The sequence below is a fragment of the Aurantivibrio plasticivorans genome (assembly GCF_055392955.1).
In genome coordinates this window covers 2189795-2420480 of record NZ_AP036020.1, presented here as the reverse complement: position 1 = coordinate 2420480, position 230686 = coordinate 2189795, and the positions used below count along the sequence as shown (strand labels likewise).

General features: G+C 45.7%; 204 protein-coding genes, 6 tRNA genes and 1 other RNA gene (1 of these 211 only partly in view). 148 read left to right on the top strand and 63 right to left on the bottom strand.

The window, feature by feature from the left end; genetic code table 11:
• The 3 genes in view from ACZ5NB_RS10930 to ACZ5NB_RS10920 are tightly spaced (at most 42 nt apart) and all read left to right on the top strand, a layout consistent with a single transcriptional unit that may run on beyond the window.
• Positions 1-58 carry the 3' portion of a glycosyltransferase gene (locus tag ACZ5NB_RS10930; RefSeq protein ID WP_460233647.1) on the top strand. Its footprint begins 1145 nt before the window's first position, so the window shows 58 of its 1203 coding nt (coding positions 1146-1203); its start codon lies beyond the left edge, outside the window; the stop codon is at positions 56-58.
• A 42-nt stretch (positions 59-100) separates the two neighbouring features.
• On the top strand, positions 101-868 hold the full coding sequence (locus tag ACZ5NB_RS10925) for a glycosyltransferase family 2 protein (protein WP_460233646.1): 768 nt from the start codon (positions 101-103) through the stop codon (positions 866-868).
• A complete protein-coding gene (locus ACZ5NB_RS10920; protein WP_460233645.1) occupies positions 868-1842 on the top strand; it encodes an NAD-dependent epimerase/dehydratase family protein in 975 nt (324 codons plus the stop codon). The genes ACZ5NB_RS10925 and ACZ5NB_RS10920 overlap by 1 nt, the downstream gene beginning before the upstream one ends.
• Before the next feature lie 17 nt (positions 1843-1859).
• On the opposite strand, the gene ACZ5NB_RS10915 is transcribed toward ACZ5NB_RS10920, so the two are convergent.
• The 4 genes from ACZ5NB_RS10915 to ACZ5NB_RS10900 form a co-directional block, all read right to left on the bottom strand.
• Complete coding sequence (locus ACZ5NB_RS10915) at positions 1860-2462, bottom strand: sugar transferase (protein ID WP_460233644.1); 603 nt, start codon at positions 2460-2462, stop codon at positions 1860-1862.
• Positions 2459-4129 carry a polysaccharide biosynthesis protein gene (locus ACZ5NB_RS10910; RefSeq protein WP_460233643.1) on the bottom strand — a complete coding sequence of 557 codons (1671 nt, stop codon included), beginning with the start codon at positions 4127-4129 and terminating at the stop codon, positions 2459-2461. The genes ACZ5NB_RS10915 and ACZ5NB_RS10910 overlap by 4 nt, the downstream gene beginning before the upstream one ends.
• A 623-nt stretch (positions 4130-4752) precedes the next feature.
• Positions 4753-4828, bottom strand: a tRNA-Asn gene (locus ACZ5NB_RS10905).
• A 107-nt stretch (positions 4829-4935) separates the two neighbouring features.
• On the bottom strand, positions 4936-5646 hold the full coding sequence (locus tag ACZ5NB_RS10900) for an O-antigen ligase family protein (protein WP_460234004.1): 711 nt from the start codon (positions 5644-5646) through the stop codon (positions 4936-4938).
• Positions 5647-7108: 1462 nt separating this feature from the next.
• On the opposite strand from ACZ5NB_RS10900, the gene ACZ5NB_RS10895 reads away from it, so the two are divergent.
• From ACZ5NB_RS10895 to ACZ5NB_RS10845, 11 genes are all read left to right on the top strand, one after another.
• Entirely contained in the window at positions 7109-8710 is a 1602-nt protein-coding gene (locus ACZ5NB_RS10895; RefSeq protein WP_460233642.1) for a hypothetical protein, read from the top strand.
• A 116-nt stretch (positions 8711-8826) separates the two neighbouring features.
• Positions 8827-8903 (top strand) — tRNA-Val (locus ACZ5NB_RS10890).
• A 763-nt stretch (positions 8904-9666) separates the two neighbouring features.
• Positions 9667-10281 carry an adenylyl-sulfate kinase gene (gene cysC / locus ACZ5NB_RS10885; RefSeq protein ID WP_460233641.1) on the top strand — a complete coding sequence of 205 codons (615 nt, stop codon included), beginning with the start codon at positions 9667-9669 and terminating at the stop codon, positions 10279-10281.
• Between the two features lie 202 nt (positions 10282-10483).
• Entirely contained in the window at positions 10484-12424 is a 1941-nt protein-coding gene (thrS, locus tag ACZ5NB_RS10880) for a threonine--tRNA ligase (RefSeq protein WP_460233640.1), read from the top strand.
• A gap of 65 nt (positions 12425-12489) precedes the next feature.
• Entirely contained in the window at positions 12490-13008 is a 519-nt protein-coding gene (gene infC, locus ACZ5NB_RS10875; RefSeq protein WP_460234002.1) for a translation initiation factor IF-3, read from the top strand.
• A gap of 82 nt (positions 13009-13090) precedes the next feature.
• Positions 13091-13285 (top strand): 50S ribosomal protein L35, encoded by a 195-nt coding sequence (gene rpmI / locus ACZ5NB_RS10870; RefSeq protein ID WP_460233639.1) that lies wholly within the window; start codon positions 13091-13093, stop codon positions 13283-13285.
• Between the two features lie 30 nt (positions 13286-13315).
• On the top strand, positions 13316-13672 hold the full coding sequence (rplT, locus tag ACZ5NB_RS10865) for a 50S ribosomal protein L20 (protein ID WP_460233638.1): 357 nt from the start codon (positions 13316-13318) through the stop codon (positions 13670-13672).
• Positions 13673-13902: 230 nt separating this feature from the next.
• Positions 13903-14931, top strand: a complete 1029-nt coding sequence (gene pheS, locus ACZ5NB_RS10860) for a phenylalanine--tRNA ligase subunit alpha (RefSeq protein WP_460233637.1) — start codon at positions 13903-13905, stop codon at positions 14929-14931.
• A 74-nt stretch (positions 14932-15005) separates the two neighbouring features.
• A complete protein-coding gene (pheT, locus tag ACZ5NB_RS10855; protein ID WP_460233636.1) occupies positions 15006-17381 on the top strand; it encodes a phenylalanine--tRNA ligase subunit beta in 2376 nt (791 codons plus the stop codon).
• Positions 17382-17408: 27 nt separating this feature from the next.
• On the top strand, positions 17409-17714 hold the full coding sequence (gene ihfA / locus ACZ5NB_RS10850) for an integration host factor subunit alpha (protein WP_460233635.1): 306 nt from the start codon (positions 17409-17411) through the stop codon (positions 17712-17714).
• Complete coding sequence (locus ACZ5NB_RS10845; RefSeq protein WP_460233634.1) at positions 17695-18051, top strand: MerR family transcriptional regulator; 357 nt, start codon at positions 17695-17697, stop codon at positions 18049-18051. The genes ihfA and ACZ5NB_RS10845 overlap by 20 nt, the downstream gene beginning before the upstream one ends.
• Before the next feature lie 305 nt (positions 18052-18356).
• Here ACZ5NB_RS10845 and ACZ5NB_RS10840 read toward each other — a convergent pair whose 3' ends face one another.
• The 12 genes from ACZ5NB_RS10840 to tagH all read right to left on the bottom strand — a co-directional run bounded on the left by ACZ5NB_RS10840 (position 18357) and on the right by tagH (position 32061).
• Positions 18357-18716: a hypothetical protein gene (locus tag ACZ5NB_RS10840; RefSeq protein WP_460233633.1), complete on the bottom strand. Its 360-nt coding sequence runs from the start codon at positions 18714-18716 to the stop codon at positions 18357-18359.
• Positions 18717-18868: 152 nt separating this feature from the next.
• Positions 18869-19162 carry a hypothetical protein gene (locus ACZ5NB_RS10835; RefSeq protein ID WP_460233632.1) on the bottom strand — a complete coding sequence of 98 codons (294 nt, stop codon included), beginning with the start codon at positions 19160-19162 and terminating at the stop codon, positions 18869-18871.
• A 225-nt stretch (positions 19163-19387) separates the two neighbouring features.
• Complete coding sequence (locus ACZ5NB_RS10830) at positions 19388-19921, bottom strand: hypothetical protein (RefSeq protein ID WP_460233631.1); 534 nt, start codon at positions 19919-19921, stop codon at positions 19388-19390.
• Between the two features lie 9 nt (positions 19922-19930).
• Positions 19931-20401 (bottom strand): hypothetical protein, encoded by a 471-nt coding sequence (locus ACZ5NB_RS10825; protein ID WP_460233630.1) that lies wholly within the window; start codon positions 20399-20401, stop codon positions 19931-19933.
• Positions 20402-20404: 3 nt separating this feature from the next.
• Entirely contained in the window at positions 20405-22072 is a 1668-nt protein-coding gene (locus ACZ5NB_RS10820) for a hypothetical protein (RefSeq protein WP_460233629.1), read from the bottom strand.
• A gap of 19 nt (positions 22073-22091) precedes the next feature.
• Positions 22092-22817 (bottom strand): PP2C family protein-serine/threonine phosphatase, encoded by a 726-nt coding sequence (locus tag ACZ5NB_RS10815; RefSeq protein ID WP_460233628.1) that lies wholly within the window; start codon positions 22815-22817, stop codon positions 22092-22094.
• 71 nt (positions 22818-22888) lie between these two features.
• Positions 22889-23638, bottom strand: coding sequence for a type VI secretion system-associated protein TagF (gene tagF / locus ACZ5NB_RS10810; protein ID WP_460233627.1), 750 nt, complete (start codon positions 23636-23638; stop codon positions 22889-22891).
• Positions 23635-27177: a type VI secretion system membrane subunit TssM gene (gene tssM / locus ACZ5NB_RS10805; protein WP_460233626.1), complete on the bottom strand. Its 3543-nt coding sequence runs from the start codon at positions 27175-27177 to the stop codon at positions 23635-23637. Before tssM ends, tagF begins: the two co-directional genes overlap by 4 nt.
• A gap of 105 nt (positions 27178-27282) precedes the next feature.
• Positions 27283-28719: a type VI secretion system protein TssL, long form gene (gene tssL, locus ACZ5NB_RS10800; protein WP_460233625.1), complete on the bottom strand. Its 1437-nt coding sequence runs from the start codon at positions 28717-28719 to the stop codon at positions 27283-27285.
• Positions 28720-28749: 30 nt separating this feature from the next.
• Positions 28750-30087 (bottom strand): type VI secretion system baseplate subunit TssK, encoded by a 1338-nt coding sequence (tssK, locus tag ACZ5NB_RS10795; protein WP_460233624.1) that lies wholly within the window; start codon positions 30085-30087, stop codon positions 28750-28752.
• Between the two features lie 68 nt (positions 30088-30155).
• Positions 30156-30755 (bottom strand): type VI secretion system lipoprotein TssJ, encoded by a 600-nt coding sequence (tssJ, locus tag ACZ5NB_RS10790; protein WP_460233623.1) that lies wholly within the window; start codon positions 30753-30755, stop codon positions 30156-30158.
• On the bottom strand, positions 30748-32061 hold the full coding sequence (gene tagH / locus ACZ5NB_RS10785; protein ID WP_460233622.1) for a type VI secretion system-associated FHA domain protein TagH: 1314 nt from the start codon (positions 32059-32061) through the stop codon (positions 30748-30750). The genes tssJ and tagH overlap by 8 nt, the downstream gene beginning before the upstream one ends.
• Positions 32062-32816: 755 nt before the next feature.
• Between tagH and ACZ5NB_RS10780 the strand changes: the two genes are divergently transcribed.
• The 18 genes from ACZ5NB_RS10780 (at position 32817) to ACZ5NB_RS10695 (ending at position 54714) form a co-directional block, all read left to right on the top strand.
• A complete protein-coding gene (locus ACZ5NB_RS10780; protein WP_460233621.1) occupies positions 32817-34811 on the top strand; it encodes a serine/threonine-protein kinase in 1995 nt (664 codons plus the stop codon).
• 36 nt (positions 34812-34847) lie between these two features.
• On the top strand, positions 34848-35981 hold the full coding sequence (gene tssA / locus ACZ5NB_RS10775) for a type VI secretion system protein TssA (protein ID WP_460233620.1): 1134 nt from the start codon (positions 34848-34850) through the stop codon (positions 35979-35981).
• Between the two features lie 79 nt (positions 35982-36060).
• Positions 36061-36564: a type VI secretion system contractile sheath small subunit gene (gene tssB, locus ACZ5NB_RS10770; RefSeq protein ID WP_460233619.1), complete on the top strand. Its 504-nt coding sequence runs from the start codon at positions 36061-36063 to the stop codon at positions 36562-36564.
• A gap of 2 nt (positions 36565-36566) precedes the next feature.
• Positions 36567-38042 carry a type VI secretion system contractile sheath large subunit gene (gene tssC / locus ACZ5NB_RS10765; protein ID WP_460233618.1) on the top strand — a complete coding sequence of 492 codons (1476 nt, stop codon included), beginning with the start codon at positions 36567-36569 and terminating at the stop codon, positions 38040-38042.
• Positions 38043-38133: 91 nt separating this feature from the next.
• On the top strand, positions 38134-39666 hold the full coding sequence (gene tssC / locus ACZ5NB_RS10760) for a type VI secretion system contractile sheath large subunit (RefSeq protein WP_460233617.1): 1533 nt from the start codon (positions 38134-38136) through the stop codon (positions 39664-39666).
• A 29-nt stretch (positions 39667-39695) separates the two neighbouring features.
• Positions 39696-40505 carry a type VI secretion system accessory protein TagJ gene (locus ACZ5NB_RS10755; RefSeq protein ID WP_460233616.1) on the top strand — a complete coding sequence of 270 codons (810 nt, stop codon included), beginning with the start codon at positions 39696-39698 and terminating at the stop codon, positions 40503-40505.
• 9 nt (positions 40506-40514) lie between these two features.
• Complete coding sequence (gene tssE, locus ACZ5NB_RS10750; protein WP_460233615.1) at positions 40515-41012, top strand: type VI secretion system baseplate subunit TssE; 498 nt, start codon at positions 40515-40517, stop codon at positions 41010-41012.
• Positions 41005-42828 carry a type VI secretion system baseplate subunit TssF gene (tssF, locus tag ACZ5NB_RS10745; RefSeq protein ID WP_460233614.1) on the top strand — a complete coding sequence of 608 codons (1824 nt, stop codon included), beginning with the start codon at positions 41005-41007 and terminating at the stop codon, positions 42826-42828. Before tssE ends, tssF begins: the two co-directional genes overlap by 8 nt.
• Positions 42792-43826: a type VI secretion system baseplate subunit TssG gene (tssG, locus tag ACZ5NB_RS10740; protein ID WP_460233613.1), complete on the top strand. Its 1035-nt coding sequence runs from the start codon at positions 42792-42794 to the stop codon at positions 43824-43826. The genes tssF and tssG overlap by 37 nt, the downstream gene beginning before the upstream one ends.
• A gap of 57 nt (positions 43827-43883) precedes the next feature.
• Positions 43884-46589, top strand: coding sequence for a type VI secretion system ATPase TssH (gene tssH / locus ACZ5NB_RS10735; protein ID WP_460233612.1), 2706 nt, complete (start codon positions 43884-43886; stop codon positions 46587-46589).
• A gap of 155 nt (positions 46590-46744) precedes the next feature.
• Positions 46745-47233: an Hcp family type VI secretion system effector gene (locus ACZ5NB_RS10730; protein ID WP_460233611.1), complete on the top strand. Its 489-nt coding sequence runs from the start codon at positions 46745-46747 to the stop codon at positions 47231-47233.
• Positions 47234-47427: 194 nt separating this feature from the next.
• Positions 47428-49212 carry a type VI secretion system Vgr family protein gene (locus ACZ5NB_RS10725; protein WP_460233610.1) on the top strand — a complete coding sequence of 595 codons (1785 nt, stop codon included), beginning with the start codon at positions 47428-47430 and terminating at the stop codon, positions 49210-49212.
• Positions 49213-49226: 14 nt separating this feature from the next.
• Positions 49227-50789, top strand: a complete 1563-nt coding sequence (locus ACZ5NB_RS10720; RefSeq protein WP_460233609.1) for a PAAR domain-containing protein — start codon at positions 49227-49229, stop codon at positions 50787-50789.
• Between the two features lie 9 nt (positions 50790-50798).
• Complete coding sequence (locus tag ACZ5NB_RS10715; RefSeq protein ID WP_460233608.1) at positions 50799-51308, top strand: hypothetical protein; 510 nt, start codon at positions 50799-50801, stop codon at positions 51306-51308.
• 321 nt (positions 51309-51629) lie between these two features.
• The gene (locus ACZ5NB_RS10710) at positions 51630-52229 is read left to right on the top strand and encodes a hypothetical protein (protein WP_464107542.1); all 600 of its coding nucleotides are present in this window, start codon (positions 51630-51632) and stop codon (positions 52227-52229) included.
• The gene (locus ACZ5NB_RS10705) at positions 52226-52744 is read left to right on the top strand and encodes a hypothetical protein (RefSeq protein WP_460233606.1); all 519 of its coding nucleotides are present in this window, start codon (positions 52226-52228) and stop codon (positions 52742-52744) included. Before ACZ5NB_RS10710 ends, ACZ5NB_RS10705 begins: the two co-directional genes overlap by 4 nt.
• A 75-nt stretch (positions 52745-52819) precedes the next feature.
• On the top strand, positions 52820-53929 hold the full coding sequence (locus tag ACZ5NB_RS10700; RefSeq protein WP_460233605.1) for a hypothetical protein: 1110 nt from the start codon (positions 52820-52822) through the stop codon (positions 53927-53929).
• Between the two features lie 359 nt (positions 53930-54288).
• The gene (locus tag ACZ5NB_RS10695; protein WP_460233604.1) at positions 54289-54714 is read left to right on the top strand and encodes a hypothetical protein; all 426 of its coding nucleotides are present in this window, start codon (positions 54289-54291) and stop codon (positions 54712-54714) included.
• Between the two features lie 48 nt (positions 54715-54762).
• Here the strand turns inward: ACZ5NB_RS10695 and ACZ5NB_RS10690 are convergent, their stop codons facing one another.
• Entirely contained in the window at positions 54763-55293 is a 531-nt protein-coding gene (locus ACZ5NB_RS10690; RefSeq protein ID WP_460233603.1) for a hypothetical protein, read from the bottom strand.
• Positions 55294-56269: 976 nt separating this feature from the next.
• On the opposite strand from ACZ5NB_RS10690, the gene ACZ5NB_RS10685 reads away from it, so the two are divergent.
• Together ACZ5NB_RS10685 and ACZ5NB_RS10680 are read left to right on the top strand one after the other, a co-directional pair.
• Complete coding sequence (locus tag ACZ5NB_RS10685; RefSeq protein WP_460233602.1) at positions 56270-56443, top strand: DUF1328 domain-containing protein; 174 nt, start codon at positions 56270-56272, stop codon at positions 56441-56443.
• Positions 56444-56496: 53 nt separating this feature from the next.
• A complete protein-coding gene (locus tag ACZ5NB_RS10680) occupies positions 56497-56703 on the top strand; it encodes a hypothetical protein (protein WP_460233601.1) in 207 nt (68 codons plus the stop codon).
• A gap of 50 nt (positions 56704-56753) precedes the next feature.
• Here the strand turns inward: ACZ5NB_RS10680 and ACZ5NB_RS10675 are convergent, their stop codons facing one another.
• Positions 56754-58094, bottom strand: coding sequence for a sigma-54 interaction domain-containing protein (locus ACZ5NB_RS10675; RefSeq protein ID WP_460233600.1), 1341 nt, complete (start codon positions 58092-58094; stop codon positions 56754-56756).
• Positions 58095-58397: 303 nt separating this feature from the next.
• Between ACZ5NB_RS10675 and ACZ5NB_RS10670 the strand changes: the two genes are divergently transcribed.
• Positions 58398-58748, top strand: a complete 351-nt coding sequence (locus ACZ5NB_RS10670; RefSeq protein WP_460233599.1) for a hypothetical protein — start codon at positions 58398-58400, stop codon at positions 58746-58748.
• A 39-nt stretch (positions 58749-58787) separates the two neighbouring features.
• Entirely contained in the window at positions 58788-59267 is a 480-nt protein-coding gene (locus ACZ5NB_RS10665) for a hypothetical protein (protein ID WP_460233598.1), read from the top strand.
• A 255-nt stretch (positions 59268-59522) separates the two neighbouring features.
• Here ACZ5NB_RS10665 and ACZ5NB_RS10660 read toward each other — a convergent pair.
• The 6 genes from ACZ5NB_RS10660 to ACZ5NB_RS10635 form a co-directional block, all read right to left on the bottom strand.
• Positions 59523-59599, bottom strand: a tRNA-Pro gene (locus ACZ5NB_RS10660).
• 117 nt (positions 59600-59716) lie between these two features.
• The gene (locus ACZ5NB_RS10655) at positions 59717-61081 is read right to left on the bottom strand and encodes an MBL fold metallo-hydrolase RNA specificity domain-containing protein (protein ID WP_460233597.1); all 1365 of its coding nucleotides are present in this window, start codon (positions 61079-61081) and stop codon (positions 59717-59719) included.
• Between the two features lie 18 nt (positions 61082-61099).
• Positions 61100-62740, bottom strand: a complete 1641-nt coding sequence (locus ACZ5NB_RS10650) for a Na/Pi cotransporter family protein (RefSeq protein WP_460233596.1) — start codon at positions 62738-62740, stop codon at positions 61100-61102.
• 93 nt (positions 62741-62833) lie between these two features.
• The gene (locus tag ACZ5NB_RS10645; RefSeq protein ID WP_460233595.1) at positions 62834-63664 is read right to left on the bottom strand and encodes a hypothetical protein; all 831 of its coding nucleotides are present in this window, start codon (positions 63662-63664) and stop codon (positions 62834-62836) included.
• A 352-nt stretch (positions 63665-64016) separates the two neighbouring features.
• Positions 64017-64328 carry an HPF/RaiA family ribosome-associated protein gene (locus ACZ5NB_RS10640; RefSeq protein WP_460233594.1) on the bottom strand — a complete coding sequence of 104 codons (312 nt, stop codon included), beginning with the start codon at positions 64326-64328 and terminating at the stop codon, positions 64017-64019.
• A gap of 305 nt (positions 64329-64633) precedes the next feature.
• On the bottom strand, positions 64634-64891 hold the full coding sequence (locus tag ACZ5NB_RS10635; RefSeq protein ID WP_460233593.1) for a DUF503 family protein: 258 nt from the start codon (positions 64889-64891) through the stop codon (positions 64634-64636).
• 229 nt (positions 64892-65120) lie between these two features.
• On the opposite strand from ACZ5NB_RS10635, the gene ACZ5NB_RS10630 reads away from it, so the two are divergent.
• The 4 genes from ACZ5NB_RS10630 to queF all read left to right on the top strand — a co-directional run bounded on the left by ACZ5NB_RS10630 (position 65121) and on the right by queF (position 68409).
• Positions 65121-65597: an Hsp20 family protein gene (locus tag ACZ5NB_RS10630; RefSeq protein ID WP_460233592.1), complete on the top strand. Its 477-nt coding sequence runs from the start codon at positions 65121-65123 to the stop codon at positions 65595-65597.
• A 163-nt stretch (positions 65598-65760) separates the two neighbouring features.
• On the top strand, positions 65761-66684 hold the full coding sequence (locus tag ACZ5NB_RS10625; RefSeq protein ID WP_460233591.1) for an ABC transporter ATP-binding protein: 924 nt from the start codon (positions 65761-65763) through the stop codon (positions 66682-66684).
• A 4-nt stretch (positions 66685-66688) separates the two neighbouring features.
• Complete coding sequence (locus ACZ5NB_RS10620; protein WP_460233590.1) at positions 66689-67462, top strand: ABC transporter permease; 774 nt, start codon at positions 66689-66691, stop codon at positions 67460-67462.
• 110 nt (positions 67463-67572) lie between these two features.
• Complete coding sequence (gene queF, locus ACZ5NB_RS10615; protein WP_460233589.1) at positions 67573-68409, top strand: NADPH-dependent 7-cyano-7-deazaguanine reductase QueF; 837 nt, start codon at positions 67573-67575, stop codon at positions 68407-68409.
• Positions 68410-68416: 7 nt separating this feature from the next.
• Here queF and ACZ5NB_RS10610 read toward each other — a convergent pair whose 3' ends face one another.
• A complete protein-coding gene (locus ACZ5NB_RS10610) occupies positions 68417-69835 on the bottom strand; it encodes an adenylate/guanylate cyclase domain-containing protein (RefSeq protein ID WP_460233588.1) in 1419 nt (472 codons plus the stop codon).
• Positions 69836-70134: 299 nt separating this feature from the next.
• Positions 70135-71598 (bottom strand): coiled-coil domain-containing protein, encoded by a 1464-nt coding sequence (locus ACZ5NB_RS10605; RefSeq protein ID WP_460233587.1) that lies wholly within the window; start codon positions 71596-71598, stop codon positions 70135-70137.
• A 254-nt stretch (positions 71599-71852) separates the two neighbouring features.
• Here ACZ5NB_RS10605 and ACZ5NB_RS10600 point away from each other — a divergent pair.
• Positions 71853-71940, top strand: a tRNA-Ser gene (locus ACZ5NB_RS10600).
• A 305-nt stretch (positions 71941-72245) separates the two neighbouring features.
• On the opposite strand, the gene ACZ5NB_RS10595 is transcribed toward ACZ5NB_RS10600, so the two are convergent.
• The gene (locus tag ACZ5NB_RS10595; protein WP_460233586.1) at positions 72246-72563 is read right to left on the bottom strand and encodes a metalloregulator ArsR/SmtB family transcription factor; all 318 of its coding nucleotides are present in this window, start codon (positions 72561-72563) and stop codon (positions 72246-72248) included.
• A 92-nt stretch (positions 72564-72655) separates the two neighbouring features.
• On the opposite strand from ACZ5NB_RS10595, the gene ACZ5NB_RS10590 reads away from it, so the two are divergent.
• The gene (locus ACZ5NB_RS10590) at positions 72656-73603 is read left to right on the top strand and encodes an acyl-CoA desaturase (protein ID WP_460233585.1); all 948 of its coding nucleotides are present in this window, start codon (positions 72656-72658) and stop codon (positions 73601-73603) included.
• Between the two features lies 1 nt (position 73604).
• Here ACZ5NB_RS10590 and ACZ5NB_RS10585 read toward each other — a convergent pair whose 3' ends face one another.
• Entirely contained in the window at positions 73605-74453 is an 849-nt protein-coding gene (locus ACZ5NB_RS10585; RefSeq protein ID WP_460233584.1) for a 6-carboxytetrahydropterin synthase, read from the bottom strand.
• Positions 74454-74627: 174 nt separating this feature from the next.
• Between ACZ5NB_RS10585 and ffs the strand changes: the two genes are divergently transcribed.
• From ffs to ACZ5NB_RS10485, 20 genes are all read left to right on the top strand, one after another.
• Positions 74628-74724: signal recognition particle sRNA small type (gene ffs / locus ACZ5NB_RS10580), an RNA gene on the top strand.
• Between the two features lie 161 nt (positions 74725-74885).
• Positions 74886-76757, top strand: a complete 1872-nt coding sequence (gene dnaX, locus ACZ5NB_RS10575; protein ID WP_460233583.1) for a DNA polymerase III subunit gamma/tau — start codon at positions 74886-74888, stop codon at positions 76755-76757.
• 19 nt (positions 76758-76776) lie between these two features.
• On the top strand, positions 76777-77094 hold the full coding sequence (locus ACZ5NB_RS10570; protein WP_464107541.1) for a YbaB/EbfC family nucleoid-associated protein: 318 nt from the start codon (positions 76777-76779) through the stop codon (positions 77092-77094).
• A 30-nt stretch (positions 77095-77124) separates the two neighbouring features.
• Complete coding sequence (gene recR, locus ACZ5NB_RS10565; protein ID WP_460233581.1) at positions 77125-77718, top strand: recombination mediator RecR; 594 nt, start codon at positions 77125-77127, stop codon at positions 77716-77718.
• Positions 77718-78860: a ribonuclease D gene (gene rnd / locus ACZ5NB_RS10560; RefSeq protein ID WP_460233580.1), complete on the top strand. Its 1143-nt coding sequence runs from the start codon at positions 77718-77720 to the stop codon at positions 78858-78860. The genes recR and rnd overlap by 1 nt, the downstream gene beginning before the upstream one ends.
• Before the next feature lie 9 nt (positions 78861-78869).
• Complete coding sequence (locus ACZ5NB_RS10555) at positions 78870-79130, top strand: YcgL domain-containing protein (protein ID WP_460233579.1); 261 nt, start codon at positions 78870-78872, stop codon at positions 79128-79130.
• The gene (locus ACZ5NB_RS10550) at positions 79127-79588 is read left to right on the top strand and encodes a YcgN family cysteine cluster protein (protein ID WP_460233578.1); all 462 of its coding nucleotides are present in this window, start codon (positions 79127-79129) and stop codon (positions 79586-79588) included. Before ACZ5NB_RS10555 ends, ACZ5NB_RS10550 begins: the two co-directional genes overlap by 4 nt.
• Before the next feature lie 39 nt (positions 79589-79627).
• Entirely contained in the window at positions 79628-80092 is a 465-nt protein-coding gene (locus tag ACZ5NB_RS10545; protein ID WP_460233577.1) for a hypothetical protein, read from the top strand.
• Positions 80093-80456: 364 nt separating this feature from the next.
• Positions 80457-81125 carry a YEATS-associated helix-containing protein gene (locus tag ACZ5NB_RS10540; protein ID WP_460233576.1) on the top strand — a complete coding sequence of 223 codons (669 nt, stop codon included), beginning with the start codon at positions 80457-80459 and terminating at the stop codon, positions 81123-81125.
• Positions 81126-81192: 67 nt separating this feature from the next.
• Positions 81193-83430 (top strand): VWA domain-containing protein, encoded by a 2238-nt coding sequence (locus ACZ5NB_RS10535; RefSeq protein ID WP_460233575.1) that lies wholly within the window; start codon positions 81193-81195, stop codon positions 83428-83430.
• Between the two features lie 213 nt (positions 83431-83643).
• Complete coding sequence (locus tag ACZ5NB_RS10530) at positions 83644-84489, top strand: AAA family ATPase (RefSeq protein ID WP_460233574.1); 846 nt, start codon at positions 83644-83646, stop codon at positions 84487-84489.
• A gap of 24 nt (positions 84490-84513) precedes the next feature.
• Positions 84514-85689 carry a vWA domain-containing protein gene (locus ACZ5NB_RS10525; RefSeq protein WP_460233573.1) on the top strand — a complete coding sequence of 392 codons (1176 nt, stop codon included), beginning with the start codon at positions 84514-84516 and terminating at the stop codon, positions 85687-85689.
• 28 nt (positions 85690-85717) lie between these two features.
• Positions 85718-89716: an ATP-dependent RNA helicase HrpA gene (gene hrpA, locus ACZ5NB_RS10520; RefSeq protein ID WP_460233572.1), complete on the top strand. Its 3999-nt coding sequence runs from the start codon at positions 85718-85720 to the stop codon at positions 89714-89716.
• Positions 89717-89874: 158 nt separating this feature from the next.
• A complete protein-coding gene (locus tag ACZ5NB_RS10515) occupies positions 89875-90837 on the top strand; it encodes a serine aminopeptidase domain-containing protein (RefSeq protein ID WP_460233571.1) in 963 nt (320 codons plus the stop codon).
• 167 nt (positions 90838-91004) lie between these two features.
• On the top strand, positions 91005-91346 hold the full coding sequence (locus tag ACZ5NB_RS10510; protein ID WP_460233570.1) for an HvfA family oxazolone/thioamide-modified RiPP metallophore: 342 nt from the start codon (positions 91005-91007) through the stop codon (positions 91344-91346).
• 28 nt (positions 91347-91374) lie between these two features.
• Positions 91375-92256 carry an HvfB family MNIO-type RiPP peptide maturase gene (locus ACZ5NB_RS10505; RefSeq protein WP_460233569.1) on the top strand — a complete coding sequence of 294 codons (882 nt, stop codon included), beginning with the start codon at positions 91375-91377 and terminating at the stop codon, positions 92254-92256.
• 10 nt (positions 92257-92266) lie between these two features.
• On the top strand, positions 92267-93031 hold the full coding sequence (locus tag ACZ5NB_RS10500; protein ID WP_460233568.1) for an HvfC family RiPP maturation protein: 765 nt from the start codon (positions 92267-92269) through the stop codon (positions 93029-93031).
• 349 nt (positions 93032-93380) lie between these two features.
• Positions 93381-94400 carry a porin gene (locus tag ACZ5NB_RS10495; protein WP_460233567.1) on the top strand — a complete coding sequence of 340 codons (1020 nt, stop codon included), beginning with the start codon at positions 93381-93383 and terminating at the stop codon, positions 94398-94400.
• 95 nt (positions 94401-94495) lie between these two features.
• On the top strand, positions 94496-94915 hold the full coding sequence (locus ACZ5NB_RS10490) for a hypothetical protein (RefSeq protein ID WP_460233566.1): 420 nt from the start codon (positions 94496-94498) through the stop codon (positions 94913-94915).
• Positions 94916-95000: 85 nt separating this feature from the next.
• Positions 95001-95750: an MlaA family lipoprotein gene (locus tag ACZ5NB_RS10485; protein WP_460233565.1), complete on the top strand. Its 750-nt coding sequence runs from the start codon at positions 95001-95003 to the stop codon at positions 95748-95750.
• 128 nt (positions 95751-95878) lie between these two features.
• Here ACZ5NB_RS10485 and ACZ5NB_RS10480 read toward each other — a convergent pair whose 3' ends face one another.
• Positions 95879-96184, bottom strand: coding sequence for a PilZ domain-containing protein (locus ACZ5NB_RS10480; RefSeq protein ID WP_460233564.1), 306 nt, complete (start codon positions 96182-96184; stop codon positions 95879-95881).
• Positions 96185-96473: 289 nt separating this feature from the next.
• Here ACZ5NB_RS10480 and ACZ5NB_RS10475 point away from each other — a divergent pair, with 289 nt between their 5' ends.
• Positions 96474-97676, top strand: coding sequence for a response regulator (locus ACZ5NB_RS10475; protein WP_460233563.1), 1203 nt, complete (start codon positions 96474-96476; stop codon positions 97674-97676).
• 1 nt (position 97677) lies between these two features.
• On the top strand, positions 97678-98166 hold the full coding sequence (locus ACZ5NB_RS10470) for an STAS domain-containing protein (protein ID WP_460233562.1): 489 nt from the start codon (positions 97678-97680) through the stop codon (positions 98164-98166).
• 50 nt (positions 98167-98216) lie between these two features.
• On the opposite strand, the gene dusA is transcribed toward ACZ5NB_RS10470, so the two are convergent.
• Entirely contained in the window at positions 98217-99185 is a 969-nt protein-coding gene (dusA, locus tag ACZ5NB_RS10465) for a tRNA dihydrouridine(20/20a) synthase DusA (protein WP_460233561.1), read from the bottom strand.
• A gap of 222 nt (positions 99186-99407) precedes the next feature.
• On the opposite strand from dusA, the gene gltX reads away from it, so the two are divergent.
• On the top strand, positions 99408-100898 hold the full coding sequence (gltX, locus tag ACZ5NB_RS10460) for a glutamate--tRNA ligase (RefSeq protein WP_460233560.1): 1491 nt from the start codon (positions 99408-99410) through the stop codon (positions 100896-100898).
• A 64-nt stretch (positions 100899-100962) separates the two neighbouring features.
• Positions 100963-101038, top strand: a tRNA-Ala gene (locus ACZ5NB_RS10455).
• 273 nt (positions 101039-101311) lie between these two features.
• On the opposite strand, the gene ACZ5NB_RS10450 is transcribed toward ACZ5NB_RS10455, so the two are convergent.
• Entirely contained in the window at positions 101312-101728 is a 417-nt protein-coding gene (locus ACZ5NB_RS10450; protein ID WP_460233559.1) for a hypothetical protein, read from the bottom strand.
• 275 nt (positions 101729-102003) lie between these two features.
• Between ACZ5NB_RS10450 and ACZ5NB_RS10445 the strand changes: the two genes are divergently transcribed.
• Both ACZ5NB_RS10445 and ACZ5NB_RS10440 read left to right on the top strand, forming a co-directional pair.
• Positions 102004-102336 carry a hypothetical protein gene (locus ACZ5NB_RS10445; RefSeq protein WP_464107540.1) on the top strand — a complete coding sequence of 111 codons (333 nt, stop codon included), beginning with the start codon at positions 102004-102006 and terminating at the stop codon, positions 102334-102336.
• 518 nt (positions 102337-102854) lie between these two features.
• Entirely contained in the window at positions 102855-104330 is a 1476-nt protein-coding gene (locus ACZ5NB_RS10440) for a hypothetical protein (RefSeq protein WP_460233556.1), read from the top strand.
• A gap of 413 nt (positions 104331-104743) precedes the next feature.
• Here the strand turns inward: ACZ5NB_RS10440 and ACZ5NB_RS10435 are convergent, their stop codons facing one another.
• Positions 104744-105988 carry an MFS transporter gene (locus ACZ5NB_RS10435; RefSeq protein ID WP_460233555.1) on the bottom strand — a complete coding sequence of 415 codons (1245 nt, stop codon included), beginning with the start codon at positions 105986-105988 and terminating at the stop codon, positions 104744-104746.
• 175 nt (positions 105989-106163) lie between these two features.
• Here ACZ5NB_RS10435 and ACZ5NB_RS10430 point away from each other — a divergent pair, with 175 nt between their 5' ends.
• The 4 genes from ACZ5NB_RS10430 to ACZ5NB_RS10415 all read left to right on the top strand — a co-directional run bounded on the left by ACZ5NB_RS10430 (position 106164) and on the right by ACZ5NB_RS10415 (position 108567).
• Positions 106164-106514: an ArsR/SmtB family transcription factor gene (locus ACZ5NB_RS10430; protein ID WP_460233554.1), complete on the top strand. Its 351-nt coding sequence runs from the start codon at positions 106164-106166 to the stop codon at positions 106512-106514.
• A 71-nt stretch (positions 106515-106585) separates the two neighbouring features.
• Entirely contained in the window at positions 106586-107062 is a 477-nt protein-coding gene (locus ACZ5NB_RS10425; RefSeq protein WP_460233553.1) for an ArsI/CadI family heavy metal resistance metalloenzyme, read from the top strand.
• A 32-nt stretch (positions 107063-107094) separates the two neighbouring features.
• Positions 107095-108114 carry an ACR3 family arsenite efflux transporter gene (gene arsB / locus ACZ5NB_RS10420; RefSeq protein ID WP_460233552.1) on the top strand — a complete coding sequence of 340 codons (1020 nt, stop codon included), beginning with the start codon at positions 107095-107097 and terminating at the stop codon, positions 108112-108114.
• A 24-nt stretch (positions 108115-108138) separates the two neighbouring features.
• Positions 108139-108567 carry an arsenate reductase ArsC gene (locus ACZ5NB_RS10415; protein WP_460233551.1) on the top strand — a complete coding sequence of 143 codons (429 nt, stop codon included), beginning with the start codon at positions 108139-108141 and terminating at the stop codon, positions 108565-108567.
• A 2-nt stretch (positions 108568-108569) separates the two neighbouring features.
• Here the strand turns inward: ACZ5NB_RS10415 and ACZ5NB_RS10410 are convergent, their stop codons facing one another.
• Entirely contained in the window at positions 108570-109061 is a 492-nt protein-coding gene (locus ACZ5NB_RS10410) for a MarR family winged helix-turn-helix transcriptional regulator (protein WP_460233550.1), read from the bottom strand.
• A 389-nt stretch (positions 109062-109450) separates the two neighbouring features.
• On the opposite strand from ACZ5NB_RS10410, the gene ACZ5NB_RS10405 reads away from it, so the two are divergent.
• From ACZ5NB_RS10405 to ACZ5NB_RS10380, 6 genes are all read left to right on the top strand, one after another.
• Positions 109451-109858 (top strand): Zn-ribbon domain-containing OB-fold protein, encoded by a 408-nt coding sequence (locus ACZ5NB_RS10405; protein ID WP_460233549.1) that lies wholly within the window; start codon positions 109451-109453, stop codon positions 109856-109858.
• Positions 109855-111015 (top strand): acetyl-CoA acetyltransferase, encoded by a 1161-nt coding sequence (locus ACZ5NB_RS10400; protein WP_460233548.1) that lies wholly within the window; start codon positions 109855-109857, stop codon positions 111013-111015. The genes ACZ5NB_RS10405 and ACZ5NB_RS10400 overlap by 4 nt, the downstream gene beginning before the upstream one ends.
• Before the next feature lie 50 nt (positions 111016-111065).
• Positions 111066-113177 carry a 3-hydroxyacyl-CoA dehydrogenase NAD-binding domain-containing protein gene (locus tag ACZ5NB_RS10395; RefSeq protein ID WP_460233547.1) on the top strand — a complete coding sequence of 704 codons (2112 nt, stop codon included), beginning with the start codon at positions 111066-111068 and terminating at the stop codon, positions 113175-113177.
• A gap of 167 nt (positions 113178-113344) precedes the next feature.
• The gene (locus tag ACZ5NB_RS10390) at positions 113345-113797 is read left to right on the top strand and encodes a MarR family winged helix-turn-helix transcriptional regulator (protein ID WP_464107539.1); all 453 of its coding nucleotides are present in this window, start codon (positions 113345-113347) and stop codon (positions 113795-113797) included.
• A 356-nt stretch (positions 113798-114153) separates the two neighbouring features.
• Positions 114154-116457, top strand: a complete 2304-nt coding sequence (locus ACZ5NB_RS10385; RefSeq protein WP_460233545.1) for a TonB-dependent receptor — start codon at positions 114154-114156, stop codon at positions 116455-116457.
• 136 nt (positions 116458-116593) lie between these two features.
• Positions 116594-118459 (top strand): feruloyl-CoA synthase, encoded by a 1866-nt coding sequence (locus ACZ5NB_RS10380; RefSeq protein ID WP_460233544.1) that lies wholly within the window; start codon positions 116594-116596, stop codon positions 118457-118459.
• Between the two features lie 151 nt (positions 118460-118610).
• Here ACZ5NB_RS10380 and ACZ5NB_RS10375 read toward each other — a convergent pair whose 3' ends face one another.
• The 7 genes from ACZ5NB_RS10375 to ACZ5NB_RS10345 all read right to left on the bottom strand — a co-directional run bounded on the left by ACZ5NB_RS10375 (position 118611) and on the right by ACZ5NB_RS10345 (position 126746).
• The gene (locus ACZ5NB_RS10375) at positions 118611-119921 is read right to left on the bottom strand and encodes an MFS transporter (protein WP_460233543.1); all 1311 of its coding nucleotides are present in this window, start codon (positions 119919-119921) and stop codon (positions 118611-118613) included.
• A 35-nt stretch (positions 119922-119956) separates the two neighbouring features.
• Positions 119957-121012, bottom strand: a complete 1056-nt coding sequence (locus ACZ5NB_RS10370) for an aromatic ring-hydroxylating dioxygenase subunit alpha (protein WP_460233542.1) — start codon at positions 121010-121012, stop codon at positions 119957-119959.
• Positions 121013-121053: 41 nt separating this feature from the next.
• Positions 121054-122301, bottom strand: coding sequence for an NAD(P)/FAD-dependent oxidoreductase (locus ACZ5NB_RS10365; protein WP_460233541.1), 1248 nt, complete (start codon positions 122299-122301; stop codon positions 121054-121056).
• 129 nt (positions 122302-122430) lie between these two features.
• The gene (locus ACZ5NB_RS10360) at positions 122431-123426 is read right to left on the bottom strand and encodes an aldo/keto reductase (RefSeq protein WP_460233540.1); all 996 of its coding nucleotides are present in this window, start codon (positions 123424-123426) and stop codon (positions 122431-122433) included.
• A gap of 49 nt (positions 123427-123475) precedes the next feature.
• Positions 123476-124429: a Gfo/Idh/MocA family oxidoreductase gene (locus ACZ5NB_RS10355; protein ID WP_460233539.1), complete on the bottom strand. Its 954-nt coding sequence runs from the start codon at positions 124427-124429 to the stop codon at positions 123476-123478.
• A 50-nt stretch (positions 124430-124479) separates the two neighbouring features.
• A complete protein-coding gene (locus tag ACZ5NB_RS10350; RefSeq protein ID WP_460233538.1) occupies positions 124480-125400 on the bottom strand; it encodes an NAD(P)-dependent oxidoreductase in 921 nt (306 codons plus the stop codon).
• 137 nt (positions 125401-125537) lie between these two features.
• A complete protein-coding gene (locus ACZ5NB_RS10345; RefSeq protein WP_460233537.1) occupies positions 125538-126746 on the bottom strand; it encodes a LysR family transcriptional regulator in 1209 nt (402 codons plus the stop codon).
• Between the two features lie 262 nt (positions 126747-127008).
• Here ACZ5NB_RS10345 and ACZ5NB_RS10340 point away from each other — a divergent pair, with 262 nt between their 5' ends.
• The 6 genes from ACZ5NB_RS10340 (at position 127009) to ACZ5NB_RS10315 (ending at position 132385) form a co-directional block, all read left to right on the top strand.
• Positions 127009-128019: an amidohydrolase family protein gene (locus tag ACZ5NB_RS10340; protein WP_460233536.1), complete on the top strand. Its 1011-nt coding sequence runs from the start codon at positions 127009-127011 to the stop codon at positions 128017-128019.
• A 334-nt stretch (positions 128020-128353) separates the two neighbouring features.
• Positions 128354-129031, top strand: a complete 678-nt coding sequence (locus ACZ5NB_RS10335; RefSeq protein ID WP_460233535.1) for a 4-carboxy-4-hydroxy-2-oxoadipate aldolase/oxaloacetate decarboxylase — start codon at positions 128354-128356, stop codon at positions 129029-129031.
• Positions 129024-130130 (top strand): 4-oxalomesaconate tautomerase, encoded by a 1107-nt coding sequence (locus ACZ5NB_RS10330; protein WP_460233534.1) that lies wholly within the window; start codon positions 129024-129026, stop codon positions 130128-130130. Before ACZ5NB_RS10335 ends, ACZ5NB_RS10330 begins: the two co-directional genes overlap by 8 nt.
• Positions 130131-130241: 111 nt before the next feature.
• Positions 130242-131111, top strand: a complete 870-nt coding sequence (locus tag ACZ5NB_RS10325) for an amidohydrolase family protein (RefSeq protein ID WP_464107538.1) — start codon at positions 130242-130244, stop codon at positions 131109-131111.
• A 21-nt stretch (positions 131112-131132) separates the two neighbouring features.
• A complete protein-coding gene (locus ACZ5NB_RS10320; protein WP_464107537.1) occupies positions 131133-131489 on the top strand; it encodes a protocatechuate 4,5-dioxygenase subunit alpha in 357 nt (118 codons plus the stop codon).
• Between the two features lie 56 nt (positions 131490-131545).
• The gene (locus tag ACZ5NB_RS10315; RefSeq protein ID WP_464107536.1) at positions 131546-132385 is read left to right on the top strand and encodes a class III extradiol dioxygenase family protein; all 840 of its coding nucleotides are present in this window, start codon (positions 131546-131548) and stop codon (positions 132383-132385) included.
• A 78-nt stretch (positions 132386-132463) separates the two neighbouring features.
• Here the strand turns inward: ACZ5NB_RS10315 and ACZ5NB_RS10310 are convergent, their stop codons facing one another.
• Positions 132464-133474, bottom strand: coding sequence for an integron integrase (locus tag ACZ5NB_RS10310; protein ID WP_464107535.1), 1011 nt, complete (start codon positions 133472-133474; stop codon positions 132464-132466).
• A 131-nt stretch (positions 133475-133605) separates the two neighbouring features.
• Between ACZ5NB_RS10310 and ACZ5NB_RS10305 the strand changes: the two genes are divergently transcribed.
• The 11 genes from ACZ5NB_RS10305 to ACZ5NB_RS10255 all read left to right on the top strand — a co-directional run bounded on the left by ACZ5NB_RS10305 (position 133606) and on the right by ACZ5NB_RS10255 (position 143990).
• The gene (locus ACZ5NB_RS10305; protein WP_464107534.1) at positions 133606-133974 is read left to right on the top strand and encodes a hypothetical protein; all 369 of its coding nucleotides are present in this window, start codon (positions 133606-133608) and stop codon (positions 133972-133974) included.
• Positions 133975-134142: 168 nt separating this feature from the next.
• A complete protein-coding gene (locus ACZ5NB_RS10300) occupies positions 134143-134580 on the top strand; it encodes a hypothetical protein (protein WP_464107533.1) in 438 nt (145 codons plus the stop codon).
• A gap of 92 nt (positions 134581-134672) precedes the next feature.
• The gene (locus tag ACZ5NB_RS10295) at positions 134673-135113 is read left to right on the top strand and encodes a hypothetical protein (RefSeq protein ID WP_464107532.1); all 441 of its coding nucleotides are present in this window, start codon (positions 134673-134675) and stop codon (positions 135111-135113) included.
• Between the two features lie 130 nt (positions 135114-135243).
• On the top strand, positions 135244-136578 hold the full coding sequence (locus ACZ5NB_RS10290; protein ID WP_464107531.1) for a hypothetical protein: 1335 nt from the start codon (positions 135244-135246) through the stop codon (positions 136576-136578).
• A 102-nt stretch (positions 136579-136680) separates the two neighbouring features.
• Entirely contained in the window at positions 136681-137004 is a 324-nt protein-coding gene (locus tag ACZ5NB_RS10285; protein WP_464107530.1) for a hypothetical protein, read from the top strand.
• Between the two features lie 558 nt (positions 137005-137562).
• Positions 137563-138816: a group II intron reverse transcriptase/maturase gene (gene ltrA, locus ACZ5NB_RS10280; RefSeq protein ID WP_460234519.1), complete on the top strand. Its 1254-nt coding sequence runs from the start codon at positions 137563-137565 to the stop codon at positions 138814-138816.
• A gap of 95 nt (positions 138817-138911) precedes the next feature.
• Positions 138912-139235, top strand: a complete 324-nt coding sequence (locus tag ACZ5NB_RS10275; protein ID WP_464107529.1) for a hypothetical protein — start codon at positions 138912-138914, stop codon at positions 139233-139235.
• Positions 139236-139796: 561 nt separating this feature from the next.
• On the top strand, positions 139797-141050 hold the full coding sequence (ltrA, locus tag ACZ5NB_RS10270) for a group II intron reverse transcriptase/maturase (RefSeq protein WP_460234519.1): 1254 nt from the start codon (positions 139797-139799) through the stop codon (positions 141048-141050).
• Between the two features lie 315 nt (positions 141051-141365).
• On the top strand, positions 141366-142085 hold the full coding sequence (locus ACZ5NB_RS10265; RefSeq protein ID WP_464107528.1) for a hypothetical protein: 720 nt from the start codon (positions 141366-141368) through the stop codon (positions 142083-142085).
• A gap of 188 nt (positions 142086-142273) precedes the next feature.
• A complete protein-coding gene (locus ACZ5NB_RS10260) occupies positions 142274-142624 on the top strand; it encodes a hypothetical protein (RefSeq protein ID WP_464107527.1) in 351 nt (116 codons plus the stop codon).
• 217 nt (positions 142625-142841) lie between these two features.
• On the top strand, positions 142842-143990 hold the full coding sequence (locus ACZ5NB_RS10255; RefSeq protein WP_464107526.1) for a hypothetical protein: 1149 nt from the start codon (positions 142842-142844) through the stop codon (positions 143988-143990).
• Between the two features lie 34 nt (positions 143991-144024).
• Here the strand turns inward: ACZ5NB_RS10255 and ACZ5NB_RS10250 are convergent, their stop codons facing one another.
• Positions 144025-146328 (bottom strand): flagellar assembly protein A, encoded by a 2304-nt coding sequence (locus ACZ5NB_RS10250; protein WP_464107525.1) that lies wholly within the window; start codon positions 146326-146328, stop codon positions 144025-144027.
• 259 nt (positions 146329-146587) lie between these two features.
• Here ACZ5NB_RS10250 and ACZ5NB_RS10245 point away from each other — a divergent pair, with 259 nt between their 5' ends.
• Positions 146588-146992 (top strand): CBS domain-containing protein, encoded by a 405-nt coding sequence (locus tag ACZ5NB_RS10245; protein WP_464107524.1) that lies wholly within the window; start codon positions 146588-146590, stop codon positions 146990-146992.
• Between the two features lie 117 nt (positions 146993-147109).
• Here the strand turns inward: ACZ5NB_RS10245 and ACZ5NB_RS10240 are convergent, their stop codons facing one another.
• On the bottom strand, positions 147110-147985 hold the full coding sequence (locus ACZ5NB_RS10240) for a helix-turn-helix domain-containing protein (RefSeq protein ID WP_464107523.1): 876 nt from the start codon (positions 147983-147985) through the stop codon (positions 147110-147112).
• 241 nt (positions 147986-148226) lie between these two features.
• Here ACZ5NB_RS10240 and pobA point away from each other — a divergent pair, with 241 nt between their 5' ends.
• Positions 148227-149432, top strand: a complete 1206-nt coding sequence (gene pobA / locus ACZ5NB_RS10235) for a 4-hydroxybenzoate 3-monooxygenase (RefSeq protein WP_464107522.1) — start codon at positions 148227-148229, stop codon at positions 149430-149432.
• Between the two features lie 48 nt (positions 149433-149480).
• Here the strand turns inward: pobA and ACZ5NB_RS10230 are convergent, their stop codons facing one another.
• Positions 149481-151406 (bottom strand): sigma 54-interacting transcriptional regulator, encoded by a 1926-nt coding sequence (locus tag ACZ5NB_RS10230; protein ID WP_464107521.1) that lies wholly within the window; start codon positions 151404-151406, stop codon positions 149481-149483.
• A gap of 538 nt (positions 151407-151944) precedes the next feature.
• Between ACZ5NB_RS10230 and ACZ5NB_RS10225 the strand changes: the two genes are divergently transcribed.
• The 5 genes from ACZ5NB_RS10225 (at position 151945) to ACZ5NB_RS10205 (ending at position 156155) form a co-directional block, all read left to right on the top strand.
• Entirely contained in the window at positions 151945-153399 is a 1455-nt protein-coding gene (locus tag ACZ5NB_RS10225) for a CmpA/NrtA family ABC transporter substrate-binding protein (RefSeq protein WP_464107520.1), read from the top strand.
• A gap of 2 nt (positions 153400-153401) precedes the next feature.
• Positions 153402-154226: a nitrate ABC transporter permease gene (gene ntrB, locus ACZ5NB_RS10220; protein ID WP_460234721.1), complete on the top strand. Its 825-nt coding sequence runs from the start codon at positions 153402-153404 to the stop codon at positions 154224-154226.
• Between the two features lie 5 nt (positions 154227-154231).
• Complete coding sequence (locus ACZ5NB_RS10215) at positions 154232-155137, top strand: ABC transporter ATP-binding protein (protein WP_464107519.1); 906 nt, start codon at positions 154232-154234, stop codon at positions 155135-155137.
• A gap of 25 nt (positions 155138-155162) precedes the next feature.
• Positions 155163-155603 (top strand): cyanase, encoded by a 441-nt coding sequence (cynS, locus tag ACZ5NB_RS10210; protein ID WP_464107518.1) that lies wholly within the window; start codon positions 155163-155165, stop codon positions 155601-155603.
• Positions 155604-155684: 81 nt separating this feature from the next.
• A complete protein-coding gene (locus tag ACZ5NB_RS10205; protein WP_464107517.1) occupies positions 155685-156155 on the top strand; it encodes a nuclear transport factor 2 family protein in 471 nt (156 codons plus the stop codon).
• Between the two features lies 1 nt (position 156156).
• Here ACZ5NB_RS10205 and ppk1 read toward each other — a convergent pair whose 3' ends face one another.
• Positions 156157-158316 (bottom strand): polyphosphate kinase 1, encoded by a 2160-nt coding sequence (gene ppk1 / locus ACZ5NB_RS10200; RefSeq protein ID WP_464107516.1) that lies wholly within the window; start codon positions 158314-158316, stop codon positions 156157-156159.
• A gap of 152 nt (positions 158317-158468) precedes the next feature.
• On the opposite strand from ppk1, the gene ACZ5NB_RS10195 reads away from it, so the two are divergent.
• From ACZ5NB_RS10195 to ACZ5NB_RS10185, 3 genes are all read left to right on the top strand, one after another.
• Positions 158469-160010 carry a Ppx/GppA phosphatase family protein gene (locus ACZ5NB_RS10195; protein ID WP_460234726.1) on the top strand — a complete coding sequence of 514 codons (1542 nt, stop codon included), beginning with the start codon at positions 158469-158471 and terminating at the stop codon, positions 160008-160010.
• 113 nt (positions 160011-160123) lie between these two features.
• The gene (locus tag ACZ5NB_RS10190) at positions 160124-160756 is read left to right on the top strand and encodes a class I SAM-dependent methyltransferase (protein ID WP_460234727.1); all 633 of its coding nucleotides are present in this window, start codon (positions 160124-160126) and stop codon (positions 160754-160756) included.
• A gap of 153 nt (positions 160757-160909) precedes the next feature.
• Entirely contained in the window at positions 160910-162238 is a 1329-nt protein-coding gene (locus ACZ5NB_RS10185; RefSeq protein ID WP_460234728.1) for a glycerophosphodiester phosphodiesterase family protein, read from the top strand.
• Positions 162239-162312: 74 nt separating this feature from the next.
• On the opposite strand, the gene ACZ5NB_RS10180 is transcribed toward ACZ5NB_RS10185, so the two are convergent.
• The 4 genes from ACZ5NB_RS10180 to ACZ5NB_RS10165 all read right to left on the bottom strand — a co-directional run bounded on the left by ACZ5NB_RS10180 (position 162313) and on the right by ACZ5NB_RS10165 (position 166339).
• On the bottom strand, positions 162313-162765 hold the full coding sequence (locus ACZ5NB_RS10180) for a chemotaxis protein CheX (RefSeq protein WP_460234729.1): 453 nt from the start codon (positions 162763-162765) through the stop codon (positions 162313-162315).
• Entirely contained in the window at positions 162758-163129 is a 372-nt protein-coding gene (locus tag ACZ5NB_RS10175; RefSeq protein WP_460234730.1) for a response regulator, read from the bottom strand. Before ACZ5NB_RS10175 ends, ACZ5NB_RS10180 begins: the two co-directional genes overlap by 8 nt.
• A gap of 12 nt (positions 163130-163141) precedes the next feature.
• Complete coding sequence (locus ACZ5NB_RS10170) at positions 163142-165274, bottom strand: type IV pili methyl-accepting chemotaxis transducer N-terminal domain-containing protein (RefSeq protein WP_460234731.1); 2133 nt, start codon at positions 165272-165274, stop codon at positions 163142-163144.
• Between the two features lie 438 nt (positions 165275-165712).
• A complete protein-coding gene (locus ACZ5NB_RS10165) occupies positions 165713-166339 on the bottom strand; it encodes a glutathione S-transferase family protein (RefSeq protein ID WP_460234732.1) in 627 nt (208 codons plus the stop codon).
• A 179-nt stretch (positions 166340-166518) separates the two neighbouring features.
• Between ACZ5NB_RS10165 and ACZ5NB_RS10160 the strand changes: the two genes are divergently transcribed.
• Positions 166519-166995 carry a winged helix-turn-helix transcriptional regulator gene (locus ACZ5NB_RS10160; RefSeq protein WP_460234733.1) on the top strand — a complete coding sequence of 159 codons (477 nt, stop codon included), beginning with the start codon at positions 166519-166521 and terminating at the stop codon, positions 166993-166995.
• Between the two features lie 8 nt (positions 166996-167003).
• Here the strand turns inward: ACZ5NB_RS10160 and can are convergent, their stop codons facing one another.
• On the bottom strand, positions 167004-167657 hold the full coding sequence (gene can, locus ACZ5NB_RS10155) for a carbonate dehydratase (protein ID WP_460234734.1): 654 nt from the start codon (positions 167655-167657) through the stop codon (positions 167004-167006).
• A gap of 238 nt (positions 167658-167895) precedes the next feature.
• Here can and ACZ5NB_RS10150 point away from each other — a divergent pair, with 238 nt between their 5' ends.
• Genes ACZ5NB_RS10150 through ACZ5NB_RS10135 form a run of 4 tightly spaced genes read left to right on the top strand, consistent with a single transcriptional unit; the run spans position 167896 to position 172411 of the window.
• Positions 167896-169062: a response regulator transcription factor gene (locus ACZ5NB_RS10150; RefSeq protein WP_460234735.1), complete on the top strand. Its 1167-nt coding sequence runs from the start codon at positions 167896-167898 to the stop codon at positions 169060-169062.
• A 24-nt stretch (positions 169063-169086) separates the two neighbouring features.
• Positions 169087-169431: a hypothetical protein gene (locus ACZ5NB_RS10145; protein WP_460234736.1), complete on the top strand. Its 345-nt coding sequence runs from the start codon at positions 169087-169089 to the stop codon at positions 169429-169431.
• Positions 169424-170272 (top strand): HDOD domain-containing protein, encoded by an 849-nt coding sequence (locus tag ACZ5NB_RS10140; RefSeq protein WP_460234737.1) that lies wholly within the window; start codon positions 169424-169426, stop codon positions 170270-170272. The genes ACZ5NB_RS10145 and ACZ5NB_RS10140 overlap by 8 nt, the downstream gene beginning before the upstream one ends.
• 6 nt (positions 170273-170278) lie before the next feature.
• Positions 170279-172411 carry an ATP-binding protein gene (locus tag ACZ5NB_RS10135; RefSeq protein WP_460234738.1) on the top strand — a complete coding sequence of 711 codons (2133 nt, stop codon included), beginning with the start codon at positions 170279-170281 and terminating at the stop codon, positions 172409-172411.
• 132 nt (positions 172412-172543) lie between these two features.
• Here ACZ5NB_RS10135 and ACZ5NB_RS10130 read toward each other — a convergent pair whose 3' ends face one another.
• The gene (locus ACZ5NB_RS10130) at positions 172544-173329 is read right to left on the bottom strand and encodes a class I SAM-dependent methyltransferase (protein WP_460234739.1); all 786 of its coding nucleotides are present in this window, start codon (positions 173327-173329) and stop codon (positions 172544-172546) included.
• Between the two features lie 525 nt (positions 173330-173854).
• Here ACZ5NB_RS10130 and ACZ5NB_RS10125 point away from each other — a divergent pair.
• Positions 173855-175591 carry a long-chain fatty acid--CoA ligase gene (locus tag ACZ5NB_RS10125; protein ID WP_460234740.1) on the top strand — a complete coding sequence of 579 codons (1737 nt, stop codon included), beginning with the start codon at positions 173855-173857 and terminating at the stop codon, positions 175589-175591.
• A 106-nt stretch (positions 175592-175697) separates the two neighbouring features.
• Here the strand turns inward: ACZ5NB_RS10125 and gltA are convergent, their stop codons facing one another.
• On the bottom strand, positions 175698-176987 hold the full coding sequence (gene gltA, locus ACZ5NB_RS10120; protein WP_460237037.1) for a citrate synthase: 1290 nt from the start codon (positions 176985-176987) through the stop codon (positions 175698-175700).
• A 538-nt stretch (positions 176988-177525) separates the two neighbouring features.
• Between gltA and sdhC the strand changes: the two genes are divergently transcribed.
• The 9 genes from sdhC to sucD all read left to right on the top strand — a co-directional run bounded on the left by sdhC (position 177526) and on the right by sucD (position 188926).
• Positions 177526-177900 carry a succinate dehydrogenase, cytochrome b556 subunit gene (gene sdhC / locus ACZ5NB_RS10115; protein WP_460234742.1) on the top strand — a complete coding sequence of 125 codons (375 nt, stop codon included), beginning with the start codon at positions 177526-177528 and terminating at the stop codon, positions 177898-177900.
• Positions 177894-178262 (top strand): succinate dehydrogenase, hydrophobic membrane anchor protein, encoded by a 369-nt coding sequence (gene sdhD / locus ACZ5NB_RS10110; RefSeq protein ID WP_460234743.1) that lies wholly within the window; start codon positions 177894-177896, stop codon positions 178260-178262. Before sdhC ends, sdhD begins: the two co-directional genes overlap by 7 nt.
• 4 nt (positions 178263-178266) lie before the next feature.
• Positions 178267-180039, top strand: a complete 1773-nt coding sequence (sdhA, locus tag ACZ5NB_RS10105) for a succinate dehydrogenase flavoprotein subunit (RefSeq protein ID WP_460234744.1) — start codon at positions 178267-178269, stop codon at positions 180037-180039.
• Between the two features lie 12 nt (positions 180040-180051).
• Positions 180052-180756 (top strand): succinate dehydrogenase iron-sulfur subunit, encoded by a 705-nt coding sequence (locus ACZ5NB_RS10100; RefSeq protein ID WP_460234745.1) that lies wholly within the window; start codon positions 180052-180054, stop codon positions 180754-180756.
• A gap of 273 nt (positions 180757-181029) precedes the next feature.
• Positions 181030-183879, top strand: coding sequence for a 2-oxoglutarate dehydrogenase E1 component (locus ACZ5NB_RS10095; RefSeq protein WP_460234746.1), 2850 nt, complete (start codon positions 181030-181032; stop codon positions 183877-183879).
• A gap of 76 nt (positions 183880-183955) precedes the next feature.
• Entirely contained in the window at positions 183956-185179 is a 1224-nt protein-coding gene (gene odhB, locus ACZ5NB_RS10090; RefSeq protein ID WP_460234747.1) for a 2-oxoglutarate dehydrogenase complex dihydrolipoyllysine-residue succinyltransferase, read from the top strand.
• Between the two features lie 89 nt (positions 185180-185268).
• The gene (lpdA, locus tag ACZ5NB_RS10085) at positions 185269-186714 is read left to right on the top strand and encodes a dihydrolipoyl dehydrogenase (protein ID WP_460234748.1); all 1446 of its coding nucleotides are present in this window, start codon (positions 185269-185271) and stop codon (positions 186712-186714) included.
• A gap of 149 nt (positions 186715-186863) precedes the next feature.
• Positions 186864-188024: an ADP-forming succinate--CoA ligase subunit beta gene (sucC, locus tag ACZ5NB_RS10080; RefSeq protein WP_460234749.1), complete on the top strand. Its 1161-nt coding sequence runs from the start codon at positions 186864-186866 to the stop codon at positions 188022-188024.
• 29 nt (positions 188025-188053) lie between these two features.
• A complete protein-coding gene (gene sucD / locus ACZ5NB_RS10075) occupies positions 188054-188926 on the top strand; it encodes a succinate--CoA ligase subunit alpha (protein WP_460234750.1) in 873 nt (290 codons plus the stop codon).
• A 116-nt stretch (positions 188927-189042) separates the two neighbouring features.
• Here sucD and ACZ5NB_RS10070 read toward each other — a convergent pair whose 3' ends face one another.
• Positions 189043-189978, bottom strand: coding sequence for a Ppx/GppA phosphatase family protein (locus ACZ5NB_RS10070; protein ID WP_460234751.1), 936 nt, complete (start codon positions 189976-189978; stop codon positions 189043-189045).
• A 114-nt stretch (positions 189979-190092) separates the two neighbouring features.
• Here ACZ5NB_RS10070 and ACZ5NB_RS10065 point away from each other — a divergent pair, with 114 nt between their 5' ends.
• From ACZ5NB_RS10065 to ACZ5NB_RS10055, 3 genes are all read left to right on the top strand, one after another.
• Positions 190093-190950 carry a metallophosphoesterase family protein gene (locus tag ACZ5NB_RS10065; protein ID WP_460234752.1) on the top strand — a complete coding sequence of 286 codons (858 nt, stop codon included), beginning with the start codon at positions 190093-190095 and terminating at the stop codon, positions 190948-190950.
• A 102-nt stretch (positions 190951-191052) separates the two neighbouring features.
• Positions 191053-191529 (top strand): peroxiredoxin, encoded by a 477-nt coding sequence (locus tag ACZ5NB_RS10060; protein ID WP_460234753.1) that lies wholly within the window; start codon positions 191053-191055, stop codon positions 191527-191529.
• Between the two features lie 42 nt (positions 191530-191571).
• The gene (locus tag ACZ5NB_RS10055; protein WP_460234754.1) at positions 191572-192756 is read left to right on the top strand and encodes a hypothetical protein; all 1185 of its coding nucleotides are present in this window, start codon (positions 191572-191574) and stop codon (positions 192754-192756) included.
• Here the strand turns inward: ACZ5NB_RS10055 and ACZ5NB_RS10050 are convergent.
• A complete protein-coding gene (locus tag ACZ5NB_RS10050) occupies positions 192735-194579 on the bottom strand; it encodes an ABC transporter transmembrane domain-containing protein (RefSeq protein ID WP_460234755.1) in 1845 nt (614 codons plus the stop codon). The genes ACZ5NB_RS10055 and ACZ5NB_RS10050 overlap by 22 nt on opposite strands.
• Before the next feature lie 115 nt (positions 194580-194694).
• Here ACZ5NB_RS10050 and ACZ5NB_RS10045 point away from each other — a divergent pair, with 115 nt between their 5' ends.
• From ACZ5NB_RS10045 to ACZ5NB_RS10020, 6 genes are all read left to right on the top strand, one after another.
• Positions 194695-195255, top strand: coding sequence for a cytochrome b (locus ACZ5NB_RS10045; RefSeq protein WP_464107515.1), 561 nt, complete (start codon positions 194695-194697; stop codon positions 195253-195255).
• 98 nt (positions 195256-195353) lie between these two features.
• Complete coding sequence (locus tag ACZ5NB_RS10040) at positions 195354-195923, top strand: YceI family protein (protein ID WP_460234757.1); 570 nt, start codon at positions 195354-195356, stop codon at positions 195921-195923.
• A 203-nt stretch (positions 195924-196126) separates the two neighbouring features.
• The gene (locus ACZ5NB_RS10035) at positions 196127-196471 is read left to right on the top strand and encodes a lipocalin/fatty acid-binding family protein (protein WP_460234758.1); all 345 of its coding nucleotides are present in this window, start codon (positions 196127-196129) and stop codon (positions 196469-196471) included.
• A 113-nt stretch (positions 196472-196584) separates the two neighbouring features.
• Positions 196585-197223: a pyridoxamine 5'-phosphate oxidase gene (pdxH, locus tag ACZ5NB_RS10030; protein WP_460234759.1), complete on the top strand. Its 639-nt coding sequence runs from the start codon at positions 196585-196587 to the stop codon at positions 197221-197223.
• A gap of 22 nt (positions 197224-197245) precedes the next feature.
• Positions 197246-198226, top strand: coding sequence for an NAD(P)H-quinone oxidoreductase (locus ACZ5NB_RS10025; protein ID WP_460234760.1), 981 nt, complete (start codon positions 197246-197248; stop codon positions 198224-198226).
• Positions 198227-198242: 16 nt separating this feature from the next.
• Complete coding sequence (locus ACZ5NB_RS10020; RefSeq protein ID WP_464107514.1) at positions 198243-199445, top strand: CaiB/BaiF CoA transferase family protein; 1203 nt, start codon at positions 198243-198245, stop codon at positions 199443-199445.
• Positions 199446-199458: 13 nt separating this feature from the next.
• On the opposite strand, the gene olsF is transcribed toward ACZ5NB_RS10020, so the two are convergent.
• Both olsF and ACZ5NB_RS10010 read right to left on the bottom strand, forming a co-directional pair.
• Positions 199459-201222 (bottom strand): bifunctional ornithine lipid synthase OlsF, encoded by a 1764-nt coding sequence (olsF, locus tag ACZ5NB_RS10015; protein WP_464107513.1) that lies wholly within the window; start codon positions 201220-201222, stop codon positions 199459-199461.
• Between the two features lie 12 nt (positions 201223-201234).
• Positions 201235-202014 (bottom strand): UDP-2,3-diacylglucosamine diphosphatase, encoded by a 780-nt coding sequence (locus ACZ5NB_RS10010; RefSeq protein ID WP_460234763.1) that lies wholly within the window; start codon positions 202012-202014, stop codon positions 201235-201237.
• Positions 202015-202362: 348 nt separating this feature from the next.
• On the opposite strand from ACZ5NB_RS10010, the gene ACZ5NB_RS10005 reads away from it, so the two are divergent.
• A complete protein-coding gene (locus ACZ5NB_RS10005; RefSeq protein WP_464107512.1) occupies positions 202363-202866 on the top strand; it encodes a shikimate kinase in 504 nt (167 codons plus the stop codon).
• On the opposite strand, the gene ACZ5NB_RS10000 is transcribed toward ACZ5NB_RS10005, so the two are convergent.
• Positions 202863-203333 (bottom strand): Lrp/AsnC family transcriptional regulator, encoded by a 471-nt coding sequence (locus ACZ5NB_RS10000; RefSeq protein ID WP_460234765.1) that lies wholly within the window; start codon positions 203331-203333, stop codon positions 202863-202865. The genes ACZ5NB_RS10005 and ACZ5NB_RS10000 overlap by 4 nt on opposite strands.
• 209 nt (positions 203334-203542) lie before the next feature.
• On the opposite strand from ACZ5NB_RS10000, the gene ACZ5NB_RS09995 reads away from it, so the two are divergent.
• Positions 203543-204733, top strand: a complete 1191-nt coding sequence (locus ACZ5NB_RS09995; protein ID WP_464107511.1) for an amino acid aminotransferase — start codon at positions 203543-203545, stop codon at positions 204731-204733.
• Between the two features lie 158 nt (positions 204734-204891).
• Here ACZ5NB_RS09995 and ACZ5NB_RS09990 read toward each other — a convergent pair whose 3' ends face one another.
• The 3 genes from ACZ5NB_RS09990 to ACZ5NB_RS09980 form a co-directional block, all read right to left on the bottom strand.
• Positions 204892-207384, bottom strand: coding sequence for a putative bifunctional diguanylate cyclase/phosphodiesterase (locus ACZ5NB_RS09990; protein WP_464107510.1), 2493 nt, complete (start codon positions 207382-207384; stop codon positions 204892-204894).
• A 260-nt stretch (positions 207385-207644) separates the two neighbouring features.
• The gene (gene greB / locus ACZ5NB_RS09985; protein WP_464107509.1) at positions 207645-208142 is read right to left on the bottom strand and encodes a transcription elongation factor GreB; all 498 of its coding nucleotides are present in this window, start codon (positions 208140-208142) and stop codon (positions 207645-207647) included.
• Positions 208143-210116, bottom strand: a complete 1974-nt coding sequence (locus ACZ5NB_RS09980; protein ID WP_464107508.1) for an alpha/beta hydrolase family protein — start codon at positions 210114-210116, stop codon at positions 208143-208145. It lies immediately after the preceding gene.
• A 164-nt stretch (positions 210117-210280) separates the two neighbouring features.
• On the opposite strand from ACZ5NB_RS09980, the gene tilS reads away from it, so the two are divergent.
• The 12 genes from tilS (at position 210281) to rpoS (ending at position 222177) form a co-directional block, all read left to right on the top strand.
• Positions 210281-211594 carry a tRNA lysidine(34) synthetase TilS gene (gene tilS / locus ACZ5NB_RS09975; RefSeq protein ID WP_464107507.1) on the top strand — a complete coding sequence of 438 codons (1314 nt, stop codon included), beginning with the start codon at positions 210281-210283 and terminating at the stop codon, positions 211592-211594.
• Positions 211595-211982: 388 nt separating this feature from the next.
• Complete coding sequence (locus ACZ5NB_RS09970) at positions 211983-213611, top strand: CTP synthase (protein WP_464107506.1); 1629 nt, start codon at positions 211983-211985, stop codon at positions 213609-213611.
• Between the two features lie 11 nt (positions 213612-213622).
• A complete protein-coding gene (gene kdsA / locus ACZ5NB_RS09965; RefSeq protein WP_464107505.1) occupies positions 213623-214474 on the top strand; it encodes a 3-deoxy-8-phosphooctulonate synthase in 852 nt (283 codons plus the stop codon).
• Positions 214475-214501: 27 nt separating this feature from the next.
• Positions 214502-215791 (top strand): phosphopyruvate hydratase, encoded by a 1290-nt coding sequence (gene eno, locus ACZ5NB_RS09960; RefSeq protein ID WP_464107504.1) that lies wholly within the window; start codon positions 214502-214504, stop codon positions 215789-215791.
• A gap of 20 nt (positions 215792-215811) precedes the next feature.
• On the top strand, positions 215812-216126 hold the full coding sequence (ftsB, locus tag ACZ5NB_RS09955) for a cell division protein FtsB (protein ID WP_464107503.1): 315 nt from the start codon (positions 215812-215814) through the stop codon (positions 216124-216126).
• Between the two features lie 11 nt (positions 216127-216137).
• Entirely contained in the window at positions 216138-216851 is a 714-nt protein-coding gene (ispD, locus tag ACZ5NB_RS09950) for a 2-C-methyl-D-erythritol 4-phosphate cytidylyltransferase (protein WP_464107502.1), read from the top strand.
• Positions 216848-217333 (top strand): 2-C-methyl-D-erythritol 2,4-cyclodiphosphate synthase, encoded by a 486-nt coding sequence (gene ispF, locus ACZ5NB_RS09945; protein WP_464107501.1) that lies wholly within the window; start codon positions 216848-216850, stop codon positions 217331-217333. The genes ispD and ispF overlap by 4 nt, the downstream gene beginning before the upstream one ends.
• An 8-nt stretch (positions 217334-217341) precedes the next feature.
• Positions 217342-218295: a tRNA pseudouridine(13) synthase TruD gene (gene truD / locus ACZ5NB_RS09940; protein ID WP_464107500.1), complete on the top strand. Its 954-nt coding sequence runs from the start codon at positions 217342-217344 to the stop codon at positions 218293-218295.
• A gap of 164 nt (positions 218296-218459) precedes the next feature.
• Positions 218460-219104, top strand: coding sequence for a protein-L-isoaspartate(D-aspartate) O-methyltransferase (locus ACZ5NB_RS09935; protein WP_464107944.1), 645 nt, complete (start codon positions 218460-218462; stop codon positions 219102-219104).
• A 19-nt stretch (positions 219105-219123) separates the two neighbouring features.
• Entirely contained in the window at positions 219124-220077 is a 954-nt protein-coding gene (locus tag ACZ5NB_RS09930) for a DUF368 domain-containing protein (protein WP_464107499.1), read from the top strand.
• Positions 220078-220255: 178 nt separating this feature from the next.
• Positions 220256-221017 (top strand): peptidoglycan DD-metalloendopeptidase family protein, encoded by a 762-nt coding sequence (locus tag ACZ5NB_RS09925; RefSeq protein ID WP_464107498.1) that lies wholly within the window; start codon positions 220256-220258, stop codon positions 221015-221017.
• A gap of 140 nt (positions 221018-221157) precedes the next feature.
• Positions 221158-222177, top strand: a complete 1020-nt coding sequence (rpoS, locus tag ACZ5NB_RS09920) for an RNA polymerase sigma factor RpoS (protein ID WP_464107497.1) — start codon at positions 221158-221160, stop codon at positions 222175-222177.
• A 77-nt stretch (positions 222178-222254) separates the two neighbouring features.
• Here the strand turns inward: rpoS and ACZ5NB_RS09915 are convergent, their stop codons facing one another.
• On the bottom strand, positions 222255-223049 hold the full coding sequence (locus tag ACZ5NB_RS09915) for an SDR family oxidoreductase (protein ID WP_464107496.1): 795 nt from the start codon (positions 223047-223049) through the stop codon (positions 222255-222257).
• A 488-nt stretch (positions 223050-223537) separates the two neighbouring features.
• A tRNA-Arg gene (locus tag ACZ5NB_RS09910) sits at positions 223538-223614 on the bottom strand.
• A gap of 249 nt (positions 223615-223863) precedes the next feature.
• Between ACZ5NB_RS09910 and ggt the strand changes: the two genes are divergently transcribed.
• The 5 genes from ggt (at position 223864) to ACZ5NB_RS09885 (ending at position 229641) form a co-directional block, all read left to right on the top strand.
• Positions 223864-225546 (top strand): gamma-glutamyltransferase, encoded by a 1683-nt coding sequence (ggt, locus tag ACZ5NB_RS09905; protein ID WP_464107495.1) that lies wholly within the window; start codon positions 223864-223866, stop codon positions 225544-225546.
• A gap of 106 nt (positions 225547-225652) precedes the next feature.
• Positions 225653-226051, top strand: a complete 399-nt coding sequence (locus ACZ5NB_RS09900) for a response regulator (protein ID WP_460234783.1) — start codon at positions 225653-225655, stop codon at positions 226049-226051.
• Between the two features lie 165 nt (positions 226052-226216).
• On the top strand, positions 226217-226453 hold the full coding sequence (locus ACZ5NB_RS09895; RefSeq protein WP_464107494.1) for an OadG family protein: 237 nt from the start codon (positions 226217-226219) through the stop codon (positions 226451-226453).
• 76 nt (positions 226454-226529) lie between these two features.
• The gene (gene oadA / locus ACZ5NB_RS09890) at positions 226530-228311 is read left to right on the top strand and encodes a sodium-extruding oxaloacetate decarboxylase subunit alpha (protein ID WP_464107493.1); all 1782 of its coding nucleotides are present in this window, start codon (positions 226530-226532) and stop codon (positions 228309-228311) included.
• Between the two features lie 13 nt (positions 228312-228324).
• The gene (locus ACZ5NB_RS09885) at positions 228325-229641 is read left to right on the top strand and encodes a sodium ion-translocating decarboxylase subunit beta (protein WP_460234785.1); all 1317 of its coding nucleotides are present in this window, start codon (positions 228325-228327) and stop codon (positions 229639-229641) included.
• 27 nt (positions 229642-229668) lie between these two features.
• On the opposite strand, the gene ACZ5NB_RS09880 is transcribed toward ACZ5NB_RS09885, so the two are convergent.
• Complete coding sequence (locus tag ACZ5NB_RS09880) at positions 229669-230400, bottom strand: heme oxygenase-like domain-containing protein (protein WP_460234786.1); 732 nt, start codon at positions 230398-230400, stop codon at positions 229669-229671.
• Between the last annotated feature and the right edge of the window lie 286 nt (positions 230401-230686).

The window sequence follows — 230686 nt, the reverse complement described above, 5'->3', positions numbered from 1 at the left end:
TATTGAAAGAGTTCGTATGAATAAAAATATGGCTGACTTGGAATATGTATATATATAATAACCAATTATGCAGATAGATTTGAATAAGTGATTTATATTTGTGAAAGTATCGATTATTACTGTTTGTTACAATAGCCAAGAAACGATACGAGATTGTATCAATTCCGTGTTGTCTCAGAGCTATTCAGACATTGAGTACATAATTATCGATGGGTGTTCGATAGATGATACCCGAGTGATAATTGATAGTTATGGAAGTACTATTTCAATCTGTGTCTCCGAACCAGATTCTGGTATATACGATGCCATGAACAAAGGTGTGGCTATGGCTACGGGAGACATTGTCGCGATTTTAAATTCGGATGATTTGTATGAGAGCGATGACGTCGTTGCTACTATGGTTGATCGGTTTATTGAAAACCCAGCGACTGACATCGTCTTCGGGGATGTAGTATTCTGCAAGTCTCAGAATATTGACCATAACACTCGACTTTATGGTGCTAAACACTTTCGGAGCTGGAAGTTGAGGTTTGGTTGGATGCCACCACACCCTGGTACATTTATACGTAAAAGAGCGTACGATGTAGTGGGTCCATATTCGTTGGATTTTAAGATTTCGGCGGATTACGATATGTTCATAAGACTCTTATATGTAAACAAGCTAAACTATCTGTGGGTTGATAAAGTTCTTGTTAGGATGCGCCAGGGAGGTGTTAGTACTTCTGGTCTTAGAAATAGCTTGTTACTAAATCAAGAAATTGTGGCTGCCTGTAAAAGAAATGGTTTATATACCAACCTGTTGTTAGTACTTAGCAAAATTCCATTTAAATTGCTTGAATTTCTAAAAGTTAGGATTAACCGAGTTTGATGATGAAGGTAGGTGTTACCGGAGCCAGTGGGTTTGTTGGTGGTGCATTAGTTAAGCACTTGAGTGCCAATATTGCAGGTTGCTCAGTGCTGGCTATTTCTAGAGGCCCAGTTTATGATTTCAAGAAAAATGGAGAAAGGCTTGAAACTTTGAAAGTTCGTGACTATTCGGATACGGGCTTGTATGAAAAAAATTTTGAAGGGTTAGATGTTTTAGTGCATGTGGCTGCTAAAGTTCATGATATGAGTGAAAAGCATAGTAATGTGCTAGAAGCTTATAGGGAAGCAAATTGTTCTAACACTCTAAAGTTGGCAGATGCGGCGTCTAGAATGGGCGTAAAACGTTTTGTATTTCTCAGTACGGTAAAAGTCTCTGGCGAGTTTAGTCAGCATGGAAAAGCGCTCACAGAGTTAAGTGACAATGAGTTTAAAGATGCTTACGCTACATCTAAATTCGAAGCTGAGAGAGCGTTAATGAATGATTTTTCAAGCCTCATGGATATAGTAGTGATAAGACCACCGTTAATTTATGGCCCAGGAGTTAAAGCAAATTTTAATACAATGATGGTGTGGCTTGTTAGAAAGATTCCTTTGCCGTTGGGTTCGATACAAAATAAGCGAAGCTTAGTTAGTATAGACAATCTAATAGATTTTATTGTGGTTTGCAGTGAACACCCAGCTGCCGCAAATGAAGTATTCATGGTTAGCGATTGCCAAGATTTATCTATCAGAGATATTCTGGTTAAACTGGGGGGAGCCTTGGGATACTCCGCTAAGCTAATAGCCGTCCCTGAACTTTTTCTTAGAGTTCTATCCAAAGTGCTTGGAAAGCAAGAAGTGGTAAATAGGTTATGCAATTCTTTAGTGGTTAACTGTGACAAAGCTAAAGAACTGTTGGATTGGTCGCCACCTTTTTCGTTAGATGAAGGTTTTAAAAAAACGGCAGAGCATTTTTTGTCAAGTGACGTTAAGTAACAAAATAATTTATTTGGTCAAGCTTTATTTTTTTGAATTTTATCTCCACTACCTTTCCCTAGCATGGTAGAAAAAATTAGGCTTATATACAGGGTAACCGACATCCGTGTAATCATTACGGAATCATAGCGAGCTAGTTTACGTGGTGTCGACATATCTACCTGCATTATTTGTCCAAGGCCTGTTATTCCTGGTCGAACCTTAAAGATATCGAATTCATCTCTATACTGCGTTAGGTCGACTTGATTTGGTAATCCAGGGCGGGGGCCAACTAAACTCATATTTCCAAGCAAAACATTAATCAATTGAGGCAATTCGTCCAGTTTTGTTCTTCTAAGAAATCCGCCAAATTTAGTTACGGACGTGCTACTTGCTAAATGAGTAGCGATGGATGCCGTGTCTCTATGCATTGTGCGAAATTTAATTAGCGTAAAAATTTTTTTATTTTTTCCTAACCTTTTTTGTAAAAAAATTGGAGATCCTGTATCAACAGTGCCAATAATTGTAATGATTAAAATTATTGGCGCGGTAACCGAGAGCCCCAGAACTGATAGAAATATATCAAACAGTCTAATAATGGTATGTGATGGGTGGCTTGAGAGGATATTGGTTTGGTTCATACTGCTCGTAGGATCGATTTTTCTATATTGTTGCTTTCATTGAAATGGTAGTCAGTCGGAGCATTGAGCAATATGCTTTTGATTCGTTGGGTATTATGCTCGTCGCATGCGCTAATAAAATCATAAATCATTTTGGAAGTCTCCTCCCAGGGCAGAGAGGATTCTTCTGCTCTCATAATCCTAGGGTGCTCGGTTCCACTTACGTTGTCACCAATCAGTAATTCTTCGTAAAGTTTTTCGCCAGGTCGAAGCCCTGTCACGGAGATGCTAATGTCTCCATCGCGGTTTTTTTCATCTCGTAGTGTAAGCCCAGAAAGGTGAATCATTTTTTTTGCCAGATCTAGGATCTTTACCGGCTCACCCATGTCCAAGACGAAGACATCTCCACCCATTCCCATAGATCCAGCTTGAATAACTAATTCAGCTGCTTCGGGAATCGTCATAAAGTAACGTGTAATGTCTTGGTGCGTTACAGTTACTGGACCTCCAAATTTAATTTGTTTGCGAAATAGCGGTACAACTGACCCTGATGAGCCAAGCACGTTTCCAAATCTTACCATTGTAAATCGAGTGTCAGATTGACGTTTTGAGAGCGCTTGAAGGATAAGTTCTGCCACGCGTTTCGTAGCGCCCATAACATTTGTTGGCCGGACAGCCTTATCTGTTGATATCAGTACAAATGATTCCACGTTGCTTGAAATAGCTGCTTCAGCGCAGTGCCAGGTCCCAAAAATATTGTTTTTCACGCCTTCTACAACATTGTGTTCGATTAGTGGGACATGTTTGTATGCGGCAGCGTGATATATAGTTTGAATCTCAAAAGAATTAAATACTTGTTCTAACAGATTGCGATCTTGAATGGAGCCAATAACACTATAGGTAGAAGTGTTCATAGCTATATTTTTTTTCAGCTCACTTATCTCTTGTTCAATTTTATAAAGGCTGTATTCATTTGCTTCAAAAAGCACTAGTTTTTTAGGTGATAACCTTAATATTTGCCTGCATAACTCGGAGCCAATTGAGCCTCCAGCCCCAGTAACTAGCACATTTTTGCCTTTTATACATGCATCAAGCAGGTCTGGTATAGGCTTGACCGGGTCTCTTCCTAATAAATCTTCAACGTCAACGTCTTTAATATCTTCGATCTTGGCTTTTCCACTCAGTACATCGTGCATATCTGGCATGGTTTTGATGCTTATGCCTAGAGGTTCAAGGTTGTTTAAAATAGCGGCGCGTCTTGAGCGGGGAGCATTCCCTAACGCTAGCAGTATATGACTTATACCGTATTGCTTGGATAGACGCTCGAGTTTTCGTGGATTGAATACCGTTAAGCCACGAAATAATTTTCCATGTAGTCGCTTGTTGTCATCTACAAATGCCACAACTTTATAATTAGTTCCTGTAAGCGCGCTGGCTAGCTGAAAGCCACTGTGGCCAGCACCATATATTATTACGGACTCCTGAGAGGGGTTTCGAACTGCTTTTAGCATTAGCACCACATTGCGTACTAGCAGCCGAGGCGTTCCTATGAAGAAAAGAGCAGCGAATCCGTAGATAATTGGTACTGATCGGGGAGTGCTAGCTTGGAGAAAGTAACTACTTGAAGCTAAGACAAAAGCTGAGACTACAACACCAACACCAACACTTATAAGAGCTTGTTGAGCCATAAATCGCAAGATTGCCCTATAAAGGCCGATCCTAGTGAAGACGATCAAAGACACAAAAACAGTGATTAGAACAGTTGCAATTTCTTTTTCGCCAAGAGGTATTGTAAGTTCCCCAAGTCTCAGGCAATTTGCGAGGTAAAATGAGATGAACAGGGCTGATACGTCGTAGGTAAGAGAAATTATTCGCTTAACTGTTCTGGGTGCCTCAAATAACCTGCCTAGCATTAATTAAACCTCTCCTTTTGAGCTGGCGTGACTCGCGGGCCAGAGTATATCCCGAACACTCTAATTCTCCAAATGGCGCGGTGCCGTCATGGCTGCTCAGATGAATTTATCGTATCTATTACAGTCGGTTTATTTGGTCTTATAGATTAAATGTCGATACGCGTGCCAGATTGCTTAGGCTGCAAAGAAAAGATGGAAATGCAGATTACGGTTTGCGAATGAAATACCTAATTTAACTATCCCCCTTAAAACTTCGCCCGATTAAAGGGGGCGTAAAGCTTCGCAGAACAAGAGTGGCGACCTCGGAGTAGCTTGCAGTACTCGAATGTCGAATAGTGTTCGTATAGCTATTAGTTTGGAAAATGGAGGCGCGCTGAGTTGATTAAATAGTAGAAATATGGCTCCGCCTGCTGGGCTCGAACCAGCGACCCAATGATTAACAGTCATTTGCTCTACCAACTGAGCTAAGGCGGAGTGGTGATTTCGAGGCTTAGTGCTCGAAAGAGGCGCGTATATTAATGATCTAAAATCAAAGAGTCAACAAATGATTTCATCTTAAGTTATTGTATTTCGAATGTTTTTCAGTTTTCGGTTGAATTGGCTGGGTAGGTGTGTGTAGCTGTGATTCCTAGAATGATTCCAATGGGGAGCCAGACGCATACCCAGTATTGGTTGGGTTTTGATATTACACTATAAACGTCAAACATTTGCACTGATGCGAAGTAACACAAAAGCAGTAGTGATGTGCCGCCTAGAATAGTATGACGAGACCCAAAGCACAAAAATGAGGATCTGGCATATATAGAAGCGTAGCTAAGTATACCTATTGCTCCTGTCCAGTGAAATAACTGCAAATAGGCGCTGTGTGCGTGCGGCTGCTTAGAGAGTGAGCCGTCCGCTTTTGAAATATTTATGGTGCTATCCGACCACATCCCGGCGCCGGCAAACCAGCTATCGACGCTTTTTGTAAGGCTTTCATGCCATATTTGTGGTCTCAGGCTACCAAAACCGCCACGGTTTAGAAGCTTATTTAATACGTTAGTTTCATCAAATAGAGCGACCGCGAGAACCCAAAATCCAATGGCAACTATCAGTGTTAGGCTAAGATGACGACCAGATGCCCATTGTGCGAAACATGATGCGATCACTAGCCCCAATATGGCCGTTCTAGTCCCGGTGAGTGTTGTAGTTGCAACAAATGTAAGTGCAGCTAAAACGCAGCTAGCGGTTATAATATGTCCGGTTAAGCGATTAGGCGGCGCTATTGCTGGGCGTATCGCTTTCGCACACATTATCGCGCAAGCGCCGAAATATATACCCGAAATTACAGGATTAATATTCGTTTGAGCACCTGCCACGTTGAGGGTAGCTAAGCGAAAAGTTGACCTGATGACTAGTTTTTTGTCAATAAGAGCTAGCTGAATAAATTCAGTAATACTGCTGATTGCTAGGACAATAGCTAACCCCATGGCTAGATATATAGATATTTTAACTAACGCTGGCTTAGAGTAGGTAATGTATGCGACCCCAAGAACGTACAACGAAATAAGTAAGCACAGCCTCGTAGTATAGAAGAAATTCTCTGTCTGATTGTCGGGTGTAGTCGCCCATAAGCTAGATGTCGAAACCCAGCCGAAGAAAAGCGCAAGGGATACTAATAGCCATCTATCTGCTCTGGCCAATAGGCAGCGAACATTGGAATTCTTTATAGCTAAAATAATAATTACCGGGATATAAAAGCCAAGGTATGTCAGTGTTGAGTAATTACCTATCGGCCATAAAGCAAAACCAATTTGAAATGCGATACCCAGTGCCAACCAATACAATAATGCTGCTTGTAAAACAGGATTCGATAGCTGGGTTTTTAGTCCAATGTAATGATTTGTTGTGCGGTTTCGTAACCATTTATACGTAAGCTTTATTTCCATATTGTTCTTACTGGAGTTATGTTTGCTTTAAATGGTGAGGTTTGGGCCAACAAATAGGCCCTTAGTTGCGGCCTAATCAACTTGAAGCTTGTTAAACTAATGATTGATTCGCTTGTTTTACGCTGCTGTTGGCTGAATAGCTAGCTAGAACTTTGGATATAATAGATAATAATGCCATGTGTAAGCAATTTGTCCATTCTATAGAGTTTCATAGCAGCTTTCTAATAAGGTTCGTGCATATGTCTCATTTATTTAGGGTTAATGTGGATAGTTTAAGGTTCGTAGTCGCTAGAGTTGCTATTTACGTAATTGGATTACCCGACAGGTCATTAGTGAAGCACTCCAGGGCAATGGGATTATAGTATTCTAAAGTGAGAACAGGGGTTCTGGTTTTAGTTTCCATGCTTATCGCTCTGATATGAATTGGTAATATCTACCTGGAATTAAAGTTTTTTTAGATTTCCTGTTTGGATGCGCCTTGAGAGGTCCCAGAGAGGCTTTTTACTTCTCGCAGTGTAGTAGTGTATTGTGGGTAAATTATGCTGGTTGGAATTAGTATTATTTGCGCGGGGAATCATAAGCCGGGATATATCAATGACTAAGGGGTTGTAAAAAGGCACCTTGATCATTGCCTGAAAGCTAGTATGTTTTGAATAAGCGGTGTACAGGGGGGCACAGAGATTCAAGGGGGCTATTTTCGGCCTATTTCGGTATTCCTGAGTGCAATTGAAACTGTTATGAATTCCGCTTGTTCGTGATTTGGTGAAACTGTGGCGTTGGTTTGCAGCAGTAAGCAATCGATTGGTTTTTGGTAGGAGGTATTTTCTTGAGTTCATCTACACAAATTAAAGAAGTCCGAGCAAAAGAGACTTTTCCAAATAATAGTATGGCTGAGCATTCGAATGAAATTGATTTGCTTGCATTGATAAAAGCTGTATTTTCGACTTGGAAAGTATGGTTGGCTGCGGCAATTGTGCTGACTTGTTTATATATAACGTATACGATAACCACCTACCTAACCTTGAGCGATTCACTCCCATATTCAAAGGTTATATCTTTTACATTTCCCGGAGTTGAGCGATCCGAATACCCTAGTGGCGCGGATTTCAGTATCCAGGATATATTGGCACCAGTAATCCTACAGCAGGCTTACGAAGAAATGGAGTTTAGCGAAAGCGGTTTTTCGTTAGTAGAAATGACTAGGAGGCTTGCCGTTGAGCCATATTCTCCTTATTACCGAGAAATTGAGTTTAAGTATCAGCAATTACTAGCGTCAAAAAATCTTGATTTTGATCAAGTTTCAGCCATTCAAGATGCGAAACGACGAGAATTACAGCAGTCAGTTAATAGTGGAGCCGTATTATCTTTCGATCCATCTGGGGGAGGATTGGAGGAACAACAAATCACTGCCTTGTTGTCTTTGATACCGCGATTGTGGGCGCACCATGGGATAGACAATAGAGGAGTTTTGAAAGCCGGTGTTCAACTCAATTCTGTCAATACGCTTGATGAGCAGTTATTTCAGGATGTCGATTATATTGTATTGAGCGATCTTTTTACTGACAAAACCAAAGCATTACGTCAGAACATCGAAAAGGTGAATTCTGTTGAAGGGGCTGACACGGTGAGAGACCCAGAGACTGGGTGGAGCCTTCGTGACCTAGAAAGCAACTTGACCGACCTGGAAACGTATACAATCGATGAGTTGATGTCGCCTATACGCTCTTTGGGCATTAGTCGGGCTCCAAGATTGGCTGCATACTATTATCAAGAAAAATACGAGGTGTTAAAAGATAATCTAGCTACGCTTGAAGAAGAGGCTCTCCTCATCAAGGCCGCACTAAATTCGTATATTGAAAGCGAGCCTCTATCAAATCCAGTTGGTGGTCGACCAGACCAGTTGTCAGATTATCCTGGATTTGTCCCTCAGCTAAATGGAGACGTCTTTGATAAATTGCTCCAAGTAGCCGGTGAAGATTCAACTGAAAAATATCGGCAACAATTAAATGATCGGTGGTTAGAAGCTAATCTTGCCGTAGCCGACGCGAAGTCTAAAATGCGCCGAGTCGAACGCCTTATTGATGCAGTAAAAGGTGATGCCCAGAATGATTTAGCTGAGGAAGTAAGGGATGAATATCTGAAGCGGGCTGAAGATGGCGTTGGTCAGATTCTGGCCCAACTTAAAGATTATTACGCGATTTGTGAGCGTATATACAACCAGGTTAGTCGAGAGCGCGTTGGTGGTGTTGGGTCACTATACAAAGACGCTCATCAGGGCGTTATGCGAGCCGGTAGTGCGATCAATCTCAAGAAAGCAATTCTGATGTATGTCGCATTAATGGCGTTGATGACCTTTGTGCTTGTGCCAAGTGTCATGATTTACAACGCGCTTCGTTCTCGAAGTAGAGAAGAGGTCGCAGACGCGTAATATTGGTCTGGGCGTCGTAAAGGTGCATTTTAGCCTTGCAAGCGACAAAGCTCGCTGCTAAAGTGCGCCTCCTTTCGCTTTGAGCGGCAAAGTTGTCGTTGAAAAGCCCATCTTTTAGGCACGTAGCTCAGTTGGTTAGAGCACCACCTTGACATGGTGGGGGTCGTTGGTTCGAATCCAATCGTGCCTACCAATTTCCCAAGCATACTGTAACTCCGTCGGACTCCAGGTTTTCTTGTGGTAACAAATTATGCCCGCGATTGGGTGAGAACGAAGTTCGACAAAATGCGATGGAGCATTTTGAACGAGGAGTGGAGCGACGAAGCCCCGAAGGGGGCACAACGGCTTAGGAGCCGTTGTGATTTAATCCAATCGTGCCTACCAATTTCCCAAGTACCAAACACTTTAGTCGCACCGCCCAACTGTTTGTGGCAGATGACTTCTCCCCGATTGGATGAGAACGTAGTTCGACAGGGTTATGAAATCCGTCCATGGGTTTCACCCTTCGGTCTCCTAACAAAACAGTCGTTTAAAATTGTTCCTGACAAATTTGTGCCTCCGAGCAACTGGAAAAGCAGTCAAACGAAAAATTTCGGGGCTCAAACTCTTAGCAGCGTTAGCTTGCCGCAGGCTAAGCAACGGATCGTTCAAGTTATACAGCGCCTAGGGGGGGCAATAGTCAGAAGCTGCTGAACCTACCTATCATGTTCCCAGGGGCCATATTCCTGCTCAGACCCTCTCATTCAATTTCATCTGGCAGAAACCTTGCTAGCTAGCTGATTGCCTCAGCTGCATATATCTTTCCGCTATAGGGTTAGCACTTTCAGTTATAGTCGTTCATAATGTCGTTTGTCAGGCTTCTTTGTTTCTCTGTCTGTGGAGCCTGCCCATTTTTCCGGTTTCTAGATACTCTCTCGGAACTTCGTTTACAGTTAGATAAGGACGATCTTTGTAGTATGACTGAACAAAAAGCAACCAATGTGAAGTGGCATGATGGGCATGTGAACCGTGGCGACCGTCAGCGTGTCTTAGGCCAAAAGGGTGTTACCTTATGGTTCACCGGAATGTCCGGTGCTGGTAAAAGTACGGTTGCGGTAGCACTTGAAAAGGCACTCAACGACCGTAACAAGCTCGCCTACAGGCTTGATGGTGACAACATTCGCTTGGGGATCAACAGCAATTTGGGGTTCACCGCTGAGGATCGCAAAGAGAATATTCGACGTATTGGCGAAATTTCAAAACTTTTTGTTGATACTGGCGTTATTGTACTCTCCAGTTTCATTTCACCTTTTCGTGAAGACCGCGATTTCGTTCGTCAATTACACGATGATGCCGGGATGGATTTCATCGAAGTGTTCGTGGATTGCCCTCTAGAAGTCTTGGAAAAGCGTGACCCTAAAGGCCTTTATAAAAAAGCCCGGGCAGGGGAGATTAAAAACTTCACGGGTATCGACTCTCCCTACGAGGCGCCAGAAAATCCCGAAATTCACCTGCATACCGACAGTGACGATATTAGCCATGAAGTTCAGCAAATTTTGGATATGCTGTCCGACAAAGGCTTTCTCGATTAAAGCGTTGTTTCACTACCTAAAATCAAAAACGCCCAGTATTCGCTGGGCGTTTTTGATTTGGTTTTCGTTGCGGTATTCCGTGGTGCCTTATCATTGCTGCCGCTACAACTTCCCGGTAAAATCCCGCCCCCTTTAGATAATTTAATTCAAATCAAATCACGTGGCCTTTGGTAGGGGTCACCACTGACTAAGGATAACAACCATGCCTGTTATTACTCTTCCTGACGGTTCTCAGCGTTCCTACGATAAGCCTGTCTCTGTATTCGAAATTGCTTCTGATATTGGCCCCGGTCTTGCGAAAGCGACATTGGGTGGCCGTGTAAATGGTGTGCGTGTTGATGCGCATGACCCCATTACAGAAGACGCCGATCTCGTTATTTTTACGCCTAAAGACGAAGACGGCATTGAGATCATCCGTCATTCCTGCGCGCATTTGATTGGTCACGCACTTAAACAAATGTGGCCAGAAGCGAAGATGGCTATCGGCCCGACGATTGAAAACGGTTTTTACTACGACATCGATTTAGAGCATCGCTTGACCGATGAAGATATCGAAGCGCTGGAAAAGCGTATGAAAGAGCTGGCGGCTAAGAAATACGATGTCATTAAAAAGAAAGTGAGTTGGCAAGAAGCTTACGATACCTTTAAAGAGCGCGGCGAGCCTTACAAGATGGAAATCTTGGAGCGTGACATCCCTAAAGATGATCAGCCCGGCTTGTACCATCACGAAGAATATATCGACATGTGTCGTGGCCCGCACGTGCCGAACATGAGCTTTTGCCAAAATTTTAAATTGCAGCGAGTTTCGGGTGCTTATTGGCGCGGTGATTCGGATAATCAGCAATTGCAGCGCATATCCGGTACTGCATTCGCCGATAAAAAAGCGTTGAAAGCCCATTTGCGTTTCTTGGAAGAAGCGGCAAAGCGGGATCACCGCAAGCTAGGCAAAAAATACAACTTATTCCATTTGCAAGAAGAAGCGCCTGGGATGGTGTTCTGGCATCCAAAAGGTTGGAGTGTCTATAACACCATTGAATCCTACATGCGCAAGCAGCAAATTGAGCATGGCTATCAAGAAATCCGCACGCCACAAGTGGTGGATATTAGCTTGTGGGAGAAGTCCGGTCATGCCGATAAGTTCGGCGATGACATGTTCATTCTTAAATCGGAAGATCGCGATTTTGCCGTTAAGCCGATGAACTGTCCGTGCCATGTACAGGTGTTCAACCAAGGCTTACGCAGCTACCGTGATTTGCCTCTACGATTGGCGGAATTCGGCTCATGTCACCGTAACGAGCTATCGGGCGCCTTACACGGCATCATGCGTGTGCGTGGTTTTGTCCAAGACGATGCGCATATCTTTTGTACCGACGAGCAAATTCAGCCAGAAGTGGCAGATTTCATCGACTTCCTTCATCAGGTATACGTGGATTTCGGATTTGATCCAAGCACATTGATCTACAAGCTTTCCACTCGTCCAGAAAAACGAGTGGGTAGTGACGAAGATTGGGATAGGGCTGAGAAGGCCTTAGCCGAAGCGCTTGATGCGAAAGGCCTACCTTGGGAAGAGCTGCCTGGTGAGGGTGCTTTCTATGGTCCGAAAATCGAATTTTCACTGAAAGATTGCCTAGGCCGAGTATGGCAGTGTGGCACTATCCAGGTAGATTTCTCTATGCCTGGCCGTCTGGACGCTCAATATGTAGCGGAAGACGGTTCACGCAAGGTGCCTGTGATGTTACACCGCGCTATTTTGGGTTCTTTTGAGCGCTTTATTGGTATTCTGATTGAGAACTACGAAGGGGCTTTCCCGCTCTGGTTGGCGCCGGAGCAGGTCGCAATCTTGAATATTACCGATCGCCAGGCCGAATATGCGGAAAAAATTCAAGAATCCTTGCAAAACAAGGGCTTCCGGGCCGTTTCGGACTTGAGAAACGAGAAGATCGGCTTTAAAATCCGCGAGCACACAATTCAGCGCGTTCCCTACCTTATCGTCCTCGGTGATAAAGAGGTAGAGACAGAGACTGTCACCGTGAGAACCCGCGAAGGTGAAGACCTCGGTTCCATGTCGATAGAGGCATTTTCTGAGCTATTATTGAACGATCTGGCACGCAAAGGGCGCGCGCCGGAGATTGCTAGTTCCTAAAATTTGGTAATTAAGTCAAAGAGTTATGGGGCGGCAGAGTATAACCAGCAGAGGAGAACACTGCTATTAAAGTAAAAAAGGCCAGAATTAACGAACAGATTGAAGCTTCCGAAGTACGCCTAATTGGCGCCGACGGAGAACAGGTTGGCATCGTCACGTTGGACGAAGCATTAGACGCAGCAAAGGCGGCATCCCTCGATTTGGTTGAAATCGCCCCAGACGCTAACCCAATCGTGTGTAAAATTCTCGACTACGGGAAACAACTGTTCGAGGCCAAAAAGGCCAAGGCCGCTGCTAAGAAGAAGCAAAAGCAGCAGCAGATTAAAGAAATGAAGTTTCGACCAGGGACGGAAGAGGGAGATTATAAGGTCAAACTACGCAACCTTATACGTTTCCTAGAAAATGGGGATAAAGGCAAAGTATCGCTTCGCTACCGCGGGCGAGAAATGGCTCACCAAGAACTCGGAATGGAAATGATGAAGCGCATCGAAACCGACCTCGAGGAAATTGCGACAGTGGAGCAATATCCAAAGATGGAAGGCCGGCAACTCATCATGGTTCTTGCCCCGAAAAAGAAAAAATAGCCGGGCTATTAGCTGCCTAGGCTATTTTCAACATTAACTTACCCTCAACGTAGTTAACGAGGGCAAATGCGGAGTTATTCTCATGCCAAAAGCTAAAGTACATAGTGGTGCAGCAAAGCGTTTCAAGAAAACTGCTGCCGGCTATAAAGTAAAACGTGCTTACAAGAGCCACATCCTCACTAAAATGACGACCAAGCGTAAGCGTCAGCTTCGCGGTACGACTATTGTTGCCGCTGTCGACAAGCCATCTGTTGATCGCATGTTGCGCGCTAACTAATACCTAACGACATTTTAAGAGGAAAGAATCATGGCCCGTGTAAAACGTGGAGTTCAGGCGCGTCGTCGCCACAAGAAAGTCTTAAAAGCAGCCAAAGGGTATTACGGAGCTCGCTCACGTGTATTCCGCGTTGCTAAACAAGCGGTTATCAAAGCAGGTCAATATGCCTACCGCGATCGCCGTAACAAAAAGCGTAATTTCCGCGCGTTGTGGATTACTCGAATCAATGCACAATCACGCGCTGAAGGTTTAACCTACAGCAAGCTGATCGCTGGTTTGAAAAAATCTAACATCGAGTTGGATCGTCGTGTATTGGCAGACCTTGCTGTTCACGATAAGCCTGCTTTTGCAGCCGTCGTTGCTCAGGCAAAGGCTGCTTTAGGTTAATCCCAACGACTTAATAGCTTCAACATTTGCGTAATTGCAAATGCCTGATGCAACGAAACCCATCCCCGGTTGTGCTAAACAACCAGGCCGATGGGTTTATTTTTATCTGGGGTGTGGAAAGTTAGATTTGCAAGCCGCAATCAAAACATCTCAGACAATGTGTAAAATGATTGTCCGGAAACGGATAAACCTAGGCGAAAAGCCTACTTCAAAGTGAGAAAGAGTTGCTCATGCAAGATCTCGAACCCCTAAAGCAAGAAGCCATCGAAAAAATTGCCGCTGCCGACAGTTTGCAGCAGTTAGATGAGTTGCGCGTAAGTTTCTTAGGTAAAAAAGGTTCTATTACCGGGTTGTTGAAAAACCTCGGAGGCTTATCACCAGAAGAACGGCCAAAAGCCGGTGCAAAAATTAATGAGGTGAAGCAAGAAGTTCAAACGATTTTGAACGAACGCAAACAAGCGCTAGAAACCGAAGCTATTAATGCAAAGCTTGCCTCCGAAACGGTTGATGTGACACTACCGGGGCGCGGCGTCGACTATGGCTCGCTTCATCCCGTGACGCGCGTAGTACAACGCGTTGATGCGTTGTTTACCTCCATGGGTTACACCGTAGAAGAGGGCCCTGAAATCGAAGACGATTACCACAACTTTGAGGCGCTCAATATCCCGGCGCACCATCCCGCGCGCGCAATGCACGATACCTTCTATGTCAATGACAAAGCCGGTGTTGGGAACCTTGTTCTGCGTACGCATACGTCTACCGTGCAAGTGCACACCATGGAAAATAAAAAGCCGCCGATCCGCATTATTTGTCCAGGGCGTGTTTACCGTTGTGATTCCGATTTAACGCACACCCCTATGTTCCACCAAGTCGAAGGGTTAGTGGTTGACGAAGGTGTAAGCTTTGCTGATTTAAAAGGTACGATTGATCAGTTCCTAAAAGCGTTCTTTGAAGCGGACGTGGCAGTACGTTTCCGTCCGTCTTATTTCCCATTTACTGAACCATCTGCCGAAGTCGATGTTCAATGCGCGAGCTGTATGGGCAAAGGCTGTCGCGTGTGTAGCCATACTGGTTGGTTAGAAGTGATGGGTTGCGGCATGGTTCACCCGAATGTATTCCGAAGTTGTGGTATTGATCCGGAAAAATACACAGGCTTCGCTTTTGGCGTGGGCTTGGATCGCTTGGCGATGTTGCGCTACGGCATTAATGATTTGCGTATGTTCTTTGAAAATGACCTGCGCTTTTTGAAACAGTTCTGATATTAAAAATTACTGTTTAACCGTTAAAAAATATTTCAGCGGCTGCGAAAAACGTAGCGCGAGAGGCAAAGTATATGAAATTGAGTGAATCCTGGTTGCGAGAGTGGGTAAGCCCCGACTTGGACACACAAGCATTGGCCGATCAAATCACCATGGCTGGTTTAGAAGTTGATGGTATCGAACCTGTTGCAGGTGAATTCACTGGCGTTATCGTCGGTGAAATTGTGTCGGCAGAACAACACCCCGATGCGGATAAGTTACGCGTGTGCAGTGTTAGTAACGGCAGTAAAACCTTTCAAGTGGTATGTGGTGCGCCAAACGCTCGTGTTGGAATTAAAGTACCATTCGCGACTGTAGGTGCATTGTTACCGGGTAATTTTAAAATCAAAAAGGCGAAACTTCGCGGTGTTGAATCCTTTGGTATGTTGTGTGCACAAACCGAATTAAAAGCTGGTGATGATGATAGTGGTTTGTGGGAGTTACCTGTTGATGCGCCAGCGGGTGCTGATTTACAGGAATACCTCAAATTAAACGATAGAATTATCGAAGTGGATTTAACGCCTAACCGAGGTGACTGTTTAAGTATGCGCGGTATTGCGCGTGAAGTCGGTGTGCTGAATAAACTCGACGTTACCGAACCTCAAATTGCGCCCGTAGCCCCGAGTATTGATGATGCTTTATCAGTAACACTTGAAGCGGCAGAACAATGTCCGCGTTATATCGGTCGTGTGGTTCGTAACGTTGATGTGTCAAAACCAACACCTTTGTGGATGCAAGAGCGTTTGCGTCGCGCAGGTGTTCGTCCCCACGATTGTATCGTCGATATCACTAATTATGTTTTGTTGGAGCAGGGCCAACCGATGCACGCTTTTGACTTAGATAAGTTGAATGGCAGCATTAATGTCCGACTTGCCAAACAAGGCGAAGAAATTACTTTACTCGACGGGCAAGATCTAAAACTAAATGCAGGCACGCTGTTAATTACTGACGAACAAGGACCGGTTGCCGCTGCTGGTGTAATGGGCGGTGAACGTTCCTCGGTGAGTGAAACAACTAAAAATATATTCTTTGAGAGTGCATTTTTCTCGCAATTAGCATTAGCCGGGCAGGCGCGTAGTTATGGTTTGCATACTGATGCCTCCCATCGTTACGAGCGTGGGGTCGATTACGAATTACCCGTGCAGGCCATGGAGCGCGCTACGCAGCTGTTACTTGAAATTGCAGGCGGCGAAGCGGGACCATTAACGGTCGCAGAATCCGCTGAGCATATTCCAAGTGCGGCGACAGTGACTTTACGCCGTGCACGAATCCTAAGTGGTTTAGGGTTCACAATGGACGATGCCGAAGTGGTAGAAATTCTTACCCGCCTTGGCCTAACGGTGACTAAGACTAATGAAGATGGTTGGGAATTGGCCGTACCGTCCTACCGTTTTGATATTTCAATTGAAGAAGATTTGCTCGAAGAGCTTGCGCGTATATACGGCTATAACCGGTTGCCTACCAAAATTGCGCCGATGGATATCGCCATGGCGGAGCAAATTGAATCCAATTTGCCACTGAATAAATTTAAGCAGGCTTTAGTCGCTCGCGATTATCATGAAGCAATTAGTTACAGCTTTATTTCTGAGCAACTCAATCAATTGTTCAACCCTGAAAGCGAGCCTGTCAAACTGATCAACCCAATCAGTGCGGAGTTGTCGATTATGCGTGCCTCGTTGATTCCTGGCTTGGTTAACGCCACGATGCACAACCTTAATCGCCAACAAGGGCGCATTCGTCTTTTTGAGACGGGGATGCGATTCGTCCAGCAGGGTGATGAAATACTGCAAGAGCCCATGCTGGCTGGTCTAATTACAGGCTCAAGAGTTGATGAAAACTGGGCCTCGGAGAGTACCTCTGTCGACTTCTTTGACCTCAAAGGGGACGTGGAAGCTCTACTACAGGCCACGGGAGAGCCAGAAAGCTATCAATTTAAAGCTGGTAGCCACCCAGCGTTGCACCCCGGCCAAACGGCCGAGATTATCAAAAATGACCAGGTTGTAGGCGTGGTGGGGGCTTTACACCCTCAGGCCGCCAAGGAATTGGATATAAATCAGGCGGTTTTCGTGTTTGAAATCACTCAATCTGACCTACTAGTCGGGAAAGTACCTGATTTCGCCGAAATCAGTAAATTTCCGGAAGTTCGTCGTGATATAGCGGTGTTGGTCGACAAAAAGGTGCAGTCAGATACGCTACTCGCTACAGTCGAAAAAGCAGCTGGATCGTCCCTTTCAAACTTAAAGGTGTTTGACCTATATGTGGGCAAAGGTATTGATCCGCAAAGAAAAAGTGTCGCGCTGGGCTTGACCTTTCAGGACCCTTCACGCACTCTTACCGAATCGGAAATCAACGCTTCGATGGATGCTGTCATCCAGCAATTGAAGCAGGAGCTTGATGCCGACCTACGGTAAACCTGTAATCGGAAAAGGGCATGTTTTATGTCTGGGGCGCTGACCAAAGCAGACTTAGCGGAAAAACTCTACGAAGAGCTTGGCCTCAATAAGCGAGAAGCCAAAGAGCTAGTAGAGCTATTTTTTGAAGAGATTCGCCACTCGCTGGAAAGCAACGAGCAGGTCAAATTGTCGGGTTTTGGCAACTTTGACCTCCGTGACAAAAGCCAGCGACCAGGGCGTAACCCCAAAACCGGTGAAGAGATTCCCATTACTGCTCGGCGTGTAGTGACATTCCGACCAGGCCAGAAGTTGAAAGCTAGAGTAGAGGCGTATGCTGGAACCAACCAATAACGACGAATTGCCGGTAATCCCGGGGAAGCGTTATTTTACGATCGGTGAAGTCAGCGAATTATGCGCTGTTAAACCGCACGTATTGCGTTATTGGGAGCAAGAATTCCCCCAGCTTAAGCCAGTTAAGCGCCGTGGTAATCGCCGCTACTACCAACGCCAGGATGTTCTTACCATCCGCCAAATCCGTGCATTGCTATACGATCAAGGCTTCACCATCGGTGGTGCCCGCCAGCAAATGAGTGGTGAAGGTGCCCAATCTGAAGAGCCGCAGTTTAATCAGCTAGTAGGGCAGATGATTACTGAGCTTGAAGAAGTGTTGCGAGTGTTGAAGCTTTAGGGCAGTTACCGCGTTAAACGTTAATTCTTGAACCCCACCATTCGGTGGGGTTTTTCGTTTAAGCGCTTTTATACTTTTCTTTGTTCAGTTATCTCGATTTTGTCGTGACGCTGAGAAGGCATTTGCGGGTTCATTTAACCCGCCTGAAATCTCTTTTTACAAAAAGCCCGTTTGCGGATGAGACAAAGTATGACCTTAGCCCTTTAATTAATATTCTTTCACATGTGTCACTATTCATGTTTGGGGTGTAGCTGTTTTAGTTGTTTCAAAATCAAACTCTTATGCGTTAAGAAAAATAGTGGTAGCTAATTATCTTTAGTAAAAAGTGCCTCTAATTGACAGATGAATCTACCGGGCTGAAACTCTCCCATTGAGAAGATGGAAAAGTCATCTGTATCGTCGATCTTTTGATAGAAAAGCTCTAAACCTTTCTTAGCCCCCAGATAAATAGGAGTGCCATCGAAGTCAGCGATTTTAAAACCAAGTTGCTTACTTACTTGAGCTGCAGCTCCTTTAGAGTGTTCGCTATCGAGTTCTGCAATGGGCTCAAGGTCTTGAGGTCTACAAGATAGGGACCGAGTAGAAATCGTATATCGAAAAAAATTTATCGCGAGATTCTCTTCTCCGTCTATTAACTTTATGCGTTTCAACTCTAATAATTGCATACTAGATCTCTTCCTGAAAACCATTACTAATTAGATCTTCTAAATATTGGTCTCACATTAGGCTTGTTTCCCATGAGTTAGATTTGCTCACCTGGCTTTAAATATTTTATTAGCTTATTCTCATCAATTGGCCCAGTTATTTCTTCGTCGAGTTATTCGTCGTCTTTCCACCAACTAATTATTGTGTCTACAATATTTCCGGTGGTCACTCGATTTCTTTTCAAAAGTGAAAAGTATGTTTTCTTTGTGTGAGGATCTAGAGTATCCATGAATGACTCTCTAATACCATCCATGCTCTTACTAAGCCCTTTAAAATCAGCTGCGAGTGAACGAATGGCGCTGAGATCTCCTTGCTTGGCTTTATCTATGGCGATTTGAGCGGACTGACGCATTCTAAGAAAATTAGGTTTTACTTTTTCGTCCCATAATTTTTCGTCGATGTCCATGTCTCGATTAGGCGTAATGGTTTTTTGTTTCTTAACTTTTTTGTATTGATCTAAGGCAGAAAGAGAGTGGTCGATGAAAAGTTGATATGTGTTATTAAAACCCTCTAAGTATTCGATAGATTAAAACTTTCGTTTTAGAAGTTGTATTTTGATATATTCATTCATGAATTTTGAGTATCACTCTTCTCTCGCAAAGAGTTGTTAGTCGAGTCTGTCAATAGAGTACTATGGTGTTTCCCCGGACTTTAGGTGCTTTAATAGTTTTTTTTCTTCGATAGGTCCGGTTATATTTTCATCGAGTATTGAGGAGTCTTTCCACCAATTGTTAATGGTCTTTTCAATATTTCGAGCTGATCGAGTGGTGTTTTTCCATTGCTGGAAATATATTTTCTTTATCGATGCGTCTAGAGCTTCCATGAATGACTCTCTAATTCCATCCATGTTTTTACTAAGCCCTCGGAAATCTCCAGCTAATCGGTCGAGATAATCCAAGTTGTTTTTCTTGTATTCAGCAAGGGCAGTCTGGGAAGCGTTTTGCATTGAAAGAAAGTTTGGCTTTACCTTTTTATCCCACAACTCTTCGTCAATATCCCAATCTTTATTGGTGCTTAGAGACGTGCTTGCTTTTAATTTCTTGTAGCTGTCAAGCGCTCGAAGAGAATGTTCGATGAAATCCTGATAGCTATTGATGAACTCCAGGATGTATTCCTCGGAAATAAAATATTGCTTTAGCAATTGTATTTTTGTTGACTCTTTCAAATTGGCAACTTAAGTTATTTTCTGTTCTCGAAATTTCAGGCAGAATGCGTTGAAGGTCAGGTCAGAAGACTTTTTGCTATCGCCTCTAGGTGTTGTTTCGGTTATTTTTTTTCGATCAGAAATGTCGTATTTGTTGTCCCGTATAAAAAACAAACTATCGATAAACTCTGACTTTAGGGCGAAAGTGAATTGGCTATAGTTTTCCCTAAAATTATAGCCAATTTTGGCGTCGCCAAAATTAGCTTCTATTTCCTGTAATGAAAAATCTAAATTGTCACAATAAAAGCTGATTTCACGTACCCCAGTCGCTGACTTGAAAACAATAAAATGTGTGATCCGTTGATCGATGGGTGAATACTTTAGAACATCCGCCGCTATGGTTTCCTTTATCGTTCCCAAGGCAGCCACGAAATCGATTTTTTTCGAAAAAGAGGTATCAACGGTGGCGATAGTCTCCTTAATTAGATCTATATTGCTCATTCTTTATTTAATAACCTCGATATTAGTGGTTACTGCGTTGGGATTGAATAGTTGGGTTTCCCCACCTTTAAAAATTTGGTCAGATCCATTCCAGTCTTCAATGTTGGCAGCTGCACTCTGCAGAAAGTCCGCTGGTTCATCTAACTCTAGTTCAATCATTCGCCTTCCATCGATTTCAAAACCTAGTCCGTTCGGATCAATTTTCTCACTACTATAGTAGTATGAGCCTACTTTGGGGTGGCCAGTTGTACGATCTAAGTAGGAATACTGATACAGCTTATCGCCTTTTTCAAATTTCACCACTTCTACAGGTTGATCAAAATCAATGCCTCGCAAGTGGCTGTCGTAGTCCTTATATCCAGCCTCCGCGTAGTACTTATCTGCCGAATCAAAGCGCGCTTTCTTTTCAGGGGGCCAGGTTTTGGCCGCTTCCCTTATATTTTGTGGATTAGTTTTTAACGGCGGCGGATCTTTCGGTGCCCCATCAGGCTTTTTATCTTTCTTCTTCGCGTAATCCGGCACATCAACATCAGGTGCCGGCTTGTGCTCGATTTTAAGTTCCCGCTTGTCTAGCACTTTAGCTAAATCCACCATCAAATCAATAGCGCGTTGGGTGAAGGGGCCTATGCGCTTGGCGGTATTGCTGGCTTTTACTGCTTTGTTTGTGGTTGATGCTGCTTGGGCGGTGCGTCTTGCTGCGTTGGCGGCGCCTGCGGTGGCGAGCGCTAGCAGTACTTCGATACCTATTTCAAAGACTAGGCGGAGCATTAACGTGCGGCTGTCGCGGTAGGGGACGCTTTGGTAGAGGCTGTCTAGGTAGTCGTAGATGAGTTCGCGTGTGATGCGGTCGCTCATTAATTCGTCGAACACCTTCATGCCTTCTTTGGCTTTGTCGACGAGTTTTTGAGCAGAATCGACGCTTTCGTCGAGCCAGATGCCGACTGCTTCGAGGTCTTTGCGGATTGCGTCGAAATCGCCGGTAACCGCGTTGTGAAGCGTATTAAGGTAGGCCGCTTGGAGTTTGATATAGGTTTTGGCGCCTTCGTAGGCGATCTCTACGACAAAGCAACCGATGTCCCAGATACCGACGACGAAATCACCCACCGTATCTACCGCTTCTGCGCCGACATCGTATGCTTCGATAGCTTCGCGCCAGATGACGAAGTTATTCCAGTGTTCTAAATCTTCGGCGTCTTTTTTTGTCCAGCGTGCAACGATGTCTTGCCCGAGTTCGTTTGCCAGGGCGTAGCGCCTTGCAACGACTGGGTTTTCAATTTGTTGGTCGATACTTTCGTTACTGGCATAGAGAGAATCGTAAGGATCGGTCAACCGAAGAAATTTATCGTCGGCGAGGCGGAACACTTTAATTTGCCCGGAAAGGACCAGGTGTTCGACATCATTACGAAGGGTGAAGTCGAAGTAGTGATCGGGTAAGTCACCATGGTGCAGGCGGTAGATGTCATCCAGCATGCTGCGGTCAAGGTAGTTGGTAATACCTTCAAGTTCGCTACTGCTGCTGAGTAAGTCGCCGCTGAAACCCTCGCGTTTTAACATCATCCAGTAAGAAGGCTGGTAGGTATTTTTTGCGAACAGCCAGCAGCTGCCAAGTATTCGAAAGCCTATGATCTCCGATGATATACCGGGAGGAATAGGAATTTTGGTTGAGTCCATGTGTGCTCGGTATCCTTGCTTATAAGCTCACGATCACGCTGCTTAAATTATCAGGCGCGCCTGCTTCAATCGCACCAGTCAGAAATTGCTGATTAATTTCGTCAATATTGTGATAACTGACCATTTGGGCCAGTTCTTGATCGGAATAGACTTTCGTTAAGCCGTCCGTACAGAGTAAAAACCGATCACCTTCATAAATAAGGTCACTCACGTAATCGACGTAGGCTTTGGGAAAAACACCTACCGCTTGTGTTAATGTGTTGGCGGTTCGCATATCAAGTGCGGCGGCTTCATTCGTCAAACCTTGCGCTATTAATTCTTCCGCTTCAGTGTGATCAGTGGTAATGGCCTGAAGCTCGCCTTCACGGGACAAATAACAACGGCTATCACCTGTCCAGTAACAGTGGTAGTGATCGCCCTCTAACAGCAGTACAACAACGGTTGTGCCAATAATCGCTTCATCTGATTGAGAGTGCGCGTAATCAAGTAATTCACTGTTCGCCCGTTGAATGACGTTGGGAATTTCGTTGATTAATTCGTGGCCTTTGTAATGTTGTGCAGCATCATAAAGATGGCTCACGATACAACGGCTCGCATAATCGCCAGCATCGTGCCCGCCCATGCCATCGGCAACCGCCCAAATACCTGAAGTCGGAATCGTAATGAGTGCGTCTTCATTGTGGTGTCTAACGCAACCGGTGTGCGTCATGCTGCTAGTGCTGGTACCGCCTGCAATTATTGCCATGCGTAATACATTCCTTCGCCAAAACCGTATTGTAAAGCCAGTGCTAATTATTAAGTTTCATTTAAGCAACGTTATTCGGTAGGGGTTTTATTGTCTTTGCTTAAGATGGCTTCCTTGTTCCATCCCCATTGCATCCAGTTTCCATCAAGCATTGCAGCGAATTGACCAGCGTCTGGTAGCTGGCTACTCACCAAGAGTGATGACGGAATAAATTCTGAGCCCTCCGTCCACCACAAGCTGTAATTTCCATAGATGCGTTGATGGGCTGCGGCGAGAAGATCCAGTGTTAAATCTTCGGCTGTTTGATCTTGTTTAACGTCGATAACCGCATTATCTCGTGGCTGTTGATGCGCTAAATTCGTCACGTAGTGTTGGAGTGGAGGAAATTCTGGTAACGCCAATTGTTCAAAACGGCCGACAAACTGTGTGTAACCAATGGCGTCATCGAGTGCGAGCAGCGCAACTTTTTCAACCTGTTGGTACCACTCTGCGCCATCTCGATAAGCGGACCAAGGGTGGTGATCGGCCAGGTGGGCAACTGTTAAAGGAAAGTATCGACCCACTTCATCAACGCTCGGGATCATTACACCAACAACGGCCTTGTCTGTAATAACGTTGGGCATAATGGCAAAGCGCCATACAGGGCTGGTGAGATAGTAATCCATCCAGTCCGGGCCTAACTGTTCGCGGCTAACGCTCAAGCAGGCTTGTAACCAATGATGCCAGTGTTCCGTAAAACCTTCTGGAAAAAAATGGCTGACGAAATCGCCTTGTTGCGGCAGTTTTCCAAACAAACCGCACATATCGTTCTGTTCGATCATAATCGCTCAGGTAGAGAAAAGTATTTGATATCGTTACTGGTAAATGGGTTGTAGGTACGCGCCGGTTTTAATTCGTGCTGTGCCGATATCCCATTTAATTCAAATGTCACTAGCAGGCTGTCGCCTTCATTTTTCGGGGCGAGCTGTGCATATTGATCGAGCAATCGGAACCAACTCCATTCGCCGTCCGTCCGCGCGCTCATTGGTGTGCCTCGGCTTGCTAGGTTAAATACAATTTTCGATTGATTCGTCACATCGCCCGGCCAAGTTAATGCAATGGTTCGTACTGGGCCGTGATTGTATGTCGCGCTATTTCCGCCCGTTTCGAGAATGAAGCCGCTGGCCACTTGTTCTAACGCGTGAGGCTTTACAGTGAAATCTACCGATGGTCCTTCGGTTGAATCTCCGAAGTAGGCTTTTTTAATTCGCTGAGCTCGTTCAAACATTGCAAGCGTGTTAGAGCTTAGGCCAATATTTTTTTGCCACCGCCAAGGTGTGGTGGTGGTGTCCGCGAAGGGTTCAACGTAGCTGACGTAGTAGCTATCGAGTAATCCTCCAGGGCCGAAGAACGTCGTGAAGTCGGCGAGTTTAATATCGCGAATGCTTTTTGGTAGAAGAGGGTAGCGGCCTTGTATCGCACGCTCGTAGAACGAGTAGATCTCTGTCCGCCATACATTGTTCATGTGGCTTTGCGTAGCAACGGCAGTGACTTGATTGGTATCGCGCGCGATAGAATCGAACCAGGTATTTAACGGGCTTGGTACTTCGAGCATGGCGCGTTTTAGCCCAGCTAGCGCATTGTTGCTACCGCTATCGTTGGCATTGGTTTCGAACGCCGCTTGGTTGAGGTTACCCGAGTAGGCTAACGACTGGAAATACTGATCAAGCCCCTCGAGAGTTTGTTGCAGGTTATGTAGCGGTAAACCTTCCCCTGCATTGATGAAGGTGTTCACCTCTTCAAAGTATTCGGAGATTTCTTGGCCAGGTAAAGAAGCACCTTGTGAAAGAACAGATTTAGGGACCAGTCGTTCCAGTCTTCCTTTTTGACTGCTAGCAAATTCTTCTGCGAGTTCATTAGCCGCTTGTTTAGTGTCGTCGCTGATGGCAGGAATCTCGCTTAATGCCGTATGTTGACGAACTTCATTCAAGAATTTAATTAAGGGTTTTTCTGAGCTAGCAAGTAGACGTGCGACCGTTTGCCCTCTATTAACGGTGGCGAAGGATTGGATGGCTAGATCATTAAGATAGCTATCCCAGCGTGTTTGGTACTCAGCAAAATAATACTCATTAACCTTTGCTTTGATTTGGGCGATGCGTTCTTCGTCTAACGTTTCCGCTAAGCTATCTCCGTAAATCCACTGTTCATCGGCGAGTTGTTGAGCGAGCTTGTTGTGTTGCAGATTAAAACCGGTGTGGAACCCAGAGTAGGTGAACAGTTCTGGAATACCTTCGTCGAGAGGTCTTCCGCTGCGGCGGTAAAAGATAACTTCAGACTTTTTACCCAATACTTGCTGAACCGAGAACTGGCCTTCGTTATCGCTAAAGTAATCATTCTTGAGGCGACGATAAATACGCAAATCAAGTGGCGTGTTGATCAGTATTTCACGTGCAGACGCGACTTTCGTTTCGTTAATGGGCGCAGGTGATACCTGTTCATCTAATGCAACGTTGAGGTGCTCATTGAGTGTGTCAATGAGTGGTCTATCGGACTGTCTAGGTAGAGCGCGGTCCCACAAAATATTCACCCAGAGCGTGAATGATTCACGATCCATGTGTTCGGGGTAATAGAGCATCAAATAGAATTTGAGAGACTCGTAAAGCAATTCGTCGTCATTGCGGGCTAGGTCGACATGGTTGAGAAGCAATTTGCTAAGGTCAGCCATGAAAAAAGATTCGAGTGCGCGCAGGTATGTCGAATCCGCAACAGCGCCCAATTTCTCCCCTTGATAAAGCCCAAAGCCTTGTGCGCTAGGGTGTTCGGTTTCATCGACTAAGTACCCAGTTGGCATATCACGTAATTCGTTTAAACCATTGGCAAGCATTAACCAGTTGTGTGGCTCTTCGAGGCCACCATTAGTCACTTGCCGATAATCTTCTGTATCTTGCTCTAACTGGCTGATGTAAGAGAGGTTGAGATTTTTACTATGGTGCCAAGCGTAAAGACTGAGGCCAAACCCGATGGACGATAACACCAGTATGCTGGTGTATATCCAGCGATAGCGCATGCGCAATCGCGCGGATAGCGAAGCAAGGTTGGCTTCAGCAAAGACGACGTCTTTAAGCAAACGATGTACAAAAAACGACTTTGACTCACTTGCGCTGACATCAACAGGTTTGCTGACATAGTCGGTGGGCAAAATGCCTTTCACCCAGCGGGATGTCATGTGATCTTGTGTGCTACTCAAAAAGTAGGTGCCGCGCCATAGAATCGGGGCTTCGAACTGGTTGGGTGTAAATATTTGTTGCAAGAAACCCTTTAGCTCTTTGCGCAACCCGACCATTTGCCGTGGGAATTCGTAGATTAGCGCACGCTTTTTCGGGTTGGCTTCACTGCTCAACCGTTGTAATACACGTTCATTCAGTTGCTGCGAGAGCGCGGTGTAGGAGTCGCTAAATTGGTCGATGAAGTCCGTCACCATGCCTGGCTTGGCTTCGGGGAATGTAAAGCCAAGAATCTGATCGCGGTCTTCTTGGTCGAGATCGGCAAAGAAACTATTAAAGCCGGCAATGGTATCCAGCTTAGTGAAAATAACGTACACCGGTAATTCCATACCGAGATGATTATTTAATTCTTGAATACGTTGCTTAATGGCAACCGCTTGAAATGATTTCTGGGTCGCTGTTTTATTGATGATCTCGTCGATACTGATTGTAACGATAACGCCATTCAATGGGCGCTTAGGACGGACCTTTTTCAAACGCCCCAAGAAGCCAAGCCAGGCAGCTGTTTCAATTTTTTTGGGGTTATCTTGCGTGGTGTAACGGCCGGCTGTATCAATTAAGATGGCTTCGTTGGTAAACCACCAATCACAATAACGGGTACCCCCAGCGCCTTGGATAGGTTGTTCACCCATTTGCTCGGCCAGAGGGAAGTGCAAACCAGAATTTTTTAGTGCAGTGGTTTTTCCAGAACCCGGGGCACCAATGACCATATACCAGGGCAAGGCGTAGAGTTTGCCTGATTTGCCAAAGTTCGATGCTTGCAGCATCGAGATCGCATCTTTAAGGCGCTTGGTTAAAATCTTTTCGTCGGGATTCGCTTTTTCTGCGGCAGGGCCAGATTGAATGGAATCTTCCATTAAGCTTTCGGCGACTTGTTTTTCGTTTTTTTGCTCTTTTACTTGGCGACGTAAATTGTTGAGGCCCCAGGCAACGAGGATCACAAAAATAATACAGACGCGGACTAAATCACTGGCCAGTGGTTTGAAATCGGCGATTGCGATCAGTGGGCCGACAAACCAAATGATTAATGCCAGCAATATGATACCCAGAAGGCTTAAGAACCAACCTTGGGTAATAAAATCTATAAACCGTCTCACTCCCTGGACTCCATCATAGTGTTACGTGTACTTCGTTTAAATGCCTAGCTATGTAAATAACTAGCTCTGTAAATGACTAGTTATGTAAATACTTAGCCATGTTTATTATTTGGTAGACGCTAGCTCGGGTGATACTTCAACTGATCTTCCCTTCGGGTAATACACGTCGATGACTACGCGTCGGTTTCTGGCTCGTCCTTCGGGTGTTTCATTTGATGCGACGGGCTCATTTTCGCCGCGACCTTCTGGTAGTAATCGACCCTCCAATTGCGCTATACGATCCATGTACTGCACCACAGCACTAGCGCGTGCTAATGAGAGGTGCCAATTGGAAGGATAGCGAGGAGAACGAATGGCTTGGTCATCCGTATGGCCGGATACAACGATTCGACCTTCAATGGATTCAAGCGCTTTGGCTATCTTGTCGAGAACTGGTTCGTAGGGGACTTTAATATCGGTACTGCCGGACGAAAACAGTTCTGCGGCGTGTAGCACGATTGCCGTATGGGTGGTGTAATCATCAACACTTAAAATGCCGCGCTTAATTTCAGGGCCTAGCAAATTTCTAAGTGCGATAAATTCATCGCGCTGGGCATTGCTGGGTAAGCGGGCTTTTTCTTTAATAGGAATTAATCCCGCTAGGCGTTGTGCGGTGGTGTCAGACTGTTTATTCAGTTGAATCAATTGATAGCTGTAGACACCAAAAGCGCCAAGAATAAGGGAAGCAACAAAGAGCCAGGCAGGCCAGAAGCTGTGTAGCCTATTGGTGTGCTGCGCTGCTTTATTGACTTGAGGTGATAAGGTTTTTTTGTAGCGATCACGACTGCGTGTGAGTACTTCGTACAGCTGTGATCGAATATATTCGATTTTTACTGCACCTTGCGAATCGACCCGCATTTTTCCCATAAAACCGAGTGATAGAGCGAGGTAAATAATTTCAATGAGGTCGATGTATTTCGCGGGCAAGGATAGGCATTCATCCAAAATGCTATAAAACTTTTCGCCACCGTAGGTTTCTTTGTGGAACACACTGAGCATGGGTTTTTGACTCCACATGCTGTGTTCGCCCCAGTGGGTGTTGAGTACGGTTTCGTCGATCAGCGCGCACAACACATACGAGCTTGGCTTACGTAGCGTAGCGTCATCAGTGATTTGATTGCACTCTCGCTCGAATTGGGCAATAAGTTGGCTGATATAATTGTGAACAGCAACGATATCAATCTTACCTTCGAGTTGGCGAAGTTGTGTCGCGACCGAAAGAATCGGTGTTGCTGCATCGACTAGAGGACTCTGTTTCAAGCCATCTGGCGTATTGGGAATTTGTAAATTCAGAGGTCCCGATCGCGGACGGCCGCTACCACCTGCTCGGGGTTTAATTACCGTCGAATCGTCATTCGCTAAGCCGCTTGCTGGTGATCGAGCGACCCGCCCGCCAGGGCGGGGGCGTGGTTTAATCACCGTTTGATCGGCATCACCGCCTGGCGCTAGACCTCGAGATTTTCCCGGGCGTGGCTTAATTATTGTATTGTCGTCGTTATCCATGAAGACTTTTCCTATACTGTTCCGTTACGCCTACTGTCGAATAGCCCAGAATTCAAGCGTGATATCCTGCAAGTCTCCAGCGATGTGAAAGGCAAAAGCAGCCGAATTTTTAAGTGATTGCCACTGTTCGCTTTGGCTGCTGAGCTCGAAATAGACAAACCCAGCGTGATAGGAAATTTCCCTTGGCGCAACAGGCAGGGCGCTTAATGTAATACCAGTAAGCTGATTGTTCACTAGATCACGAATGGTATCGACCGAACCAATCTTAATATGATCAGGTAGATAGCGGCTAAGTTGGTCGGTGGACATTTCAGCGCGCACCGCCAAGATAAAACGACTATTATTCAGTAAGCTTCGGTCTGTGATACGGGAGACGTGCACACCGTACTGGCGTTTCTCTACAGGCAGAGGAATAGCCGTTTGTTCTAGTACCACACTTAATTGTTTACTCAGTGAAGTCATAATTGGCTTGAATGAATTCACTAAATCGTTATGTTGGTAGCGAGAAGAATCAATCGGGCGTTTGGTTTTGGTTGTAAACGTAGCCAGCTCCCCTGATAGGCTCACAAGTTCGCGGTACAGGGTTTCGGGATGTAGTTGCTGTTGTTGGCTAAGGTGTTTTAGGCGAGGTTGATAGCCGTTAATTAATTGCAGCAGCATAAAGTCTGCGATCGCCGCGGCACTACCTTCTTGAGTGGATGCGGTAAAACGTTGAGCAAGCGCATCACCACGTTGACCAAGCATTCCTAGCGTGTCGTTTAAGTAGCCGGATAATTGACGGTTAGCAGAAATAGATAGCACTGGTGGGATGTAGTGCTTATCGAGAATAACTGCGCCTTCCTGAGTGACTTCCTGAATGCGGGCGAAGGGAAGTGCAGTAAAACCACCTAGCTCTTCTGATTCCAAACCGATTCGAAATTGCAAAGTCGCACTTTCGATGGTTTCGCTATTAATGTTTTCCGAACAATAATCGAAAATTTCCAGTTCCTGCAGGCGGTAGCGCGCAATATTATCGCTGGCTTGATTGGTTTCGATATATTTACTGCCGGGCTGATAGATTGGAAGAATCAGGTAAACCAATTCATTTTTGACTTGCTGGCCAACTTCTTTGGGGGCCGGGAGTAGTGCCTGTTGCGGTAGGTTGAAGGGGCAGCCATCAGGCATAATGCCGGATGCTTCGGTGACGCCAATTCGTTTATCCGATAATAATGATTCGTCGAGCTGAATCCGTTTGAAGCCCCAAACAAACTCTCTGATCGCTGCAGCACGTTGCTCGATAACAGATTCAATATATCGCTCTTGTTGTTGAAAATGGTGTGGGAAGAGGTATTGGCTCTCCATCCAGGCGATTTTATTAGTCTTCAACATACGTGTTTCCTAGGGTAATAACTTCTCTACAAGCGCAACTAATTGTTAATTTTCTATACCGTTAAACATTATTTACCGCGTAGACGGTCGATATTGCTTTTACTGCGTTGTGCGCTAGAGGTTGTGTCTTCAATGCGTTTAATGGTGTCGGCTGGATCCGTCTCGCTGACCGATGAACTATTCGTTTTCTTCACAATGGCCTTTATCGCATTTTCATCGAGATAAAAAGCGTGTTGGTAGTACCCCGTGTCTTTGACTTTGTAAGCATGTTTCCATTTTGCGCTGTCGATATCGCGGTAACCGGCTAAAATAGCAATGTAGCTTGCGCCGGGCTGCAACTGCACTTTGTATTCGAGTTTTTCAGAGGGCTGGAGAATAAAATCACCGGAAGAGAGCAACTGATCGCTCAGAAGTGCGTCACTCTGATAAAAAAGCTTTTCAAAGTCGAGGTTGTCAAACGTCGCTCTATCTGAAAGCTCGAAAATTTTCACTTGAATAGGCGAGGGGCGTTCGTTGCCATCAGGGTTCACTGAATCGCTAGCCGTAATTTCGATGTTATCGTAGGGCGAAACAATCATGTTGCTAACCGCACAAGCTTTGAGTAGCGGAAATAGCAAAATAAACAGCATCAAATTGAAATTAGCAGGCTTGAACCAATTGTTAGCCATCAATTCTATCCCGGGTACGTTTCGCGTGGGAAAGCAAGAATTTATATTCAAACTGTTTACGAATAGCGGTGTTTAAGCCGTTACAAATACGGCTCCAATGGGATCGGTAGAATGCCCATTTCTTAGCATTACCTGTTAGCTTCTCGCTTAGGCCAGAAAAGCCTTCGTTACTTGGTTTACCTTGCGATTGCTGGTAAGCCTCTTCAATTGCGGCGGGCGACAGTCCTTCCTTGAGCTTCTCCGTGGCATAGTGAATACCAGCAACGATATCGCGCTGATCTTCCATGAGATATTTGTAAGTTAACGCAATTCGCGCGGGTAGTTGTTTTTGACCAGAGGAGTGATTGTCCAACAGCATTTTAGCTAGTTGATTGCCATTCTCTAAGCCTTCGAAGCCGTCGGCTTCGGCCTGTCGTTCTAGGCTGATCTCATCCAGACTTAAACTACACTTAGTCTCTTGTACAAATTTTCGGTTGTTGACGAGGCCGTTTAACGTCACACGTAACGTTTGACCGAGTAGTAACATTGTTTCAGGTGTTAACTCTTCACTGGATACATCGTCGCAGCCCAACCCCTGTAATAGTTTTGAGAGCATTGCCTTGTCATTCGAAAAGCTTAGTGGGCGATCTTGTGCTGTAGTCTGTAGCGGTTGCTGTATTGGCGGTACCGGAGGAGGAGACGTGGGTTCTGCAGGTGCTGCTTCGATATCCAAATCCCAGTTATCAGGGATAAAGCTTTGGGGCGGTTTAAAGCTATCGGAAGTATCGCCAATATCAATTTTCACTTTCTCGATACTGGGCGGGCCGCCAAATGGATTATTGCCATCGTCTAGAAAGACATCGGTGAGTGAGCTTTTGCGTTTGGTATGGAGATGCGTGACTTTGCTATGCGACTGTTTAGTCGGGTTGCTTGTAGCTGGTTTCATCTTTTGTGTGCGTTCAGTAGCAGGCGATTCATTAACGGCGCGCGCTTGCACTTCGCTGTTTTCTGCGATCGATAATCCGATTGAAAAATCACCTATGCGAATATGATCGCCATCTACGACTTTATACGTATTTCCTTGGCCTAGAGGTTCAGACTGGTTGTTAATAAATACGCCATTCGCGCTCATATCTTCGATGTAAAACGCGTCACTCTCTACAAACACTTTAGCGTGTTGTCGCGAAATAGCTTTTTCGGGGCAGGGTAAAAATAAATCACAGCTGGGCTCGCGGCCTAAAAAGCCACCGGCCTCTGAGAAAACTTTGGTTTGCTTAAAGTTTGAGCCAGAATTCTGTAAATGGCTTACCTGTAGCTCTAGCTTCATGCTTGGCCCCCGATAAGAAAGGTGCAAAGTGACGACGAAAAACCTGCAGTACATAGCGGTTGTTGAACGGAAGGATCGTGTTTGCTATGGGAATGACTGTGATTGGTGGTCTGATCCGTCATGATACCTCTGACTAATCCGTTGAGTCTTGAGAAGGTTTGAATTATCTCGCATTAGGAGTTAGAAAAACTCGATAATGATCTCATGATAATTTCGTAGTTTGCGCTTAAGCCCTTTACTTCCATATAAAAAACGCAAAAACCGAGTGGCAAAGATGCGCTAACTGTTCGTGTTAGTTGTTGAGCGCGCGAATGTATCACGAAATAAAAAAACGGTTCTAGTGGCTAACCAATTTAATTGCGACATTTTTCACAAAACAAATTTTCAAAACAAAATCTCATTGTATTTATTTTCGACGATTAATATTGTCAGCTAAAGCCATCGCATTTTGTTTTTGTGTGTCACTTAAAATGATATTTGTTCGATATATAGGCGAACGGTATGGCGCGTAATTTAGCTGGTTCAAGCATGTGCTCGCGAGAGTATGCATCCAACATGTAAGCAACGCGTACCTGACTATAAGTTGCTAGCTGTGCTGTTTTGTCATTTCTCATGCCTAAGTATGAGTTAAGTTTCAAAAAATTAATTAATACTCAATTAACTCTGGACTTGCTCTAGTTTTGATTGGTAATGTTCGCCCGCTCGTCGTATGGGTGATTCCATAAACGGGGTTTAAGTAGGAATGTGTTAAACGAATGGATGCGGTAAAACAAAAAAAGTCGGGCGCTCGTCCAATAGACGACTCTGATACGTGTGAAGACAGAAGCCGAGAGTTTCCTATAGAGGAAGGTCATGTGCTTCTTAATCGTTACATGTTGATGCGTTTAATTGGGCAGGGTGGAACCTGTGCAGTTTATCGCGCGCGTGACATGTTAGCAGTGCTTGGTGGTGATGTAAGCGAAAGCTACATTGCGGTCAAGGTGGCGAAACAAACTTCAACCTCCAGCGACAATGCGCATCACGAGTTAATGCTGCATGAAGCATTAACTACCCGGCACCTAAATCATCCTAATATTGTTAAAGTCTACGACTTCCATCGTGATGGTGACTGGAATTTTGTCACTATGGAGCTTGTCGAGGGGCAAACCCTTTCTGAGTTTTTAGACCGAGCACCAGGCAAGAAGCTCAGTATCAATCAGACGCTTAATATTATTTCTTCTGTGGCTGAAGCCCTGACGGTTGCACACCATAAAAATATTATTCATAGCGATATTAAGCCCGGCAATATTCTTTTGCCGGACAGCGGCGGTGTGAAAGTCATCGACTTCGCCATTGCTAGGTCTTCCGCCTCAATTGACCTTGATGATGAGAATGTTAGCAGTGCTGATTTATTAGGATTCCGAGGTTACACTTTGTCCTATGCAAGCCCGCAAGTTATCGCAGACAAGCCCGCTCAACCCAACGACGATGTGTTTTCTCTAGCATGTGTTACTTATGAAATGTTAAGTGGTCGTCATCCATTTGAGCGGCGACCTACCACCAGACTTCCAAAGGGCTTTAAACTTCAAAAACCGGATGAGCTGTCTGCTGTTCAGTGGCGAGTGCTAAGGCGAGCGTTGGCATTAGACAGTCGAGCTCGATATCAAACCATTGAAGAATTTGTTGGGCAATTTTCAAAGGCATCAAAAATTGTTTCTTTTATTGCAAAACGCTTAGCAACGGCCGCTTGCGCTCTTGCTTTGTGTACCGCGGCGAGCATTTTTGTCATTAACACTTGGCAGAAGCTTTCAGCGGCAGAACAGCTGGTCGAGCAAGACGCAGTCCGTCAAACCTGGGTCGAGCAGGTTAAAAAAAATGGTCTAACCGGCGAGCTAGTCGACCAATTTAATGCCTTACCCAAGCCAGTAAAGCTCACTGCATTGTCCGATATTCGCGAACTCATGTTGGGTGACCTCGAAAACCATGTGGATAAAGCTTTAACGGGTGTTAGCGCGGACGAACAGTTTGCGCATATTCCAGCGCTCCAGAGCAAGGTCGAAAAGCTCTTAATCCTCTATCCCGACTCACACATTGTTATACGCCAGCAACAGCGCCTAGCGTCTGAGGGCGGCCAACTACTGTCTGCCGTGGATCTTAACTTCCAAGAATATTTACAGAACCCATCATTTAACGCGAGCGAACTGAGTACTGTTAATCGGATGGTTGAAAAACTAGTACGTATCAGTGGGGAAAGCGCCGCGACATTACCGGCGGATTTCCTAGCGCGTTACGCAAAGGAAGTTGAATCCGCCGCGACTTCAGTTAATCCCATCCGCATCGTTCAACTTAAGGAATATCAACGCGACTTTCTTTTGCCGCAGCAATTGGATTTTGCTTGGTCAAATACGGACGACAATACGGTTAAAGCTGCGCAACAACTGGTTGATTTTCAGATTGGTGTAGACGGTTCGTCGGAGTATCCGATGCTTGCCGCTAAAGTTTTCGTAGAGCCAGAGGTTTCGTACATCAACGAAAAGCTTGTGACCCTGTGGTTTGATAAGGATTTTCGAGACTGTTATGAACGTATTGAGAGGCTGAAAATGACATTGGGTGTGCCATCTAACAGTCCGCTGATCGCACCTACGGTAGAAGAGTTCGTTAAAAAAATTAATGGCAAAGTGCGATATTACGTAAATAAAGGCAACGAAAGGGCAGAACTGCAGCTTAGAGACATTGTAGCTGATCTTGAAGGGCTAGGTTTTGCGACCTAATCATTCGTTGTGTCGAGTTTTTAAAGAGGTACAGAAGTGAACGCGTTCGTTGCATCGGATGAATTTATGGCGTTGTTAGCACCGTTGAGCGAAAACAATGGCGCAGGCGTAGATTTAAGGCTTAACACTTCGCCAACTTCGGGTTACCAGGTGCTTCGTAATGCACGTAGTGCTGCCCGGAATAATGAGCGATCAGCGCTAAGTGCTGGCGAGGTGATGTACTTTAGTTTCGGGGACTGGGCAGAAATCATTAGCGCTGCACCGCAAGTGCTAGCGGAAGAGTCAAAAGACTTAGAGATTGTTGCTTGGTACATCGAAGCATTAGCGCGTTGCGAAGGCTTTGGCGGTATCGCGAAAGGGTTCTCGTTAGCGGCTCGTTTAATTGAACAGTTCGGAGGTAGCCTTTACCCACTTCCCGACGAAGACGGTTTGGCAACCCAGCTTGCACCGCTTATCGGTCTCAATGGTTTTGGCTCTGAAGGTGCGTTGATCGCACCTATTAAATCGATACCGCTAACAGAGGGAAGCCCTCCGGGACCCTTGGCGACTTGGCAGTGTGAACAGTCCTTTGAGTTGGATCGCATCAGTGACCCGGAGAAGAGGGAAGCTCGTCTGAAGCAAGGTGGTATTGCTAAAGACACCCTAATGCAGATCGTGGCGGAAACAAGTACGGATTTTATTCATACGCTTCAGCGAGATATCCAGAATGCTATCGCTGCTTACGAAGATTTCCAGGGCGTTATTGATCAATACGCATCTGAAGACCCTCAGCCGACGGGTAAATTGAAGGAGACCTTGGATTCTTGTTACCAAGTGCTGACTTATATAGCTGGCGACCGATTGAAAAAAGAGCAGGTAGAAGAGCCCGTAGAAGACCCGGACAGTGACGACGATCAGAGTTCGGCGAGTAACGAAAAGACAGCACGCCGAATGAGCGTAGAAGACGTGGTAATCAACGATAGACAAGATGCCTTGTTATTACTGCGAGAAATCTCGTCGTTCTTCCGTCGAACCGAACCGCATTCGCCGATTTCTTACTCTTGCGACCAAATTATCCGCTGGAGTTCGATGCCATTGACGGAGCTCATTAATGAATTGATCCCCGACGATGGAGCGCGGAAGAAGTTTAAGCACTTGTCTGGTATCGGTGCTGTAGAAGCAAACGATTAGTGAATGAGTAGTTAAGAGTAGTTAGCAATATTTATCAAATTTAATCATTAACATTCAAAGAAGAGCGAAGGTATCCATTATGGAGAGCATACATAACAAACTGAGTCGAGTGAGAAAACCACGCGTACATATCAGCTACGACGTGGAGACCGAAGGCTCAACTGTCAAAAAAGAACTACCCTTTGTTGTTGGTGTTATGGGTGACTTTTCAGGTGACCCGACCGCACCGCTAAAACCATTGAAAGATCGTCGTTTTGTGCAAATTGATCGCGACAACTTCAATGAAGTCTTAAAAAGTATGACACCAGGTCTTCAACTTCAGGTTAAAAACACTTTGAAAGGAGACGATAGCCAATTCGCTGTCGACCTCAAATTTGAATCAATGGACGACTTCGAGCCAGGTGCAATCGTTAACCAGGTTGAGCCATTGAAGAAACTACTTGATACACGTAACCGTTTGCGCGACCTGTCAACAAAAGCGGACCGCTCTGAAGAGCTAGAGGCGATTCTTGAGCGAGTTCTCAATAACGAAGCAGATTTAAATGAGCTAGCCGAAGCGGTTGGCGCTGAGAAGGAGGACTAATCATGAGCGATGCAGTCGTAGAATCAAATGCAGCAGAAGCCCAAGCGGAAGCGGTCAGTTTATTGGATCAAGCTATTGCGGCAACTAAGCAAACCGAGTCTGAAGAAGCGCAAGCCTTATTGAAAACGCTTTCTGAAGAAGCGATGAAAGGAACCGTTACCTGGAATAAAAACCTAATGGTAACTTTCCGTAAAGCGATCGATGCGATCGATGCCGCGATCAGCGAGCAGTTACGTGAAGTTATGCATCATGAAAAATTCCAGCAGCTTGAAGGTTCCTGGCGCGGTTTGCATTACCTGGTGAACAACAGCGAGACAAGCACGACTTTGAAATTGAAGGTCATGAACGCAAGCAAAAAAGAGGTTGGTAAAGATCTTTCGAAAGCGGTTGAGTTCGATCAAAGCCAAACTTTCAAAAAATTGTACGAAAACGAGTTTGGTACGCCAGGTGGCGAGCCATACGGCGCATTAATTGGCGATTACGCATTCTCTAATCACCCTGATGACGTTGAATTGCTTAGCAATATGTCCAACGTTGCAGCGGCTGCATTCTGTCCATTCCTAAGTGCTGCGGCGCCAGATCTATTCGGCTTCGATAACTGGGATGAATTATCTAAACCTCGTGATTTGGCGAAGATTTTCGATTCTGCGGAATACACCAAATGGCGTTCGTTCCGTGATTCTGAAGACTCACGTTTTGTGTCATTGGCCATGCCTCGCGTACTCTCACGCTTGCCTTACGGTCAAGACACCAAACCGGTTGAAGAATTCGGTTACGAAGAAATGGCGTCTAACGATAAGCCATTGGCTGAAGAATTCTGCTGGTCAAATGCGGCCTACGTTTTGGGTGCGCGTTTAACCTCGGCGTTTGCTGAATACGGCTGGTGTACTGCAATCCGCGGTGCTGAAGGTGGTGGTCGAGTTGATGATTTGCCGGTTCATCTTTCTGTAACCGATGATGGCGACATCGACATGCAATGTCCGACTGAAATTGCTATCACCGACCGTCGTGAAGCTGAGTTAAGTGGCTTAGGTTTCATGCCATTGTCTCATTACAAGAATACCGATTACGCCGTATTCTTTGGTGGCCAAACAGCGCAACGCCCTAAGATTTACGATCAGCCAGAAGCAACCGCGAACGCTGCGATTTCTTCACGTCTGCCTTACGTGATGGCAACTTCTCGCATCGCACATTACCTCAAAGTCATGGCGCGCGATAAAGTCGGCAGCTTCATGGAATCAGAAGACATGCAACATTGGTTGAATCGCTGGATTAACAATTACGTTAACGCCAGTGAAGAAGGTGGCCAAGATATGCGTGCTCAATACCCGCTTCGTGAAGCGAAAATTGAAGTTAAGCCTGTTCCAGGTAAGCCAGGTTCATACAACGCTGTTGCGTGGTTGCGTCCTTGGTTACAAATGGAAGAGCTGTCTACTTCTTTACGTATGGTAGCGCGTATTCCTGAAATCGGCGGCTAATGCGTCGGTAGCTGGTTAAGTGGGGGCTGCGAAATGCTCCCGCTTAATCGATTCTTTTCAATCGGATTGATTTTTCTACGAATAGCATTTCATGAATCAAACGTTAGCAGTAGAGCCAACAACACGGACTCGGTTAGACGGCGAAAAAGAGCAGGGTGCTAGTGCAGCTATATCCGCTCTAATTGCTGAAAGCCTACGTCATTCTGCCTTGGCTGATGAAGAGCTAACGCACTGGATCGAAAAGAAGTTGCTACCTTCGCGTATCGACTCCCGCGATTCAGCACTTTTTATTCTTAATAAAGTGATTGTTGAAATTGACGCGTTGCTAAACGCTCAGCTCAACGAAATTATTCATCACCCGAAATTTAAAAAGCTCGAGGCGTCATGGCGAGGGCTTCATTACCTCGTTGAGACAGAAGCGGATTACGACGAAGATTTAACAGTCAAAATCAAAGCACTCAATGTCTCCTGGAAAGAGCTTAGCAAGGATGTGTTGCGTGCGATCGAGTTTGATCAATCGCAAATGTTTCAACGCATCTATAGTGACGAATTTGATATGCCCGGCGGCGAGCCTTTTGGCGTGCTGCTTGGTGACTATCATATTTGCCATAAGGTCAACAAAGACAGTCAGCAAAGTGATATCGAAGTATTGAAGGAAGTGGCCGATGTGGCCGCTGCGGCCCTTTGTCCATTTATTACGGGTGTCGACCCATCGTTGTTTGGATTGGATAGCCTTCGCGAGTTTGGCATGCCTCTCGATTTGGACGCTATTTTCAAACAAAAAGAATACATTAATTGGTGGTCACTTCGGTCGCGAGAGTCAACGCGCTTTGTCGGCCTTACGTTACCCAGCATGTTGATGCGCCAACCTTATCGAGACGATGGTACTCGGTTTGAAGAGTTTAAGTTTATCGAAGCAACGCAAGACTCCGATGGTGATTACCTCTGGGGTAATTCCTGTTATGCATTTGGCGGAGTGCTGATTCGAGCGTTCGCGAATACCGGTTGGTTCGCTGATATTCGAGGCGGAGTACATGATTTTGGTGAAGGCGGTGTAGTGCGTAATCTGGAGTACAGCGCACATCACGATGTTGATCCTTCAGCCGCCTATTGTCGCGCGGCAACCAATATTCAAATTGATGATTTTTTAGAGAGAGAACTCAGCGAATTTGGCTTTATCCCTTTGTGTAGTCATAACGGATTCCAAAACAGCGCGTATTACAGTAATAGCTCTCTTCATAATCCACAAAATTACACATCAGACATCGCGAACAGTAATGCGCGATTGTCTGCAATGATTCAATACATGATGTGTGTTTCGCGTTTTGGTCATTACATCAAAGTAATCGGCAGGGATAAAATTGGTAGCGTTATTAGCGCGCAAGATTGCCAGCGCGTATTCCAAAACTGGTTGAATCAATACACCACCGCGAGTGACGGCTCATCAGACGTGCTCAAAGCACGCTATCCACTGGCAGAAAGCCGAGTCGAAGTGAAAGAGCAGCCTGGGCGCGTGGGTTACTTTACTTGCGTTATTTATTTGAAACCACATTTTCAACTTGATCAGCTCGTATCGAGTATCAAGCTAGTCACCGAGCTAGCAGTTGGTCATGTAGGGAATTAATTACACCATAAACACTAGAGCGTATTTTTATGTCTACAGCAATGGAACTCTTTAATGCCGGTGATTTAGCTGGCGCTATAGAAGCGGTTAATGGAGAAATTCGCTCCCAGCCCAATAATGTCGAAGCACGTGCGTTGCTAGTTGAGTTGCTGTGCTTTTCAGGTGACCTTGAAAGAGCGGATAAACAGCTCAACACGATGCTGTCACTCGACCCGCAAACCGCTTTTACTGTTGGAACTTGGCGTCAACTTATTCGTGCCGCGCAGACACGTAATGATGTGTTTGAGCAGGGTGCGACACCGTCAGTAATCGATACGCCGACAAAGGTTATTTCCAATGCCTTAGCGATTTTATTAGCCGCTCGCACCGGCGAGAGCGACAATGTACAAGCATTAATTGACGAAAATGATACCCAAAGTGCTCAGCTCGAGTGGGTGATTAACGAAGAGGAAGCGACTCTTCTGCGTGACGCTGATGATGTCTTAGGTGGCATTACCGAGTTGCTGGGTTCGAATGGCAAATACTTCTGGGTAGATAACGCACAGATTGAATCTTTAGAGTTTGCAGAAATCACGCGGCCATTGGAGCTGTTATGGCGTCCGGTGGATATTGCTCTGAGTAACGGCACGCACGGCCAGGCTTTCTTGCCTGCTATTTATCATGGTTCAAGCGACGATGCAGACGTTGGCTACTCGTTGGGTAAAAAGACTGACTGGGTAGAAACCAATGGTGTTGTGCGTGGCAAAGGGCTTCGCCAGTGGCTAGTGAATGACGAATTACTATCTGCTTACGATTTTAAAGAAATTAGCAACGCCAAGTCAGAGGCATTGGTGAGTTAAGGGTCAAAAATGGCTAGGGTTAGAACGGATCAACCTGTCTTACCGTCACTGCTGGATCGGCTCATTGATGATGAACCCGATAGAACGTTAGAGCCAGTGAAGCCATATTCACACTTGCTAAGAGACATCAAAGATAATATCCGTAGAGATTTAGAAAACCTGTTGAATACTCGTGTTGTTAAACAGATTAATGTGAAAGAGTTTCCCGAGTTAGAAAAGTCATTGATGGGTTATGGGGTTGCCGACTTTAGTCATGTGCAATTCGAAGTGGAAGAAGAGCGACAGCGTTTTGCATGGGTTGTTAGCGAAGTGATTGCGCGATTTGAACCGCGTTTTCAACGCGTGTCTGTCGAAATTGAACCACACGGAGAAGAGTTCGATCGTACCTTGCACCTTAAAATATCTGCTGTATTAATGATTGAGCCAGACCCAGTACCGCTTATTTTTGATTCAAGCATGCGCAGTGTGGATCGCCGATTGCGTTTAAGAGAGTTGCGACATGGATGATGCTTTGTTGTCTTACTATAACCGCGAGCTAACTTACATTCGTAAGTTGGGCGCGGAGTTTGCTGAGCAACATCCAAAGATTGCTGGGCGCTTGCGTCTCGATGAAGATACCATCGAGGATCCTCATGTCTCTCGGCTTATTGAATCGTTTGCGTTTTTGACAGCCAGAATTCGCCACACTATTGATGATAGCTTTCCAGAGCTAACGGAAGCGTTAATGGGGACACTATATCCCAACTACCACGCGCCTTTCCCGTCTCAGAGTGTAGTGCAGATCAACAATATTCCCGAAGTGCCGTCTCCTCAAACGGTAAGGGCAGGGAGGTTGTTATATGTTGAAGGTAGCGGTGATGCGCGATGCCAATACCAAACGTGCCGTGATGTCGAAGTGCTACCCCTGCTTATTGATGGCGTTAAATTTTCTTCGATGCCGGTTAAAGCGCCGTCAATTGATGTTTTAGCAGCTCAACAAAACCCACAGGCAATCTTAAAAGTGTCGCTATCGGATCTCGATGGCGCAAGCCGGTCTGATTGGGATACTGAGCGTTTAACCTTCTACATTGATGCTCAGCCTCAGGTAGCGCACAAGTTATTTGAGTTTATGATGAATCATTGCTTGGGTGTCGCAGTCGCAGATCCCTTACAAGAAGCTGAGCCAGTTCTCTTACCTGCGAGCGCAATATCGTCGGCGGGGTTTATAGATACTGAAAATAGTTTCTTCGAAGGCCGTAATGCGAACGTCTTTCGTCAGTTGTCAGAATACTTTGTTTGCCCAGAAACAGCGCTCTTTATCAATGTTGATGGCGTGGAAGAGATCTGGCAGCGCTTCGATGGAAATTTCGAAATCTATTTCTATTTTGATGCAACGCATCCTGAGCTTGTTCAGGCTATCGATCGAAATAGCATGAAACTGGGTTGTGTACCCATTATCAACTTGTTTTCTCAAACGACGGAAAGTATTCAAGCCAAAGACGTCGGCCATGAAGTGCGTTTGCGGCTCCCTGCTCATGTGTCTGAGTTTGCGGATATCTATAGTATTCAGTCGGTATGCGCGCGAAATAATAAAGGCGAGAAAATAGACCTCTCGCCATTCTACGGCTCTCACTTACAGGATTCGGATCAGGCGAGAGGCGTTTATTGGTATGCCCGTCGCGAGAATAGCCATTTCCAACACGGCTCTGTTAGTTATGGTACTGACACTTACCTCTCATTAGTTGATGAGAAGTTTAGGGTGATTGATAGCGACGACGATTGGTTAATTACCGCTGAGGTTGTCTGTACTAACCGTGATATGCCGTCGAAACTACCATTTGGTCCAGGTCAACCGCTGGTGCGGTTTGATGAGGGCGGGGCTGGCCTTCGCGCTCGCTGCTTGACAGCACCGACAGTCACAATTCAACCGAAGCTCGGTGAATTATCGCGTTGGCAATTAGTTAGTCAGTTGAGTTTACAAAGCTTCGCGGGGCCGGAAGGTTTGTCTACTTTAAAACAGGCCTTAGAGCTACATGATTTAGTGCAATCTCGAGAGTCGCGTAGCGTTATCGATGCCCTGCGAGATTTAAGCACTAAGCCTATTACGTCGCGCATATCGCAAGATGGTCGATCTGGTATTTGCCAGGGGACGGAAATAACCCTAACGCTAGATCAAAATAAGTTTAGCGGATTCGGTATTTATATTTTCGGGCAAGTGTTGGATCAATTTATGGCGCACTTTTGTGCCGTAAATAGTTTTATCAAATTAAAAATTAAGTTGAGTCACAGACCTGGAGTGTATTTGGAATGGCCACCGAGAGTCGGGAATCAAACGCTGCTGTAACAGCGCCGTTGCCCGTTAGCTCGGGGGACAGTAATAGTCTGTTTCAGCTTGTACGCCTGTTAGAGCGTCACGCTCAAAAACAAGCAGACGCGCGCGATGAAGACGTGACGACCCTAGGCGATGACGGTTTGCCTACGGACGAAGTCGTTCGTTTTAAAAGCAACCTCAATATGGCGTTTAGCGCGGGTGCATACGAGCAGTTGCGAACGTCACAACCCGGTGTGGACGGCGATAAACACGAGATATTAGTCAATTTTATGGGGTTGCTAGGCACCTCAGGTGTATTGCCCCAGCATTACACACGCTTAGCTCAGGTAAGAAATAAGCAGAAAGATTACGCGTTGTCGGACTTTCTTGATCTGTTCAACCACCGTCTTGTATCGCTTTATTATCGAAGCTGGGTCAAGTACCGAGTTGCTGCGCAATACGAGATATTCCGCTCCAAAAACAAAGTCGACCCTTTTAGCCAGTTAGTAAAAGGGTTGTCTGGAAATACTGATAGGACTATTGCTGAAACTCAACAATTTTATTCTGGATACTTTAGTCGCAAAGTTCGCTCTGGCACCAACCTGCAGATGATGCTGAAGCACTTTACTAATGCTGATGTGGATATCAAATATTTCCAGGGCCGTTGGCTAGAGATCGCGAAAGAAGATCGTAGTCGACTCAGCAGTGTTAATACCAGCCGTTCATTAACCTTAGGTCAAGGTCTACCGCTTGGTAAGCGGTGCTGGGATGTGCAAAGCGCCATTAAGCTGATTCTTGGCCCAATAAGCCACGAGCTGTACCAGCGTATTGGCCCAGGAAGTAAAAAGTATCAACAGATGACTGCGCTCATAAAAGCCTATGTGCCAATCAACATGCAGGTAAAGCTCGAGTATCTTGTTGAAAGCGACGGGCGATTTAATTGCCGGCTTGATGGCCAGTTTAAGCTTGGGCGAAATGCGTGGTTAATCAGTAAAAAGGAATCAAACTATAAGGCAATGGTCAGCTTTTAGGTAACAGTTGCCTGCGAAGGTTTGTATAAGAATTAGAGATGTACTCAAGGGAAAAACATGGAATTTGAAAAGTTAGTTAAGAATTTGTCGCCAGAGAGCCGCGAGCTTTTAGAAAAAGCGGTCGCTATTGCCTCATCGAGATCAAACTTTGAAATTGGTCTTGAGCATTGGCTAGAGCGAAGCATTGCTTTGGACGAACCCGAGTTGGCGTTGATTTTGTTACACTTCGATGTCGTTACTGAAGAGCTAGTCGCTGACCTTCAAACCTCTCTAGAAACATTGAAGACAGGTAACGACGGCTTTCCAAAGATTTCTCCCGATATTGTTCGATTGCTTTTCGAAGCGTGGATGCTTGCCTCTAGTCAATATAGTTCATTGACTGTTCGACCGGTACATATTTTATTGGCAGCTGTTGAAAATCACGCATTGAATATACGTCTAGTGGGAATCTCTAAGCAATTTGAAAAGCTAGACGCCGATGCGATCAAAGAGCAATGCGAAAGCTTGTTGATGCAACCTTTAGAAAGTTCTGAGGCTTCGCCAGAGCAGAGCACTAAAGGATTAACCAAAACGCCAAGCCTCGATCAATTTACAACGAATCTTACACAGCAAGCACGTGATGGTAAGTTCGATAGAGTATTGGGACGTGACAATGAAATACGTCAAATCATCGACATCCTTTGCCGACGCAAGCAAAACAACCCCATCCTTACGGGTGAGGCTGGTGTCGGTAAAACAGCGGTTGTTGAGGGCTTGGCCTTGCGTATTGCTAATGGCGAAGTACCCGGTGCATTGAAGCAAGTTGAATTAATGAGCCTAGATATGGGGCTTCTTCAAGCAGGAGCCGGTGTGAAAGGTGAATTTGAAAATCGCTTAAAAGGCGTCATCAAGGAGGTTCAAAGCAGCGTTAAGCCGATCATTCTGTTTATCGATGAGGCCCATACAATGATTGGCGCAGGTAACCAGTCTGGTGCTGGCGATGCTGCAAACTTATTGAAACCAGCGCTAGCACGAGGAGAGCTACGTACGATCGCAGCGACAACCTGGGCAGAATACAAAAAGTATTTTGAAACCGATGCGGCCTTAACCAGACGTTTCCAAGTTGTGAAAGTAGAGGAGCCAACGGAGGCCGTAGCTCAGGTAATGCTACGCAGTATCGCGCCATCTCTCGAAGAGCATCACAACGTCATCATTCTCGATGAGGCTGTAGCGGCGGCTGTAACGCTATCACATCGCTATATTGCCGGCCGCCAATTACCGGATAAGTGCGTCAGCCTACTAGATACAGCTTGTGCCAGAGTTAATCTCAGTTTGAGCACTGTACCTGCAGAACTAGAGCAGCTGCAGAGCAGTATTCGTGACATTGATGCTGAAAAACAGCGCTTAATTGATGAACAAGCGCAAGGCTATTCCCACACCGAATCAATTGCTGCGTTAGAAATTGAACGAGCCTCGCTTCAAAGTAAAGAAGAAGAGCTGAATGCGCGCTGGGAAGCAGAAAAATCTTTGGTGCAAGAAATAGAATCACTTCGTCTCAAAGCTTCTCAATCGCTTAAAAATGCTGCTTCGGGCGAAGCGGGTAGTGCGGTGAATGCTGAAGAATACTCTCAGCAGCTTGCTGCCATTCGAAAACAACTTGCGGACATTCAAGGTAGTCACGGCTTGTTACACGAGTGTGTCGATGCCAGCACTGTCGCCGCGGTCGTAGCTGATTGGACAGGCATTCCTGTTGGCAGAATGCATAGTGATGAAATCAAGAGTGTGCTGTCGTTACAGCAAAATTTGGAAGAGCGCGTAATTGGTCAGTCCCACGGCCTAAAACTCATCACGAAAGCGGTACAAACCGCGCGTGCGAAATTATCGGATCCAAATCGCCCTTTAGGCGTTTTTATGCTCGTAGGGCCAAGTGGTGTTGGTAAAACTGAAACAGCATTAGCGTTAGCAGAACAACTCTATGGTTCAGAGCAAAATATAACTGTCATCAATATGTCCGAATTCAAAGAGGAACATAAAGTTTCTCAATTGATGGGTTCGCCTCCTGGCTATGTAGGTTATGGAGAGGGTGGCGTCTTGACCGAAGCAGTAAGGCGTAAACCCTACAGCGTTATTTTGTTAGACGAAATGGAAAAAGCCCATCCGGGCGTACAAGATATTTTTTATCAAGTGTTTGATAAGGGGTTGATGCGCGACGGGGAAGGGCGAGATATCGATTTCAAAAATACTGTCATTATCATGACGAGTAATGCGGCCAGTGAGCAAATCGAAAATCTTTGTGCTGATCCAGATACAAAACCTGATGCAGACGGTTTTTTCGCGGCAATTGAGCCTGCTTTAAAAGAATATTACAAGCCTGCGTTTCTTGGCCGCGTGAATGTTATTCCGTATTTCCCGCTAGAAGAGCAGTGGTTGGCAGACATTGCAGGCATGCAGATGAACAAAATTGTTCAACGGATCAAAGAAAACTATAGCGCCCCAATTACCTTCTCCAATGAGGTAACGGAAAACATTGTGGCCCAATGTAATGAGTCAGACGCTGGTGCTCGACGAATTTCGCAAATTATTAACAATACATTGCTGCCTTATATATCAGAAGAAATTCTTAGTGCGATGGCCTGCGAAAATGAATTCGATGAAATTACTGTAGAACTAAGTGATAGCAGTGATTACATTGTTGAGTTTAATTCAGGGGCCATTGCGAATGAAAATATGAATGAAAATGTTGCAAATAAAATAGATGCAGAAAAGTTAGAAACATCAAGCTAAAAAATAGTAACTGATTAGCAAAAAGAGAAAAATGTGGCGCTATAAGAATGGTTTTGCATTTGATTTGTTTGCTGGTCGGGTATACTGCAGGTGCCTTTAGAGTTATTTTAAAGGTTTAATTTAGGTTGTACTAAAAAAGGAAAAAGGAATAGCTTATGTCTATTTTCGTAAACTACGAAGGAATTAAAGGTGAGTCTTCGGATTCAGGTCACAAAGGATGGATGGATGTTGAATCTATTTCTTGGGGCGTGGGTCGTCAAATTACTTCAAACACTTCAACTGCAGGTGACCGTGAGTCTTCAAATGCTGTAATCAGCGATTTGCAAATCACTCGCTACCTTGATAGCTCTACTCCTAAGATCTTCATCGAGTCTTGCTGTGGTACTGGTAAAGAAGTAAAAATTCACCTTTCTAAAACGGGTACTGGTTCTGGTACTGATGTATTCATGGAGTACACTCTAAAGAATGCATTAATCAGCAGCTACACTGTTAACGCTGTGAGCCAAGACAACAATCGTCCTACCGAAACTTTGACTATCAGCTTCATCGACGTTGAAGTTAAGTACACTCCATACGACGAAGATGGCAATGCAGAAGCCGCTATTGCTGTTGGTTACGACACTGCAACCAACACCAAGCGCTAAGTTTAGCTTTTTTTGCGCTTCAAAGGATGGTGCATTGCGCCATCCTTTCTTGTTTTTATCTTACTTGTAAACGACGAAAACTCTTTAAAGTTTAATCTCTTGCAAACAGATTAGGTTTTAAACAGTTTAAGTCTCTAGTTACTGTTAGTTAGTTATGTATATTGCATAAAGCGTACGAAAATTAAGGACGATGAATGCTCAACGGTGAATCATCTCAATCGCACCGCCTTGTAAGGCTGGAAACTGTGCTCGGGAAGGATGCTTTAATTGCAACCCGGTTAAACGCAACTGAAACAATGTCGCAAGGCTTTACATTCAGTGTGAATGCCTATTCTGAAAAGCATCATGAATTACAGGCTAATGATTTAGTTGGGACTATGGCAACCGTTGCCGTCGTGCAAACAGATAATACGCTTCGTTATCTTAATGGCTATATACAAGAGTTGGTTGCCATGGGCAGCCAACGCGCAGGGCAGCGAGCGGCTTACCGTATTGTCATCGTCTCTTGGTTACAGTTACTGCTATCTAAGCAAACTGACTCTCGCATCTTTCAAGAAAAAACCGTTACGGACATCATTAAAGAGGTTTTTTCTACCTATGGCGGTGTTGCTGACTTTAGTCTACAAGCCGACGCGGGTGAAAAGTGGCGCTATTGTACACAATATGCGGAAAGCGATTACCACTTCTTTAATCGAATTTGCCAGCGTGCTGGCCTCGCCTATTACTTCAAGCACGATAATGGCTCGCACAAACTACATATCGTTGATAAAGCATCGAAATTGCCCGACCTAGATCCTAAGTCGATTATTATCCAGTCTGGAACAGGTGCGCATGACCATTTTTCACAATGGCAATCGAAAAGCGCTTATGTCACCGGCAAGCAAGCACAGCGGACCTACAATTATATGAAACCCACAGACTTTTTCCCTGTGGATCAAAAAGCAGCGGCCCCATTTGCTAGCGTGCCCAGAGTGTCGGATACCGAATCCTACGTGTATAGCACACAGTATCACTCGACTGGTGAAGGGAAATCAGATGTTGCAAGTAAAGTTGCTCAATCGTTAGAACGCGGCATAGTGGCAACAGGGTCAGGTAATTGCCGCAATTTATTATTGGGGCATCACTTTCAGGTTGAGCTGCCTAATGGTGCTCAGTTCGCCGATAAGGGCAAAACGTTTACCCTTACACAAATTACACTAACGGCTGATGATGTATCCGGCACATTGACGTCATCCGTTGAAGCTTTACCCAAAGGCCAGTTAGCCTATCCAAAGGCCAATCCTGTCACTATCAACGGAATGCAAACTGCGACGGTGACTGGGCCGAAAGGTGAAGAGATTCATACCGATGATCTTGGACGGATAAAAGCGCAATTCCATTGGGATAGGCTCGGCAAGGGTGATGACGATTCAAGTTGTTGGCTACGTGTTATGCAAAGCTTTGCGGGCCCAGCGTTTGGCGCTCACTTTACGCCACGAATTGGCCAAGAAGTCGTAGTCGCATTCGAAAACGGCAACCCAGATCGCCCCTTTGTTATCGGTACTATGTACCACCCTGAACACAAACCGCCTTATGGCGCGCAGAAGGGGACGCGTTCGGGGATCAGAACACGCTCAACGAAAGGTGGTGGTCAAAGCAACTGTAACGAGTTGTACTTTGAAGATGACAAAGGCAAAGAAGAAGTTTATTTCCAGGCCGAAAAAGATCACAACACGCTTATCAAAAACGATGAAACTCGTGAGGTTGGCAACAATCAAGACAGTAGCATCGGTAATAATCAATCTATCGCCGTCGCTAGTAATCAAACAACCGAAGTGGGTAAAAATAGCACCCACAGTATCGGTAAAGAGTTATTACTGGAGGCGGGCAAAAAAATCACCTTAAAAGTCGGTGGCAGTACGATTGAACTGACCAGCAGCAAGATTGTGGTGAAGTCAGGCACCGTCGATATCGATGGCGGCCAGGTTCAAATCAACTAGAGGAGGGCAACGTCATGGGCTCTCCCAGTAAACAGCCTGCCGCGCGCCTGGGTGATATCGCATCCAATCACGGCCCTTGGCCGCCTACGCCAATCATCGCTGGCAGTGGGAATGTGCTGATTAACTCCATTCCCGCTGCAAGAAAAGGCGACGCAGTCTTATTACACGCGATCCCAAACAATCCTCCCCATCCACGCTCAATTGCCGAGGGAGTGGGCAGCGTAAAAATTAATGGTATACCGGCTGCTCGTGTCAGTGATGCCATTAGCTGTGGCGGTAAAGTTGCGGTTGGTTCCGGGAATGTATTGATTGGCGATAAACCCGAAAAAGCACGCAACTCAAAAGTCGACCTCGAGTTCGAAGAACTTCTCAATAAAAGTATCAGCGATCCGAAAGTCCGCCAATACACACCTCACCAAAAAACACAGCTAGCCGCTGATATCGCCGTTAAATACCGTGGCGAGCAAGGCGCAGTCGATACCTGGCATGACTACTACATGTCTAATGATCCTACATCTGCTCCGACATCGGCTGCTGAAGCGAAAGGGCTGAAGAATGCGCAGGCTGAAAAAGCGCGTAATAAAAGGGAAAACGAAGTTACGGCAAAGCAGGTTGCTGATAATAATGCGTTAGATCAAACCTCGCAGTCACTGACTGAGGCAATGTTGGCTGCACTTGTTGAGCACCCGCAGGATGAGTTGCCGTCGCCAATTCTAGAAGAAATAACCAATAGGATACTCGACAGTAGTTCTCTTGAGAAAGAAAGCACTGTAGACATCCAGTCTTTTGCGGAAGCAGAGGAAAGGCTACAGCAAGCACGTGATAATATTGTAAATCGCAAGTCAGTTGGAGAGCCGCCCTACAAGCCCAAATATACTGATGAGGAGCTTCTACAAAAGGTCGAGGACGGATCTGTGGCAAACGAACGATTCCTAGTCAGTATCCAGCCCAAAGATGATTCGGTTGATGCGACTTTAGCATTTGAGCGCAATAGTGGTTTAGTTCCGGCTTGGACTACATCGTTAGATCAGATAGAGGCCGCCGATACAGATCCAGAATTGATTCACCAAGTGCTAGGTGCAGAGTCTAATTATGATCCTGATAAAGACTATGTGATGCATATAATAGATCGAGGTGAAAATCTTGACCAATTTGGCAATAATTCGATTGTCCCCACGTGGGAGAATCTATCGGATGCGGCGGTTAATGTACTAGGTTCTTCCTACGAAGCAGACATCGTTCGAAGTACCATGAATATGGAATACCAAGCAGAGTATGCTGATAAAATGACAGGTTTCTGGGATAACGGATTAAATGAGTTTAACCATCGAGATGTAGCTGAATATGTCGAATCCTTGCCTGAAAATGAAGCCGTTCTTTTTAACACCCGACACAAAATTAGAACTGAAATCGGCGCCAATTCAGAATTTACAGGTAATGGACTGACTGCGAATACAGCTGAAGGTGGGGGAAAGTATGGTGTTGTTGAAACCCTTAGCTTAGAACGAAATTTACCAGATTTGGCTTCGCTCCATGAAGACAAAATTGTTAAAACTATTGATTTAACTCCGATTTGACGGATTTGTATGACAGACTTTAAAAAAGCGATACCAATAATGACTCCCGGTAATCTTGATAATGATGAGCAGCAGCTATTAGAGCTCGATTACGAAATGTTCCCTGATCAGGATGTAAAACTTTTTATAAAAGGCCAACATCTTATAGTCTGGACAAGCTATTACAGTAAAATGAAGAAAATACGTCGGTCCACTCAAGAAGAGTATCCGCTCGAAGCATTACCATGGTTTATAGATGCCATAGAAAATGACTTTTGGAATTATAATTCAGATCCAGCAGTACAGCCGGGTGACGTAAGCGAAAACACCATAGTTGACGGTGAGAAAATAGGCATCAACCCGATGAAGCATTGCTGCGCTGAAAACCTTTTTGGTTATTCACTATGGAATGCAAGCCGAAAAGATCACGTTACAGGCTTGCCTCCTCAAGACTGGCAAATTCCAAAATATATGCTCGAGGACGGATTGCTAGACGAGTTGAAGACTATTTCCACGAAGCTAGGGCTGAAAAGCTACTAGTGTTTTTGAAAACGCCTTTGTGAGACTGGAACAGCATGATCGCTGCTGGATCATTTGGTATATTCGGCTAACTCAATCAAGCCTCGTAATCATATTCTTCATCTTCAAAATCATCGAAGTCGTCAAAGCCATCTTCATCAGGCATCTGTTCGGTTACTAACCACTTCTCTTTGTTGCACCGGCTGACGCGATCTGCATGGCGGAGGTAGTGAGTGAAAAATCTGGGTTTGACGTCCGTTTCTCGCCGGTAGTTGGTGTCGTCGTTAAATCTTAATAGCTTGCAACCGTTAGGGTGGGTGTCTTGGTAAATAGTAAATATTGTTGGTAAATATTGGTGGTTTAGTTACGGCTTGGACTACATCGTTGGTTCAGATAGAGGCCGCCGATACAGATCCAGAATTGATTCACCAAGTGCTAGGTGCAGAGTCTAATTATGATCCTGATAAAGAGTATGTGATGCATATAATAGATCGCGGTGAAACTCTTGACCAATTTGGTAATAATTCGATAGTGCCTACGTGGGAGAATCTAGCGGGTGCGGCGGCCAATGAATTAGATTATTCTTACGACGAAAACGTTGTTCAAAGCACAATGAATATGGAGTCCCACGTGGAGTATGCCAATAAAATGGCAGAATTTTGGGATAACGAACTAGATGAGTTTAACCATAGGGATGTTGCTGAATATGTCGAATCCTTACCTGAAAATGAAGCAATTCTTTTCAATGCGATGCACAAGGTTAGAACTGAAATTGGTGCCAATTCAGAATTTACAGGAAATGGACTGACCGCGAATAAAGCTGAAGAAGGAGTGAAATGTGGTGTAGTTGAAACTCTTAATTTCGAGAGGAAGGAAGTTAATCTAAAGCAGCTGAGTGATGATAATGCAATTATGATTATATCTGGTTTGAAAACTATATGAAGAGAAGTGCTAAATATCCGTTAGCTCCAGCACTAACTAAAATTGTTCGTCACGATACGCTTCCAAATGATGCCGTTCTTTTGGGAACCATGCTTGATTCTTCTGATGGGAATGATGAGCTATATAGTTTGGTTGGTTACCAAGATCATCTTACTTTTTTGGTGTCCTATAATACAGGCCCTAATAATACGTATTACTGTGATCAATTTGATTTCCCATTGAGAGCTTTAGCTTGGTTCCCTCAAGCGCTCGATGAATTTCGTAAATCACCATCCGAAGGCGGTTTACATGCTGGAGCTATGATTAGCACAGATACTGATATTGACGGAGAGATGTTGGCGGTCGGCAGTACCACGAGTGGCTACGCAATTACAAACTGGTCTCGTAATCAACAAAATCCTGTCGGAGACTATGACCCAGCGGAGTTATCATTGAGCTGGATATTTCTTTATGAGCTGGGTTTTTTAGATTTATGGAAATCGCTTGGAGAAAAGTATGAGGGAGGGGAAATCTAGCAGTAAAGCATATTCGGTCATCAATTAATCGAGTACTTATGTCTTGATTTTGCTAAGTTTCTTACTGGTTAGGTTATGAATATTGATGCCCTAAAGATTGAAAAAGTAAAGCAATTCGTAAACGCAATTACGTTGTTTGGCGACGATAGCACTCAAAGAAAAAATATCGCAGTTTATCTCTCCCACGCCGATATATATAAAGAAATAGACTTTCTGGTTCGCAACCAAAATTTTCAGCGAGGTACGTTGGAGCACTCCATTCAGTACGATTTGCGCAGTAACATAACCTTCAGTGTGAAAGGATTCCTAGAGTCTGACTTTTTACCTGCTCGAGAATTATTGGATGTCCTGTTTGAGGCTATACCTGTAATTAAATTAATTAACTACGAAGTGGAAACAGTGATTGATGCTCACCGTGGCTATTTCTTGCCGCGTTATGAAGCTGAATTGATTGAGTTGGCTGATTCGGAATCTAATAATCGTAGAATAATGGACCCAAATCCTTACCTTACATATCCAAAACTGAAAGAATTAGCTGTTTTGTTGCCTGAAGTTGCTCGTAAAGTTTTACCTTCGCTACTTAGCGAGTCCTGGGGTGCGGGGTATAGGGCTTCGGCAGCAGAGCAATTGTATAACCTCGGTGAACGAGATAAAAAGGTATGTATTTGGAAAGCACTAGGTGGTTTTGAGTTGAAAAACTCAATACTTAGAGATAGAGAAGCGGAAAAATATATTATTGCTTGGATTAGGCATTGGGTTAAGGCGAGATGTGGTTCTCAACAGTTTCCCGAGCTCAATCATCTTGAAAGACTCGTGAAAAATAACGTTACGTTATCGAAAAATTCAGTATTGGCGAACTTTCTGGAAGAAAAGTGGCAGGGTTCTAATTGGTCGAGTAAGAGGATTATTTGTGAAAATGGTTGGGAGTTTAGGTTTAGTCAAGCTCCCTATATTGCGCAGTGCCGTTTGAGATTGCCAGGCGGAGAAGTGGCTAGAAATCTGGTGAAACCATCGTTTCCAGAGCAGCTCACTTGGTTGGAGAAAATCTTGGAATCCCTTTCCTATAGTGCATTCTCCATAGCATGGGTAATTGATTATACAATACATGGCGAGGATATATTGCAAGCGTTATTGCGTCATATTAGGGATTTGAGAATTTTATCGGAGGAAGATCACCTGTTCTGAGCTACTACTTTCATACAACCTAAGTGATAAAAGATCTATTTACGTTGAGTAACAAATTGAAAAAAATGTTAATGCCATAACATTACACTTTTAATCGTTTTACTACCTATTTCGTTTGGTTCATATATTCTTTCCTTGCAGTATTTTCCTTTCTGGCTGAATTCATCGCCTTGATCCTATTAAACAAGGCCGCTTTGCCCTTAAATTCAGTGTTTTTCTCGGTTTTAAATAAGTGAGTTATAAATTTTCTTGTACTTTAAGCGGCTATTGGTGTTTTCTATATTTTTACTTTGCTGGCCATTTTGAATGTATTAAGATTTTATGCTGCTAATTTGGATGGTTATGAGAAAGAGAAGAGTATGTTAACTCCAAAACTTTTAGCGTTAGTAGAAGCCTACTTGCTGGTCGGAGATCGATGGGAAAAATTTTTAGGAGAATTTGCTGCGTCTGTAGACGAAACTTACATGAGTCGGGGCGAGTTATCATTTATACCGTTGAATAGCTCATTAGGAAAAAGCTATTTAACATACCCACTTGACGACAAGAGCAAAAATAATGAACTACTTGAGATTACAATAAAACCCGAGGCAAAATTACGTTTGGCTATGTTAACTGAAATCCTTGGCGAAGCTCTGGAATTACCGAGAGCTCCTTCAGAACAATACCAACCTTATTCGTTCAGTGACTATGTTATAGGAAACCAAAAAAATCGTGGTGAAATAACTGCTTTTGTAGACCCAGAGGGAGTGGTCATGGAGTTGTCAGTGCGCCGGAGAAAAAATTAAACTTAAAGTGGAATCGCACTATCCGTAGATGTCTGGACCTGATCTACCTCATGCTCTCTCATCCGCATAATCGACTTTCCCGGAAGACGCTTCATAATCATACTCATCATCTTCAAAATCATCGAAGTCATCAAACCCGCTGTCGTCGGATTCCTGTTCGGTGATTAAGCCTTTTTCTTTATTACACTGACTGACCCGGTCTACATAGCGAAGGTAGTGTCCAAAGATCTCCGCTTTGACGTCAGTTTCACGCCAGTAGCTGGTGTCTTCGTCAAATCTCAGTAGCTTGTCGCTAGATATGCTTAGTGGTTCGTCGATGATTTGGGCGCAAGGGTGGAATGCTAAGTGTTTTGCGATTACATCAGCGCTTTCTTCTATGTAGAGAAAGACTTCACGTTCGTCTTCAAAATAGACCGCATCGACGCTGCCATTGTCAGTGAAGTCTTCTGCGCACATGCGGTAGAGGAAGAAGCGCGAGCAGTATTCGTCGCGGACGGCGGGTTCAAATACGGTCTGCTGGGGTGTGCTTGAACAGCCCGCAAGTAGAGCAATTAAGAGACAAAAGGGTAGGGCTCTCATGAAATTAACAGCCTGTAAGTTCACGGGTATCGGTCATAGAGCAAGTATAGCGTGTTTACCAGGGGTCAATTATACGTAAAGTTTATGACAATTCTACGTTGGTTTTATTAGGTTGCTGCGCCATTTCCCGCTCCAGTTTTCTCTCACTGGCACGAGAGTTTGGTGAAACTCTATGTCCTAAGGGCGGACCACGCAGGTAATCTTTGATTGTTTGGTTAATGTGCGAGCGGCGTGATTGATAATGCCGGTTTTTGCAGACCTCTAGATGCTCACAGACAAATGGATATTTTGGGACTTAACGGAAATTACACAATGGGTTTGTACAAATATTGCACACTTTGTCATTCGCAGCGTTACTGGGGATGATGAATGATGAGTTGGGTGCGCTTAATACGTTTTTTATAGCTATAGAGTCCGCATGGCCCAGAAAGCCTTGGTAATCTCTTTCGGGAAGAGGTCTAAATTAGCCAAGCTTCTCGACAATGATCGGTAAATCAACCTTATTTTGGGTGATTCCTAATGCTGTCGTGCCTGGCTTTGGCTGTAGTCAAGTTTAGCTTTCAATTTGCAAAGCTCCATGAGAGTTTGTCTTCATCTTCGGCGTTCTTTAACACTACTTAAAGTTACACACCATAGCTCGACCATACCATGGCTCGACAATACATAACGTGCCCATTTTTTATCAAATTTCTTCTATTACATTATTTCTGAATATATGTAATTTTTTCATCGCTTTAGGTAGTTCTTTCAAACTGCGAATCATCGACTCTGGTAATTCCATTGATATTCAAGTAGAGGGTATTTTCTTCTAGGCCAGTAGGACCGCGGGGTGTAAGACTATTTTTCACATTGCGTTAGGACTTGGCATGCTACTCGCTATATCTACGGTGAGACTGCAACATTGGTGTCTCACGAGCAGTGAACTGAGTCTGGAAAAATTAATAGTCTCACTGCATAAACTTGTTAAGGAGGAGTTATGTTACGTTGGGCTATTGGTTTTTTAATAATCGCTTTGCTCGCTGCAGTACTCGGTTTCGGTGGCATAGCAGGCGCTGCTACTGAGATTGCCAAATTGTTATTTTTCATATTTGTCTTGTTATTTGCTATTAGCGTAGTCGTTCAACTTGTACGCGGAGGTAAACCTAGATAGTAGGTTTGCGCGGCTTTCAAACTTTTTAATTAACCACGACTAGGAGTCTATCCATGAAATATTTCACTCTACCAAGCATGTTACTTGCAAGTATTCTTTTGATGACTGGGTGTGACCAAGGCCCTGCGGAAGAATTCGGTGAAGAGGTCGATGATGTTGTATCAAACGTCGAAGACAAAGCGACTGAAGTAGGCAACGCAATTGAAGACAAGTGTGAAGAAATTAAAGCTGAAGCCGGAGCTGAAGACTCAGATTGCTAATTATTGCATTCTCAAAAATAGCCGACGAGCGTTCGCTCGTCGGCTACCTCTTATTCATTGTCGTCGTATTTTTCGAGCTTGTTATAAAGTGTTTTAACGCTAATACCCAATTGTTTTGCAGCCTCAGACTTATTGCCGTCATTTTTTTCTAATGTTTTCATGATCACACCTTTTTCGACCTCGCTAAGCGGTACGCCGTGAGGTAGTGTGGCTTCGGCTGACTCAGATGTCTCTCTATCGTCGAGCAGTATATCGTTTTCAGTAATGGTCGTGTCTGCGAGTATGTACGCGCGCTCTATAGTATGTTTTAACTCTCGTACATTACCGGGCCAAGTGTGGCTAGCAATTTTCTCCAGTGCAGCTTGCGCAATATGTTTGTCTGTTCCTTCTTCGTTGTTTCTGTAAGCGAGGAAATGTTTCGCAAGCCCGACAATATCTTCTTCACGCTCTCGTAGAGGCGGCACATTAATAGGAAAGTGTGCGAGCCGATAATAAAGGTCCTCACGAAAGAGTTCACTTTTTATAGCGTCTTCGGGCTCTCTATTGGTCGCTGCAATCATGCGAACGTTGGTCTTATAAATTTTTTCGCTACCAACTGGCCGATATTCACCTGCTTCAATGACTCTCAATAATTTAACCTGGTGCTCTAAGGGCATTTCGGTGACTTCGTCGAGAAATAACGTACCTCCTTCAGCTTGTTGAAAGACACCTGAATGATCTCGAATGGCACCACTGAAAGCGCCTTTCAAATGCCCAAATAGCTCGCTTTCAATCAGCTCAGGGCTTAGTGCTCCACAGTTAATCGCAATGAAGGGTTTGTCACTGCGATTACTAACAAGGTGAATGGTTTGAGCAGCGAGCTCTTTTCCTGCACCACTTTCTCCAACAAGAAACATGTTGACTTCTGATTCGGCGGCTTTGCGAATGACGCGGTAGAGCCGTCGCATGACAGGAGAGGACCCGACTAATAGGCCAAACTGGTCGAGTTGGCTAGAAATCGCTAGTTCAGCTGAGGCTTGCTGTTGCTGAAACTCTTGAATTATTTCTTCCAATAACTCGTTTAAAAATTCGAAATCTATAGGCTCGCGAAGGTGATAGGTGGCACCACGTTGCATTGCACGGTCGATAGATGAGTTTGGTTCACCGTTGCTTATGAACACAACGTCTACTTTGTTCAAGGTTTTACTGCTGATCAGCTCTTCAAGCTGATCATGATTGAAGTCATTTGCTTCTATAATGGCAAGTTGAGGAACGCGGCTAATTAATTGTGGTACCCACTCGTTTGGTGGGTCAATTTGTTCGGTGTTGAATCGTTGGTATGCGTCGAGTGCAGACAGTTGCTCGCGAAGTGAGGCGTTTGAAACGGCTGATAACAGCTTGGGTTTTACCACAAATAAATTCCTCGAGACTACTAGTTAGCAGGAGCCCCTGTAAAAATGACATAGAGTCGGTAAATATTACTGGCAAGTACTGCCACCTTCAGCATCGAAATACACCGCAATACGGTGAATACGCTACTAAGCTGCATTCGACCTGCTGGCATGATGCTTGAATAATCATTAACAGGTATTGAGTAGCACAGACGCGAAAGCGTAGGCAGCTGGCTGAGCTACACAAGCTAACCCCTGAGGCTGGCTTGCTAAGTATACCGGCTTGCCTATGGAGCGCCAATTAAATAACGAGGAGAACCAGTCATGAACATTTGTTTCGACGTCCGTAATTCAGCCAGCTCTGCGTTTCTAGGCGCGGCTATGTTAATGGCGATATCTGCGTTTGCCGAAACAACTCCACAATTGAATAAATCGCCGGGCATGATGGGCGAGGCATTATTGATGTTGAAAACGCCTGTACTACGCGCAAGTCAAAATCTTTATTACGTTATTTACCCGAATAACCATCAAAAACTTGTTGATATATCTTCGCTTGAGTCAAGAGTAAAACACGGTGATTCGCCGTTAATGATGGTTAAGGATGTTTCTACTTTTCAAATTATCCAACAGCCTTCATCAAATAGTTCATTGGACCACAACGAGTACTATTTCTAATTTAACAGCTAGTGAGATAGCGTGTACCGAGGTCTGGCAATGACGGGAAAAATTTATCGCTTCAGTGCAACAACTGATTCATTACAGGATCGAATAGCCGATTCGTTGATTACACTAAGTAATAACGCTCATCAGTATTATTGCGTTTGCGGCCGTAAGGTCTGTGAGGCACGTCTACGTGAAATCTTTTACGAAATGGCGGACATTCACTTCGATTTTGTTCTCAGTATTCAGCGTTCTATTGATGCCGACATAGATGATGCAATTTTGTGGGACGAAGGAGAAGGTATTGCTGCACTTGCAGAATGGTATCGATTCGAAGTGGATTTAATACAAGCGTCACCAAGCCGTGAGTGGTTGTTGCGATTGCATAAGATTGAGAGACGAGTCGTAAAAATACTACGCGCTTACGTGAAATCGATTAGACACTTTGAATCTGCAAATAGCTTGTCTTGGCACTTAGCTAATGCGCAAATGTTGACGGATCGCGTACGAGCTATTTCCGGAGCTTTAAAGTAAATCGAAACCTGAGAACGAGTGCAGCCAATCTAACCAAATAAAAAGCCTCGCTATTGGTGGTGGTTTGAGTATGTGCGAAGGCGGGGAGAGTGTTGGCCGGATTTCATTCGGCACTTCCTGTGCCTCACCCTGCGGGCAGCTTCGCTGTGCAACATGGCTTTCCTGCCATGTTGTGAACCGAGGTCTTAGAACGAATCCGATCATTCTGACCAAATAAAAAAGGGGCCTCGCTGTTGGCGAGACCCCTTTTTTATTTGGTCGGAGTGGCCGGATTTGAACCGACGACCACCACACCCCCAGTGTGGTGCGCTACCAAGCTGCGCTACACTCCGATTGGCTTCTAGGCCGCGTGGGCGGCGGTGAAGAGGCGGGAATGATACCTAACCGGTGGTTGAATGCAACCGTTTCTTGGGGCTCTATTCCCTGATTTTAAGAGCCTACTCAGTGGCTTAGAGTTCAATGGTTTCTCCTAGGGAGGGCGTGCTGGTGTTCCAGCCGAGGTAGTGGTTGATGGTGTCGGCGAAGGCGGTGGACGATTCCTGTTCACCGTGGGTGATGAAGCAGTGTTTGGGTGCAACAGGTATCTTTTTTAGCCAGGTGAGCATTTCGTCCCGGTCGGCGTGGGCCGATAGGAAGTCGAAGTTGAGTATTTGGGCTTTGACGGGGTAGTAGCGGCCATGGATTTTGACGCTGTCTTCGCCACGTACAAGGCGATCTCCCCGGGTTCCGGCGGCTTGATAGCCTGCAAATATAATGGTGTTGCGCCGCTCTGGTAACAGGCGTTCAAGGTGGTAGAGGACGCGGCCACCAGTGGCCATGCCGCTAGCGGAGACGATGATACAGGGGAATTGGGTTTCGTTGAGTGCCATGGATTGTTCGACGGTGCGCAAGAACTTCACGTTCTCTTCCATTTCTCGGCACTGTTGTTTCGAGAGGCGGTGTTGTTGGTTGAAGCGAATCATCAATTCAGTCGCGCTGATGGCCATGGGGCTATCGAGGTAAATTGGCACGTAGGGGATTTTCTGTTGGCGTTGCAGTTTGTGTAGGGTGTAGAGCACCGATTGTGCGCGGCCAATGGCAAAGGCGGGGACTAAAACGTCGCCACCAGAGGCTAGCGTGGTACTGACGGCATCCGCGAGGCAGTCGTTGATATCACGGTTGTCATGGAGGCGATTACCATAGGTGGATTCCATAATGAGATAATCCGCGTAGCAAGGAGGTTCTGGTGGATTCATGATGATGTCGTGTGGCCTACCCAGATCCCCACTGAAGACAATGTGTTTACCGCCTATATCAACGTCTAAATAGCTCGACCCCAAAATGTGCCCATTGGGCGAGAAGGTGACAGTGAGGTCGTTAAAGGACGCAGAGTTTTTTACTGGCTCGAATAATTTCAGCGCTTGCTGCGCGTCTTCCTGTGTAAATAAGGGCAGTGCTGGGTTGTGTTTACTGGTGTGGTGGCGATTGTTGTAAGCCGCTTCTTCTTCCTGCAGCTTGGCAGCATCGGCAAGTAATATTTTGCACAGTTCGTAAGTGGCCTCCGTTGCGAATATGGGGCCGCGGAAACCTTGTTTAACTAGCGCGGGTAAATAGCCGCTGTGATCGAGATGAGCGTGGGTTAAAAATACGCCGTCGATACTTGATGCAGGCTCAGGGAAAGGGTGCCAATTTCGCTCGCGCCACTTCTTGAGGCCTTGGAATAACCCACAGTCGATCAACACACGCGAGGTTGGTGTTTTTAATAGATAGCGGGAGCCTGTGACAGTGCCTGCTGCACCGTAAAAAGTAAGGGTTGGTCTACTGCTTTCAGTCATGAAGTGCTACTCAAGGGTCTAGACTGGTATTTTGTGCCAGTGTTGCAAACCATTTAAAAAACTTTTGGTTGCATGGTGAATCTCGTGGTTTACATTTAATTGCGAGGAGGTCATCAGTGAATCGCCGTTGCGATCACTTGTATTTTGATAAATTAATTTATCCATTTCACGTTGGTGCAGGTCATTTTTTTGCCAAAGCTCGCTGATTTCTTCCTCGGTAAAGTTATCACCCGCAGTGCTTTCAACGAGTCTAATGAGCTGGCTATTAAACGCTGCCTGATAGGCTTGTTGCTGTTGGAAATATCGTTCAACACGGCCTGCCGAGGCGTTGCTCATGTTGGCAATATTATCGCTTATATCCTTTAACGTTTTTGAGCCGTAAACAATGGCTCGAACGGCTTCGATAGCGTGGGTGATGGCTTCGGTTTGTGGTGGCGTCAACGATTCTTGTTGTAGGTCTAACACAAACTGTATTACTTCTTGTTCTTCCGACTTTAGCGCGTGGTAGCGTTGTAAAAAGCTTTCGCTGTCTGTATCTGCGGTAGCATCATGAGCGTTAATTTTTTCTAGTGCGTCGTTGGCTAATGCGTCACGGCTAATGCTAAATCGATCGATATTCAAGCTTATTGCTTGGAACCACATTCTTGTGATGGTTGTGGTGAGGGCCGATATTGCGACGTCAGGAACATTAGTGGGGATACTCGTAAGGGATGGTTGTTCTCCCTCGCTCCTGAAAAGACGGTTGATCCATGCTGTAAAGGGTTTCAGTAGTGGGATGAATACCATCAGCCCGATGAGATTAAAAATACTATGGAAGGCGACGAGCCCATACAGTGGGTCGTTGACCCCCATTAGATTCAGTAAGTTCTCGACGAAAGGTAAGAGAATAAAAAATGCCGTGATATCTACCACTACATTGAAAAATAGATGGGCGAACGCTAGTTTCCGTTTAACAATGTTGCCGGTCATGCTACCCAGCAACACCGTGCTGGTTGTGCCAAGGTCCGCACCTATGACGAGGGCTGCCGCATCGGGTAGTGATATCAACTGCGCGTTTAAAGCGCTCAGGGTAATCATCATCATGGCTGAACTTGATTGAATGAGCGCCGTCATCGCAGCGCCAATCATCAAGTAAATAAAAGGGCTGTAACCTGTTAAAGATTCCATCGATAGGGCATCTGGTATCCCTGATACGCTGGCCTTCATGTGATCTAAACCAAATAACAGCAGAGCTAGGCCAAGTAATAGGGCGCCCAACGCTTTTTGTTTACTCGGTTTGGAAATTAATACTTGGGATATGCCGCCAATAGCGAGCATTGGCAGAGCAAAACTGGTGAGGTCTAATTTGAACCCGATGAAAGTCACCAGCCAACCTGTAAACGTGGTACCTAGATTTGCGCCCAGAAATATTCCGACCGCATTTTTAAAAGGAATAATATTAGCGCTGGCAAAAGCAAGAACGATTAAACCAACCAATGAGCTGCTTTGCAGTAATGCGGTCAGTAGGATGCCGGTAAATGCGCTGCCAAGTGGGGTACGGGTGGACGTTAGAAGCCAGGTTTTTATTCGGCTAGCGCTGAGGTCTCGCGCGGCGGCTTCCAACAAGTGCATGCCGTAGAGGAATATGCCTAGACCAATAAGGAGATCAATAAATATCATGAAGCGCAAGTTCAGCGAATTTTTATTGATCCTATCAGGCGATTTATGGCTTGGCTATGATTTGGACCGGGTGTTACTAATTTTACGGTTCGCTTAGCTATTAGACTTCTGCATCTGCCTGATTAAATTAGTGACCGCTTTGGCTAACTCTTCTGCAATCTCTTGGTTATTCACAATTTGCAACCAGCGATCACCTGAGACTGGGTGGTAGAGCCAGCAGCTGTTAGTGGCTGAGGTGCACTTGTATTCGATATAGGGGTTAACACCATAGACGCTGAACCGATCTTCGTCGTAGCGTTGCTTATCTTTATTACCGAAGCGATTAATTGAGATTATGTTACCCGATTGGGTTGTGCTGAGCTTATGGTTGCTGGTGGTACCCAGCCGGCTCGCTGCGACGATATTTGACGTGTCGTAGGCATAGAACCTTAATAAATTATTAACATGCCCGTTAAGTGCTTCGCGGGAGCTTCCCGTTCCATGGAGCTGCTCTATTTTAGCGATGTATTGGGCGCTTCCATCGCTCCACGCGATTTCCGATTTTTCCTCGCCCATCTTTTTGTTGGAGGGGGCCGCGCGGGTGTTTCCATCGGCTTTGGTGATGAGCTTCAGCGCGTCGCGATAGTGTTCGCCGTCACGTCCTACGGTGTCCGCATAGCGTTCCAGATAGCGTCTTGCATCGCTGGTGTCCCCGCGTTGTATCAGCAGCTTGCCGTAAAAGTAATCATATTCGGGAGGAAGAGAGATTCCCAGCTGGCGAGCCTTTTCGAGGTGTTCAGCTGCGCGCTGAGGACTACCGTTATCAAACGCCTGTTCGGCGGCGAGGATTAGTCGGTCCGCTTCATGGGAGGGGCGCAGAGCGACACTGTTCGCTGCCATGCCGGTGACAAGGAGTATCAATGCGAGTTGGGGGTAACGTTTCATTGTTTTTCTCTGTCTTGCCTTTGAGTCGTTCACTGTGCTTTGACCAAATTTTAGGCGGTTGGTTGTCAATCAATTGGCATATTTGGAGTATTTTTCTCGAGTGTCTGGATTTGAGCAAAATTTGTACCGAGAAGACTAGTGGATACAGCGCTTATTCATATGATTTCGCGGGTACTGGGCGATTGTAACTTGCCAAGTGGTCAATAGGGGTCGAATAGGTCTCAATCCAGAATGGATGAGCAGCTTCTGACTGTGCAAATCTCAAAAGGGGACTTAGCCACAAGACGAAGCGACGCCCTAGGGCGAAGCGAGGCCCTAGGACGTGTAGTTTTGCTGGTTACCGTGTGTAAAGTTAGTGAATGTGTCGCTTTGCGCCCAGAGCTTTGAGCTTTCGCTCGGCGGCATTGAAGGCATCGCGGACGGCGATATGTATCGACGGTTTGTCTTGGCTTACGGTAATGGGTTGGCCTTCCACCTCGAGCTCAATGGATGCGCGATATTGGCGACCCTTGTAATGGTGTTTGTGAGGGGAGTCCAGCACCACACGGCCGTGTTGGATGTGCCGAGCGAAGCGATTAAGACGATTAAATTTTTGATTAATGGTTTCGGTGAGAGCGTCAGAAGCGTCGAGATTTCTGTATACGACACTATTGGGTGACCGCATAAATAGCCTCCTATTGATTGTTTTAATTAGTCAGCGGAGATTGGGTAGCTACCAAAGTCTCACCTTTATAGTCTTTAATTTGTCTAAATGGTTCAAGCCATTTTTCACGAGCTACAAGAATTATTTGATCTTAGTGGGCCAATATCTATGTTTTATCTAAATGGATATTCTTGGCATATTTTTTGTAAAGCCTGTTGGGACTATCATGCCCATCGGTTAGTGGGAAAAATGATGAACTGTCTGTGTAAAAAAATGTGTTGAAGCACTTGAATCTTCATGCGTGGGCCACATATCTAATGGTAGGTTTATAAAACCTCTACATAGCTATCGATTAACTCCGCATCCACTGTATGTACAAATTGACGTATTTGTTCGAATAGCTGTTGCCCCGTTATCTTGCTCTCGCAAAGTACAGCAGCCTGCCATTGAGCTTGTTGATGGTCATCGTGAAATTTAGATTCAGATAGCGCCAAGTTTGGATTCTTGCCAAACTTATCTTTTAGTCCTCGTAATCGGCTACGCTTTTCTTTTAACGAGTAGCAGCCCGTAAGCTTAAAATTCATAGTTAATAACGCTAAATACATTGTCGCACGCTCTTTATCGTTGTTTTTGATATGTTCTTGTTTCAATACTGTTTTGGGGGCAAAACGAAATAGTGTTTGTCTGAAAAATTAGGCCTTGAAAAAAATTGTTGTATCCCAATCTTATTACTGCCAGCTCGATGAGTGGCACAAATTCGCTGAATGCGTCAGCGATTAATTAACTATATTGCTTTTTTTTGAGGATATAATTATGCGTAATTTCGATCTTTCTCCATTTTATCGATCATCTATTGGTTTTGACCGAATCGCCAATCTTTTGGATGGCTACACGGCTGAAAGAAACCAGCCAAATTATCCACCGTATAACATTGAACTGTCTAGTGAAGACCATTATCGAATTAGTATGGCCGTAGCAGGTTTTAGTGAATCAGAATTAAGTATTGAAGTTGAGCAAAATCAACTTGTTGTGCGTGGTAAAAAAACCGAAGAAGAGAGCGATGTGCAATACCTCCATCAAGGCATTGCAAAAAGAAACTTTGAACGAGCATTTCGGTTGGCCGATCACGTCAGAGTAGACAATGCGAAGTATGAAAATGGTTTGCTGCATATTAACCTCGTACGTGAGCTCCCCGAGGTGATGAAACCTCGTACTATTGAAATTCAGAGTGGAGGCGGTGAGGCTCAAGCGAAAATTCAGTCGGTCAAGTCACAAGATCAGGCAGCATAAGGGTATCTATACCGGGCAGGGCGAATAGCCCACCTTCAAAATAATCGGTATTACAAAGCGGGCTCACAAAAGTGGGTCCGCTTTTTCCGTTTTCCGCTTGCATTTCGACCGGTCACGATGTTGAATGACCGGCTTTTCATACCATAGGGATCATACCTAGCCCATGACCGCCGCATTGTCGATTAAGAACCTATCGAAAACCTACGGAAACAATTTTCAGGCACTTAAGGGGATTAGCCTTGACGTGCAGCCGGGCGATTTTTTCGCGTTACTAGGCCCCAATGGCGCAGGTAAGTCCACTACAATTGGTATCATCTCGTCATTGGTGAGGAAATCGGCCGGTCAAGTGGCTATCTTTGGTGAGGATATTGACCTCGATTTTTCTGCAGCTAAGTCCAACCTGGGTGTGGTGCCGCAAGAATTTAATTTTAACCAGTTTGAAAAAGTGGAGGACATTGTCCTCAACCAGGGTGGCTATTATGGTATGCCGCGTAAACTGGCTAAAGAGCGAGCGGAAAAATATTTAAGAAAACTCGGCTTGTGGGATAAGCGTGCTGATGCATCGCGGAGTTTGTCGGGTGGAATGAAAAGACGCTTAATGATCGCTCGAGCGCTGGTGCATGAACCGCGGCTGCTTATTCTTGATGAACCCACAGCGGGTGTTGATATTGAATTGCGTCGCTCGATGTGGACGTTTTTACAAGAAATTAACAAAGCCGGCACAACGATTATTTTAACCACCCACTATCTCGAAGAGGCGGAAAGTTTGTGTCGAAATGTGGCTATTATTAATCACGGCGAGATTGTTGAAAACACCAGCATCAAGCAGTTGCTAACGCAATTAAACAGAGAAACATTCATATTAGACACAGCCTGCGATATTCCTGAAGGGCTAGAAATAGATGGCTATCCTGTCAATCAGGTTGATCAGCGCTGTCTGGAAGTGGAAGTTGAGAAAGGTCGCTCTCTCAATGAGGTTTTCTCCCATTTGAGTAAAGCAGAGATTGCCGTTACCAGTATGCGCAACAAAGCTAATCGATTAGAGGAGTTGTTTGTGTCCTTGGTTGAATCAGGGCAGGGGAAATAGTCGCATGAATGTTGAACGTCAAGCAATTGCTCTGCTCACGATTACGCGTAAAGAAATTCGCCGTTTTACACGCATTTGGCTGCAAACACTGTTGCCGCCCGTGATTACCATGACATTGTACTTTATTATTTTTGGTGCTTTGATTGGCAAGCGTATAGGCTCGATGGGTGGTGTGGATTACATGTCATTTGTCGTACCCGGTCTCATCATGATGTCTGTCATCACCAATTCATACTCGAACGTCGCTTCGTCGTTTTTTAGCACCAAGTTTCAAAAAAGTATTGAAGAAATATTGGTGACTCCGACGCCTAATTACATCATCTTGCTTGGCTTTGCCCTGGGTGGAACCCTGCGGGGACTTGCTGTTGGCTTTATTGTTACGATAGTGTCGTTGTTCTTTACCGATCTGCAAATACATCATTTAGGCGTTACTGTGGTCACCGTTGTTCTCACGGCAATTTTGTTTTCTATTGCCGGTTTCATCAATGCTTTGTTTGCACAAAGTTTTGACGATATCAGTATTATCCCTACATTCATCCTGACGCCGTTAACCTATCTTGGTGGGGTGTTTTACTCGATCAGCCTATTGCCTGATTTTTGGCAGGATGTCTCCTTGTTGAACCCAGTACTATATATGGTGAACGCATTTCGCTATGGAATCTTAGGCTTTTCGGATATAAACGTAGCAACGGCTTTTGTAGTTATTTTTGGTTTTATTGTCCTGCTATCAATGTTTGCACTAGTGATGCTGAAATCTGGTAGGCGTTTAAGGTCTTGATGCGGCTGCTATACTTATAAACGCGCCATTAGTCCGCTCTAGCTAGCGCCTTGAGTGTGAAGGTTCAAAAATAATATCTATTAGGTCGACAGTCGTTTTGGAGAAGCCGCATGGCGGACAATAACAGCGCGGGTTTGAGCCCACTCGGGAAAAAGTCGGAATACGTTTCGGTTTATACGCCTTCGTTGCTCTGTCCAATTCCTAGGCACGAATCTCGTACACCGCTCGGTATAAAGTCAGACAGTTTACCTTTTTCAGGTGTAGACCTGTGGACTGGCTATGAACTCTCTTGGCTTGATGGTCAAGGTAAACCGCAAGTCGCCGTCGCGCAATTTCAGTTTCCCTGCTCAAATCCCAATCTTGTAGAGTCCAAGTCCTTTAAGCTGTATCTGAATTCTTTTAATCAGACCCGGTTTAATTCACTGCAAGAAGTCGTACAAACCTTGGAGTCAGATCTTGGCATTGCGTCTGCAGGACCGGTCAGCGTGGAGGTGATGCCGTTGTCTAAGGCAGAGCAATTACACCTTGGGCATTTTCCTGCAGAAAGTATTGATGAGCTAGATGTTTCAATTAATGCTTATCAGCCAGCACCAGCTTTCTTATCGGCTGATCAGCAGGCGTCAATTGTCAAAGAGTCGTTGTGTAGTAATTTGCTCAAAACAAATTGTCCAGTGACGGGGCAGCCAGATTGGGCCAGTGTGTTGGTGAGTTACCGTGGTTGTCCAATTGAGCGCGCTGGATTGCTTAGATACATCGTTTCATTTCGCGAGCATCAAGATTTTCATGAAAATTGTGTCGAGCGGATGTTTGTCGACATCATGAAATACTGCCAACCCGAAGAATTAACAGTATATGCTCGATATACTCGCCGGGGAGGCCTGGATATTAATCCCTATCGCACGAATGGGGTGGTAGATGTGAGTGATTTACGTTTGGTTCGTCAGTAATCATTAATTACATGATGACTTTGTCTTTCAGCTTTTCAGCGGCAACGAGCAGCGCTTCGACGACACGGTCTTTATCGTAGTTACGAATTTTTCCCATATCTAAATGCATGGAGAACCCCTCAAGGTTTTCCTCAAAGTAGCTTTGGTTCTTACCTAAGTCTTTTCGCATATTCACGACTTGATACACTTGGATAGGTTGACTAAACCCTTTCACCATAATGTCACCTTTATCGCGGCACATTACGACGTCCTTTACGAGAGACCATGTTTCGTAAGAAAGCAGAATTTCTTCGGGTTCTGCGGCTGTTTCAAGGCGGCTGGCTAGATTAACGTGGGTGCCTAGAACGGTGTAATCGAGGTGCTCAGAGGTGCCGAATGTCCCTACCGTGCAATAGCCGGTATTGATCCCCATACGTATTTGAAGGGGTTTTCTAATCCCTTTTTTAAACCACTCGTGTTGCAATACCTTCATACGCTTTTTCATGGCGACAGCCATGGAGACGCAATTAATCGCTCCAGATTTAATGCCTTGGGCCGACTCGTTATCGCCGAAAACAATCATTACGCCATCGCCCATAAACTTGTTTACCGTGCCTCCAAAATGGTGAGCAACTTTGGTCATTTCAGTTAGGAAAGAGTTCAGGATGACGGTCAGTGTTTCTGCCTCGAGCTCCTCAGAGAGCGTTGAGAAACCTTTGATATCAGCGAAAAATATGGTGAGGCGTTTACGTTCTGTGGCTAGTGCGCGGTCTCTGCCCTCATTGATGGCCGCCCAGACGGGGGGCGGTAAATAGCGGGACAACTTATACGCGCGAAGTTTATGCAGGTGTTGTTCATTTTTTAGCTGTTCATTGCGCATTGTTAGCTTGCGCACTCGGCTGTGGGTGTAGAGTGCGTAAGCGCAAAAATAGGTGATTACGCCAATTAGGCTCGCTGCGCTAATTTCGAGCTGGTCGCTAAACATAAGATGGGGGCTGTGAACGAGAAAGCTTGCGGCAACACCTACGAGTAGGGCGAGGTTGTCCCCGGCCCACTTTTTAACGCCTCCTTGGAGTAGGGCGTTAAACTGAATCATGGTAAGAAATAGAATGGATGGCAGCAGGCTGAAGTTGACCAAATTGATCACCACGCCAATGAGTGCAGCGTCACCGTAGCTAAGGTATTCCGCAATTTTGATTCCGTCCTGTGGTTTGAGTTTGCGGATGACGAGATAGGTCGCAAGGGTGTAAATCAGCAGCAGTGCGATGGCCCCGACATAAAGTAAATCTAGGTTCTCCCAGTCTAATTCTGATGCAAGAGTGCCAGCCGCTGAAAAGCAGATGAGGGCGCGGAAGTAGTATTGGTATAGCGGTACTTTTGGAGGTAGCTTGTTGGCCGCTTTTTGACTGTTACTTCGCTGATGTTTTCCGTTTGATGTCGATTGCATACTGCCGTTCTAAAGGGTCAATCGGCTAAATCGTACGACTACATCTGGAGAGTAACCGTGCGAATATTGGATGCCTGATGTATATGAGGCTGTATCTGCCCGCTATTCTTTTTTTAATGTGATGGTGACATTTACTGCCACTTCCACTTAGGATTGGGTAGAGTATCACAGCTTGAGTGTGCTGCTGTCTAGCAATGGCGTAGGTGACGGAAAATCTAGGCAGACCATAGGTCTAAAAGCAGGGGTTAACGGCAATTCTCCAAAGTTGGGGCGTTGATGTAATCCACTGTACTGGTCGATTATTTCATTCTGGCTTCTAAGTAGCGCTCTTCTAGTTCAGCATACTTTGCTTGAAGTGATTGAAGTTCTGCCTTCAGTTCATTAGTTCCTTCGCCAGCGGGGGCGGGAGCTGTGGCGCTGTTTGCCTTCAAACTATCGAACTCTTGTTGCAGCTCGGTGTTGACTTTTTCGAGGTCCGCTAACTGTGCAATCAGTTCCTTGCTCTCTACGCTAAATTGCCGGATCGTCGTTTGCATCTGGGGCACCTGGCTGAGCTCACTATTAGCCTCATTTAGCAGTTGAGCCAGACGCTTACTTTCACTGGTAACCCGTTGCAGTTCGTCTTCCATTAGCTGAATACACATTTCTGATTCGCGAACGAAGTTACTTTGTTTTTGCAGTTCTTTTTCCAATTCACCAATGATGGCTTCTTTTTGTTCGATGGTATCGGCGTCTTTCAGTTTGGTTTGCAACTGCGCGATTAGTCGGTGTTGATCTGTCGTAAGTGTCCTTAGCTTAGACAACTCGTCTAACGCACGTTGGTCACTATCAAGCAGTATCTGCGCTTCATTCGTGTTGTTGGTCGGCAGGTTCACGCTGACGTTATCAGGCGTTAAGTTGTTCGCAGAGGGAGGTTGAGTCGAGGGGGTATCTATCCCTTGGATACTTTGGATAGTTGATTCAACCTCGTTATATACGGCGTGATAACGGGTTAAGAGGTCATCAAACGTTTCTGTATCTGAGACCTCGTCACGCATTGCAGAGAGTTGTTCATAGTACTTTTGCGCTTCTTCTTTTGCCGCTTTCCATTGGTCTTCCATCTCGAAGAACAGCGTTTTGAACTTTTCTAAATTCTCTACACGTTTGTCTAATGTGGTTTTGGCTAGGGTGAGTTCATCGATCTCTTGATGTTTGTCTTCCAAAATCTCTTCGATCATCGACAATTTTGCTTCCAGTTCCTCTATAAGCTGGGTATCAGCGGATTCCTCGGCAGGGGGTTCAGGTGGGGTTGTCGATGGTTCTGGTTTGGGGGCAAGGTCGACGAAGAATTGAATAATTTGCTGAAATTTAGCTTCGAGAAATTGCCAGTTTGGTGAGCCGTCCACACTCGCATTCAGCGCTTCTTTTTCGGCAATCAAAATTGCGTGTCTAATAGCCGCGGTACGTTGTTGGACAGGGCTTTCAGGGTTGAGGTCTAGTGTAATGTCCGAAGTAGCACCCAGCTTTTTGTGATATTGACGTGTCGCGAGAATTTGATCATTGATTTGCTTTTTGTAGGTGTTAGTTGCGTTGTGCTCTTCGCGTTCTTCTAAGATCTTGGCATGAAGGGCTTTGTACTCGTCAATCAACCGCTGGTTTTTGTCTTCTAGCGCTTTGTTTTGAGATTGCGCGCGTTTGAGAAATACGTAAAGGAATCCGGCGACAATCAGCAGGAATACGATAGCTTCCACGATGGCGTAAAAAACAAAGGATGAAAGCTGCATAACAGGGGGTGCAATCCATGTCGTTATCGAAGGTTTTGTATGGTGAGGTTAATATTTGACCACCTCGAAACCCGGTTTTTATAACCGCTGATTAAGTATGGTACAAAGTGCCAGACTGCGCTAACCACTGCATTGCTTTCGCTGTCGCGCTTGTGTAAAGTTAGCGCCCCCTCGATAGGGGGGTGTCTTGAGCCCAAATAGCAAGGGCAGTATAGAACTAGCAAAACGCTGTTTAGATAGACAATAGCCAATTTGGTGAGGTGTCCGAGTGGTCGAAGGAGCACGCCTGGAAAGTGTGTAAGTCGTAAGGCTTCGAGGGTTCGAATCCCTCCCTCACCGCCATACAAAAAACCCAGCTTAGGCTGGGTTTTCTTTTTTTATCGTCGAGAAATTGGCGGTGACGGAGGGCGAGAGACCGTTCCTACGGGTTCATGTATTCGGCATACACCGGGTCCGGTTAATAAATCCTGCGGGTCCGACAGACGCGGCTGAGCATTTGGAACGAAGAGCGAAGCGACCGACGAATCCTGTAGGGTCAAAACAGTTCATGAGTGGTTTTGAGGTAATCACGATAAGTGAATTACAAACTAGCGTGTGATAGGCGTATCTTGCAGAGATGAGTTAGAACTTTCTGAAGTGTGTAGGGTTTATTTTTCGCGGTTTTGATTTTTCGCGATCTCAACACTTTCGAGTTTCAGTGGTTTACCTTCTGGACAGAAGTCGGCCAAGAAATCATTCATTGATGCAAATAGATTTTCTTTGACAAGGCTGTAATGAACATATTGCCCTTTTTTCTCTGCTGAGATTAGGCCGGCCGCCAGTAAGATGTTCAAATGCTTGGATAAAGCTGGCTTGCTAATTTCGAATCGATCAGCAATTTCACCTGCTGTTAAGCTCGCCTCGGATAGGTATGCAAGAATTTTTCGCCTTACAGTAGATGATAGTGCTTGAAATACGCCGTTCATTGGTTATATATTTAACTTATTAGTTAATTAACTAAATTGTATGGACGTCTAAATGATATTCCAGGTGGCGGTTAAAGTACAGGCGAAAGCAAATGAAAGAGGTCTCGGTATTAGCAAAGTACACAAATGAAAGAGTCGATGACTCTAACTATTGCGATGCTGTAGAGGGAGAGGTAAGTGTTTCTCTAACTAAATTGCTTTGGCTAGGAAGCATGATACTCATTACCGTTTTTGGAGGGGTAGCAGCGATTTCTATTGACGCGTTGTTAGTTTTCTTTGTTTCGACTGCAGTATCCCTGTGCTTGGGACATTCGTTAGGAATGCATCGAAAATTGATACATCAGAGCTACCAATGTCCTGCCTGGTTAGAGTACTTTTTCGTCCACCTGGGGGTGATCGTGGGGTTGGCGGGACCGTTTGGAATGATAAAAACCCACGACATGAGGGATTGGGCGCAGCGACAAAACAACTGTCATGACTATTTTGGGCATAAAAAGTCTATGGCAGTTGACGCTTTTTGGCAGCTCTTCTGTGACATAAAGTTAAAACACCCACCTAAGTTTGTTTTAGAAGAAAGAGTTCAAAAAGATAAGTTTTACATTTTTATGCAACAGACATGGATGCTTCAGCAGTTACCTTGGGCGATGCTTTTTTATATCTTGGGAGGTCTATCTTGGGTTGTTTGGGGCGTATGCGCAAGAGTTTCTGTTTCTGTTTTAGGCCATTGGTTAATTGGTTATTTTGCTCACAATAATGGTGAACGACGTTGGCACGTTCAGGGAGCAAATATCCAAGGCTACAATGTTCCTGTTGCAGCACTATTAACTATGGGAGAAAGCTGGCATAACAACCACCATGCATACCCAGCTTCCGCGAAACTTGGTATTAAACCTGGGGAGACCGATTTAGGCTGGAATGTATTAATTATGCTGCGACGGTTGGGTTTGGTCTGGGGAATAAAAGAGCCCGATGATTTACCCATTAGACCCGAGTTGATGGATTTGACAGCAGAGGGGTTCGTCAATGTCGACGACAAATAGGTTAAACCTTCACAAAAGCGCCCTTCGCCAACCCTTCATAAGCCTTCACGCGCAAATCTACCCCGGGGTGCTCTTGCTTTAGCTCCTCCGCGATATGTCGAGCAATGTTCTCTACCGTGCTTTCAGTTTCTAGGATATAAGCGCGATCTTTAGGGAGGGTAAGTGAAAAGGAGCCCTCGGGAGATTGATACGCAAAGGTGATACTTTGGTCTTCTTGTTTAGAGATGTCTTCACGTGTACCGATAAAAATATCACGGAACTTGGTGGCCCATTCTGATTCCATCCGCTCAGATCGGGTGCCATCGTTGTAGATTTCTATTTTTGATCGGTGTCCGTGTGCGATTCGTTGGCACTTGCCGTTGTGTTTCTTTAAACCGTGGCTGTAATGATAATAGGGACCGTTAATGGTTTCTGTATTAAATTGTACGGCGATGGATTTCACTGTGTCGGGTAGTACCTTACGCAGCTGGTGTTCGCACCAGTCGGCAACACTTTCGGGGGTGATTTCATCGCAATCGATTAGCGTTACAGCCTGTGTTGGCGAACGGTGCAGGTATGTACCCCCGTTATTTGTCTGCCACTGAAGTGCAAGGTTATTGTTCTCACTCGCAACGTGTATAAGTTGAGGTGCGTTGCTGGGGACAAGTAAGCGGTGATCCAGGTCCTCATCCAGTAACTGCCTGACAGCTTTTTTCACAATGCCGAAATCACAAATCATGCCTTGATCGTCGAGCTCCCCCTCTAGCGTAATGCTGGAAAGCCAGGTTTCGCCCACTAGGCCACGAGTAGGGTGGAATAGGCAGAAATCTGTGTTGGTTAAATTGTCGACGAATAGTTGCATGCTGGTCATTAAGATTGTCTGGTAGGGGTATCAATTGAGGCGCGATGATACCCTAGTAGCGGGCGGTTTGCCGGAGTTTATGGACCATTGTCGTTGATTAGTGGCTTGCATTGAGTAGGCAAAGCCACCATAATTCGCGCCTCTTTCAGACCTGAGTCATCAGGTTCTCGTTAGGGTGACTCTTATCGGTCCCCTCGCAATGATTAGCTGTGAACCCCGCCAGGCCCGGAAGGGAGCAACGGTAGCGGTGACATCATGTGCCGGGGTGTGGCTGGTTTGAGTCGCCACCTTAACTTCCTCTTTTAGTATACCCATCTTCCAAGTGATTGTTTTTCTTGGCGAAATTCATTGTGAATATGCTACCAGATGCGTGTGCGTTAAGTGCTGGTTGCGGTATACTGCGCGGTCATTGTCAACGTTGTTAATCAAGTAACTAAACGCATGAGCTATCAGGTATTAGCAAGAAAGTGGCGTCCCCGCGTTTTTCGCGAGATGGTCGGGCAGGAGCACGTGCTGAAGGCGCTGATCAATGCGCTGGATCACAATCGCCTGCACCATGCGTATTTGTTTACGGGCACTCGGGGTGTTGGTAAAACCACTATTGCTCGTATCCTTGCCAAATGTCTGAATTGTGAAGCGGGAGTCAGTTCAGAGCCTTGCGATCAATGCGGTGCGTGTCTAGAAATTAACGAAGGCCGTTTCGTCGATTTGATTGAAGTCGATGCGGCATCGCGTACTAAAGTTGAAGATACCCGCGAGTTGTTGGATAACGTCCAGTATGCGCCCAGTAAGGGGCGTTATAAGGTATACCTCATCGATGAGGTCCATATGCTGTCAGGCCATAGCTTCAATGCGCTGTTAAAAACGCTTGAAGAGCCGCCTCCCCACGTAAAATTTTTGTTGGCAACCACAGACCCGCAAAAACTCCCGGTTACAATCCTTTCTAGGTGTTTGCAGTTTAACCTTAAGAATATGGCGCCAGAGCGCATTGTCGAGCATTTGGCGCACATTCTTGAGCGAGAGATGATTCCTTTCGAGGAGTCAGCGTTATGGCAGTTAGGCCGATCTGCCGACGGCAGTATGCGAGATGCCTTGAGCCTGACGGACCAAGCGATTGGTTTTGGTAACGGCAAGGTTACGGAAGCTGATGTTAGCGCTATGCTCGGCGCGATCGACCAGCGTTACTTATACGAGATTCTCACTGCGCTAGCCGCTAATGATGGCGAGCAATTGTTGCAGCGTGTAGCTCACATGGCAGAGCAATCGCCAGATTATGCCGACGTCTTAGCATCTATGATTTCGTTACTCCATCGTATCGCCATCGCGCAAGTGTTGCCCGAAGCCGTCGATAACACGTTTGGTGATCGCGACGAAATCTTACAGATCGCTCAGCAGCTCCCGGGTGAAGATGTCCAGTTGTTTTACCAAACCGCCTTGCTGGGGCGGCGCGACCTAAATTTAGTGCCAGACCCACGTGGCGGCTTTGAAATGGTCCTCCTGCGGATGCTCGCGTTCAGGCCTCAAGGTGTCGTCGCTCCGCCCAGCCAACCGTTGCCACAGAAAAAGCAGCTCGCTGAGCCTTCTCCTCAGAATCACTCTAATGTTCAAGCTGTTCCCGTGACTCAGTCAGTGGAGCCTGCGCGCGAATCTGAAAATCCAGCACCGGCAGGCAATATTCAGGAGGGCTCACCAGAAAAAAAGCCGATAGCGACTTCGGTCCCCCCGGCTGAACCCAAGCCAGCACGATCTGTCGCGTTAAGCACGCAATCATCGCCTCCAACAAAAGAGCACGTGACTTCGTCAGTTAAGCGTTTAACGGACGAAGCTAAAGCGAACAGTAAGCCAACTGTTCGTAGTGAAGCGGAGAACGCAGAATCAGACGCTAAGCCGGTAGAAGAGAGCGCTATCACATTTGATGATTTAACTCCCGAATTGTGGCCGTCGATTGCCACTAAAATTCCAGTGGGAGGGGTTATTCAAAATACCTTAGTGAACTGTCAATTACTCAAAAGGGAAGCGGGGCACTTACATTTTCGTTTAGATGAAAACAACAGCACATTATATGACGACTCTCATCAGCAGCGTTTTTCGGAACTGTTTTCTAAATTTTTCGCAAAACCTATTGAGGTCAGTATTGAGTTGGGGGTGGTTGATTCAGAAACCCCTGCGCAGCGCAGCCAAAGGCAGCGTGAAGAGCGCCAGCAAGAGGCGCTAGTTTCCTTTAAAAATGATCCTATTGTTGTTGACGTCATGAATACGTTTGCGGGAACAGTTCGCGATGAAACAATTATCCCTATCGACCCTATGAAGTAACTGATATCGAGGTGATGCTATGAAAGGTCTTGGCGACATGATGAAACAGGCCCAAGAAATGCAGGCCAAAATGCAAGAGATGCAAGAGCAAATTGCTCAAACTGAAGTGATCGGTCAGTCCGGCGCGGGTATGGTTAAAGTGACAATGAATGGCCGCCATGATGTCAAGCAAGTTGAAATCGACCCCAGCCTAATGAGTGAAGAAAAAGATATTCTAGAAGACCTATTGGCTGCTGCTGTCAATGATGCTGTGCGTAAAGTGGAGCAAGCGGGAAAAGATAAAAAGGGTTCTATTGCTCAGGGGCTCAATATCCCTGGATTTAAATGGCCATTCTAAGGCCGTTAGCCAAAGGTAAAACTCTTCAGTATGTTTAGCCCTCTGATTGATGAATTAATTAATGCATTGCGCTGTTTACCTGGCGTTGGTGCGAAAACGGCTCAAAGAATGGCTTTGCAGTTGTTGGAGCGAGACCGCGTCGGCGCAAGTAAGTTGGCAGCATCGATTGAAAAAGCAATTGAGCACGTAGGGCGTTGCCAGTCATGCCGCAATCTTACGGAAGAGCCGATTTGTGGTTTATGCCGAAACCCACGACGTGATGGAAGTTTGTTATGCGTTGTTGAAACGCCGGCGGATGTTGCCGCTTTCGAGCAATCGGGTAATTACTCCGGGAAATATTTTGTATTACTCGGGCATCTATCGCCCATTGATGGCATTGGTCCAGCTGAAATCGGGATAGACCAACTAACGCGTCGGCTACAAGATGAGCCTATTGAGGAGCTCGTCTTAGCGACAAATACGACGGTCGAAGGGGAGGCAACTGCGCACTATATTGCAGAAGAAGCAAAGCGTTGCGGGGTTAAGGTGAGTCGCATCGCCCACGGTGTCCCGATGGGTGGCGAGCTGGAATATCTTGATAGTAATACAATCAGTTACGCGTTTCGAAGTAGGCAGACACTGTAATGACATTGGAAGAAAAGGATACTGGCTTACCGCACACGTGGGTTGCTACAACAGAAGAACTTGTGGACTGCTGTAATCAGCTATCTAAAAGCGATGTCATTGCAATCGATACGGAATTTATGCGCACCGATACGTTTTATCCCATCGCTGCGCTTATTCAAATTGCAGATGACAAGCAGTGTTATCTCATAGACCCGACGACTATTCACGAGTGTGTCGCTCTGGTTGACTTGTTGACTAACCCCAAAACCGTAAAACTCATTCACGCTTGTTCAGAAGATCTCGAAGTTTTTAAATGTGCTTTGGGTTGCGTTCCTAGCCCGATGATAGATACACAAATTGCTGCGGCTCTGGCGGGTTACGGCGCTAGCTTAGGTTACGCTAACCTTGTTAATCAGGTGCTGGGGATAGAGCTTGAAAAAGGCGAAACGCGTTCCGATTGGCTACAGCGTCCGTTGACCGAAAGACAAATTCATTACGCAATTCAAGATGTAGAATACTTGCTTACCGTGTGGCGAAAACTAGCTAGCGAACTAGAGGCCAAGGGCCGCATGGGCTGGTTGGAAGAGGACTGTAAAAAAATTGAGCAGCTCGCCTCTCAGCCGGACGATATCGATGGCTATTACAAACGAATAAAGTCGGCATGGAAACTCTCAACAAGTCAGCTTAATGTGTTGAGTGTGCTAAGCGCGTGGAGAGAAAAAGCCGCGCGAGAAGAAAACATTCCTAGGAATCATTTAGTCCATGAGAGGACACTATATGACGTCGCAAAAATACAGCCTTCGACACCCGCAGCCCTAAAACAAATCCAAGGATTGGGGCAGAGTAAAGTGCGAAAGTATGGCGACGCGATTTTAGCGTGCATAGAGAAGGCGAGTCGTATAAGCGAAGAGAATCGTCCTTCACGTTTACCGTCGCCATTGCCGGTCAGTGCACGAGATAAAATAAAAGCATTCAAGCAATTAATTGCCGGCAAAGCAGAGGCTTTGGGCGTTCAGCCAGAATTGTTAATGCGCAAGGCGGACTACGAAGCGGTAGTGCGTTCCGGTATGCAGGGTGGGGAATATACCTTGCCCAATAGTTTATCGAGCTGGCGCAAGGAGTTATTCGGCGACGATATCCTAACCATAGCCAAACAATAGTGAATTTAAATGAAAGTGTTTTGTGATATTTATAAAAGTAGTCGTGAGAAAGAACTTTACGTCTACATTAAATTTGGTACTAGCGTGGATGATCTTCCTGAACCCTTACGCGAAAAACTAGGTCAACCAAGTAAAGTGATGAGCTTAGAGTTAAGTCCAGAGCGCAAACTTGCACGCGCTGATGTCAATAGAGTGATACAGCAAATAGAAGAGGTGGGTTTTTATTTGCAGTTACCTCCTAGCCCGTTTGCTCAAAAAGATACCGAATGACGAATAGCAACGAGTTGCTGGCCTCGAGGTTTTGGGAGAAGAAGTCCCTTGAATTGATGAGCAATGAAGAGTGGGAAGCACTTTGTGACGGTTGCGGACGGTGTTGTTTGCATAAGTTGCAAGATGAAGACACGGACGAAATCTACTTCACGGACGTTGCGTGCCGCTTGCTAGAAATTACATCGTGTCGCTGCACAGACTATCAAGCGCGTCTTTCTGAGGTGCCTGAATGTGTCAATATTCGTCCGGGTGATCAGAATACGTTTACGGCATTACCTGCAACTTGCGCCTATCGCTTGTTGTCAGAAGGGAGCCGGTTACCTGAGTGGCACTACCTGATTAGCGGTTCACGGCAAACGGTACACGATGAGGGCGCATCTATCCGGGATTTTGCAGTAAAGGAAGCCGATGTGCACCCAGATGATTACGAAAACCACATTATTCAATGGGTTGATTAATAACGCTTAATGAGTTGTTTTTAATATAAAGGCATTAGTATGTTTTCCGCTTCTGAATATTTTATCGGCTGGCTTTTTTATATTGCAGCGAGTATCGGCCTTTTGATTGTGTGGTGGCGTATCACCGCGTTGATTATATTTACGATACCGAGAGATGTATTGCGCCTGTTGGCCGCGGCTTTGTTATTGATTCCATTTCCGGTATCCGATGCAACAGGTATGTTGGCACCTGCTTTTATTATGAGCTTGCTGGAAGCGATGTTTGTTCGAGAGGCAGGGTTTACCCGCGCTGGGGTGCCAGTCATTTTGTTTAGCTTATTGACCTTAATTGTCTACGCGGGACTAAACTTCGGTCTAAAAAGAGTGTTGCAAAAAAGGCAAGCGAAAAAAGCGCAGAATGAAAAGGAGCTTAGCGCGCATGAAGAGCTACTAGAAGAACATGATAAAGCCTCCCAGGCTGACGGGCCCACTCACCAACAAGGCGATGGTTTTGCGAAAGGCTAATGTGTTGCTTTTCTGAGACTGCGTAAACCCTAGTCTTTTGCTGCGTCAATTCCATCTAGCTTTGGTTGTTGAATAACGACCCTTCCTTATATCCCGCATTCCTTATTGAAAGCATTTTAGCTCCGCGCCTGGTGCTGTTTGCTTCTCTTAGATTTTCTCTCCTAACCTGTCCCCAAGAAATTGATAAGTCCTCAAGAGCTGCTATAACTACAAGACATAAGCTGTATTTTTCTCTCAGGTGCCAAGGGAATCCGGCACGTTTGCTGCTTAACTGACAAGGGAGCGTATTTAATTACCAAACCGTCAATTATTTGGCGGAGAACGACCCATTGTCGAAAAAATTCTAGAAGAATAGAGGTGAGATATGGCAGACCATATTTTTATTCTGGCGGCAGTCATGATGATCGCGGGTGTTTTTGGCGGTCTGATTAACTACTACCAGATGAACCAAGATGATAGTGATCCAGCGAGCTTGCCGCGCTGTATCGTCATTGGAACAGGCGCATCGTTCTTGGTGCCAGTGGTGCTAGACTTGGTGAATAGCGACTTAATTTTGGAGATTCAGGGAGATCCATCCAGGCTGCTTATTTACACGGGTTTTTGCCTGATTGCCGCTATTGCCTCGCGCTTTGTTATTGTCAATATGTCAGAGCGCATTCTACGCGAAGCGAATTTGGCTAAAACAAAATCAGATGTTATTTCTCATGATTTGAAAATTATCCAAGAAGAGCTGATACCTTTAATTGAGACAGAGACCGAAAATGATTATTCCCAAGGTTCTGAGGATGATGTCTATGTTGAAGAAGAGCTTGATGTGACATCTAGCCGAGTACTTAAAATTTTAGGGTGTGGTCGCTATATTTTCCGTTCCATGGCGGGCTTGTGTAACGAAGCAGGCAGCGATGAAACAACGATGGCTAAAACTCTCAACGTATTGGTTGGCCGTAATCTGGCGGGAAAAATATCGGGAAAAAATGGTGTGCGTTGGTATCTGACGGATAAGGGACGCCGCACAGTCGATTTGCTCATCTAGTGATAGTGGGCAAGTAGGATCACGAGCATAGGCTGGTGATAAAGGGTTTTAATATGAGGGACATCGGGTGAACCGGTTAGGATGCCATCAGCAGACAAAAGTCGCATATCAACGTCGATATAGCTCGCGTTTGTGGTTCATTCGAATATTTATAATTCCATTCTTATTTCTCACCGCATCACACCTTACGTTCGCACAAGACGATCAACCCAAGCCGCCAGACGTGAGGTTGATAATCGATGTCTCTGGCAGTATGAAGAAAAATGACCCCAACAACTTACGTCAGCCGGCCGTTGATCTGTTGGTGAAGTTGTTGCCCGATGGTAGCAAGGCAGGGGTTTGGACTTTTGGGCGCTACGTGAACATGTTGGTTCCTCATCGCGAGGTCAATGACACATGGCGCAAAACGGCAAGCTCTAAAGCAGAAGATATTAACTCCACAGGCCTTTTTACCAATATTGGTGAAGCGCTGGAAAAAGCAGCCTACGATCTCGATCGACCTAATGATGAGTATAATACTCATCTCATTTTATTAACCGATGGCATGGTTGATATCTCACGAGATACAGATGAAAACCAACAAGAATGGCGCCGCATTGTTGATCAGCTCCTGCCTAAATTTAAAGATGCTGGTTTTACCATTCATACTATTTCTCTTTCTGAAAACGCTGACTCTGAATTAATGAATCGATTAGCGGCGGGCACTGATGGTGTGACGTCGGTAGCCGGGACAGCCGATGCATTAATGGAGGCGTTTTTACAGGCATTCAATAGCGCTGCGCCGGCAGAGCAATTGCCCTTAGAGGGCAACAGTTTTGTGGTTGATTCGAGTATTGAAGAGTTTACCGCGTTGGTATTTCCATCGCCTGGTAGCCCTGAAACGGCATTGGTGGGCCCCGATCAAGAGACCTATCGTTACTCTAAGGAATCTGAATACGTTAACTGGCACCATACGGAAAAATATGACCTGATCACAGTGTCCAAGCCAGTTGAAGGTGAATGGCAAATACTCGCTGATTTAGAGCCGAATAGTCGCGTCACAGTGGTCAGTAATCTGAATTTAATCGTCAAGCCTCTAAAGAACAATATCTACATAGATGACTTAGTGACATTGAACCTTCTTCTTAGCGAGGATGGAAAAACCATTACCCGCAGAGACTTTTTAGAATTGTTAGATGTTGATTATATGCTCAGCAAACGAGGTGGCGACGACCAATGGAGTGAATCACTCTCGGACCCCGGTGTGCCGAGCAATGGAATTTATTCTAAGACGTTAAGCGTGTTTAGTACTGAAGCATACTACGACCTAAAAGTTGTTGTGGATGGAAAAAGCTTTAAACGTGAGTTTTCCCATTCGCTTGCTGTGAGAAAACCATTTGCTACAGAAGTTGATAAAAAAATTATCGATGGAAAAACGCACTTTATTATCACCGTGAGCAGCTTTGGTGACGATATTAATTACAGCGACACACGTGTTGCAGCGAGGGTAAAAGATCCCGAAGGTCGAAATAGCATTCAGCCGTTAACGCTTACCGAATTTGATAGTTGGGTGTTGGACTTGCCCGCTAGTTCAGAAGGCACGTTTGATATTGGTATACGGATCAATGCGGTAGATAGTGCCGGTGGCGAATACGAGTATTCGCCAAATCCAATTCGTCTCCGCTACCCTGATGGTGATGATCCTTTTGGTGGATCAGCTCCTGAGCAGGAACCTCCGCTAACTGAACCAGAGGTTGAACCTGAACCATTAGATGAGATGCCTAAGGATGATGTGGAGCCAGCAGTTGAGGCTGAACCCGAACCTATCACTCCAGAGCCTGAAGCATCGCAACTGGCAGCAACACAACCAGAAGAAGATCAGGAAGAAAGTAGTAAACTTTGGCTCTATATCGGTTTAGGTGTGGGGAATCTCATCATATTAGTTGCCGCTTTTTTTGCCTATCGCATGATAATGGGCAAAAAACCAGAGGCTGAGGATGAGGATGTCGACGAGTTGGTCGCCAATACAGCTAAAGACCTCGATAAAACGCCCCCTCCTGAAGCCGCCCCCAGTATGGCGGACATGTCGGGAGAAGAGGAAGCCCCTCAAGAGGAGCCTGGCTTGTCTGCAGATCTTGATCTCTCTGCCGATGTCGTTGAGGAGGAAAGCGATGATGAGCCCGCCGAGGTGCCAGAGCCGCCCCCGCTCGATGCCGGTGATATCGAAGAAGAGGATAGCGGAGAAGAGCTTGGCGTTACAGATGTCGAATTCTCGCTCGATGACTTTTCCTCAGATGACTTAGACGAAGAAGAAGACGATAAATAGTCGGCATTCTTCGGCACCTCAAAGCTGCATAGAGGCTTCCCTTGGCCACTGATTTTGATATCACGCCCGTTTCCCGAAAGTATAAATAGCATTTATCGCTAAATATTCTCTTCAAACACATGATTATTCTATACAACACTCCTGTGGTAGAATTTGCGGCTTTATAGCAATTGATCACCAGCACCTGCCGGATGTGAAGTAGAGGAATAGTCCATGAAATTTGAAGGTACCGAAAAGTACGTTGCTACCGATGACTTGCGAATGGCGGTAGACGCCGCGGTAGCGTTGGAGCGGCCCTTGTTGATCAAAGGAGAGCCAGGCACAGGTAAAACCATGTTGGCGGAAGAGGTGGCCGGTGCACTGGGCAAAAAACTGATCCAGTGGCACATCAAGTCAACAACAAAAGCTCAGCAAGGCCTTTACGAATACGACGCTGTGTCACGCCTCCGGGACTCTCAACTGGGTGACGACAAAGTACACGATATCAGCAATTACATTAAGCGTGGAAAGTTGTGGGAAGCGTTCGCCGCCGACGAGCAAGTGGTGTTGCTGATCGATGAAATCGATAAAGCCGATATTGAGTTTCCAAACGATCTATTGGTTGAAATTGATAAAATGGAATTCTTTGTTTACGAAACTGGCGAGACAGTTAAAGCGAAACACCGCCCCATTGTTATCATTACCAGTAACAACGAAAAAGAACTGCCGGACGCATTCCTGCGACGCTGTTTCTTCCACTACATCAATTTCCCAGAGCGCGAGACAATGAAAGCGATTGTCGACGTTCATTTCCCCAAAATTCAAACAGAATTGGTGAATGACGCACTGGACATTTTCTTTGATGTTCGCAAGGTACCAGGCCTAAAGAAAAAACCCTCAACGTCCGAACTAATTGACTGGCTCAAATTGTTGATGGCAGATGAAATTCCCGATGAAGTACTGAAAAACCGTGATGCAACGAAAGCTATTCCACCACTGTATGGCGCGTTGCTAAAGAACGAGCAAGACGTTCACATGCTCGAGCGGCTCGCTTTTATGGTTAGAAGGGAAAATCGCTAAGGTCATCACCTGAGGTCAAAGGTTATGTTGATTAACTTTTTCTACGGCCTGCGTAACTCGCAGGTGCCCGTTTCACTGAAAGAGCTATTGATCTTATTGGAAGCACTCGAGAAACGCGTGGCGTTTGGCAGTATCGATGATTTTTATTTGTTGTCGCGTACCTGTTTGGTCAAGGATGAAAAATACTTTGATAAATTTGACCGCGCGTTCGGTGCTTACTTTAAAGACCTTGAAAATATCGATGATATTATTGAGGCCATTATTCCAGAAGATTGGTTGCGCAGCGAATTTCTGAAAACACTCAGTGACGAAGAAAAGGCGAAGATTGAGTCAATCGGTGGTTTGGAAAAACTAATCGAAGAATTTAAAAAGCGTCTTGAAGAACAAAAGAAGAAACATTCGGGCGGTAACAAGTGGATTGGCACCGGCGGGACCTCGCCATTTGGAAATAGTGGTTACCACCCGGGCGGTATTCGCATTGGTGGTGAAGGCGGTAATAATTCGGCCTCTAAGGTCTGGGATCAGCGACAGTATAAAAATCTCGATGACTCCGTTCAGCTGGGTACCCGCAACATCAAAATGGCCCTACGTAAATTACGTAAGTTTGCGCGAACCGGTGCAGCTGACGAATTAGATCTTGATGATACGATCAGTTCCACAGCGCGTAACGCCGGTTTGCTTGATATCAAAATGGTCCCAGAAAAACACAATGCAGTGAAAGTGTTGTTGTTTTTCGATGTTGGCGGTTCGATGGATCCATACGTAAAAGTCTGTGAAGAGCTATTCTCGGCCTGCAAGACCGAATTTAAGCACATGGAATATTTTTACTTCCATAATTTTCTCTACGAGCGTGTGTGGAAAGACAACTATCGCCGCCAACAAAACACCATGGATGTGATGGATGTTTTGCATAAATATAGCAGTGATTACAAAGTGATTTTTGTCGGCGACGCAACGATGGGTGCGTATGAAATTACCCATAAGTTTGGAAGTGTCGAACACATGAATGAAGAGCCAGGCTACCTGTGGATGCAGCGCGTTCGCGATACATTCGATAAGGTTATCTGGTTAAATCCAACCTTTAAAGACCACTGGCAATATACACAAAGCATTGAAATGACCAAAGAATTAGTGGAAGACAAGATGTATCCACTAACCTTGGCGGGCTTAGATGAAGGTATTGCCTACCTGTCTCGATAGAGGCTAGTAGGCATCCCACTTTTTCACTATGGCCGATCCGACAGCAGCTCCTTCTATTTCTTTTAATCCCGCATCTATTGTCCTCGACGACTGTATGTTGAGTGACCGCTTCAAGCTATCCAAGCTTCAACGCAGTCTCCGTGAGCGGCAATCATCCAACAAGCCAGTCGATAAAATCGTTGAACAATTATCGAGTTTATATCGGGATTCGACCACCCGAAAGTTGCAACGCTTCGCTAGTTTGCCAAAGATCGAATTCCCTGAAGAGTTACCTGTATCGCAAAAGCGGGATGATATCGCCGACGCGATTCGCAATAACCAAGTTGTTATTGTTGCCGGTGAAACGGGTTCCGGTAAGACTACACAGCTTCCTAAAATCTGCTTAGAGCTCGGTCGTGGCGTGGCTGGAATGATTGGCCATACGCAACCGAGGCGCATCGCTGCACGTACGGTAGCAGATAGGATTGCTGAAGAGTTGAACGTTAGTTTGGGTGAGCAGGTCGGCTATCAAGTCCGTTTTACTGATCATAGTAATACAGAAACTCACATCAAATTAATGACTGACGGCATCTTGTTGGCCGAGATTCAGCGGGACAAATTCCTAAACCGCTATGACACCATTATTGTCGATGAGGCCCATGAGCGCAGCCTAAATATTGATTTTTTGTTGGGTTATCTAAAGCAGTTATTGCCCCGTAGGCCTGATTTAAAAGTCATCGTTACGTCAGCAACGATTGATGTAGAGCGACTATCAAAACATTTCAATGACGCTCCGGTGGTTGAAGTGTCTGGGCGTACCTACCCCGTGAATATTCAGTATCGGCCTGAGTTTAACGATGAGATGGATCAAGCCGGTAGCATTGTTGAAATTATTTCGGAAATCAATCAAGGGCTGCACGGCAAAGCGGAAACCGGGCCGGGTGATATTCTGGTGTTTTTAAGCGGTGAGCGAGAGATACGCGAAACCGCGCTCGCTATACGCAAAGCAAACTTACCCCATATTGACGTGCTTCCGCTTTACGCTCGACTAAGTCTAGCTGAGCAAAGCAAGGTATTTAAATCACACCGTGGCACACGGGTCGTGCTTGCTACCAATGTGGCAGAAACTTCGATTACCGTGCCGGGTATTCGTTATGTGATTGATCCCGGCTACGCTAGAGTGAGTCGTTACAGCTATCGTACCAAAGTGCAGCGGCTACCTATCGAAGCTATTTCACAAGCGAGCGCGAATCAGCGTGCCGGGCGAAGCGGTCGTGTTGCCGAAGGTGTGTGCTTTCGTTTGTATGAAGAGGACGATTTCCAGCAGCGCGCCGAGTTTAACGACCCAGAGATTATGCGGAGTAATCTCGCCAGCGTTATTCTGCAAATGGCACAGCTACGCATTGGGGATATAAGGGACTTTCCGTTTGTTGATGTCCCCGATTCTCGCTTGATTAACGACGGCTTTAAATTGCTTGAAGAGCTTCAGGCATTAGGGAGAGGCGAAAAGCTCACTCAACTGGGGAGAAAACTGACAGGTTTACCTGTTGACCCGAAACTGGCTCGCATGTGTTTGGCCGCCGATAAATTTGGCTGTCTACAAGAACTATTAATTATAGTCAGTGCGTTAACTATTCAAGACCCCAGGGAACGTCCGGCTGACAAACAGCAAGCCTCGGATGAAAAGCACAGGCGTTTTTGGGATGAGCAATCAGATTTTGTAGCTCTGATTAACCTTTGGCGTTACGTGGAAGAAAAACGCCAAGAACTTTCGAATAGCCAATTTCGGAATCTGTGTAAAAAAGACTATCTGTCTTTTATGCGCTTACGAGAATGGCGTGATCTACATCACCAGCTGCGGCTTTCTTGCAAACATTTAGGTCTTAAAGAAAATAAAGAGCCAGCGAATTATGAGGCAGTTCATTTGGCGCTGCTAACAGGGCTGCTGGGTAACATCGGAAACCTAAATGATGAAAGAGCGTATATGGGGCCGCGCAATCGCAGCTTTAATATTTTTCCAGCATCTTCTCAATTCAAGAAAACACCCAAATGGATCGTTGCATCAGAACTGATAGAAACCACTAAACTCTACGCGCATGGGGTCGCAAAGATCTCGCCAGAGTGGGTGTTGAAAGTCGCTGATCACGTCGTTAAACGGCAACATTATGAACCGCATTACGATAGTAAACGTGGCCAGGTTATGGCCTACGAGCGAATTTCGCTGTACGGATTGGTGTTAGTTGAGAAGCAACGAGTTAACTTTAGTCAGATTGATCCACCCCTCGCGCGCGAAATATTTATTCGAGCTGCTCTAGTCGATGGCAAGTATCAGCCGGAGAAGCGACGTTTAGAAAAACATCAGAGCAACCATTCGAAAGAAAAATCAAAGCCTAGTCAGTCGCAGGAGTTCTGGCAGCACAACCAACGATTGTATAAGGAAGTTGAGGAGCTGGAGGCTAAGTCCCGTAGAAGGGATATTTTGGCAGAAGATCGCGTTGTGTTCGATTTCTTTGACCAGCGTATACCGCAAGATGTCGTCAATCGTCGCAGCTTCGATAACTGGCGCAAAAAGATTGAGTGCGACAATCCACAAGTGCTCTACATTCCCCGTGATTTGCTAATGCAGCACGCCGCAGTGGATATTACCGAAGCGCAATTTCCCGACGAATTAGTTGTTGGAAAACAGTCCTTTATCATCGAATATCATTTCGAGCCAGGTTCGGAAAATGACGGGGCAAACTTGAAGGTCCCTGTCCATGCTCTCCATGTGTTACAGCCGAATGTGTTGGAATGGCTTGTGCCGGGATTACTGCGCGATAAATGTATACAACTAGTGAAATCGTTACCCAAGCAATGGCGAAAACACTTTGTGCCGGTTCCAGACTATATTGATAAGGCAATGCCGGAATTAAAACGAGGTGATATCCCTTTGTGGCAAGAACTAAGTCGTGTTTTACGACGCCTTAAAGGTGTGGAGATTCCCGACGATGTGTTTTCAAAAGTGGAAGTAGAGCCATTTTATTGTTTCAATATTTGTATTCTTAATGAAAAGGGTAAGGTTATTGATCACGGACGTGATATTCACGCGTTGCGTGCGAAATATCGTGATCGATTGCAAACCACCTTGAAGTCAGTGGGTAACGACATAGAGCGAAAGAACATCAGCGAGTGGGTTATCGGTACACTTGCTGAAAGTCAGCACATTAAAAACAAAGGCATTGAGACGTTAGGTTATCCTGGCTTGCAAGATAAAGCCGAGCATGTTGATCTCACGTTATTTGATAATCCGACCCAAGCATTTTTTACCCATCAGCGTGGTGTGGTCCGCTTAATTGCCATCGCATTAAAGCAACAAGTTAAGTATCTACAAAAAAATCTCTTCAAAGGTAAAACTATCGGCTTGCAGCTAGTTGCAATGGGCGACGCGAAACAGTTAAAAGATGATGTCATTTGTGCTGCGATAAAGCAGATAATTTGCCCAACGGGTAAAGAATCGTTGCCACGAGATGAGGCGAGCTTCGAGACTGCCGTACAACAGGCGCAATTAGGCTTAACGAAACGCGCCCAAGAGCTTGAATTATTGATATTGGAGACTGGCAAAGCCATTACGCAAATACACTCAGCCTTGAGCGACCGGTCAATCAAGGTAACGTTTAAACCGATTAGTGAAGATATTGCGGAGCAAATAAAGCAGCTAACACGACCCAGTTTTTTGTTCTCTACACCGTTAGAATGGTTACAGCAATATCAACGTTACTTTGCGGCTATCCAGTCGCGTATTCAGAAGTCCGACGCGCAAATACAGAAAGATTTAGCGAATATCGATCTCATTCAACCTCAGCTAGCACGTTTGCAGAGCTACTGGGAGTCTACCAATGAGGAAGCGTTAGTCTTGTGCCCTGAGCTGGCGACCTTCCGCTGGATGCTAGAGGAATACCGTATCTCGCTATTTGCGCAGCCAATGAAAACCAAGTCCCCCATTTCTGAAAAGCGGCTCGATAAACAGTGGCTGCTGGCTGAAAAACAGTGGAAGGATCTAAGAAAATAGTCTTAGCGATAATCCTCAAAAGGGCGGCGTCAATACTGGCACCTTGCTCGCCCATCGCCTAGAATGGCGGCGGCCTAATCGCCATTTTCCTTGGTTTAATGTTGCCCGGTGATGCATACAATAATAAGCGGCGGGGCTAAAAACGGTTCTCGGAGTTCATGCAAAATATCACCTGGAATGGCACTCGTCTCCGCGTTCAATCCTATAATGTGCAAGTTGGCGCACATCAGCTCGAATTACGCCGTTGTTTTCGACAGGCCTCGGGCGTACCAATCTTCATGGTGCCAGGTTTCCTAGAATCTACGCAGTTATTTTTACCCTCCAAGGGACTGGGTGGATTAGCACCTTATCTCGCGAATCAAGGTTTTGATGTCTATCTTGCTGAGCTGAGAGGCAAAGGCGCTAGCTGGCCGTCAGCCTCTCGTGCCATGACCTCAGGGGTTCACGAAGCCATTTGTGAAGATATTCCAGCCCATCTGGGGATGCTAGAAAAGCTGCGTCCTGGGGAGCCCCAATTCTGGTTAGGGCAAGGTTTAGGAAGCTTGTTACTTTTGGGTAGTTACGCGCGTATTGCTCAGTTAATGGCGCCTGTCGCCGGAATGATTCATATCTCTCCCGGTCGGCACTGTTCATTACATGGTTGGCGTAAGGCTTTGTCATATCAAGCCTGGTCTTCTCTGTTGAAGCTGCAGAGCTTGGTGTTGGGGTATTGTAAAAGCCCGTTTTCAGACCCTGTGAAGGCTGAGACCAAAGCGACCTTAGACGCGATCCAGAAGTGGCACACGGCAGCTGAGTGGCTGGATCCTGTCGATGGGTTTGACTATCGACAGGGTTTGCGAGACAAGCTGTTGCCCCCGAGCCTTTATGTGGCTAATCGCAAAAACGCGTTATGGGGCAATGTCGATGATTGTCGCCTCTTGATTAATGAACTGGGCGAGCATGATGGACGTATGATTGTTATCAGTAAGCAAGGTGGTAATTTGCGAGACTATACTTCTACGGCCATGCTCAAGCATCCTAAAAGTTGTATTGACCACTTTGAGCAAATACATACATGGGTAGAGGAACGGTTGGTATCGTCCAACTCACAGAGCACTCATCGCGAACTAGAGCAAGTCTAATGATGGTGAATCATACAGGCGCAACCAAGTTCACAATTTGTGCTTCCGTAACGAACTTAGTCACTGGTATTGGGTCATACTCGCGAGTGACAAAGTAGGGTAGGAGCGCTGCTCTATATCTAGTTTTAACAATGTTTTAGTTTTAAACACTCTCAAGGAGAAACATCATGGCGAAGAAAACATTAACCCCAATCGCGGCTGCAGTGGGCGCGGCATTTTTAGCATCAGCTAGCTTGTCAGCTTCAGTTTCCGCATCTGAAAATCCATTTGCGTCATCTGACCTGTCATCAGGCTACAATCTTGCGGCAAAAGACGCCGAAGGAAAATGTGGTGAAGGCAAGTGCGGCGAAGGCAAATGTGGTGGTAAAGATGCCAAGAAAGCCGAAGGTAAATGTGGTGAAGGCAAATGTGGTGAAGGTAAGTGCGGCGGTGATAAAGACGCCAAGAAAGCCGAAGGTAAATGTGGTGAAGGTAAATGCGGCGAAGGTAAGTGCGGCGGCAAATCTTAATCTCCACTTTTTACATTAAGGTAAAACTATGACCAATTCAGGTACTCTCTCTGGCGCAGGTTTAGGCTTAAGGCGATGTCTTCTTGATGATCTCCAAAACGCCACAACCGACGACATAAACTTTATGGAGGTTGCGCCAGAGAACTGGATTGGCTTAGGCGGGAGGCTCGGTAAAAAGTTTCGCGAGTATACCGAGCGCTTCCCGTTTGTTATCCATGGCTTGAGTCTTTCAATTGGTTCTACTGACCCGCTTGATTATGACTTGGTCAAAGCCACAAAAAAACTCATGCAAGAGCATGGTATTCAACATTATACCGAGCACCTCAGTTACTGCTCTGACAGTGGGCATTTATATGACTTGATGCCAATTCCCTTCACAGAAGAGGCGGTAAAACACACGGCTAACCGCATTCGTGAAGTGCAAGATATTCTCGAGCAACGCATTGCGATGGAAAATGTTTCGTACTATTGCGCCCCATCTCAAGAGATGTCTGAGATAGAATTTATTAATGCAGTCATTTCAGAAGCAGATTGTGATTTATTACTCGACGTAAACAATATTTATGTGAATAGCATTAATCACCACTACGATCCAAACGATTTTCTAAATCAGTTGCCGGGTGATCGCGCTGTCTATGTTCACGTTGCAGGTCATTACGAAGAGGCTGAAGATTTAAGGGTAGATACGCACGGCGCTGACGTGATTTCTCCCGTCTGGGACTTACTGGATGCAGCGTATAAACGTTTTGGCGTTATCCCAACTCTCCTCGAACGCGACTTTAATATTCCTGCGGTTGATGAGCTACTTAAAGAGCTTGCCATTATAAAGTCGCTGCAGGCAAAAAATGCAGTTGCGAGCGACGATCATAGACAAAGTTCTATCGGCGACGACTTGGTTATTATTAGGTAAGGCGGACATTATGACTGGACTCGATTTCGCCAGCACGCAAAAACTACTCGCTGATCACCTTCGTTTTCCTGAAAATAAAAACTTGCGCTCAACATCTCCGCTCAACAACATTGAAGAGCGACGCTTAAAAATCTATCGAGAACTAATCTTCAATAATATCGAAGGTTTTATTAGTAGTGGTTTTCCAATCCTGAAAAGTCTTTACGACGATGGTGCGTGGAAAGGGATGGTGCGAGACTTTATTCAACGCCACGAGTCACATACACCTTACTTTTTAGAAATAAGCCAGGAGTTCCTCGCTTATTTACAAAATGAGCGAGACCTAAGTAACGACCCTCCCTTCATTTTAGAACTGGCTCATTACGAATGGGTAGAGTTGGCTCTGGATGTATCTAACGAAGTCTTTCCTCACGGTTTACGGCAGGAATTTGTATCGCTAGATGACAAACCTGTGCTATCTCCGTTAGCTTGGAATTTGTCCTATCAGTATCCAGTCCATCACATCGGTACCGAGTATCAACCTCAAGAGCCACCAGATGTTCCGACGTTTCTTGTGGTCTACCGAAATCGAGATGATGATGTTAAGTTCATGGAGGGTAATGCGCCGACTAGCCGATTACTGACGTTGCTTGATGACGGTAGCTTGTCAGTCCGCGAGGCGCTCAGTGTATTAGCCGAGGAAATGCAGGCACCTGATGTTGACGCTATATTTCAGTTTGGTGAAGATCTGATCAAACGTCTGTTAGCCCTAGGTATTGTTGCGGGTTACCAGTAGCGATCAACGTCGAGACTCCATCCTTTCCCCTGTCATAGAAATGACCTCTTTCTAAATTAATCTGCGAACGCCTAAATTCAATCCAGTTTCGTACAAAAACTGGTCAGGCGGTGGCGCGTTTAAGCAAATATGACTATTAGGTGACGAATAATTTTCAGTTAAATGACATATTTGTGACCATTTCATAAAACTGTAACATAGTCACCGCAAAATCCGCCCTGCAGTTGAGGACAAGCTCGATGTCTCAATGGCGTTAAGAAGGCTCGGTAGCAGTGGGTATCTACTAGAGCATCAATTAGCCGTAATGTAACGGTTAAATAACTACCAATTTATATAGAGGGTTTACCCGATGAAATTTAAACTTCTTCCGTTGGCTGTCATGGCGGCACTTCCATTCTCTGCGTTTGCAGAAGGCCCAATCGATGGGACTTTATACGGTAAGGTCAATTTGACTGTAGACCGCGTAAAACAAGAATTAGAGATTGGAGCAGCTAGTGACGACGCTAGCCAATGGGAACTCAATACGAATGCTTCGCGAATTGGTGTGAAGGGCAAATCCGATTTAACAGACTCTCTCAAAGTAATCTACAAACTAGAGTGGGAAGTCGATACAGCGGGTGATGGCACTGACCTTAAAGCACGCAACCGATATGTCGGTTTGAGCGGTGGTTTCGGTACCGTTATTGGCGGCAAGCACGATACCCCGACTAAATTAGCACAGAATAAGATTGATCTTTTTAATGATTTATACGGTGACATTAAAAATACATTCGAAGGTGAAAACCGGATCAACAATATCGTCATGTATACCACACCGACTTGGGGTCCCTTATCGGTTACTGCAGCTTTCGCTCCCGCAGAAGATGCAGCAGGAAGTGGTGTGCCCAGTGGTGATAACAAAGCTGGAGAGACTGGCGATGACGGCATTGCTGACGGTATCTCAATTGCGGCTCAGTTAGATTTCGATAACGTATATATAGCGTTAGCTGCAGACAAAGATATCGATGGTCAAGATTTGGTTCGCTTAGTTGGTCAATTCGATTTGGGGCCAGTTGTTCTCGGTGCAATGCTTCAACAAAATGAAGATGCGGCGACCGGTGGTGATAATCGAGATGAAAGTGGAATATTCGTCAGCGCGGCGATGAAAGTTGGTAGTAAGGGAAAAATCAAGTTCCAGTACGGCCAAACGGAAGATGATGCATTGTTTGACGTAGAATTGGACACGCTTTCGCTGGGTTACGATCACAAGCTAGGTAAGTCTACAAAGGCTTTCGTATATGCGACGCAAAACTCAGGAAAAGCCGATACGATTCCAAGCATTGAAGGTACCGAGACTGCTTTAGGCTTTGGCTTGGAACACAAATTCTAAGCTTCCCCTCCAGGATTGTATGAAAAACGCTTAGGGAGTGCATTGCACTCCCTTTTTTCGTGTAATAGCCGATTTCCGGTCGATAGGAACTTGCCATGAAAAAGATCATTCTACCCTTAGTAACCTCAATCGCTTTGTTCACTTTGAGCCAACTTGTCAGCGCTAAATGCGAAGACACGGTGGATATGGCCGACTCGCTGCGTTTCGATGCGTTGCATGGAAACTGCGAAGAGAATGACTCCAGTGAACCCCAAGTCCAGACCACAACCAACACGCCTGATGAAGTGAACTCGACGGCCTCAATACCTAGCCCTCAGGACAAAGCAGTTCAGAGCGCGCATTTGTCTGAATCATTTTCACTAGCTGGTGGGCCTTTGACAGCGCAAACGCTATTGTTTCAAAAGCTTGCGGATAAGTGTCCCAATGGCTGGGAAATCACCCGGCAGTGGGTTGATATCAATAACGGTCAAACATCGTTGAATTATGGTTATCGGTGTCTAGCCGTAGAGCACTAAGCGCGCAACCTTCACAAAGGAGCCGCATAACGGCATACTACGGCGCTTTAAATAACTCAAGATAACAACTCTAAAGCAGGATTCTATGCTCAAAATACGTCTAGGATTGACCCTTCTTGTAATAGCTGGCGCTTTGGTCGCAACAGGTTGTAGCTCCGTTCAGACTTCGGAAAAGGACCCTTATGAGGGTTTTAATCGCGCAGTGTTTAAGTTTAATGACACTGTGGATGGCTGGGTGCTGAAACCCGTGGCCAAAGGCTATCGAGCCGTCACGCCAAACCCCGTAGAGAATGGTATTAGCAATTTCTTCGACAACCTGCTCGAAGTGCGTAATGTCTTTAACGACGTACTGCAATGGCAGTGGGGTCAGGCTGCCAACGACAGTAGCCGCTTCTTAATCAATAGCACTATTGGTCTAGCCGGGCTATTCGATGTAGCCAAGTACATACACCTTGATAAGAGTGAAGGCGAAGATTTTGGTCAAACACTGGCTGTGTGGGGCGTTGGGGACGGCCCTTACGTCATGCTGCCTTTTTTAGGCCCAAGTAACCTCAGAGATACGGCGGGCTTGCCCGTCGATTGGTATGCGGATCCCATTGGCTATGTCGATCACGTGCCGACTCGTAACTCGACCAGAGCCTTTGGGTTTATTGTGGATAGGGCCGGCGTGCTTGATGCGGAAGAGTTTGTGAGTGGAGATCGGTACGTATTTCTTAGAGAGGCGTATTTCCAGCGACGTGAATACCTAATAAATAACGGCGATGTTGAGGACGACTTTGACAGCTTCGGCGACGATGAATACGGCGAAGAGTACAGTGATGACCCAGGGATTTAATTGACTTGTCAATTAAGGGGGCCGATCAGCGCTATTAGGGTAAGTCTGTCTTTAATGGTTGTTGCGCAAGCCTAGCGCTAAATAGGCCGCATTAAAAAGCCCAGCTTCGAGCTGGGCTTTTGGGTTATCTAGTCGAGCATTTCTTGTATCTCTAGGCCAAGAATGTAGCTCTTGGTCCTGGAAAGTTGGGAACGGGTGATAATTGCTTTTGCTCTTAACATTGGGCTGTTAACGTGATGGGATGAGAGTTGCACGCGAACCTCTTGGCCCAGATCCAGTTCAGACTTTGTCTCAAGTAAGAGACCGCTGCCACTCAGGTCTCGGCATATACCTTTAACACGCTTGCCATCCGCCAATAGTATTTCGGCTGGAGTATCCACCTTCATACGGATGAAATTACGCTTTTCGTTATAGCTGCGATTGAGTCGATCCATTTTGTTACCTCATCTGGATTGTTGGCCACCCACATCACTTCATTATTAGCATTTTGCGTTGCTGGAGTAGGTGTCATAAGGATAGTCTATTTCAAAATCCTAAGTCCAAAAAAATCTCAAAATAGCGCGTTAATGACTAGAAGTACTGAGAAATACCTGTGACGGGAATTGGTTGCGCGGCCTATAAGAAAGGAGTAGTGTAGGCGCCCATTATGTTCTGGGCTTAATGCGCCACACTTGTAGCAAGCTATGATTTCAGCGGTACTTTCCAGGGTTAGTAGGGGCGTTAATGGGGGCTGATAGTCGAAAACTGCTCATCATTGACGATGATGCGTTGGTACGAGAAAGCATGGTTGCTTATCTAGAAGATAGTGGCTATGTAATTGCCGAGGCAACTAGTGGCCAGGAAGGTCTCGAACGTTTCGATAGCTTTAAACCAGATCTTGTTCTCTCCGACCTTATGATGCCAAACATCGACGGTTTGGCGGTCCTCGAATCCATCCACACAATCTCGCCAGATACACCTGTGATCGTTATCTCCGGTGTTGGGGTGATGAATGACGTTGTCAGCGCTTTACGTCAAGGCGCAGCGGATTATCTCACCAAGCCTATCGTCGATATGGAGATGTTAGTCCACTCGATTGATCGCGCCTTGGAACGAAGCGAATTGATCACACAAAATCGTCGCTATCGCGAGGAACTAGAAGAAAAGAACAAAGAGCTTTCGCGTAACTTACGTATTTTCGAGCGAGACCAAAAAGCCGGTAGGGAAGTACAAAAGCGATTGTTGCCACCAAATCCTGTAACTCGATCCGGCTACACATTTTCCTATCACATACACCCCTCGTTATATCTCAGCGGCGATTTCATCGATTACGCTTACTTTTTAGATCGCTATTTTGGTTTTTATTTAACAGACGTTGCAGGCCATGGCGCATCATCAGCATTTGTGACCATTTGGCTGAAATACCTCGTAAGAAACCTCATGAGGGATAAAAGTGTATTTAAGCAAAGCAACGAGGACTTCGTATTTAACGATGGCCCGAATTTGTTGTTGCAGGGGATTAATCGAGAGCTAATCGCGACGCGTCTCAACAATCATCTGACGTCGTTTCACGGCAACATCGACAGCAAAACGCACAAATTGCACTATGCTGTAGGTGGACACTTGCCGATGCCGATCATGTTAGCTGATGACGGGGCTCGCTACCTTGAAGGCAAAGGGAAGCCGATTGGTATCTTTAGCAACGTCGACTGGAAGGTCTATGAGGAGAATCTTCCTGAGAAGTTTGCATTGGTTTTGTTCTCTGATGGTGTATTAGAAATTCTGCCTGGAGAAACCTTGCAAGATAAGGAGGCACTTTTGCTGGAAACTGTGTCTAAGTTAAAGGGAGCGATCACAATAGATGTGGTATGCGACGCGCTAGGAATGCCAGACATCGACGTCGCACCCGATGACATCGCTATTATGTTGATCACAAGAGGGCATTAATATGCAGTTGCAGCCCGGACAAATATTAGTCGCTGAATCTGACGGAACCCAAGTCATTAAAATGGTGGGAGACGTTAGGTTAACGCTTTGTATTTCATTCGATAAGTTTATCGAAGCAATGTTCAATGGAGCCAGCCCCTGCGCAATTGTGTTTGATCTTACTGAAGCACAATGCGTAGACAGTACAACGCTTGGCCTGATGGCAAAAATTGCCATTATGTCGCGAGAGCGTTGCGGTTTAGTCCCTGTGGTTTTTTCCACCAATCCTTCAGTGAATCGACTGCTCGACACCATGGGCTTTGATGATATTTTCGAAATCGTCCACGACCAGCATTGTTTTGATAAGCCGTGCCGTCACATCACCGTAACGGATATTGATGAAGAGGGTGCGAAGGCAAGGGTTCTTGAGGCGCACAATATTTTAATGCAGATGAACGACAAAAACCGAAATACCTTTCGTGACCTGGTGAACACCTTAGAAGGTCAATAACCCACCACCTCAATATTTACTCAGCTCTCGTTCTGCCACCGCATTACATTTTATCTAATTAACGCTATAGCCTCTTCGAAAATCTTCTCGTCACTTGTGGCAAGGTGTGCATGTTCGCTTATGTGCCGACGAAATTTTTTGCCACCTGGTTGGCCGTGGAATAAACCAAGGATATGGCGAGAAAGATGGTTCAGGCGAGTGCCATGTGCCAGTTCGTCTCTGCAGTATTCCATGAACCCGCGTAAAACAGATTCTCTTGAAGGTTGTGGACTATTCTCATCGAAGAGTAGGGCATCCACATCGGCCAACATGAAAGGGTTGTGATAGGCTTCGCGTCCTACCATAACGCCGTCGAGGGCGCGCAAATGTGTCTGAGATTGCTCAAGTGTTGTGATACCGCCATTGAGAATTATCTCCAGTGAAGGGTAATCGCGTTTCAATTGATAGACGCGTTCATAATTTAATGGTGGTACTTCGCGATTTTGTTTAGGACTGAGTCCTTGCAGCCAAGCTTTACGAGCATGCACGATAAAGGTGTTGCACTCAGCGGAAGCCAGAGTACGAACAAAATGTTCTAAGTCTTCGTACTCATCTTGCTCGTCAACACCAATGCGATGTTTTATCGTCACGGGGATATTCACCACATTGTTCATTGCCTGAAAACACTCGGCTACCAACTCTGGCTCAAACATCAAGCACGCGCCAAACTTGCCAGACTGAACACGATCACTTGGGCAGCCACAATTCAAGTTAATTTCATCATACCCCCAGTCTTCAGCAATCTTTGCACACTCGGCTAATTGCGCTGGGTCGCTACCTCCTAGTTGAATGGCAATTGGATGTTCTTGATGGCTAAAGCGCAAATGGCGGTCGCGGTCTCCGTGCAGAATTGCACCGGTTGTAATCATCTCTGTATAAACAACGGCATGTTTGGTCAGTAAACGCCAAAAGTAACGGCAATGGCGATCACTCCAATCAATCATTGGGGCAATACAAAAGCGGTGGTCGAACGCGGGCATGAGTCTATCGTGGTGTAGTGAATAGTCGATACGCATTGTACCTCAGCTTTGACGTCTTCCCATAAACATCGCGCAGATAGTGTTGCGACATTGGTTTCAGTTAGCGGTTATGGCAAACTTCGCTCCCTAAATTTTCGGTAGTGTGCCGTAAAGATAAGTATTCTTGTCTAGGCGAACTCAGCGACTACCTTCCCCATCCAAAGTGCTTTATTGGGTTTATCTATGACCGTTCGTACGCGTATTGCTCCATCACCCACTGGCGATCCTCACGTAGGCACAGCCTACATCGCATTGTTTAACCTCGCTTTCACCCGCCAGCATGGTGGGCAGTTTTTATTGCGAATAGAAGATACCGATCAAACGCGCTCGACACCGGAGTCAGAGCAGGCAATCTTAGATAGCCTCCGTTGGTTAGGCGTGGAGTGGGATGAAGGCCCTGATGTTGGAGGACCGAACGGACCCTACCGACAAAGCGAGCGCAAGGAGATATACAAAGACTACGCGTTGGAATTGGTTGCTAAAGGCCACGCCTTTTACTGCTTTGCTACGGCGGAAGAACTGGATCAGATGCGAACTGAGCAAATGGCTAAAGGCGAAACGCCGAAGTACGATGGCCGTGGATTAAGGCTTAGCCAAGAAGAAGTCGATCAGCGATTGGCTGCAGGCGACCCCTATGTCATCCGCATGAAGATCCCAGAAGAGGGTAGTTGTCGTGTTGAAGACATGCTGCGTGGGCAAATTGATATCGAATGGTCGCAAGTCGATATGCAGGTGTTGCTCAAAGCTGATGGCATGCCGACCTATCATCTAGCATGCGTAGTTGACGACCACTTGATGGGTATTACTCATGTCATTCGGGGTGAAGAGTGGATCAATTCGACCCCTAAGCATATTCAACTGTATGAATATTTCGGCTGGGAGATGCCGTTATTTTGCCATTTGCCGCTTTTGCGCAACCCAGACAAATCGAAGTTATCTAAGCGTAAAAACCCCACCAGTATTTTGTACTACCAGCGCATGGGGATCTTGCCTGAGGCATTACTCAATTACTTGGGGCGTATGGGCTGGTCGATGCCTGACGAGAGTGAAAAGTTTTCTTTCCAAGAAATGGTCGACAACTTCAATATCCAGCGGGTTTCGTTGGGAGGGCCAATATTTGACCTCGAAAAACTAAGTTGGCTAAACGGCTTGTGGATTCGAGAAAATAACACACCAGAGCAGCTTGCTGAGCGTTTGATCAACTGGGGCTTCAATAAAGAAAATTTAATGGCGGTACTGCCTCACGCGCAGCAGCGCATGGAAACGTTGAGTGATTTCGCACCGTTAGCCGCGTTCTTATTGTCTGGAAATCTCTCTCTGACCGAATCTCAATTTGAAGCCAATAAGTTACCTGTGGAGCAGCAAAAACAAGTTCTTCAGTTTGCTTTGTGGCGGCTTGAAGCTGAAAGGGTGTGGGAAAGAGATGCTATCTTTACCAACCTGAAAGAGCTCGCTACGGCGATGGATATCAAGCTCAAAGATTTCTTGGCGCCGATATTCATTGCCATCGCTGGGACTTCTGCCTCCTTCTCCGTGATGGATTCTATGGTTCTTCTCGGCCCAGATATGTCGCGGGCTCGTCTTCGTTATGCCATAAATTGTCTTGGAGGTTTCGGCAATAAGGCTTTGAAAAAGCAGGAAAAAGCATACAATGCGCTGGCTCCAGTCATGTAGGGGTTGAGGGTAATTAGTCATTGACACTAAGTCGCAGGCTGATACAATCCTCGCCCTCAAATTCGGGGCCTTAGCTCAGCTGGGAGAGCGCAACACTGGCAGTGTTGAGGTCAGCGGTTCGATCCCGCTAGGCTCCACCAAAACCAAACCCCTGTGGCGAAAGCCACAGGGGTTTTTTATTTGGGGTGCTATTTTGAGTGGTTGCCCTTAGTGCGTTTCATGCTCGTTCGCTGACACTAAGTACCGCTGAGTATCCCTCATGCATTAATTGTAGATTTTTGGGTCAATAGAGATAGGTAATAACGCTTCAAGGAGGCTAACCCGAAGTTTTGAGACTTGAGGCGCGCAACGCACAGTGAGAACTAAAAAATCAAACTACACATCTTACCGTTTCAGCAGAATGAATTGATTCCTCAGTCGACTCTAGCGCCTCTATAGTATCGCTGTTTTCTTGCTGTTGTTTCCAAAGCGGTGTCCCTAGATTCACTTCGCTTTTTGATAATGGCTTGACCTCGATAGGTCACTCTCGTTTCTTCTTTCTGCTCGGGTTCTTCGATTTCAACTGGCTTGGCGCCACGATAAATTTTCATTTGCCGATCAGTTGCACCGTTTTCCTTGGTCGGTGGGTGCTTTTTAAAAATGGGGTCAAAGATTGTACGGTGGGTGTCGTCTACATCAACCGTTTCTTCAAAATAGCCGTAAAGATCCTGCCACGATTGAACAGCGATATTCTTTTGTAAGATATTCTTAGCTTTTGAGCAAATAGATTTTAGCTCCCTATGGTGGCCAGGCTGAATTAACCAAGACTTGAATGTCGTTGCTTGTGTCATACAAACTCCATTTCCATGATGTTGAAATAGATACGTTCCTAACGCTCCAGCGATCACGCTGGGTTTATGTGTGAACTGGGTCACATTATTAATTACTTTGACACGAATTGTTGTATGTTCAATGATCAGCGGCCGCAAATGATGGTTTATTGGGTTTGTTCAGGTCAAATTGCTTCTAAGTGTTTGATGTTGGTGCGTTTTCTCTTTTTTGTTTCTAATAAAATGCATAATAATGGCGCGCAAAGTCTCTAAAGTTGTGCGCCTGGAAGGTGGTGATGTTTCCAGAAAATGTCCATATGTCGTTTCGCTTGCCCAGCGCTAAATCTTGGGCGCCACGACGTCGATTGACGACTTTTCCCGTGGCTTCGACCATTGCCGGGAAACGAGACAATCCAGAGGACCGGGGGTTGCCCGGTCGTTGTATATCTATTTCAACAACGGCAGGCCTCATAATGAGACCAGTTTGGTACAACGGTAATTATCGCGCTGCGCAAGGGCGAGACTCGGTTGCTGTTGAAATGATTCATGACGCACGTGTTGTGCCGCTCTATAGTCAGCACCATAGTAACGACGTGAAGAATTGCATGGGCGACTCAGTTGGATGGTAGAACGGAAAGACGTTGGTTGTTGAAACCCTTGATTATCAATCTGTACAGAGTTTTTATAGCGCCTACGGTACGCTCAAAGTAACAGAACGTTTTACTCGAGTGGCCGACGATAGGGTGCTCTACCAATTTTAATTTGAAGGCCCCAAAAACCTGGGCAGAATCTTGAGGCAGTGAATGCGGGTTTTGGGCGTCTCCCGGTATTTACTTATTTGTCTACCACGAGGGAATTATCGGTTTTCAGGGTATTATTGCTGGTGCCCGAGAAGAAGAGCGGGATAATAATCGACACCGTCAAAATGGAGGGCTTATGGACCTATTTCTTTTTATGGTCCTAACAGGAGGTTTAGGCTACGCTGCATGTCATTTATTCTTTTCGCTTCGCCAGTGTCTCGATCAAAGTAAGGCGATATAGCTATATGGTCGAATAGCCCATTCAATGGTAGTGCAGTTACGCTAAGCCCGAAATGCGCTAGGAAAATTTAAACGAATTAATTTGGAATGATATGTAAGGGACCTCAATGTTAATGAAAGGAATTGTGCTTACTTTTGTATTGATTTTGTCGTCGGCAGCTATAGCTGATGTGGATAAGTGGAGTATCTATAGTAGTGATAATTTCGTTATTTATTCTGATGCAAGAAAAGGCAAAGTAAGAAAGCTTATTGAAAAACTTGAAGTCTTTGATTACGTAGTAAGAACGGCAACTAATATGAATGTCGCTGGTGATCAAAAGCGTATGCGTATTTACCTATTTGACCACAGTAAGGATTTTACAACCTTTTCCACCGTACCCAATGTAGCTGGATTATATTTGCCAACTTATTTGGGTAAAATTATCTTGTTGCAAGAGGGTAATTCCTCTGTGTCTACGCAACACATCCTTTTTCACGAGTATGTTCATCACTTAATTAACCAGAGTGGTGGCCCTTCCTATCCGTTGTGGTTTGAAGAGGGAATGGCTGAATTACTTGGCGCGACTCAACTAAAAAGAAGGCATGCGGTTGTCGGCGCTGTGCCAAAGGCTCGCGCACTTGATCTTGTCTATAGCTTTGATTTACCTGTGGCTAATCTTTTGGAACCTTCAATTAGCCGAAGCAACGAATTGTACTGGACGGGGTTTTACGCTAAGGCTTGGCAACTCGTCCATTTTCTTCATATGGATGTTGAAAATGGTGTGGTGTTAAAGTCGAAACTCGATGAATACATGCGATTTCTAGAGGATGGAAAATCCCCCAAAAATGCGTTTGAGTGGGGTTTCGAGATCTCAACCGATGAAGTTGACCGTTTGCTAGACAAGTACAAAAAACAAAGGCGCCTCGGCGCTATACGGATCGATATTCCGAAAAAAGAGTACGAAGTATCGATAACTAAGCTATCTCTCAATGAAAGTATTGCTGAATTAGCTTCTGTAGCTGCGCTCATTGAGAATAAACAGTTAGCGTTATCCATACTTGAACAGCTCGATACGATTAAACCTGATTCTGCGCGCGGTCAATCCTTAAAAGCGGTTTTAATCGGTGATTCTGATTTAGTAGAAGCTAGAAAAGCGCGTCGAGCAGCACTTGAATTTTCCCCTGAAGATCCGTTAGTCCTTAGGAATGTTGCGAAATATGATTTAGCTGAATACCAAAAGCCACAAACTGATTTGGCTTATCTCGATGGTTCAAAACTTCAGTCTATCGAAGAGAGGCTCAATCTATCAGAAAGCATTGATCCGAATAGCATTGAGACTTACCGTTTACTATGGCAGGTAGCCGTGGAGCGTGATGACTCTGTGGAGGCGGCTAAAATGATGATGGCGGCCTATGGGCTTGATCGTACGAATGTTGTATTAAATATTGAAATAGGGCTCTTTTTACTAGAGGAAGATAAACCTAAGCTAGCGCTTTCTTTTCTAGAAGATGCACAACGTTTAGCCCATGACAAGCTGCAAAAAGAGTCTATTGGGGTGATCTTGGCGACGGCGAAGAAAATGATCCGACTCCAAAAACACTAGGCGATAATCACTGATGGGTTTGTACCCATTCGTATTTATGGATGTTACGAAATCCTTGATTCTCACTCTGTACAGAATTTTTGGAGCGCCTCCAGTGCTTTCAATGTAACAGAGTGTTTTACTTGAGTCGCCGACGATAGACTGCTCTACTATTTTTAAATTGAAGACCCTAAAATCTGGGCAGAACCTTAGGGTGATGAATACGATTTTTGGGCGTCTCCCAGTATTTACGAATATGCCTGCCACGAGGACAATATTGGTTTAGAGGGTATTTTTGCTGGGGTATGTGAAGAAGACCCCGTTTAAAAAACGAAATAGTACAGCCATTGATTTATCCGGAAAACAAGTAGGGTAAGCCAAACATGTTTGAGTAAGCGTTATCGCTAGCTTCTGAATTTCTGAAATAATCCGGCTCAAACTTTCAAATCATCCTGCTTCTCGCCGATTGGTTCCGGGTTCTCTTCTCTTTCAATCATTTCAAGTACTTGATGCGATGTTTGTACCATGGGTTCGAAATGAGCGTGCTCGCCAGCTGTCAGTACAGAAACCCGTTTAATTTGTAGGATGGTGTAAGCGGTTAAGACGAAAAGTACTAGGGCGATATAGATCGATAATCCATGGGCACCAAAAATATTCATAAATACCCCAGCGATTAACGGAGCGATAGCAGCACCCGCCCCGTGGAGCACCAGCATATCGGTTGATCCTGAAACAATTTCGTCTGGATGTAATTGGTCTAAAAGTTGGGCCACGGCGATTGGGTAGAGCGAAAAGGATAATCCCCCCCAAACGAAGGAAATGACTATCAAGCTCATTTTTCCGGGCGCAAACATCATGAGCATCGAGAGGATGGCGGCCGCCATCGCGACTATTGCCAAAATTTTACGACGGTCGTGTGTATCAGAGAAGCGACCGATTGGAATTTGAAGCAACGCACCTCCGGTAATAGTTGCGCTCATCAATAAACCAATATCCGAAAAGTCAAACCCCTGTTTGCTGGCGTAAAGTGGAGTCATCCCCCAAAAAGCCCCCATGGCTAAACCGCTTAAGGCTGCGGTTGCGACCGGTAAGGGCGCAAAACGAATAAGCTCTTTAAAACTGCTTTTCGCGCGTTCAGGTACAGTGGGTTGGGCGCGTCGTGTGATAGTAATTGGCAGTAATGCCCAACATAAAAAAATGGCTGAAATTGCGAAGAGTAAAAACTCTGAGCCATCAAACCTAAGAAGTTGTTGCGCGACCGCAATAGCGCCTAAGTTGACCACCATGTAGACGGCGAAGACTTTACCGCGCTCTGCTTTTTCGGCCCGAGCGTTTAGCCAGCTTTCGATAACGGTCATTAACGTAACGAAGGACAGACCATATAAAAAGCGTAAAGCAATCCATACTAAGGGATTAAAAATCAATAAATGGAGTAGCGCTATCGACGCACACAAAGCTGCACAGAAAGCAAACGTTCGGATATGGCCCATATGGCGGATTAGCCGACCACTGACAAATGTCCCGCAAATAAAGCCTACAAAATAAGCGGACATAATAAGGCCGATAACTTGTGTCGATAGTTCCCGCTCATTTGCGGTTAGTGAAAGTAGGGTATTAAGAAGGCCATTACCGAGAAGTAAGAGTGCAACGCTGCTTAGTATCGCACTGATGGGGTGCATGATTTTCCAGATAGTTACCTCCTAGGTGATCACCACTGAACGAAACAAACCTAATAACAGACGTGCAATACACGCGCCAGTGACTGCGGATTGAGGGGTATCGCTAGTTGGGTATACGGCTCTATATTTGTCGAGAACTGTTGACATAAATTTATATGTCCAATAGTCTAGACATATGGACATACAAGAAGCCCTTATTGTTTTTGATGCGCTCTCTCAGGAAACTCGCCTGAGTGCTTTTCGTTTGCTTGTAAAAGCTGGGCCAGAGGGCTTGCCGGCTGGGGAGCTGAGCAAAGCGCTAGGTACGCCCCATAACACCATGTCGTTTCACCTAGGGCATTTGTCAAACGCAGGTATCGTGCACTCTAAGAAAGAGGGGCGTAGCGTCATTTACTCAGCAAATTTCAAAGCCATGCAGGGGTTAATTAACTTTTTGGTGAAGGATTGTTGCGGTAATCAAGTCGCTAGTATCAAACAGAACCAAAAGAGTGGTAGTTCGATTATTGAACTACTTAACTGCTGTTAGCGTTAATTTAATACAGCAATCTCATAAAGCAATTCAAGGTAGCAATTCTAGATAGTAATAGAGGTATCACGATGAAGCGTCTTCATGTGCACATGGGTGTTGATAATTTAGATGAGAGTATTCGTTTTTACAGCGCGTTGTTTGGTGCCGAACCAACAACCGAGAAAGAGGATTATGCTAAGTGGATGCTAGATGATCCTCGTGTCAATTTTGCTATTTCTACCCGTGGTCGAGACAGTGGAATAGATCATCTGGGTATTCAAGTAGATGACGCAGAAGAACTCACAGACATAAGACAACGGTTAGAAAATGCCGATATGTCATTGTTTGATGAAGGGGAGACTGTGTGTTGTTACGCGAAGTCAGATAAATCTTGGGTCAAAGATCCAGCGGGCGTTGCATGGGAAGCTTATCAAACAATGGAACAAGTGCAGTATTTTAATGAAGCCGCAGAACCGGCAGCAGGCGCTTGTTGTGTTCCTAAGGAAAAGCCCGTCGCAAGCTGTTCGACGCAAAGTGCTTCGGGCACAACCGGTGGTTGTTGCTAATTTTTTTCGCTATGTAACTCAGTGGTGAAGTAATGGGTTTTTTTGAACGCTATTTATCCATATGGGTAGGCCTTTGCATTTTAGCGGGCATCGGGTTGGGGTCTTTAATGCCCGCTGTCTTCCAGTGGGTGTCAAGCATTGAATATGCCAGTGTTAACCTAGTCGTTGCGGTACTGATTTGGGTCATGATCTACCCAATGATGACGAGTGTAGATTTTTCCTCAATCAAAAACGTGGGCAGAAAACCTAAAGGTTTATGTATTACGTTAGTCGTTAACTGGTTGATTAAACCATTTAGTATGGCTGCACTGGGTATTTTGTTTTTTGAATATATATTTAAGGACTTTGTTGACCCTCAAACAGCGAAAGAATATATCGCTGGCATGATCTTGCTCGGCGTGGCGCCGTGTACCGCGATGGTTTTTGTTTGGAGTCATTTGGTAAAAGGTGATGCTAACTATACGTTAGTTCAGGTGTCGGTTAATGACCTTATAATGATTGTTGCGTTTGCGCCGATTGCTGCCTACCTGTTAGGTGTAACTGACGTTGTGGTGCCGTGGGAAACATTGTTGCTGTCTGTGGTCCTTTACGTTGTTATTCCCTTGGTTGCTGGTTATTTAACTCATCGCGCATTGAGTGATGATAGTCAGCGGGTCGATCGTTTTTGCAATACTGTGAAGCCTTTTTCAATAATGGGTTTGTTGCTTACGGTCGCGTTACTGTTTGGATTTCAATCTCAAACAATACTCGAAAAGCCGTTAATTATCGTTTTGATTGCAGTTCCCTTGTTAATTCAAACCTACGGTATTTTCGCCATTGCCTATGGGTGGGCCTATTTCTGGAAGGTGCCTTTTTCGACGGCCGCGCCAGCAGCACTCATTGGTACGTCGAACTTTTTTGAGTTGGCAGTCGCTGTCGCAATCAGTTTATTTGGTTTACATTCGGGTGCTGCTCTAGCAACCGTTGTTGGAGTGTTGGTGGAAGTTCCCGTCATGTTGTCACTGGTGGCGTTTGCTAATCGCACGCGCCACTGGTTTCCGTCATCAGATTAACGTAATGCTTCTGAGAATATTGAAATGAAACGTGTTCTAGTTTTATGTACAGGCAACTCGTGTCGCTCGATTATGGCTGAGGCCATTATTAACAAGGTTGGCGCTGGGTCGGTGTGTGCCGTTAGTGCGGGCAGTCAACCCGCCGGTTATGTTCACCCCAAGTCGTTGGCAACATTGAAGAGGCACGGCATTCCTTGCGTAAGTCCCCAGAGTAAATCGTGGGATTTTTTTGACGGAGAGAATTTCGATTGCGTACTTACAGTGTGTGATCGAGCGGGCAATGAGACGTGCCCGGTTTACTTAGCAGACATTCGGCGCGTGCATTGGTCGATTCCTGATCCCGCTGCCGCTGAGGGAGATGAAGTGAGTGTAGACAAAGTATTTGATGACGTTTTTCTACTGTTACAAGCGCGCATCACCGATGAGTTAATGCCGTTGCTAGAAAATGACTAATGCTATTGGTCAAATAAACGTCTTAAATAATCAATAAATTGTTCGAATTCAGTTTCCGTAAACCGTTCTCGGTACTGGGACTCCAGCTTACTTAAAGATTTGTTGTAAGTATTTAGTTTTCGCTCACCTGATTTAGTCAGGTGCAATTCGTATTGTCTACGGTCTTCTTTGGATTGCTTGCGCTTAGCCCACTTATTTTTTTCTAGTTTATTCACCAGGCCAACAATGGTCGCTTTGTCTAAGTCTAGTGTTTCGCCCACTGCCTTCTGAGAAATACCAGGGTGTCGGTGAATGGTATTCATTACGCCCAGTTCGCCAGGCCGTAATCCGCCTTTCCCAACATCTTCATTAAAGTCACGCCACAGGGCTAAATGTGCTCTACGTAAATGATGTCCCAAGGAGCTGCTTAGGTGCTCTTGGTCTTCCACTCGGGTTGAGAAACCATCTTGGTGTGTGGAAGGTTTTGGGGATTTCTTGGTGGGTCGCAGTGTCATTCTCTCTCTCGCAGACAGGGCTACAAACTTCGGCCGCCATACTACTAGTAATGCCAAGGCTGTCAAAGTCAATTAGGCCATATTCAACTAAGTTTTTAACAAGGCAGATGGATAGGGTGTTATGTTTACCCTTTAAAGATCTTGGCCTAAACGTCACAATTGGTTCCAATTACTCAATGGCTAGTGATTCCTAGTTCCCCTTTATTGGGCGCTTTGAGAGAAGAGCTTTATAGTAACTTGGTTCTACACTTCTTATTTCTGAATGCCTTGGCAATAAAAATTAGTTGACCGTTTCTCGCCGATGATAATAGTATGTTAGACATACTAAAGTGGTTCTAACCCATAATAATAGTGAAGTATTAACACACCTGATTTAAAGGCTCTATAGCATGTCAAACACCACCTTGCGGCTCGTCGATTCACCTGAGGGGCCAGATAAGCAGTACGCCGATTTTATCGCTGCGGGTAAATTCATGATTCAGCATTGTGAGTCTTGCAAACAGCATGTTTTCTATCCCAGGCTTATTTGCTCGCATTGCGGCTCTGATCAGTTGGAATGGGTTGAAGCATCTGGGCGTGGTGTTGTGTATTCCACCTCAACACCACGTGGTGGCAAGGAGGGTGACTACAACATCTCATTGATTGATTTAGAAGAGGGGCCGCGCATGATGTCGCGTGTTGTCGACATTGAGCCTGATAACGTCAAAATCGGGCTAGAGGTAGAGGCTTTTATTGGTGAGATTGATGGGGTATCCCTGGTGCTCTACAAACCAGCGTTAAACGGAGGTGAGGCATGAGTCAATCACTTCGTGGTAGCGTGGCTGCAGTGGGTGTGGGTGTTACAAAGTTTGGTGATTTGCCAGGTCGATCCGCACGAGAAAACATGGTTGAAGCGGCATTTCGCGCGTTAGATGATGCGGGTATTAATAAAAACGAAGTCGACGGTCTTTTCACGTCTAATTTTCCAGATACATTTCCTTGCCTACATTTAGCCGAATATCTCGGTATTCATCCGCGCGTAATGGACGATACCAACATCGGTGGTGCTGTCTATGTTAGCCAGTTGCAACATGCAGCCATGGCGATTCAGGCTGGTATTTGTAACGTCGCACTAATCGCGATGGGCAGTAATACGCGCAGCAAATTAAAACAAACTGGAGTAATCGATGCGCCACGTGAGGTGTTTCAATATGCTGATGAGTACAAACCACGGGCCCCGATGAACGCCTATGCGTTAGCGGCGGCCCGTCACATGCATGAATTTGGAACGACACGTGAAAACATGGCAGAAGTAGCCGTTTCTGCGCGCGAATGGGCAATGAAAAATCCACGCGCAATGAAACGTGATCCGTTAACCATCGATGATGTGCTCAATTCGAAAATGGTGTGCGATCCGCTTTCAGCACTTGATTGTTGTCTCATCGCCGATGCTGGCGCGGCTATTGTGTTAGTGAGTGCCGAGCGAGCTAAGCATCTAAAACAAAAGCCCGTTTATCTACTGGGCGTTGGCGTCCATACCACACATGCCGGTATTGCGCAGATGGCAGACCTTACAACCACTGCAGCAATGGAAGCTAGCAAGCATGCGTACGCAATGGCGGGTGTAAAACCCTCTGACGTTGACGTTGTTGAGCTTTACGATGCCTTCACGATCAATACGATTTTATTTCTTGAAGATCTAGGGTTTTGTAAAAAAGGCGAGGGCGGCGCATTTGTATCCAATGGCAATATTGCGCCAGGTGGCAGCTTGCCGGTTAACACTAACGGTGGCGGGCTGAGCTGTGTGCACCCAGGTATGTACGGCTTAATGTTGATGGTTGAGTGTGTTGAACAATTACGAGGAGGTGCGGGAGATCGCCAAGTTAGTAATGCAGAAATCGCATTATGTAACGGAAACGGCGGACACCTGTCGAGCGAGGTGACAGCGATTTTCGGCGTTGAAGAAACGCTGTAGGTCTATAAATAAAACGACATGAGAACGACAAAAAATTTAACGAGGAAATCATGAGTAAAGTTGCAAGCCTATCAATCGAGAATGGAATTGCGATTATTGAAGTTAATAATCCGCCAGTAAATACTATTACCGCTCAAGTTCGTGATGATTTAAACAGTGTTCTAGATGACTTAGAAAAGGCAGGCAACTATCAGGCGGTCGTTTTTCTTTGTGCAGGTAAAACCTATTTTTCCGGTGCCGATATCAATGAGTTTAGTGGCCCGCCAAAAGAAGAAGAGTACCGCAAATTATTCGCGCGCTTAGAAAATCAAGATGTGCCTGTTATTACCGCTATGTACGGGACTGTCATGGGCGGTGGTTTAGAAATCGCATTAGCTTGTCACTATCGCCTAGCTGAGTCAAAAGCTCGCTTTGGATTTCCAGAGGTTACTTTGGGTATTTTCCCCGGGGCGGGTGGTACTCAACGGATGCCGCGTATCATTGGCGTAGAAAAAACCTTGGAAATGGTTGTTAGCGCTCGACCGGTTGATGCTACTACTGCGAAAGAAATGGGGTTTGTTGATGGTATTGTTGAGGGTGACATCAAACAAGCAGCAATAGACTATGCGAACCAATTGATTGCTGAAGGAGCCAAGGTACGCCCAACCAGTAAAATGACTGTTGACCCTGCAACTGGCACTGACGAAATTATTGAAAAATTTGTTGCCCAAGCGAAAAAGTTGTACCCAGGTCGTCAAGCCGCATTGTCTGCAATCGATGTGGTTAAAGCGTCGATGACGAAGTCATTCGAAGATGGTTTGTTGTATGAAGACAAGCTGGTCAACATTGCCAAAGAGACACCAGAAAGCAAAGGCGCGATTCATCTATTTTTTGCAGAAAGGCAAACGGCCAAAGTCCCTGGGCTGGCTGACAATGTCGAAAAAATGGATATCAAAAAAGCGGCAATTATCGGTGCGGGCACGATGGGTGGCGGTATTGCCATGTGTTTTGCCAATGCGGGAATTCCTGCAACGCTGATTGATGTAAGCCAAGAAGGCCTGGATCGTGGTATAGAGCGTATTAAAGGTGATTATGGTTCACGTGTTAAGCGCGGACGCATGACTCAAGAGAAAGCTGATGCAACTATTGCGTTAATCGATGGGGCTACCGATATGTCTGCCGTGAGCGATGCGGATGTCGTCATCGAAGCTGTTTTCGAAGATATGTCACTTAAACAGTCAATCTTTAAGGAGCTTGATGCGAAAGCCAAGCCTGGCGCTATTCTCGCGACCAACACATCAACGTTGGATATTAATGAAATCGCTTCGGTCACCGGCCGGCCTGACAAAGTGATCGGTCTTCACTTTTTCAGTCCCGCGAATGTAATGCCGTTGTTGGAAGTCGTGCGCACCGACAGTACTTCAGACTCAACTATTGCAAGCGCGATGAACTTAGCAAAAACACTAAGGAAAACACCTGTGCTTGCGAAAGTCTGCTACGGGTTTATCGGTAACCGAATGATGGAAGGTTACGCCCGTGAAGCAGAATTTATGGCATTAGAAGGTGCGACGCCAAAAAAAGTAGATGATGCATTACAAAAGTTCGGTATGGCGATGGGTATCTTGGCGGTATTTGATATGGCTGGTGTGGATGTTGGTGTCAACGTTCACAAAGCAAACGCGGAGCAATTCCCACCTGACCCAGCTTACTATCAAGCGTCACAAGCAATCTACGACGCTGGGCGGATGGGGCAGAAAAATGGCAAGGGCTTTTATCTCTATAAGCCGGGTGATCGACAACGTTACGAAGATCCAGAAGCGTTGGAGATTTTGCGTAAGCGTGCAGAAGAACTAGGTATCGAACAACGAAATGATCATACCGAAGAAGAAATCATTGAGCGTTGTGTTTACGCCCTTATTAACGACGGTATCAAGATTTTAGAGGAGGGTATCGCACTGCGCGCAAGTGACATTGATGTCGTTTGGGGTGCCGGGTATGGTTTCGCGCGTTTCCGTGGTGGTCCTCTCTATTATGCCGATACCATCGGGCTGAAAACTGTTTACGATGGGATCATGAAGTATCAGGCGAAGTTTGGCGATATGCATTGGCAACCAGCGTCATTACTGGAGAAGTTGGCAAAAGAAGGTAAAACTCTGGCTCAGTGGGAAGCTGAGCAGGCGTAACCATTACGGGCCCAGGTGGGTATGTGATGCGCTATACAGCCGCCGGAATACCGTGTATTTTCGGAAATCTGGCGGTTTAATAAAGGTAATTTAGCCTATTGATGAATAACTATAACCGCCATCTATCAATTGTTTTTGCAGTAACTTATGGAGTTGTAGAGGTATTCATGGGGCTAGTAGAAAAGAAGAAAAGCGAAGCAGCATCAGTTGTCGATATGTCGGTATTGGAAACTAAGTTGGGCTACCAGATTCGTATGGCGGATCGGATAATCAACCGCGATTTTCAAAGCTTTGTGGGGATGACGCCAGTCCAGTTCAGTGTGTTTGCGCTCGTCGCGTCCAACGAGGGGTTATCACAAGTCGCAATCGGTGAATCACTCGCAATGGATCGCGCCTCGACGATGGCGATCGTAGACAAACTTCAAGTCGCCGACTTAATTGAACGCCGCAAAGCCACTCATGATAGGCGCATGCAAGCGCTGTTTTTAACAGAAAAAGGCAAAGAGCAATTTGCCATTGTGGATGCCCGAGTACTCGAACACGAAAAGCGCCATGTGGCCCTATTTTCTGGGGAGGAGTTGGAGCAACTCAAAGCGCTGGTATCGTTAATGAGGCCTTAAGAGGGCTATGCGCTACACCCGGGTAGCTATACAAAAATATTATTATAAAAATAAAAATATGATTTTATTCATATGCGCATAACCCGCATTGTATGGGAAACAGCATATTAGAATCAGGTTCGGTTAACGTGTGCCGAGCCAATAACTTTGCCTTGTTGAACCGACTTGTAGGAATAATAAAAATACCTCCTGTGGTTTTGTAAGGCTCTGTAGCCTGAACGCGATTTCGTCGCGTTTGGGAAGTGGAAAATAGAAGCGACCTAAATGGCTTCTGGTCTTACCCAGTTTTGAGGTTTACTGCCTATAAAACTATGTAAGACATACAAATAGATATAATAATAACCGGGAGACACTCTATGTCTGATCAGCAGATCACAACACTCAAAAGGACACTTCTATCGACGGCAATCGCTGGGGTTATGGGTATTAGTGCACAATCATACGCGCAATCGGTATTAGAAGAAGTTGTCGTGACCGCGCGTAAAGTTGAAGAAAACCTCCAAAGCACACCAGTCGCTGTTTCTGCATTTACTGAAGAAGCGCTTGAGCGCCGCATGATCGTCGGTACCGACGATTTAGGTCGTGTTACACCTAACTTGCAATTTAAGAGCTACAGCCCGCTATCTGGAAGCAACTCAGCTGCGCAAGTATTTATACGTGGCATTGGTCAATCAGACTCATCAGGCGGTATCGATCCTGGTGTTGGAATGTACATTGATGATGTTTACTTGGGGCGGTCTGTTGGCGGCGTTATGGATTTTCGCGATATTGCAAACGTGCAGGTGCTTCGTGGTCCTCAAGGCACCTTGTTCGGGCGAAATACAATCGGTGGGGCGGTTCTGTTAACCACACAAAAGCCAGGAGATGAATTTGGTGGGAGCATTAAGTTTGGTGTTGGTGACGATGATCTAGTCGAATATTTTGCTGCGGTTGATTTACCGTTTAGTGATCGCGTTGCTGCGCGCGTATCACTTGGAGGGCGTGAACAATCTGGTTATGTAGAGCGCATTTTCGACGGTACTGACTTAGGCAACACTGACAGTTACACGGTTAACGGCTCCCTGCATGTTGATCCAACGGATGACTTAAATTTTGTCATTCGAGGTGACTATTCAAAAGAAGATGAAAATGGGTCGCCATTTGTATTTGCAGGAATTAATGAAACCGCCGCTTTCCCTTGGGGCAGAAGTATAGATGCTGGTTGTCCAGGGGCTGCTCCGGGTTTTATCCCCGATATCGTCGATCAACGTTGTGCAAATAATGAAACGTGGGATCTCGGTGAGTACAAAAACGGTGGCACGACTAAAGCCGAAAGTAATCTGACTAACCAAGGATACTCCTTTCACGCCAATTGGGACTTTTCAGACCTCCTAAGTATGAAATATATCTTTGCAGATCGAGATTTAGAGTGGGCCGGCTCGCGGGACGCAGATAACACCGCACTCACTATATTGAGCACGCAATATAGCAGTGAGGCCGATCAAAAAAGTCATGAGCTGCAGTTATTATTTACCCATGAATGGTTTACTGGTGTGGTAGGTGCATTTTCTTTTGACGAAAATGTTCGCGATTTTCTATTGGTCCCTTTCGGGCCGCCTGGATTGCCACCCGGTTTGGTTCCTGTAGATTATCAAGATGCAGACCTTCACAACGAAAGTACTGCTTACTTTACGCAATGGACGGTAAATATTTTTGATGTGGTCGCAATTACGGCAGGCGCACGTTACACCGATGAAACTAAAACAATGAAAATCATTGCTACCGGTGCAGGTTTGGTTCCTGTTGATGTGCCCGATCCCTTAGTTTTTGCAGTGCCTGCGCCTCCGTATAACGTTCCTTATGGACCGCATAAGGAAACCTTCGACAAAATGACGTACTCATTTAATGTCCAGTGGAATATTTCTGACAGCATGATGACTTACGCCAGTTGGTCAGAAGGTTTCAAAAGCGGTGGGTTTAATCAACGCTATAATACAACGCCTCCGGGTGGAGACGTCGTGCCATTTGAATCGGAAGAAGCAGAGACATTAGAGATAGGCTTTAAATCGGACCTTACCGATTACCTACGCTTAAATGGAGCGGTATTCTCAACAGACTATACCAATATGCAGTTGACATATCGTGTTGGTATTGTGCCGCTGTTGTTTAATGCAGGTGAGGCAAATATTTCAGGTGTTGAGCTAGAGACTACCTATATTCCAACCGAGAATTTAATTGTTGAAGGAAGTATTGGTTATCTTGACGATGAAATTGAATCGGTGACTACCATAAATTTACCAGCAACTACAGCGACCTTGGGGCCCGATAACTCATTACCCTTTACTCCAGAGATTACAGCAAACGTAGGTGTTGCTTATACCTTTGGTTTAGGTGGCGCGTCGTTAACTCCTCGGCTAGATGTTTCATATACGGATGAACAGTATTTCGATACTGCTAACTCAGACGAAGTGGCGCAAACCGACGGGGAAAAAATGGTTAATTTCTCTTTGCGTTTGGCGGAAGAGGCTGATACCTGGGCGTTCGTGCTGGGTATCGACAACTTAACCGATGAGACCTATCCGATCGCGGGTAACTCATCATTGTCTACTGGTAGCGGTTATGCGGAAGTCGTGTACACACGTCCCAGAACTTGGTATCTCAACGGTACGTTTAACTTTTAAAAGAATCGAATGATAGTGAAACCTTAGTTAGAGCCATTTGGCGAGATACAGTGTGTATCTCGCCATTTTTTATTTTTACCAACAACACTTCAATTTTAGATCTAAAGTTTGTAGCGAAATAACCCAGAGAAGTACTATGAATTCAACACGTGATTTGGTTTTGGGATCAATGCAGTGCGAGCAAGTTGTGCGCGCCGATGGTTGTACTATTGTTTCCAATACTACGCCATTGGACGAATATCCCATCACCTTGTTAGATCGTCTGGTGTTTTGGGCTGGTGAAAAACCAGATCACACGTTTATTGCTGAACGGAGCGGAGGTGATGGAACGCCGTGGCGAAAATTGTCTTATCGCACCGCGCTGGATCAGGTTAGGCACATAGCCTCACGGCTAGCCGTTGAAGATTTGTCGGCGGAGCGGCCCGTCGCTATTTTGTCCGGCAATAGTATTGATCACGCGCTGGTTGCGTTAGCGGCGATGTATATTGGTGTACCTTATGCGCCGTTGTCACCGCAGTATTCGCTTATATCAACGGATTATTCAAAGCTAAAACATTGCCTCAACTTAATAACGCCGGGAATGATCTTCGTCGATGACGGCTCCCTTTACGAGAAGGCTATCGCTGCTAGTGCCGATGATTCAGTGAATGTTCTAGTGACTAAAAACCTTCTTCAAAATCGAGCTTCACACCTGTTAAGTGATTTTCTAGATACTGACATCAGTCCATCAATTGACGAGCTTCATGGCAATATAGATGGTGACACTATTGCGAAGTTTTTGTTTTCATCTGGATCAACCGGCAAACCTAAAGCGGTTATCAATACCCACAAAATGTGGGCCGCGAACCAACAAATGATAAAGCAGGCACTGCCATTTATTGACGAGAATAAAAATGGCGGGGTATCGCCAGTACTCCTAGACTGGCTACCTTGGAATCATACCTTTGGCGGTAATCATAATTTTGGGATAACGCTATTTAATGGCGGGACATTGTATATTGACAATGGCAAGCCAACGCCAAATGGTATCGCGAGCACAGTCGCTAATTTAAAAGAAGTGTCGCCGACGGTGTATTTTAATGTACCGAAGGGTTATGAAGAGCTGGTTAAATACCTCGAGACCGATGATGCATTATGTGAGTCGTTTTTCAAAAACGTGAGTATGTTGTTTTATGCGGGTGCAGGTTTATCCCAGCCCGTATGGGACGCCCTAGAAGCATTGTCACTCAAAACGACGGGAGAGAAGGTGATAATCGTCACCGGTTTAGGGAGTACTGAAACTGCACCTTCTGCGTTGTTCACGACAGGAGACAATGGCTTCGCCGGTTGGTTGGGATTACCTGTTTCAGGTGTTGATGCCAAACTTGTACCAGCGGGCGGTAAAACAGAGATACGATTTAAAGGGGATAGTGTCACACCGGGTTACTGGAGGGAGCCGAAGTTAACTGAAAACGCCTTTGATGAAGAAGGCTATTACCGAACCGGCGATGCTGTACTCTATGTCGATAAGAATGATTTGAATCGAGGTTTCAGTTTCGACGGACGTATTTCTGAAGATTTTAAACTCGATACAGGGACATGGGTCAGCGCTGGCCCCTTGAGGGCGCAGTTTCTTAATCAGTTTGGCAACCTTGTCGCTGACGTCGTGATTGCTGGACGAGATAAACCCGCTGTCTCAGCTTTGGTGTTTCCTGACTATAGTGTGTGCAGGCAATTAGCCGGGGGCGCTCAAAGTGAAGTTGATATCGCGAATAACGACAATGTAAAAGCAAAATTTTCAGCTCTGCTTAAAGAGTTAGCTAAGGGTGCAACAGGTAGTTCGAATAAAGTGATTGCGATATCACTGCAAACGCGTGCACCAGAACTTGATGCTCATGAAATCACTGACAAAGGGTCGTTAAATGCCAGCGCGATACAGTCTAATCGCGCTGACGTCATTGATAGCCTATACTGCAATGAGGAAGGTCTTGTGGGTGACTGCGTAGTGATAAAATTAGAGTAAACCGCGCGCATCCGAGGCAACGACACACCGCTTTCGGATAACGACTACACCCGTAAAAGATACGCTCGTAAAAGAAAAGCCCGTAAAAGAAAAGCCGCGCTAATAGCACGGCTTTTTTATGACGTATCTTCGTGGCAGTATCAGAAATAGCTCAGTCAGTTTCCACAGCAGCACGCAGTTTCAAAAATACGAGTACGATAGCAGCTAATAGCGACCCAAGCGCCATCACTGTGGCGACCACAGCCAGGCCTTTTCCTGCTTCGAATAAAAAGCCCGCGATGATTGGCGATAGCGCCGCGCCGCCTCGACCAACACCAATTGCAAAACCGGTTCCAAAAGCGCGTAAATGAGTTGGGAAAACGTGTGCAAAGATCGTGTATAGACCAACCACGCCAGCGTTAGTAGTGAAGCCTCCTATCGCGGCTAGCACAGACAAAATGACAATGTCTTTAGGGCTGTTGCCAAAGGCAATAATTGTAATCACTGATAACGCGAGAACGACTAAGGTCAGAGGCTTGAGCCCAAATTTAAATGTCAGTGATCCGAATAGTGCACCGCCGAGTGCGCCACCAACGGTTGACCAATTTAATACACTACCTGCGGTGACAGGCGGGAAGCCCATATCGGCAACAATTTGCGGCGTCCATTTAATAATGAAGTAAAAGGTTGTGATATGGAAAAAATAAGCGGCGGTTACGGCGATAGTGGTAAATAAAAGCCCACCTTTAAATAGCTCACTAAGTGAATGCTTCTGTGCTTCTTCCGTCAGAACAGGCACGGAATCTACTGGCGTAAATTTAAATCGCTGTAGGGTTTTGTTAATACGCTCAAGCGCGTTTACCGGTTGCTTACGTGCAAGCCAGTGAATGGATTCAGGAACAAAGAAATACACTAAGGGGATAAAAAGAGCGGTAGCAAAGGCACCAAAGTAAAAAATAGTTCGCCAATTATAGTCAGCGAGTAATGGGCGAATGATTGCGCCACCGACGAATATCCCAATTGGATAACCAATAACCATGAGTGACACGAAAAAATGGCGGCGCGCATCGTTTGAGAATTCAGCTGCGACTGCGTTGGTCGCTGCAAGCATACCGCCGATACCTAAACCCGTCACAATACGCCAAATGGAAAGATCAATTACTGACTTTGATGTGGTCGCGAGCATCATGCCAAACGCCATGACCACTAAACAACCCAGAATAGTCGGGCGGCGACCATATTTATCGGCGAATCCTCCGAGTAATATCGAGCCAACACACATGCCGATTAGCTCCATTGACAGCACAATCCCAAGCGCTCCTCGACTGACTCCCCATTCTTCGCTAATACCGGGTGAGGCGAAGCTAATGGACGCAATATCGAAGCCATCTAATGCATTTAGACCAACAGTGATTAGTACCACCACAACTTGAAGTGGGTGCATGGGTGATCGATTGATGAGCGTTCTAGCGTCTGCGGACATAGAGTTTTCCAATAGCTAAATGTTTATGATAGTTATTATGTATTGTTGGGTGTCTCTGTTTCTTGTTGGATCAATTTGTCGATGACTCGACGCGCGTGAACACCGCCAGCATCAACATTTAATGAAATCAATCGCCGCTGAGGATTGCGCAGTAAGCTGGCTTGCTGTTCCTCAAGAACCTCGAGATCTTCAGCAAAGATTTTACCTTGGGCCTCACGCAGGGTGGTAGTTAGTTCTGGGTTATTGACATTGAAATTTCGCGCCATCCCCCAAAAATAATGGCAAGTGGTTTCTGTCTCTGGCGTAATGAGGTCGACAACGATTGCTGCGGCACGTTTTTCTGTTGGTGCGTTTTGCCCGCCAGTACCTGCAAGCGCTACACCAACATCAATCATGACTTGGCTAGGTGGAACGAAGCGGCACACTTGCCAACGGTCACATTGGGCATCTCGTGGTAACTGATTCGCTTCGAGGGCATCTCCCCAAAATGGTGGTGGCACAATGGAATACATATCGCGCTTTACGCGGACTTCTCCATCTTCGCGATAGGTTTCTGGCGCATTTTCTTCGATTTCTTTTTGTCCAATACTCGAGCGATGAACATAGGTCTCGTGAGTAAGATCCATTAAGTTGTCCACTAGCAGTCGGTAATCACATTTCATGTGATAGTAATCGCCCCCGTAAGCCCAATCAGCAGCGTGTGCCCAATCGAGGGCTGGGATTGTTGTCTGGTCGGCAAGTGTAGGATCACCGGGCCATAGCCAGATAAACCCATACTTTTCGACTGTGGGGTAAGCATTAATCCCTTTCATTCGGCGGACATCTTGCCCTGGCATCGAGTGGCAATTACCTTGGCAACTGACTTTCATACCATGGTATCCGCAAACAATTTCATCGCCTTCGATGTAACCTAGTGACAACGGCAATCCGCGGTGTGGGCAAAAATCTTCTAGCGCAACGGGTTGGTTTTGCGTGTTTCGATAGAAGACGATATGTAAATTACATACGATTCTACCAAAGGGCTTGTCGGAAACTTCATCCGCCATAGCGGCGACATACCAACAGTTAAGTGGCCACGTTTTCTGGGTCATCTAGCGTCCTCCGCTACCGAGGAGGAATGACGGTTGCGCGCCTAGCTCAAAGGCGTGTCGTCATCCGCGAGGGTAGTTTTATTTATTATTGTTTTGTCAGTTAGCCAACGTTTAGCGAACATGAAATCTTTTGGCCGGTTAATGCAGTCGGCTGCAATGAGTTTGTCATCCGAAAAATAGAACACCGAGAAACTTGGTTTCTCGTCTTTTACCACCTGCGAACTCCCACGAACGACGATGTCGGTATACCCAGCACTAATGCCCGCAATTTGTAATTTGCAATCGTATTGATCGGACCAAAACCAGGGTAAAGCGTGGTACGGCTTTTCTGTATTGCACAGAGAGGCTGCCGCTGTTTTCGCTTGTTCAGTGGCATTGGGCACCGACTCAAGTCGGAGTGAACCAAATGTGTCGTTATGAAAACGCGTGCAGTCACCAGCAGCGACCACATCGGCATTGGATGTGTGCATTAAATTATCAACCACAATACCATTTTCTTGTTTTAACTGAAGTTGATCCGCGAGTTCGCCATTGACTTGAACACCTATTCCGACGATAACAAAATCGGCGTCAATCTTTGATCCATCACTGAGTACAACGGCCTCGACTCTATCACCGTGTTCGGTAAATCCGTTGACATGGCATTCGGTTCTAATAACAACGCCGTGTGCCTGATGTAGATCGTTGTAAAATTTGCCGATTTCAGGTGCAGCAACGCGAGATAACAGTTGCGGCATTGCCTCCAGAACAGTCATTTGATGACCCATTGCATTGAGCATTGCAGCGGTCTCTAGACCTATATAGCCGCCACCGACAATGACACCGTTCAAGATTTTTTTATTGCTTTGTACTGTTTCTAAATCGCTACGTATTTTTTCGACATCACTTAAGGTCCGGAGATAATGTATGCCCGCAAGTTCGGATCCGGGAATGGACAAGTGGCGAGGGTGTGCGCCCGTGCACAAGGCAATTTTGTCGTACTGAAGTGTTTTTTCTTCACCGTCTTTTACGTACGTAAGAGACTTATTGTCTCCGTCGATATGCGTAACGCGGCTATTTAGCAAAACCTCGACTTGTTGCTTTTCGTAGAGTGCTTCTGGGCGAATATAAAGTTCTTCGACGCTTTTAGCACCGGATAAAAAACTTTTAGATAGCGGTGGTCGTTGATAGGGGAGAACGTTTTCTTCACCCATTAATAGGATGGGGCCTTCCCAACCTTCTTGACGTAAGCTAAGTGCTAGTTGCGATCCGGCGTGACTGGCGCCAATGACAATGCAGGTCTTCGACATAATTTTCTCTTGAGTGTATTTTTTTAATCAATATTTTTATTGTTGTCGCAATTGTAGTCGCTATTTTTGTATCTGCTCAGATGTTCGCTGCGACTGCTGAGCTAGTGTCCCTGAGTGAATATGTGGTTGTTAAAACTCTTCTGAATCAATCTCCGCATAAACAGGCTCTGGGTAACGTTTGCCCTTAATTATTTGCTCACTGATGAGGCTGTCTAGATGTTGGAGTTGTTCGCTTGATAGCGCAATATCTGTGGCGGCAAAATTTTCTTCTAAATGGTTGATACTGGTAGTCCCTGGTATTGGGATAACGTGTTCCCCTTGATGCAATAGCCAGGCGAGCGCGAGTTGAGCACGCGTGTGCCCCTGCGATTTTGCAAAGTCCGAGAAACGTTCGGCTATTTGCAGGTTGTGCGAATGATTGTCAGTTTGAAAGCGCGGCATCTTTCCACGGATATCGCTTGCTTCAAAATCACTTGGAATCGGTGGCTTGTCAGTCAAAAAACCTCGGCCAACGGGAGAAAAAGCCACAAGTGCAATACCCATTGTTCGGCAGGCCTCTAACATGGCAATGTGCGGGTTACGCGTCCATAACGAAAATTCGTTTTGTACGGCAGTAACCGGGTGAACGTTATGCGCTTTTTTAAGCGTGTCGACGGATACTTCCGATAAGCCAATGGACCGAATTTTGCCTTCTTGAACCAGGTCGGATAACGCGCCGACACTGTCTTCAATAGGTACGTTTTTATCCCAGCGATGTAAATAATATAAGTCGATTACTTCGGTATTGAGTCGACGCAAGCTGTCTTCGCAGGTTTTCTTTATGACGTCGGGACGCCCGTTGATTTCTCTTACACCATCGGCATTTCTAAATAACCCGCATTTACTCGCCAGTACAAATTGGTGACGTCGCCCTTTCAGTGCCGAACCTAGCAGTTCTTCGTTGGCTCCAAATCCATAGAGTGCAGCCGTGTCGAGTAGGTTATAGCCGACATCGAGCGCATGGTTAAGTAAATGACTTGCAGCGTCTTTGTTAGGTGTGGTGCCATAGGCATGGGACAGCGACATGCACCCTAAGCCAATGGCATTAACTTGAAATAAACCGAGTGTGCGTTGTAGTGCGTTCATGCGACTCCTGAATATTATTTATTCTTGATTCACAACGCACCACATGATGTTACGATGCGTTATCAAGCAATTTTTCTAAGCCATCAAGTGTTTCCATGGCCGGTAAACATTGCGCGACGCTTGAGTTAGGTTCTCTGCCTTCTTGTATTGCCGCGATAAATTCTCTGTCTTGCAATTCAATACCATTGTTAGACACAGCGACTCCGGTAAGATCCACGGGGTTCTCGTTCCCATCAACCAAATCATCATAGCGAGCGATGTAGGTCCCATTATCGCAAATGTAGCGGAAGAAAGTACCAAATGGCCCTTCATTGTTAAACGAGAGGGATAGGGTACATAGTGCACCGCTGGGTACCTTCATCCCGATACTCATATCCATTGCGATGCCGAGTTGCGGGTGAATCGGGCCTTGCATGGCTTGTAGCTGAGAGGCTTGCTGGCCTGTTTGGTATTGGAACAAGTCTACGGTATGACACGCATGATGCCAAAGCAGATGATCTGTCCACGAGCGCGCTTCGCCTTTGGCGTTAGTATTGGTGCGCCGGAAAAAGTAAGTCTGGACATCCATTTGCTGCACTGTCAGCTCACCAGCCTGGATCTTATTGTGAATCCACTGATGGCTGGGATTGAAGCGACGTGTATGGCCAGCCATGGCGACTAAACCTGTGCGCTGTTGGGTTTCAACGAGTTTACGTGAGTCTTCAATGTTATCCGCCATTGGGATTTCAACCATGACGTGCTTGCCTGCCTCTAGACATTGAATGGCTTGCGAAGCGTGCATTTGCGTTGGGGTTGCTAAAATAACGCCATCGACATCGTCACGGGCTAAACTCTCGGCAAGGTCAGTGGTGGCGTGGCCGATACCGCGTTCAGCCGCGAGGGCCGCAATTTTATCCGGTTTAGTACCGACTAGCGAGGTGACGGAAACGCCGTCAATAGCGGCCAAGGCATCTAAGTGTTTTATTCCAAAAGCTCCCATGGCTCCTGCGACACAAAGCTTCATATCTATCCCCCTAATTATGGATTTTTGTTGTGAATGTAAGCGGCTAGTCTTTAAGAAGAAGCCTGCTGCTCTAGCTGTGACAGCACGTTGTCGGCAAGCGGGCCGTAGTCGTTGTCCGTCGCAGTCAACTTAAGCGAGCCGATTGATGACTGCCACTGGCTACATGCCAGTGCCATGCCGTTATAAAGTCCCAACTCTTGCAGCGTGGCGGCGACTTCGCGCATCTCTTGAGCGCGTCGTTCACCGTGTAACATCATCCGCTCAAGGTTATAGGCGCTGCGTTGGCGCCATGCTGTGTCGGGAAACGTATGCTGTAACGAGTCTAAAACCGTTTCGTCGACGCCGGCCTTTCGCGCTGCCAAAACACATTCTGCGGTGAGTGCTTCCATTCCTTTTACCATGACACTGCGTATCATTTTTATCGCTGAAGATTGCCCAACTTGGGTGCCATTGGACGTGGCATTCATCCGCAGCGAATTGAGTAGTGCCGACGCTAGTTCAATCTGATTACCGCTGACGAGCATGGGCGTTTGGTGCCGTTGAGGATAAACAGGGGACATGATGGCCAAGTCGAAATAATGGGCTCCCGCACCTTCGATAAGCTGGGCGTTGTGCTGTTTGGTCCCAGGTGAGCAGGAATTACCATCAAAATATAGAGTTTCAGGTTTGATCACTTGAGCAGCGGCTTTTGCCGCATCTGTGGCTTGGTCGGCCGTCACAAGCGAAAACACAGCGTGGCAATTGGTCAGCGCTGTGTCGACGCTTTCACAGCCGATAACGTCGCAAGCCGCCATATCAGCCAATTTTGCATCGCGGGTCAACTGTGAGTCGGTTTTGCAATCGTAGGCTTGAATCTGGCAGTCGTCAGAAAGAAGGTTTTCGTCCTCACGCCAACCATTTGTGATTGCCATAGCCGCTTCGCCAAAGCCAATGAACGATACATTAATGGTTGCTGCTGAGGAATCTGTCATGGTCACACGGTCGATATTCGGAGTGGCTACTACTGCGTAATTAGCAAGTCAGACTAACATTCAAGTTTTGCGTGAGGTAATAAGTTCTGGCAGGCCGCTATTCAAATTTTGAATAGCTTACTGGGGTTGATAATGATTTAGGGTTGCTCTGCAAATATGCCATCGATAAATCGTTGTTGTGACCGAGTTGCGTGCCAGTTGCTGCGCATGGTGACGCCAATAGGGCGTTGCGTATGCGACAGATCGAAATTAATCGGCCGCAACAATTGTAGTGATTCTTCCCGCGGGAATTGGTCTTTTGACGTGATAGCTAACCTGTCACTCCCCAATAATACCTCGCGAACTAAGACCTGTGAGCTTGACTCTATGCAGTCTTGAGGCGCCTCAAGCCCTTGATCGGTGAACAGCTTTGAAAATACCTCTCGTGTTGGCGTCCCTGGGCGGGGCACAAGCCAGTCGTAGCGCTGGAGATCTTCAAGTGTGACGTCAGCCTTTTGGTGGAGTGGGTGATCTTTTCGGGCAAAGATACCCAATGGTGGCCGGTATAGCTCGTGCTGTTCAATATCGTCACTGGGGGCTGGATAGCGCAGCGCACCGATTAAGATGTCGATATCCCCAGAGCGCAGGTGGCTGAGTAAATCTTCATACGGCCCGTCGATGATATTGATCCGAAAACCAGGGTTGTTCGCGGTAAAATGATTGATTGCGTTGGGTAGCAGCTTGGTGCGCGCGAGCGGCATGCTGCCGACAACGATGAGGCCAGTTTCTCTGTTGTGAAGCGCCTCAAGCTCTTGTTGCGCTTGGGTGATTTCATTGAAGGCAAGTTTTGCGGCTCTCGCAAGTGCTAGCGCCGCTTTGGTGGGCGTGATGCCTACTTGGCTTTTTTCAAACAGGGTAATTTGCAGCAGGTTTTCAAGCTCGCGGGCAGCGCGGTGAATGGATGATTGAGAAATCCCTAGTTGTCGTCCTGCTAAGCTAAAATTGCGTACCTCGGTCACAGAAATAAGTGCCCGCAGCTGGGTAGTGGTGAGTAGTTGAATGATTCGATCAGCGGGTGGTGTATCGCGGTTCGCGCCTAGTCGACACACTTCTTTCGCGCCTTCAAAAAGGATGGAGAGGCAGCGCTCTACCCGGTGCATATACACCTCGCCACCCTCGGTGGGGTACATCCCCGTGGATTGGCGATTGAACAGCACCGTCTCCAGTTGCTCCTCTAACTTATTAATCGCCTGGGTAATGGCTGGTTGCGATAAAAATACTTTAGCGGACGCTTTGCTAATACTTTTGTGCAGCGCAACTTGGTGCGCGACACGCAGGTGTCTAATGTTGGGTAAAGGCTTGTCCATAGTGGGTTCTTCCAGCCTCTTGATATCGAGGTCGTTGTGCAGCGTGCGTGGAGTCGTTGGCTGACAGGTCGTTTCGCATTTTTATTGTATTCGCCGTTATTAAAATCTTATCGTTTGGCATGGGGCTATTCTGGCAGAATTTCGCGCCAAGTTTTAGAGTGCTATAGCAAAATTTAATATGAATCTGGGCAAATTGGAATGGTCTGCTTCGGCTTTTGTCGTGATACTTGATCAAAAATAACGATTCAGCATAGGAAGTTTCATGATTATCGACTGTCACGGGCATTATACGACTACGCCACCCCAGGTAGGGGAGTACCGCGACGCTCAAAAAGCGGCGGTCGCCAAAGACCCAAAATTTGTTGGCGAGAAAGGCACTATCGTAATTAGTGATGATGAAATCCGTGAAAGTATCGAAAACAACCAGTTACGTCTGCAAAAAGAACGCGGTACCGACCTCACTATCTTTTCTCCCCGCGCTAGCTGGATGGGCCATCATATTGGTAATGAACACACCAGCCAGTTTTGGACCGAGCATCAAAATGAATTAATTCGTCGTGTCTGTGACCTGTTTCCTGAAAACTTCACACCGGTTGCACAGCTGCCTCAATCACCAGGCGTCGATCCTGCGAAGTCAGTGCCCGAGTTAGAACGCTGTGTCACGGAAATGGGGTTTATTGGTTGTAACCTGAACCCAGACCCCAGTGGCGGACATTGGCAAGATATGTCGTTGGCTGATAAAGCCTTTTATCCCATTTATGAAAAAATGTGTGAGCTCGATGTCCCGGCCATGGTGCACGTCAGTGCCTCATGCAACGACTGTTTTCATACCACGGGTTCTCATTACCTCGGTGCGGATACCACAGGGTTTCAGCAACTAGTGATGTCTGATGTCTTTAAAGATTTTCCAACCTTAAAAATTATCATTCCCCATGGCGGAGGCGCGGTACCTTACCATTGGGGGCGTTACCGTGGTTTATTGCAAGACCAAGGTTACCCGCCCATTGAAGAGGCGGCACTTAAGAATATTTACTTTGATACGTGTGTTTATCACCAGCGTGGTATTGACCTATTACTGGATATTGTACCGGTTGAAAACATTTTATTCGCTTCAGAAATGATTGGTGCAGTACGCGGAATCGATCCAGAAACGGGCCATTATTTCGATGATACCAAACGCTATATCGATGCAAATACCGTGTTATCAGACGAAGACAAACAAAAAATATTTGAACATAACGCACGACGTGTATTTAGTCGTCTCGTCATTTGATCAGTGACGAAATACATCCATACATCAAATCACCTTTAAATCAGACATACGCTAAATCGTATCAAACGAGTAGGTTGTGTACTTCCTATTGCTATTGACCGGGGGCCCTGGTGTAGATGGATGCTGATTGTAGGGCTCACAGAGTTTGCTATGGCTCTGAGGCACTTCGTTACTACCCTGTTGACGAAGATAGCAGTAGGAAGTACACAGCCTACTTCATTACTTCACTTTATAGGTGAGGTATTCTTTTGTCCTATCTTTTTGTACATTGAAGCATTAATCGCAGATTACGCGTATTACACGCTCAACATTGAGAAACGCAGTAGGAATTCTTATGAACAATCATGTGGTCGTACAAAATATTCAACGTGCCGAGCAATCCATAATTGATGGCTTGGCAACTTGCGGTGTGGCAACCATTCACGAGGCCCAAGGGCGAAAAGGGCTGTTAGCGGATTACATGCGGCCGATTTATCCGGATGTCTGCGTGGCAGGGTCTGCTATCACTATTTCCGGAGCGGCCGGCGATAACTGGATGATGCACGTTGCGATTGAACAGGCAAAAGCAGGGGATATGCTGGTGTTCGCGCCGACATCACCGTCTAATCACGGTTTTTTTGGTGACTTACTGGCTACCTCTGCGCAAGCGCGTGGCGTCGTTGGTTTAATTATTGAGGGTGGCGTTCGCGATACACGGGACTTAAAACAAATGAATTTTCCTGTGTGGTCAAAGCATGTGTTTGCGCAAGGCACGATTAAAGAAACCTTGGGCTCCGTCAATGTCCCGATTGTCTGTGCAGAAGAAGTTGTGAACCCCGGCGATATTATCGTTGCTGATGATGATGGTGTTGTTGTTGTGCGACGTGAAGAAGCACAAGCCGTGCTGGAGGCATCACAAAAGCGTATGGCCGTAGAAGAAGAAAAACGTGTTCGTTTGGCCAAAGGTGAACTAGGTTTAGACATGTATAACATGCGCTCACGATTGGCCGAAAAAGGTTTGAAGTATGTCTAACGGCGCACCGGGTTTAGGTGCAGTAGAGAATACTAGCGACCTCGATGGCGTTCGCTGTATGTGGATGCGAGGCGGTACATCAAAAGGCGGGTATTTTTTGCGAGAGGATTTACCAGACTCGATACCAGAGCGAGACGCCTGTCTACTGCGCGTCATGGGCTCGCCAGACATCCGCCAGATCGATGGAATGGGTGGCGCTGATCCGTTAACGTCCAAAGTGGCGGTCGTTAAACGAAGTGAGCGTGAAGGTATCGACGTCGACTATCTTTTTCTACAGGTGGTGGTTGATCAGGCGATCGTGACCGATGCGCAAAATTGCGGGAACATTTTGGCGGGTGTTGGCCCATTTGCTATCGAAAGAGGGTTAGTGTCCGCACAAGAGGGCAATACCACCGTCTCGATCTATATGGAAAACACTGGCCAAGTTGCGCATGCCAAAGTGGCAACGCAAAACGGAAATGTTATTTACAACGGTGGCACGGCGATTGATGGTGTCCCAGGCAGTGCTAGTGAAATAGCGATTGAATTTATCGATACAGCCGGTTCAAGTTGTGGTGCGTTATTGCCCACCGGAAATACAGTCGATGTCGTTGATGGGGTAGAGGTTACGTGCATCGACAATGGTATGCCGGTGGTGGTTATGCGTGCGGCGGATATGGGTATAACGGGCAATGAAACCCGTGAAGAACTTGAAGCCAATCAATCACTGCGTGACAAATTAGAATCAATACGCTTACACGTTGGGCCGATGATGAATCTCGGTGACGTCACCGAAAAAACCGTTCCCAAAATGTCCATGGTTAGCGAACCTACGCAAGGTGGCGCAATTTCGACACGCACGTTTATTCCGCATCGATGTCATGCATCGATAGGTGTGCTAGGCGCTGTGAGTGTCGCGACTGCCTGTTGCCTCACGGGTTCTCCGGCGGCAGCGCTCACGGTTTTACCTAGCGGACAGTCAAAAAAATTGGCATTGGATGTGGAGCATCCCTCAGGTTTTATGGGTGTCGCGTTAGAAAAAAATGACGAAAACGCTATCGTAAGCGCTGCGATTATTCGCACGGCGCGAAAGTTATTTGATGGTTACGTGTTTGTTTAACCTGTTACAAAACGTTTTATCAAAAACGACTATGTGAGAGCTAGTCATTCGACTGTTAAAAATAGACAGGCAATAGTTAGACCACTAGAAACTAAACAGCCAGGAACATTTATGGATCCCGATTACTTACCGTTTCACGCATCTCCAAAAAAACCTGACTATCAAGCGCCAGAGGGCGCCATCGATGCCCATTGTCATGTGTTTGGCCCAGCTGAGCAATTTCCGTATTCGCCAAAACGAAAATACACACCGTGTGATGCATCGAAAGCTCAATTGTTTGCGTTACGGGATCATCTTGGTTTTTCCAGAAATGTTATCGTTCAAGCGTCCTGCCATGGGACCAATAACGATGCCTTAGTCGATGCGCTCAATACGGCCGGTGATTTAGCGCGCGGCGTGGCCGTGGTCTCTCCCGATGTGAGTGACGACGAGCTACAAGCAATGGACCAAGCCGGTGTTCGCGCTGTGCGTTTTAATTTTCTCAAGCGATTAGTAGACGACACTCCGAGAGACGTTTTTTTAAATATTGCCAAACGCATTAAATCGTTAGGCTGGCATATCGTTGTTTATTTCGAGGCGCCTGATATGGAAGGGCTCATCCCATTTTTTGAAGAACTCGATACCACTATTGTGGTCGATCATATGGGGCGGCCCGATGTGACAAAAGGTGTGGAGCACGAGGACTTTAAAAAGTTTATTCAATTATTGGAGCGTTTTCCCAATATGTGGACCAAAGTGAGTTGTCCAGAGCGTTTAACCCAGCAACCACCGGACTATTCCGATGTCGTCCCATTTGCACGCACGTTGGTAGAAAAGTTTCCAGACCGGGTTTTGTGGGGAACCGATTGGCCTCATCCCAACATGAAATCTCATACACCAGATGATGGTGCTTTGGTCGATGTGATCCCACACATAGCACCAACGGAAGAGTTACAACGTAAGCTATTAATTGATAATCCCATGAAACTTTACTGGGCCTAGTTAAAACAGCAGGTAGTCGTGATGAGTTATTTAGATGAAAAAAGAAACATACCAGGCACCATTTTATTCGACGGTAAAATGGCGCGTAAGGGCTATGGGCTGAATAAATTGTGTTATTCGTTGAATGACGCCGACGGCCGGGAAGCTTTCGCTGCAGACGAACAGGCATGTTGTGATAAGTACGGTTTAACCGAAGAACAAAAGAAAGCAATCGCTGATAGAGATGTGCTTAAACTACTTGAGCTCGGCGGTAGTATTTATTACCTCGCAAAATTTGCTGGCTACATCGGACTTAACGTGCAAGACATCGGCGCACAACAAACCGGTATGACTGTAGAGGAATTTAAGGCCAAGCTCGTCGAGCAGGGGCAAAGCTGACTAGAAGCCAACATAAACAGCGGCCAAAAACTAAACACAGTATAAAGAGATTATTCATGGCGAAAATTATTGGCGGTATCACGACCTCACATATTCCCGCAATTGGCCGGGCAATCGAAGGCAACCTTCAGCAAGACCCGTATTGGAAACCTTTCTTTGATGGTTACCCACCCATTAGAGAATGGTTGAACGAAAAGCAACCCGATGTCGCGGTCATTTTTTACAATGATCATGGTCTAGAATTTTTTATCGATAAAAAACCAACGTTTGCCATTGGTGCGGCGGCTGAGTACCACAACGCCGACGAAGGGTGGGGCATAAAACCTATTCCGCCAATCAAGGGACATGAAGATTTGTCATGGCATATTTGTAACCAACTGGTAGATAACGAATTCGATATTACCATATGCCAAGAAATGCGAGTGGATCATGGTTTAACGGTGCCCATGCAGCTTATGTGGCCAGGTTACAAATATGACCATATGAAAGTGATTCCAGTGTGTCTTAATGTAGAGCAACACCCGATGCCATCGCCAAAGCGATGTTTTGATCTGGGTAAAGCGATCGGCAAAGCGATTGAGTCATATGATGAAGACCTTAAAGTGGTTGTGCTTGGTACGGGTGGTTTATCCCATCAACTTGATGGCGAAAGAGCTGGGATAATTAATAAGAAGTTTGATATCGAGTGTATGGATAAAATCGTGAATCAACCCGAGGAGCTGACCAAATACTCGATTTTGGATCTAGTCGAAATTGCCGGTGCACAAGGTCCAGAGCTAATTATGTGGTTAGGTATGCGAGGCGTACTAACGGGTAACGTCAAAGAATTACATCGTAACTATCACGCGCCGATTTCAAATACAGGCGCCGGTACAATGTTGCTGGAAAATAGTTAGCGTATTCAATATTACGCGTATATCGAAAAAGGCAGCCAAATCGGCTGCCTTTTTGTTATGGAACGGATACAGGTAATACTAATCGTCATCAACAGGGCTTGTGACCCAATTTCCTATCTCATCAAGCACATGTAAGTAAATCTGCGTTGTGCTGATATCGCTATGCCCCATCAATTGCTGAATTTTATGCAGGTCAAAACCTTTGTAAAGCAAGCGCGTCGCAAAGGAATGACGAAATGTATGACTACTTGCCTGCTTATGTATTTTCGCTTTGCGAATCGCGTCGTGAATGTGCCTTTGAACCGTATAGCGATGAATGTGGTGGCGGCGCTCGACACCAGCGCGAGGGTCTACAGGCAAGACTTGCGAGGGAAAAACATATTGCCAGGCTAATTCTCGGCCGTAATTAGGGTATTTTCTTGCCAAGGCATTGGGTAAATAGACTGGGTTGACGCCATTGTGAATGTCGTCCTCTAATAGTTTTTCGACCGTACCGATTTGAACCTTAAGCTCATCCACCGCCAACTTTGGAAGCAGGGTTGTTCGATCTTTATTGCCTTTGCCATTTCGAATGACAATGTAACCTTGCTCAAAATCAATGTCTTTAACACGCAGCCGAATAGCTTCAGAAATACGCAAGCCGGAGCCGTACATCAATTGGGCCATTAACTTGCTAGGATATTTCAATTCAGCAATTACTCGCTTCGCTTCTTCATGAGAAAAGACCGTGGGTATTCGGGGTGGTTTCTTAGCGTACCGAAACCCAATGTCTCCTAATGGCTGCTTTAAAAACTGATTATATAAATAAGCCAATGCGTTTAACGCGGTTTTCTGAGTGCTTGATGAAACATTTCGTTGTGTTGCCAAAAAAGTTAGGAAGTCCCGAACAGCAGCTGTACCCAGTGTAGTAGGGTGCGCTTTACCTGAATAATTGATAAAGAAGCGTGCCCAGTAAACGTAGGTTTTCTCAGTGCTGTAACTTTTCCCGTCTGTTCGCATATACAGCCGGAATTGATCTAGAAAACGAGTCGGTTTAGACGGGAGTGCTGGCGGTATATCCTCTACCGGCAAAGTGATTGAATAGTCCATTATTACAAATCCTTGATGCGTATTTTTGATATGAATTGAGTGATCTATAAAAGTCGCCTGTGATTAAGTTGTTCGGATACTGTATATTAATACATGTTAAGGTTTCAAGTGCTAGCTTCAAGGAGGATGCAATGAAAGTAGCAAAAACGATATTGCCAGGCCAAATGGGTTCCCAGCAGCATAGTGAGCGCTGGGGAAAGAGTTTAGTTTGCGTGCGCTACAGAGATGACACGACGAAAAAGAAGAGGTATACAACGGTTGAAATCATTGTTGAAGAAAGAGCACTAGTAGGTGCCCTAAAGCGCGTTGTGACGAAGGAAAAGCTTAAGCCTCATGACAGGGTTGGCGTCAAAATCAACTTTGTCGAAACTGAGCTTCGCGCGAAGGTGAAGAGGGCAGGAGGTGTGTGGCTCAAGGGCGAAAAGCTATGGGTGCTCCAGCGCGCACAAGCGATCTTGCTAGGATTGAATGATCGCATAGTTGATCTGCGCGATATATGAATTAAAGAACATGGTTATATATAGGCATATATGGTTACATGTAGACATACAATGGCTATATATAGGAACATATGTTCATATATGCACATACATGGCTATATACGACCATGTTCTTGAATAAACTGTTAAGTTTCAAACCAAATCGCGCTTCGTAAAGAAGCTATAAATATGACGAAAGAAAAAGGGCTAAAGGACGACAAGTACTTCGAGTGGCTTTATTCAAGCAAGATGAGAATAAAGCGCAGAGTGCTAAAAATGGAAAGGGTAACTGCGAGGCGACTCTCACAGATCATAAATTTGTCAAAGTCACTTCATGATCAGCGTTTGCAATCTGATCTTGAGTGGCTTCTTACATGGAAACTGAAAACAGGTTGTTGTGCTGAATTCATGTGGTGTGATGGCGTTCAACTACAAGAAATATCTATCATTAATAAAAATACAGTCATATTAAAAGCTTTGGCCTGGCTTGGTCCAGAGAGCAGTGATGAATTATTGGAAGTTCCAATGGAAGGTAAAATGGAGCTAAAGGCCATAGGTAAGCAATTCAGGTCATATTGCTTTAACATAAACTATAAAGGAGTTGAAATTGTTGCCAAAAAAACTTAACAAGGCCATTAAATTCGCTCCCTTCGGTCGCCGGACGCTCGCAAGCTCGCGCCGTTTATGGCGGAGTTAGATTTCAATCGAAAGGGTGTTCGATGTATAGAATAATTTTCTTGTCTTTAGTTTCTACTTTAAGTATTTCTGTCTTTGCTGGAGATGACTTTAATCGTGAGTCTGCGCTCCAGTCTTTCAAGTCTGAATGCCAGCTAGAGCTCGCTTTAGCTATGGGCTTGGCTAGTGAAAAGGCGGACGGGAAGTCAAAAAAGGAATTGATGAAAGTCGCAACAAAATCAAAGAGTCCAAAGGTAATGACTCAGATGGTGGGAGAGCTGTTTTCAGTCCCAGAGTTGAGCGGGCCAACTTACATGTTTTATAGATTTGAAAGCTGTCTCGTAGCAAATGCTCAAGGAAAGCGGGCGGTTGAATTTGCTAATGTCCATACTCAACTTGAGGCGTGTGATGTTAAAAAGTTTGAAATGGAAGATTTGGTTGAGTGTATAGATACTGTTCTACTGACTGAGAACAAAAAAATCTAACAAATAGCTCCACCTGACAATTTTTGCTACGCTCGTTTTTGTGTATGTCGCGTAGCTCCATTTTACACAAAAAACGCTCTCCGCAAAAATTTGCAGGTGAGCTAGGCGTTAAATTTATCAGGAAGAATCAATGGAAGCCGAATTGAGTGACCTAGAAAAAATAAAAAACCTAGTGTTCTCATTTTTCTGTGAGTCGTCGGACTTCAATGGAATTGCGCTTAGAAATATCTCAGAGCGACTTGGTTTGGACTACAAAGACTCTATTGACAGAGTCAAAGAGCTTGTGAAGGACGGGGTTGTTTCAATTCAATCTAGTACTAATCCTCATATTATAGGCTTCACTCATCATGCTGCTGACTCCCAGTTAGCCATTCTTGAACAAGCTAAAGATATAGGTGTATCTAAGAAACTCTTTGGGAATATCGAGTTTGTTACAGAAAACACCGAATATCCGATATGTGTGTACCCAAGCAAGGAGTATTTAGAAGAAAACCGTGATTTAAGCGAGTTTGGCTATGCAAAATACACATCTGCTCTGGCGTTAGCCGAACCTCAGTTGAGCTTCAGGTTTTTTGAAACTGATGTGTTGGAACGCTATTCAAATGACCCTCGATTTGATTTTGAATTTCATGATTTTAGTGGCAGCATTTCGTGTAAGTACGATGAGTCTGGTAAGGCTATTCTCCGAGAAGAAGATCAAATATTTTTAAAGTCATTTGGGCTAGGATTCGATTCCAATTCGAATAGGATTATAGCGGTCATACTAGGTGATTTAGGCCGTTTATCCCCAGAGCATCAAGTCTATTGGAACACTAAGGAACTCCCTGCTTCGGAGTGTAAAGTTTTAACTGACTATTACGACAATATCATTCGGGGAAATTGGATCACCGCTAGGTCAGTATTCTATGCTTTGATTGATGAGATCAATGCCATTTACAAACTGACTTTATCAATTTTTGGTGTTCCTCTATTTCGTAAAGAGTTAGATGGAGATCACAGGCCGAAGAATTTTACATTTTTCTTCTCGCCAACCACTAAGAACTATTACGATTTCATAAATTTACTAGACAAGTACGTATCAGAGAACATAAATAAATCCTTCTTCGAGGGAAAGCTTGATTTAGAGGAAAGGAAGCCCATAGATAATGATACTTTTGAACGTATTCAAAAAGGCACTCTTAGGCTGCTGGAAGAATGGCTCACTGCGGTATTTAGGTACGCAGATGATTCTATTCCCAAAGAAATTATGAAGCCTTTAAAAAAGGTCAGGAAGGAGAGGCAAAGCCCGGCGCACAAAGTTATTGATAATACTTATGACCCTTCACTTGTTGCGCTTCAAAAAGACGTTATGGAGGGATGCTATTTGTCACTAGGCAGCATTAGAAGAAACATCCAAACTCATCCTAAAGCAAAAGATGTAGAGTTGGACGATAGTTTAGATAAAGACAATGTTAAGTACTTCTAATCTGGTGCGGCCAAAATTTAACAAGCGCATGTTGTCGGACTGGTTTTCCGCTGCGCTCCAAACCAGCCGCAAATGCGGGCGTTATGCATTTTGAGTAATGAGATGTACTGGAAAATATTTACCGATGCGAATACTGCCGAGAAAGCCAAAAAGGTTTTGCGCACAGTTACGGATATATTAGATTTTGATTGTAATGTAGAAAAAGTTGAGCCCTATGACAAAGGCGGCTTCGTATGTACGTTCAGCTGTGTAAGCGAGGCAACAAACTGGTCTGAGTCGGTACTCGTTGCTATATCTGAAGCGCAGAAAGTTGGCCGTGGTTGGATGTTGTCTGGCAATATCAAGCAAGAGCTAGATGCCTGGTCCAATGATTCATCAGTGTCTGGCGTTAAAAATATGCATTTAGTTTTGGTTAACAATGCATAACAAGTTGGTGTTAGCGCCTTCGGCTGGGACGCCGCAAAAAACGCGGCGCCCCAAACCAAAGCGTGTGTGCCAGGCATGGCATTTAACTAGAGAGGTGCAAGTCCTCTTACCAGGTATTCGCAGAGCCGAAGGTTAGCCAAAGGGCAAGGTTATTATCGCGAGGTAATGGCTGAAGGAAGCCCAAGGCAAAATCGCGGGGCGATGAACAAGAACCTAATATGAGGTGTGACGTAAGCGAGGCGAGTGGGCACGTGACCACAAAGCCTTCCATCTGCAAACGGCTTACGTTTTATAAATTAGGCGTCTACGCGATGAAAGTTAAATGTCTTACCCTGGGAGATCTGTTGCGTGTTGAAGGAACAACTGACGGCTAAGCAATTAACCGTGATCGCGTAACAGAAGTCAGCAAAGTGCATAGTACACGAGACTCGTCCGTGGAAGGCACGCACCAATCAGGTTCAACTACATTGAGGAAGACGTCACCGACAGCATTTGTTTAGCGAAAAAAAAAATCGCCTTTGGGAAACCACTGAATGAACGGTGAGCTGGAAAATCGATATGGCTGAACCCAATCAAATCTCCTTGTTAATGCAGCGTATTGTAGAAAGGACCAACCTACAACGCGCGTTAAAACAAGTCCGACGCAATAAAGGCGCCCCCGGTGTTGACGGCATGACGGTGGAAGGTTTACCGAAATACCTAAAACAACACTGGCTGCAACTACGCGAGCAACTGATTGCGGGACGCTACAAACCGCAACCTGTTAAACGCGTAGAAATTCCCAAAGCCAACGGCAAGATGCGTAAACTCGGCATACCCACGGTGGTCGACCGATTTATACAGCAAGCCATCGCGCAAGTACTCAGTGAGCACTGGGAAACAGTTTTCCACCCTAGCAGCTTTGGGTTTCGCCCTAACAAATCAGCGCACCAAGCGATCCGTCATGTGCAGCACTTCGCGCGAGACGGCTATCGCATTGTCGTTGATTTAGATCTGGCGAGCTTCTTTGATGAAGTGAATCATGATCGTTTAATGGCGACACTTAAACGCACACACCCAGAATGCGATGTATTGCGGCTAATTAACCGCTACCTTAAAGCGCCGGTGCAACTTAACGACCAGCGAATAACATCGACAAAAGGTGTGCCACAAGGTGGGCCGCTATCCCCACTGCTCGCGAATATCGTGCTGAACGAACTGGATTGGGAATTAGACAAGCGGCAGCTACGATTCGCACGCTATGCTGACGACTGCCAAATACTGGTGGGCAGTTATCGGGCCGGTGAGCGAGTCATGGCCAGTCTAACGCGCTTTATCGAAAAGACACTCAAGCTCAAAGTGAATCACGAGAAAAGTGCAGTGGCGGCGGTACACAAACGAGGCTTCCTGGGATTTACATTGGCCCGCAAAGATAAGCGAATAAAAGTCAGTGATAAATCACTTTCAAAACTTAAAGCCACCGTGCGTACCGTTACCCGTCGAACACGAGGCCGTTCGTTCAACTACATCCTAGAAGAGTTAAAGAAAAGCCTGCTTGGTTGGAAAGCGTACTTCGACATCAGCGAAGTTCTGAGCCCTCTGAAAGATGCAGACAAATGGATTCGACGTAAATTGCGATGTTATCTTTGGAAACAGTGGGGTAGATCGGGCTATCGGCGCTTAAGGCATTTAGGTGTCGATAGGTTCTTGGCTTGGAATACAGCCAAATCGGCCCACGGCCCTTGGCGTCTAAGTAAAAGCCCAGCGCTTTACTCCGCCCTTCCAAATAGATACTTTAGGAGCTTGGGGCTGCCTGAATTGGCAGCAAGGTGAAATTGATGATTTGAACCGCCGTGGTACGTGACCCGTATGCCCGGTGGTGTGGGAGGAGAGGCATCGTGAGGTGCCTCCCTATCCCGATTAAATATATGATTTCGATAACCTTTGTATCAATGACTATAGTTCCCGCCGTTTTTGTTGTAGGTGGACTTGTTTGCTGGTGGTTCACCAAAGAGATTTCTGCGCTTATATTCTCACTTGGTTTTATACCTACCTTTATAGGGGTATTACAGTTTTGGTGGGGGCCGGCTAGTTTTGCGAATTTTAGTAGCGAAGTTCAAATTCCTGATGAAAGTTACATGGAGCTAGCTACTTTGCTCGCCTATATATCGAGTTTTGGTAGTTTAGTCTCTGCATGTGCATTCTTAGTGTTTGCATGGAAATTTACAAAATATGCAAAGCATAATATTTAACAAGGCGTGGTTGTCGCCTTCGGCTGGGACTGCTGCGCTTACGCTCCGCAGCCCCAACACTTGGCGTGTGTGCCAGGCATGGCATTTAACTAGAGAGGTGCAAGTCCTCTTACCAGGTATTCGCAGAGCCGAAGGTTAGCCAAAGGGCAAGGTTATTATCGCGAGGTAATGGCTGAAGGAAGCCCAAGGCAAAATCGCGGGGCGATGAACAAGAACCTAATATGAGGTGTGACGTAAGCGAGGCGAGTGGGCACGTGACCACAAAGCCTTCCATCTGCAAACGGCTTACGTTTTATAAATTAGGCGTCTACGCGATGAAAGTTAAATGTCTTACCCTGGGAGATCTGTTGCGTGTTGAAGGAACAACTGACGGCTAAGCAATTAACCGTGATCGCGTAACAGAAGTCAGCAAAGTGCATAGTACACGAGACTCGTCCGTGGAAGGCACGCACCAATCAGGTTCAACTACATTGAGGAAGACGTCACCGACAGCATTTGTTTAGCGAAAAAAAAAATCGCCTTTGGGAAACCACTGAATGAACGGTGAGCTGGAAAATCGATATGGCTGAACCCAATCAAATCTCCTTGTTAATGCAGCGTATTGTAGAAAGGACCAACCTACAACGCGCGTTAAAACAAGTCCGACGCAATAAAGGCGCCCCCGGTGTTGACGGCATGACGGTGGAAGGTTTACCGAAATACCTAAAACAACACTGGCTGCAACTACGCGAGCAACTGATTGCGGGACGCTACAAACCGCAACCTGTTAAACGCGTAGAAATTCCCAAAGCCAACGGCAAGATGCGTAAACTCGGCATACCCACGGTGGTCGACCGATTTATACAGCAAGCCATCGCGCAAGTACTCAGTGAGCACTGGGAAACAGTTTTCCACCCTAGCAGCTTTGGGTTTCGCCCTAACAAATCAGCGCACCAAGCGATCCGTCATGTGCAGCACTTCGCGCGAGACGGCTATCGCATTGTCGTTGATTTAGATCTGGCGAGCTTCTTTGATGAAGTGAATCATGATCGTTTAATGGCGACACTTAAACGCACACACCCAGAATGCGATGTATTGCGGCTAATTAACCGCTACCTTAAAGCGCCGGTGCAACTTAACGACCAGCGAATAACATCGACAAAAGGTGTGCCACAAGGTGGGCCGCTATCCCCACTGCTCGCGAATATCGTGCTGAACGAACTGGATTGGGAATTAGACAAGCGGCAGCTACGATTCGCACGCTATGCTGACGACTGCCAAATACTGGTGGGCAGTTATCGGGCCGGTGAGCGAGTCATGGCCAGTCTAACGCGCTTTATCGAAAAGACACTCAAGCTCAAAGTGAATCACGAGAAAAGTGCAGTGGCGGCGGTACACAAACGAGGCTTCCTGGGATTTACATTGGCCCGCAAAGATAAGCGAATAAAAGTCAGTGATAAATCACTTTCAAAACTTAAAGCCACCGTGCGTACCGTTACCCGTCGAACACGAGGCCGTTCGTTCAACTACATCCTAGAAGAGTTAAAGAAAAGCCTGCTTGGTTGGAAAGCGTACTTCGACATCAGCGAAGTTCTGAGCCCTCTGAAAGATGCAGACAAATGGATTCGACGTAAATTGCGATGTTATCTTTGGAAACAGTGGGGTAGATCGGGCTATCGGCGCTTAAGGCATTTAGGTGTCGATAGGTTCTTGGCTTGGAATACAGCCAAATCGGCCCACGGCCCTTGGCGTCTAAGTAAAAGCCCAGCGCTTTACTCCGCCCTTCCAAATAGATACTTTAGGAGCTTGGGGCTGCCTGAATTGGCAGCAAGGTGAAATTGATGATTTGAACCGCCGTGGTACGTGACCCGTATGCCCGGTGGTGTGGGAGGAGAGGCATCGTGAGGTGCCTCCCTATCCCGATTAGAGGCCCGAGTGCCCCACAACTTGTAGACACCTTTGTATAGTTATATAAACCTATATGGAGGTGCTTTATGGCACGTAAAAGAAACCCCGCATACACCGAAGATTTCCGTCGTGAGGCGGTCAATGATATAAGGGCCAAGGCTGTAAATAAAAATTGTATAAGCTCATTCTTTTAATAGTATGATTCGATATTAATGTATAACTAATGAGGTGGGATGAAACATAATGCAGGTAAGCGAACGAATTTCAAAGTCTTTTACTATCGTATCAACATATATATCTTTAATATTATTACTATCTATGACTGGATGCGCATCTTTTGAACACACCGTCGCAATTGATAAAATTAAAAGCGGAGACACTGCCATAGCAGGTAAATTCCATTATAGGTTAATTACGTATTACGACGGAAAACTAATTGAAGATAAAAATATTCCCTTTGATGATGCTACTTTTGCCATTAAGGCTTTTAAGACTATTGACGACATTCCACATAAGTACTTTGGGTATGCAGGTGTCACTAGAATACATGTAGATGATTCTGGCCAGTTCCTTATACCCCTAAAACCTAATCGTTACTATCTAGTTGATACTAATGTTAATAATATATCCGGTTACCGTCAGGCAGAATACACAACCGGCGGAAATGCAAAAGGTACTTTGCAAATTGAAGTCAATCCAAACGTGATTAACTATATAGGCGATATATACTATGTTGAAGAAATAGAATATTTTCGGGATAAAAATAATGATGGGTTTATTGAAGAGTCGGAATTCAAAAGTGTTTTAACAACATTTACCGAGATATGTGAAAAATGTGAAAAATTTAGTTCGAAGGGTTGGTGGGAAACACGTAGTGTATTAGTAGAAGACGAATTTGGTCAGTATGTACATAAAAATCGATCTACAAGAAGCATTGCTAAGTTTGTTTCATTTGGTGAATAAATGCAGGGGCGTAAAATAAACAAGGTTCTATTACCTATCTTGACAAGTTTAGCGCATAACAAATCAATACAGACGGGCAAACATCCGCTCCGACAAAATTGTGGTCGCTACGCTTGTACTACATCCGGCACAGGTTGCCGCTGATTGAGGTGTTATTTTTTATGTAGCTCTCCAAGACTTGAGAAAATATGAAGTACCTTCTAATAATTCTGGCAATAGCCATCGGTTCCTATCAGCTTTGGTTGAAGTATGGAGACGGAGGCAAAGATCCTTTGTATGATGAACCATACGTCGCGGTCTATGGCAGAGATTCATGCAGTGTTACTCAGAAAATGCTTGCTGAGCTCCGAGATGCCGGGATTAAATATGAGTATTTTATTGTTGATGACGAAGCAACGGCCGATAAGCTGCACTCGAGAATGGAAGCTGCTGACCTATCGACTAGAAGATATAATCTACCGGTAGTTGATACAAATGGATCAATTGTCGTCAGACCAACATTAGACGATGTGATTTCAACCTACAATGCTGGGCTATAACGCACCATTAAAGTCCCTGCGAGATCTCACTCGCTAATGCTACACCTCAACCATCTAGATTCGCGCAAGGAGAAAGAGCTTGCTGCTAATGTTCTAGAGCGCACTTTACAACGGGGACTTTCACTTCCACTTGGTGAAGTCGCCTTATTAGCTACTGCGTTTTCATCTATTGATGGTATAGCAGGGAAGTCACGCGAGGTATAAAGAGTTTTCTCAAATGAAATTATTAAACTTTAGAGCCGTACTCTGTCTTTTATCGCTCCTGTGTTTGATAGGATGCGGAGGCGGCTCGTCAGGCAGTCAATCCTCTCCACCAGTAGTCAATCCTCCGGCAACACGTTCGTTTTCTATGGGGTTTACGCCTTGGTTATACGAGGCATCTGTTGCAGCACAAGATCTAACCTATACCCGTTTAGCCGCCCATGGAGACATGGTTAAACACCACTTGCTTGGCGGTGTACCGTGGCAGGAGGCGCTGGATCAGACCCCGTATCACCCAAACCTTGAAGCTGAGGTTCAAAACCGTATCGCGAGGACTAGCGCCAGCACGGCAGTGTTTTTGGCGATTGATTCGCTTAACTCGGAGCGTTCTGGCTTAGCGCTTGACCGGGGTGAATTCGATAATATGCCGTTACAAGGTGAATGGGCGACGCGTAGTTGGAGTTCTCCAGAGGTAATCGACGCCTATATTAATTATGCATCGAATATGATCGATCGATTTCAACCGCGTTATTTTGAGTACGGTACTGAGATTAGCGAGCTTATTCTGAATGATTTTTCTAGTTATACAGAGTATTTAATTTTTGCTGAAACCGTTTATGGGCGTTTAAAAGCGACTTATCCTGATCTCAATATAATGGTCTCCGTTGCATTGAAAACACCCGGGAGTAGTGAAATGCAACTCATAGAAGATAACATCGCCGCTGTGCTTGAGTTTTCCGATGTGGTGGGGCTGAGTGTCTATCCGTATGTGTTTTTTAGTCATGGCGATCGCGGGAACCCTGAAAACTTGCCCGCAAATTGGCTCACGCAAGCGAATGAATTTTCTGCCGGTAAACCCATCGCTATTTCCGAAACAGGCTGGATCGGGGAGAGCTTGGAGATTACTGATTTTAACTATTCCGCCGAAAGTAACGAAAGCTATCAGAACAACTATCTGTCGATGTTATTAGCGGATGCAAATAATTTAAACGCTTCCATTGTTATATGGTGGGCGACGACCGATTATGACACCTTGTGGGTTGATACCTTAGCGCAAGATCCAATCGCGAAGATATGGAAAGACATTGGTTTATATGATGAGAATCAGCTATCGCGTTTAGCACTTGGTACTTGGGATGATTGGTTAGCGCGAGAGGTGGACTAAAAATATCGAGATTATATCTAAAGTCAGAGTGCCGCTATTCAATTGGGCTTACATCAAAAACACGAGCGCCGACCAGGCGTACTTTGCATCGGCGCTGTTCTTCTTTAAAAGTATATGTTTGGTCTAAAATTTTTACACTAACACCTGGATGGACTGTACCTTCGATAATCACAGCGCCTTGCTTTATAACGTTGTTGGTGAGATTGCGTAATTGAATGGTGATTCTTTGTATGCGTTCGTTGAGCTCGGACACGTCTTCTCCGTTTAGAGATGGGTCTTGAAGTTGCTCTAAATATTCAGCAATTTGGTGATGAAGTGATTTACTGAGTTTGGGGTCAATTTCAATGACCACGGTGGTTTTTGCTCCCGCGGGCGAGCCCAAGTGTTTTACCGTAATGGTTTTACCCGCTCTAGCTACGCCGCCGACGAGATGACCTTTTCCTTGTGTGATGGTGATGGAGCCTTTGGCGTGTAGCGTACTGTTAACCGCAGAATCAGTGACTATGATGTCGTGATAGGCATATAGTTTGGCATTTTGCGCGAATTTCGCGGTGATATTTCCTGCAGCCATGGTACGTTCGTCGCTGTGATCGCGCTCAATGATACCCCCGTTAACGACAACATCGGCACCGGCTGTAACCGAGGCATTGTCAATATTTTGTGAAATTATAACGTGACCTTTCGCATCAACCTTGAAGCCACTTTCAATATTGCCTTTGATGTGAATAGCACCGGTTTCATGATGAAGGTTGCCGGACTTATATCCGACGTCGCCATCCCATTCAAAAATATCACTAACACTTACTATATTTCCTTGAATGAGTAACGCGCCTGATTCTGTTGCGTAGAAAGTGTCACCCTCGAGGCGCACCCCATCGCCTGCTATGTAGCCAATGTGTTTTCCTTCTGTAGCGGGCGTCGGGTTGCCAAATACATCTATTTGGGATTGACCTTTGGTGGCGGGGATGATGGTTGCAATGGGTTGTTCTGGCTCGACGTTTTTGATGGTCGAACGCTCGTGAAAATCGACTCTGTCATCGTCAGTTTTTTTACCCACATTGGCTTGGTGATCTACAAGGTATTTTAAATACTCGTCCTCACCGGCAACACCAGGCCGACCGTTTGCGATGACGCGTTCTATTTTTTTCTGAGTATTCTCGCGCAGCGCGATGAGTGCATCATCTATCGCTTGATGGTCAATGCCGTAGGTTACATTTAGCTTTTCTAAACATCTGTCTATGTGTTTTCGGGATAGGGCTAAGTGATGTGCTTCTTGGGGGTATGCGGTTAGATACACGTGCATTCCATCGTCGCTGACTTTAATGGGCGGTGTAACTACGAGTTTGTTGTTTATGAGAGTGAGGTACCCGACTGGGGTAACGTCGGCGAAATAGTCACCGCTGTCGTCCTCTTTTCGTAGGCCTTCCCCAATACTGAGTGGTGGCGCTTCTGTTTTTGAGGGGGGCGGCTTGATGTCTTCACCAAAAATATTTTTCCCGGTGGTTTGTGCGGTTGCCGGTGTTTCTGTGCAAATTAGATCTTCTTGCTCTACCAGTTTTGGTTGAACCGCCGGGTGTTGAACGGCTTCGGGGTTTTTCGCTAGCTCGCGTGGGTCTGAACCATTGAGTGTAACATGACACAAGAAATCCGCTTTACAGGCGGGCTCCGCTGGCAAGCCCAAGGCGACGGTGACTTGTCTTTGAATGGTTTGTAGTTCTGCGGTGATATCAATAGCGTCTTCATTTATACCGAATGTTATTCCCGCAGCGCGAATATCATCAAGAATAATTTCACGTGTGATTGGCGTACCGACAGTGGAGGTCGGGTGGATGTCTAAGCACGCTTCGAGTTTATCGTGGCTAATAGCCAGCAGTGGCGTGACGTAAGGCACGCCCATTCGTTCACTCACCGTGCCGTAACGCGTCGATAAAACATTGGCTTCATTTCGCAGAGTATTGTCGCCCAAGGTCAATTCGGCTGAGGAGGGCGGTTCTATTGCCTCGCCAAAAACCGTTGTCCCGGGTGTGCCTGGTTCCCCCACGTTAATAATGGCGATCACTTCTCCAGGTGTCACAATATCTCCGACATTGCTTTGTAATTTTATGGATGAGCCTGTGCCGCGTTCAGGTTGTTTGGCTTCAGCAATTACAATCGCGTCGAGGGTTTTACCCTGTTGTAGGTCATTAACTGCGTCTTCTATGGACTGATGATCGATGCCAAAGGTGACTTTTTGCTGTTCAAGCAGAGCTAACACCTCGTTGGTGGTTATCGGATCGTGTTCTGCCGGTAGGGTCAGTGTTACCCGCTGTGGCGATATGTCTAATGCGCTTTTGTCCACGGCATTCCAGTTGGCTGCTAGGTTAGATTAACGCGGCTCGATTGAAGCCCGTTTTGAAACTATTGATTAGAGTTTAGTCAATTAATGGCTTTGATGGGCTATTCGTTGGGCACTTTTCGGTGACTGGGGCTTCGCGATTTTGCGCTTACTCAATGGTGTCTGCCCCTAAAGGTAAATTCGGTGCGGAGCAAATACGCTGGTTAGCTAGGTTTGATGTTTTGGCTATGCTTAATACATCAATCGTAAAGTAATTGGCGATATGCAAATTTCACTGATCATGACAAAGAATCCTGTCTCCATCGCAATGGATAATCCGATGAGCGAGGTGAAGGACATCTTCGAAAAGACTCAATTCCATCACTTGTTGGTTGTTGATGAGGGTGTTCTGGTTGGTGTCATTTCGGATCGTGATTTACTCGGTTCAATCAGTCCCACTGCGGGTACAGCGGTGGCGAATGCGCGGGATACCGCAACCCTCAATAAACGCGTTCGCCAAGTTATGAGCCGTCAACTCATAACACTTGGCCCTACAGCGTCGTTTTATGATGCAATCGCGCTTTTCAATAAACACCCGATTTCTTGTATTCCGATTGTGGACGAAAACAATCACCCGTTAGGTATTGTTAGCTGGCGGGATATTATGCGTGCGATTAAATTAAAATAAATCAAACCTCGTACGCAATGTTTGCCGCACAACGTGTCTGACCACGGCCTTTAACCGAGCGTGCTTTCACCGAGCGTGCTTTTACCGAGCGTGCTTTTACCGAGTGTGTCAGTATGGTTAGAGCCTGTGGTCCTGCCGAAACTTTCCCGGTGTTTGACCGGTCGCCCGTTTAAAAAATCGCGAAAAATACCCCGGGTCTTTAAACCCAGATTCATAGGCAATGGCATCGGCCGATTGACGGGTATAGAGCAGTCGACGTTTTATTTCGATGACAAGGCGTTGCTGAACAAACTGTTTCGCACTGAGGCCAGTAATGTGTTTCACCATACGGTTGAGTTTTGACGGCGTAATATTGAGTTTTGCGGCGTACTTGTCAGCGGTCAGGTGATTTTTGTAGTGTTCATCGACCAAGCGTTGAAATGCGATGAAGAGACGATTGTTCGAGCCAGTTTCCTGGGTGGGTTCGTTGGTTTGGCAGCGGCAAATGTAGATCACTAGCACCAGCATTAAAGATTCGCATACCAATGACTTTCCGTATTGGCTGCTGTCTAGCTCTTTTTGCAGTTGTTTTTGTGTTTCACGAATAGGTACCCAATGAGATAGGTCTTTGTTGAAGTGCTGCACAAACGCAGTCTGCAGTGTGTCGCTGATGGTTAGGTTACTGCGGCCCTCGAATGCATTGCTCAACAAGTACTGCGACACTGACACTACGGCACCTTTCGTATCCTTGCTGAATTGAAAGCTGTGAACCACGCCCGGAGGTATCCAAACAATGCAGGGGCCTTGCGTTGTATAACTGCGTTCGTCAAGACGAAGCGTAACATCGCCGGATTCGACCAGTAGACATTGATACATCTGGTTGTGACGGTGGGCTTCGATGACCCAGCCAAGCGGGCTACTGCGACTGGCGATATTCTCGCTATGGATTAGTGCCGGGTCGTCTTGCCAGGCGCTTTCGCCGTAGAGTCCAAAATGCGGTATCGCGAGGTTCATCGTATTTGGCCAACCTTGTTGATTCAGTCCCAATGGAGGGGCACGCCATTGGGCTAAAATGAAAGTACGGTATTGAAAGTACAACCTATTATTCTAAAAAACTTATAGCAGCGAAGGTTTAACTTATATACGCTGGTGATAGATGTTCAAAAAGTACAATTTATTGTCTCATATTCCTCTAATCTAATCCTCTTATTTTCCCCATACTGTCGGTAAATAATGAAGATCTGAGGAGACTAAAGTGAAGACGCAAGTTGCGATTATTGGAGCAGGGCCTTCTGGTTTACTGTTGGGCCAGCTACTGGCGAAACAAGGTATTGATAACGTTATTCTGGAGCGCGTGACTGGGGATTATGTATTAGGTCGTATTCGTGCGGGAGTGCTTGAACAAGGTTTCGTGGACCTAGTCCGCGAAGCGGGCGTCGCCGAGCGAATGGATCGCGAAGGCGAGATTCATGAAGGTGTCGAGCTTAGTTTCAATAACCGTCGCGAGCGAATTGATTTTACCGCTTTGACCAACGGAGACTCGGTTGTTGTTTATGGCCAAACGGAAATCACTAAGGACTTGATGGAAGCTCGGGCAGCGGCTGGATTAACCACCATCTATGAGGCGGAAAATGTTGCGTTGCATGATGTAAAAAGTGATTCGCCTTATGTGACATTCACTAAAGATGGTGAAACCGCTCGTCTCGACTGTGACTACATAGCGGGGTGTGATGGATTCCATGGTGTCTCTCGCCAAACCATTCCGGAAGATAAGCGCACTGAGTTTGAGCGCGTTTATCCATTCGGCTGGCTAGGTTTATTGTCTGACACACCGCCCGTCAGCGAAGAACTCATTTATTGTAAGCATGATCGTGGCTTTGCGTTGGCTAGCCTTCGTTCCCGAACACGATCGCGTTACTACATTCAGGTTCCCTTGACCGATAAGGTAGAAGATTGGTCAGATGACGCGTTTTGGGACGAATTCAAAAAGCGTTTACCAGAAGATGTAGCGGCGAAGCTGGTAACTGGGCCGAGCATCGAGAAAAGCATCGCACCATTGCGTTCCTTTGTGTGCGAGCCTATGCAATACGGGAATTTGTTTTTGGTGGGTGATGCTGCGCACATTGTACCGCCAACCGGTGCGAAAGGGTTAAATTTAGCAGCCTCTGATGTGGCGACACTTTATAAAGTTATGCAGCGAGTCTACAAAGAGGGCGATAAATCCTGTACAGCGCAATATTCAGAGATCTGTTTACGTCGAGTATGGCACGGTGAGCGTTTCTCTTGGTGGATGACCAATATGCTGCATAATTTTGATGGTGTTGATGACATTAACGGTGTTGAATCGCAGGTGCAAAAACGTTTTATGGAGTCAGAACTTAATTATTACCTCGACTATGAAGCAGGGCGTCGGGTGATAGCGCAACAATATGTCGGATTACCGTATGAAGATTTGAGATAGCGTTTGCTCAGTTAGCGACGAGAGATCATCAATCAAGCGCCGGGCCCATTAGACGACGGGTTCCGGCTCTTTGTTTTTGAATAGCGACGCGTCGATTCCTAAGCGCTTTATCTTTGAGGCAAGCGTTGTTAGCGCTAAGCCCAATAACTCAGCTGCGCCATCTTTTCCAAACACTTTGCCGCGTGTTTTGTTGAGCGCGGCTATTAAGCTGTTACGTTCTTGTGCTTTTAATTCAGCGGCTGTCATCAATTCGCTAACAGGCGAGGGGGTGAGTGCGGGTTGGGTGTTGAGTTGTTTGGCGTGTTGCGAAAAAAACTCATCAAAGCGAATAGTATCGCTGGTGGCCAATATCACTTGCCGTTCGATGACATTTTCTAGTTCGCGTATGTTGCCTGGCCAATTATAGTGCTTTAATTTTTCAACTTGGCTAAGTGGTATCTTAAGGTTTGACTTGTTAGCGCGTCGCGCAGCACGTTCAAGAAAGTGTTGTGCAAGCAGTGGGATATCATCTAGCCTGCCGCGCAGTGGAATTGATTCTACAGGGAAAACGTTCAGCCTGAAGTATAAGTCTTCACGAAATTCCCCAGCATCGACCAACGCTTTAAGATCACGATTGGTTGCCGCAATGATGCGTACGTTAACATCCCGTGTGGTTGCTTCTCCAACACGTTCAAATTGCTGCTCCTGTAATACACGCAACAGTTTTCCTTGGAGTGACAAGGGGATTTCGCCAACTTCATCGAGAAAGAGTGTGCCGCCGTCAGCGAGTTCAAAGCGACCAGGTCTATCAGCTGTTGCACCGGTAAACGCCCCTTTACTATGCCCAAAAAATTCGCTTTCAAATAGATCGGCAGGAATAGCCGCGCAGTTGACACGAATGAGAGATCGCTTGCTGCGCTCGCTTAAGTCGTGAATAGCCCGAGCAATAAGCTCTTTACCGGTGCCAGATTCACCATTGATTAATACCGTGGCTTGGGTTGGCGCGACGAGTTCTATTTTTTGAAGAATACTTTTAATCGCAATGCTATTACCAACAATCTGATGGTGGTTGAACTCTGAGCTGAGTTCCTCTTGTAGGTAAGCGTTTTCCATCTCAAGCCGTTGTTTGAGAGTTTCCACTTCCTGGAGTGCCGCAATCAACTGTTGCTGTGCATATCGTTTGTCCGTCACGTCACGAAAAATAACCACAGCCCCGACAACGTGGCCGCTATCCTTTATGGGTGTGCTTGTGTATTCCACCTCGATAGGTTTTCCTGATTTGGTCCAAAACACTTCGTTATCGACACTGTTCACAACTCCCTCGCGAAAAGCGCGGTAAATGTAGCAGTCTTCTGCATGGTAGTGGCGACCGTCACTGTGCTTAGAGTGAATTGCATCGTGAATATTTTTGCCAATAAGTTCTTCTGCTCTCCACCCAAGGAGCTTTTCGGCAGCGGGATTCAAAAATGTCGTACGTCCTTCGGCGTCAACCCCGTAAATTCCTTCACCAGCCGCGTCCAGGATAAGGCGGTTTTCTCTTTCAAACTCCTGAAATACTTTCTCTATTCGGTTCCAATGGCTTATGCCGGAACGGTAATGCCGATGGGCTTCAGCGCGATTCCTCGCTTTGAGGAGTTCTTCCGCGTCTTGTAATGACAGCTCCAGTAATGACTGACCGCTGACGTTAAGTTGCTTTGCTGAAATTTCGACGCGTATTTTTTGATGGTCTGTGCGCCGCGTAATGTAAAAGTGGTCCGACCAGGCACTGCCTGTTTCAAACGCTTCTTGAGTAAAGGCAATCAGCTCTGGAACTGATTCAGGAATTAACTCGGTAACGGATCGACTGCGTAACGACGCAACGTCGTCCCCTAGAAACTTACAACACTCGAAGTTACTCGCCAGTATTCTGTTGTTAACAGGGTGAATTAGTAAAAGCGGGATGGGGGAGTGCCAGAATGCTTCACTGATTAACTCGTCTCTATCGTCTAGCTGCATTGTTTACCCTTCGTCTCAGAGCATTACTCGTTCAAATGTAGAAAAGAATAATCAAATTGCGCGCCAACTCTACGATATTTCGTAGTGCGTTCTACGAAATATCGTTAACTACGGAAAATCGTAGTTTGTGCATCTGATAGCGTTGCCCGCTAGGCCCTGCAACTAGTGGGTTTCGCGAAATATGTAATATTGGCACTCAGGTTGCTTTAGTGAGTGTGAGCGAGCGAAAAAGGGACGGTTAAGGCAACCCAAACTTTAATTTGCTTGTCGCACTGTCATTTGAGCGCGACTCGCGTGAACCCTTGGGGGGCGTTGTCTTGCGAATTGTGTGTTTTTGCTCGCAAGTGGGGCACAGCGATAACGCATTGTCGAGCTCATAACTGAGTTCAGGGCTTGGCGTTGAATGTTCACACGTCACTATCAGTCATTGTGAAAAGCAGCGTTTTAACGAGATCAGCTTTACTAGGAAATCACAGTCAGTAATAACCGAGCAAAGCCTACACATCCATTCGAACCACGATTATCAGAGGAATCGAACATGACCATTAAGAGCTTAGGCAATCCATACGACGAAAATACCAGTCTCACACATTCTTCAACATGTACTTGTGATACCTGTTCTACGCAGGGGATGAGTATGTCGGATAAAGAGCGGACGGTATTGTTAGAAAAGCAAGCAGAAAAAATGGAACCCATTGCTGCCGACGCCAAAGCGGATAGCCAATTTGGTAGTTCTGAAGACATGCTTGACCGAGTTGTTGAGAATGCCATTGTCCGTGGGGTCTTTAACCACAATGATGTGCAGCGACGTCAGTTTTTAAAAATGGTCGGCGGTAGCACCCTAGCGTCGGTGCTAGGCACGATGTTACCAATGGATAAAATCAAAGCGGCTGTCAAAGAAACTACGGGTAAGCTTGAGAAAACTAAATTAAAAGTGGGTTTCGTTCCTATCACCTGTGCGACGCCGATTATTATGGCGCATCCCATGGGTTTCTACAGTAAATATGGTCTTGATGTAGAGGTTATTAAAACCGCAGGCTGGGCGGTGGCGCGGGACAAGTCACTGAATGGCGAATACGACGCATCGCACATGCTCACGCCAATGCCACTGGCGATGACAATGGGTGCGGGTTCATCAGCTGAACCTTACATCATGCCGGCGGTAGAGAATATTAACGGTCAAGCCATTGTTTTACATAACAAGCACATTAATAAACGTGATCCTAAAGATTGGAAAGGATTTAAATTTGGTGTGCCATTCGATTATTCCATGCATAATTTCTTGCTGCGGTACTACGTGGCGGAGCACGGCATTGACCCCGATAAAGATATTCAAATTCGTGTTGTACCACCACCTGAAATGGTGGCAAATCTTCGCGCGGGTAACCTGGATGGTTATTTGTCACCAGACCCCTTTAACCAGCGCGCCGTTTACGAAAAAGTAGGATTTCTCCATACCCTCACCAAAGATATTTGGGAAGGGCACCCCTGTTGTGCATTCGCTTGTAGCCAGAAGTTTGCAACAGAAATGCCTAACACCTATGCCGCACTCTTCAAATCCATCGTAGATGCGACTCACTTTTCCGCTAAGCCTGAAAACCGTGAGGAAATCTCTAAAGCGATTGCACCTAAGAATTATCTCAACCAGCCTGAGGTTGTTATCCGCCAGGTGTTGACCGGCCGTTATGTAGATGGTTTGGAGAAGAAAATTCACGATGTGCCTGATCGCATCGACTTTGATCCATTCCCATGGCACTCAATGGCGGTATGGATTTTAACGCAGATGAAACGTTGGGGATATGTGAAAGGCGACATTGACTACAACGCTATTGCAGAACAAGTTTATGTGGCTTCTGAAACAGCCTCAGTGATGAAAGATCTCGGCTACACACCACCAAGCAAAACCTACGAGAACTATACCATTATGGGTAAGGAGTTCGACTACACCAAGCCGGAAGAATACATTAATAGTTTTGCGATTAAGAGATCATAACGATGACGTTAAATATACGAGCGACCATTGTGTCGCTCATTCTTCTCGTGGTTGCTTTGGGTATTTGGGAAGTGCTCAATCAGCCGCCAGAGGCGAGCGAAGAACTCACAGAGTTTGAAATGTTGATGGGAGGTGCAGACGAAGAAGCGCGAGTTCCGCCTCCATCTAAGGTAATTGGCCATGCCTACAACGAACTCAGTGATCCCTTTTACGATAAGGGGCCAAATGACAAAGGTATTGGCATACAGCTCGCCTATTCGTTGTATCGCGTATTAACGGGGTATTTAGCCGCGGCTTTAATTGCAATTCCGCTTGGCTTTGTCATTGGTATGTCGCCGTTAATGTACAAGGCACTCAACCCTTATATTCAGGTATTGAGGCCTATTTCTCCTTTGGCTTGGATGCCGCTCGCGCTATTTATTATTAAAGATTCTGAGCAATCGGCGATCTTCGTTATTTTTATCTGCTCTATTTGGCCAATGCTCATCAACACGGCGTTTGGCGTCGCGAATGTGAGAACTGACTGGATTCGAGTTGCGCAAACTCATGAGTTAAGTGCAATGCGCACGGCCCTAACTGTGATATTACCTGCCGCAGCGCCGACCATTCTAACGGGTATGCGTATCTCAATCGGGATTGCCTGGTTAGTTATTGTCGCAGCTGAAATGTTGGTTGGCGGTACCGGTATTGGCTATTACGTTTGGAACGAGTGGAATAATTTAGATTTGAACAGTGTGATTTTCTCTATTCTGATGATTGGCGTGGTTGGGATGCTACTTGACGCCGCACTATCGGGTGTATCGCGCTTAGTGCAATACGAGGAGTAACAGCAATGAGCAAACCATTAGTGTCTATAGAGAATTTGGGAAAGACCTATCCCTCGCCAGGGGCGGAAGATGATTTAACGGTATTCAATCACGTCAATATTGGCATCAAAGAAGGCGAGTTCGTTTGTATTATCGGTCACTCCGGTTGCGGCAAGTCGACCATTCTTAATGTGTTAGCAGGTTTAGATCAGCCCACTGAGGGTGTGGTGATCATGGATGGTAAAGAGGTTTCTGGTCCGAGCCTCGAACGCGGTGTCGTGTTTCAAAACTATAGCCTTATGCCATGGCTTAGCGCCTTACAAAATGTGAATTTTGGTGTTCGTGCTCGATTTAAACAGTGGGATAAAGCCAAGGTAGAAAAACACAGCCGTGAATACTTGAGCATGGTGGGTTTAGAAAGTTCTTGTCATCGTAAGCCATCGCAATTATCTGGTGGTATGAGGCAGCGTGTCAGTATTGCACGGGCGTTTGCAACGCAGCCCAAACTGTTGTTACTCGATGAGCCATTTGGTGCCTTGGATGCATTAACACGCGGGACGATTCAGGACGAGTTGATAAAAATATGGAGCACCACAAAACAAACGGTATTTATGATCACTCATGACATCGATGAAGCCATACTGTTAGCAGACCGTGTGTTGCTCATGACCAATGGCCCTGAAGCTAACGTGGCTGAATCGGTGTTAATTAATTTACCTCGACCGCGAGAACGAGCGAAGATCGTTGAGCAGCCAGGCTATTACAAGATACGAAATCACTTGGTGGATTTTCTTGTCAATCGCTCGGGTGAACTAGCCGGTAAAACTGAAAAAGGGCATACCCCCTTAATTGTGGATCCTTTAGCTGAATCGTCTACATCATCGACGAGTGATATTGAAACTGAGCCGATGATTAAAACGGGTACACACTAATTTTACTTGATCCTTGGAGGACATTATGGATAAACAAGCCATGACCGACGCACTGGTGAGTGCAAAAGCAGAAAAAGGCCTGACGTGGGAGAAGATGGGAGGTGACTTAGATATGTCTCCTGTTTGGCTCGCTTCAGCGTGTTTGGGGATGAATAGCGCCCCACCTGAAAAAGCAGCCGCTATAGCCGAGTACTTGGGACTAGGTGGTGATGTGTCTGCGGCGCTTGAAGCATTCCCAACGAAGATTTGGGATCAAGCAGTGCCAACTGATCCACTCATTTATCGCCTTTATGAAGTCGTTGGAGTCTACGGCGATACTTTGAAAGAAGTCATTCAAGAAAAGTTTGGTGACGGAATCATGAGTGCGATCGATTTTTCAATGGACGTAGAGAAAGAAGAAAACCCTAAGGGTGATCGAGTTGTACTCACACTTAACGGTAAATTCTTACCCTATAAATCTTGGTAGTGCGCAAGATAACAAACTGACCTGCGGCACGGGGTCGCCGTACTGCAGGGTCTTTTCTATTTCTGTTTCCTGAGGATACTTATGTCCGAGTCTAGACCACCATTCCCGCCTTTTGATGAAGAGTCCGCCAAATTGAAAGTAAGAAAAGCCGAGGATGGTTGGAATGGCAAGAACCCAGAAATGGTAAGTCTTGCCTACACAGCAGACAGCGTGTGGCGAAACAGACATGAGTTTTTACAAGGTCGTTCCGAGATACAAGCGTTTCTAACCCGGAAGTGGGAGAAAGAGCTAGACTACAAACTGTGTAAAGAGCTTTGGGCGTTTCGTGAAAACCGAATCGCTGTACGGTTTGCCTATGAGTGGCATGATGAAGAGGATAATTGGTACCGTTCTTATGGGAATGAGAATTGGGAATTTAGCGAGCAAGGTCTAATGCGGTTGCGCATCGCAAGTATTAACGATCTTGCCATTAGTGAGAGCGACCGGAAGTTGGTATGGGAGGGAAGCGTGCGTCCCGACGATTATCCCTCCCTTTCTGATATGGGTTTGTAAGTTACTTTTTCTTCTTCGTTTTTTTTATCGCTGCTTTGCGGGCTTTCGCCTCTTTATTGATTTCTTTGTCCCAACGTTTACGAACGCTTTTGACATTATCAGGCAGCTTACCTTCCTGTAAATATTGGTGGATGATTTCTTGGCTGCGAATCTTGCCATTGATTTTATAGCGTCTGAACGTATTTGCTTGGTCCTCATCCAGTATTCTTGCTTTTACATTATCACACCATTGAATATCAATTATGTCATTGAGTATTTTTTGCAGCCTGGGGTCGAGAATAGGGGTGGTAACCTCTACACGATGGTCTAGATTTCGAGTCATTAAATCCGATGACGATATAAAGTATTTAGGCTGGCCCGCATTGTGAAATACAAAGACGCGGGGATGTTCGAGATAGCGATCAATAATACTAATGGCTTCGATCTTGTCAGACATACCTGGAACACCAGGTATTAGCGACATCATACCTCGGCAGATAATACGGATTCGAACACCTGCTTGCGACGCTGTGTAAAGCGCCTCGATAATATCTTGGTCAACTAGGTTGTTACACTTTAATGTGATGGTAGCTGGCAGGCCCTGATTTGCGTTTTCTGTTTCAGTCTGAATAAGCTCGGTGATACCCGCTCGGTTGGTATGAGGTGACACCAGGAGTTCTTGCATATGATGGCGGCGATAGGTGTAGTTAATAAAGTCAAAGACTTTACTAAGATCTTGGCCAATATCTTGGTTATACGTTAATAGGCTAAAATCCGTGTATATTCCTGCAGTTTTTTCATTCAAATTGCCGGTGCCGACATGACTATAATATTTTAAGACAGGACCTTCTTGGCGGCCTATGAGAATCAATTTACTGTGAACTTTCAGGCCAGGAACACCAAAAATAACGTTAACGCCACCTGCGGTTAATTCTTGAGACCAATCGATATTGGCCGCTTCATCAAATCGGGCTTGTAATTCGACAACCGCAGTGACTTCTTTGTTATTGCGTCGCGCGCTGAGTAGTGCGTCAACGATTTTAGAATTCTTTGCAACACGATATAGGCAAATCTGAATGGTTTTGACGGCTGGGTCAATTGCTGCTGTTTTTAGCAGATCAACCACCACACTAAACGGCTGATAGGGGAAGTACAAGAGAATATCGGTTTCTTTAATTTTATTGAAAATATTGCCGGTGTAGCCGTCAAGCTCCGGAACCGGTAGAGTTGGTAGTTGTTTGAGCTCCAAGTAATTGGGACCGACAGCCGGAAAGTCCATAAAGTCTTTGGCATTGTGGTACCGGCTACCGGGCATAATACTATCGTATTTATTGAGCTCCAAACGTTTGATTAATAGGTCTAGTAAGTCTTTCGGCATTTTGGCGTCATAGACTAGACGTTCCGGGTCTGCGTGTCGGCGTCGACGAAGCGATTGAGATAATCGATCCAGTAGGCTTTGATTAATACCATCCCCTAGCTCTAACTCTGCATCGCGGGTAATCTTAAAGGTATAGGCTTCCGCATCCACAAAGTCGATGACTCCACGGAATATCCTTGCTAATTCGCATCGCATGATATTTTCAAGCACGATAAACACCTTACCTTGCCCACCTTTCCGTTTTGGAATTTGAATAAAACGGGGCAGCCGGTCCGTGGGTATTTCGACAATGCCGTAGCTGTAGTTGTTATCGCTGTGCGTCAGCTTAATGGCCAGATATATCATGCCATCGGTAATTTCTGGAAACGGTTTGTTTGACTCTAGCAGTATGGGGTCCAGCTCTGGGAGAACACTTTGCGTAAATATTTCAGAAGCGGTAGTTCTCTGATCGTTATCGAGCTGTTGCTCGCTGACGAGGTAAATTTTGCGTTTGCGTAACGCGGCGAGTACTTCTGAGTACGTTTGATCAAATTGGTTTTGTAATCGCCGCGTGCTGTCTTGTATACGGTACAAAAGTTCTTTGTAGCGCTCCTTATCCTGACTGGCACTAGAAAATTCGGCTAGTCGACTAACGTCGGCGACACGTACGCGGAAAAATTCGTCGAGGTTATTGGAGAATATCCCTAGGTAGCGAAGTCTCTGGATTTCCGGAACTTTCGGGTTTCCTGCTTCTTGCAATACGCGTTCATTAAAGGAAAGCCAACTTAGTTCTTTGTCGATAAAGCGTTGGTGGGTATCATTCATACATCAGATTCAATTATAGCTATGGCGAAGGGCGTGTGACCCAACGTGGTATGTGTTTTAGGCTTTCGCAATGGTGCTGTTTCTAGCCAGGCTGTATAAGGTACGCTTATTTCAATCGTTAATTATGACAGTTTTATTAAATTTAATGTAAGGTGTCAAAAGACATTTTAGCCGAAGGGGAGGCCGGTATATTGGCTGAATTAGACTCGATTCCGACTTATGTGGCGCTGGATCTTGGTTCGAATAGCTTCCATATGCTTGTAGCTCGCTACTTGTCAGGAAAGCTTGAGGTGATTGATCGGCATCGTGAGGGAATTCGGTTGGCCGAGGGGCTCAGGAAGGATGGTACGCTGGCCAAGAAAACCATTAACGAAGCGCTAATGGCACTTGAACGCTTTGCGGAACGTATTCGCTCCATTCCTAATCGACACGTGCGCGTTGTCGGGACCAACACACTTCGCGCTGCTCGAAATGCAGACATTTTTCTCGAAAAAGCCGAGCTTATTCTTCAATGCCCCATCGACATTATTACCGGTATCGAGGAGGCCCGACTTGTCTATTTTGGTGTTGCCAATGATTTTGACCCCGATGCGAAAAGACGCCTTGTCATCGATATCGGTGGTGGCTCGACTGAGCTTATCTGTGGTGACACTCAGCCTAGCACAATGGAAAGCTTGCATATGGGATGTGTTAGTTACACGCAACGCTTTTTTCCTGAGGGTAAGTTCAATAAAAAAAGCTACCGTAAAGCAAAAATCGCTGCTCAGGCCGAAGTTCAGGCCGTCGCCAATGCTTTTTTGGATAATCCATGGCAAGAAGCGGTCGGCGCGTCAGGAACGATTAAAGCGGTTGAAGCGGTTTTGGAGGCGATGGGTTGCGCCGATTCACACAGTATTACTAGAGAAGGCCTAGATCAGCTAGTAGAAAGGTTAATGGAGTTTAAAACCATTGAGGAATTTAGCGTGCCTGGATTGAATGAAGAGCGAAAGAAGGTGTTTGCGGGTGGCTTAGCTGTTCTTGATGGTGTGTTTACAGAGTTGGGCATGCAGGAACTACACGTATCGAATTATGCAATACGTGAAGGTGTGATTTTAGATTTGGTTGGGCTTGATCACGAGCGTGACGTAAGGTCGGACACAGTTAGATTTTTTCAGCAGCAGTACCGTGTTGATCAAAAACACGCCGAAAGGGTTAAGCATTTTGCGTTTTTGTTGTTGGAGCAAACAGCGACTGACTTTGACGAAGACTATACACACTTAAAAAAATTGCTCGGCTGGGCTATCGACCTTCATGAAATAGGTATTTCTATTGCTCATAGCAGCTACCATAAACACTCCGCCTACTTGCTTCTTCATAGCAATATGGCAGGCTTTTCGAAACAAGAGCAAAAAATGCTGAGTTTTTATGTATTGAATCACCGACGTAAACTTCGCACAATGGAGCAAACTTATGGCTTTGAACCTGACTGGCGGTTAGTTCAGATCGTGCGTCTAGCGTGTCTTTTTAATCGGCGTCGTGAGGACATTGATACCAACGGTATTGCTATTCGTTTTAGCAGCGAGGGCGCCAAGCTGGCGTTACCTAAAGACTGGCTTGAAAGAAACCCATTAACGAACGCGGCTCTTCGTGATGAGCAAGCTTATCAGAGAGCGCAATCTAATAATTTAGAATTGGTTAAAAGTGTTGCAAAGTAATTGTTTGATGCAGATGACAACTAGATGACATTTGTTGATCTTCGCGAGTTTCGTTATGATGTCGATTCAGTGGACAACAGCGTTGTCGTAGACAATAGGTAAGGGGAGGATGCGTGCCTGAGTTAGTAGAGTTACCTGAAAAGAATTTATTCTCTGCCTATGGAGTTACTCTGTTAGAGAGCAAACATAAAACTGTTAAAAAGCTTGAAAAACATTATCAGCCCAGTATTCATGGTCACAAAACTTGGTCCAGTAGCTTTTTGCTGATGGATTATTTAATGCATACGCGCTTATTAAAACAACGTCAACGTGTCCTGGAACTCGGCTGTGGCTGGGGGCCTGCTGCTATTTTCTGCGCTGCGCATGCGGATTGTAAAGTTACTGGTCTGGATAGAGATGAGGAAGTGTTTCCGTTTCTTGAGGTACAAGCTGCGTTGAATGATGTTGAAGTGTCTACGATCAAGAAAGGCTTTGAGCAAGTGAGCAAACCCTTGCTTAAAAACTATGATCTAGTCTTTGGTACTGATGTTTGTTTTTGGGATGAGCTTGTCCCTATGCATTTTAAACTTATAAAACGTGCATTGGACGCTGGTGTAAAGAATATTATCTATACCGACCCCGGTCGCAGTACCTTTTATGAGCTAGCTGAAAAGTGTAAAGTAAAGTTCAATGTTGAATATCTTGACTGGTACAGTACCGAGCCAGACTATTTTGAAGGCTATATTCTTCATATAAAAAATACTTAGAAAACAAGTCAGACTCACTGAAGAGCGGCAGTCTTGTTGCTCTTCATCATCAAATTGTCATTAATACATCAAAAATTACCCATCTAAACGCAACATTCTCTCGTTATCTTGCCTTTCGTTGAATATGACAGTCACTAACGAAAGGAGCATGAGATGTTACGACCCATAAGTTGTTACGCGTTGCTGGGCATTTTATCTATGTCGTCACTTGCCGTGTCCAAGCAGGATGAGAGGCCTCACCACCATAAAGAAAACCACAAAAGCTGGAGCAAAACCAAGCATCATTCCCAACCTATTGAGTTGGGTCCGCGTCCATTTTTCTTGGTAGATGACATGGATGAAGGCCTACTTAAAAAGCGCTTAGAACGTTGTGCTAAACGTCCGGTGCGCAGGTCCGCTTTTTCAATAGGCCATCGTGGTGCACCGTTGCAGTTTCCTGAGCATACGAAAGAGTCCTATGAAGCCGCAGCGAAAATGGGTGCAGGGATACTAGAATGTGATGTTACGTTTACTCAAGATAAAGAGCTTGTTTGCCGTCACTCGCAATGTGATTTGCATACAACAACTAACATCCTTTCCACACCGCTAGCTTCAAAGTGTTCTGTACCGTTTCAGCCTGCTGTCATTGGAGAGGATGGTACTGTCATTCAAGCAGCCACCGCGCGCTGTTGTACCACGGATATCACGTTAGAAGAGTTTAAAACTTTACAAGGTAAAATGGATGCGTTTAACGGCTTGGCGCAAACACCCGACGAGTATCAAGAAGGTACGGCGAAATGGCGCACGGACCTATATGCTAGCCGGGGTACGCTTTTGACTCACAAAGAAAGTATTGCTTTGTTTAAGCAATTGCGGGTGCAAATGACGCCAGAGTTGAAATCACCTAGTGTCGCGATGCCTTTTGAAGGGTTTAGTCAGCAAGATTATGCGCAAAAACTCGTAGATGAATACGTAGACATGGGTGTGAGACCGCGCCATGTTTGGCCACAATCGTTCAACATCGATGATGTGCAGTTCTGGATTAATACTAACCCTGATTTTGGTAGGCAAGCGGTGTACTTGGATGGCCGCTACGATGATCCAACATTTGATCATCGAGAGCCGTCAACTTGGTCACCCACCATGAACGAGTTAGTGGCTTCTGGTGTACAGGTAATCGCACCGCCGACTTGGATGTTGGTTGAAGTGGAGGATGGCAATATTGTCCCATCGGTGTATGCGCTGTCTGCTAAAGCGGCTGGTTTAGACATTATTACCTGGACGCTAGAGCGTTCTGGACCTTTAGCGAGCGGGGGAGGTTGGTACTATCAAACGGTTAATGGTAGCAACACCAACCCAATAGATCCGCAAATGGGAGTTATTAATAATGATGGCGATGTCTACACACTACTTGATGTGCTTGCACAAGATATCGGGGTTATTGGCGTCTTCGCTGATTGGCCCGCAACGGTGACTTACTATGACAATTGCATTAACAAGTAAGTCAAAAAGTTAGGTCAATGATGTGTCTAAAAGCACGATATTTGTCTATCGTGCTTTTAGAGCCTACAGGATTTTTAATTGTTCTCTAGGCAGATGACGACTGCCGCATGGTAGGATTTCCAATAGATTGGAATCACGTAAGAGCGCATATCTTGTGGAAGGTGAATACCGCCAGGGGCACCTTCGAGCATGACCGGTACAGAGATCATAAACTCGTGACCAAATTCACTTCGCGCATTGCCGGAAATCGTATTGGCAACTTCGCCCACCAAGTCGATGAGGTTGGCGTCGCTGGTATCAGATTCGCCAATGCTCATAAGTAAGTGTTTCAACAATATTCGTGGCGCGGTGAAATAAACACAGCCTCGATTATTGCCCGCAATCCCGATGATGCCGCTTAAGTCATAAGCCGCTGGTTTTGTGTTCTCGGTGAGGTAGGGCGTGCCGACCTTTACATCTCGATCATTGGTATGCTCGAAATATCGCAGCACACCCTGTATGAAAACTTGAAGAGTATCCTCAAACATGGCAATCCTCCGTTAACTCCGCTAATGCATTAACCAAGTCGTCCTCGGTAAACGGTTTACATAAAAAGCCGCGAGCCCCTTTTTTAAGCGCTTCGATGCCGGTGGCTTTATCAGAAAGTGCTGAGACAACGAGAATACGAACATCAGGGTTGATAGCGACCAAGTTGCTGATACACTCAATACCATCCATTTCTGGCATTGTTAGGTCCATTGTCACCACACTAGGCCGCGTTTCTTGAAATTGTTGAATAGCTTCTGCTCCGTTTTTCGCGGTCGCAACCACTTGGAACTTGGATGCATCCTGACAGCGTTCAATCTTGCGTCGAATAATCTTGGAGTCATCTACGATCATTATCGGTAACATTCGGCGCTCCTTTTATGCGGCTCGAGCTGTTTGTTCATCAATTGGTAGCGTAATAGTAAAGCGACAATATTGATCACGACGGCTAGAAATATTGATCTTGCCGCTGTTGTCACTGATCTGGCTGAGCACTGCCTCCATTCCCACACCGCGGCCAGCATCTTTGCTTAGCTGTTTTGCTGTGGACAGGCCGCTTTGGAATATCATGCTGGCTAAGCGTTTGTGATCCCACTGTTTTATTTCTTCGTTATCCCATTGTCCGCTTGTTGCTAGCTTGCTTCGAATAGCTTCGTAATCTATACCGGAGCCGTCATCCATTAAGCAGAATTCGATGCAACCATTTACTTTAGCGATACGAAGATCAATACGGCCTATTTCTGGTTTCCCTTTTGCCTTGCGAACTTCAGGGGTCTCTACGCCGTGAGTAACGGCATTGCGAAGCAATTGAATACAAACATTTCTGAGCATTTTTTCTTTCGCTTCGTCCAGCTCTATGTCACTTAGACCACTGGTCACCAACGCTGCTTTTTTGCCTTGTCGCTCCGCTAGTACAGTGACAAATTCAGATAATTGAGCCCACTGTTCTTTGCGGCCTGGGTTGGCCTCAGGTGCGGAGTCTGGCGAATCGGTACGACCTTGATTTACGCCAAATTGAGCCAATTTACCCATCAGTTCTTCAACTTGGAAGGTGTAATTGATAAGAGTCTCAAGCTGTACAGCGATTTTCAAAAAATCATTGCCTGTAACATTTGGGTTGCGCTGTATATCTGACAGTGTGTCTTCAATGAGGTGAGCCTGATTTTCAAAATAGTCAAAATTCAGCGCAGATGCTTCACCTTTAAAATTGTGAATCTCTCGAAAAATTCGCTGAGCCTTTTCTAGTAATTGGCCTTTACTTTTCGACGTTGTGCGTAAAAGATCGTTGATTCGATTGTAGCAAGCATGAGCGTTTTGAATAAATTCTCTGTGCATACTTGGCTGCGAGTGCAGGAGGGTGGTAATCATTTCCAGCTGTGTTTCATTGTGTTTCTGACTCTCTTTGAGTGCCTGCCCGAGTTTAATTTGTTCGGTAATGTCTTGTACGGTTACCAATACGTGGGAGATGTTGCCGTCGTTTAGGTATACCCTTGCAAAACTAAATTGCAGGTATTTGGTGATAAACCCACCATCGTCTTTGGCTAGATTGACCTCAACCTCGTGAAGGGGATTAAGGTCGCCGATAAGATTTTCTTTGACGCGGTCGTCAAAGAGTAAGCTAATAAAATCTTTTGCTGTATCGATCTGTTTACCACTGACGATACTTTCGAGCAGTCTATCGAGTGATTGACCGCCTATTTTTTCGGTGCCAAAAAGTTCACATAGAATGGCTGAATGTTGGTGACCAATATCCAAGTTTTCATCCACCAGGAAGAGGCCTTCTTTAACCGTATCTAAAATCTCGGTGGTTTCCTTTCGGGCTTTTTCCAGTACTGCGTCACTGTCTCTTAATTGTCGCAAAAAGTGCATCATAATAAACAGGAAATTCACGATGGCTAAACTGATACCGATGGTTTGGATAAGTCGAAGTCGGCTAGCTTTTGATGAGGCAACTTGCTCCAAGCTAACGGTCAGGTCATTCATCAATGTGAGCAGAGAAACGTTGTTAGCACTGGCAATAGTCATAGCGCTTGCTAGCACGCTTGCGCGCTCCTCCAAGCTGATGCCTTCCTTTTGGCTTGCGATAACATTATTGATTTGTTCTTTATAAGGGCCCCATAGTTCCGATGCGCTGTTGAGCGCATTAATGGCAGCCTCTGTTGCAACAGGGGCAAGAACAAGGCTCTCGCCTTTAGCCCCTTTTGTTGTGCCACCATACAAAAATGCATTAAATGTTGCATCAAACAAGTTTTTACTCGACTGCAATTCGTTAAAAGCGCTTTCGTAGGTGTCAGAGTTTTCATCGGCGCTTTGCATAATGAAAAGGGACTTTGTCATTCTCTGCGATAACATCCGTTGTCGACCGGCAAGGTTCACGCCGATAGCATCTTCAGAAATTTGAAAGCTCATATAGAAATTTACGATCAGTACGGAGGCGTCTAAAAGTAAAAATAATGCGACTGAAATAAGAATGCCGCGATACTTTCCATAATCAAAATTAAATCGTTTCATAACACGACCTCGATGGTGTCCGAATAAATCGGGTACTTTTTACAATCAGAGGCGAGTTAAAGCGAATTACATGCCAAGTTAAAAAACTGACAAATAGTGTTAGAACGATGACAATAATCCGAAAGGAAGGACAATTAATGACCAGTTGTAACAAAAAGAGTCGCGAGCCCTTTTGTTACCAAAAATAGGCTGCTACACAGCGGTGCGCGCAGTGCTTCATAGTGATTCGTTTTCTTTGTTGCGGTGATAAATAGCGACGCTTTTTTGTTAGGTGTTTGGCGCAAAATGCTTTTATGTTGCGCAAAAATTGCTTTGTCAATGAGACGTATTTAACAAATGCATTGTGCACAACAGGCGTTATGCACAATGTTGGGACGCAATTTTTAGTTCATAACCCTGAGTATATTAAGGTTACTATCTTAAAAAGCGTATGTCAGACTAATTTTTTTTAGCCAATTGTTGTTTTGCTTTTTGTACGGCTTCTCGTGAATTAATTTCACGATACCAGCGTAATAGATTTTTGTATTCGTTGATATTGACACTGGTGATCTCTATCAGGCCGACATAGCTATACGCGATGATATCGGCAATTGAAAATTCAGACCCTGCTAAAAAAGTTTGCGCTGCTAACACTTGATCGAGGTAGGGTAATTGTTTTTTGAGGTTTTCCTTAGCGAGTTGTATTTTATCTTGGTTTGGTTCACTACCGAGTTGAGGAACAATGACTTCTTCCCAAAAACACTCAGAAAAAGATTTGCCCGCTTGCAGTGTCACGAGGTCAATGATTTCGTCAATTTTTCCGGCTACGCTCGGTGTTTGAGAATATAACTTATAGTCTGCGATTCGGCTAAGGTACCGGCATATTGTATTGCTCTCCGATAAAGTTAAGTCTCCGTCGATTAAAACCGGCACTTTGCCGTAAGGGTGCCTCTCTAGGTGTTCTGGCGTTAGGTTTTGGCGTCTAGCCAAATTAATGTGAACGTAATCGTAATCGAGGCCTAGCTCTTCTGCGGTGATAACGGTTTTCAAGGGGTTAAATGTTGGGTACCCATATAGTGTGAGCATTATTGGAATCCACCTAGGAATGTGAAAGAGTTGTTGGTTCTTAGCAGGCTACAGTTTCAGCCTCGGAGGCCGATTTATATCTTTTTAACTTGCATAATGCAAGTTAAAGGGCTGATTCATATTCAATGTGCCTGATACAATAGGCGCTTGTTTTGAGTGATACCAGGTAAGCGAGCGTCATGGTAAGTAAGATCGAGCACAATCAAAGAACAAGTTGTCCCATAGCATGTGGGCTTGATGTCATTGGTGATCATTGGAGCCTTTTGATCGTGCGTGACATGCTTTACTTGGGGCGTCACGAGTTCAGCGAGTTTGTTTCTGGCGAAGAAGGTATTTCGACCAATATCTTAAGTGACAGATTGCAAAAACTGAAAGCGCAGGGAATTATTGATGAAGTAACGCACCCTCATAGCAAGCGCCGAAAGCTCTATTTCCTAACCCCAAAGGGGCGGGATCTGATACATGTCTTAATGGCTATTGGTGAATGGTCGCTGATACATATGCCTGAGAATGCCAAGATGGCGGACAAAATCGAGTCATTGCTGGGGGGGACGAAGGAAGAGTTTGTCGCAAATGTTCTTCGAGAGCTTGACGAGTGGGAAGCACAGTATGTGATTGGCGCTGCTCCCCGCGAAGCAGCGCACTCGGCGTTGTAGAGGGTAAATTATTTGCGAGGGTTAACGCGATATTGCTCTGCGATTTGGTCCATGCTGTTTATCGGCGTGGACAGTTTTTTTAATAGCCCGTCTTCAAGCCCATAGATCCAGCCGTGAATCGTTAGAGGCTGCCCCCTAAGCCAAGCATTTTGCACCACATTTGAATGGGCGACGTTATATACCTGCTGTTTGACATTGAGCTCACATAGCTGGTCGACGCTATCGGTGTCGACTATTTCCATGTGCTTTAAATCTTCTTTGAACTGTTCTCGATTGTTAAAGTAGACGTCGCGGATGTTGCGCAACCAGTGGTCAACGATTCCAACCTGGTTGTGTTCTAGTGCGGCCCTCACGCCACCACAACCATAGTGCCCACACACGATAACGTGCTTTACCTTGAGCACATCAATGGCATAGTTCATTACTGACAGACAGTTGAGGTCGGTATGGCTAACGACATTGGCAATATTGCGATGTACAAATAGCTCCCCAGGTAACAGTCCAACGATCTCATTGGCGGGGACTCGGCTATCTGAGCATCCAATCCATAGGTAGTCCGGAGATTGTTGTTGTGCGAGTGTTGAGAAAAAGTTTGCGTCCTCAGCACTTACGTCAGACGCCCACTTCACGTTGTTCTCGAAAAGCTCTTTGATATCCGGCATCGATCTCTCAGCCTCTCTATTTTTATCTGTTTCAAACGGGTTGGAATAATACGGTTAATACATTGTTTTTGCTAGAGATTTTGTCTTTAAGTAATTTCTTCACTGTATCAAATTGGCGCCGTATTGATGATCGTTGAGACGGGCGTTCAAAGTGACAAACCTTGCCTATACTCAAAGGAAGGGGGATGGCTAGCTGTAATGGATTACTCGTCGAGTGTTTATTTGGAGGACGTGGTACGTGGAGTCACTTAATTCAGAAAGCAATGACCCTAATCTACAGGGCCGTGCCCAGTTGAAAAAGATATTGGTGGTTGATGATGATCCCCATTTTCTCGAGCTTGTTAAGGTCTTCTTGGATGAAATCTATTTGGTTGATACCTTGCAGGACGGAATTTTGTGTCTTGAGTACTTTCGCAAAGGCAAAGGTCAAGATGTTGATCTAATCCTCCTTGATGTTTCAATGCCTTACAAAGACGGTCTTGGTGTATGCCGTGACCTGCGCGAGATGGTACCCAATATTCCGGTGATGTTTATTTCTGCGCGTGATTCTAAAGACGAGCGCCTCGCCGGCTACATGGCGGGCGCGCAAGATTACATCGTCAAACCTTTCGAACCCGGTGAGTTACTGTCGAAAGTGGAAAACCTCTTTAATCAGCAAGCTGAAGTGAAAAAGTTGGCTGTTGAGGGGCGGTCGGCCGCCGTGGCCTTTAGTTCTGCGATGGCTCAAAGCAGCGATATGGGCTTGATGATGCGATTTGTAGATCATGCGCTTGAGTTGACCGATGAGGGGAGCATAGCGTCCGCTATCGTCGAGGCGTGCGATGAACTCGCGCAACTAAAAGTGGCAGTGTGTATTTCAAATACAGAAGAGCCCATTTTTTGGAGCACTGATGGGCCTTGTCCGCCAATGGAATTGGAAACATTGGTGATGCTCCAAGAGAGTGGAAGGATCTATGAGCACGATGACCTCGTCCAGTTCAACCAACATCCTGTCAGTGTTTTAGTCAAAAACCTACCTCAAGATAAAATGGACCGCGGAAGAATTACAGACAACTTACCATTGTTGTTAAAGGCTGCCTCAACCTGTGTTCAAAAAATCTCTTCTACAGCGCGTTTAACGACTAAGGATAAATTAATAGATACCGTACAGCAGCTAACCGGCGACTTTTTTGAAGTCAAACATCTACTCGGCCAAGAAGTCAGCAATATGATTTCAAGTGTCGAAAAAGAATTGCAGCAGGTTCGATCAGAAGTCGAGTTTATGGGATTGCCAGAGTCGCAAGAGAACAAGTTGTTCGATTGTATTGAACGCGCATCCAATGCAGCAGATATGTCTGGTGAACAACTCTATGAAGTCTCTCGACAATTCGATGAGTACATCGAGCAATTACGAGATTTGCTGTAACTTTGCCTGATAAGAGTAACCACAATGGGTAAATTAACTGTTTCTCAAGTTGAGCCTGGAATGATTGTAGAGGAGGATGTGCGAGCGCCTGCTGGTCAGCTTTTACTTGGGGCCGGTGCTGAATTAAGTGAAAAAACCATTCGTGTGTTGAAAACCTGGGGTGTTAATACGATTAAGGTTGAAGGAGAGGGGGACGGCGCGGGGAATACCGCAGTGAACCTTTCGGAAGAAGATCTAGCCGCTGCAAAGCGAATGATACAGCATAGATTTGTAAAAACTGATATCTCAGAAGAGCCGATGCGCAGTATTTTTGAGTATGCGATAAGCCATTTCGCTTTGAAAAAATCGCAGGAAAAGCTCAATGACTGATGCTGTTGATGACATCGTTAAGCGCGTTCTAAAGGTTGCTTCACTGCCTCAGATTTATCTACTGGTGGAAGAAACTCTCAATGACAATCATTCTTCTGTTGCCGCACTTGGTAAAATTATCGAAGAAGACCCAGCATTAACATCAAAATTACTACGACTCGCGAATAGTGCTTTCTATAGTTTTGCGGCCAAGGTTGAGGCTGTTAATCAGGCGATTACGGTGCTCGGTACGCAACAACTTCGTGATTTGGTCCTTGCCTGCTCGGTATTGCGCGTATTTAGTAACATCCCAGATAATATTATCAATATGGAATCGTTCTGGCGTCACAGTATTGCTTGTGGTGTTGTTGCCCGAAACATAGCCGCAGCGAGGAAAGAAACTAATATAGAACGGTTCTTTGTAGCTGGTCTTTTACATGACATCGGCAGGCTGGTGTTTTTAATGGAAAAGCCTAAGCAAATGGCAGAAGCTTTCCATCTTGCGCGGCAAAACAGTGAATTATTGCATGTTGCAGAAAAAGAAATCTTTGGTTTCAACCATGCCAAGCTAGGAGGGCGTTTGTTGGATTTCTGGCGGTTGTCTCCTCGTTTGGTCGAATCAATCAGTTATCACCACTCACCACGCTCAGCGCGCCAGTTTACGTTGGATGCAACCATCATACATGTGGCCGACTCAGTTGCGAATGCACTAGAACTAGGGACTAGTGGTCAAACGTTGGTGCCGCCTATATCAATTCAAGCTTGGAAAACGCTCGATATTCCGAATCAGGAAATTTCTAGCATTATTGATATGGCGGTAGACCAATACGATGATGCTGTGCAATTTGTGTTGGCTGAATAGTTTCCGATGAAGAATATGCCGAGTGTGAATGTTCAAGGGGTTATCGATCAGTTAGATGCGATTATTACGCCTGTGTACTTTTTGCAACATTCGCAAAACTCGATGTCGCAAGATGATTTGCTTCATGCAGTTATTACCCAGATTCGTCAAGTCATCGACTTTGCCGAAGCCGGTTTCCTATTACAAAGTCCCGAAGACTTTTCGTTTAATCTGGCTGTTCACACTGGAGATAACACCACCGCTGACAATTTGTCGAAATCGGTCGAAAGTCATATAGAGGGTGGAACGTTTAGCTTGGCGTTGCAACAGAATAGACCAATTATTACTTATCCTGAAGAAAAAGGCGGAACTGTTCAGGTCCTTCATGCGCTAACTACGCGCCAAGATGTATTAGGTGTTTTCATTGGGAATGTGTACGGAGGCAAAGATCAGCTTAGTGAAATAGCCTGTAAACTTCTATCGGTCGTGCTTACGCAAAGCGCGTATCAATTGCAAACGCTGCAACTCACACAACAGCTGAGTGGCTATTCGCAAGAATTAGAGGCGCTGGTTGAATCAAGAACGGCGGAGCTGCGGGCTGCCAAAGAATCGGCTGAGAGTGCAAATCAGGCCAAGTCCAGTTTTTTGTCTACCATGAGTCACGAAATTAGAACGCCTTTAACCGCGATAATCGGTAATACGGAGTTGGCGGCTGAGGGGCTTGAAGAAATTAGTGACGTGGACCTCGGAATTGGTGTTATTCAATCCCAAATTTCCGTTGTAGAGCGCAGTGCTAAACATCTTTTACAAGTTATCAATGACGTATTGGATGTGTCAAAAATTGAAGCAGACAAGCTTGAAGTAGAACACATTATTTTCTCACCGATTAATGCAATTAACGAAGTCAAAAATATTGTCTCTCTGTTGGCAAAAGAAAAGGGGCTTGTGTTTACGGTTAACGTTGAGTACCCCTTTCCGTTTGAAATAGTCGGTGATCCGGTTCGATTTAAACAAATCGTGACGAACCTTTGCGCGAATGCCATCAAATTCACTCAAACAGGAGGCGTTTTTGTTAGAGCGAGTTTTGATCACTCAGATGATCTGATCAGTATTTCGGTGAAGGATACGGGGGTCGGCATCCCAGAAGCGCAGCATGACAAGGTGTTGCAGCCATTTGTTCAAGCCGATAGCTCTACCTCTAGGGTATATGGGGGGAGTGGGTTAGGGCTCTATATTTGCCGACGACTTGCCGAAGCATTAGGTGGTGGTATTTCTTTTACCAGCCAGGAAGGGCTTGGTAGTGATTTTGTGGTCACTTTATCGACAGGTAAGCATGGTGGGAATCACCTTCAGGATTCTGAGTTGGCAATACAGGAACCAGCAAATCCGGATCACTATATTCCACCGATTATTGAAGGAAAAGTGTTGATTGCTGAGGACAATACCGATAACCAACAACTTTTAAGCTATTACCTAGATAAACTCAATCTTGGTTACCAATTTGCTGACAATGGCGCAGAAGCGCTAGCTGCCTTAGATTTTGAGCCGTTTGATTTGCTACTTATGGATATTCAAATGCCTGTTCTAGATGGCGAAAAGGCCACTGCAGAGGCAAGAAATAGGGGGCACAAGCTGCCGATCGTAGCGTTAACGGCGAATGTGATGAAGGAAGATCAAGCGCGGTATTTGGCTAATGGCTTTGACGATGTGCTTTCGAAACCCATTAACCGAAACCACTTAAATGCCTGTTTAGCGCATTATTTGTCCGACTTTAACGACGCGGATGCGGAAAATGATCCGCCGCCCATGGCTCACTCCTCAGCCACATCGCCAAGCGAAAAACAGCCAACTGGAAAATCTTTAAAAGAGACAGTAACAAAAGAAGCCCGTAAGGAAGATCGATTTGAGAAGTTGAAGGCTAACTACCGGGCGAGCCTCCCAGGCGCGGTGAGAGATATCAGACAAGCGATGTCAGAGGGCAATTTTGCCATCGTTGCTCAAGAATCTCACAAGTTAAAGGGTACAGGCCGAGCTTTTGGGTTACCGGAGATTACGGATATTTGCGCGTTACTTGAAGATGCAGCAAAGCGCGATGTAGTAGACGTTGCAGAGAAAGCGCTAGGCCGTTTGGAAGCCTATGTCGAGTCGATTAGTCAATAAAGGCGCTTGATTGTAATTGACTAAAACAGCTCCACTGTGCCTATAAAATCGACACAGTGAAGCTATCAATTATATTTTTTGCAATAGTTGATATTGCAAGTAACTTCTAGAAGTTGCTTCTATTTAATTGAATTAATTAGGTTTTTTGAATAGAAGCGTAAACCTATCCGTTTTTCCGGCCACGGCTTCGTGCCTGAGCTCTAGCTCAAGCGCATCACTAGGGCGGTAATGGATTTCAGAGAAATCGACGAATTCAAAGCCCACAGATTCGATTTCTTTGATCATTCTTACGGGGTCCATTCGGCGTCGGTTTTCACCGTTCTCTGGTTCCATGTGTCGGCGTGTATGGTCAACTACGCCATATAGACCGCCAGGCTTCAATGCATCAAATGAAGCCTTATTAATTGCCCGTCGACCGCCTTCTTCAAAGTTGTGAAGGTTTCGGAAGGTTAAGACCATATCCAGGTTGTCGACATCAAAAGACATGTGTGTACCATCGGTGCGTCGTCCTTCGCTGCGCGATAGGTTACTGTCGACGTTGACAACGCTGACTTTTTCGAAGCCTGGTTTGTCGAGTAGGTTCTCTTCAATCCTACCTGTCCCGATTGCTACAAACAGTTGGCCATTGTCTCTGAGTACCGGCGCTAACAATTTCGTGTACCAGCCGCCACCGGGCACAAGCTCAAGTACCTTCATATCGGGTTGGAGACCAAAAAACGCCAGTGTCTCAACGGGTTTTCTGTTGTCGTCCCGCGCCTTTTCCGCGTCTGTGCGTATCTCGCTTTGCTGCGCTTGAGTGAGCAGAGGTTTTAACTCGCTGGCTGTGGCCTTGCCTACTATCGAACTAGCCATCAATAGGGCTAAAGGTAATGTTTTGGCGAGCGCTTTGTGCTGGGAGGTTCTGTGTGACTTCATCATTGAGCTCCGAATGGTGGATGCGTTGTTATTGTTAAAAATCATTGGGGTCTGCCTATTTTGTTGCGACAAAATGGTATTTCAAAATGGCTAAGACTAGAAGGCGGTCATAGTGTTCCATGGAACAGTCTAGTTCGAAGGTGACACACTCTATTGGTCGTTTCTCACATTGTTTAATGAAACTGACGACTCATTGTTCAATTATGCCTCAAACACTCCCATTCTCCGGTTTTTCTTGATTCTCCTTTACCCTGCAGTTGCCGCTTCTGGCTTTGGATATGAGTCTGATTTAGGGTAAAATGCGCGCCCCCGCGGCCTGTGGCGGCAAGTATCCCAAGGTGCACTCCGCCAAGGGCGTCAGCTGCATGCGTGTCTGAACTTAGTTCAACCTATGCGTGCGTGAATAATTAGAGAGAGTGGTCGCGGAATAAAGCCCGTCAGCGAAACGGGCTAACAAAATGACTGAATTCAACCTATGAACGAGCGTTTAATGCTCGCGCTACCTGATACCTGACGGAGAATTACACGGTGGATAAACGCTATCTAGATTTTTGGCCAAAGCACCTTGCTCGCAATATTGAATTACCGAAAGTAACTATTTGGGAGAACTTGGACATTACTACTCGCCGTTACCCCGATCGTACGGCGATAAAATTTTTTGGTAACGACATTTCTTATACTCAGCTTCACCAAGAAGTTGATGCATTAGCTGGCTGGTTACAGCAGGCAGCTGGTGTTGCGAAGGGGGATCGTGTACTGCTCTATATGCAAAATAGCCCGCAGTTCATTATCACCTATTATGCAATTTTACGTGCAGACGCTGTGGTCATTCCCGTTAACCCAATGAACCGGGAAGAAGAGTTCGAGCACTACATTTCAGATACCGATGCCAAGGTTGCTATTGCCGCATCTGAATTGGTGGAATATGCGCAAGCGGCTAGTGCGAAGTTGCCAGCCGAGCAGCAACTGACTCATATCCTAGCGGCGAATTACGCAGATTATTTACCCGCTGAATATCCTCACCCTGAAGACGCGCCTCCTGCTGTTATGCAGCCGCTGATGCTGGCTGACTATCAAGCGCCTGAAGGCGTAGCGAGCTGGAAAGACGCGCTAGGCGCTGCCCATCAGCCTGGGCCTCACACTGCACAGGTGACTGATTTGGCGGTTATGCCTTACACATCGGGTACAACAGGTTTCCCCAAAGGGTGCATGCATACTCATGAAACGATCATGCATACCGTCCTGGTTGGTGTTAATGCAAACAGCTTGACTGCTGAAGCAGTGTCACTGTCTGTGTTGCCGTTATTCCACGTTACGGGTATGCAGTACGGCATGAATGCGACGATTTATTGCGGTGCTACCGTGGTGATGTTACCGCGCTGGGATCGCGAAGTAGCGGGTAGCTACGTATCACGCTATAAGGTGTCGCACTGGACAGCTATTCCGACGATGATCATCGATTTGTTTGGTAGTCCTAATATTGAAAAGTTTGATCTCACCTCCCTGAGATACATCGGTGGCGGCGGGGCAGCGATGCCTGAAGCTGTCGCGAAGAAGGTTAAAGATACCTTTGGTTTAAATTTCCTTGAGGGCTACGGTTTATCCGAAACCATCGCGCCTACTCACACCAACCCTGCCTATCGTCCTAAGCGCCAGTGTCTCGGCATTCCAACCTTTGGTACCGATGCGGCTATTGTCGATCCTAATACGCTGGAAGAAGTTGCACAGGGTGAAACCGGTGAGATCATTGTTTGTGGTCCGCAAGTGATGAAGGGCTACTGGAGAAATGAAGAAGCAACAAAAGAGGTCATGATTGAGTTTGATGGCCGAACATTCTTCCGTACCGGAGATCTTGGGCGCATCGATGAAGAGGGATACTTTTTCATAACTGACCGCTTAAAGCGCATGATTAATGCGTCTGGTTTTAAAGTGTGGCCTGCGGAAGTTGAGGCGCTGTTGTATCACCATCCAGATGTGCAGGAAGCCTGTATTATTGGCAGTAAAGACCCATACCGAGGTGAAACGGTGAAAGCTGTCGTGGTTCTTATGGGGGCCTCAAAAGGTAAAGTGACCGAACAAGATATTATCAACTGGTCCAAGGAGCATATGGCTGCCTACAAGACGCCTAAAATGGTTGAGTTTGTCGATGCGCTTCCAAAGTCCGGTAGTGGGAAGGTGATGTGGCGAATCCTCCAAGAGGAAGAATATGCTCGCACATCAGATGTGAAGCACGGAGAGTCGGTAGACCAAAGCGAAACAGCTTAATCTCTTAAAAAGGGCCCTGGGCCCTTTTTTTGTGTTGTCTATTGCGACCCGTTAAAGAGAAAGCATAAAAAAAGCCACCTTACGGTGGCTTTTTTGTGGGCTTATGTTAGCGCTGGGCTTCTGGGGTGTAGTCGCGCTTATCGTACCCTGTGTACAGCTGGCGTGGACGACCAATTTTCAGCGGCTGGTTGCTGATCATTTCATGCCAATGGGCAATCCAGCCAACTGTTCGACCGGTCGCAAAGATAACGGTAAACATATCGACAGGAATACCGATGGCTTTCATGATGATGCCGGAGTAGAAGTCTACATTTGGATAGAGTTTCTTCTCGATAAAGTATTCATCAGACAGTGCAATTTCTTCTAGACGTTTTGCGATCGCTAGCAGTGGGTCGTTTTCCAGGCCTAGTTCTTTTAGAACTTCATCGCAGGTTTGTTTCATGACTTTGGCGCGTGGGTCGAAGTTCTTGTAAACCCGGTGACCGAAACCCATCAAACGGAAAGGATCGTTCTTATCTTTCGCTTTTGCTACGTATTGATCGATGTTGGCAACATCACCAATTTCGTTAAGCATATCAAGCACTGCCTCATTGGCACCACCGTGCGCTGGGCCCCATAACGCCGCGATACCAGAAGCGATACATGCAAATGGATTGGCGCCCGATGAACCGGCAAGTCGTACGGTTGACGTTGAAGCGTTTTGCTCGTGGTCTGCGTGCAACAAGAAAATTTTATCCATTGCTTTAGCAATAACAGGGCTAACGTTTGGCGGATCACAGGGGGTGCCAAACATCATGTGTAGAAAGTTTTCGCTGTAGCTTAATGAATTAATGGGGTAGAGGAACGGTTGACCGATGTGGTGTTTGTAGCACATTGCCGCCAGGGTGGGCATTTTTGCAATAAGTCTATGTGCTGAAATTAGGCGGTGTTGCTCATCATTGATATCAAGTGAGTCGTGGTAGAACGCCGATAAAGCACCTACAACGCCGCACATAATGGCCATTGGGTGAGCGCTGCGTTTGAAGCCTTTAAAGAAATTAGCGATACCTTCGTGAACCATTGTGTGGTGTGTGATGATGTCTACAAACTCTTCTTTCTGCGCCTTTGTAGGAAGCTCTCCATGAAGAAGTAGGTAGCAAGTTTCTAGGTAATCAGACTGTTCGGCTAGCTGCTCAATTGGGTATCCGCGGTGAAGCAAAACACCATTGTCGCCGTCGATATACGTAATTTTGGATTCACAGGCAGCTGTTGATACAAAGCCAGGGTCGTAAGTGAAATAGCCTTCGCCTGTCAGGGCTCTAACATCGATAACATCGGGCCCAGTAGAACCAGAATGAACGGGTAACTCTATCGGCGCTGAGCCGTCAATTGTTAGTTGGGCCTTCTTATCAGTCATTAATAGACTCCTGTAACTATATGCGGAAAGGAAGGAAATTCGGGTAGCGCTGATCAATCTGTCGCTACAGCGGTGGATTTTGCGGACGACAACTATAAGCGTACGAGCTAGATTGTCAATTCAATTAGAGGGAGTATAGCTAAGATTTTTGTGTTTATTGATTTCGTGCACTACTCTTGAACATTAATAGGGTACTTTTTCATCAGGTGCATTAATCTGGGTCGGTACTTACTGGTCAATTCAGAAAAGTGCTTATGTGATAGTAAGATACGTGCAAATTGGCGCGCACTTCGTTAGTTGTTTCATTTGTATTTTAGCCTTGCTCTCTCTATAATCTCGCGCGTTCTTCATGAGGGCCAAAGCACCAAAATGGCGAAAAGGGGATCTCCCGCTGCTCATTGAAGATACATTTTCCTGCTCTACTGCATCTGGATTGCTCACGACGCATTACAGGTTCCGATTGCAACTCGCATCGCTGCTTTAGGGCTGTTTGGTACCCTGGTATTACCAATTCTGTCAACAAAGGTATCCTATAATCGTGAATGATAAACGACCGGTTAACTTAGACCTCACCACTATTAAATTTCCTATCACCGCACTTGTGTCGATTACTCACCGTGTAACCGGTGTTGCGCTATTCGCTGGAATTGCTGTAATGCTTTGGACGCTGCAGGGTAGTCTCGAGTCAGAAGAAGGCTTTATTGCCGTCAAAGAAGCGCTTACCTCGCCTTTATGTAAATTTATTGGCTGGGCAGTGTTGGCTGCATTGGCATACCACCTTGTGATGGGTGTGCGGCACTTAATTATGGACTTCGGTTATGGCGAAACGTTAGAAAGTGGCCGCTTAGGCGCGCAAATCGCTGTCGTAATAGCCGTTGTATTAATCGTATTAGCGGGGGTTTGGGTATGGTAACTTCAGTTACGAATTTTGGTCGAAGTGGCCTCTATGATTGGCTATTTCAACGTGTCAGTGCAGCTATATTAACTGCCTACACCATCTTCATCGTTGCGTATATATACACTCACCCAGGTTTGACCTATGACGAGTGGTCTGAACTCTTCAGCCACTTTTGGATGCGCTTTTTCAGCTTGCTCACGCTGCTATCTTTGGCAGGGCATTCATGGATTGGTTTATGGGGCGTTTTAACTGACTACGTTACACCGCTGCAAATGGGTAGCAAGGCGACATTTGTTCGCATCAGCTTACAACTCATTCTTTTTACCGTAACTGTGGCTTACACAGTTTGGGGTATCGAAATACTGTGGGGAATTTAGACTAATGTCGAATATGCGAACTATCTCTTTTGACGGTATCGTCGTCGGTGGCGGCGGTGCTGGCATGCGTGCTGCGTTACAAATGGCGCAGTCAGGCTTTAAAACTGCTGTTGTAACCAAAGTTTTCCCAACGCGATCACACACCGTCTCAGCTCAAGGCGGTATTACGTGTGCTATTGCCAGTTCGGATCCTAATGACGATTGGCGCTGGCATATGTATGACACCGTCAAAGGATCGGATTACATCGGCGACCAAGACGCTATCGAATATATGTGCTCTGTAGGCCCTGAAGCGGTTTTCGAACTTGAGCACATGGGTTTGCCTTTTTCCCGAACTGAAAATGGTCGTATTTATCAGCGTCCGTTCGGTGGACAATCGAAAGATTACGGCAAAGGCGGGCAGGCTGCTCGTACTTGCGCGGCAGCTGACCGAACTGGCCACGCGTTACTTCATACGCTATATCAACAAAACGTTCGTGCAAATACCGTTTTCTTGAATGAATGGTTCGCTGTTGATTTGGTTAAAAACCAAGACGGCGCCGTTGTTGGCATTATCGCTATCAACATGGAAGACGGTGAGACTGTTTTCATTAAATCTAAAGCAACAGTGTTTGCTACTGGTGGTGCTGGTCGAATTTATGCTTCGACTACAAACGCTCACATCAACACTGGTGACGGTGTTGGTATGGCTTTGCGCGCAGGTGTACCGGTTCAAGATATCGAAATGTGGCAGTTCCACCCAACCGGTATTCACGGTGCGGGTACGCTAGTGACAGAAGGCTGTCGTGGTGAAGGTGGATACCTCATCAATAAAGATGGTGAGCGTTTTATGGAACGCTATGCGCCAAACGCAAAAGATCTGGCAGGCCGTGATGTTGTTGCTCGATCGATGGTTTTAGAAATTTTAGAAGGCCGCGGTTGTGGGCCGGACGGTGATCACGTTTACCTAAAACTTGATCATCTTGGTGCAGACACATTGAATTCTAAGCTGCCAGGTATTCTTGAGCTTAGCCGTACTTTTGCTCACGCAGATCCAATCAAAGAGCCCATTCCAGTTGTGCCTACTTGTCATTACATGATGGGCGGTATTGCGACTAACATCCACGGACAAGCGTTGACTGTGGATGAAAACGGTAACGATAAAGTTATCGAGGGTCTTTACGCGTGTGGCGAGGTTGCGTGTGTCTCGGTGCACGGCGCTAACCGCCTTGGCGGTAACTCATTGTTGGATTTGGTCGTATTTGGACGTGCTTCAGGCTTGTTCTTGGAGAAAGCTTTACGAGAAGGTATCGAAATGCGTGAAGCGTCTGATACGGACGTTGATGCTGCGATGTCTCGTTTGAACAAGCTCAACACTTCAACCTCCGGTGAAGCAGCGGCTACTTTGCGTAAAGAGCTTCAAACCACCATGCAAAACCACTTCGGGGTATTCCGCAAAGGTGAGTTTATGCAGGAAGGTATTGAGAAGTTGGCTGTTTTACGTGAGCGTATCGCCAACTTACACTTGTCCGATAAATCAAACGCATTCAACACTGCACGTATCGAGGCGCTTGAACTTCAAAACTTGCTTGAAGTAGCTGAAGCGACAGCGATTGCTGCAGAGGAGCGTAAGGAGTCTCGTGGTGCTCATGCTCGCGATGACTTCCAAGATCGTGATGATGAAAACTGGTTGTGCCATTCCATGTATTTCCCAACCGACAAACGCGTTGGGAAGCGCGCTGTAAACTTCGCGCCAAAAACCATGGAAGCATTTGAACCAAAAGTCCGCACCTATTAATAGGGTTTTCTCATGTTGAAAGTAGAAATTTATCGCTATAACCCAGAGCAAGACAAAAAGCCCAGCATGAAGACGTATGAGGTCGAGACTGGTGGCAAGGACCTCATGGTGTTGGATGTCTTGGAGCTGATAAAAGAACAAGATCCTTCAGTCACTTATCGCCGCTCCTGTCGTGAAGGCGTGTGTGGGTCTGATGGAATGAATATCAATGGTAAAAATGGGCTCGCTTGTATTACGGCGTTGTCGGAATGCGTGAAGGGCAACAAGCTTGTACTTCGTCCGTTGCCCGGTTTACCAGTCATTCGTGATTTGATCGTCGATATGAGCCAATTTTATACTCAGTATGAAAAGGTACAGCCATATCTTCAGAACAATACTCCAGCTCCTGCGATCGAACGCCTACAAAGCCCAGAAGACCGTGAAAAGCTGGATGGACTATACGAATGTATTTTGTGTGCCTGTTGTTCAACCAGTTGTCCGTCATTCTGGTGGAACCCTGACAAGTTCATCGGTCCGGCAGGACTTTTGCAGGCATATCGTTTCCTTGCGGATAGTCGAGACAACGCAACCGATAAGCGTCTATCGACTTTAGATGACCCGTTCAGTGTATTCCGCTGTCACGGCATCCAAAATTGTGTGGCTGTGTGCCCTAAAGGCCTCAATCCAACACGAGCAATTGGTCATATTCGCAACATGTTGTTACAGAGCGCTACCTAACCGTTAGCGTTGTCAGCAACAATACTATAAGCGCTCAAAAGGCGCAGTTTTAGAGAGCAACCGGTGGTCGAGAAGGGCCCTGTTACTCGTAGCAGGCCCTAAACAGTAACTTACGTACAGTTGTACTAGACTGTAGTGAGTTAAACGACTGTACAAATCATGTGCATTATCGGGGACAGGGGCTCCTATCCGGAGTCTGAATCAACCAACCTAGTGGTTTCTAACTATCGTGTGGTTTGATTTATGCCCCTGAGCAAGGTGGGCAAGTAAACAATGCAAGGTGACGCTAAAGAAAGCATCATGGAACTGCTGTGGAGTACTTCGCAGCTTTCCGGCGGTAACGCAGCTTATGTCGAAGAGCTCTACGATGAGTATCTTCACAATCCCAATTCCGTGCCAGAAGAGTGGCGTGGCTATTTCGAAAAGCTACCCAGAGTTCCCGGGGTAGTCACACAAGACACTTCTCATTCTGTTATCAGAGAACATTTTGAATTGCTGGGCAAGCGTAGAGCGCGCCCAATTGCCGCGCCAGGCTCAGGCGGTGTTAACGTCGAGCATGAACGCAAGCAAATCAAAGTAGTTCAAATAATCAGCTCGTATCGTTTCCGAGGGCATCAAAAAGCCAAACTTGATCCATTAGGCCTAATGGAGCGAGAAGCTGTTCCTGATTTAGATTTAAGCTTTCATGGTTTAACGTCTGCTGATCTCGATACCGTTTTCCAGACAGGTAATTTATTCATTGGTAAAGACGAAGCGACCTTGAACGAAATCATAGGCTCGCTGGAAGAAACGTATTGTGGCTCCGTTGGCCCTGAGATCATGCACATTACTAACTTTGCTGAAAAACAGTGGCTTCAGCAGCGGTTAGAGTCTGTCCGATCTCATCCAAATTTCAGTAATGATGTTAAGAAAAACCTTCTCGATCGCTTAACCGCAGCTGAAGGTCTTGAACGTCATCTAGACAGTAAATATCCCGGTACGAAGCGATTTGGGTTAGAGGGAGGAGAAAGCCTTATCCCCTTGCTTGATGCGTTAGTGAATCGTGCGGGCTACTACGGCGCAAAAGAAATAGTCCTAGGAATGGCGCATCGTGGTCGTCTCAACACGTTGGTCAATATTTTAGGTAAAAACCCTGCGGATTTATTCGATGAATTCGAGGGTAAAAAATTGATTGGTACATCCGGTGATGTGAAGTACCACCAAGGTTTCTCGTCAAATGTCATGACTCCAGGTGGTGAAGTCCACTTGGCGATGGCTTTTAATCCGAGTCACCTCGAGATCGTTTCTCCAGTCGTCGAAGGTTCAGTACGTGCCCGTCAAGATCGTCGCGAAGATCCTCTGGGTAATCGTGTTGTCCCAATCGTTGTGCATGGTGATGCCGCATTTGCCGGTCAGGGCGTTGTGCTTGAAACATTTCAAATGTCGCAAACTCGCGCTTACTATACCGGCGGAACTATTCACGTCGTCATCAATAACCAAGTTGGTTTTACGACGTCACGCCGTGATGATTCCCGCTCAACAGAGTACTGTACAGACGTCAGTAAAATGGTGGGTGCTCCAGTTTTCCATGTGAATGGTGATGATCCCGAAGCGGTATTGTTTGTTACGCAGCTAGCGATGGATTACCGCAACGAGTTTAAAAAAGATGTAGTGATCGATTTGGTATGTTATCGCCGTCGAGGTCACAATGAAACAGATGAGCCTTCATCAACACAGCCGTTAATGTACAAGGCAATCCGTAAGCAAAAAACTACACGAACTTTGTACGCGGAGAAATTAGTTTCTGAAGCTATTCTGACCCAGGCTGAAGCTGATTTGATGAGCGATAACTATCGCGCTGCTTTGGATCGCGGAGAGCATGTTGCTAATGGCTTGGTAAGTGAGCCAGATAGTAGCTTGTTCGTTGATTGGACGCCGTACATCGGTCACGATTGGGAGACCGACCACGATACTTCATACCCGCTAAAAGAGCTCCAAGATTTAGGTCATCAGATAAGCGATGTCCCCGATGGCGTTCAAGTTCAAAAGCAAGTATCTAAGATTTACGATGATCGCCGTAAAATGGCTGGTGGTGCTTTGCCTATTAACTGGGGGATGGCAGAGATGTTGGCTTATGCCACTCTACTGAAGCAAGAGTTTAGCGTTCGTATTACCGGTCAAGATGTTCGTCGCGGAACCTTCTCGCATCGACATGCTGTGATCAATAGTCAGAAAGATGGCTCGACTTATTATCCGCTTTCTGAGCTGTATGAAGATCAGCCCGACTTTGATATTTACGATTCTTTATTATCAGAGGAGGCCGTGCTGGCGTTCGAGTACGGTTACTCAACAACTATGCCTAACAAGCTGGTTGTATGGGAAGCGCAATTCGGTGATTTCGCGAATGGCGCGCAAGTTGTAATCGACCAGTTTATTACTAGCGGAGAACACAAGTGGGGCCGTTTATGTGGCTTAACCATGCTGTTGCCGCACGGCTATGAAGGTCAAGGGCCAGAGCATTCTTCTGCTCGATTAGAACGTTATTTACAGCTTTGTGCCGAACACAATATTCAAGTTTGTATTCCTACGACGCCTGCGCAAATTTTCCATTTGTTGCGTCGGCAAATGATACGCCCGATGCGTCGCCCGTTGGTTATCATGTCGCCTAAGTGGATCTTACGTCACAAGTTAGCGGTTTCTTCATTAGAAGAATTATCGGCGGGTAAATTTCATAACGTACTTGATGATGACGGTGTTGATCCTAAAGACGTTGATCGTGTTGTGCTATGTAGCGGTAAGGTGTTTTACCACCTTATTGAAGCGCGTGGGGAAAGCGAACAGAAAAACGTAGCAGTTATTCGTCTTGAGCAACTTTATCCTTTCCCTGAAGTTGAATTGCTGAATATTCTTAAGCAATACAAAAAAGTGAAAGAAATGGTTTGGTGTCAAGAAGAGCCAATGAATCAAGGTGCATGGTATAGCAGTCAGCATCATATGCGACGTGTTATTCATGAATTTAAACCTAACTTGTATCTACATTACGCGGGTCGTGATGCTGCAGCTGCACCTGCGGCAGGGTATATGTCGACGCATTTAGAGCAGCAAGAGAAATTTGTTCGAGAAGCGCTTGGTCAAAACGATTAATTTGAGCTTTTAAAGGAAAGCTTTCAACCATTTTAATGAATGCAAGATTAGCATCGAGTAATAGGATAATCCGAGGATGAGTATAGAAATCAAAGCACCAACTTTCCCAGAATCTGTACAAGATGGCACCATCGCTACTTGGTACAAGCAACCGGGCGAAGCAGTATCTCGAGATGAACTCATTGTTGATATAGAGACTGATAAGGTCGTTTTAGAAGTTGTCGCACCAGCGAATGGTTCCTTAGCCGAAGTGAAAAAGGGTGAGGGAGAAACCGTATTAAGTAACGAAGTGATTGCGATCTTTGCTGAGGGTGATGCTCCCGCGGCAGCTTCCGACGCTCCTACTGAAACTGCTTCACCTTCGGAGAGTGCTGGTGAGGTTATCGCTAGCCCTTCTGCACGTAAGTTAGCGGAAGAAAGCAACATTGACCTCAGTACCGTTAAGGGTACGGGAAAAGATGGTCGAATTAATAAAGAGGACGTTGTAGCGGCTAAAGAAGCCGGTGGTTCCGCGCCATCTAAACCTTCAACGCCACCGGCCTCGACTAAGAGCTCTACCGTTTCGGCGCCGGCGAGTATTGACTTGGGTGCTGGCGAGCGAATTGAAAAACGAGTACCGATGACTCGCTTGCGTAGTCGTATCGCTGAGCGTCTATTGGACGCTAGCCAAAGTACTGCCATGCTTACTACCTTCAATGAAGTGAATATGGCGCCCGTAATGGCTCTACGTAGCCGGTACAAAGATCAATTCGAAAAAGCACACAATGGTACACGTCTTGGTTTTATGGGCTTTTTCGTGAAAGCGGCTGTTGAAGCATTGAAACGTTACCCTGTGGTTAATGCGTCGATCGACGGCAGTGATACGGTGTATCACGGTTACCAAGATATTGGTGTAGCCGTATCGACAGAGAAAGGTTTGGTTGTCCCCGTTCTTCGAAATGCTGAAAACATGGGCCTTGCTGATATAGAGGCGAACATTCGTGACTTTGGTTTGCGCGCACGTGATGGCAAATTGGGTATTGAGGAGATCACTGGTGGTACTTTTACCATCACTAATGGCGGGGTGTTTGGCTCATTAATGTCTACTCCGATTCTTAATCCACCACAAACTGCAATCTTAGGTATGCATAAGATTCAGGACCGCCCAATGGCCGTCAATGGTGAGGTTAAGATTCTTCCGATGATGTACTTAGCGTTGTCATATGATCACCGCTTGATTGATGGAAAAGAGGCGGTGCAGTTCTTGGTTGCTATCAAGGATTTACTGGAAGACCCAGCACGAATCTTGCTTGAGATCTAATTGGATCTTTTCGTTTGGTTTAAATTTGCTCTATTACGGAAATAATTAGTGTTATTTGCGTAATTACTACAAAAAATTGGGAAGACAAAATGTCGAACAAATATGATGTCATTGTTATTGGTTCAGGACCAGCGGGGTATGTGGCAGCGATTCGCGCAGCACAATTAGGTTTAAAAACCGCTTGCATTGAACGTATGCAAAACGATGAGGGGAAAGGCGTCAACGGTGGTACCTGCCTTAACGTTGGTTGTATTCCTTCTAAAGCCCTTCTTGACAGTTCGCACAAGTACCATGAAGCTAAACATGGTTTCGATGTCCACGGTATTTCAGCATCTGGTGTTAAGGTCGATGTGCCATCGATGATCGCGCGCAAAGACTCCATCGTGAAGCAGCTAACAGGTGGTGTTGCTCAGTTGCTAAAAGCAAACGGAGCAACGAGTCTTTACGGACACGGTAAATTACTCGCCGGTCGTAAAGTTGAATACACATCAAACGACGGCAAGGTAGAAGTTCTCGAAGCTGACAATGTAATTTTAGCGTCTGGTTCGGTACCTGTGTCTATTCCTGTTGCGAAGACAGACGGTGAAGTGGTTGTCGATTCAACGGGCGCGTTAAATTTTGATAAAGTTCCAAAGCGCCTTGGCATCATCGGTGCCGGTGTTATCGGCCTAGAGCTCGGCAGTGTTTGGGGGCGATTAGGCTCAGAAGTCGTTCTACTTGAAGCGCTTGATTCATTTCTCGCTATGATGGACCAACAAATAGCCAAAGAAGCGAAAAAAATTCTATCTAAGCAGGGCTTAGATATTCGTATGAGTTGTCGCGTGACAGGTACAGAAGTTAAGGGTAAAAAAGCGATCGTTACCTTTACCGACGCAGACGGTAACGAGCAACAAGAAACCTTCGATAAACTCATTGTCTGTGTTGGACGCAGACCTTATACAGAAGAGCTATTATCGGCTGATAGCGGTGTGAATATCGATGAGCGTGGCTCAATTTACGTTAACGATCTGTGCTCCACTGATGCTCCAGGCGTATGGGCAATTGGTGATGTCGTTCGTGGGCCAATGCTGGCGCACAAAGGTTCTGAGGAAGGTGTAATGGTTGCGGAGCGTATTGCTGGCCAAAAGACCGTGATGAATTACGATATCATTCCAAACGTCATATACACTCACCCAGAGGTTGCTGCAGTCGGACGTACTGAAGAACAAGTCAAAGCCGACGGCGAACCCTATAAAGTGGGTGTGTTCCCATTTGTTGCTAGCGGTCGCGCGCTAGCCTCGAATGAAACCGCCGGTATGGTGAAAATGATTGCTCATGAAGAAACAGATCGTGTACTGGGTTGCCACATTGTTGGTCCAAGTGCGGCAGACCTGGTTCAGCAAGTCGCAATTGCTATGGAATTTGGCTCAACGGCTGAAGATATTGGCATGACAGTATTTGGTCATCCGACTCTATCTGAGTGTGTTCGGGAAGCAGCGCTAGCTGTCAACGGCCATGCTATACACATTGGTAACCGGCGACCGAAAAAAAAATAAACGCCGTGTAAAAAATAAAGTGTTGGCGTAAAAGTCAGTACTTTAGAGAGTAGTAACGGGGCAAGCAGTGTTATTTATTGAACGTGTTGTTTGCATAAACGTAACGGCTGCATTGCAGCAAAGTTATCAAAATATATTGGAAGGTAGTCATGAATCTACACGAGTATCAGGCAAAACAACTGTTTGCCGAGTACGATTTGCCGGTTTCCAAAGGCATAGCTGCTAAAACAGCAGAAGAAGCTGCTGCCGCAGCGGATACCATTGGTGGCGAAAAATGGGTTGTTAAAGCGCAAGTGCACGCTGGCGGACGTGGTAAAGCTGGTGGTGTTAAATTGGTTAGCTCTAAGCAAGAAATTTCTGATTTCGCAAACCAATGGCTTGGAAAAAACTTGGTGACCTACCAAACAGATGAGAAAGGTCAGCCTGTAAGCCGAATTCTCGTAGAATCATGCACCGATATTGCTCAAGAGCTATACCTGGGTGCTGTTGTTGACCGCTCAACACGTCGCATCGTTTTTATGGCGTCTACTGAAGGCGGTGTTGAAATTGAAAAAGTTGCAGAAGAAACACCCGAAAAAATTCTAAAAGCAACGATCGATCCATTAGTTGGCGCTCAGCCCTATCAAGGTCGAGAGCTTGCTTTTAAATTGGGTTTGAATCCTGCTCAAGTGAAACAATTTACTAAAATCTTTATCGGTTTGGCGCAGTTGTTCCAGGATTACGATCTAGCACTTTTAGAGATTAATCCGTTGGTGATAACAGAAGAAGGTAATCTTCACTGCTTGGACGGAAAAATTAATATCGACAGTAATGCGATGTATCGTCAGCCGAAGTTGCAAGAAATGCATGATCCTAGCCAAGAAGATGAACGTGAAGCTCATGCTGCAAAATGGGAGTTGAACTACGTCGCTCTCGACGGCAATATTGGTTGCATGGTTAATGGTGCAGGTTTGGCCATGGGTACTATGGATATTGTTAAATTGCATGGCGGTCAACCTGCAAACTTCCTCGACGTAGGCGGTGGTGCGACTAAAGAGCGCGTTGTTGAAGCTTTCAAAATTATTCTTTCTGACAAAAACGTTAAAGCCGTTTTGATTAATATTTTCGGTGGTATCGTTCGTTGCGATCTCATCGCAGAAGGTGTTATCGGTGCCGTTGAAGAGGTTGGCGTTAAAATACCGGTAGTTGTTCGATTGGAAGGAAATAACGCGGAATTAGGCGCGAAAACGTTGGCAGATAGTGGTTTGAATATCACTCCAGCCGAAAGTCTTACTGACGCAGCTGAAAAAGTTGTTGCCGCAGCCAAGTAAACGCACCGTAAAGAATTAGAGGACAAGCAATGAGTATTTTGATTGATAAAAACACTAAGGTGCTTTGCCAAGGCTTTACGGGCTCGCAAGGTACTTCTCACTCGGAGCAAGCAATTGCTTACGGTACAAAAATGGTCGGTGGTGTAACACCTGGAAAAGGCGGTCAAACGCATTTAGGGCTTCCAGTATTTGATACCATGGCCGAGGCAGTTGAACAAACCGGTGCAGACGCATCCGTTATTTATGTTCCAGCGCCTTTCTGTAAAGATTCTATTTTAGAAGCGGCAAACAGCGGCGTTAAATTGGTTGTTTGTATTACTGAAGGTATTCCAACTCTGGATATGCTCGACTGTAAAGTGAAGTGCGATGAGTTAGGTGTGCGTTTGATCGGTCCAAACTGCCCAGGAGTCATCACTCCCGGAGAATGTAAAATTGGCATCATGCCTGGTCATATTCATTTGCCTGGTAAAGTAGGGATCGTTTCTCGCTCAGGTACATTGACTTATGAAGCGGTGAAGCAAACTACGGATTATGGTTTCGGCCAATCTACATGTGTTGGTATTGGTGGAGACCCAATTCCTGGTTCAAACTTCATTGATATTCTCGGCATGTTCCAAGAAGACCCAGCGACAGAAGCGATTGTCATGATCGGCGAAATCGGTGGTACTGCTGAAGAGGAAGCCGCTGCATTCATCAAAGAAAATGTCACCAAGCCCGTTGTTTCATATATCGCTGGTGTAACAGCACCTCCAGGCAAACGTATGGGTCATGCTGGCGCAATCATCTCTGGTGGTAAAGGCACTGCGGACGAAAAATTTGCAGCTCTAGGCGATGCGGGTGTTAAAACCGTTCGTAGCCTTGCGCAAATTGGCGAAGCATTGAAAGAAGTTACCGGCTGGTAGTGTGGTAAGTATTTAACGATTTAAAAGCAGCTTCGGCTGCTTTTTTTATGCGTGTTGTTTGCGGGAAAAGCGGATCAAAGATCGAATTGAAAGCGAACAATATCTGTGGCTGAAGGTTAGGCTGTAAAGGCGGCTTCGTTAAGTAATCGGTAGTCGACGCGACATTGTGTCAGTTCGCTTAGTACACCTTCGCGGAGCGCAGTACGGCTATGCTGAATAGTTTGAATATTCAATGCGCGCATAATGCTACCGAGAATTGCTACCCCAGGGGCTAACAGGTCTAGACGAGTAGGGTTAAGACCCGGTAAGTACAGCTCCTGTATGCTGTTTATGTGAGACAATTGTTCTTCAACTTGCTCAATGCAATGTAGAGTAATTTCACCGTCACTCCAGCCATTGGCTTCTGCAATGCTGGCCAGCATCTTTGAAGAGCCCGAAGACGAATACGTTTCTTGCCAGTTTAATTTCGATAGCTGGGTTTGTATGGGCGCTAATACTTTCCGGGCAGCGTCCTGGGCTTTAACGCCATTTGTTTGATACTGAATCGATTTTGAAAAAAATTGGTCTCGCCATTTTACGCAGCCCATCGGGAGGCTTTGAGCAAAGCTCGCATGGCTATTGGCACCTAGCGAAATTTCGGTGCTCGCTCCACCGATATCAATCACAAGGCGTTGTTTGCTGGATTCTGGGAGTGGATCGTTGACGCCGGTAAAAATCAGTTTTGCTTCTTGTTCGCCGCTAATAATGTCGATCTCAAAGCCTAACTCGTTAGCAATGGATACGAAATCACTTGCGTTTTCTGCTTCGCGCAACGCTTGAGTAGCAACAACACGCTGACGCTCAATGGGGTATTGTAATAGAATGGATTTAAACTCTTTGAGACACTCTATCCCTCTTGAAATTGCAGGGGCTGACAAGTAAGGCGATGAGTTTAGCCCTTCAGCCAGTTGGATTTTACGGCTTACTCTAGCGACAGCTTGGAAGTGGTCATTGCAGTATTCTGCAATAAGTAGGTGAAAGCTATTCGAGCCAAGGTCGATGACGGCGTACATAGAAGCCTGCGTGTTATTTTAGTAGGGCTTAAAGAATTCTAAACGATGCAATTGATGAGTCAACCATGAGGCATACAGCCTACGTTAGCAATCGACCGACGGGGCAGAACGGTTATGAAGCTGCTGGCAATTAGTGATTTACATCTCGATAACAAGAAAAATCGTGTTGCGTTGTTGGAATTACAGTCTCAGGGCGATTCCTGGCTCATATTAGCGGGCGATATCTGCACCCGCGCTGACATCCTGGCAGAGTCCTTGAAGGTACTGAAGTCCCGTTTTTCTGAAATCATCTGGGTGCCAGGTAATCACGAACTATGGCTTGATCAGCCTGATATCTACACATCGTCAGTGGAAAAGTACTTCGCGTTAGTGGAGATTTGCCGTGAGCTGGGGGTTCACACCCCAGAGGATGAGTATCCCGTCTTTCCAGGGCAGTCGCCGTTTCGCGTCGCTCCGCTCTGTCTCTTGTATGACTACAGCTTCCGACCTGCTCATGTGCAACACGAACATGCTGTAGCCTGGGCCGTCGAGTCTGGCGTGCTATGTCGCGACGAGTCAATGATTGCGACCGAGCCATTTAGTTCTATCGTCGAATGGTGCCAGGCACGTGTAGACTACACCCGTACTCGGCTTGAGCGGCTAGAAGATGATGTGCCTTTGATATTGGTGAATCATTTTCCATTACGCTATGATCTCTCGCGCACAATGCGTATCCCTCGATTCTCGATATGGTGCGGTACAAGACATACCGAAGATTGGCACAAACGGTATAATGTTCACGCTGTAGTTTCTGGGCATTTACATATGCGTTCAACAGATTATCGTGATGGCGTCCGTTACGAAGAAGTTTCTCTAGGTTACCCTCGGGATTGGCGAGCGGAGAAGGGCATAGGACATTATTTGCGTGAAATTCTACCCGGCCCATCATTGCATTATCATCATGCAGGTCCATTCTGGAAGATGCGCCTGTAACCGAATAGATAAAGGCAAGTGATAATAAATCTAGCCGTAGAAACAATATCTCTGCACAGTTTAAGCGCGTTTAACAATATTTTAATACCTTAAGGATTTTATATGACGATTCAAGTGGGTGATTCACTACCGCAAGTGACTTTAAAAATAATGGGCGAGAAAGGCCCTGAGAATATCAACCTTAGTGAGCTTGTAGCGGGTAAGAAAGTTGTTTTATTTGCTGTGCCAGGGGCGTTTACACCAGGTTGCTCATTGGCGCACTTGCCTGGGTTTGTAGTCAACGCAGACAAAATAAAAGAAAAGGGAGTCGACGTGATCGCTTGCGTATCCGTTAATGATGCGTTTGTCATGGATGCTTGGGGAAAAAGCCAAAATGCCGAAGAGATTATTATGCTGGCAGATGGCAATGCAGAACTGGCGAAAGCATTGGGGCTTGAATTAGATGGCACGGGTTTTGGCATGGGTGTTCGCAGTCAACGGTACGCCATGATTCTTGATGATGGCAAAGTCAGCTATCTTGGTGTGGATAGTAAAGCTATTGAAAAAAGTGCAGCCGAAGCAATATTAGCTGAACTGTAAAGCGAGCCTTATGTATAAGGATGTTGTGAAAAGGGTATTCCATTGATTGATTTGCATACGGTTATTGAGCAAATACAAACCCCAGTGTTTGGACATGTTGCGGCTTTCGTTGTCAATTTGTTGGTTCTTTTTTTTGCCAATGGGCTGCTGCGTCCTTTTAATCATGGGAAAGATGTTACATTACAGGCTCGAGCATTACGTTTCGGTGCTTTTCTGTTTCTGCTTTCTCATGTCTTCGATTTGGTCTTGGTGTCTGCATTTCCCGCATACGAGAATGTATTCATACGATTTGGGCTAACCATTGCAACTTTTTTCGGTTGTTTATTACTTTTTAACATCACGTCTTTTTTTAGCAGACAAAAATTCGGAACGCAGCGGGAGGTGGATGGCAAGCCCATCTACCTAGATAACTACAATTCCCGGCTGATGGATCTAGTCGCAGCGATCGTCATTATTCTGATCGCGTTGTATTGCCTCATTGTTATTTGGGAGCTGGAAGGGCTGTTACAAACTACTGGTTTCCTGGGCATATTCTTCGCGTTTCTAGCGTTAACTAATTCTATCTGGGCCCCCGATATTTATTTTGGGTTGGTGATTTTGAATTCCAACATGCTAGAAGATGGCGATGTTATTAAGATTGGCGGGCTGTCTGATGAGCTTATTATTAGTCGTGTCTCATTCATTTACACCATTCTACTCGATGTACGTAATAATCATCGCATCATTGTGCGAAATAGCCAGCTAATTAATAGTCGAGTCGACAATCTAAGTAAGCGAGCTTCAACAGATGGTTTGCGCCATTCTTTGGTATTTAATATTTCCTATCCCAGTGATTTTTCTACTGATTCTGAAAAGCGAGAGGCTAATCCTTTTTCCGAGTTAAATCATCGTGTGCTACAAATGGCAGCCACCATGCATGAGAGGTTAGTAGAAGAGGGGGACGCTAAAATAAATAAAAACATCCCGTTCGAAGTAGTATTAACAAACTCCGGCGACTATGCATTAGAGTACACGCTGTTTTACTACGTTGAGGCGTTACCTAATACCAAAGTGACTAAAACGGTGCGGCAATACCTCTTGCAAACACCTTCATTAATTCAGCAAGCTGCCAACCGCGCGGCTTCGGAATATAATATTCAGTTTGCGACACCTTTGTTAATTTCGAATGTTGACGAAAACGTTGGTGAATCGATACATGGCCACGCTCAATCGGGTAGCTCCGTCTGAAACTGCATAGCATATTGCTTCTGATAAATCGCTGATGTTTCAATTAGCGCTTCGTGGGTACCCATGTCGACGAGCCTCCCTCGATCAACAACGCCTATAAGGTCAACGTGTTTAACCGTCGAAAGCCTATGAGCAATGACGATGGTCGTTCTATTTTTCATGAGCCGATTTAATGCGGTCTGCACTTGTCGTTCACTATCAGAGTCTAATGCGCTGGTAGCTTCATCAAGTAGCATGATTCTTGAATTATTGATAATCGCACGCGCAATCGCAATTCTTTGTTTTTGACCGCCAGACAATCTCACCCCTTGCTCGCCTAAATCTGTAGCGAACCCATTGGGTAATTCTTCTATAAATTCTAATGCGTTAGCAGCCTCGGCCGCCTTTCGTATTTCAAGCTCGGTTGCTTCAGTGTTACCGTAGCGGATGTTGTATGCAACGTCGGCGCTAAATAATACAGGTTGCTGAGGAACTATCCCGACCCAGGAACGTAGCAATTGGGGAGATATGTTTTTGATGTTGTGTCCACCAATGTAAATCTCACCCGATTGCGGGTCGTAAAATCTCTGCATAAGTTCAAAAACGGTAGACTTTCCTGCGCCTGAAGACCCTACAAGGGCAAGACTGACGCCGTCATCAAGGGTGAAACAAAAATTATCGAGAGCCAAGTTGTCTGGTCGCGATGGGTAGGAAAAATATACGGATTTAAATGCGACTGTTGCCTTTCCGAGTTGCGTTGGTCGGTTGCCTATTGGCGTTTGCTCATAAACCTCTTGATTCACTGGAGCTTGCTGTATATCTCGGGTTACTTTTTCTCCGGCTGGTGGACTAGTGATAGGGGATTTTATCGTTGCTCGCTCTTCCAGTAGTTCCACTAATCGTTCTGTGGCACCCGCCGCTCGTTGTAGTTCTCCCATGACCTCTGAGATAGTGCCAACACCCATCGCGACCATAACGGCGTATATGATAAAGGCACTTAATTCACCTCCGGTCATATCGCCATTTAATACGTCGTGACCACCAACCCATAACATGCCCGCAATCGCACAAAATACTAAAATCATGACCACAGCGATCAATAATGCTCTTTGGAGAATGCGCCGTAGAGCGATTGTGAATGCGGTCTCGACTTGGCGTTTAAAGTTATTAGATTCAAATGTCTCTCGGACATAGCTTTGAACGGTCTTTATTTGACGAATGATTTCGCCCGCATGGCTACCCAAGTCTGCAATAGAATCTTGGCTTCTACGTGAAAGCCCTCGAACCCGGCGACCAAAAAGCATAATAGGTGTTAATACTAAGGGCACACTGATTAGTACAATAAGGCTAAGTTTCATATTGGTGGCAAACATCATGACGATGCCGCCGGCAACAATGAGTAAACTCCGAAGAGCCATTGAGGCAGAAGAGCCAATTATGTTTTGTAGCAAGGTTGTGTCAGTGGTTAATCGGCTCATGATCTCGCCGCTTTTATTGGTTTCGAAGTAGTGTGTATCTAATGTCAATAAATGATTAAAAACCTTTTCTCGTATGTCCGCTGTGACGCGTTCACCGAGCCAGGAGACTAGGTAGAATCGGCAGAATGTGCCTACCGCACTAGCTATGATAAGCACCATGATAATGGCTATTCCCTGGTTGAGTGCGGTACTAGATTGTTGAATGAAACCTTGGTCCACTAGGTACTTAGCCCCTTGAACTAATAAAAGGTTAACTGCTGCGGTAAACACAAGCGCGATACTCGCAACCAATACTTGTAGTGGGTAGGGCTTAATAAAGACTATGAGTTTGGATAAAACTGATAGTCTTTTAGGTTTCGTCTTCAACGGTTACTCCTCTTTCTTTAACTAGACGGCCCGTGTAAGCTTCTTGCCGATGGTGCTGAGTGGTGATGTCTATAAATTGTAAGTCACTTTGGATCAACCTAACCGGGGTACGCAGATGGCTATGAGAATAAAAAATACCGCGTCTGGCTTTGGGCTTGTGACAATCCTTTTGCATTGGCTAACCGCGATAATCGCTGTTTTTCTTTTTAGTCTAGGGTTGTATATGACTGGCCTCGATTATTATGATCCTTTATATCACAAGGCACCCTGGGTGCATAAAAGCATCGGTTTGATAGGCTTAGGAATAGTTCTATTTAGGCTCGTTTGGCGCACTGTTAACCCTTTACCTCAGTCGCTTTCTAAGTCTGATGCGGAGCGAATTCTGGCAAGTGTCGCACATTTTTTACTCTATGCAGTCTTGTTGCTGATATTTGTATCAGGCTACTTAATCTCTTCTGCTGATGGTTCTGCGGTGTCGTTGTTTGACTGGGTTGATTTCCCTGCGGTTCGGCTTGGAATCGATAATCAGGAAGATAAAGCCGGCGTGGCTCATTTTTATTTGGCATGGGGGTTAATTGCTATAGCTGCGCTCCATATGTTGGCTGCGTTAAAGCATCATTTCATTGATAAAGATAGAACGTTAGTACGGATGCTTTCACCAAAAAAACACGACTAATGTGGGCATAAATAGAAATAGTGGGGAACTTTATCTCAAGGCAACATTCCCATATCGTTTAGGTCTATGTTTCGTTTCTATCTATCAAGGAGTGTCTTATGAAGTCGTTTTTTGCAGTAATAATCGCCAGTTTTTTATCCGTTTCCCAAGTAATCGCCGCGGATTATGCCATTGATACGAAAGGTGCTCACGCGTCCATCAATTTTGAGATTCCTCACCTAGGCTACAGTATTCTCGTTGGCCGGTTCGATAAGTTTGACGGCAGTTTTAGCTATGATGCGGCATCCCCTGAGAATGCTTCAATATCTGTAACTATTGATACAACGAGCCTCAACAGTAACCACGCAGAGCGCGATAAGCACCTTAAAGGAAAAGATTTTCTCTATGTTACAGAGTATCCAGAAGCGACGTTTAAGAGTACTCGCTACACTGCGACCAGTGATACGGAAGGGGAGCTTGCTGGCACATTGACCCTGCGGGGCGTAACCAAAGATATCGTGATTGATGTGGTTAAGGTGGGTGAAGGAAAGGACCCCTGGGGTGGCTATAGAGCTGGATTCTCGGGTTCAACGTCACTCAAACTGACGGATTTTGGCATTCCGACCAATTTAGGCCCGGCGTCTCAAGAAGTGAGTTTATCTCTACACATAGAAGGTATTCGCCAGTAACCTCCTGCAAACCGATAAATAGCGTAAATGAACTTGCATAGAGCCTCGATAGGGTTTACTAATAAGCTCCGAGGCTTTTCCTGGGTGTACCTTACAATTTTAGGTAGACGGAGATTGCCCAAGCACGCAAACCGCTATTATAAAGCGGTAACATAATTAAATATTCGGGCAATCGGCCCAGACCACTTACACGGAGATCTGTCATGAGAATTTTGACTCAAAAGTTCATCAAACTAGCATTCGCTAGTGTTATCGCGCTATCGTTCACCGCTTGTTCACTCATGGAACCAAGCTTACAAGAAAATATGATGACAGGTGAGTGGGAAGGCGAAGTGAGCGGGTTCCCCGTCACACTGAAGTTCTCTGAGACCGAGTTTGAAGTTGTGGGTATGGGAATGACCATGCCATACACGCTAGAGGGTAATGAGATTAGTTTTGATGTACCAGGCCAAGGCCCGATGGAGTTCACCGTTGAAATTGAGGGTGATGAACTGATTCAGACTGAGAAGAACACTGGGCAAAGAAACGTCCTTGTCCGCCGGTTGTAGCCGAAACCGCAAGTACCTTAAAAAAGCGACAGCATTGACTGTCGCTTTTTTGTTTCTACGGTGCTATTTTTTGTCGCCTTTTCACTCAATCACTTTCTTCAGCAAGGTACAAAATGCCAACAATTGATCAAATTCGCCGCGATTATCAAAGCGCGGGGCTTAACCGTGAAGACTTACCTAATGACCCACTCGAGTTGTTTGGTCTCTGGATGGAGCAGGCCATTGCGGCAGGGCTTAGTGATCCAACTGCAATGACTGTTGCAACAGTAGATGACCTCGGGCAGCCTTCTCAGCGTATGGTGTTACTCAAACAGTTCGACAGCGAGGGCTTCGTTTTCTATACAAACTATGAAAGCCGAAAATCAAAAGAGCTGGCTAACAACCCAAAAGTTAGTTTGCACTTTCCTTGGCATAGCGTAGACCGCCAAGTAACTATTCGCGGCACAGCGACCAAAGTGAGTACAGCTCAAAGTCTTAAGTACTTTTTATCGAGGCCTAGAGATAGTCAAATTGCAGCCAGTGTGTCGGCACAAAGTAGCCGTATAAACTCGCGTCAATTTTTGATGAAGCAGTTTGATAGCATGAAACATAAACTCGAGAACAAAGAAATACCATTACCGGATTTTTGGGGCGGATTTCGTGTGGTACCAAAAGAAATTGAATTTTGGCAAGGCAGAGTCAATCGCTTGCATGATCGTTTTCAGTTTGTCAGGGGTATTGATCAGTGGGATATCTCTCGCTTGTCTCCGTAATAACTAATATAAGAGTGAATTTATGCGATATATAAACCTCGATGGACACGGTGATGCTTCGGTAATGCGCATCGCAGAAGGTGATAAGCCAGAGTTATTGCCAGGTGAGGTGCTTATCGAAGTGAGGGCGGCAGGGGTGAACCGTCCTGATGTTGCTCAGCGTATGGGCTTGTACCCGCCGCCTACTGACGCTTCGCCGGTCCTTGGGCTAGAGGCCTCTGGCGTCGTAGTGGCGCTTGGCGAGGGGGTAGACGATGAATGGTTAAATACCCCTGTGTGTGCTTTAACCAACGGCGGGGCTTATGCAGAGTTTGTTAAAGCACCGATTGGACAGTGTTTACCTATTCCTCAAGGGCTAACATTTGAAGAAGCCGCTGCCATTCCGGAAACATTTTTTACGGTGTGGAGTAATGTGTTTCATGGTGATGTATTAAAGCCTGGTCAATACTTTTTGGTACATGGCGGTTCAAGTGGTATCGGGAGCACTGCCATTCAGTTAGCAAAATCTTTGGGTGCCCAGGTCTTTACCACCGCGGGTTCAATCGAAAAATGTAGGTTTTGTGAATCGATCGGTGCCGATCTCGCAGTTAATTATAAAGAACAGGACTTCGTAGCAACGGTTTTGGAGACGACTAGAGATTACGGTGTAGACGTTATTCTTGATATGGTCGGTGGAGACTATATAGCAAAAAATATTCAGATTGCTGCAATGGATGGGCATGTCATAAACATTGCATTTCTCGGCGGCGCAAAAGCGGAAGTCAATTTTGCCCCCGTCATGATGAAACGATTAACGCTAACTGGAAGTACGTTGAGACCAAGAAGCGCTGAGTATAAGGCTCAGATTGCTAGTGAATTATTACAAAGGGTTTGGCCTTTGCTCGAAGAAGGTAAGATTAAGCCCATTATATATCAGTCGTTTCCATTTTCTGAGGTGGTAGCTGCTCATCAGCTCATGGAAACAAGCCAACACATGGGCAAGATTGTATTAACACTCGACTAGATTGAAGAGCAACACTATGTCAAACGCAAAACCATTAAACGGTATTAGAGTGCTAGAAGTAGGCCAGTTACTAGCGGGCCCTTTTGCGGGGTGCATTTTGGGCTATTTTGGTGCCGAAGTGATAAAAATAGAGCCACCAGTTACAGGTGATCCAATTCGTAACTGGCGTATCTTAGAAGAGGGGACGTCATTGTGGTGGCGAAGTTTAGCGCGAAATAAAAAGTCAGTTTCAATTGATTTACGAAAAGATGAAGGCCGTGAACTCGTTAAAGAGTTAATGAAAACTAGTGATGTTGTTATAGAAAATTTTCGTCCAGGTGTTATGGAAAAATGGGGGCTCGGCCCGGATGACGCTAAGTTAATAAACGACAAACTCATATACGCTCGAATATCTGGCTATGGTCAAACAGGCCCCTACAGCACAAAACCCGGTTTTGCGTCAGTGTGCGAGGCAATCAGTGGCTTTAGGTATGTCACCGGTTTCCCAGACGAGGCGCCGGTCAGGTCTAATTTAAGTATCGGTGATACTATTGCAGGAATTCACGCCGCTTTGGGTGTAGTGATGGCGCTGTTCGCGCAAAAAGCTGGTAACGCTAATAGTGGACAGGTGGTTGATGTAGCCCTTTACGAATCAATGTTTAATTTATTGGAAGCAGTGATTCCTGAATATAGTGGCGCTGGCGTAGTGCGGCAACCCTCAGGCACTACAGTTACCGGTATTGTGCCTACTAATACGTATAAATGTAGGGACGGAAAGTACATCGTCATCGGTGGTAATGGCGACTCGATTTTTAAACGTTTAATGGAAACAGCCGGTCGAGATGATATGGCCAATGACCCCCGTCTAGAAAATAACGCAGGCCGGGTTAAGCACGAACCGGAAATTGATGAAGCATTGGCTCACTGGTGCAGTAGTGTTAATGCTGATGAAGCCATATCCTTGCTAGAGAGTAACAGGGTGCCGGTTGGGCCGATCTATAATGTGGCTGATATGATGTCAGACAAACATTTCCAAGAAAGAGGCTTGTTTGAGCAAGTTGAAATTAATGGTAAACCCTTGTCTGTACCAGCAATTATGCCAAAGTTATCTGAAACACCTGGCGCTACAGAATGGCCTGGCGGTGAAATAGGTAGTCACAATGACGAAGTGCTTGGTGAGCTATTATCATTGTCGGGTGAACAGTTGGCAGACCTAAAAACAAAAGGCATAGTGGGTTAGATTCCGAGAACGTCTACGCGGCGCTATTTTTCGATTGCTCAAAAGGGTTGTGCGCTTCGATATAGCGTAGGCGCTTTTCTTGCTTGATGCGTTTTAGCTCGACAAGTAAAAACCCATCAATACAGTCTGCGAAATCCGGGTCGATGTTGAAGTCGATAAATTGCGCACCGCCTACTTCACATAGCTCGCTGTATTGCTTGTATAGTGTCGGTACGGTCACGCCAAGCTCTTTTAAGTATTGTTTTAGATGACAGAAATCTATCCGATAATTATTGCCTTGTAAAAATAGAGGACTGTCTAATTGCTTTTCAGCTAATACATACGGTGTTTTCGGCGTCACCGTGCCACTAGCGCTCGTAGCACCAAAGTAAAGGCTGTAGAACCTGACAATAGCTTGTTGAGCTGCTGCCGAGTAATCTTGGCTAATGCTAACAGGGCCAAACAAGTAGCGAATCTCAGCATATTTGTTCAGATAGGCTCCGATACCTTGCCAAAGGTAATCGACACTCCTTTTTCCCCAATAGCGAGGTTGAACAAAGCTTCGACCCAGCTCAAGACCGTTTTCTATATACTGGTTGAAGCTTTGATTAAAGTCGAAGAGTGTCTGTGTGTACAACCTAGGAGTTTGTGTTCCGTTGAGCATAGCTTCTCGGCTGCGCACCATCCTATAGGCTCCGGCGATTTCTAGCTCGTTGCAATCCCACAGTATAACGTGGTCGTAATAGCTATCGTATGGGTCAATGTCGCGACGTTTTCCTGTTCCCTCTTTGACACGTCTAAACGTAAGTTCACGTAGTCTACCGAGTTCACGCATAACCGACGAATTAGGTACATAGCGATAGAGGTAAATGATTTTTCCGTCATTAGTTACGCCAAGTTTTTCACACTGCGTAATCTCTTTTTGTAAATTCCAACGATTTTCAGGGTGGGCGAGTGGTTCGTACTCTGCCGCGAAAGAAAGCGATTTTGTGTGTTTTTTGGCGAGTCTGTAGACATGCTTTTTGAATAGCTTGGCGATTGAGGCCGGAGGAAGACCTAAGTCTTTGTAGCTTTCAGGCTCGATTACTTTCCCGGCGTATATGTCAATATTATGATTAGCTTGTTTAAACATTTCTCTTATCAGCCACAATGTGCTGATTGGTTTTGCCAGTAGTGAAAGCGTGTAAAAAAACCACGAATTTCTGCCATCAATCAATAATGGAAGAATAGGGGAATTGCTTTGTTTTGCGAACCGGTAAAATCCCGGGTTCCAGTGCCCATCTCGAATCCCCTTTGCGCTCATGCGAGATACCTCGCCGGCGGGAAATATGATGAGAGCGCCTTCGTTCTCGAGGTGTTGTTTGATGCTTCTAAGCTGTTCTTTGCCTGAGCGTCCAGCCATATTGTCTACGGGAAGCAAAAGCGAATCCAAAGGCTCAATGGCAGAAAGTATTTCGTTGGCAACGACTTTTACATCGGGTCGAATTTCAGACACAAGTTTAAGCACCGCCAAACCGTCTAGACTGCCGATGGGGTGGTTAGCAATAATGACGACTCTACCTTGGCTGGGTATTCTTTCGCGATGAGAATTTTTAATACGGAAGGAAAAGTCAAAATAATTAAGGGCTTGTTCGACAAAATCGATCCCTTGTAAATGAGGATAGTCACTAGAGAACTGTTTAAATTCGCTTTCGTGACACAATAACTTCAGTATATGTACCAGTGTTTTTCCCAAGAGTGGGCGTCGTTGGATAAAACCTGGGTATTTTTCTTCTACGAAAGACTCAAGGCAAATCATAAGTGTCCTCGGCTATGCAGCAGTCGCCATTGGGGTTACATTTTCTTCTATCAATAACCGAATATCGTTCCAAGATAGGAGTTGCATTTCACCGGATAGATTTTCTATTAGCGCACTACAGCTTTCTGTCCAATCTCCATCATTGCAATAGGTGACTTTCCCAATCTTGCGTAGTTCTGGCTTGTGAATGTGACCACACACAATGCCGTCTAGGCCTCGTTGTTCAGCTTCACCTGCAGCCGCCACTTCGAATGCTTCGATTGTGTTTCGTGCCTGAGATATGTTTTCTTTAAGATAGTTTGCTAGCGACCAGTAGGGTAGACCACAAAATTTCCTAATCCTGCGAAAGTTTCGGTTCATGAATGACATCAACCCATAGGCGTATTCGCCAATTATTCTATTCATCGCATGATATAAAACAGCGTGATCAAACTCGTCACCATGAACGCACAAATATTTTTCGCCCTTAGCGGTTTCATGTACAAAGTTTTTGTGCAGTTGAATGTTAAGAAAGAGACCCGCGTCATAATGCCTAAGAGGCATATCGTGGTTGCCTGGAATATAGATGACTTGAACACCGTTTTGCGCCATGCGATGAATCTTATGCATAACTTCGGTATGCTCACTTGGCCAGTAAACGCGGTGCTTGAGCGCTAGCATGTCGACAATGTCGCCGACAAGATAAAGGGTATCGCAATCGATCTTATCTAAAAAAGCGAGGAGAGAGTCTGCGTGACAATCTCGGTTTCCGAGATGCACATCTGAGATCCAGAGGGTATTCACTTTAAGCATTATTAACAGCCTTAGGTCTGTAGAATATGCCAGCGAAAGATATCCAGTTTATATTTCACTTTAGTTAAATAATTAAAAAGCTTCCGTGACAGAATAGGAGGGCTCACTAGGGTGCTTAACGGCAGTTCACAGTGATCTGGGCGTTAGTTGCTTAAACCTTGTTTCACAGAAGTGCTCCTGTGTAAGCCAGATAAGGAGTAAGATCATGGTCCATAATCGGCGGTTCATGAGGTAAAGAAGAGGGCGCTCAAAAAGGTCAAAAAATTGATTATTACGGCTAAGAATCGTCTTTAAAAATCGCGTAAAATAGCTGACGTAAAGTCTTCGTAATATAACAAAGGTGTTGTGATGTCGTGTATCAGCTTGGTCGGTATGCCTGGCGCAGGTAAAAGTACGTTGGGCGTGTTGCTTGCGAAACACTTAGGCAAGTCGTTTGTTGACACAGATCTCTTGATACAAGAACGGGCAAATACCGTCCTCCAGAAAATCGTCGAGGACCGAGGTTATCAGTATTTACGCGAGTTAGAAGAACGTGTGATCACTTCACTCGATCTCGATAATTGTGTCATTGCCACTGGGGGTAGTGCGGTTTACAGTGAGGCAGCGATTTCTCACCTTAAAACACTCGGCCCCGTTCTCTATATACACGTTGAATATGCGGTGTTAGCACAACGAAAACTGGGTTTAGCGGAAAGGGGAATCGCCGGGCCATCGGGGCAGTCTTTGAAGGACGTTTATGACGAGCGCGCCCCCCTTTACGAGCGCTATGCCGATATTATTGTGCGCTCTACTGAGTCAATTGAAGGTACATTGGCTGATATTGAGCGAGAAGTTATCGATAAGCTCAATTAAAGCGGTAATCGGGTTGTGTATTTCACCTGTTTCAGCGCGAAAGTTGAATTGACACTAGATACATTGGGTAAGTGAACAAGCTTCTGTTTGAAAAAGCGCTCGTAATGATCGACACTGTCTACAACAATCTTTAGCAAGTAATCCTTTTCGCCACTCGTAGAATAGCACTCGACTATTTCGTCAACATTTTCCACGGCAGATTCGAAAGCGTTAAGAGATTCTTCATCGTGTCGTTTCATAGTAAAGTAGGCGTGTACCGTGACGCCCAGGTTCAGTACCTGAGGGTTAAGCAGAGTCACTTTACCAAGGATAACCCCCTCAGCTTCTAGACGTTTGATGCGACGCCAGCAGGGCGTATGAGATAAGCCAACTTTGGCTCCTAAATCAGCCATTGAATAATCGGCATTCTCTTGTAATGTGCGTAAGATTTTTAGGTCGAACTCATCTAACTCTATAGAAGCTGGCATGCTTAATTGTTATCCTTCGTCGTTGGCTGGTTTGCGGCAAATTGTCCTATAAATGCCTGTTTATGAAGAAATCTATCACGATTCTAGTGACCCCGGGACGTGCATTCAAGCGCAATTATTGAGTATTTCCTTTGGTTCAGCACAATGTGTAAAAAGCCTACAAGCTTTTGTGAGTTCAATCTCACGCAAGACAAATTTGGAGTTAGAGTATGTTTGAGAATGTCAGCCCCTTAGCGCCAGATCCGCTATTAGGGATATCCATAGCCTATGCGGCTGATGAAAACCCCAATAAAGTCGATCTGGGTGTGGGTGTGTACAAAGATGACGAAGGGAATACGCCTATATTTTCCGCCGTAAAAATGGCTGAGCAGCGACTCATTACAACACAGGCAACGAAAGCCTATATCGGCTCAGCGGGCTCCTCAGAATATAACCGATTGATGAGTGAGTTGATGTTTGGCCCGTCCCACATTGCGTTAACTGAAAAGCGCTTGGCGACGGTTCAGACAACAGGAGGGTGTGCTGCGCTACGCGTCGCCGCGGAATTTATTAAACGTACGTCTGAAGCCGTGGTTTGGGTAAGCGATCCTACTTGGGCCAACCACCAACCCTTGTTAGGTGATGCGGGTCTTACGCTAAACACGTACCCGTACTACGATCAAGAAAACAACTCGATACTATTCGAAGATATGGTTGCCGCACTTGAAAAGGTGCCAGCAGGCGATGTCGTCCTTCTCCATGGTTGTTGTCACAATCCGTCTGGCGCAGATTTAACAGATGAACAGTGGGTGGTGGTGGCAGATATCGCGGTCCGTCGAGGCTTTTTAGTCTTTATTGACTTGGCTTACCAGGGTTTTGGTCGGGGCCTAAATGAAGATGCGTTTGGCGTGCGGTTAATGGCTGATAGGCTGCCAGAGCTCGTTGTGGCCAGTTCTTGCTCGAAAAATTTTAGTATTTATCGAGAGCGTGCCGGTACACTCTGTATTGTGACCAAAACAGCATCGCAGGCTGATGCTGTTCAGACACATTTGAATAAAATAGTGCGCGGCATTTATTCAATGCCTCCAGCCCATGGTGCGAGTATCGTCGAAACATTGTTGTCCGATCATCAGCTCACAGCAAATTGGCAGAGTGAGCTGGCGAGTGTTCGGCAACGCGTGAAGCAACTCCGTAATGGTTTAAGTGATGCGCTTGAAGAACACGTTCAGCATGATCGTTTTGACTTTATTCGGCATCAATCCGGAATGTTTTCATTCTTAGGTATAACACCAGATCAAGTTGAACGTTTAAAAGACCAGTACAGTATCTATATTGCTGGCTCAAGCCGTATTAATGTCGCCGGTTTAAATAAACCGGTGATACCCTATGTCGCTGGCGCGATAGCTGACGTTATTCGCTAGCTAATAGGATCATTTCATACAAAGCTGATGTATCGATCGCGGCTATGTGACTCACTGATTGTTTTACAAATGGGGTGTTACTACGTTGATCGTCGTTCAGGGGAAGCGCAGTAAGTAGTGGTTCTATTCAGGGCTACAGCGCGGTTAGCTAAAAAATATTAGCTAACATTTTGCTGTTTCAAATTTCCCCGCTGAGTTTCGAGTAATAGAATGGCCTTGTGAGCCGGCACGGGCTTGCTGAATAAAAATCCTTGTGCTAGGTCACAGTGGTTTGCTTTCAAAAATACCAGCTGTTCTTTGGTTTCTACTCCCTCGGCGACCACTTTGAAATCGAGTTGTTTGGCTAAAAAGATAATCACCGACGAAATCTGCATATCACTTTCACTGTCTGGGATATCTTTTATGAACTCGCGATCGATTTTGATTGTGTCCACTGGAAGTTTTTTTAGATAACTCAGAGATGAATATCCTGTGCCAAAGTCATCAATGGCGATGCTGACACCAATTTCTTTGATTTCTTGAATGACCTCCATGCCGGTGCTCATATTTTCCATCAGCAAGGTTTCCGTGATTTCCAGCTCCAGCAAACTAGGATCTATAGGGTATTTTTCTAGGCACTGTTTGAGAAAAACGATGAAGTTCTTGTCAGTAAAGTGTGTTGAGGAAATATTGACCGCAATACTAATGTTCGGGTAGTGGCGCTGAAGTAGGTGCAATTGTCGACAACTTGCGTCTAAAACAAAGTTGTCGAGTTCACTGATTAAGCCGAGGTTTTCCATCACCGGAATGAACTCTATAGGTGGGACCATCCCGCGGTCAGGGTGGTCCCAGCGAATCAGCGCCTCAAAACCTTCGATTGCTGCATCCATGTTCACTTTTGGCTGCAGGAATAAGGTAAATTCTTTATCTTTAAAGGCGCGACGAATGTCGGTCTCTAGCGATAGATTTGCGTGAGCTTCGGTGGCCATCGCTGGGTCAAAAATACGGTAAGCATTGCCGCCGCTGTTTTTGGCGGTGTACATCGCTATTTCTGCATTTTTTATCAGCTCGTCGGCGTCTTGCCCCTGTGTGGCGAGCGCCACTCCTAAGCTGCCACTAATGACGACATTGTGGCCATCAAGATCAATGGGTTTGTGAATTAATTCTAGTATTTTGTGAGAAAGTAATTCGATATGCGAAGTGGCTTTCGCACTTCGTAAAATAATTCCGAACTCATCGCCTCCCAGTCTCGCGACAAGACCAAGGCTTTTTGTCGCATTCTTGAGTCTAGCGCCCACTTTTCCGAGTAACATGTCGCCCTGTTGATGGCCAATGGTGTCGTTTATGCGTTTAAATTTATCAAGATCTAATATAACCGCTGCGACCATCCCGCCATTTGCTTCAAATGTCATTACGTCGCTTTGCAGCTCGTATTGAAACAGGTTTCGATTCGCTAGCCCAGTGAATGAATCAAAAAGAGATAGGCGCTCCATCTCACGATTACGTAAACTGACAGCCTTTTCTAGGGATTCAAGCTGATACGTTAGGGAGGTGACGACGTCATCGAGCGAGTCTATTTCATCGCGATACAGGGTTTTATTTCGATGTTGTAAGACGATATCTCGGGCTTCTTTAAACTGCTTTTCGCCAATAAGCGGGAATATTTTGAGTTGATGTTTTATGCGTTCAAACTGTCGCCAAGACAGAGCGAGTAAGTAGATTAAGAAAACACTGGCAATAGCCGTCATTACCAGTATTTCCTGGTATATTGTTGCTAGCATTTCGTGTCTTTTTGCTGTCACATCCGTGATAAGTAAGTAGCGAGCTTGGTTAGGGTTGAAGCCGCGAACGGGCATAACGCTAATAGAATAAAATGTGCCGTCTATGTCGATTACAAAGGCCTTCCCCATCAATGTTTCGAGGGGAAAAAGTTCCCCAGCTTTTCTGATGGCGGCTAAATCTTTATCGACAAAAGCTGTGCCGAATATATCTGCGTTCCATTGCTCTACAGTGGGTCGTGTCGACGCTTTTTCTAGTTCATATTTATCGCCTTGGACGACGTTTGGTTGTATTACACCAATATGCACCGGTGGTTCGGTGATGACTTGATTCAATAGCGCTTGTAGAGGGCGCTTCATCAAAACATTACCAATTTGTGAATTACTGTAGAACACTGGAAAGTTAAATATCTGGAAGCAACCGCTCTGTGAGCAACTCATTCCTAATGTGCCTAACTTTTCTTTTTCTGATAGGCCGGCCAACCATTGCTCAATATGAGCATCTTTGTTGCGAGTGGAATAGCGTTTCGACACAAGGTTGTTGTCACTATCAACTAAGACTGCCTGGTCAATTAGCCAATGGCGATTTAATTCTGGAAACTGGCGTTCTAAATTATTTTCAAGGCTATTAAATAACGCTGTGGGTGAAGCCGCTGTCCTTGGTTGCGAGCGTTGTAGTACCACATCGCTAATCGTTTTGTGAGCGGATTCGCCGGAACGGTGTATAACTTGGTTGAGAAGGCTAGCGTGGTACGAACGTTGTTCAAATATTTCACGGTCAAATTGTTGATGGAAGCGCTGCAAGAAATACCAGGACAAAGCGCCAACTAGGATGCCTAACAGGAGTATGAGTGTAAATGCAGTCTTCCATTTCAAGCTGATGAAGCGTTGCATTTTGATAGCTGTTGGCATAAAGATGATGGAAGACTGGTTAAGGTAGATTATTAAAAGCTTGGAGCTTTTAGCTCCAATACGTCAATGTTAACGAGTAAACGTAATCTTGCTCACTAACGATATCCTGGCCCTTTTGGTCGCTCAGGAGCTGGTGCCGTTTTGGTGTCAATTACTTTCAGTATAGGCAAGTTTTTAGAGGAGGGTGCCCAATAAGGTGGTAAGTTTTCAATGAATTACATGTGGGTTGCTAGAACGATAGACTATGGGTATTCAATGTCACATATCACTAAAAATTTAGGACCTTGAGGGGATTGGAATTCAAACTCGTCGTCTAGATGTTTCCCGAGTAGGGCGCGTGCAAGGGGTGAGTCCATGCTTAGCTTGCCTTTTCTTAGGTCGAATTCATCTGGGCCGACTATTTGGTAACGGACAGTATTGCCTGCATCATCTTCTACCGTAACCCAAGCCCCGAAAAACACCTTAGTGGTGTCTTTGGGGCGCTGATCCACTATCGTAAGCTCGTCTAATCGTTTAGCTAGATAACGTACACGCCGGTCGATTTCTGCTAAACGTCGTTTGCCGTAGATGTAGTCGCCGTTCTCTGAGCGATCGCCATTTTTAGCTGCTTCATGGACAACGTTGGTTACTTGTGGACGCTCAACTTTCCAGAGGTGCGTGAGTTCTGCCTGAAGTGCTTCAGCGCCTTCACGAGTAATATAAGTTGAACCCCGCTGTTGAGGAGGTCGCCATCGACCCATCTATTGATCCCTCTGTGTTGATGTCAAAAATTTTACGGTAACAGGCGTATCACCTTCTTCTGCGCCAGGTATCGCAAAAACCTGACGATAAAAACTTAATTCGGCAAGTAGCGCGGCATGTATATTGTTTGCTTGCCGAAAACCATGGGCTTCTTCTTCAAATGTGATGTAGGCATGTGGTATTTCTTGTTCTGCTAATGCATTGACCATGGTTTCCGCTTGTTGAGGTGGCACCACCTTGTCTTTCAACCCTTGTAAAAATATAACGGGGCAGTTGAGTTGACTAACATAGTTAATGGGCGAACGTTGTTGGTACAGAGTTTTCATCAGGGGGTAGGGGCCGACTAGAGACTCCATGTAGCGGCTTTCGAATTTATGGGTATCGTGTGCCAGGGTTTCCAAGTTGCTTATTCCATATAAACTGGCACCTGCTTTAAAACAATCGTGGAATGTTAATGCAGCTAAAACACTATAGCCGCCAGCGCTACTGCCTCTTATCGCGAGGCGCTCCTTATCGGCCTTTCCTTGAGCGACTAGGTAGTTCGCGCAAGCGATAATGTCTTCTACATCAGTTTTCCCCCAGCCACTATTGAGTTGATGCCGGTATTCCCGGCCATATCCGGTGCTACCCGAATAATTGACGTCCGCAACCGCGAACCCTCTACTGGTCCAAAATTGAATTTTGAGATTGAGGGCGCTGCTTGCGGCTGAGGTCGGCCCGCCGTGACAAAACACTAAGAGAGGAGGTCGCTCGCTCGTTGGTCCCTCATAATTCTGAGAGTAAGGGCTGTAATAGAAGCCGTATGCCTCGCGATGATTGTTAACGGAGAAACGTATGGGTTCGGGTTCTGAATAATTCTCACAGAATGCCCCTGTACTTGGAAAAGGAGTATGACAGCCGTCAGTTTCGGAATAGAAATGAAGTTGCTTTCCTTTCTTGCTATTGCCGCCACAAAAAATCGCGCGACCATTGTGTGTACACAGGTCGGATATATCAGTACTAGTTGTCTGAATGGGCGTCACTTTTCCGCTGCCAATCGCAATCTTTGTCAGGTGCCAGAGTCCGTTTTGTGTATAGCTAGCGATAATTGTATCGTCATTTAAAAAGTCGTAATTGGATAAGCCGTAGACCCAGGGTGGATAAGCAAACTCAGCCTCTAGATTGGTAACAGGTGATAACGTTTCACCAGACACTTGGTATAAATTCCACCAGTTAGTTCTATCACTGATTAAAAATAGTTTTCCGCTGGGTGACCACTTTGGTTGGCATACGGATTCAGATTGTTGGCCAGCGACTAGACGGGGCGACTCAGCAGCACCCGCATTATTTATGGGTGCCATCCATGCCTGAGTGTCATCCCAAGGCATATTAGGGTGGTTCCAGCTTATCCACGCTATTTGGGATCCGTCTGGTGAAACCGTTGGGTTTGAATAAAAATCAGCGCCTTTAATTAGTACACTGACTGAGCCAAAGTCCTCGGTTGTAAGGCTGATACTAACAATCGCGGCTAGAGGTTCATGACCTGGTTCATCGATTGCTTCTTGTTCTTGAACAGCAATCAAACGATTACGTTTTGAGTCAAAATGTAAATCCCCAAACCGGCAATGAGTGGCGAAGGTGATCTGCTTTGGCGTTTCAGGTTGATTGATGGTATCAATTTGGTAAATTTGTTGGTCATCGTGGACAACAAAATAGACAACGCCGTTGTGAACACAGTAATGCCCACCACCATATTCGTTAACTGTGCTTCTTACATTAATGGGACTTGGCACAACGACTTTGGGTCTACCAGTCCTCTCCGTCATGATGGTATTGCGACCGCGTTCGGCTGGTCGAGACTCGAGCCAATATAGCACGCCTGTTGCTGATGATTTATCCCAACGCGGCTCAGTAATGTGCGGTGACGCTTGGGTAACCTGTTGCACGCTAATTGGAGAAGGCCAACTGCCAAACGGTAACGTGAGTTTGGTCATGATGTTTTGCTCTACTTGTTGTTTGTTTTATTCAACTGCACGGTGGATTGTAAACGTTGTCTCATGCCCGAAATTGTTGATTTTGAAAGGAAAAGTGACTCAGCGCAAATTTCTCGGTATAAAGGTCGATAGATCATTGGTCAATGGAGGCTCAGGTATTAAGCATGTCTTTTGAAAGTGCTGATTTACGAGACGCGTTACAAGGATTACCGGATACTACCCGATGGCTCGTTGGCCTTAGCGGTGGCGTCGACTCGGTCGTATTGCTGCACAGCTTGCTATCCTTGGAACTCGACCAGCCCATTATCGCCATCCACGTAAATCACGGTTTATCGGCTAACGCAGCACAGTGGGAGCAACATTGCCGCAGCTTGTGTGACCAATGGGAAGTACCTCTTGAATGCTGCAAGGTGGATGTTGTCAATCAAGGCAAAGGCATCGAGGATGCCGCACGTCTTTCTCGTTACAACGCGATGTCTCAGTTTATGCAGCAGGGTGATGTCTTGCTGTTAGCGCATCATCAAGATGATCAGGCAGAAACCATGCTCTTTCGGTTGCTTCGTGGAGCGGGGCCTTATGGTTTGTCAGCGATGGATTTCTGCCGCAATTTTTCACAAGGCTACATCGCTAGGCCATTACTTAATTTTAGTAAAGAATCGCTACGTCAATATGCTTTGCTGAATGAGCTGATCTGGATGGAAGATGATTCCAATGATGATATTAGCTTTGATCGAAATTATCTCCGCCAGCAAGTTATGCCGGTCCTCGAAGAGCGTTGGCCCGGATTTGCTAGTCGTTGGCAACGTTCCGCAGAGGCTTGCCACCAGTCTGACAAGTTATCGCATGATCTAAGCTTGCTCGATTTAGAGCGCTGCGATGAAATCAAGGAACGATGGGGGTATAGCCTCTGTTTTGCGTCCCTAAGTCTTTTGCCTCGCTATCGTCGCAACAACCTATTGCGAAATTGGGTTAGATTACGTGGTTTCGAGATTATGGAGCGAAAACACCTAGAAGAGGCAGATAAACAGCTGTTCGAAGCGGCCGTATCGGGAGCGGTGGTGCAATGGGCTAATACGGCGCTGCGGCTTTACAGTGAAAGGCTATACCTAACGCCGGTTCAGAAAGCACAGGCATTGAGCACGACCCTGAGGTGGCACGGTCAAGCGCCATTGACGCTAGAAGACGGCAGTGAGCTTCACGCACGGCAATCATTCAACGGCCTACGCGCTAAAGCCGAGGGTTACGAGGTGCGCTGGCGCGTGGGTGGCGAGCGGTGTCAGCCTGAAGGGCGTCGTCATTCGCAGACATTAAAGAAATTACTGCAAGAATATGGGTTGGAGCCTTGGCTGAGAGATCGTGTCCCGCTGATTTATTCAGACGGCGAGCTAGCGGCAGTTGGGGATTTGTGGGTATGTAAAGACTTCGTGGCTGAAGATGATGAGCCAGCAATCAGTCTCGAATGGCACATGGCAGATTGAATGTAACTTGTTGAGAGTGAACGTTTTTTAGCCTCTGCTTGCCCACACATGGTGGCCATCGTAAAGAGACTTTTCAATTGAGATGAGCTGCTCTTTCTGGTAATCTGGCGTCCCATCTTGAGGGCAAAGGTAGCTGTCGATCTAGGTGGCCTCGGCACGGATTTTTCGGGCCAATTTCTGGCTTGGATGAGCAAGTTTAATATCTCATCGCACCCACTTAAGGCCGCAGTATCCTTCCTTTCCTACCCACTAATGTGAGTACCTGATCTCGACGTTTAGGTACGCTAATGGGCTTAAAGCAAGACGTATTCAAAGACTAATTTCAGCGCGGGTCACATGGTCGGCGTTGTTTTTATATTGTTTAGCTGTAGTAAATCTAAGGGCGTAAATGACTAGATATATTTTTGTCACCGGTGGTGTTGTTTCTTCGTTAGGGAAAGGCATTGCCTCAGCTTCACTTGCGGCCATTTTAGAAGCTCGCGGTTTAAAAGTTACGATATTAAAGTTAGACCCGTATATTAACGTTGATCCCGGCACTATGAGCCCGTTTCAACATGGTGAAGTGTACGTTACCGAAGACGGTGCAGAAACCGACTTAGATCTTGGACATTACGAACGCTTTCTTCGAACACGAATGACCCGTCGCAACAACTTCACCACTGGTCGGGTATACGAAACAGTATTACGGAAAGAGCGCCGAGGCGATTATCTTGGCGGGACCGTTCAAGTAATTCCACATATCACCGATGAAATTAAACGGCGCATACAGGAAGGTGGCCACGGGTTTGATGTTGCGTTAGTTGAGATTGGCGGTACGGTCGGGGACATTGAATCTCAACCGTTTCTTGAGGCGGTACGTCAAATGCGTGTTGAACTCGGCGCTGGTCGAACTCAGTTGATTCATCTCACGCTCGTGCCATACATTTCGACTGCCGGTGAAACTAAAACAAAACCAACCCAACATTCAGTCAAAGAGTTGCGCTCTATCGGCCTCCAGCCGGATGTTCTGTTGTGCCGATCAGAAAACGCAGTGGACGATGACTCCCGCAAGAAAATTGCTTTGTTTACCAACGTCGCGTTTGAGGCCGTAGTCCCGTTACCTGACGCTAATACAATTTATGCGATCCCACGTTTACTTCACGAATACCATCTTGATCAAATTGTGCTGAAAAACTTTGGTCTTGAGGCTGGCGAAGCAGACCTATCAGAGTGGGATAGAGTTGTTGATGGGAAGCTGAATCCTAAGCGTGAAGTCACTATAGCAATGGTTGGCAAATACATGGATTTGCTGGACGCATACAAATCACTCAATGAATCTCTTGAGCATGCAGGCATCCATACCCTGACCAAAGTCAAAGTCGTTCACATCAATGCTGAAGATGTTGAAGAGAAGGGTGTAGAAATTTTAGCCGATGCAGATGGCATATTAGTGCCAGGAGGATTCGGTGAGCGTGGCCTCGATGGAAAATTGATGTCGGTCCGCTATGCACGCGAAAACAATATCCCTTATCTTGGCATTTGCCTTGGTATGCAAGTTGCCGTGATTGAATTCACACGTAATGTTGCAGGTTTAAAAAATGCCAATTCTTCTGAATTTGATAAAGATTGCAAACATTCGGTCATTGGATTGATCACCGAGTGGATTACCTCGGAAGGCAACAAAGAATCTCGAGATGAGAATTCAGACCTTGGTGGCACAATGCGCTTGGGTGCTCAAGAATGCCGCTTAGCACCTGACACAAAGGTCAGAGCGATTTATGGCGATGATGTCATCTTAGAGCGTCATCGACATCGTTATGAGGTAAACAATAACTACGTAGATCAACTGCAACAGGCTGGCTTAAGAATTGGTGGATGGTCCACCGATGACGCATTAGTCGAGGTTGTTGAATTACCGGACCATCCTTGGTTTGTCGCGTGTCAATTTCACCCGGAGTTCACTTCGACTCCTCGTGATGGCCATCCATTATTCACAAGTTTTGTGAATGCCGCAGTCCAACAGCACGAATCAAAATAACAAGGATTTTTGTGGATAGTTCGACAATTAGTATTACCAATTTTAAGGTCGCGAATAACCTGCCATTTGTGGTTTTTGGCGGTATCAATGTTCTTGAATCTCGAGATTTAGCTTTAAGGGTTGCTGAACATTTTGTCGATGTATGTGGAAAACTAAGTATTCCCTATGTATTCAAAGCCTCTTTTGATAAGGCTAATCGATCATCGATCCATTCCTATCGAGGGCCGGGACTTGATGAAGGATTAAAAATATTGGAAGAAGTTAAATCAACTTTCAATGTCCCACTCATTACTGATATTCATGAACCTGCCCAAGCAGCGCCAGTAGCCGATGTTTGCGACGTTATTCAATTACCCGCGTTTTTGGCCCGACAAACCGATTTAGTTGATGCAATGGCCAAAACAGGCGCCGTGATAAATATTAAGAAACCCCAGTTTGTTAGCCCTTCACAAATCGGCAATATTGTTGAAAAGTTTGCCGAGTGCGGTAATGACAAAGTCATGATTTGCGAACGAGGCAGTAATTTTGGCTATGATAATCTGGTCGTCGATATGTTGGGGTTTCGTATCATGAAAGAAAGCAGCGGTAATGCACCGATGATTTTCGATGTCACGCACTCATTGCAGTGTCGAGATCCGGGCGGCGCAGCATCTGGCGGCCGCCGTCGTCAAACCGCCGAACTCGCGCGCGCTGCAGCTGGCGCGGGAATCGCTGGTTTGTTTTTAGAAACTCATCCAGACCCAGAGAAAGCGAAATGCGATGGCCCAAGCGCTCTGCCGCTTGAACATCTTAAAGCCTTGCTCGAACACGTTAAAGCGGTCGACGATGTCGTAAAGAATTTACCCGAATTATCTATAAATTAATTGAGACTTTTAGTTGGAGAATAACCAATGACCAAGATTTTGGAAGTCAAAGCCTTTGAGGTTTTGGATAGCCGTGGAAACCCGACGGTGAATGCCGATGTTGTTTTAGAATCCGGTGTAGTGGGGTCAGCTTGTGCACCTTCTGGTGCGTCGACTGGGTCTCGTGAAGCGCTAGAGCTACGTGATGGCGATAAAAGCCGCTATCTCGGAAAAGGCGTTTTGAAGGCAGTAGAGAACGTCAATACCACGATAAATGATTTACTCAAAGGCATGGACGTAACTGATCAGCGCGCTTTAGACGATGCAATGTTGAAAGCAGATGGTACCGAAAACAAAGCTAATTTGGGTGCAAACGCAATTCTAGCCGTATCACTTGCAGCCGCTAAAGCGGCGGCCGCTGACAAAGGTATTCCTTTGTATCAACACATTGCAGATATCAATGGAACATCTGGCCAATACTCTATGCCAGTTCCAATGATGAATATTATCAACGGTGGTGAGCATGCTGATAACAATGTTGATATCCAAGAGTTTATGATTCAGCCTGTTAAAGCTGAAACCTTTTCTGAAGCACTTCGTCAAGGTGCAGAGATTTTTCATTCCTTGAAGAAAGTCCTAAGCGGTCGCGAATTGAATACCGCTGTTGGCGACGAAGGTGGATTCGCGCCCAACTTGCCATCTAACGAATCTGCCATCGAAGTTATTGCAGAGGCGGTAGCGCAAGCGGGTTATTCTTTGGGTGATGACATCACGCTGGCTTTGGATTGCGCATCTTCTGAGTTTTATAAAGATGGGAAATACGATCTGAGCGGTGAAGGAAAAGCCTTCGATGCAGAGGGTTTTGCAGATTACCTCGCTGGTCTAGCAGACAAATATCCTATTCTTTCGATTGAAGATGGTATGGATGAAAGTGACTGGGATGGTTGGGCAACGTTGACCCAAAAAATTGGCGACAAAGTACAGTTAGTTGGGGATGATTTATTCGTTACCAATACAAAAATCTTGAAGGAAGGTATTGAGAAAAATATTGGTAATTCTATTCTGATTAAGTTCAACCAAATCGGCTCACTCTCAGAAACCCTCGATGCTATCAAGATGGCTAAGGATGCAGGTTATACCGCTGTCATATCGCACCGATCTGGTGAGACCGAAGATACCACTATCGCTGACCTTGCTGTTGCGACTGCAGCGGGCCAAATTAAAACTGGCTCTTTGTGTCGCTCCGACCGAGTTGCAAAATATAACCGGTTACTGCGTATCGAAGCCGAATTAGGTAAAGACGCGCCTTATCGCGGTCGTGCCGAATTCAAAGCGTAATTAACGGTTATTCAGCACTCATGAAGTGGCTTGTTGCTGCCCTAGCTATTTGCATCGTCTATCTACAGTATAGACTGTGGATAGGCGAGGGCAGCATTGCTGAAGTGGTGAGCTTGCAAGATCAAATAAAACAACAGTATGCAGAAATCGATAATTTAAAAGAGCGCAATCGATTATTGTCTATTGAAGTTGAAGAGTTAAAAACCGGGCTCAAAACTATTGAAGAGCGCGCGCGAAGCGAATTGGGTATGATTAAAGACGGTGAAACTCTTTATATTGTGGTCGATGAAGAGGAACTGCAACGCGGTTTGCCTTCCAATTCGCACACTCAATAGCGAACGGCTTTATGACGCTCATTTCCGATCGCTATTTTGCCATCGTACCTGCAGCGGGAATCGGTTCTCGCTTTCAGTCTGATATTCCTAAGCAGTATGCTAAGTTACTGGGTAAAACCGTATTGGAGCATAGCTTAGAAAAACTACTTTCACTGTCCAGTATCGAAAAGGTGCTCGTCCCGATTCATCAGGACGATAAATACTGGTCTACTTTGTCGGTATCGCAGCACAACCGCGTTCAAACGGTCAAAGGCGGAGCCGAACGATCAGACTCAGTCCTAGCAGGGTTAGATGCACTCAAAGCTTACGCTAACCCAAACGACTGGGTATTGGTCCATGATGCTGCCCGACCCTGCGTTACTCTGTCTGATTTAAATAATCTAATCGGTACTTTGTCCGGTACCGAGGCCGGCGGGTTACTTGCGTCTCCTATAAACGATACCTTAAAGCGCAGTGACAACAACGCCACGGTAGTCGGTACTGTCGACCGGCGGAATATCTGGGCTGCACAAACACCACAAATGTTTCGTTTTGGTTTGCTCCATCAAGCGTTATCTGCCTCTAGGCAAAACTCAATGCCCATCACAGACGAGTCTATGGCTATTGAAGCGTTAGGCTTTTCTCCAGAGCTAGTTAAATCTAGTAGTCAAAATATTAAAATAACCGTACCTGAAGATTTAAGTCGCGCAGAAGTCATACTAAAAAAGCAAGGAGTTTCGATGTGAGGGTTGGACAGGGTTTCGATGTTCATAGCTTTACCGAGGGAGATAAATTAGTCCTGGGTGGCGTTGTCATACCATTTGAAAAAGCGTTTAAAGCCCACTCTGATGGCGATGTACTTCTACACGCGCTGTGTGATGCTTTACTGGGAGCGGCTGGCTTAGGGGATATTGGTCAACACTTTCCTGATAATGACCCCCAATATAAAAATGCTAACAGTCGCGATCTGTTGCGGATGGTGCGTGCAAAGGTGAATGCTAAGGGCTTTTCGGTAGTGAATTGTGATTCAACAATTATTGCTGAACGTCCAAAACTCATGAGCTATCTGCCTCAGATGGAAGCTAATGTCGCTGCGGATCTACAGATTGATATCGACTGCGTAAACATCAAAGCGACGACAACAGAAAAACTGGGTTTTACTGGGCGAGGAGAGGGTATTGCCGCACAATCTGTCGTTTTGCTGCAGTTAATTAACAATAAAGAATAGGTACAAACTTGGTTTCGACTCCTTATTCATTAGATTTTTCATTTGCATTGGGTAATCCACCTAGTGAATCAGCTTTCAAGACCTTTCCAGAAGATTTTCGAGTTACTGAAAATTTAAGTTTTGTTCCAGAGGGATGCGGTGAACATATATTTGTTCATGTCACAAAGCGCAATACCAATACAGAATGGCTCGCGCGACAAATAGCAAGGGTTGCAGGCATAGAAGCGAAAGATGTCGGTTATTGTGGGTTAAAAGATCGTATCGCGGTGACCAGCCAATGGTTTAGCCTCTATCACCCCAAACCGCTAACGACCGATTTAATGTCAACCTTCATTGAAGGTGTCGATATTAACCAAGTGACCCGGCATCGCCAAAAACTGCGTCGTGGCCAACATAGCGACAATCACTTTTGTATTACCCTTCGAAATATTACGTATTTTGATGATGTAATAACTCGACTAAATCAAATCAAATCCGGTGTGCCAAATTATTTTGGGCCTCAGCGCTTTGGTATCGACGCCGGTAATCTAGAGCTTGCCGAAAAAATTCTCGTTGGCCGACAGAAAATCAAGAATAGACAGTCGAAATATATGGCTATTTCAGCCGCTCGTTCTTATCTATTCAACCAAATTCTGTCTAAACGGGTAGCGCTGGGCAACTGGCAGAAAACGCTAAGTGGTGACCCAGAGCAGGTTCCCAGTGGTGCTTTGTGGGGTCGAGGTAAGCCATTGGGCGCTGGCGAAACCGGAAACATTGAAGCGGATGTATTGGGGGCTTACGCCAGCTGGACTGAAGGTATAGAGCATGTTGGTCTACAACAAGAAAGGCGCCCATTGATTAGCAAGCCTATTGATTTGTCGTTTGAGGGTGATGCAGAGCAATTGACGATCAGTTTTTCGTTACTCCCTGGGCAGTTTGCCACGACAGTTCTACGTGAGGTGACTGATTTCAGTGAAAACTAACTCAAAGGCGCAAAACAGCAGGTAGGTAGCAGTCAATCCAGTGATGGGCTGTGCTATATTGCGTCCGCAAAAAGTACCCATTCCAAGATTGAGGTACATAATCATTGAGACAAGTTGTTGGGGGATAAGGCTGCGTGAGTCAGTTAAATCTAAGTGGTATCGGGATGACATCTGAGCGCACGAGGGCTCGATTAATTGCCCGCTTGCAAGAACAAGGGGTGTCAAACAACACTGTACTGGATGTGATGCGCGAAACGCCACGTCACATTTTTCTAGATGAGGCTTTGTCGCACCGCGCTTACGAAGATAGTTCACTCCCAATCGGCTACGGACAAACGTTATCACAGCCTTATATCGTTGCTCGAATGACCGAGATTCTTTTGGGCGCTCTGGGTAAAAAACCTTCAAAAGTATTAGAGATTGGTACTGGCTCTGGCTACCAAACAGCTATTTTGGCTCAACTAGTTGATGATCTTTATAGTGTAGAGCGCATTAAGCCGCTTCAAGACAAAGCTAGGGCTCGGTTACGCCAATTAGGACTGCGTAACGTCATCCTTTCACATGCAGACGGGGGCTTTGGCTGGCCGGAAAAAGCCCCCTTTGAAGGAATATTAAGCGCCGCTGCGCCCCGCGAGATACCACAAGAGCTCCTCCATCAACTTGCTCCAAATGGTGTACTGGTCATTCCTGTTGGTGCAGATGTGCAATATCTCACCTTGGTAATACGTGACGGAGATACGGATAACTTCCACACCCAGCAGTTAGAACCTGTCAAATTTGTTCCTCTTCTCTCCGGAATCACCCGTTAACATATATAGGTCCGCTAGGATGACTCAACGACCCTTGAGCGAGTACGCATTGTTGTTTGTAAAAGGAATGACTATGGGAGCAGGTGACATCGTTCCGGGGGTATCTGGAGGAACAATTGCTTTCATTACTGGTATTTATGAAGAGCTAATTGACTCGCTTCGACGAATTGATCAAAAGGCATTAAAGGTTCTGCTAACCCAAGGTCCGATCGCTGCTTGGAAGTACATTAATGGCTTTTTCCTTCTTGCCGTATTTGGCGGTGTGCTTACCAGTATTGCAACTTTGGCGAATGTCCTAGCTGCTGTGCTGGAGTCGCACCCAATTTTAATTTGGTCTTTTTTCTTTGGCTTAGTGCTGGCTTCGGCTATCTATATTGCGCGTCAGCTTCCAGGCTGGACGTTAGAGAGGGTGCTAATCTTGCTGGTTGGCATTGGGCTGGCGTATGGAGTGTCGATTGTTAAGCCTGCTGAGTTACCCGGAGATTGGTGGGTTGTTGCACTAGCCGGAAGTGTAGCCATATGTGCCATGATCCTGCCTGGGGTCTCCGGTTCATTTTTATTGGTCTTAATGGGGTTATATCCCACAATATTAGGCGCTATAAGCGATGTGAACGTCGCTATTCTGAGCTCATTTTTGGCGGGGTGTGTTGTTGGCCTACTGTTCTTTTCTCACTTATTACATTGGTTGTTACAGCGATTTCATGAGCCAACACTTGCGTTGTTAACAGGGTTCCTCCTTGGCTCGCTCACGATGTTATGGCCTTGGAAGGCAACTATAAGTAGCTATGTCGATCGCCATGGCGTCGTGAAACCATTAATTCAGCAAAACATATCCCCGCAGCAATTTTCGACGTCACTTGGCCAAGAATCACACTTAGCGTTGGCTATTATTTCAGCTGTCGTGGGGTTGTTGCTTGTGCTCGGTCTAGAGTTTATATCGTCCAAAAATCAAGCTAAAAGTGCTGATTCGTGAAAGAGGTTTCACAATTTAATCAAAAATGTCGGATTTTTGAGAAAAACAACAATTTTTTTGGTCGTTTTATATGAAAATTCTAGACTACTTTGTGATAACTAAGGATTAGTAATAGCGCTGAGTAATATTGTTGATTAATTTGTGACCGAGTATAAAAATCGTTTATCGGGAGTATTTCGTGAACTGGCTTAAATACCGTGCAAAAGGGGCGTTCAAGATATTAACCACCCTGATAGTACTTTCGGCCTGTTCCAGTACTAAAACAAGTGCTCCGGTCTCAGATTTAACACAGCCTCCTAGCTTTAAAATTAAGTCGCATACCGTGGCGCGCGGGGAAACTCTTTTCGCAATTGCGTGGCGCTTTAATTTAGATGTTGATGATCTCGCCGCCGCAAACGCTATTTCCGCGCCATATACCATTTATCCAGGTCAAAAACTGTCTTTAGACTTAAATAAAAAAACAGTCAGTCAGGTGTCAACCGCACGCACCAAACAACCGGTATCGACTCGTTCAAAGATTCAAACAAGAAAGCAACAAACGAAAAGTCCTAAATCCTCGGAAACCCAAACACTGCGGTGGGTGTGGCCGGTTTCCGGCAAACTGATTACGCGATTCAGCGGCTCTGACGAGTTGCGTAAGGGTATTGATATCGCCGCTAAAAAGGGAGAGCCTGTTCTTGCAGCGGGCGATGGCGAAATAGTTTATGCCGGCGCTGGCTTAAGAGGTTACGGCAATCTTTTAATCGTAAAGCACAATGATCGTTACTTAAGTGCTTACGCTCACAACAGCAAACTTATCGCGAGAGAAGGAAAAAAAGTTAAAGCTGGAGAGAAGATTGCCGAAATAGGATCTAGTGGCACCGATAGGGACAAGCTTCATTTTGAAATACGGCGCGATGGCAAACCCGTAAATCCACTGGGGTATTTACCAAAACGTTAAACAAAATTGAGCCTCTCAACTTTATCAATAGAATTATAAATTCGGTGTTGCGTTAGCTAGAAGAGGAAGGGTGTAGAGCAGGGTAGCAAGTAGCACGCACGCTCTAATAACTAAAACCGAAACTCACAGGGCTCAAGACGATGGCACTACAACAGCGCGAGATAGAAAACTATCAGGCAGAAGAGGAAATTGTTAGCGTTCTACATGAAATGGACGATGACGCTGACAACGACACTACAAGTCAGTCTGCAAGTGATAGCAAAGAGGATACTAAACTTCAGGATGTATCGCGATTTGCTGAAGAAGAAGAAAAAGTTCAAAAGAATCTAGACGCTACACAGTTATACCTCAACGAAATTGGTTTTTCTCCACTATTAAGCGCTGAAGAAGAAGTCTACTTCGCTCGTAAAGCACTGAAGGGTGATGAGCCTTCTCGCAAGCGAATGATCGAAAGTAATCTTCGTCTAGTCGTTAAAATTGCTCGTCGCTACGTTAATAGAGGCCTCGCTCTTTTAGATCTTATAGAAGAGGGCAACCTTGGATTGATTCGCGCCGTAGAAAAGTTTGACCCAGAGCGCGGCTTTCGCTTTTCTACCTATGCCACCTGGTGGATACGACAAACTATTGAACGCGCCATTATGAACCAAACGCGAACGATTCGTTTGCCCATTCACGTTGTAAAAGAATTAAATGTCTACCTCAGGGCCGCGCGCGAATTAGCCCAAAAATTAGATCATGAGCCATCAGCGGAAGAAATTGCTGACCTACTCGACAAACCCGTCGAAGATGTTAAACGAATGCTTGGCCTCAACGAACGGGTCACCTCAGTTGATGTACCGATAGGTCCTTCTTCTGACAAAGTATTAGTCGATACTATTGCAGATCAAAATGTTTCCGATCCAGCTTCTTTGCTTCAAGACAGCGACCTTAGCGAAAGCTTAGATAATTGGTTGGGAGAGCTAACCGAAAAGCAACGTGAAGTAATCGCTCGTCGATTTGGCTTGCGCGGCTATGAAATGAGCACGTTAGAAGAAGTAGGCCGGGAAATTGGTTTAACTCGTGAACGCGTACGTCAAATTCAAGTAGAAGCGCTAAAGCGTCTGCGGGATATTTTAGAAAAACAAGGTTTAAACGGAGAAGCGCTTTTCTCTATGATGTAAGAAAAATAAAAAAGCTAAACAGGATAGTCCTCGTCCAATAAAAAACCACGCAATAGCGTGGTTTTTTATTTAAACAGTCAAGCGGGTGTTGCTGCGCTGCCTGCTAGAATCCCGCCATCTATATTCAGCTCTGTACCGGTTATGTATTTACTTTCATCGGATAGGAGGTAAATCGCAGCGTGAGCGACATCGTTTGGCTCGCCCATCACGCCCAGTGGGATATCGGCACAAATTTGTTTTATCGCACTCTCTCTTTGTTTACCCTCTCCTAACATACTATCCCACATAGATGTGTATATTGCTGCAGGATGGATTGAATTGCATCGAATGTCATAACGTTGTTGCGCGCAGTACAACGCAACTGTTTTAGTGTGAATTCTTATTGCCGCTTTACTTGCGGCATACGCCGCGGCACCGGGAATACCTACTAAACCTGAGCGAGAAGAAATATTTATAATATTGCCACCATTCGCCTTGAGCCATTTGATCCCATACTTACAGCCTAAGACGGTTCCAAGTAAATTAGTCTCCATTACAGAGTGCCAGCTATCCAAATTTAGATGCTCCGGGTCGTGCGGGCCATTTGTTTCGATAAAGCCTGTAATGCCGGCATTGTTGATTAAACCATCGATACAAATGTTGTTTAGGCGGAAATACTTATCGACCTCTTGCCACTGCTCAACGCTTGACACTTCAAGTGGGATAAACTCGCACCGTCCACGCATGGTGTTCGCGAGATCGGTACCTTTTTTAGAGTCAATATCGGAAATAAAAACATACGCACCTTGTTCGATGCACTGTTTGGCGCAGCTGGCACCGATTCCCTGAGCCGCACCTGTGATCAGAATCGTTTTATTGTATAAACGTTGCATAAAATACCTCGTTGTCATTTGAAAGGGGTGTTTTGAAATGACAAACAACTCGCAACGCTAGATAGGGTGGCCTATAGGCAAGCAAAAGCCCAAACTGCAGGCTTATGAGCTGGCAGCATAAGAAGTATTGCGTGGAGGCGTTGGTCTACGAGTTGTTTGAACGACGTGAATTGTTCATGGCGCTCCTTCCTTGGAGGGGGAGAGAAGTGAGTACATATATTACGTGATTAGCAACGGTTCAGTCAAAGAGGCGGTTAACCCCAGGAATATGAACTCCAGATTGTTGCGCAAAGATCTCGCCCATTGTTTGCGGTCGTACAAATTGTGAAACCATGGGGCATCGTATCTTGAGGCAAATTTTGTATGACAATCTAGAGGATGCATGAGCCTGAATAGACAGTGGCGTAGGTAAAGTGTAATCCTTGCAGAAACTGGTTGCGCCATATACGAAAAAACCCAGCTATTTAGAAGCTGGGTTTTTTCGTATATGGCGCACTCGGCAGGATTCGAACCTGCGACCCCCTAGTTCGTAGCCAGGTACTCTATCCAGCTGAGCTACGAGTGCGCGGACTCTCTTTCTGGGGTGTCCCCCAAAGGAGAGGCGCGTATGGTAGAGATTTGACATAGGGTCGTCAAGTCACAAAATCAACTTAATTATCAACCGCCTAAGCAAAAATCATCGTCTTGGTCTTTATATGCTCAAGCTGGCTAAAAGACTTTCAATGCTTTACGACTTAGCGCTTTTTTATGAGAGAATTGCCGTTATTGCTTGAGTTTCTCACTCCCAGTCAAAAAATGTTCTCGTAGGCCATTTATGCTTAGTTTGATTCGCTCCACGATCACTGTCGTTCTTAGTTTATCTGTTGCAACTGCGGTTGCGTCGACACAGTATTCCGCCGTGACCGCAGATGGAAAGGGCGCAATTGCGACCGTTCATCCTATAGCGACACAAGCCGCTTTGGACGCGTATAAGCAAGGAGGGAATGCGATTGACGCGGCCGTTGCGGCGGCTTTTGCGCTTGGTGTAGTAGACGGCCATAACTCCGGCATAGGGGGCGGCTGCTTTGCCCTAGTCCATTGGGCTGATGGGACTGTACAAGCCGTAGATGGCCGCGAGATGGCGCCGGGGAAGGCGACGAGGGAGATGTATGCACGGAACGGTACGGTAGATCGGGATTTATCCAAAACAGGGCCTTTAGCGATTGGCATACCCGGCTCTGTTGCAACCTATGAGTACCTTATAAACCAGGGAGGCAAGTTATCTTTCCCCGCAATAATTAACCCCATTGCCGATATCGCGGGGCGGGGCTTTCCCGTTGACGGTATTTACGCCAATCGTTTAGCCCGTGCCACACCAGCCTTGAAGGCGTTTGAGGGAAGTAAATCAGTACTACTACCTGAAGGTAAACCGCTACAAGCTGGCGACACGTTAATTCAGAAAGATCTTGAAAACACCTACCGCCATATAGCGAAAGAGGGGGCTGGGTACTTCTACAAAGGCCGCTTTGCGTCACAAGTCGGGGATTGGATGGCTAAGCACGGCGGTATTATTACCGAGGAAGACTTTGCCAACTACCAGCTAAAATTACGGACGCCCGTAAAATCTGAGTACCGAGGCTATACGGTATACGGGTTTCCACCTCCGAGCTCCGGGGGAGTTCATGTCGCGCAGATATTAAATATCCTTGAAAATTTTGACATCGCTGAACTGTCAATCGAGGAGCGACAACACCTGTTAGCAGAGGCTATGAAGCGAGCTTTTGCTGATAGAGCTCACTGGTTGGGAGACCCTGACTTCGTCGATGTGCCGCGTGGCCTTATTGATCAGGGCTATGCGGATCAACTTGCCTCGCAAATTGATGCAAAAAAAACCACATTGGTAAAAACGCATGGTACTCCGCCAAAAGCGGATACCAATATCTTTGGCAAACATACGACTCATATCGCTGCGGCCGATGCCGAGGGCAACTGGGTTGCGATTACGACCACGGTGAATACGGGCTTTGGTAGCAAGGTAATCGTTCCGGGTACAGGTGTTATTTTAAACAATCAAATGGACGACTTTTCAGCAAAACCTGGTACACCCAATGCCTACCGTCTCGTCGGTGCAGAGGCTAATAGTATCGCCCCGGGTAAGCGTCCACTTTCGAGCATGAGTCCAACGATCATTTTGAAAGACGGTAAACCGATACTAACTACCGGTGCTGCAGGCGGTCCAACTATCATCACGCAGGTCCTGCAAACAGTGGTGAACCACTTAGACTTGAAAATGGATGTCAATGCTTCCCTAGCGGCACCGCGTATACACCATCAGTGGGCGCCTGATCGGCTTTTCGTCGAGTCTGCGCTTGATAGTACTGTGAAAGAATCGCTCAAAGGGAAGGGGCATGACTTGTTAGAACGGGGGTATATGGGCTCGTCCCAAGCTATTTCGTTTCAAGGGGGGAAGTTTGAGGCTGCTTCTGAGCCTCGTCTACATATACGAAACAAACCTTAAATAGTATTTTTTAACAAAATAAATTTATATCTCGCTGGCACAACGTCTTTTTCGCTTCTATATTTGCTAGTAACGAATTAACGCGGTTTCCAAGGACTTGGGGCCTATGGCGAAAATACTGATAATTGATGATGAAGAGTCGCTTCGCGACAACATGACCGCCTTTCTTGAAGACGAAGGCCACCGCGTGTTGGCGACTCACTGTGCTGAAGCTGGGTTACAAAAGCTCGCTCAATTTCAACCAGATCTAGTCATTGTCGATCTCCGCTTGGAGGGAGCAAGTGGCGAGCGTTTTGTGAAGACAGCATACAGTTTGCAGCCAACCACGTGCTACATTATCCACACGGGATCAAAGGAGTATACCTTGCCTCGATCATTGGAGATGCTCGGTATCAGTGATCGTAACCTCCTATATAAACCTATCCCTGATCTTCTTCAGCTGTCCAATTTAATTAATGAATTACTCGCTGAACACACCGAAACATTAAAACGACATCAGAGCTAACGTTTAACACTGTTAAAAACTGTAGTCGACTTGCCTTCGCTGATTATTTACCGTTAAATTGCTAACGGTGCATACACCACCAGCTTTAACGTGATGACCACAAGTCATCGAATACAGCAAACCCTTGACGTTAAATCCGTTAAAAGGGCGGCAGCGAGATGAGTTATGTCGAAAGAATTACTATCGAATGGCATTGCATTAATGCTATTTGGAATGGGCGTAGTGTTTACCTTCCTTGCAGTACTGGTGATAGCTATCGCTGTCATGTCCTATACAATCCAAACTTATTTTCCCACAGCTTCATCACCCAATCCTGCCCCTCCGCCCGATGATGACGGCCTACCTCCTGAAAGAATTTTAGCCGCAATCAAACTAGCGATCTCAGAGCATCGTAAACACTAAGCCGCAATATGGATTGCTCGCTAGCAATTCGAGAAGATCTGTGGATAAAGAATATTAAGTTAGGGGCCAACATATCATGAAATCTGCAACTCGCTTGGGTATTACCGATGTTGTTTTACGCGATGCTCACCAATCACTTTTTGCAACACGTTTACGTCTGGATGACATGTTGCCTATCGCGGAAAAATTAGATCAAGTTGGTTTTTGGTCGTTAGAAACTTGGGGAGGGGCAACCTTCGATGCCTGTATTCGCTATTTGGGAGAGGATCCCTGGGTCAGAATAAGAGAGCTTAAAAAAGCGATGCCCAATACCCCAATGCAAATGTTATTTAGAGGGCAAAATATTTTAGGCTACCGACATTACGCCGATGATGTTGTAAAAAAATTCGTTGAGCGAGCGGCAGTTAATGGTGTTGATGTTTTTCGCGTCTTTGACGCAATGAACGACATGCGAAATATATCCACTGCGTTAGCCGCGGTTAAAAATGTAGGCAAACACGCCCAGGGTACTATTTCGTATACCCTCAGCCCGGTGCATACCATCGATAAATGGGTGGCGCAGGGTAAAGTCATCGAAGATATGGGAGCAGACTCGATTGCCATTAAAGATATGGCAGGTTTATTGACTCCATATGCGGGCTTCGAGTTGGTTTCAAAACTAAAAGCAGCATGTGATATTCCCATACATATGCAATGCCATGCAACCACAGGGCTATCTACAGCCACTTATTTAAAATGTATTGAAGCCGGAATCGACAATATTGACACGGCGATATCGTCAATGTCGATGACTTATGGTCACAGCCCGACAGAAGCCTTAGTCGCTATATTAAAAAATACTGAACGAGATACGGGCCTTGATATAACGCTATTGGAATCTATAGCCAGTTATTTTCGTGTAGTCCGTAAAAAATATGCGAAGTTTGAAGGTTCACTGCGAGGTGTTGACTCGCGTATCTTGGTCGCTCAGGTACCAGGTGGCATGCTGACGAATATGGAAAATCAGCTTCGAGAGCAAAAAGCTGAAGATAGAATGGACGAAGTATTAAAAGAAATTCCGAAAGTTCGTGAAGACCTAGGCTATATTCCTTTAGTTACACCTACATCACAAATTGTCGGCACTCAAGCTGTCATTAACGTATTATCGGGTGAACGATATAAATCAATTACCAAGGAAACAGCTGGCGTTCTTAAGGGAGAGTATGGCAGTACTCCAGCGCCGGTGAATGAAACGCTTCAGGCTAAAGTATTAGGTGAAAACAAAACGATTGAATGTCGGCCAGCGGATTTAATTGATGATGAACTCGAAGCCTTGGCTGACGAGTTAAAAACGAAAGCCCAGCAGGAGAAAATAGATCTCACTAAAGAACAGGCATTCTACGATGATGTACTCACCTACGCGCTTTTCCCTCAGGTAGGTTTAAAATTCTTAAAAAACAGGCATAACCCAAACGCATTTGAGGCGGCACCAACAGGTCAAGAGACAAGTGAGGTCAAAACTTCGGATGGGGATGCAATTTATACCGTCGATGTTGAAGGAAAATCATATACTGTCACGGTAAATAGTGGTGGTGACTTAACGGGGATAGTGTCTCTCAAGAACGCCACACCAAGTACAGCTGAAAAAGCGTCGGCCCCATCGGAATCGCTTGTTATCAATGCGCCCTTAGCTGGCAATATCGTAAAAGTAGTGATCGAGGTTGGACAAAAAGTAAACGCGGGCGATAAGCTCGTTGTTCTTGAAGCAATGAAGATGGAAACCGATGTGACCGCTCCTCAAGATGGTACGGTGCTAGCCGTCAACGTGCGTGAAGGTGATGCCGTCTCTGTTGGCGACATACTGACTTCATTAGGCTAGGGGATAAAGAACTATGTCACAACATCTCCTGAACTTGTGGAACTCGACAGGCATTAGCCAAATGGCAAGTGGTGACCTAATCATGATTGTGATTGGGTTGCTGCTACTATTTTTGGCCATCCGCAAAAATTTTGAACCATTATTGCTTGTACCAATAGGCTTCGGAGCGATACTCGCGAATATTCCTGGCGCAGGCTTAGCCTCCACGGCGATAGAAAACGCTCTGCTGAATGGCGATGAGACTCTTTTTTATGCAATGACTAGCCTGCTTTCGTTGGATACTCAGATTACTTCCGTCAAGGACGTTTTGTTTGCTTATCAATCGTCGAATGTCGATACCCAGCTGGTTATTGACAGTCTTGTTGCTAAGGCAGGATTCAGTGATGGCATGCTTTATAAGTTTTATACCGTTGCCATTGGTAGCGGGGTAGCGCCTCTCGTAATCTTTATGGGAGTGGGAGCCATGACTGATTTTGGCCCGTTACTTTCAAACCCCAAAACATTGTTGTTAGGCGCTGCCGCTCAGTTTGGTATTTTCGCCACGGTGATGGGAGCAGTAGGATTATCAGCACTGGGTATTATGGATTTTTCTATAGCTGATGCTGCGGCTATCGGCATCATTGGTGGCGCTGATGGGCCCACGGCAATTTATGTATCAAGTATTTTAGCACCTGAGCTTTTAGGGGCGATTGCTGTCGCGGCGTATTCCTACATGGCACTGGTTCCACTCATTCAGCCGCCGATTATGCGAGCGCTAACGACTGAGGCTGAACGAAAAATCCGTATGATTCAGCTCCGTGAAGTTTCCCAGCGCGAAAAAATAGTCTTTCCGTTGGTTATATTGATTCTTGTTGCTCTTGTACTGCCTGACGCAGCGCCCCTGTTAGGGATGTTTTGTTTCGGTAATTTAATGCGGGAATGTGGTGTAGTAGAGCGCTTAAGTAGTACTGCTCAAAATGCATTAATTAATATTACAACGATATTCTTAGGTTTGTCTGTTGGGTCTAAATTAGCTGCAGACAAATTTTTAGACCCTAAAACGCTAGGGATACTCGTGTTAGGCGTTGCGGCTTTCTGTATTGGTACGGCCATGGGTGTTTTGATGGCAAAACTAATCAATATTTTCTCACAACACAAATTGAACCCCTTGATAGGTTCAGCGGGAGTTTCTGCCGTGCCAATGGCCGCCAGAGTCTCGAATAAACTGGGACTAGAAGCCGACGGACAAAATTTTCTGTTGATGCATGCTATGGGGCCGAATGTTGCTGGCGTGATTGGATCTGCTGTTGCAGCAGGCGTAATGATTACGATGGTATCTTCAATGAACTAGCGCTCTTTTAAAATTTATATCAAGTGTTTAGTGCACAGCGCGAGAATGTCTTAACCTACTGGCTTTTGGATCTAATAGGTCTTGGTAGATTCGGTAACTGAGGGTTGCTGCGATGACGATATTTGCTTGCGTCTGAAAATCAGAAATTAGGTCCAACGATTTTCTAAACTCCCAAAGCGTTTGCTTTTGGTTGTCGTGGCCATCAAGGTACGATGTCGCTTCGCTGTGCAGCGAAAGGTGTTTATCGAGCGCTTTCCCAATCCTGGGGCCGGCATAAATTATGCTCTCCTCGAGCATATAGAGCACACCCAGGAGTGCAACGGAATACACTTCATGAACTCTGTTCATATAGTTGATTAGCTCTGCGGCCTTTTCAGGCAACACGTCACAACGAACGCCGTGACTTTTTGCTAAACACTCTATATCACGCTCTAGCAGAGTACTTTTTAGTCGTTGTTGCGTCACATATTGACTAACATCGAAGGCCTTTTCTTCCAAATTAAATAAATTTACAACATTAAATGTTCCATCGAGTGATTCAAAGAGCGATTCTAGATGCCGACGAATGCGAAGATGGCTATACAGAAGTTCTGCGTATTGTTTTAGCGTGAGTTGCCCAAGCCACAATGCATTGTACGAGTAAGAACTCAGTATTTCCCGCCGACAGTCTCTCGAGACATTCCTAAGGCTAACTGAGATCCTTGCTCGTTTCTCCGACTCTTCGCCTCGGTGAAGATTAAGTTCAATCACTTTGCTCACTCGTAGCTCCATTTATCGTTAGCGGTTGTGGCGCGAAATTCATTATTGCAAAGGCTGAGAGGAAGATGCAACTGTTCAGTTAAAGACTTACAATTGAAGCGGAGTCAATCGAAAACGTTTAGCTTCCGAATAAACTGTAGCAAGTCTTTTTGTTGATGCGAACGAAAGTAAGTCATTAATTTGCTTTCTGTGGCTTGACGCATAGAGCCCGCTGAGCGGGTTATAGCAAATAATTTGATAAATACTTTATACGACAGAAAGAGAAGCTAATGGAGCGTAAGGAGCG

Bases quoted from the DNA above. Each gene is read 5' to 3' on its own strand.
- ACZ5NB_RS10245 (WP_464107524.1), top strand. From the start codon at position 146,588: ATGCAAATTTCACTGATCATGACAAAGAATCCTGTCTCCATCGCAATG.
- ACZ5NB_RS10340 (WP_460233536.1), top strand. From the start codon at position 127,009: ATGATTATCGACTGTCACGGGCATTATACGACTACGCCACCCCAGGTA.
- ACZ5NB_RS10920 (WP_460233645.1), top strand. From the start codon at position 868: ATGATGAAGGTAGGTGTTACCGGAGCCAGTGGGTTTGTTGGTGGTGCA.
- ACZ5NB_RS10320 (WP_464107537.1), top strand. From the start codon at position 131,133: ATGAGTTATTTAGATGAAAAAAGAAACATACCAGGCACCATTTTATTC.
- ACZ5NB_RS10840 (WP_460233633.1), bottom strand. From the start codon at position 18,716: ATGCAATTATTAGAGTTGAAACGCATAAAGTTAATAGACGGAGAAGAG.
- pheS (WP_460233637.1), top strand. From the start codon at position 13,903: ATGCAAGATCTCGAACCCCTAAAGCAAGAAGCCATCGAAAAAATTGCC.
- tssF (WP_460233614.1), top strand. From the start codon at position 41,005: ATGGATGATGCTTTGTTGTCTTACTATAACCGCGAGCTAACTTACATT.
- olsF (WP_464107513.1), bottom strand. From the start codon at position 201,222: ATGATTTGCCTTGAGTCTTTCGTAGAAGAAAAATACCCAGGTTTTATC.
- dusA (WP_460233561.1), bottom strand. From the start codon at position 99,185: ATGCCCGCGTTCGACCACCGCTTTTGTATTGCCCCAATGATTGATTGG.
- ACZ5NB_RS10900 (WP_460234004.1), bottom strand. From the start codon at position 5,646: ATGTGTGCGAAAGCGATACGCCCAGCAATAGCGCCGCCTAATCGCTTA.
- ltrA (WP_460234519.1), top strand. From the start codon at position 137,563: ATGGCTGAACCCAATCAAATCTCCTTGTTAATGCAGCGTATTGTAGAA.
- ACZ5NB_RS10820 (WP_460233629.1), bottom strand. From the start codon at position 22,072: ATGGACTCAACCAAAATTCCTATTCCTCCCGGTATATCATCGGAGATC.
- ACZ5NB_RS10510 (WP_460233570.1), top strand. From the start codon at position 91,005: ATGGCGAAGAAAACATTAACCCCAATCGCGGCTGCAGTGGGCGCGGCA.
- can (WP_460234734.1), bottom strand. From the start codon at position 167,657: ATGCCGGATATCAAAGAGCTTTTCGAGAACAACGTGAAGTGGGCGTCT.
- ACZ5NB_RS10370 (WP_460233542.1), bottom strand. From the start codon at position 121,012: ATGACCCAGAAAACGTGGCCACTTAACTGTTGGTATGTCGCCGCTATG.
- ACZ5NB_RS10700 (WP_460233605.1), top strand. From the start codon at position 52,820: ATGAATATTGATGCCCTAAAGATTGAAAAAGTAAAGCAATTCGTAAAC.
- ACZ5NB_RS10630 (WP_460233592.1), top strand. From the start codon at position 65,121: ATGCGTAATTTCGATCTTTCTCCATTTTATCGATCATCTATTGGTTTT.
- ACZ5NB_RS10475 (WP_460233563.1), top strand. From the start codon at position 96,474: ATGGGGGCTGATAGTCGAAAACTGCTCATCATTGACGATGATGCGTTG.
- ACZ5NB_RS10640 (WP_460233594.1), bottom strand. From the start codon at position 64,328: ATGCGGTCACCCAATAGTGTCGTATACAGAAATCTCGACGCTTCTGAC.
- ACZ5NB_RS10435 (WP_460233555.1), bottom strand. From the start codon at position 105,988: ATGCACCCCATCAGTGCGATACTAAGCAGCGTTGCACTCTTACTTCTC.
- ACZ5NB_RS09915 (WP_464107496.1), bottom strand. From the start codon at position 223,049: ATGCAACGTTTATACAATAAAACGATTCTGATCACAGGTGCGGCTCAG.
- ACZ5NB_RS10625 (WP_460233591.1), top strand. From the start codon at position 65,761: ATGACCGCCGCATTGTCGATTAAGAACCTATCGAAAACCTACGGAAAC.
- ACZ5NB_RS10165 (WP_460234732.1), bottom strand. From the start codon at position 166,339: ATGCTCACACTATATGGGTACCCAACATTTAACCCCTTGAAAACCGTT.
- tssL (WP_460233625.1), bottom strand. From the start codon at position 28,719: ATGGATAACGACGACAATACAATAATTAAGCCACGCCCGGGAAAATCT.
- ACZ5NB_RS10500 (WP_460233568.1), top strand. From the start codon at position 92,267: ATGACTGGACTCGATTTCGCCAGCACGCAAAAACTACTCGCTGATCAC.
- ACZ5NB_RS10755 (WP_460233616.1), top strand. From the start codon at position 39,696: ATGTCTACAGCAATGGAACTCTTTAATGCCGGTGATTTAGCTGGCGCT.
- ACZ5NB_RS10130 (WP_460234739.1), bottom strand. From the start codon at position 173,329: ATGATGAAGTCACACAGAACCTCCCAGCACAAAGCGCTCGCCAAAACA.
- ACZ5NB_RS10680 (WP_460233601.1), top strand. From the start codon at position 56,497: ATGAAATATTTCACTCTACCAAGCATGTTACTTGCAAGTATTCTTTTG.
- ACZ5NB_RS10345 (WP_460233537.1), bottom strand. From the start codon at position 126,746: ATGGACAAGCCTTTACCCAACATTAGACACCTGCGTGTCGCGCACCAA.
- ACZ5NB_RS10690 (WP_460233603.1), bottom strand. From the start codon at position 55,293: ATGAGAGCCCTACCCTTTTGTCTCTTAATTGCTCTACTTGCGGGCTGT.
- gltA (WP_460237037.1), bottom strand. From the start codon at position 176,987: ATGACTGATAAGAAGGCCCAACTAACAATTGACGGCTCAGCGCCGATA.
- ACZ5NB_RS09900 (WP_460234783.1), top strand. From the start codon at position 225,653: ATGGCGAAAATACTGATAATTGATGATGAAGAGTCGCTTCGCGACAAC.
- pheT (WP_460233636.1), top strand. From the start codon at position 15,006: ATGAAATTGAGTGAATCCTGGTTGCGAGAGTGGGTAAGCCCCGACTTG.
- ACZ5NB_RS10010 (WP_460234763.1), bottom strand. From the start codon at position 202,014: ATGCTTAAAGTGAATACCCTCTGGATCTCAGATGTGCATCTCGGAAAC.
- ACZ5NB_RS10385 (WP_460233545.1), top strand. From the start codon at position 114,154: ATGTCTGATCAGCAGATCACAACACTCAAAAGGACACTTCTATCGACG.
- ACZ5NB_RS10180 (WP_460234729.1), bottom strand. From the start codon at position 162,765: ATGTTTGAGGATACTCTTCAAGTTTTCATACAGGGTGTGCTGCGATAT.
- ACZ5NB_RS10525 (WP_460233573.1), top strand. From the start codon at position 84,514: ATGTTGATTAACTTTTTCTACGGCCTGCGTAACTCGCAGGTGCCCGTT.
- ACZ5NB_RS09895 (WP_464107494.1), top strand. From the start codon at position 226,217: ATGTCGAAAGAATTACTATCGAATGGCATTGCATTAATGCTATTTGGA.
- ACZ5NB_RS10330 (WP_460233534.1), top strand. From the start codon at position 129,024: ATGTCTAACGGCGCACCGGGTTTAGGTGCAGTAGAGAATACTAGCGAC.
- tssB (WP_460233619.1), top strand. From the start codon at position 36,061: ATGGAGAGCATACATAACAAACTGAGTCGAGTGAGAAAACCACGCGTA.
- ACZ5NB_RS10395 (WP_460233547.1), top strand. From the start codon at position 111,066: ATGAGTAAAGTTGCAAGCCTATCAATCGAGAATGGAATTGCGATTATT.
- greB (WP_464107509.1), bottom strand. From the start codon at position 208,142: ATGGGTCGATGGCGACCTCCTCAACAGCGGGGTTCAACTTATATTACT.
- ACZ5NB_RS10360 (WP_460233540.1), bottom strand. From the start codon at position 123,426: ATGAACGCACTACAACGCACACTCGGTTTATTTCAAGTTAATGCCATT.
- queF (WP_460233589.1), top strand. From the start codon at position 67,573: ATGGCGGACAATAACAGCGCGGGTTTGAGCCCACTCGGGAAAAAGTCG.
- ACZ5NB_RS10185 (WP_460234728.1), top strand. From the start codon at position 160,910: ATGTTACGACCCATAAGTTGTTACGCGTTGCTGGGCATTTTATCTATG.
- ACZ5NB_RS10100 (WP_460234745.1), top strand. From the start codon at position 180,052: ATGTTGAAAGTAGAAATTTATCGCTATAACCCAGAGCAAGACAAAAAG.
- dnaX (WP_460233583.1), top strand. From the start codon at position 74,886: ATGAGCTATCAGGTATTAGCAAGAAAGTGGCGTCCCCGCGTTTTTCGC.
- ACZ5NB_RS10545 (WP_460233577.1), top strand. From the start codon at position 79,628: ATGTTTTCCGCTTCTGAATATTTTATCGGCTGGCTTTTTTATATTGCA.
- ACZ5NB_RS10285 (WP_464107530.1), top strand. From the start codon at position 136,681: ATGTACTGGAAAATATTTACCGATGCGAATACTGCCGAGAAAGCCAAA.
- ACZ5NB_RS10005 (WP_464107512.1), top strand. From the start codon at position 202,363: ATGTCGTGTATCAGCTTGGTCGGTATGCCTGGCGCAGGTAAAAGTACG.
- ACZ5NB_RS10215 (WP_464107519.1), top strand. From the start codon at position 154,232: ATGAGCAAACCATTAGTGTCTATAGAGAATTTGGGAAAGACCTATCCC.
- ACZ5NB_RS10650 (WP_460233596.1), bottom strand. From the start codon at position 62,740: ATGATATTTATTGATCTCCTTATTGGTCTAGGCATATTCCTCTACGGC.
- ACZ5NB_RS09990 (WP_464107510.1), bottom strand. From the start codon at position 207,384: ATGCAACGCTTCATCAGCTTGAAATGGAAGACTGCATTTACACTCATA.
- rpoS (WP_464107497.1), top strand. From the start codon at position 221,158: ATGGCACTACAACAGCGCGAGATAGAAAACTATCAGGCAGAAGAGGAA.
- ACZ5NB_RS10715 (WP_460233608.1), top strand. From the start codon at position 50,799: ATGACAGACTTTAAAAAAGCGATACCAATAATGACTCCCGGTAATCTT.
- ACZ5NB_RS10695 (WP_460233604.1), top strand. From the start codon at position 54,289: ATGTTAACTCCAAAACTTTTAGCGTTAGTAGAAGCCTACTTGCTGGTC.
- sdhD (WP_460234743.1), top strand. From the start codon at position 177,894: ATGGTAACTTCAGTTACGAATTTTGGTCGAAGTGGCCTCTATGATTGG.
- tssK (WP_460233624.1), bottom strand. From the start codon at position 30,087: ATGTTGAAGACTAATAAAATCGCCTGGATGGAGAGCCAATACCTCTTC.
- ACZ5NB_RS10305 (WP_464107534.1), top strand. From the start codon at position 133,606: ATGAAAGTAGCAAAAACGATATTGCCAGGCCAAATGGGTTCCCAGCAG.
- ACZ5NB_RS10350 (WP_460233538.1), bottom strand. From the start codon at position 125,400: ATGACAGATTCCTCAGCAGCAACCATTAATGTATCGTTCATTGGCTTT.
- ACZ5NB_RS10620 (WP_460233590.1), top strand. From the start codon at position 66,689: ATGAATGTTGAACGTCAAGCAATTGCTCTGCTCACGATTACGCGTAAA.
- ACZ5NB_RS10145 (WP_460234736.1), top strand. From the start codon at position 169,087: ATGGGTAAATTAACTGTTTCTCAAGTTGAGCCTGGAATGATTGTAGAG.
- ACZ5NB_RS10585 (WP_460233584.1), bottom strand. From the start codon at position 74,453: ATGACCAGCATGCAACTATTCGTCGACAATTTAACCAACACAGATTTC.
- tssH (WP_460233612.1), top strand. From the start codon at position 43,884: ATGGAATTTGAAAAGTTAGTTAAGAATTTGTCGCCAGAGAGCCGCGAG.
- ACZ5NB_RS10410 (WP_460233550.1), bottom strand. From the start codon at position 109,061: ATGACACTGCGACCCACCAAGAAATCCCCAAAACCTTCCACACACCAA.
- tilS (WP_464107507.1), top strand. From the start codon at position 210,281: ATGTCTTTTGAAAGTGCTGATTTACGAGACGCGTTACAAGGATTACCG.
- ACZ5NB_RS10655 (WP_460233597.1), bottom strand. From the start codon at position 61,081: ATGACTGAAAGCAGTAGACCAACCCTTACTTTTTACGGTGCAGCAGGC.
- ACZ5NB_RS10430 (WP_460233554.1), top strand. From the start codon at position 106,164: ATGGACATACAAGAAGCCCTTATTGTTTTTGATGCGCTCTCTCAGGAA.
- ACZ5NB_RS10230 (WP_464107521.1), bottom strand. From the start codon at position 151,406: ATGCAGCTAGACGATAGAGACGAGTTAATCAGTGAAGCATTCTGGCAC.
- ACZ5NB_RS10255 (WP_464107526.1), top strand. From the start codon at position 142,842: ATGAAATTATTAAACTTTAGAGCCGTACTCTGTCTTTTATCGCTCCTG.
- ACZ5NB_RS10665 (WP_460233598.1), top strand. From the start codon at position 58,788: ATGACGGGAAAAATTTATCGCTTCAGTGCAACAACTGATTCATTACAG.
- ihfA (WP_460233635.1), top strand. From the start codon at position 17,409: ATGTCTGGGGCGCTGACCAAAGCAGACTTAGCGGAAAAACTCTACGAA.
- ACZ5NB_RS10730 (WP_460233611.1), top strand. From the start codon at position 46,745: ATGTCTATTTTCGTAAACTACGAAGGAATTAAAGGTGAGTCTTCGGAT.
- ispD (WP_464107502.1), top strand. From the start codon at position 216,138: ATGACGCTCATTTCCGATCGCTATTTTGCCATCGTACCTGCAGCGGGA.
- ACZ5NB_RS10365 (WP_460233541.1), bottom strand. From the start codon at position 122,301: ATGTCGAAGACCTGCATTGTCATTGGCGCCAGTCACGCCGGATCGCAA.
- ACZ5NB_RS10490 (WP_460233566.1), top strand. From the start codon at position 94,496: ATGAAAAAGATCATTCTACCCTTAGTAACCTCAATCGCTTTGTTCACT.
- ACZ5NB_RS10480 (WP_460233564.1), bottom strand. From the start codon at position 96,184: ATGGATCGACTCAATCGCAGCTATAACGAAAAGCGTAATTTCATCCGT.
- ACZ5NB_RS10040 (WP_460234757.1), top strand. From the start codon at position 195,354: ATGAAGTCGTTTTTTGCAGTAATAATCGCCAGTTTTTTATCCGTTTCC.
- ACZ5NB_RS10240 (WP_464107523.1), bottom strand. From the start codon at position 147,985: ATGAACCTCGCGATACCGCATTTTGGACTCTACGGCGAAAGCGCCTGG.
- ACZ5NB_RS10415 (WP_460233551.1), top strand. From the start codon at position 108,139: ATGAAACGTGTTCTAGTTTTATGTACAGGCAACTCGTGTCGCTCGATT.
- ACZ5NB_RS10325 (WP_464107538.1), top strand. From the start codon at position 130,242: ATGGATCCCGATTACTTACCGTTTCACGCATCTCCAAAAAAACCTGAC.
- ACZ5NB_RS10645 (WP_460233595.1), bottom strand. From the start codon at position 63,664: ATGAAACGTTACCCCCAACTCGCATTGATACTCCTTGTCACCGGCATG.
- ACZ5NB_RS10780 (WP_460233621.1), top strand. From the start codon at position 32,817: ATGGATGCGGTAAAACAAAAAAAGTCGGGCGCTCGTCCAATAGACGAC.
- recR (WP_460233581.1), top strand. From the start codon at position 77,125: ATGTTTAGCCCTCTGATTGATGAATTAATTAATGCATTGCGCTGTTTA.
- tssC (WP_460233618.1), top strand. From the start codon at position 36,567: ATGAGCGATGCAGTCGTAGAATCAAATGCAGCAGAAGCCCAAGCGGAA.
- ACZ5NB_RS10205 (WP_464107517.1), top strand. From the start codon at position 155,685: ATGTCCGAGTCTAGACCACCATTCCCGCCTTTTGATGAAGAGTCCGCC.
- oadA (WP_464107493.1), top strand. From the start codon at position 226,530: ATGAAATCTGCAACTCGCTTGGGTATTACCGATGTTGTTTTACGCGAT.
- ACZ5NB_RS10160 (WP_460234733.1), top strand. From the start codon at position 166,519: ATGGTAAGTAAGATCGAGCACAATCAAAGAACAAGTTGTCCCATAGCA.
- ACZ5NB_RS10515 (WP_460233571.1), top strand. From the start codon at position 89,875: ATGCAAAATATCACCTGGAATGGCACTCGTCTCCGCGTTCAATCCTAT.
- ACZ5NB_RS10375 (WP_460233543.1), bottom strand. From the start codon at position 119,921: ATGTCCGCAGACGCTAGAACGCTCATCAATCGATCACCCATGCACCCA.
- ggt (WP_464107495.1), top strand. From the start codon at position 223,864: ATGCTTAGTTTGATTCGCTCCACGATCACTGTCGTTCTTAGTTTATCT.
- ACZ5NB_RS10590 (WP_460233585.1), top strand. From the start codon at position 72,656: ATGAAAGAGGTCTCGGTATTAGCAAAGTACACAAATGAAAGAGTCGAT.
- lpdA (WP_460234748.1), top strand. From the start codon at position 185,269: ATGTCGAACAAATATGATGTCATTGTTATTGGTTCAGGACCAGCGGGG.
- ACZ5NB_RS10530 (WP_460233574.1), top strand. From the start codon at position 83,644: ATGAAATTTGAAGGTACCGAAAAGTACGTTGCTACCGATGACTTGCGA.
- ACZ5NB_RS10035 (WP_460234758.1), top strand. From the start codon at position 196,127: ATGAGAATTTTGACTCAAAAGTTCATCAAACTAGCATTCGCTAGTGTT.
- ACZ5NB_RS10825 (WP_460233630.1), bottom strand. From the start codon at position 20,401: ATGAGCAATATAGATCTAATTAAGGAGACTATCGCCACCGTTGATACC.
- ACZ5NB_RS10355 (WP_460233539.1), bottom strand. From the start codon at position 124,429: ATGAAGCTTTGTGTCGCAGGAGCCATGGGAGCTTTTGGAATAAAACAC.
- ntrB (WP_460234721.1), top strand. From the start codon at position 153,402: ATGACGTTAAATATACGAGCGACCATTGTGTCGCTCATTCTTCTCGTG.
- ACZ5NB_RS10060 (WP_460234753.1), top strand. From the start codon at position 191,053: ATGACGATTCAAGTGGGTGATTCACTACCGCAAGTGACTTTAAAAATA.
- ACZ5NB_RS10140 (WP_460234737.1), top strand. From the start codon at position 169,424: ATGACTGATGCTGTTGATGACATCGTTAAGCGCGTTCTAAAGGTTGCT.
- eno (WP_464107504.1), top strand. From the start codon at position 214,502: ATGACCAAGATTTTGGAAGTCAAAGCCTTTGAGGTTTTGGATAGCCGT.
- ACZ5NB_RS10405 (WP_460233549.1), top strand. From the start codon at position 109,451: ATGTCAAACACCACCTTGCGGCTCGTCGATTCACCTGAGGGGCCAGAT.
- rpmI (WP_460233639.1), top strand. From the start codon at position 13,091: ATGCCAAAAGCTAAAGTACATAGTGGTGCAGCAAAGCGTTTCAAGAAA.
- ACZ5NB_RS10400 (WP_460233548.1), top strand. From the start codon at position 109,855: ATGAGTCAATCACTTCGTGGTAGCGTGGCTGCAGTGGGTGTGGGTGTT.
- ACZ5NB_RS10470 (WP_460233562.1), top strand. From the start codon at position 97,678: ATGCAGTTGCAGCCCGGACAAATATTAGTCGCTGAATCTGACGGAACC.
- sdhA (WP_460234744.1), top strand. From the start codon at position 178,267: ATGTCGAATATGCGAACTATCTCTTTTGACGGTATCGTCGTCGGTGGC.
- ACZ5NB_RS09935 (WP_464107944.1), top strand. From the start codon at position 218,460: ATGACATCTGAGCGCACGAGGGCTCGATTAATTGCCCGCTTGCAAGAA.
- ACZ5NB_RS09930 (WP_464107499.1), top strand. From the start codon at position 219,124: ATGACTCAACGACCCTTGAGCGAGTACGCATTGTTGTTTGTAAAAGGA.
- tssG (WP_460233613.1), top strand. From the start codon at position 42,792: ATGGCCACCGAGAGTCGGGAATCAAACGCTGCTGTAACAGCGCCGTTG.
- ACZ5NB_RS10725 (WP_460233610.1), top strand. From the start codon at position 47,428: ATGCTCAACGGTGAATCATCTCAATCGCACCGCCTTGTAAGGCTGGAA.
- ACZ5NB_RS10915 (WP_460233644.1), bottom strand. From the start codon at position 2,462: ATGAACCAAACCAATATCCTCTCAAGCCACCCATCACATACCATTATT.
- ACZ5NB_RS10910 (WP_460233643.1), bottom strand. From the start codon at position 4,129: ATGGCTCAACAAGCTCTTATAAGTGTTGGTGTTGGTGTTGTAGTCTCA.
- ACZ5NB_RS10175 (WP_460234730.1), bottom strand. From the start codon at position 163,129: ATGTTACCGATAATGATCGTAGATGACTCCAAGATTATTCGACGCAAG.
- ACZ5NB_RS10845 (WP_460233634.1), top strand. From the start codon at position 17,695: ATGCTGGAACCAACCAATAACGACGAATTGCCGGTAATCCCGGGGAAG.
- ACZ5NB_RS10310 (WP_464107535.1), bottom strand. From the start codon at position 133,474: ATGGACTATTCAATCACTTTGCCGGTAGAGGATATACCGCCAGCACTC.
- tssJ (WP_460233623.1), bottom strand. From the start codon at position 30,755: ATGGCTAACAATTGGTTCAAGCCTGCTAATTTCAATTTGATGCTGTTT.
- ACZ5NB_RS10095 (WP_460234746.1), top strand. From the start codon at position 181,030: ATGCAAGGTGACGCTAAAGAAAGCATCATGGAACTGCTGTGGAGTACT.
- ACZ5NB_RS10670 (WP_460233599.1), top strand. From the start codon at position 58,398: ATGAACATTTGTTTCGACGTCCGTAATTCAGCCAGCTCTGCGTTTCTA.
- ACZ5NB_RS10045 (WP_464107515.1), top strand. From the start codon at position 194,695: ATGGCTATGAGAATAAAAAATACCGCGTCTGGCTTTGGGCTTGTGACA.
- rplT (WP_460233638.1), top strand. From the start codon at position 13,316: ATGGCCCGTGTAAAACGTGGAGTTCAGGCGCGTCGTCGCCACAAGAAA.
- ACZ5NB_RS10720 (WP_460233609.1), top strand. From the start codon at position 49,227: ATGGGCTCTCCCAGTAAACAGCCTGCCGCGCGCCTGGGTGATATCGCA.
- ACZ5NB_RS10135 (WP_460234738.1), top strand. From the start codon at position 170,279: ATGAAGAATATGCCGAGTGTGAATGTTCAAGGGGTTATCGATCAGTTA.
- ACZ5NB_RS10260 (WP_464107527.1), top strand. From the start codon at position 142,274: ATGAAGTACCTTCTAATAATTCTGGCAATAGCCATCGGTTCCTATCAG.
- ACZ5NB_RS10070 (WP_460234751.1), bottom strand. From the start codon at position 189,978: ATGTACGCCGTCATCGACCTTGGCTCGAATAGCTTTCACCTACTTATT.
- tagH (WP_460233622.1), bottom strand. From the start codon at position 32,061: ATGAAGCTAGAGCTACAGGTAAGCCATTTACAGAATTCTGGCTCAAAC.
- ACZ5NB_RS10380 (WP_460233544.1), top strand. From the start codon at position 116,594: ATGAATTCAACACGTGATTTGGTTTTGGGATCAATGCAGTGCGAGCAA.
- ACZ5NB_RS10610 (WP_460233588.1), bottom strand. From the start codon at position 69,835: ATGCAATCGACATCAAACGGAAAACATCAGCGAAGTAACAGTCAAAAA.
- ACZ5NB_RS10290 (WP_464107531.1), top strand. From the start codon at position 135,244: ATGGAAGCCGAATTGAGTGACCTAGAAAAAATAAAAAACCTAGTGTTC.
- ACZ5NB_RS09885 (WP_460234785.1), top strand. From the start codon at position 228,325: ATGTCACAACATCTCCTGAACTTGTGGAACTCGACAGGCATTAGCCAA.
- arsB (WP_460233552.1), top strand. From the start codon at position 107,095: ATGGGTTTTTTTGAACGCTATTTATCCATATGGGTAGGCCTTTGCATT.
- ACZ5NB_RS10605 (WP_460233587.1), bottom strand. From the start codon at position 71,598: ATGCAGCTTTCATCCTTTGTTTTTTACGCCATCGTGGAAGCTATCGTA.
- ACZ5NB_RS10065 (WP_460234752.1), top strand. From the start codon at position 190,093: ATGAAGCTGCTGGCAATTAGTGATTTACATCTCGATAACAAGAAAAAT.
- ppk1 (WP_464107516.1), bottom strand. From the start codon at position 158,316: ATGAATGATACCCACCAACGCTTTATCGACAAAGAACTAAGTTGGCTT.
- tssE (WP_460233615.1), top strand. From the start codon at position 40,515: ATGGCTAGGGTTAGAACGGATCAACCTGTCTTACCGTCACTGCTGGAT.
- ACZ5NB_RS09980 (WP_464107508.1), bottom strand. From the start codon at position 210,116: ATGACCAAACTCACGTTACCGTTTGGCAGTTGGCCTTCTCCAATTAGC.
- ACZ5NB_RS10555 (WP_460233579.1), top strand. From the start codon at position 78,870: ATGAAAGTGTTTTGTGATATTTATAAAAGTAGTCGTGAGAAAGAACTT.
- ACZ5NB_RS10550 (WP_460233578.1), top strand. From the start codon at position 79,127: ATGACGAATAGCAACGAGTTGCTGGCCTCGAGGTTTTGGGAGAAGAAG.
- ACZ5NB_RS10835 (WP_460233632.1), bottom strand. From the start codon at position 19,162: ATGGACATCGACGAAAAATTATGGGACGAAAAAGTAAAACCTAATTTT.
- ACZ5NB_RS09970 (WP_464107506.1), top strand. From the start codon at position 211,983: ATGACTAGATATATTTTTGTCACCGGTGGTGTTGTTTCTTCGTTAGGG.
- ACZ5NB_RS10275 (WP_464107529.1), top strand. From the start codon at position 138,912: ATGATTTCGATAACCTTTGTATCAATGACTATAGTTCCCGCCGTTTTT.
- ACZ5NB_RS10425 (WP_460233553.1), top strand. From the start codon at position 106,586: ATGAAGCGTCTTCATGTGCACATGGGTGTTGATAATTTAGATGAGAGT.
- ACZ5NB_RS10570 (WP_464107541.1), top strand. From the start codon at position 76,777: ATGAAAGGTCTTGGCGACATGATGAAACAGGCCCAAGAAATGCAGGCC.
- ACZ5NB_RS10020 (WP_464107514.1), top strand. From the start codon at position 198,243: ATGTCAAACGCAAAACCATTAAACGGTATTAGAGTGCTAGAAGTAGGC.
- ACZ5NB_RS10315 (WP_464107536.1), top strand. From the start codon at position 131,546: ATGGCGAAAATTATTGGCGGTATCACGACCTCACATATTCCCGCAATT.
- ACZ5NB_RS10595 (WP_460233586.1), bottom strand. From the start codon at position 72,563: ATGAACGGCGTATTTCAAGCACTATCATCTACTGTAAGGCGAAAAATT.
- ACZ5NB_RS09995 (WP_464107511.1), top strand. From the start codon at position 203,543: ATGTTTGAGAATGTCAGCCCCTTAGCGCCAGATCCGCTATTAGGGATA.
- cynS (WP_464107518.1), top strand. From the start codon at position 155,163: ATGGATAAACAAGCCATGACCGACGCACTGGTGAGTGCAAAAGCAGAA.
- ACZ5NB_RS10170 (WP_460234731.1), bottom strand. From the start codon at position 165,274: ATGAAACGATTTAATTTTGATTATGGAAAGTATCGCGGCATTCTTATT.
- odhB (WP_460234747.1), top strand. From the start codon at position 183,956: ATGAGTATAGAAATCAAAGCACCAACTTTCCCAGAATCTGTACAAGAT.
- sucD (WP_460234750.1), top strand. From the start codon at position 188,054: ATGAGTATTTTGATTGATAAAAACACTAAGGTGCTTTGCCAAGGCTTT.
- ACZ5NB_RS10445 (WP_464107540.1), top strand. From the start codon at position 102,004: ATGTTTCCAGAAAATGTCCATATGTCGTTTCGCTTGCCCAGCGCTAAA.
- ACZ5NB_RS10025 (WP_460234760.1), top strand. From the start codon at position 197,246: ATGCGATATATAAACCTCGATGGACACGGTGATGCTTCGGTAATGCGC.
- ACZ5NB_RS10815 (WP_460233628.1), bottom strand. From the start codon at position 22,817: ATGGCAATAATTGCAGGCGGTACCAGCACTAGCAGCATGACGCACACC.
- tagF (WP_460233627.1), bottom strand. From the start codon at position 23,638: ATGATCGAACAGAACGATATGTGCGGTTTGTTTGGAAAACTGCCGCAA.
- ACZ5NB_RS10295 (WP_464107532.1), top strand. From the start codon at position 134,673: ATGTATAGAATAATTTTCTTGTCTTTAGTTTCTACTTTAAGTATTTCT.
- thrS (WP_460233640.1), top strand. From the start codon at position 10,484: ATGCCTGTTATTACTCTTCCTGACGGTTCTCAGCGTTCCTACGATAAG.
- cysC (WP_460233641.1), top strand. From the start codon at position 9,667: ATGACTGAACAAAAAGCAACCAATGTGAAGTGGCATGATGGGCATGTG.
- ACZ5NB_RS10450 (WP_460233559.1), bottom strand. From the start codon at position 101,728: ATGACACAAGCAACGACATTCAAGTCTTGGTTAATTCAGCCTGGCCAC.
- rnd (WP_460233580.1), top strand. From the start codon at position 77,718: ATGACATTGGAAGAAAAGGATACTGGCTTACCGCACACGTGGGTTGCT.
- sucC (WP_460234749.1), top strand. From the start codon at position 186,864: ATGAATCTACACGAGTATCAGGCAAAACAACTGTTTGCCGAGTACGAT.
- ACZ5NB_RS10335 (WP_460233535.1), top strand. From the start codon at position 128,354: ATGAACAATCATGTGGTCGTACAAAATATTCAACGTGCCGAGCAATCC.
- pdxH (WP_460234759.1), top strand. From the start codon at position 196,585: ATGCCAACAATTGATCAAATTCGCCGCGATTATCAAAGCGCGGGGCTT.
- tssC (WP_460233617.1), top strand. From the start codon at position 38,134: ATGAATCAAACGTTAGCAGTAGAGCCAACAACACGGACTCGGTTAGAC.
- ACZ5NB_RS10265 (WP_464107528.1), top strand. From the start codon at position 141,366: ATGCAGGTAAGCGAACGAATTTCAAAGTCTTTTACTATCGTATCAACA.
- ACZ5NB_RS10225 (WP_464107520.1), top strand. From the start codon at position 151,945: ATGACCATTAAGAGCTTAGGCAATCCATACGACGAAAATACCAGTCTC.
- ACZ5NB_RS10685 (WP_460233602.1), top strand. From the start codon at position 56,270: ATGTTACGTTGGGCTATTGGTTTTTTAATAATCGCTTTGCTCGCTGCA.
- ACZ5NB_RS10505 (WP_460233569.1), top strand. From the start codon at position 91,375: ATGACCAATTCAGGTACTCTCTCTGGCGCAGGTTTAGGCTTAAGGCGA.
- ACZ5NB_RS10540 (WP_460233576.1), top strand. From the start codon at position 80,457: ATGGCAGACCATATTTTTATTCTGGCGGCAGTCATGATGATCGCGGGT.
- ltrA (WP_460234519.1), top strand. From the start codon at position 139,797: ATGGCTGAACCCAATCAAATCTCCTTGTTAATGCAGCGTATTGTAGAA.
- ftsB (WP_464107503.1), top strand. From the start codon at position 215,812: ATGAAGTGGCTTGTTGCTGCCCTAGCTATTTGCATCGTCTATCTACAG.
- ACZ5NB_RS10705 (WP_460233606.1), top strand. From the start codon at position 52,226: ATGAAGAGAAGTGCTAAATATCCGTTAGCTCCAGCACTAACTAAAATT.
- ACZ5NB_RS10390 (WP_464107539.1), top strand. From the start codon at position 113,345: ATGGGGCTAGTAGAAAAGAAGAAAAGCGAAGCAGCATCAGTTGTCGAT.
- ACZ5NB_RS10300 (WP_464107533.1), top strand. From the start codon at position 134,143: ATGACGAAAGAAAAAGGGCTAAAGGACGACAAGTACTTCGAGTGGCTT.
- hrpA (WP_460233572.1), top strand. From the start codon at position 85,718: ATGGCCGATCCGACAGCAGCTCCTTCTATTTCTTTTAATCCCGCATCT.
- ACZ5NB_RS10635 (WP_460233593.1), bottom strand. From the start codon at position 64,891: ATGAATTTTAAGCTTACGGGCTGCTACTCGTTAAAAGAAAAGCGTAGC.
- ACZ5NB_RS10000 (WP_460234765.1), bottom strand. From the start codon at position 203,333: ATGCCAGCTTCTATAGAGTTAGATGAGTTCGACCTAAAAATCTTACGC.
- gltX (WP_460233560.1), top strand. From the start codon at position 99,408: ATGACCGTTCGTACGCGTATTGCTCCATCACCCACTGGCGATCCTCAC.
- ACZ5NB_RS10485 (WP_460233565.1), top strand. From the start codon at position 95,001: ATGCTCAAAATACGTCTAGGATTGACCCTTCTTGTAATAGCTGGCGCT.
- ACZ5NB_RS10440 (WP_460233556.1), top strand. From the start codon at position 102,855: ATGTTAATGAAAGGAATTGTGCTTACTTTTGTATTGATTTTGTCGTCG.
- ACZ5NB_RS10495 (WP_460233567.1), top strand. From the start codon at position 93,381: ATGAAATTTAAACTTCTTCCGTTGGCTGTCATGGCGGCACTTCCATTC.